The sequence below is a fragment of the Paraclostridium dentum genome, from assembly GCF_048568265.1.
Classification (GTDB): Bacteria; Bacillota; Clostridia; order Peptostreptococcales; family Peptostreptococcaceae; genus Paraclostridium; species Paraclostridium dentum.
The window spans coordinates 1,095,756-1,326,441 of record NZ_CP183813.1; the positions used below are offsets into that span (position 1 = coordinate 1,095,756).

A 230,686-nucleotide genomic window follows, 5' to 3' on the forward strand; every position below is an offset into this window, starting at 1 on the left:
TGAATTGCCACTCTTGGCAAGAAGAGAATCAAATTGAAAAAATATCTTATATAGCTAAGGTCATAAATGAAAAAGAATATGATGTTATAGCTCTTCAAGAAGTAAGTCAATTAATATGTTCAGATATAGCTTATGATAATGTGAAAGTAAATAACTTTGCATTATTACTTCAAGATGAATTAAAAAAACTTGGAAATGAGAATTATACACTCCACTGGGATGTTGCTCATATAGGTTATGATATATATGAAGAGGGGCTTTGTCTTATGACAAAGCTTCCTGTAGTTAAAAGGGAAAGTTTTAATATATCTAGAAGCGATGATATTAAATTTTGGAAAACCAGAAAAATAGTTAAGTTAAATGTAGTTTACAATAATTATGAAGTTAGTTTATATTCATGTCATTTAGGATGGTGGAATGATGATGATGAGCCATTCAAAGAACAGTTTGATAAACTTTTTATGCAAATTGAAAATGATAAATTTGCATTTATTATGGGTGATTTTAATAATAATGCTAATGTACCAAATGAAGGATATGATTATATTTGTGAAAAATTATTTGACACATATAAATTATCAAAAAATAAAGATTCAGGAATAACTGTAAAAGGAAAAATTGCAGGGTGGGATAAAAATAAAGAAAACTTAAGGCTAGATTTAATTTTATCAAATAAAGAAATTAAAGTAGAAAGTTCTAATGTTATTTTTAATGGAATAAATAAAAATGTGGTATCAGACCATTATGGGGTAGAGGTAGTTGTAAATATATAGTGTAGGTAAGTAGATTTTTGGATAATATAGTTGTTTCCTTCACACAAGGTACAAAAAACGTACCTTAAGTGTTTCGTCAACAGCTATATCATCCAAAAATCATATAAATGATAGAGGAAGAAGAGAATGGAAAGTTATGGAGGTTGATATATATGAAGAAAACTTGGTGGAAAGAAGCCGTAGCTTATCAAGTTTATCCTAGAAGTTTTAAAGATTCAAATGGAGATGGAATTGGAGATTTAAGAGGTATTATACAAAAGTTAGATTATATAAAAGATTTAGGAATAGACGTAATATGGGTTTCACCTTTTTATAAGTCACCTAATGATGATAATGGATATGATATTAGTGATTATAGAGATATTATGGATGAATTTGGTAATATGAAAGACTTTGATGAACTATTAGATGAAGTTCATCAAAGAGGTATGAAATTAATAATAGACTTAGTAATAAATCATACTAGTGATGAGCATCCTTGGTTTATGGAATCTAGATTTTCTAAAGATAGTAAAAAGAGAGACTGGTATATATGGAAAGATGGAAAGGGTAGCAAAGAGCCAAATAACTGGGAAAGCATATTTGGAGGATCTGCATGGGTTAAAGATGATTTAACAGATCAATACTATTTACATCTTTTTACTAAAAAGCAACCAGATTTAAACTGGGAAAACAAAGATATGAGATTAGCCATATATGACATGATGAACTGGTGGTTAGAAAAAGGGATAGATGGATTTAGAGTAGATGCAATTAGTCATATAAACAAAGAAAAAGGTCTTTTAGATATGCCAAATCCAGATAATTTAAAATATGTTTCGTGTTTTGAAAAGCATATGAATGTAGATGGAATCCACAATTATTTAAAAGAGATAAAAGAAAATACTTATGGAAATTATGATGTTATGACAGTTGGAGAAGCTAATGGAGTAACTCCTGAGGATGCGCATCTTTGGGTATCAGAAAAAGATGGTAAATTTGATATGGTATTTCAGTTTGAGCACTTAGATTTATGGAATAGTGATATGAATAAGAAGCTTGATTTACTTGAGTTTAAAAATGTATTAAGCAAATGGCAAACAAATTTACATGGATTAGGGTGGAATGCTTTATTCATAGAAAATCACGATATACCTAGGATTGTATCAATGTTAGGAAATGATAAAGAGTATTGGTATGAAAGTGCTACATGTTTAGGACTTATGTACTTTATGCAAGAGGGAACACCTTTTATATATCAAGGTCAAGAAATAGGGATGACAAATGTAGAATTTAAAAATATTGAAGATTATAATGATGTAAAAACTAAAAATAACTATTATATAGGATTAGATTCAGGTGATAGTCATGAAGAGCTTATGAAACGAGCATGGAGGTTATCTAGAGACAATGCAAGAACTCCTATGCAGTGGAGCAGTAGCGATTTTGGCGGGTTTAGTAGTGTAACACCTTGGATAGGAATAAATCCAAACTATAAAAATATAAATGTTGAAAATCAAATAATAGATAAAAACTCTATATTAAACTTTTATAAAAGTATGATTAAAATTAGAAAAGAACATGAAGCTTTAATATATGGTGAGTATAAATTAATATTAGAAAATGATATAAAGATATATGCATATGAAAGAGTATTAGGTGAGAGTAAATTTTTAGTAATTACAAATATGTCTAATGATAATGCTTTATATAATTATGATGGATTAAAATTAAATTACAAAAACTTAATTTTATCAAATATAGAAGTAAAAGCTCATGATATAATAAGTTCGGTGAATTTAAAACCTTGGGAATGTAGACTATATAAAATATAATAAGGGGTATTTATATGACTGAAAAAGAAAAAATGCTAAAAGGAGATGCATATATTGCATCTGATCCAGAGCTAGTAAAAGATAGACAACAGGCTAGGATATTAACAAGATTATATAATCAAACTATAGAGACTGATGATTATACAAAAACTGAAATTTTAAAAAAACTACTTGGATCTACAGGTGAACATGTATATATAGAACCAAGCTTTAAATGTGATTATGGTTATAATATACATTTGGGAGAAAACTTTTATGCTAATTTTGACTGTATAATGTTAGATGTATGCGAAATTAAAATTGGTAAAAATGCCATGTTGGCTCCAAATGTTCAAATATACACAGCATATCATCCGATAGATCCCAAATTAAGAATTTCAGGAATTGAATATGGATCTCCAGTAACAATAGGAGATAATGTATGGATAGGCGGGGGTTCTATAATAAACCCAGGTGTAAACATAGGTGATAATGTTGTTATAGGATCTGGGAGTGTTGTCACAAAAGACATACCATCTAATTGTGTAGCTGTAGGAAATCCGTGTAAGGTAATTAAAAATATTTAAATAAAAAATTCGCTTCGCTCATGTCGCTCAAATTTCATATCGTCAACGTCCACTCGGTAAACTCGTGTCCCGTTACTCAAACGACTCTGTCCGTTGCTCAAAATGTCATTTTTTACTTTCGCCAAGACATTTGTATAACTACGGTGTATAAGTTATCAACAAACATTTGTTAAGTATAATTTACTTAAGCGTAAAAAATGGCTATCTTATGAAGATAGCCATTTAATTTTTTATAACTGAATTAGAAACAGAAACTATAATGTTAGATGTTATACAAGCTAACTCATAAGGCGTTTCAATCATTCCATCTTCAAGCCATCTAGATATAATTCCGATATGCATGGATGTTGCTGTTTCAATTAAATATTTTAGAGGGATACAAAATGAATCTGGAGTTTTTATTACAGATATTTTTTTTATCAACTCTTCAATTAGACTTTTAAATTTCAAGTGAAAGTTTAAGTCACCATTTCCGCTTAATATAACTTTGACAAAGTCAGAGTTTTTGCCTATACATTCATAAACGCAGTTTAAGAAAGGAATTATAGTATTTGCATCTTGTATAGGTAAAGATTGAGGGTTAAATATTTTAAATGCATCAGCTAATACTTCTCTTATTTCATTTAATATATCGTTTTGACTTTGTTCTAACAAATCATATTTATCCATGTAATGTAGGTAAAACGTAGCTCTGTTAATGTTAGCTTTGTCAGTAATATCTTTTATAGTAATTTTATCAAATGGTTTTTCTTTCATTAAATCTGTTAAAGATTCTTTAATTACACTTCTAGTTTTTAAAATTCTTCTATCCATAAGGGCCTCCTAAACCAAATATAATCAACAAAACTATGAAATGTGTTTAATAATAAACACATCGAGAGTTTTTAATTATTGCTATATATTATGACTTAATTATAATTATAATATAAGGATTAATCAACACCGTGTCGATTAAAAGGAGGTTAACATGAGTATTGTTAAAGTAAAGAATATTACTAAGGAAATTTCTAAAATTAAAATACTTGATAATATAAGTTTAGAAATTGAAGAGGGAGAAATATTAGGATTAATAGGACCATCTGGGTCTGGAAAGAGTACATTTATAAAATCTATTATAGGTATGGAAAAAATTAGTTGTGGAGAAGTATTCATATTAGGAAATAAAATACCAAATAGAAACATATTACAAAGTATTGGATATATGGCTCAATCTGATGCTCTATATGAGGATTTGACTGGTAAAGAAAACTTAGAATTTTTTGCTAAAATATTTTCAATAAATAAGTATGAGATAAATAAAAGAATAGAATATGTATCAAATTTAGTTAATATGCAAAATGATTTAAATAAAAAGGTTAAGTATTACTCTGGAGGTATGAAAAGAAGGTTATCATTGGCTATATCATTAATACAGGACCCAAAGGTTTTAATACTAGATGAACCTACTGTAGGAATTGACCCTAAACTTAGACTTAGTATTTGGAATGAGCTAAATAAATTGAAATTAAATGGGAAATCCATAATAATAACAACTCACGTAATGGATGAAGCTCAAAGATGTGACAAGTTAGCATTAATAAGAAATGGTAAAATTATAGCAAATGGAACACCTAGTAAATTAAAGGATGAATTTAAAGTAGGTACTATTGAGGATATATTCTTAAAAATAGGAGGTGAAATTTAATGAGGGTAAAAGCTATTATAATAAGAATAATAAAACAAACCATTCATGATAAAAGAACATTAGCACTTATGATGGTTGCACCTATGATTGTTATGACTTTAGTTTATTTTTTATTTAACTCTAATGAAGAAAATTTATTAAATGTAGGGGTTTATAATACATCATCAGAGTTTAATGAATCACTTAAAGATGCAGATCTTAATGTAAAAGAATACAGTGATAAAAATAATATCAAAAATAAAATAACAAATCAAAATCTAGATGCGTTTATAGTTAAAAATAATAATGAATTAGAAATAACATATGAAAATAGTTCGCCAATAAATACAAAAGAAATTGAAGCAAAAGTACAATCAACTATACTAAAAGATGAATTTTTAAAGATTTCTTCAAAAGTTAATAAAAACATTGGAGAAAGTAATAAAATATCGATAGACTCAAGTTATGTATATTCAAATGAAGACTTAACATATTTTGATACTTTAAGTCCTATACTTATTGGGTTCTTTGTATTTTTCTTTGTGTTTTTAGTTTCAGGAATATCTTTATTAAAAGAAAGAACAACAGGTACACTAGATAGACTATTATCTACTCCTATAAAAAGAAGTGAAATTGTATTAGGATATTTGATTGGATATGGAATATTTGCTGTAATACAAACTATATTAATAGTTTTATTTTCTATTTATGTATTGAATATAACGATTAAAGGAAGTATATCAATGGTAGTTATAGTAAACATATTAATTGCTCTTGTAGCATTATCATTAGGACTTCTTTTATCTACATTTGCTAATTCAGAGTTTCAAATTATGCAGTTTATACCTATAATAATAGTTCCTCAAATATTTTTCACGGGGTTAATACCTATAGAAAGTATGAGCATATGGCTGCAAAATATAGCTAAAATAATGCCTCTATACTATGGAGCAAGTGCTCTGAGTGGTATCTTTGTAAAAGGTTTTAATTTTTATAATATATATAATGATTGTATTATTTTAATAATATTTATAATAATTTTATATACATTTAATATATTTGGATTGAAGAGATATAGAAAAATATAGTAATAAAGTATAACTTTCCACATATAAAAACTAATAAAGGAGTTTTATATGTGGAGGGGTTATGGAAGATTTATTGCATAAGATAGATGAAATGAAATTGAATTTAAAATCTAAAGATATTAAATCTATAAAAAAAAGTAAATTAAAGACTATATCCACAAAAGAAATAAATAAAGAAAATAAACAAATTATTACTACTTATAATTACTATGTCAAACTTATAAAAAAATTAAAAAGGTATTTAAAAACAGAAGAAGATATAATGCTTGAAGTTAAAAAAGATAAATTAAATAGAATAGTTTGTTTGATAATAAAATTAAGCAAAAATGATATGGAAATTTTTATGCCTATAGATATTAGAGTATTCATAGGCGATTCTAAAGATACCTATATGGATTGTAGTTATTATAACTTGGAAGATGGAGGAATTCTTTATATAAAGGAATTTACATCTGGAAAACCAAACAATGGATATGGAAAGATAATATTGGAAAATTTAGATTATATAGTAAAAAGAATAAATATGAAATTAGACTTATATAATCATTATTTTGAAGACTACAAGTTTAACTATATAAAGAGAATTGAGGGTGTGGCAATACCTTCTAAAAATATAATAACACAAGAATCCTTAAATAAAATTTATAGAAGGTATGGATTTGAAGTTGATGAAAAAAATAATATGAGCATGATGAAGATTATTGAAAATCAAGAAATTGCATACAATCAGAATATGAACTAAGTTTTTGGTTAAATTAAATATGAAATACATTTATCATCTAGGAGGGTTTTATAATGAAAAATAATAAAAACAGACATAAAGATAGACCAAAGACTAATGCAGAAAAAAGAAAAGTTTTATTTGAACATGGGTCTGAAATTGGAATAGTAGATGGTAAAAAAATAGGATCTAGAAACTCAGGGTCAAGTAAAACTAAAGATGAAAAATTATATGATAAAATAGAAAAAAAAGGAACATATTAAAAAAGTACAATGCAAATGCATTGTACTTTTTTTAATTAAGAGAACTTAATAAAATAGAAAAATTGATACGTTATATTAACATATTTTTTAAGAGTATCATAATATATAAAGGATAGAATAGAAGGGGGAATAATATGAACATTGATAGCTACTATAGAGATAAGGCAAAAAAATAATAAAAAGGTAAAAATAAAATCAGTATATGCAGATGAATTTGTAGTTGTTGGAAAAGATGGTTATTTATATGCAACAGGAAATAACGTAAATAAGAAAGGTATATTTATTATAAATATAAATGATAATGGAAAAGCAAAAATAAAGCTAGAAGATGGATCTTATGTAAGATTAGACAATAAAAATTTTTTGATTGCAGACACAGATAAAGAGGGAGCAACTAAATTTGATATATATAAAACGGACAACAAAGAATACGTTTTAAAAGCTCCAAATGGATATTATGTAAGAGTTAGAGACGATGATTATAAATTAGCGGCTAAGGCAGAAGGAACAGGGGAAAAAACAAAATTTAAGTTTAAAGAAGTTGAGTAACTCTTTTTAGGAGGAATTTTTATGAAGTATGCAAATTATAAATTTGGAAATATAGTTGATATTAGCGATATAAAGGGTAAACCATATAAGTTTATAACAATAGCTACAAATCCCAAGGATATATATACTTTTACTAAGCTTATTTATAGTGATCAAACATTAATTCTTGACTGTGAATATAATGAAATAAGCATAGATGATTTGCAGATAGGTGATAAAATCGTAGCTTTTCACTCTAATGCAATGACTATGAGTATACCACCCCAAACTCAAGTATATATAATAGAATTAAAATAATAAATAAAAGCTGTATAACCTAAAAGTTATACAGCTTTTATTTATTAAAATGCTTGGTAAAGAAGCTTTATAGCGACACCTACAGCCATAAATAAAAAAATTGGTTTTATTAGTTGAGATCCTTTATTTATAGCTACTTTAGCGCCTATATATCCACCTAATACCATAGAAATAGCATAAAAAATTGCTACTTTGTAAAGTATTTGACCACTAAACATAAATAATATAAGTGCTGTGAAATTACTTGTAAAATTTAAAATTTTAGTATTTGCAGATGCATGTAAAAAATCAAAACCATAAATTTTTATCAAAGCAAATGTTAGAAATGTACCTGTGCCAGGTCCAAAAAAACCATCATAAAAACCTAAGGTAAAAGCCATAATAATTCCTTTTTTTATGTTTTCCTTACTAAGGCTTTCGAATTTATCCTCCTTGCCTAAGTCCTTCTTTAAATATGTATATATTGCAACTAATAGTATCATAAGGAAAACTAAAATATTTAAAATATTTTCACTTATAGATAAAACACATTTAACACCTATGAGACATCCTAAAATTGTAAATGGGATTAATTTTTTTAATAACTCAACATTAGTTTTACCTGACTTTGAATATTTGTAGGCACTAGAAAAACAACCAAAAGCACCTGCGAATTTATTGGTTCCAAGTGCTAAATGAGCGGGAAGACCTGCCATTAATAAAACGGGCATACTTATTAACCCACCACCACCTGCTATTGAATCAACGAAAGCAGCTAAAAAACCACCAAGACAAAGAAATAAAATTGTAAGCATAATTCCTCCAACAGTAAAATTTATTTACAATTATTATAATATAAAAGAAATACAAATGTAATTAGGATGATTAATATTAAATCACAATCATATTAATCAAATAGAGCTCATATATTTTACTAAGGTATAATATATGGTAAAGGGGAGTGATTATGATGGCTAGAGATATAGTTATAGATTTCTTAACAAAACTATCTATAGATATAGAAAATAAAGCAGATGTAGATGTAAGCTATAGCCAGCAAAGAGATTACTTTTCTAGTGGTAAAATATTAGGGCAACCCATATATTATGTATTTAAATATTTTAGAAAAGAAGAACAATTAGGATTATACATAGAGTCAAGAGATTCAGAAGGGGCTCAATTTTTAAAAGATATTTACTATGAAAAAAATGAATTTATATCAAGAAAAGTAGGATATGAACTTGGTATAAGTGAAAGAAAGCAAAATAAAGATTGGGTTAGAATGGGATTTGAAATAGATGTTGACAATTTCAATGAACTTATGGAGTATAGAAAACTATATCTTCATGCATTTCTAAAGTTTAAATCAGCAATAGAAAAAATAGTAGAAAAATATGTAGATGCAATATTCAATTTTGCAGGAAATTTTGGATATACAAAAACGGAACTATTAAGGGAAGTTTTTATGGAAGAAGAAGTTTTAGATGATATAATTTTCAATTTAGATTTTAAAAAAAATATAATATTGCAAGGACCTTCAGGTGTTGGAAAAACATTTATAGCAAAGCGAATTTGCTATTTTCATCAAGGCAACAGAGATAATTCAAATATAGAAATGGTTCAGTTTCATGAAAATTATACCTATGAAGAATTTGTAAGAGGATATAAAAAGGGAAAAAGTGGAGAAGATTACATAAAAAATGGAGTATTTTATGATTTTATAAAAAGAGCTCAGTCTTATCCAGAGCATAAGCATTATTTTATAATAGATGAAATAAACCGAGTTGATGTTAATAAAGTATTTGGAGAAATAAATTCTATAATTGAAAATAACAAAAGGGGAAAGGAAAACTCTATAAAACTTATTTATAGCGATAGCGATGAGAGTTTTTATATTCCAGATAATGTCTATATAATAGGTACATTAAATACTGCTGATGAAAATTTAAAAGACATAGATTACCCAGTAAGAAGAAGATTTGGATTTATAGATATAGAACCTGTTTTTGAAAATATAGACTTTAGAAACTACCTTGGAGAATGTTTAGGGGTAGAGATGGCAGACAAAGTAGTTTGCAGTATGAGTAAATTAAATAAAATAATAGAGGAAGATGAGAATCTAGGTAAGAATTATAAAATTGGGCAAAGTTATTTTATGATATCTAGTAAAATTGATGAATATATAGTGGACAGTTGGTATAGGCAAGTAATAAAAAGAGATATAGAACCTTTAATAAGAAGATGTATGATAGATAAAGAAAAAAGCTATATAAATGATATAATTAAAAAATTAGTTGATGATTAAAAAATCCCTTATATGATAAATATCAGGGATTTTTTATTTTATATAGTAAGTTATAATATATTACAGGAATACAAAAAAGGAGAGTTTGTTATGAATGGTAATGAAAGAAGAGAAAAGATCATAGAAATTTTGAAAAGTTCATCAAAACCAGTGAGTGGCTCTTATTTATCTAAAACTTTAGATGTCAGTAGACAACTTATAGTTTCTGATGTTGCATTAATAAGAGCTACAGGTATAAATATTGTATCAACTCCTAAAGGATATATACTAAATGAAGAAGTATGTGAAAGTAGTTTGATAAAGACAATAGCATGTAAACACTCTAAAGAATTTATTGAAGATGAATTGAGTACAATTGTAGATGAAGGAGCAACTGTTTTAAATGTTATAGTTGAACATAGTGTATATGGGCAGTTAACTGGAAATTTACATGTATCGTCTAGACGAGATATACGAGAATTTATGAAAAAATTAGGTGAAGATACAACTAATCCATTATCACAACTAACTGATGGAGTTCATCTTCATACTATAAAATGTGAAAATGAGGAAGTATTAGATAGTGTAATAAAAGCATTGAAGGAAAAAGATTATCTATTATAGAGTTGACAAAAAAATGATATGACTATACACTTATAATGACAGGTGTAAAGACACCTATAATTACATATGTATAGGGGGATTTTTTATGAATAGTAAAATTAACACAAAAGCTGTTGTTATGTCAGCTCTATTATGTGCTTTAGGAATTATAATACCTATGTTTTCTCCAATTAAGCTAATTTTAGAGCCTGCATCATTTACATTAGCTAGTCATGTTGCTATATTTATAGCCATGTTTATTTCACCAAGCACTGCAATATTTGTTACATTGGGTACAACAATAGGTTTTTTATTAGGTGGATTTCCAATAGTTGTAGTAGCGAGGGCATTTAGCCATTTAGTATTTGTAAGTTTTGGATCTCTTTATTTAAAGAAAAACAAAAATGTTATATCTAGCATAAAGTCGTCGATGGGATTTTCATTGGTTATGGGGATTTTACATGCAATAGGTGAAGTATTGGTAGTTATTCCGTTTTATTTTGGGACAAGCTTATCCCAAGGATATTACGAACAAGGTTTTTTAACATCAGTTTTATTATTAGTAGGGGTAGGAACTATAATTCATAGTATGTTAGATTTTGGGCTATCAGTTTATATATGGAATGTGATGCCTAAAGAATTAAAAAATATAGACGCAGTTAAAGCATAAAAAAATAACAAGATTGGGTTTTTTATCCAATCTTGTTATTTTTTTATATAAAAATTTAATATATATGTTAAAAATATGTATAAAATAAGTTATAATATAAAATATAATAGGAAATTTAAAGTAAATGTAGAAAAATATATATAATTTCACAGAAAATTCATATTGAACCGATAATATATATATATAAGTAAAATTTTGGACATAAAATATGATCAAAAGGTTACAAAAAAAATACAAATTTAGAAAATTTGCTTTGGTTTAGTTTTATAAAAAGAAGGGAGATTAAGTATGATTGATAGAAAAATTGCAACAGCTATATCAGTAACATCTTTAGGTATAGTGCTATCAGGAACTGCTGTATTTGCTAATGCTAAAACAGGAACAGTAACAGCAAGTGCATTAAATATAAGAAGTGGGCCATCAACAAGTAACTCAGTAGTGGGGTATGCTTATAAAGGCGATAAATTACAAATATTAGAAACATCAAATGGATGGTACAAAGTTAAGCTTTCAAATGGAAAAACAGGTTGGGGAAGCGGAAAATATATAAATGTATCTGGAGATTCAAGTTCAGAAACTCCATCAAGTGGAAAAACAGGAACAATAACAGCGGATGCATTAAATGTAAGAAGTGGACCATCTACAAGCTATGGTAAAGTGACTATGGTTTACAAAGGTCAAAGTGTAACTATATTAGAAAGTTCAAATGGGTGGGATAAAATAAAAACTCAAAATGGACAAATCGGATGGGCAAGTAGTGATTATATAAGTACATCTGGGCAAGGTGGAGGAGGATCAACAGAGACTCCATCAACAGGTAAAGGAACAGTAACAGCAAGTACATTAAATATAAGAAGCGGACCATCTACAAGTAATTCAATAGTAGGAAAAGCATACAAAGGAAATACTGTAGATATATTAAGTAGTTCAAATGGATGGTATAAAGTAAAATTATCGAATGGACAAGTAGGATGGGCAAGTGGTGATTATATAAGCACATCTGGAGGTTCAGATAACGGATCTAACAATGGAGGAGGATCAACAGAGACTCCATCAACAGGTAAAGGAACAGTAACAGCAAGTGCGTTAAATATAAGAAGTGGACCATCTACAAGTAACTCAATAGTAGGAAAAGCATACAAAGGAAATACTGTAGATATATTAAGTAGTTCAAATGGATGGTACAAAGTAAAATTATCTAATGGACAAGTAGGATGGGGAAGCAGTGATTACATAAGTAGAGGCGGAGAAAGCTCAGGTGGTTCTGAAGGTTCAGGTGGTGGATCATCTGAAACTAATAAGGCTCAAGCTATAATAAATACAGCTAAAGCTCAACTTGGAAAGCCTTATGTATGGGGAGCTGAAGGACCTAATAGTTTTGACTGCTCTGGATTAGTATATTATGTATATGGACAACATGGAATAAAAATGCCAAGAACATCAAGAGAGCAAGCTAATGTAGGAACTACTATAAGCCAATCTCAATTACAACCTGGGGATTTAATTTTCTCAAGTACTGATGGTAGTGGAGGAGTTAACCACGTAGGTATATATATAGGAAATGGACAAATGATACATGCTCCAAATTCAAATGATGTTGTAAAAACTACTAATATAAATTCATCATATTGGCAAAACACATATGTTAAAGCAAAGAGAGTTTTATAGATATTAGGTTATAGGGAGATATTTTCAAGGAAAATATCTCCCTATCGTAATTTTAAAGTGAATTTTGCGCAGAATTTTTTTATTATTTAAGGTAATACTATAGTGTAAAACTTAAATATATTTTATAATTAATTTAGATAAATTTGGAGGTGGAGAAGTGAAGAAAAAAGCAACATCTTTAGTTTTAGTGCTTATAATGCTAATTTGTATTACACCGATAAATGCATTTGCAAATAGTAATCATAAAACTATTGTTATAAATATGAATAGAAGTAATTTTGTAGATTTTCTAGAAATTCCGACGTTAAAAAAACAATTAGAAAATCGAGGATACATAGCATTGATGAATGTAAGAGGTGACCAAGGTACGGGGGATAATAGGTCATATGCAAGTATCGGAGCTGGGGGAAGAGTAAATACATATAGCACAGATTTTAGAGGTTTTAAAGATGTAGACAAAGACAATAAAATTACATATGAAAGTGCTACAGGTAAAAAGGCAAAGGGTATTAACGATACAGATATTAATTTGTCTATAAATGATAATTTAGATAAAGGAAAATATGGATCTACATTGGGAGAATTAGGTCAAACCTTAAATAACGAGGATTTAAGTGTATCAGTACTAGGCAATGCTGATACAGGAACAAAACCAGAAGAACTAAATAGAAATATTGCGGCAATGGCAATGGATAACTATGGAAGAATAGATAGAGGTAATGTAGATAATATAAATAAAAAAGATGATAGCATGCCATTTGGGTTAAGTACAGATTACAATAAGCTAAAAAATGAAACAAAAAATCAATATGACAACAGTGATATAGTATTTGTAGAATTAGGAGATACGTATAGACTGGATTTATATAAACCATATTTAAATGAAAATACATATAAATCTATGGAAAAGAAGATTCATAAAAATATAGATGAATACTTAAAAGAAGTATTTGGCCTTGTAGATGAAAATGACACGGTATATGTAATGAGTGCATTTCCTAAGGATATAGATTATAAAAATAAAAGAAGATTATCACCTGTTGTAAAGTTTGATGGCACTGGAAAAGGTCTGTTAACATCAGCAACAACTAGAAGAGATGGTGTAATAGGAAATGTAGACATAGGTGCAGGAATACTTGCAGACTATAAGTTAACATCAAATAATATGGTAGGAAGAGAACTAGAGAATATAAAATATGAAGATAATATAAACTTTATCGAAAAAGAATATAGTAAAATTGTGAATATTTCAGATGTCAGAAGTGGCATAATTCAATTTTTTATAAACTCTACATCTATAGTATTAGGATTAAGTATAGTATTATTAATATTTAGAAAAAAATTGGAAAATAAATATAATAAAAGTATTAAAAAAGCATTTAATATTTTAAAAGAGTTAAGTAAATTTGGACTAATAATGCCAGTGGCATTTTTATTAGCACCTATGTTTAATTTTAATACTAAGATAGGTATTTACTTATCTATATTTGCGCTTACTCTATCTATATACTTTATTTCCAGATTGATATTTAAATCTGATAATAAGCAAATTGGATTTTATGCAACTTTATCAATTTTCGTTATAATAGTAGATGCACTATTAGGTTCATACTTAATGAAAAATAGTATAATGTCATATGATGCAATAGTAGGCGCTAGATACTATGGAATAGGAAATGAATATCAAGGTATAATCATAGGATCTTCAATAGCTGCAATGTCCATTTTAATTATAAATAAGAAGCTACCTAAAATAATTGTTCCAATATTATCACTAATAATTTTATTCATTAGTGCATCTCCAACAATGGGAGCAAATGTTGGGTCTGCTATTTCAGAAAGTGTAGCATTAATATTATTTACAATGCTTGTGTTTAATGTGAAAATAGATTTTAAGAAAGCTATTTTAATTTTATTTGGAGCTGGATTGGTTGTGTTAGGATTTGCCGCTATAGATATGTTAAGTGGATCGGAATCTCATTTATCATTATTTATTAATCAAATTTTAGTGAATGGACCAACTGCAATCTTAGAAACATTTGGAAGAAAAATTTCTATGAACATACAACTTATGCAAACTAGTTCATGGGTATATATAATATACGTAGGTGTTATAGGCTTAATAGTAACTAGTCTTTTTTACAAAAAAGAGTTTAAAGAAATGATGAAAAATGAAAGTTATGGGAAAAAGGCTATAGTGTCAATTGGAGCAGGAGCTATAGTAACATTTTTAGTAAATGATTCAGGTGTAGTTTCAGCAGCAACAACTATGTTATATATAATTATACCGTTTTTAATAATTTTAATTAATAAAGTTATATTTAAAGAAAGATAAAAATAGCGTACTGTGTACGCTATTTTTTTGTGTTTAATAAAATTCATAAAAATATTTACATAAAGTTAACATATTATAAAAAAATATTTAGAGAATAATATAGTTTAAAGGCAAAATATACTTTATAATTAAATTATATATTTTGGAGGTGAAAAGAGTGAATTGTAAAATAAAGAAATTATTTTCAATGATTATTATATTAGCATGTATTATTCCAACGAATATATTTGCTGATAGTAAACATAAAACTATTGTTATAGATTTGAATAGAAGTAATTTATCTGACTTTTTAGAAATACCTACTCTAAAAAAAGAATTAGAAAATCGTGGGTATATTGCTTTAATGAATATAAGAGGGGATCAAGGAACCGGTGACAATAGAGCTTATGCAAGTATTGGAGCTGGAGGAAGAGTTAATACATATGATAGCGATTTTTCAGGATTTAAAAATGTGGATAAAGACAATAGTGTAATTTATGAAAGTGCCACAGGTAAAAAGTCAAAAGGTGTAAATGATGTTAATATCAATTTATCTATAAATGACAATTTAGAAAAAGGTAAATATGGATCTACACTAGGAGCATTAGGGCAAGCCCTAAGTGATAATAAACTAAGCGTATCTGTGATAGGAAATGCTGATATAGGAACAAAACCAGAGGAATTAAATAGAAATATTGCTGCAATGGCAATGGATAACTATGGTAGAGTAGATAGTGGTAATGTCGACAATATAAATAAAAAAGATGATACCATGCCTTTTGGTATAAGTACAGATTATGAAAAGTTAAAAAAGGAAACAAAGAAATATTACAATGAAAGTGATACATTGTTTGTAGAATTAGGGGATACATATAGATTAGATTTATATAAAAAGTATTTGAATGAAAAAACTTATCAAGATATGGAAGGAGAAATACATAAAAATATAGATTCATATCTAAAAGAAGTTTTTAATCTTATTGGAGAAAATGATAAAGTATACATAATAAGTGCATTTCCAAAAGATATAGACTATAAAAATCAAAGAAGGTTATCACCTGTTGTTAAATTCGATGGAAGTGATAAAGGATTATTAACATCAGCAACAACTAGAAGATACGGTATAATAGGAAACTCAGATATTGGAGCAAGTATACTTTCAGACTACAATTTGACATCAGAAAAAATGGTAGGTAGAAAATTAGATAATATAAAAAATGATAAAAATATAGATTTTATAATGAATGAATACTCAAAAATTGTAAATATGGCTAGTGTTAGAAGTGGGATAATTCAATTTTTTGTAAACTTTGTATCTATAATACTTCTTTTAAGTATTATATTATTAACTTTTAGAAAAAAAATAAAAAATAAACTTTCAATGAAAACAGATAGAGTATTTTATCTAGTTAAAGAGTTAAATAAGTTCGGAATAATAATGCCTGCAGCATTTTTATTAGGTCCCGTTTTAAACTTAAATTCGAGGATAGGTATATACACATCTATAGCTTTAATGGGAATGATCATTTATGGGATAGGAAAGTTAGCATTTAAAACAGATTTTAAGCAAATAGGATTTTATGCAACATTAACTATTGTAGCTATTTTAGTTGATGCTGCATTTGGAACATATCTAATGCAAAATAGCGTAATGTCATATAATCCAATAGTAGGTGCTAGATACTATGGTATAGGAAATGAATACGAAGGTATTGTAATAGGATCTTCAATAGTAGCTATGACTGTTTTAATAATGGATAAAAAATTAAAAAAAATATTTATTCCGATTATATCTGTTGTTATAGTGTTTATAAGTTCTACTCCAGCAATGGGAGCAAATGTAGGATCTGCTATATCAGCGACACTAGCATTAATATTATTTACATTGCTTGTATTTGATATAAAACTAGATATTAGAAAAATTATATTTGTATTTATAGCAGTTGGGCTTGTGGTCTTTGGATTTGCAGCCATAGATATGCTTAGTGGATCAGAGTCGCATTTAGCACTGTTTATTAATCAAATATTAGTTGGTGGTCCAGCAGCTATAATAGAGACTTTTGGAAGAAAAATTTCTATGAACATGCAACTTATGCAAACTAGTTCATGGGTATATATAATATATATTGGAATTGCAGGATTAATAATAAGTAAAATTTCTTGTAAAAAAGAATTTAAAGATATTATGAGTGAAGGTAGTTATATTAAAAAAGCCTTAATATCAATTGGAGCAGGTGCCGTAATAACATTTCTGGTAAATGACTCAGGTGTAGTTTCAGCAGCAACAACCATGTTATATATAATTATCCCGTTTTTAATACTTTTAATTAATAAAGTGGTTTTAAAAGAAAAATAAAAAAATAGCGTATTTTATACGCTATTTTTTTTTATCAAGTAACAACTTAGACTAATAAATCATAAATTATAATAAATGAAAAGCACTAGGTAGAAAATGGGGGAGTTTTTATGAAAAAGCAGAAATTAGGAACAGTTATGTACTCAAATGAAAATAGTGCTAAAGTTAAAATTGAACCTAGCAAAAAACGTTTAAACCTTATAAATTACCAAGGAAATAAAGATAATATAATAACTGCAAATAATTATATAGGTGCTAAGCCAGGGCAATGTGTTTGCATAGAATTTAATAATATAAGATCGTTTAAGTTAATTTATATATTGTATATACAGCCAATAATATTTGCTTTGTTAGGATTATTAATTGGATTTTATATGGCGATAGTAATAAAACAACCTAGCTTATTATATGAAGTAACATTTTCTTGTATTGTATGTACTATAGCTATAATATATAAAGATTATTACAAAGAAAAAAATAAAGACAAAATAAATATAAAACCTGATATAATAAAAATTTTATAAATGATAGTAAAAAGAGATATTCCATAGTTAGTTTGGTAAAGCTATGTGGGGTCTCTTTTTTAAATTTATTAGCATTTATTAACATGACGTAGTATAATTTAATATAGAATAAGTAAGGAGATGATTTAATGAATTTAAATAGAAATGATGAGTGTTGGTGCAAAAGTGGGAAAAAATATAAAAAATGTCACATGGAATTTGATATGAAACTAGAAGATTTAAAAAGAGCAGGAAATGAAGTTCCAACACATGATATTATAAAGAATAAAGACCAAATAGAAAAAATAAAAGAAAGTGCAAGAATAAATAATGAAGTATTAGATTTAGTAGGGGAAAAAATTAAAGCAGGTATGACTACTGAAGATATAAATAAAATAGTACATGAGTATACAGTATCTCAAGGTGCAATTCCAGCGCCTCTAGGCTATGGAGGTTTTCCAAAAAGTGTTTGTACATCTATAAACTCTGAAATTTGCCATGGGATACCTAGTGAAGATGTTGTATTAAAAGATGGAGATATAATAAATGTAGATGTATCAACTATATACAATGGGTATTTTTCAGACGCATCAAGAATGTTTATGATAGGAAATGTGAGTGAAAAAGCTAAAAAATTAGTTGAAGTTACAAAAGAATGTTTAGAAAAGGGAATTGAGGCTGTAAAGCCATGGGGGCATATCGGAGATATAGGTTTTGCTATTCAACAGCATGCTGAAAAAAATGGATATTCGGTTGTTAGAGATTTTGGAGGTCATGGGATTGGATTAAGTTTCCACGAAGACCCATTTGTGTTCCACTATGGATCAAAAGGAGAAGGAATGGTATTAGCTCCTGGGATGATATTTACTATAGAGCCTATGATAAATGAAGGCGGATATGATTTATACATAGATGCTGATAATGAGTGGACTGCATATACAGATGATGGATCTTTATCTGCTCAATGGGAACATATGATTTTAGTAACAGAAGATGGAGTAGAGATAATAGCGAAGTAAAGTAAACGTAAGTAATAATTAACTAATAAAACCGATAAATCATGCATATTTATAGTATTATAAAGTTACTTTCAAAGAGGTGATTTATGACAAGAGATCAAAGTAAAGTAACAACAAATAATACTAGTGATAATATTAAACAAAAGTCTGATTGTACTAATAAGAAAAAAGGTTTAGGATTATCTAGATATACATATGCAGATTATGTTATTTTATCGTCTACATTAGCTTATGCTATAGGAGAAGAATTAAATGATGAAGATTTAACTCTCTTTATCGTATTTTTAGGTCAAATATCAGCGGACTTATCATTAATACGAACTAAGAGAGGGTTATTACCTGTAAACCTAGCTGATAATCAAGAACAAGATATAATTGCAGCAGAGGAAACTGAACAAACGATAGAAGATGTAACTTCTGCTGAATTAACTAGAAGTAAAAAAAGAAAAGTTAAAAAAAGAAAAATAAAAAAGAAAAAGACTATATAATTGTATTATGTTAAGTCTTTTTCTTTTTTATTTTAACATATTAATTTTTTATTAATATGAGACGTCAATCTGGAAGTGTTCAAAAAGAGAATTTTTTATGAATTTAATAACAATTTCAAAAAAATCAGTGAATTATACTCAATAAATATATATAATTAAATAAGGGAAACTTAAAAAAATTAACAGGAGTGATATTTTGCGGTCAGAGTTAAAAAAAGTGGCAACTATTATGATAGGAGCTACAATATTGGCATTTGGAAGTTACAACTTTAATTACCAAAATAGTGTTACAGAAGGTGGGGTTCTAGGATTATTATTACTAATTAAAAATGTTTTTGATATATCTCCATCTTTAACTAGTTTAGTTATTGATTTATCTTTATTTGCATTAGGAACAAAGTTTTTTGGTAAGAAATTTTTACTATACTCAATACTTTCAACATTTACATTTTCAACTATGTACAATACCTTTGAAAGTATTGGATTTTTAGTACCAAACCTTGAACATAATATGCTTTTAGCAAGTATATTAGCAGGAATAGGAGTGGGAATAGGAGTAGGTCTTGTTGTAAGAGGTGGTGGAGCATCGGGTGGAGATGATGTAATAGCACTTATAGGCAATAAATTTACACCACTGAAAGTTAATCATATATATTTGATAAGTGATGGTATAGTTTTATTTTTGTCATTAGTTTATTTAGATTTTAAACAGATAGCATTTTCGTTAATAGCAGTTACTATAAGTGGCAAAATAATAAGTATTATATACAATGATGAAGATCAAGATGAAGATAGCGATAAAGAAGATGAACAAGAAGAAACTATATTAGTTTAGATAAAATAAGCACTTATTAATAAGTGCTTATTTTTTGCTATTTAGGGTATATTTAAGTATGGGCATAATATTAAATGCAAAATATGACAATTCAAAAGAACGGGGGAAAAAATATTGAAGAAATTTAAATTAATAACTGTAAGCTTAATAATAATCTTAGGTACAATATTTATTGCGGGGTGTAGTTCAAAATCAAAAATTGAAAGTGCAATGGATGAGTATAATAAATCTTGGCAAAATCAAGATTTTGAAAAAATGTATACTATGCTTTCAGAAAAATCTCAAAAAAATATAAGTAAAGAAGATTTTGTACAAACATATACAGATATATATACTCGTATAAAAGCTAAAAATATTAAAATTTCTAAATCAGATCAAGAATTAGAAGAAGGCAAAGATGCTTACTTAAATGTTAGTATGGATACACTTGGTGGGAAGATAGACTCATCAAAGATTAAGATAGATATGATTAAGGAAGGTAAAGGATATAAAGTTAATTGGGACTATGGATTAATACTTCCGGATTTAAAAAAAGAGGACAAAGTAGGAATAGATACTGATTCTTACAAAGGAAAAAGAGGTAGTATCTATGATAGAAATGGCAATTTAATTGCAGGAGAAGGACAGCTAAAACAAGTACAATTAGATTTGAAAAAATTTAAAGATGGAAGTGAAAGTAACAAAATTACTGATATGGCTAATATCTTGGATATAAGTCCTAGTTATATTGAAGATAAAATAAATTCAAATACAAACTCAGACCATGCTGTAGATATAGTAAGTTTATTAGAATCAGATAGTGAAAAAATAGAAAAGTTAGTTCAAATACCTGGAGTTCAAATAACAACAACTAAAAATGCTAGAGTGTATAATGGAGGAGAAGCCATAGGTAGTTTAATTGGGTATACTGGAAATATTACTCAAGAACAATTAAAAGACAAGAAGAATAAAGGTTATAACGAAAATAGTAAAATAGGTATAGGTGGAATAGAAGAAGTATATGAAGATAAGTTAAGAGCAGAAGATGGGGGTTGTGTATACATTTTAACTCCTGATGGTCAAAAGGAAGTTTTAGTTGAGAAGAAGGCAAAAAATGGAGAAGATGTAAAACTATCTATAGATCTTGATTTGCAAAAAAAAGTATATGATGAAATGAAAGATGAAAAAGGAGCGAGTGTAGCTACAAATCCAAAAACTGGTGAAGTTCTAGCAATGGTAAGTTCGCCTTCATTTGATCCAAATAGCTATATGACATACATAACAAAGAGTGAAAAGGCAAAATGGGAAGCTGATAATAATGCTCAATTACAGAGAAGATTTAAAACTGCATATTCACCTGGATCAACAATGAAGTTAGTAACTGCTACAATAGGTCTTGAAGATAAAAAAATAGACCCAGATGAAGCTGTTGATATTAAAGGTAAGACTTGGGAAGAATACGATGTTACTAGAGTTACAGATCCAGGAAAGCCTGTAAATTTAAAAGATGCAACAATTTATTCTGATAATATATACTTTGCAAAAGCTGCACTTAATATAGGTGGAAAAGATTTTGTTAATGGAGCTAAAAATTTTGGAATTGGAGAAGAAATCAAATTTGGATACCCTATAGAGAAATCACAAATATCTAATAGTGGAAAACTAGATAACAAATCATTATTGGCTGCAACTGGATATGGACAAGGAGAAGTTTTAACAACTCCTTTAAATATGACTATGATATACTCAAGTTTAGGAAATGATGGTAAGATAATGATGCCAAAGCTAGATATAACAAAATCAGCAGAGCCTAAGGTTTATAAACAAGCTATAAAAACAGAATATGTAGATAGACTTAAAGATTGTTTTTCAGCTGTAATAAATGACCCTAAAGGAACTGGACATTCAGCTAAAATTGAGGGAATAAATATAGCTGGGAAAACAGGTACAGCTGAATTAAAAAAAGACAAAGATGATACAAACGCAAATGAAAATGGATGGTTTGCAGGTGTAGATACAGATGAAGGAAAACTTTCTATATCTATGATTATAGAAAACGTTAAAGGAAGAGGTGGTAGTGAAATACCTACTGTAAAAGTAAAAAATATTATGGAGTATTATCTAAAAAAATAAAATTAAAATAAAATAATCTATTTCTAGTGTAACTAGTGTATATAAAAACATATATATAAATATACACTACTTTCATAGGGGGAATAGATTTGAGAAGAAGATATGAAAGAATGCAAATTATATGCAAAGATTTATCAGAAGAAGCTTTTAAATCTTATGCTGGTAAAAAAGACTATAAACGAGCTATTCACTGTTATACAGTATTAGCTACGAGTATAGGGGTACCAGCAGATATTGCTAGTTTTGCAAAGAACATGTTAGCTAGATTGAATAAAAAAATAGAAGAAAATATTTAAAAAAAGATTGCTTGATAAAAATCAAGCAATCTTTTTTAGTTGGTTTTTTTAGCGAAAGTGTTGACCTAAATAAAATAAAGTGTTATATATATAAGTGAGAAAAGTTAAAAAGGTTACACTAAATAAACAAATAAAACATACTATAAATTAATATAAAAAAACTGGGAGGACTTTATTATGAAGGCAAGAGTTGCAATAAATGGATTTGGAAGAATTGGAAGAATGGTTTTAAGAATAGTTGAGGAAAACGGTTTGGATGGGTTTGAAATAGTAGCTATAAATGCAAGAAGTGATGCTAAAACTTTAGCACATTTATTTACTTATGACTCTTCTTACGGAATATTTAGAGGGAAAGTAGAAACAGACGAAAAAGAAAATATAATTATAAATGGAAGAAAAATAAAAGTATTAAAAGAAAACGATCCTGAAAACTTACCATGGAAAGAATTAGGAGTAGATATAGTTATAGAGTCAACTGGGAAATTTACTAAAAAAGAGGACGCACAAAAACATATAAATGCAGGAGCTAAAAAAGTAATAATTACTGCTCCAGGAAAAAATGAAGACAAGACTATAGTAATAGGTGTAAATGAAAATGAGTATGACAATAGCATACATCATATAATATCTAATGCTTCTTGTACTACAAACTGTATAGCTCCAGTAGTAAAAGTTTTAGATGCAGAGTTTGGAATAAACAAAGGGCTAATGACTACTATTCATGCGTACACTAATGACCAACAAATATTAGATAAAACACATAAAGATCTTAGAAGAGCAAGAAGTGCAGGTGTTTCTATGATACCAACAACAACAGGGGCAGCTAAAGCTGTGGCAAAAGTATTACCAGATTTAGAAGGAAAATTAAATGGATTTGCAGTAAGGGTTCCAAGTCCTAGTGTTTCTATGGTAGATTTAGTTTGTGAATTTAGTAGAGACGTAACAGTTGAAGAAGTAAATAGAGCTTTAGAAAATGCTGCTAAGAAGGAATTAAGTGGGGTATTAGGGTATTCAGACTTACCACTGGTATCTGTAGATTATAAACAAACTTCAGAGTCATCGATAGTAGATGGACTATCAACTATGGTTAATGATGGAAATCTAGTTAAAGTAGTAGCATGGTATGATAATGAGTGGGGATACTCATGCAGAACTGTAGATCTAGTAGCATATGTTGCAAAAGAGCTTTTAGTAGCTAGTAAAGTTAGTGCGTAGTTAAAATGAGCTTACAGAAGTTTTCTGTAAGCTTTTTTAAACGTTTAAACAAAGTAAATTTTTATCCTTCAGAATTTTACTTAATCTAAATTTATGAATAAATGAAATTTATATCCTAAATAATAGCATAAAATATTTTTAAATAGTTTTAAAAATGTACATTATAGTATATAATTTTAATAAGAAATATCATATTAGAGGGCTACTTAATGAGGTAGTCCTTTAATTTAATAAGGAAGTGGATTAATGAATTTTTGGAGGGAGAAAAAAAATAAATTTTATTTTTGTAGTGTAGTTACTATAGCTATACTCATAGGCCAGTATTTTCTTTTCAAATATGGAATAGTAAGTCCACTAGTAAAAGGTGTAGAACTGCGGATAACTAAAGGTGAATATATTCAGAATATAGATGAATATGTAATAAAATTAGGCGATTCTATAAAAGTAAATAGTGGAGAATATATTGTTATACCACCATATGCATCAAAGCCTAACATTGGGTATAAAGCATCTGATTCCGATATTTTATCAATAAAAGGTGATACAATAACTGGTATAAAAGAAGGATACTCGGCAATTATGATTATGAAAGATAGTAGAGCTATAAGAAAAGCTACTATAAGGGTAGTAAACCCAAAAGTAGAGAATCTAGACGTATCTATAAATCAGTTAAAATATGTAGGTGATACTTCCCCTATAGATGTAAATGTAGATGTTGACTTTAAGTTTAATGATAAAGAACAGTATACATATGAAATCTCTGATAAAAAAGTTTTAAAAGTTGAAAATAACAAAGTTAAAGCTATTGGCGTTGGAAGTTCCACATTGAAAATAAGAGCTGGAGATAAAACTAAAGAATATAAATTTAACATACAAGCTAAAGTTTCTAATTTATACAGTAACAATAATATAAATGTGCATATAAATGAAGAAAAAAGCTTAGGGGTAAAAGTAGAAACATACCCTAAAAATTTAGAACACCCTAAAGTTAATTATGAAATTGTTGGATTTAAGTTACCAATAGCAACTGCAATTGAGGTTTCAAGTGATGGAGTTGTAACAGGACTTAGAGAAGGTACTGAGAAGGTAAAAGTTACTTGCGGTGGAAAAAGTAAAATCATAACTGTAAACGTCTTAAAAGAAAATACAGAATCTAAAAAAATTAAAAATTTAGAAGCTAGTTCTATAATAAATGGAGATAATTTAGAAATAAATCTTTCATGGGATTATTTAGATGATGTTCCAGAATATGAAATATATCTTAAAAATAATTCTAAGGGAGAAAAAGATTTCAGTTTAATTAAATCAATAAAAGTAGAAAAAGATGAATTAGATAAAGATAGAAAGGTAAAAGCTTCTATTAGTGTAGACTTAAAAGGTATAGATAAACCAGATATAGATTTATATGTTGTAGGTAAATCTGATGGAGTATATACTCAACGAAGTGATACAATAAATATTAAAAAAGAACATCCAAGCTCAGAAAATATTCAAGATTTCAAAGTTGAAAACCTAGAAGGTATTATTTCTGATGATGGTAATATAAATCTTTCATGGGATAAGTTAGAAAATTTTGATTGTACATATAGTATATATGTACGAAATAATATAACATCACCAAATGGAGGGTTTGAGTTATATCAACATGGAGTAAGCGAGAACAAGATAACCATTCCAGTTAATTTATTAGAAGATATAAACATGGATGTATATGTTGTTGCAAATTCATCTCAAGGATCTAGTAAAAGCAGTGATGTTTTGAATTTAGAAAAAAAGAAAACTGAGATTGAAATTGAAAATCCAATCTTACAAATAAAAAATCCTGAGAATACATTTTAAAATGTATTCTCAGGATTTTTATTATCTTATTTTTTCTAAGTATCCACTTGGATGGAAATAGTAGATACTAGATGTATTTTTATCTACAAAATATCCTAAATCAGTATCTACATTAGGTAAAAATACATATCCAGAAAGACCTTTATCCTTTAAAACAGGGAATGTATTTTCATCACCTTGATAAGCATAAACTAAATTTGGATTCATATCTAATAGTAAATTTAAAGCATCATCTTTACTTAAAGTTTTTGCTACGTTAGTGTTTTCGTTTTTGTTAACTTTATCAGATTTATTATTTTCAACATCTTTATTGGAATCATCAGGTTTAACAACGTCTTGATCTTTGTTAATGTTATCATTTTTATTAACATCTTGTTTTTTGTTAGCTTCAGTATTACTAGAAGCATTATTTTTTACAACATCATCTTTTTTATTAGTTTCATTAGATTTAGAAACTTCTTTCTTACTTGAATCAACTGCATTAGAAACTTCTTTTTTAGATTCTAAATCAGAGTTTTTGTTGTTAGTAGAATTACTAACTTCTTTAGCTGTGATATCTTTATTAGAATCACTATTATCTATATCAGATACAGTATTAGTTTCTAATGTTTTATTATTTTTATTTTCTTCGACGACTGGCTTTTCAGCCTTTGTGACTTCGTTACTAGGTTTTGAATCATTATTTGCAAATGAAGATTTTAAAATTGGATTAGTAACAAATAATACACTACAGAAAACAAATAAAACAATAACTAATTTTTTCATATCATTACCTCTTTTCAAATATATATGTTATCTTCTATACATAAATATTACCATAAATCAATTGTATTATAACAGTTACATACTTGTTACTTGAGGTTACTAAATTGTAATTAAAAAAATGTTTAAAAAGGGTAATTATTTACTATAATGTAGAATTATATTTATGGTTTATAAAGTTAACCAAATAGATCTTTAAAACACCCATTAAAGGTGCAGAAAGAATCATACCTGGGATACCAAAAAAACCGCCGCCTACTGTAACAGCTAAAATTGTAAAAAATGGACTAAGACCTAGTTGGCCGCCTACTATTTTAGGTTCTATAAATGCAATTTCAACTTGTTGAACAAGAATTAAGTATACTAATGAAAATAATGCAACACTAGGATTATAAAATAAATTGATTAAAACAACAGGGGTCATACCTATTACAGGACCAAAATATGGAATCATGTTCATAAAACCTATTAAAGTTCCAAATAATAGGGCGTATGGAGACCCTATAAGATAAAGCCCAACTCCAGATATAACTCCAACTATAAATGAATCTAAAATTTTACCAGCAAAGTACTTTCCTATATTTTCGTTTAAGCTGTTTCCTACTTCTAAAACAAATGATGTTCTTTTTTCGCCTATTAGTACATGCATCGTTTTTTTTGAAAATGAAATAAAGCTCTCTTTTTCTAAAATTATATAGAAACAAATTATAAAAGCTAATATAAACTGAACTATAAACTTAGAAATAGAAAAAGTTGTTGTAAATATATCACCTAAATATCCAATAAGTAGGTTACTTATTTGAGGCATAGCTGAAAATATTTTATCCACAACTTCTTTTAAAGTTTTAGGGTCAATATTTTTTAATTGGTCTCCAATTTCTATAAAGAAAGATTGTGTTTGCTTTGCATATATTGGAAATTGGCTAATAATATCAGCTAAACTATTTACTATTATAGGAGCTGTAAAAAATACAAATGAAATTATAATAAATATTAAAATTCCATAGGTTATAAATAAAGAATAAATTCTTTTTAGTTTTAATTTACGCTCTAAAAAATTTACAATGGGTGAAAATATGTAAGCTAAAATGAAAGCTATAATAAAAGGTGTCAGTAAAGACAATAATAGCTTTACTATATTGAAAAAGTACTTATAGTTGTCTATAAACTTGATAAATACATATGTTATTATAAGTGTTAAAACTAAATTAACGTTGATTTTACTACCTTTCAATGTAAACCATCCTTTCAATTAATTTTTAAAATGAAAAATAAAGTAATATATCTATTATACAATAAAAGTAATATGAATATATATAGTAATGGAAATAAATTCTAAAATATAGAATTGAGATCATCTTTTTATTTAGGAGGTGTTTTTTATAAATTATGAAGTAATTGTTAAGTATAACGGAGATATATCTGAGATAGAAAAAGATTTAGGAGTATCAGTTGAAAAATTAGGGTATAACTATGCAATTATAATTACTGATAGTGCTGAAAAGATTGATTTGCTTTTAAATTATCCACAAATCGAATATTTAGAAAAACCATTTATATTAACAACTCAAGATGTTCAAAGCTTTTCAAGAACTGGAATTACAAGATTCAAAAATACAAATAGATTAACAGGAAAAGGAACTATTATAGGGATTATTGATTCAGGAATAGACTACAATATAGATTTATTTAAGGACTCTAATGGAAATTCAAAAATACTTTATTACTGGGATCAATCAATTAAAGGAAAACCACCAGAAGGATTCCAATATGGAAGTTTATATACAAATGAAGATATAAACAAAGCAATTAAAAGAGAATTAAATATACCTATATCTCCAACAAGTACACATGGGACTCATGTAGCAGGGATAGCATGTCAAATAGCTGAAGAAGCTAACTTAATCGTTGTAAGAGTAGGCAGTATTGTAACGGATGTATTTTCTAAAAGTACTGAATTTATGAGAGCAATTAAATTTATTCTAGATAAAGCTCTAGAATTAAAGATGCCAGCGGCTATAAATATAAGCTATGGTAGCAATGAAGGCTCTCATAGAGGATTATCATTATTTGAGCAATATATTGATGATATGTCAGCATTTTGGAAAAATAATATAGTCGTAGCAGCAGGAAATAATGGAGATAAGGATGGTCATAAAAGTATAAGGCTGGATAAGGAGACAACTGAAGTTGAATTTGTAGTAGGAGAAAATGAAAAAATTTTAAATATAAATATATGGCCTGAATTTATTGATGATTTTAGTGTTTATATAGTTAATCCTTCAAATATAAAGAGTCAGGAGATATCTTTAACCTCGGGAGAAATAAAAAATGTCCTAGGAGGTACGAGGGTAAAAGGATATTTTTATCCGATAACACCATACTCTTTATCTAGACGAATATCAGTACAACTTACTTCACCTACATTTATAAATCCAGGTATATGGAAGCTAATTTTTACACCGATAAATATAGTTATGGGTGATATAAGTATATATTTACCTACATCAGAAGGGATTAGCAAAGACACACGTTTTTTAGAAGCTAATAAAAATTTGACAGTTACTGTTCCAGGAACTGCGAATAAAGCTATAACAGTTGGTAGCTTTAACTCAACTACAGATACTGTATCTATTTTCTCTGGAGAAGGAGATATTGACCAAAATGTGTATAAACCAGATTTACTAGCACCAGGAGAAAATATTTTATCTGTACTTCCAGGAGGCAGTATCGGAGCATTAACTGGAACCAGCATGGCAACTCCTCATGTTACTGGGGTAGTATCCTTATTAATGCAGTGGGGCATTGTTGATAAAAATGATCTATTTCTTTACTCGCAAAAAATAAAGGCATTTTTATTAAAAGAAGCAAAAAGGAATTCTACTTATACATATCCAAATAATCCTATGGGGTTTGGATTTTTAGATTTAACAGAGGTTAGATTAGATAATATATCTAATTTAAATAAAGAATATGATTTACTTTATAGAAAAAAGAAAAAAAAAACTCAAAAACATATGAATAGATTAGATCTTCCACTTGATTTAGCTTTTAGGTATCATGTAATGCACGGCCCTAACTTTGAAGAAGAACTTAAAGCAACAGGATTAGAATATACTTATTATGAAATAAGTGATACAGAAGGGGTATTAATACTACCTATAAGAGATCCTAATAGGTATAGTAAATTATTAAAAATAAAATCTTTAAAACTGTTAGATTCAAGTATTGTTATGAATCAACTAGGGACAATAAGTAGAGATATTAGTAATGGTATAGTTGCAAATGAAGAGATAGGAGCTAATTTCTTACAAAATAATTTAAATATGCCTATAACTGGAAGAGGGGTATTGGTTGCAGTTATAGATTCAGGTATAGATTATTTACATGAAGATTTTATATATCCTGATAAGACATCAAAAATAGAATATATATGGGATCAGACTGTAGATGGAAAGCCCCCGAAAGGATATACAGTAGGAACTGAATATTCAAGAGAAGATATAAACAAGGCTATTGAGTCTAACGATAAGAATTTAACTAAAGATGAAACAGGTCATGGAACTATGCTAAGTGGAATATGTTCAGGCCTTGGGAATTTAAATAAGCAATACTTAGGAGTCGCACCAGATTCAGAACTTATAATAGTAAAATTAAAAAAAATTGACAAAAACTATAATAGTACTTTTTTAGAAGCTGGAGTTAGGTATGCATATGAAAAATCCATAGAGTTAAATAAGCCAATAGTTATTAACTTATCTTTAGGAAGCAATAGTTTAATAGGAGCAACAGAAAATGTATTAAAGAAAGAGCCTAGATTTACAAGAGGTGTTTGCATAGTATCTGCAGCAGGAAATGAAGGGAATACACAAACTCACTCAATGGGAAAAATAAGTTTTGTTGGTCAGCAAAAAGATATAGAATTGGAGATTTTTGAAGATGAAAGTCTTTTAGAAATAAATATCTGGGTAAATAAGCCAGATAAAATAAGTGCAGCAGTTATAGCCCCTAGTGGAGAACAAAGTAAATTTATAAAAATATCTAGTTATAATGAAGTTTCAGGGTTGTTTGATCTTGAAGCTACATGGTATGTAATAACGTATGTATATCCAACAGACTATTCAGGCCAAGAACAAATAACCGTACTTCTCAAAAATGCAACTAAGGGAATATGGAAAATAAGATTAAAAGGGGAGTATATAACAAATGGTACTTACAATGCTTATTTGCCAAATCGAGCAATAATAAATCCTGGAACAAAGTTTAGAGATTCTACATCAGCATATACTATCAATTTTCCATCTACATATGGAGATGTAATTTCAGCAGGTGCATATAATTTAGTTGAAAATAGTATATGGCCACCATCATCAAGAGGACCTACAATAAATGGTTTATCAAGACCTGATATAGTAGCTCCGGGAGTTAATATAATTTCAACATATCCTGGAAATAATTATGCAACTCTAACTGGAACATCTGCATCAGGAGCTTATTTAGCAGGATCAGTTGCTTTGTATTTACAATATACACTAGTCGACAACTATTATCCACTGAAAGGTTTTACAAATATGATAAGAACATATATACATGCAGGAGCTAGAAGAAACGCAGAAATAATATATCCAAATGATATTTATGGATATGGTATTTTGGATATTAGAGGAGCTTTTGACCAACTAAAATAAAAAAGGAGGAAATTTTATTTTGGAAAAATCCTACCTTATAATTTATAAAGGTGATATCGCATCTGACTTAACAGAAGCTGGAATAGAAAAATATATGATTTTAAATAATAATCTTACGGTAATATATGTCCCAAATGATTTTAGAGAAGAGCGTTTGAATAGAATTCCTAGTATTACTTGGTGGCAAATTTCAGTTCCTATGAGTTCTTTAATAGAAATAACGAATAATTTAGATGAAGGGGTAAGCGTATCAGATGCTATTGGTACAGATTATATATATAAAAATCCATATATACAATCAACGGGCAAAAACGTTTTAATTGCAATCATAGATTCAGGTATAGATTATTTACATCCAGATTTTATAGAGAATAATAAAACAAAAATAGTATCTATATGGGATCAAGAAAGTGATAAAAAAAAGCCTCCAGATGGATTAATATTTGGAAGTGAATTTACAAGGGATGATATAAATAAAGCTATAGAAGAAAATGATAAAACATTAAGTGAAGATAGTATAGGAACAGGAACTACCGCAGCAGGTATAGCAGCAGGGAGAGGAAATTTAAATTCTCAATATAAAGGCGTCGCTATCGATAGCGAATTAGTTGTTGTTAAACTTAGAGAATATAAAGATACATACAAAAAAGGAAAGATAAACTATCAAAAATCAGATTTTTTAGCAGCTATAAGATATGTATTAGATGTGGCAAAGAAAGAAAATAAGAATATGATAATAAACTTAACTATAGGATTAATTTCTAAATCTATAGTTGAGTCGACTATGTTATCTACATTTAATGAACTATCTAATCCAGGAACTATAGTAGTAAGTGGAGCGGGAAATGAAGGAAATACAGATATTCATTATCGAGGAAATGTAAAAAATAAAGTAGAAGATATAATTATACAAGTTGGGGATCAAACAAACTTAGACATAACATTAGTTGTAAATGGACCTGATAAAATTGGAGCAATTTTGATATCTCCATCAGGCGAAATGAGTTATAAAATTATGTATACACCTGAATATTACACATATAAAGGAAAATTTAATCTAGAAAATACGCCTTATGAGATGAGGCTATCTTATCCTTGGCTAGAATCAGGAAATGAGGAGTTAACGATAAGTTTATATGATATAAAACCTGGTATATGGACACTTAGATTGATTCCTGAATTTACAATAGAAGGAAACTATGATGTTTATTTACCGAATAAAAATATAATTTCTGAAGAAACAAGATTTTCAGATCCTGCATCAGAAGCTACTATAACTATGTATGCAGCATCTGAAAATGTAATAACTATAGGAGCTTACAATGATAAAACTGATAGCATTTGGATAGGATCCTCAAAAGGTCCTGTAAAGTTAAGCCTTATTAAACCAGATATAGTTGCTCCTGGAGTAGATATAATATCAACTTATATAAATAGTTCATACAACACATCTATTGGCACTGGAGTAAGCTCTTCTATAGTAAGTGGAGTATTGGCAATTATGTTTGAATATATAACTTCAGAGTACGAATTTGCTCAAGAACTATTGACAGTACAACCATTAAAAACATATTTAATGTTAGGTGCTACTAAAAAAGACATATATATATACCCAAATATTACCCAAGGATATGGAATATTAAATTTGAAAAATACTATAGTGGAAATTGCAAATAACTTCGAATAAGATGAATTTTATATAATATAATGTAAAAACTAATTACAAAATGAAAAAGAGGTGATTAGTATGACAAATGAAAAAAGTAAACCATTAAATGGAGAAGGAAATAAAAGATTAAAGGCTCATAGACCTGTAAACAATGAATATACAGCAGCATGGGCAGGGACTAAAGAGTTAAAAGACAATAGCAATGTATCTATACCATCGTTAAATAATGTGGAAGAAGCTAAAGATTGGGTAGATAATGGAAGTAAGTTATAAGTAAAAAAATGCTACTTAATTTAATTAAGTAGCGTTTTTTATTCATTTTTTACTCACTAGGTACTAGTATATATTCACCTGATTTTATATTATAATCACTAGAAATAATATCTATATTTTCTTTATAAACAACTTTTCTAAAATCATCAATGTCTTTTATATTTGTATTGTAAGATTTTATTATATCATCTATAGTTTCACCTGAGTTGACTAAGTGCTTTACAAGGTGACGCCCATCCATAACCTTCTTATAGGCTTTGGTATAAGAAAGTTCAGTTAAATCATTAAAAGCAGGTACATTTTCAGATAAATAATTTACAGAAGTATCTAAACAAGTTATGTAATTATATATAGCTTCTTTGAAAACTTGAGACAAAGATGTGCAATCATCAACCACAGGGCCTATGAATAATAATACAACTAAAATTAATAATACATATTTCATGTAAAACAACCTCCTACATAGGAGTATTATAAAATTTGTGAAAAATATACAAATTTTATGAAAAATAAAACATTGACTAGAAAAATATAAGTTGGTATAATCTTAGTAATAATTGAAATAATATAAAAATAAAGACAGTGAAGAGAAGAGTAGATATAAAATGTAGTTACAGCGATTTGAGGATGGTGAAAGCTCAATACGAAGTTTATATTGAAGAACATCTCAGAGTCTCTAACCGAAATTTAAGAGAGTAGGCTTAGACGGAAGGTCCCGTTATAGACCATAAGCAATGCTTAGCTAAGAGGCCATTTTTATGGCAATTAGGGTGGTACCGCGATAGTAATAGTCTTTCGTCCCTTTATTTGGGATGAAGGGCTTTTTTTAATATTTAAATTTAATTTTTAGGAGGACATAAAATGCAAAGAGATTTTATAGAAATTAAAGATCTTTACAGAAACAAAGAAGAATATATCGGTAAAAGTGTAAAAGTAGCTGGATGGATAAGAACATCTAGAGCATCTAAAAATTTCGGATTTATAGAATTAAATGACGGAAGTTTCTTTAAAAATATGCAAGTAGTAATTTCAGATGAGAAGTTAGAAAACTTCAAAGAAATAACTAAGCTTCCAATAAGTTCATCAATACTAGTTGAAGGTGAGCTTGTATCAACAGAAGGGGCAAAACAACCTGTAGAAATACATGCAACTAATATTGAACTAGAAGGAGAATCAGATAGTTCATATCCATTACAAAAGAAAAGACATACTTTAGAGTATTTAAGAACGATAGCTCATTTAAGACCTAGAAGTAACACTTTTTCAGCAGTGTTCAGAGTAAGAAGTTTAGCAGCTTATGCTATACACAAGTTCTTCCAAGATAGAAACTTCGTATATGCACATTCACCAATTATAACAGGAAGTGACTGTGAAGGTGCTGGAGAAATGTTTAGAATAACAACTATGGATTTAAACAGCATACCTAAAAATGAAGAAGGTGCAATAGATTACTCTAAAGACTTCTTTGGAAAAGAAGCTAACCTAACAGTTAGTGGACAATTAAATGCTGAAATAATGGCACTTGCATTTAGAAATGTTTATACATTTGGACCAACATTTAGAGCAGAAAATTCATTCACACAAAGACATGCATCAGAGTTTTGGATGATAGAGCCTGAAATAGTATTTGCTGACTTAGAAGATAACATGGAACTTGCAGAAGATATGATAAAATATGTTATAAGCTATGTTATGGAACATGCTCCAGAAGAAATGGAATTCTTCAATAGTTTCATAGATAAAGGATTAATAGAAAGATTAAATAATGTAGTAAACTCTGAATTTACTAGAATAACATATACTAAAGCTGTAGAAATGTTACAAGAATCAGGTCATGAGTTTGAATATCCAGTTCAATGGGGAGACGACCTTCAAACAGAGCATGAAAGATACTTAACAGAACAAGTATTTAAAGCTCCTGTATTTGTTACAGATTATCCAAAAGACATAAAAGCATTCTATATGAGAATGAATGAAGATGGAAAAACTGTTAGAGCTATGGACCTTTTAGTTCCTGGTGTAGGAGAAATAGTTGGAGGATCTCAAAGAGAAGAGAGACATGATGTATTATTAGATAGAATAAAAGAAATGAATTTAAATGAAGAAGATTACTGGTGGTATTTAGAATTAAGAAAATATGGAACAGCTACTCACTCAGGATTTGGATTAGGATTTGAGAGAATAATAATGTATATGACTGGTATGGCAAACATAAGAGACGTAATACCATTCCCTAGAACTCCGAAAAATGCAGAATTCTAATTTTATGTAATATAACAAAATTTTATTATATATACAAAAGCCCTTAGATATTATCTAAGGGCTTTTAACATTTAAATTAAAATCAAAATATATGATAATATAGTAGTTTAATGGAAAATATAAATTAAATATAAGCTAAATTTCAATATGTAGACATTAAAACTTTATTAGAATATAATAGTAATAAGGTTAAAAGATAAAGGTTAATCAGGAGGTAAAGCGATGTCAGACGATAGAATAATTGATTTTAATGAATTAAAAAATAAAGTAAAAGATTCTGATGTAGATAAGTTTGAACAATATATATATACTCTTTATAATTCAGTAATGAGTGGGAGTATGAGCATGGTGGAGTTTTCTAAAAAAATAATGGAATATATGAATGAAAATAATATATCTCAAGAAAAATTTATAAATATTCAAAAGAAATTTATGGAGAGATATGGAATGGATTCTTCTGAAATTGATGAGCAATTAAAAAACCTTGGTATAGATCCTAAAAATATAGATTTAAGCAATATGGACAATGTCAATTTTGAGGAAATAAAAAAAAGTATAGGATTTTACGAAAAATATAATTATAAGATAAAACCAAAGGCTTCTGTAGAAACATATATAAAAAATGACCATAATGATATAAGGATTATATTTGACCAAGAACAAGTTACTTTAATAAGTCAAGGGAAGATAAATCTTGTTGATGCAGAGCTTAATGAACTTTTACTATCATACAAAAATTCACTAGATAAGACTATAAATATAACTATGTGTGAAAACATAACAGAATATGATTATTAAAAAAAGAGATAGGAATTATCCTATCTCTTTTTTTAATGTTCAGAAAGACCACTCTCGCTGAATTTTTCATTAAATTTATGATAAATTTTGTTTATAGGTTTTTTCAGTGGTAATGCAATTATAAGAGAAATTACTATATAGAATGTTAGAATAGCTAAATCTCTATATAATACAGGCGTATAAACCCCACCAACAGATTCTCTTAACATAGAAATTGAATAAGTAAATGGTAGATATGGATTTACCATTTGGAAAAACTTAGGTGTAACTTCTATTGGGAATGTACCACCTGAACCAGCTACTTGTATAACTAAAAGTATAATTCCCATAGCTTTACCCATATTACCGAATACAGAAAGTAGAGAATAAACAATAGCTGTAAATACTATACTTGTAAATATAGAACCTAATACTAGTAGAACTGGATCTACAGGTTTTACACCAAGTACATAAATGTCTCCTAGACTTACTATTAATGCTTGGACTATTGCAATTGATACAAATGTAAGACCTCTACCAAAATAAACCTCATAAGATTTATAATTTCCATGAACCTCAGCAGATAAAAGTGAAGATAATAAAAGTAATCCAACCCATAATGATAATACTGTATAGAATGGAGTCATAGCTGATCCATAATTTTCTATTGGATATAACTTATTTTCTTTAACCGTAACAGGTTCTTTTAAGAAGTTCTTTTTAGATACTATATCATTTTTAAGTAATTTAACTAAATCATTAAGATTTTCTTCATCATTTACTTTTTTAACTGCATCAGTAAGTTCATTAACCATACTTTCAACTTTAGGTAATTTTTCTTTAGCGTAGTTAATTCCTTCAAGACCTTTATCTGATAACTTAAGTGTAGTATTTAGTATATCTTCAGCCTGAGGAAGCTTATTTTCAGCCTCTTGAAGTGTTTTTATAACATCATCACTAACAGAATATCCTTTTTCAAATATATCATTTATAGGGCCTGAAACTTTACCATCAAAATTATTATATAATGAAGATGTAATTGACTGTATATCAGATCCTATTTTTAAGACATTACCTAAAACATCATCAGCAGGTGTCTGTCCACTTTGAATTTGACTCTTTATTGAGCTTAACGAATTCATACCTTGAGTTAATTTTGAATCTAAATCCTTTAATCTGTTTATAGTATCAGTTAAAGGATGGTTTTGAGTAAGGTTATTTAATTTAGTTAAAAACTCTAAAACAGAATTATTTATAGTTGCTAAATTATGTAACTTACTTGATAGATTATCTATTAACATTATAGCATCATCAGAACCATTCTTTATTGCATTGTTAAGTGCATTTGCAGTATCCATAATAGAGTTAGATATATCATTCATTAAGCCTATATCATTCTTTATTATAGGAGCAACTTTATTTATACTATCTTGAGAACTCTTTAAAAACTTTTGAACATCAGCTGACAATCCTTGAGCTTGGTTTATAGTATTTTTTATTAAAGGTAAATCTTTTTGAATATCTTTAACTAAATCGGTAGCTTTAACAACACCATTAGATGCAAGATTTATTGTTTCGTTTAAATCTCCAAATTTACCTTGTACTTCAACTAAAGAGTTTTCAACATCGTTTAGTTTTGGAATTTGTCCTTCAAGTTCTATTCCTAATTCATTAGATACCTCAAATAAAACTTGACTTACTGTTTCAACTACAGTTTGATTTATTTGTAATTGTATAGTAGATGCTCCTTTATCCGTAATTTTTGGAGCAATAGCATTTATCTTCTCATTTACAGAGTAAATTAATTCACCTTTTTTAACATCAGATGATATAAGAGAAGTTAAATCTTTTGAGAAATTTGCAGGTATCTCAATAGATGCATAATACTTACCATCTTTAACGCCTTTTAAAGCATTATCTTTATTAACGAATTTCCAGCCTAAATCAGAGTTATCTTTTAGGTTTTTTACAAGTTCATCACCGATATTGATTTCTTTGTCCCTTACAGTAGTACCTTTATCGTTGTTTACAATAGCTACAGATATGTTACTAGTACTACCATATGGATCCCAAGATGCCTTTATATTAAACCATGCATATAAAGAAGGTAAAATACAAAGTGCGATTACAACTATAAGCATAGCATAATTTGTAAATATGTCTTTTAAATCTTTTTTAAATATATTAAGGATGTTTCTCAATATAATATTCACCTCCGAAAGTAAGAATTCTAACAAATTTAAATTATAATGTTTTTAGTCCAAATAGTCAATATTAAAATTAAAATATATTAAAAATTATACTTATATAGTAATTATAACCAAAGTAATCAAGTATATGACAAATAAAAAAAATACTTTGCTTATGTCGACATAATTTTAATTACAGTTGAAATTAAAAAAGATGGCCTATTTGACCATCTAAGATTTTACTATTACTTTAATATTAACTTAGCTAATATCGTTATAATTGGTAAAGCTATTAAAGTTCTTGTCAAAAATATAATAAATAAATCTTTTAAATTTAATGGAATATCTGATTTTAATATAACAGCACCTGTTTCTGTTAAGTATAGAAGTTGCGTTATAGATAAAGCTCCTATTATAAATTTCGTTAATATATCAAAGTGAGCACCTGATACCATTATAGAAGGTAAAAACATATCAGCAAACCCAACTAATACAGCTGGTGCAGCTTCTACGGCATTAGGTATTTGAAGTAGCTTAAGTAAAAAGACTACAGGGAATGATATCCAAGTAAATATAGGTGTAAACTCAGCTACTATAAGTGCAATTGTTCCCCAGGCCATTACAAGAGGAAGTAAAGCTAAATACATATCTACAACAGTTTTAAATCCATTTTTAATGATTAGATTTAAAGAAGGTGCATTTTCAGCTCTATATAAAGCTTTAGATAAAGCAAATGAAAATACATTCTCATCTTCTGGAATAAGCTCTTCTTTTAGATGGTCTACATTGTTATAAGTTGTATCTTTAATATGAGCTAAAGGGTATATACGAGGCATTATAATAGCACATGCTAAAGAAGCAACACAAACACAACCATAAAAAGGAACAAACAAGCTCATTAATCCTAACTGATCAGCTATAACTGTTGAGAAAGGTAAAGAAACTAATGAAAAACAAACAGATATTATACAAGCTTCTTTTGCAGTATAAAACCCTTGCTTATATTGAGTATTTGTTATCATAATACCAAGAGTACCATCACCTAACCAAGACGATATAGCATCTACAGCAGAACGACCAGGAACTTTAAATATATTGTACATAAATTTAGAAATCAAAGTTCCTACAAAATCCATAAGACCAAAGTCTACAACTAAAGGTAATAAAAATCCCGAAACTAAGAAAATTGCTAAAAGACTAGGTAAAATTCCTAAAATTGTCTGTCCAGTAACTTCAGACTTAACGAATTCAGGTCCAAATCCTAAAACCGTCATAGATACAAATATCGCACCTAATACTCTAAAAGATAACCAAAATAAAGGAACATCTAGTATACTTTTAAGAAAATTATTTTTAATATTTACAAATTTGCTTAATATAGATAAAAGTGCTGATAAAACAATTACTATAAGTGCTATATAATCTAAATAATTAGAAAATGATATTTTTATTAATTCAGCTAAAAATCCAATTCCTATGTTTATTGAAGAAATTCCTTCAATTGGTACCATATTCCCATATGGAAGAGGTATTACAAATAATATTAATCCTAATAATGAGGGGATTAAAAACTTAATGAAACTATTTGATGTAGGTTTGTTATAAAAGCTAATGTTGTTCTCCATAAAATAATATCTCCTTTGAATTTTATATTAAAACGTCTTTATAAATGCATTTATTTTTAAATTAAAAAAGTCCCTTGGCAAAAGCCAAGAGACGAAAATTTCCGCGGTACCACTCTGGTTGATAGAAATAAAAAATTATCCTATCCACTTAATCTCTTAAGGCGAGAAAACCTATAGTCATACTTAGTTTCAAACTATATTCTCCAAAGCTCTCTTCACAATAAACTTCATTACTAGGCTCACACCAACCCTAGTTCGCTGAAAATCCATTTATAGTTACTCTCTTTTTCACAGAATTTTTAATATTCATTTATAACTATCGTAATAAAAAAAATGAATGTTGTCAATGAAAAAAACGAATTATTAAAAAATTTCCAAAATAGCAATAAAATAATGATAGAATTTTAACAAGGGTAAAAGCATAATATATATTAAAATATTAAATAAGAAATAAAATTTAGTTTGGGGGAGGATGTTCTTGTCTAATAATTATGAAAAAGCAATAAATTTACTAGAGATTGGTGAATCTAAAGAGGCTAAAAAATATTTTTTAAAAGCCTATGAAGAAGGATTTAAAAAATCATTGTATTACTTGAGAAAAATTAGGAAAGAAGAGCATGAATGCAAAAAATTAGTAAAAAATTTAACATATGATAAAATAAAAAGCAAACTTGGATATGTAGTAGAAATACCAACTCATTTCATAAAGTTAAACACTATAGATGACAAATGTTTTGACACTATAACTATGGAAAAAGATGAGGATTTTGATTTTTATAATATAAAAACACATGGATTTTTAATAGAAATTCCAGATGGTTGTATTGATTTAGTTTCTGTTGATTCTGTTATAAAAAACATGTCAAATATAGATGAGATTAGAAATTATAAAAATGGAAAAATAATAGTAAGTAAGTCTATTCAAGGAACTATAAACTACACATTAATTACTTCTGGAAATAAGGGGATATATGAATTTAAAATAGATGTGGATGAATTTTTAGTTGATGAATATAGAGATATAATAGATTCTATTTTTGATAGTTTCTATATAATTGAAGATTAAAATAAATTAAAAAATGACCTTTAAAAGGTCATTTTTTAATTTATATTTTTATTACTATCTATTTCCTCAGCTAAGTTATTTAAATATTCCCATCTTTCATATTTAAACTCAAGTTCTTTTTCTAATTTTGATTTTTCATCAAGCATTTCTTGTAATTTAGTAAAATCAGTTGAATATTTATCTAAATTATCATCAATAGATTGAATTTTATTTTCAAGAGAAGATATATCATCGTCTATAGTATCGAATTCTCTTTGTTCATTAAATGTAAATTTTAATTTTTTATTATTTTTAGGTTTTTCTTTTTTTACTTCGCTTTTAGGTTTTTCTTCAACGATTTCAATTTCGTCAGGTTGACTTTCTTTAAATATTAGATAATCACTATAGTTACCAGTAAAAATGTCTATTTCACCATTTCCGCTATATGCAAATATTTTATTACATATTCTATCTAGGAAATATCTATCATGAGAAACACATATAACTACGCCTGGAAACTCATCTAAATAATCTTCAAGTCTATTTAATGTTTCTATATCTAAGTCATTTGTAGGCTCATCTAAAAGAAGCACATTAGGTGCAGACATTAAGGTTCTTAAAAGATGAAGTCTACGTCTTTCTCCACCTGAAAGTTTTTTAATCAGTGTATATTGCATAGTTCCGTCAAATAAAAATCTTTCACACAATTGAGATGCAGTTATTTTTTGACCATCAGACGTTTCTATGTAATCACTAACTTCTTTAACATAATCTATAGCACGCATTTCTAAATTCATATGAGCATCATCTTGAGAGAAACAACCGATTTTTACTGTTTCACCAATTTCTATATGACCAGAGTCTGGATTTAATTTACCATTTAATATGTTTATTAAAGTTGATTTACCTATACCGTTTTTACCTATTATTCCAATTCTATCAGTTCTAGCAATTGCATACTCTAAATCGGTGATTAATTTTTTTTCTCCAAATGATTTAGAGATATTATGAATTTCTATAATTTTTTTACCAAGTCTACTTGATGCAGTAGTTATTTCAAGATTTTCATTTCCAGATAATACCTCAGTATTGACAAGGTCATCAAATCGTTGAAGTCTAGCTTTTTGTTTAGTTGTACGAGCACGAGCTCCTCGTCTAACCCAAGCAAGTTCAGTTCTTATTAAACTTTGTCTTTTTTGTTCCATGCTAGACTCTAGAGCTAATCTTTCCATTTTTTTCTCAAGAAATGCAGAATAATTTCCATCATAACTAAAAAGTCTACCCTTATCAAGTTCAACTATTCTATTTGTAACTCTATCTAAAAAATATCTATCATGAGTTATCATAAGTAATGATAAGTTTTTGTTATTTAAATATTCTTCAAGCCAATCTATAGTATCATTATCTAAATGGTTTGTAGGTTCATCTAAAATCAATAGCTCACAAGGTGTTATAAGTGCTGATGCAAGTGATATTCTTTTTCTTTGACCTCCAGATAATTCAGCAATTTTTTGATTGAAATTAACGATACCAAGCTTTGTTAAAACTGATTTTGCTTCGCTCTCAAGGTCCCAAAGATTAAGCGCATCAATTTTTTCTTGTAACTTTATTAAATCATTATTTAAATCTTCATTAAAGTTTTCGCTTAAACTGTCTAATATACTTTGATAATCACGAAGAAGTTTCATTTCATTAGATGTTCCCTTAAAAACTTGCTCAAGAACTGTAGCATTTTCATCATAATATGGATTTTGAGGAAGGTATTCTATTCTAACTTTATTAGGTTTAGTTACAGTACCACTATCAGGTTCTTCTGCACCTGATATTATTTTAAGTAAAGTAGATTTACCAGTACCATTAACACCTATAAGGCCTATTTTTTCTCCATCATTTATTCCTAAAGATATATTGTTAACTAGTACTTTTTCAGAGTAACTCTTTGTTATATTTTCTAATGTAATTAAGTTCATTTTATCACCCTTATAGTTATTTTAATTTACTAAACTATTATAACAGTTTTTGTGTTATATAGGAATTTAAAAAATATAATAACAGTATGTGTACATACTATAAAATGAAATAAAAAAATTAATATAAATATATTTTTATAATATAATTGCTTATAAGTAAACATAATATTAAAATAGATATAGAACTTGTTATATACATAATGGAAAAGTGGTGATGTAGATGAAAAAAATTAAGTTTATATACAATCCAAATTCTGGTGATAAAAAAATAGTGTACAAGCTAGATAATATAATATCTAAATTTCAAGATAATGGATATACAATTGTGCCATATAGAGTATCTAAAAACAATACCATGGAAAAAGGGTTAGAAGATATTAATGATAACTATGAGTATATTTTAGTTGCTGGAGGAGATGGAAGCATAGATAGGCTTGTAAACTTCATGAAAAAAAATAATATAGATTTGCCAATTGCAATACTTCCTACTGGAACTGCAAATGATTTTGCAAATGTGCTTAAGATACCATTAGACATAAATTTAGCAATAGATAAGATAATTAATTCAAAACCTACAAATATAGATTTAGGAATTATTAATGAAGATTATTTTGTAAATATTGCAAGTTCGGGTATGTTTACAGATGTTTCACAAAGAGTAGATGAAAACCTAAAAAATTCTATAGGTAGAGTATCATATATAATAAAAGGAATAGAAGATGCGCTTCATTTAAGAAAATTTAGTGTACATGTTAAGTCAAAAGAGTTAGAGTACGAAGGTGATATGTACTTGATTTTAGTTTTAAATGGAAGAACTGCAGGAAATATAAACTTAGCACATTATGCTATGTTAGATGATGGATACTTAGATGTAATAATTTTTAAGGCAATGCCAATACCTAAAACTATTCCACTTCTTTTAGATATTATAAAAGGAGCACCTATAGATAAATACAATGAAATTATATATTTTAAAACAGATGATTTGTATATAGATTGTGAAGAAAATATAGTGACAGATATAGATGGAGAAAGGGGTCCTGATTTTCCTCTTCATATAAAATGTGATAAAGAAGGTATTAAGATATTAGGAATTGAATAAGGTAAATTATAAAAATCCACATTGATAGAAATGTGGATTTTAGTTTATACTTGTATATATCAAATAAAAAGGAGTACAAAATGGAAAAGTTATATTATAAAGATCAATATATAAAAGAATTCACAGCAGAAATTGTTGATATAAAAGAAAAAGATTCTAATTTTCATATTCAATTAGATAAAACTGCATTTTTCCCTGGAGGAGGAGGTCAGTTTTGTGATACTGGGAAAATTGATAATCACGAAGTAATAGCTGTATATGAGGAAGATGGTTTAGTATTTCATGTAACAAAAACTAAGCCTATAAAAGTGCATAAAGTAAAATGCATTATAGATTGGGAAAAAAGAGAAGATGGTATGAATCAACATTTTGGGCAACATGTTCTATCTGGATGTTTTTTCAAGTTATTTAATGCAAATACAGTAGGTTTTCACTTAGGACAAGATATTAGCACTGTAGATATACAAGGTTTTTTAACTGAAGAACAAATTAGAGAAGCTGAAAACTTTGCAAATGAAATTATAAATAGAGATATATATGCAGAATTTTTAACTCCTGATAAAAAAGAATTAAAGAAAATGGGATTAAGAAGAGATTTGCCTAAAACTAATGAACAAATAAGAGTTGTGAAAATAGGGGATCTAGATATAAATGCATGTTGTGGTGTACATCCAAGATCAACACTATCTCTTAGAATGATAAAAATAAAAAGATTTGAAAAATGTAGAAATGCTACTAGAATAGAGTATTTGGCAGGTAAAAGAGCAATTGAGTACAGCATGGACAGAGATAATTGCTTAAGTGATATATGTAGATATCTAAAGTGTGGAGATAAAGACGCTATTAATGGAATTAAGAACTTACATAAAAATTTAGAAGATATAATACAATACAATAAAAAGATAGAAAGTGAAATAGCTAGATATCAAGTTAAAGAAATGATAGATTTAGGAGAAAAAATAGGAGATATATCTTTAATTAAGAAAACATATGAAAACGAAAATATAAAATACGCATCCAAAATTGTTTCTAAGTTAGTTGAAAATGAAAATACAATAGCTTTAATAGCAGTTAAAAATGAAGATAAAGTTAACTTTATATTTGCTACATCAAAAGGAATAGATAAGGTTAATATGAATGATTTATTAAAAGATTCTATAAAGTTAGTAGATGGTAAAGGTGGCGGAAGTAAAGTTTTAGCCCAAGGTGCAGGAAAAAATAATGGAAATATAGATTCAATGTTTGATTATGTATCTATGAAAATATCAAATTTATTAAAAATAACAGAGTAGGATTTCCTACTCTGTTATTATATTTCTAAGTTTTTCTATATCAAGCAATTTTACATAATCATTAGTATAATCAATTAGATTATCATTTTTCATATTTATGAACTCTCTAGATAAAGAAGGTCTAGGTACTCCTAAAGTTTCTGCTAGTTTAGTTTTAGTTTTAGGCATTTTTATAAAATTGCTATTTTGTAAGTTATACTCATCTAATAAGAAACTTGCAATTTTTTGTCTGATGCTTACAAAAGAAATAGTTTTAACTGTTTTATTAAGTTCTACAATTTTATTTGTAATATCATTTAAAAATGATATTAATATATTTTTGTGATTAGAACAAAAGTCTATAAAGTCATATTTATCAATAAACATCACCTCAGTTTTTGAATTAGATACAACTGTAGCTGGATATATATTTATATCTGAAAAGGTTATGACTTCGCCAAATAAATTTCCTTTTGAAAAAGATGACATTAAAATAACTTTATCACCAGGCAAAAATCTTTTAATATCAACACCGCCGCCTAAAATCAACCCTATAGAATTACAAGGATGACCTTCAAGGGCTATTATATCTTCTTTATTATATTTTTTCATTGTATATTTAGAATCTTTAAACAAATCGAGTATTTCTTTTTTAGTTAAGTTTTTAAACATGATTCCACCTTATAAAATAGATTATTGTCAGCCTAATTAAATTAAATTTAATAACTTAAACATAGGCTTTAATAAATTATAACATAGAGTAGTATTCAACTGCAAAATCTCGAAATTCTTTTGCATATTTACTAATATAATTATCCGGATGCCAAGAAATATTTATGTATCTTTTACAAACAGGGTCTATAACTCTAAGCAACTTTAGAGAATCATCTGCATGTATGCCCCATGATACTTCAGGTATAAAACTTATGCCGAGACCAGCAATAATCAATTGTCTAACTATTGAAGGTACATCGCTTTCAAAGACTATAGTAGGGTTAAAGCCTGCATACTTGCAAAGTGAATAAGAAATAGTCCTAAAAGGTTTATTAGATTGAAAGCTTATAAAATTTTCATTTGCGATTTCTTCTAAAAATATAGCATTTTTAGTAGCAAGAGGATGGTTGCTAGGCATACCTATAAATAATTCTTCTTCTAATAAGGTTATAGAAAATGGATCATGGACCTCATCTAATGTAGAGGATATACAAAAATCAAAATTTTTATAATCTATTTCACCATCAACATGTTGAAGCAGTTTAAAGGTAGTGTCGGGATGATCTTTTTTGAAGTTTAAAATTAAATTAGGCAAGGTATTAGATCCAGCTAGAACTAAAAGCTTTATCTCTGGTTTTGATTGGTTGTTAGTATCCAGAAGTTCCTTAACTCCATTTTCTAAAATTGAAAGTGATTCATTAACCGTTTTTAAAAACATCTCTCCATTTGAATTTAAAATTATCTTTTTTCCATTTCTATCAAACAAATCGACGCCGATTTCCTTTTCTAATGAGTTAATAATTCTACTTAAAGCAGGTTGAACGATATGCAATTTTTTGGCGGCATTAGTCATATGTTGAGTTTTTGCAACTGTTTGAAAATATTTAAGATGAAGGAGTTCCATTTAATAAAATCACCATCCTAGATTATATAACAAATTTGATATAAATATATAACAAACTATGTATTATACATTTATTAAATACTTATATAGAATATTCTTAAAGGCAATATATTTACTAACTTAACAATATTTTATTCAATCAAGCAAATTAAATCATATCTAATTAACTTTCAGGAATTTATAATAAAAATTTAATAGGAGGAATGCATATGAGTTTTAGTTTTGCGGATGTATTTTTAAGCCAATTTATGCTTATGTTCATAGCTATTGTCACGGGACTTATATTTGGAAAACTTAAGTTTGGAAAATTTAAGTTTGGTATATCAGGAGCATTATTCACAGGACTTATAATTGGATGGGGGGCTTTTAAATACGCAGCAAATGTACCTGAAGGTTCTCAAGCATTTAAGTCTGCACAAGAATTACTATCAGTAGGTGTAGTATCGAGTGATTTTTTTGAAATATTTTTAATATTATTTGTTTGTGCAGTAGGATTATTAGCAGCAAAAGATATGGGTATAGTATTAAAAAAATATGGCCTGAAATTTGTAGTACTTGGTATGATGATAACATGTACAAGTGCCGTAGCAACGTATGGAGCTACATTGTTTAGTGATGACTCAAATCCATATGAAGTATCTGGGGTGTACACTGGAGCACTTACAAGTTCACCAGGCTTAGCAGCGGCAATAGAAACAGCTAGGGGGCATGCAACTCAAAGAGTATCAGAGTTCAACGATATGAGCCTAGTAGAAAAAGAACAATTTCTAAAAATGGCGGGAATAGAAGATATACCAAAAGATTTAAATGAATTTCAATTAACAGATGATATAAAGCAACAGTATATAGTAAATGCAGAAGCAAGCATTGGAGCAGGTCATGCAATTGGATATCCATTTGGAGTATTGATAGTTATATTAGCTGTAAATTTCTTCCCAACAATATTTAAAATAGATGTAGAAAAAGAGAAATTGCAATATAAAAAAGAATTAGAAGATGCAAAGAAATCAAGCAATTCATCCAAAGAAATAAAAGAAAGTAAGTTTGATATTTTAGGATTTGTAATAGCATGTACATTCGGATATATAATTGGAAACATAAATATATATTTACCATTTATAGGCTATTTTAGCTTAGGTTCAACAGGTGGGGTTTTGATAGGATCATTAATACTAGGCTATATAGGTAAAGTTGGAAGTATAAGTTTCAGAATGGACTCAAAGGTTCTAGGCGTTATAAGAGATGTTGCATTAGCATTTTTCTTAGCGATTGTAGGATTAAGATATGGATACAAGGCTGTGGATGCGTTAGTAGGAGCTGGAGCATATCTAGGAATTGTTTCTGTAGTAGTTGGAACAGTAGGCATGATGGTTGGATTTTTCTTAGGAAAGTATGTACTAAAGATCAACTGGCCGATGTTATCAGGAGCTATATGTGGAGGTATGACATCTACACCTGGACTAGGAGCAGCTGTTGAGGCTTTAGGCGGTGATGAACCAGCTGCAGGATATGGAGCAACGTACCCATTTGCGCTTTTAGGAATGGTTATTTTCACTATAATACTTCATAAATTACCAATGTAATTATTGTATTTAAAATAAAATATGCTAGGAGGGGAAACTTATGGATAAAAGATTAAGATGTGATGAATTAAAAAGCAAAGTAATGAGTGCTAAAGAAGCCGCTAAATTATTTGAGGATAATATGGTTGTAGGAACTAGTGGATTTACACCTGCAGGATATCCCAAAGCAGTACCACTAGCTTTAGCTGATAGAGTGAAAAATGGAGAAGATATAGGTATTACGCTTATAACTGGAGCATCTGTAGGACCTGAACTAGACGGAGCTTTAAGTGAACTTGGAATTATAAAAAGAAGGTATCCATATCAAACAAATTCAAGTTGTAGAAACTCTATAAACAATTCATCTATAAATTATTCAGATATGCATTTAAGTCATACTCCACAATGGGTTAAGTATGGATTTTTTGGGAACATGGATATAGCATTGGTAGAAGCAGTTGCTATAACAGAAGAAGGATATATAATTCCTTCTACATCAATAGGAAATTCAAATGTATTTGTAGAGTGTGCAGATAAAGTAATAATAGAAATAAATACATCTCAACCAATGGATTTAGAGGGAATACATGATATTTATAACTTAGAAGCTCCTCCAAATAGAAAGCCAATTCCATTAGTCAAACCTGATGATAAAATAGGAACTCCATATATTATTTGTAATAAAGATAAAATAGCAGCAATAGTATATACAGATATAAAAGATAAAACAAGATCTGTTGCACCTATTGATTCAGTATCAGAAAAAATGGCTAAAAATCTTATAAGTTTCCTAGAAAAAGAAGTAGAAGCTAAGAGACTTCCAAAAAATTTATTACCTCTTCAGTCTGGAGTTGGAAGTGTAGCAAATGCAATTCTTGGAGGTCTGGTAGAATCAAAATTTGAAGAATTGGTAGTGTATTCAGAAGTAATACAAGATAGTGTTATAGATTTAATAGAGTGTGGAAAAGTAAAATTTGCATCGGGGACATCATTAACTATATCTCCAGAAAGACTAGATAATTTTTATGAGAATTTTAGTAAATATAAAGATAAATTAATTCTTAGACCTCAAGAGATAAGTAATAGTCCTGAAGTTGCTAGAAGATTAGGCGTAATAGCTATAAATACTGCAATAGAAGTAGATATATATGGAAATGTTAATTCAACCAATATAATGGGTAGCAGAATGATGAATGGAATTGGAGGATCAGGTGATTTTTCTAGAAATGGTTATTTAACTATTTTTACAACAGAATCAATAGCTAAGGATGGAAAAATATCTAGTATAGTGCCTATGGTATCACACCATGATCATACAGAACATGATGTAATGGTAATTGTAACAGAACAAGGGGTAGCAGATTTAAGAGGACTATCTCCAAAGGAAAGAGCAGAAGAAATAATAAAAAATTGTGCACATCCTGACTATAAAGATGCTTTATATGATTACTTCAATAGAGCTTGCGAGGGTAAGTATAAACATACACCACATATTTTAGAAGAATCTTTATCGTGGCATAAAAAATTTCTAGATGATGGAAGTATGATTAAATAAAAATTAAAAATTTTTATTATAATAATGAAGAAAAATAAGTAATAGTTGCATTGTAAGTAGATAAATTCAATCAAAACGTATATGAATTGATTGAATTTATCTATATTTTCAAAATTAAAGTTTGACAGTATGAAAGATTAAATTTTGAAAATTTCAAATTTTAAAGTGTAATTCAGTGATGAAATAAAACTTGCATAAAAACGATTGCAATCTTAGGTAAAGGTATGTAATAATTTTAGTGAAGGGGTATTTATTAAAAATTTATATTAAAACTTAATATATATAATCTCTAAAAAATCATAATTGTTTAGAGATAAAGAATAGGGGGAGTTCATATGACGAAAAACAAGGAACAAATTCAAGAGAGCTTTAATAAATGGGAGGAAGGAAAAGTTAATAAGTCTATAGCTAGATTCCCAGAAAGAAAAGAAAAATTCGAGTTTGACACAGGGCAAGAAATGAAAAGGTTATATACACCATTAGATGCAGAATTTGATTATGAAAATGATCTAGGATATCCAGGACAGTATCCATATACAAGGGGTGTTCAACCTACAATGTATAGAGGAAAATTCTGGACTATGAGAATGTATGCTGGATTTGCAACAGCAGAAGAATCAAATCAAAGATATAAATATCTAATAGACCAAGGATCTATGGGGCTTTCCGTAGCATTTGACCTTCCGACTCAAATGGGTTATGACTCAGATGATGCAATATCAGAGGGAGAAGTTGGAAAAGTTGGAGTTTGTATAGATTCATTAGCAGATATGGAAATATTATTTGATGGAATACCTTTAGATAAGGTATCAACATCAATGACTATAAATGCACCAGCATCAGTACTTTTAGCAATGTACATAGCAGTTGCTGAAAAGCAAGGAGTTTCAGCTGACAAATTAAGAGGTACGATACAAAATGATATATTAAAGGAATATGTAGCAAGGGGAACATATATATTCCCAGTAAAACCATCCATGAGATTAATAACTGATATATTTGAATATTGTTCAAAAGAAGTACCTAAATGGAACACGATAAGTATATCAGGTTATCATATAAGAGAAGCAGGATCAAATGCAGTTCAAGAAGTAGCCTTTACATTAGCTGATGGTATAGCTTATGTAAACTCAGCTATAGCAGCAGGTTTAAATGTAGATGACTTTGCACCTAGATTATCATTCTTCTTCAATGCACACAACAACTTATTAGAAGAGGTTGCAAAATTTAGAGCAGCAAGAAGAATCTGGGCAAAAGTTATGAAAGAAAGATTTAAAGCGACTAATCCAAAATCATGGGCACTTAAGTTCCATACTCAAACAGCTGGTTGTACACTTACAGCACAACAACCTGAAAATAACATAGTCAGAGTGGCAATTCAAACATTAGCAGCAGTACTTGGAGGTACTCAATCATTACACACAAATTCAAAAGACGAAGCACTAGCACTTCCAACAGAAGATTCAGTAAGAGTAGCACTTAGAACACAACAAATTGTAGCACACGAAAGTGGAGTAGCAGATAGTATAGATCCACTAGCAGGTTCTTATTATATAGAAAGTCTAACTAACCAAATAGAAGAAGAAGCATTAAGATTAATAGAAAAAATAGATGAATTAGGTGGAGCACCACAAGCTATAGAAAAAGGATTTATACAACAAGAAATAATGGATAGTGCATATAGATATCAAAAAGAAATTGAAAACAATGATAGAATAATCGTTGGAGTTAATAAATTCCAAATAGAAGAACAATCTCCAAAAGGATTATTAAAAGTTGACCCAATGGTTGGAGAAAGACAAAAAGAAAAGATACAAGAACTTAAAGAAAGAAGAAATGGTGAAAAAGTTAAACAAGCTCTAGAAGCACTTAGAAAAGCTTGTAACTCTGATGAAAATGTAATGCCATATATATTAGAAGCAGTTAGAGAATATGCTACATTAGGAGAAGTTTGTGGCGTTATGAGAGAAGAGTTTGGTGAATATAAACAAACGGTTATGATATAGGGGGTATATTGATATGAGACCAATAAGAGTATTAGTTGCAAAACCAGGATTAGATGGACATGATAGAGGAGCTAAAGTAATAGCAAGAGCATTAAGAGATGCTGGTATGGAGGTTATATATACAGGGCTTAGACAAACTCCAGAACAAATTGTAGCAGCAGCTATACAAGAAGACGTTGATGTTGTTGCAATGAGTATATTATCAGGAGCTCATAACCACTTACTACCGAAAGTTGTAGAATTGCTAAATGAAGAAGAAGCTGAGGATATATTAGTAATAGGTGGAGGCGTAATTCCTGAAGATGATATTCCATACTTAAAAGAAAAAGGAATTGCAGAAATATTTACTCCAGGAACTCCAACTTCAATGACTATAGACTTTATTAGAGAGAATCTTAAAAGAGCATTAGCTTAAAAAGGAGATAAATATGAAAGATATAGTGAATAGGGTACTAGAAGGCAAAAAAAGAGATTGTGCTAGACTTATCACTATTGTAGAAAATGAGCAGCCTGGATATGAAGATGCTTTAAAAGACATATATAAACACACTGGAAGGGCCTATGTTATAGGGATAACAGGTCCTCCTGGTGCTGGAAAATCTACTTTAACTGATAAGTTAGTTAAACTTATAAGAAAAGAGGGTAAAAAAGTAGGAATTATAGCAATAGATCCAACAAGTCCCTTTACAAAAGGAGCTATACTTGGGGATAGAATCAGAATGAATGACTTAAATACAGATAAAGATGTATTTATAAGATCTATGGGAACTAGAGGAAGTTTAGGTGGACTATCTAATGCAACTCAAGCTGCTATAAAAGTTTTAGATGCTTATGGATGTGAGTATATATTTATAGAAACTGTAGGGGTTGGCCAATCAGAAATAGATATAGTTAAAACTGCAGATACAACTCTTATTGTCATGGTACCAGGTTTAGGTGATGATATACAGGCAATAAAAGCTGGAGTTATGGAAATTGCGGATGTATTTGCAGTAAATAAGGCAGATAAAGATGGGGCAAAGAGAACATCATTAGAGATAGAAATGATGTTAGACTTTAAGAAAGATTGGGAATTTAGACCACCTGTAAGTTTAGCTATTGCTGAAACTGGTGATGGAATAGATAAAGTTTATGAAAATATATTGAAACATAGGAAGTTTTTAGAAGAAAGTAATAAATTAAATGAAAAAAGATTAGAAAGAAATAGAATTGAAGTTAAGGAATTAGTCCAAAAGAAAGTATCTAGTTTAGTTAAAAATTTAGAGTATACAAAAGAGGTTGATGATTTATTATTAAAAACTATAAGTAAAGAAATTGACCCATACTCTATAAGCAATATGTTATTTGAAAAAGTTACAAAATAACAAGGGGGAGTAGTTATGGATATATTAAGAGTTGATCATGTAGGAATAGCGGTTAATAACTTAGAGGAAACTTTAAAGTTTTATGAAGATGTATTGGGATTAAAATGCCAAGGGACTGAAATTGTTGAAGATCAAAAGGTAAAAGTAGCTTTTTTACCAGTTGGAGATACAGAACTTGAACTATTAGAATCTACAACAGAAGATGGACCAATAGCTAAATTTATAGCAAAAAATGGTGGACGTGGAGGAATACAACACGTTGCAGTTAGAGTTGACAATATAGAAAAAGCTATAGAAGAAGTTAAGGCTAAGGGATATAAAATGATAGATGAAAAACCAAGATATGGAGCTGGTAATGCTAAAATAGCATTTTGCCACCCAAAAGGAACAGATGGAGTTTTATTAGAACTAAGTGAAAGAAATTAAATATAACAAAAATTTGGGGGTGATTTTGTGTCACAAGAAAAGTTAAATTTACTTTATGAAAAAAGACATAAAATAGAACAAGGTGGGGGACAAAAAAGAATAGATAAACAACATTCATCAGGCAAATTAACTGCAAGAGAAAGATTAAATCAATTATTTGATGAAAATACATTCGTTGAATTAGATGCATTTGTAAAACATAGATGTACAAACTTTGGAATGGAAAATAAGGAAATACCAGGAGAAGGTGTAGTTACAGGATATGGTAAAGTGGAAGGAAGACTAGTTTGTGCATTTGCACAAGACTTTACTGTGCTTGGTGGGTCACTGGGGGAAATGCATGCGAAAAAAATTGGAAAAGTTATGGATACTGCTTTAAAGCTAGGGGCGCCTGTTGTTGGACTTAATGATTCAGGAGGAGCTAGAATTCAAGAAGCTGTTGATGCACTTGCAGGATATGGAGAAATATTTTATAAAAACACAATTGCATCAGGTGTAGTTCCTCAAATTTCTGCAATAATGGGGCCTTGTGCAGGAGGAGCTGTTTATTCTCCAGCATTAACAGACTTTGTATATATGGTAGATAAAACTAGTCAAATGTTTATAACAGGACCTCAAGTTATTAAAACTGTTACAGGAGAAGAAGTAACAGCTGAAGAATTAGGAGGAGCATCAACTCATAATACAACTTCTGGAGTTGCTCACTTTATGGCTTCAAATGATGAAGATTGTATAGCTCAAATAAGAAAATTATTATCATTTCTACCTTCCAACAACTCTGAAAAAGCACCTATAGTAGAATGTCAAGATGATCCAAATAGAAAAAATGATGCTTTAAATAGTATAATACCAGATGGTTCAAATAAACCGTATGATATGAAAGAAATTATATATGAAATAATAGACGATGGTGATTTTTATGAAGTTCAACCATTCTTTGCTCAAAATATAATAACAGGTTTTGCAAGAGTAAATGGTGAAAGTATAGGAATAATTGCAAATCAACCAAAGATTATGGCTGGATCACTTGATATAAATGCATCTGATAAATCATCAAGATTTATAAGAACTTGTGATGCATTTAATATACCTATACTTAGCTTAGTTGACGTACCAGGATTTTTACCAGGAACATCTCAAGAATATGGAGGTATAATCCGTCATGGGGCAAAAATGCTTTACGCATATAGTGAGGCTACAGTTCCTAAAATTACATTAATAACTAGAAAAGCTTATGGGGGTTCATACCTTGCAATGTGTTCTAAAGATTTAGGAGCTGATATGGTATTTGCTTGGCCAACAGCAGAAGTTGCAGTTATGGGACCTAGTGGAGCTGCCAATATAATATTTAAAAATGATATTAAAAATGCTAAAGATCAAAAAGAAATGAGAGAAATAAAGATAAAAGAATATACAGATGAATTTGCAACTCCATATAAGGCGGCTGAAAGAGGATATATAGATGATGTAATAGAACCTTCATTATCTAGAATAAGAATAGCAGATGCTATTGATACATTAGCATCTAAGCGTGAAGAGAGACCTCCTAAAAAACATGGAAATATACCTTTATAGGAAGGTGGTAAATTATGAATATTAGCCAATTATTAGAAGCTTTAAAAGATCCTTCAGCTTCAATTTCAATAGGGGAAAAACTTTTAGCGGGAGTTTGTGTAGCAATTCTTTCAATGGTAGTAGTTTTTATAGTTTTAATTCTAATATCTCTTATAATAAAAATACTGCAAGTAGACAGAAGTGGAAAACAAAAAAACGTAGCTAACGTAGAACCAATTCAAGAAGCTTCAATTGAAAATAAAAATAGCAATGAAAATATAGAAGAGTTAGTTTCAGTTATAACTGCATCAATTGCAGCTGCTACAGGAAATAGTACAAATAATATAATAGTTACAAAGATACAAAGAACTAATAATAATAGATCAAGTTGGGAAAGAATGCCTAAAAATATTACAAAGTAAAACAGGGGGAGTTTACGATGATAAAAAAATATAATATAACTGTAAATGGAAATACATACGAAGTAGAGGTGGAAGAGCTAGGCAGTCAGGCATCTGTACAAAGACCACAAGTAGCAACTCAACAAGTTCAGCCACAAGCATCACCAAAAGTACAACCTAAGCAAACTCAAAATGCACCATCTGCTGGAGGAGGAACTATATCAGCACCTATGCCAGGAACAATAAATGATGTACGTGTAAAAGTTGGAGATAGTGTTAAAAAAGGTCAAGTATTACTAATACTTGAAGCTATGAAAATGGAAAATGAAATAATGGCAAGTTCTGATGGTACAGTTAAGTCAGTTGATGTATCAAAAGGAGCATCTGTAAGCGCAGGGGATGCTTTAATAACTATAGGTTAAATAATTACAAATTTTTAAAAGGGGGACTTACCCGTGGGAGAAGTTATTAATAATTTTATTCAATCAATGGGTATTGTTAATATGGATTGGCGACAAATTGTAATGATATTAATCGCCTGTGTATTATTATATTTAGCAATAGCAAAAGGATTTGAACCGTTATTATTAGTGCCTATAGCTTTTGGTATGTTACTTACAAATCTTCCATTAGCAGGTGCTATGAATACACCAATTTCATCTATAAATGATGTTTCACTTACACAAGAATCAATAAATGGGTCAATTGCAACAAAGACTCCGGGAGGGTTACTTTACTATCTATACCAAGGATGTAAACTGGGTATATTCCCACCGTTAATATTCTTAGGAGTTGGAGCAATGACGGACTTTGGACCAATGATATCTAATCCAAAGAGTATATTATTAGGTGCTGCAGCACAGTTTGGAATATTTTTTACATTTATAGGTGCACTAGCTTTAGGTTTCACAGGACTAGAAGCATCTTCTATAGGTATTATAGGAGGAGCAGATGGGCCAACTGCAATTTACTTAACAACAAAATTAGCACCTCACCTATTAGCTCCTATAGCTGTTGCAGCTTATTCATACATGGCTTTAGTTCCAATAATACAGCCACCTATAATGAAAGCTCTAACAACTAAGGAAGAAAGAAATATAATAATGAAACAATCAAAGCCAGTATCTAAAAAAGTTAAAATTATATTTCCTATAGTAGTTACTATAGTAGTATCATTATTATTACCATCAGCAGCTACATTAATAGGACTACTAATGTTTGGTAATTTACTTAAAGAGTGTACAGTTACTGATAGACTTTCAGATACGGCAACTAATGCTTTAATGAATATAATTACAATATTTTTAGGGTTATCTGTTGGAGCATCAGCAGAAGCTCAAGTTTTCTTAAGTGCACAAACTATAAAAATATTTGCGCTTGGAATAATTGCATTTAGTATAGGAACAGGATCGGGAGTACTTTGTGCTAAGTTTATGAATAGATTTACAAAGGATAAAGTAAATCCACTTATAGGAGCAGCTGGAGTATCTGCAGTACCTATGGCAGCAAGAGTTGCGCATAAGGTAGCTCAAGAAGAAAATCCAGGAAACTTTATACTTATGTATGCTATGGGACCTAATGTTGCAGGTGTAATAGGATCTGCTGTGGCAGCCGGAATATTACTAAGTTTATTCGGAGGTTAAAATAAAAAGGATGTCTTAAAATATTTTAAGACATCCTTTTTATAATTAAGGAAATTATATTTACTAAAAATATGGATAATCTATGAAACTAAAAAATAATATAAAACTATATTAATTACTATACAAATAGGAACTCCTATAGTAAATTTAGTATGTTTTGTTTTATGTCTAAACGTATACATTCCTAGATATGTACCTATTGCTCCTCCAATTAAAGATAAAGTCATAAGAGTTGATTCAGGAACTCTCCATTCATGTTTAATTGCTCTTTGTTTATCTATGTACATAAGTAAAAATGATATACAGGATATAATTAAAAAATATATGTTGAAAATTTTCATTATAACCTCCTCATAAATTTATTTAAATACTTAAATAATATCATAAAAACAAAAAAATCAAAATAAAAACTAGATTATAAAATATAATCTAGTTTTTATTTTTGTGAATTAAACAATAGGTTCTTTAACTTTGTTATTATAAATTTCATTTTCTATATCTGAATCTAAAAAAATTGAATTTAAAATTTCTGGGTTTTGACAATCTAAAATTAAATCAACTTTTTTTATCAATTCACATCCGACTGTATAAATATCATTGTTTCTTGTGGCTTTGTTTGAAGTTAATAAATAAAACATAATTATCCTCCTAATAACTTGTACTAGGAGGATTGACAATTGAATTAATAATTATTCAATAAATATAAAAATTGATAAAAACGTATAAAAGTACAAAACGTAAGTACGAAATTGCAAATACTTATTAAACTTAAATCAATACAATATTAATATAAAGAATAATAAGGAGGAATACAATTGGAAGATGTATCTAAAAAAATATTGGGGATAGACATAGAAACACTAGAATCTTGTAAGGGATTAAACACTGCAAAAGAAATATCACAGCAAGCTAGAGTATGGAGAGAGGCTGCAAGTAATTTATATGACAATAGGGGTGATATAAAAAAATTTATTGAAGATGTTACTAGTAAAAAAAATTGCAGAATTATATTAACAGGTGCTGGAACATCTGCATTTGCAGGAGAAACTTGCGAACCGTACTTAACGAAATTATTAAATAAAAAAGTGGAAGCAATAGCTACAACAGACTTAGTTGCAAGTCCTAGTAATTACTTTATAAAAGATATACCAACTATTTTAGTTTCATTTGCAAGGTCAGGCAATTCACCAGAGAGTGTACACGCAGTAAAATTAGCAAATGAAATTATAGATGATTTATACCAAATCATAATAACTTGTAATGGAAATGGTAAATTGGCATTAAATACGAAAGATGATGAAAAAAGTTTATTACTTCTTATGCCACCAGAGACTAATGATTTAGGCTTTGCAATGACAAGTAGTTTTACAACTATGGTTTTAAGTTGTTTAGGAGTATTTAATATTGAAAAAATTGATATGTTTATACAAGATACAAAAAATCTTTCAAAATGTGTAGAAAAATTTATAGAAACAAATTTAGAATCAATAGATAAACTAGCAAAAGAAAAATTTGAAAGAATAATATATTTAGGTTCTGGAACAAGTAAAGGTATAGCTAGGGAGAGTGCACTTAAAGTTTTAGAGCTAACAGCTGGCAAAGTAAATGCAAGTTATGATACACCTTTAGGTTTTAGACATGGGCCTAAATCCGTTATAAACGATGAAAGTATAACTGTAATTTATATATCAAATGAAAATTACACTAGGCTTTATGATTTAGATTTGGCTAAAGAAATGTTAGCGCATAGAAAAAAAGATAAAGTTGTATTAATAGGTTCAAACATAAATCAAAATTTAAAAGATAAAGCTGATTATGTATTTAATATAGAAAATATTGATTACAACATAGAAAATGAAGCACTACTTCCATTACAACAAATAATATTTGGGCAGATATTATCATTTTTAAAATCTAAAGAGTTAGGAATTACACCAGATAATCCATGTCCAACAGGAGAGGTAAACAGAGTAGTACAAGGGGTTATACTACATGATTTAAATAAATAAAAGGGGGGGAAGGAATATGAGTTTATTATCGACTAAAGAAATTTTGATCAAAGCGCAAAAAGAGGGATACGCAGTTCCGGCTTTTAATATACACAATTTAGAGACAATACAAGTTGTTTTAGATGCAGCTAGAAACTTGAAATCACCAGTTATTTTAGCTGCGACTCCATCAACTGTAAAGTATGCAGATGAGAACTATCTTTTAGCTATAATTGAAAAAGCAAGTGAGTTAAACAATATACCATTAACATTTCATTTAGATCATCATGAAAATGTAGAAGATATAAAAAGGATAATAAATCTTGGGTGCAAATCAGTTATGATAGATGCATCGAAGCACGAGTTTAGAAAGAATATAGAAATTGTAAAAGATGTAGTTGAATACGCTCATTTATATGGAGCTACTGTAGAAGCTGAACTAGGAAAGCTTGGTGGAGTAGAGGATGATTTAAATGTAGATGAAAAGGATGCATTTTTAACAGATCCAAAAGAAGCGTATGAATTTGTAAAAATCACAGGAGTTGATTCACTAGCAGTTGCAATTGGAACAGCTCATGGACTTTATAAAAGTGAACCTAAATTAGACTTTGACAGATTAGAAAAAATTAAAAATATGGTTGAGGTACCATTAGTACTTCATGGTGCGTCTGGAGTACCTTATGAATCAGTTCAAAAATCAATTAAAAAAGGTATATGTAAAGTAAATATAGCAACAGAACTTAAAATACCTTTTTCAAATGCTATAAAAGAATATTTTAATGAAAATCCTAATGCATCTGATCCAAGACAATATCTAGTGCCTGCAAAGAATGCTATGTATGATGTTGTAGTTGAAAAAATAAAGATGTGTAAGAGTGAGAATAAAGCATATGATATCAGTTATAACATTTAATCCATCTATAGATAGATTATATAAATTAGATAAATTTGAAATTGGTTCTGTTCAAAGAGCTGATTTAGTTAACCCAACTGCAGGCGGAAAAGGGTTAAATGTAGCAAAAGTTTTAAAAAATCTGGGGGAAGATGTTAATTGTATAGGATTTTTAGGTGGATTTAATGGTGAATATATAAAATCTAAATTAAAAGATATAGGAATAGAAAATAAATTTACGCCTATACAAGAAGAGACTAGAATTTGTTTAAATATAATGGATTCAAACAATGTAAGTACAGAGGTGTTAGAGAAAGGTCCAAATATAAGTAAAGAAGAAATTAATAGATTTGAAAAAGACTTAGAAGAAGTTTTAAAAGATACACATGTTTTAGTTGCATCAGGTAGCTTAGCAAAGGGATTGCCGACAGATTATTATTTTAAAATTGGAGAAATATGCAATCAAAGAAATATAAAGTTTATCTTAGATAGTAGTGGGGAAAGTCTTAGGTTCGGGATGAACTCAAGTCCATATCTTATAAAACCTAATATTGATGAACTAGAAAGTTTAAGTGGATTAAAAATAAAAAGTATAGAGGATATTATAAGTGTAGCAGAAAGTATGCTTTCAAGTGGAGTAAAAAATATATGTGTATCAATGGGAAAAGATGGAATGATATTTATAAATAAAGATTATATATATAAAGTTGAAATACCTAAAATAGAGGTTATAAACCCTGTTGGAAGTGGAGATTCTAGTATAGCTGGTTTTGCTTTAGGAATAGATAAAGGTTATGATTTAGAAAATACTTTGAAATTAGCAAATGCATGTGGAATGTCAAATGCAATGAACATATCTACAGGATCTATAAATTTAGATGATATTAATAAATTTATAGATGAAATTAAAGTAAATGAATATGTTAAAAAAACTTAATCTACCAATATAGGAGGGCGTATATGTATTATATAGGGGTAGACGGTGGAGGTACAAAAACTACATTTACCATGATAAATAATATGGGGGAAAAAATTACACAATATACAACGAAAACGACTCATTATGAGCAAGTAGGATTTGATGGATTAGAAGATATATTGAACGAAGGATTAAGTGAAATTATAGAAAAATCAAACGTAGATATTGATAAAATAGATAGTGTTTTTCTTGGGATTCCTGGATATGGAGAAGTTAAAAGTGTTGTGAAAAAAATAAATTGTATATGTGAACGAGTATTTAATAAAATTGACTTTAGAATTGGAAATGATGTAGAAGCTGGGTTTGAAGGTTCTTTAGCAGGTAAACCTGGAATAAATATAGTTAGTGGAACAGGCTCGATTGCACTTGGAAAAGATGTATATGGAAATACAATAAGATGTGGTGGATGGGGAGATTATGTAGGCGATGAAGGATCTGCACATTGGATAGGGAAAAAAACTATCGAAGTATTTTCAAAAGAATCGGATAAAAGACTAAACAGAGGTATGATTTATGAAAAAGTCAGAGAACGCTTAAATATATCTGATGATTTTGAAATAATTGATTATGTTTTAAATAAAATAAATAAAGATAGAACTCAAATTGCACAATTTTCTAAAATATGTTTTGAAAGTGCTAAATTAAATGATGAAAATGCATTAGAAATATTTAATTTAGCTGGATACGAGCTTAGTTTATTAGCAAAGATGATAATAAATGAATTGGAATTTGAAGATGAAATAACTATATCTTATTCAGGTGGAGTATTTAAAAGTGGAGACTTAATTATTAACCCGATAAAAAATAATTTAAGCGGATATAATGTAAAGCTTATAAAGCCTATCTTAGAACCAGATATGGGAGCGTGTTTACTAGCTTATAAAATAAAAAATAATCATATAAGTAATGAAGTTTTAAATAATATGATTAATAAAACTGAATATAGTTTTTCATAAAATAAGGAAGGTAATTTTACCTTCCTTTACTTATATATAGATTTGGAATATTCAGTGGGGGATATTCCAAAATGAGATTTAAATTTACGAGAAAAATAATGAATAGAAGAAAAACCTAATATCTCAGAAATTTGGCTAAATGTATAACTAGAGCTTTTTATAAGTTCTTTGCTTTTATTTAGTTTTATATCGTTTATATAATGTTTAACCGTTTTATCCGTATTTTTCTTAAATATAGAATGCAAAGTTGTACTACTTATGCAAAATTCATTACATAATGTATTTATGCTTATGTTTTTATTAATATTTTTATCAATGTATTTTAAAATGTTATTCAACAAGTCATCTTCATAAGATTGTTGCATATGTGTAGTTGGTTTGTGTTGACCTTGAAAATTTTTAAACCTTAAAGTATTTATAATAAGCTGCTTTAAATAGCAAAGTGATAAGTCATCAGAATATTTATCTTGATTTGACAATTCATTAATAAGATTTTGTATAATATGATGTGAATCACGGTTTAAGGTAAATACTTTATTGCATAGAAACTCATAATCATTAAAATCCATATTAAAATTTATGGTTAGATATGAACAAGTATTTTCTTCTATTGTATACTGGTTATGAAATTGAAGTGGGGCATAAAATATTAAATCACCTTGATTTAAGGTATAAGAATTACTATCTATATCTGTATTTAACATACCTTTATCTACATAAGTAAGTTCCCAATAAGGATGTGATTCTCCTTTGAAAATATAACTACAACCTTTTTCTTGATAAAATTTAGTGTAAATTTCATTTATATGTAATGAAGGTGATATTGATGAGTATACGTAATCGTGTGTTAAAGGGATTGAATTAAATTTATATGAAGGTTTTGATATATATATTGAAGACTTATCTGATATCGATATAAAGTTGAAATAAAGTCCTTTTTTTAACCTTATAGGTCTATTTACTATAAATGAGTTTAAGCTAGAAGAATCAAATGACACTAAAATCATAACAACTCCAGATAAAACTTTTATAAAAACCTCATCGTTTGTTAAAACTTTTAAATCACTAATACTCTTATTTGTAAAATTATGAAGATAAGAGTTATCAATCTCATTATAAGTATTTATTACTTCTCCAAAAAATTTAAACTTAGGAGATGTGATTTTATCAAACATAACAACCTCCAATTATAGGATATAATATATATTATATGAATGTTAAATACTAAATACTATAAATATAGGATTAAAATATTTTGTATATCTAAATTAGATATGAATGTGAATAAGCTAAAAAAGTAGAAAGCAATACTAATTTAAATATGGTAATATTAGGGTATAAATATATTAAGGAAAAAGGTGATAAAATGAGAGCTGAAATTATAACTGTAGGAACTGAAATTTTATTAGGTGATATCGTAAATACAAATTCTCAGTTTTTAGCAAAAGAGTTAGCAAATATTGGGATAGATGTATATCATCAAGGTACAGTTGGAGATAATGAAACAAGACTTATGGAGTCTTTAAATGAAGGTTTAAAAAGAAGTGACATAATAATTACCACTGGAGGTCTTGGGCCAACGAAAGATGATATGACTAAAGAAGTAGCTGCTAAGTGTTTTGGTCAAGAATTGGTTTTATATATGGATATTTGGAAAGATATTAAATCTTATTTTAACAAGTTAGGGTTAGAGTTAACTGAGAATAATAAAAAGCAAGCATATTTTCCAAAAGACTGCATTATATTAAATAATCCTAATGGAACGGCTCCAGGAGCAATATTAAAAAAAGATAATAAAATGATAATACTATTACCAGGACCGCCAAAAGAAATGATACCTATGTTCAATAATGAGTTAAAGAAACACTTATTATGTTTAACTGATTATAAACTTGTATCAAAAACATTAAGATTCTTTGGAATAGGTGAATCTTCATTAGAAGATAAGTTAATAGATATGATAAATAATCAAAAAAATCCTACTATTGCACCTTATGCTAAAGAGGGTGAAGTAACTATTAGAATAACTGCAAAAGCTGAAAATACTGAAAAAGCAAATGAACTAATAAAAAATGTAGAAGATGAAATCAATAATAGGGTAGGAAATTACATATATGGTTATGATGATACTACTTTAGAGGAAGAAGTAGCAAAATTATTGGTTGAAAAGAATATGACTATAGCTGTAAGTGAATCATGCACAGGAGGAATGGTTTCATCAAAATTAATAAACTATCCTGGAATTTCTCAAAGTTTCTTAGAAGGATGTGTTACTTATTCCAATGAAGCTAAAATGAAAAGACTAGGGGTTAAAAAAGATACTTTAGATAAATTTGGAGCAGTAAGTGAAGAAACAGCTATTGAGATGGCTATGGGAGTTGCTAAGTCTTTAGGTGCTAATATTGGGGTATCTACAACTGGAATAGCAGGTCCTGGAGGCGGAACTGATGAAAAACCTGTTGGGTTAGTTTATATAGGACTTTATATAAATGGAGAAATTAAAGTTAAAAAATGTAATCTAGCTGGAAGTAGAGAGAAAATAAGATCTAGAGCTACAAGCGAAGCACTAAACTTAGTTAGAACAGAACTTATAAAGTAAAAGGAGTAAGCTAATGATAAAATATATATTTTGTGATTTAGATGGAACATTATATCACAATGGAATATCTAAAGAAGATGCAAATGCTATAAATAATATAGAAAAACAAGGAGTTACATTTAATATAGCTACTGGAAGAATTTTTTCTCAAGCTGTAAAGATGACTCAAGATGATATTGATATGAATGGATATTATATATGTGAAAATGGATCATATATATATGATTGCAATAAAAATTTAGTTTTTAAAGGAACAATAGATGATAATATAGTAAAAAAAGTGATTGCTTTATATGAATCAGATAACGCAACATTATACTTTAAGTATAATGGAAAGGTAGTATTACTAGAAGAAAATGATTGCTTTAAGATTTATTCAGATGAATATTTAGTAGACAAAGAATTTGCAAATAAAAATACCTACAATGACCTTGTAGGTAATATAGGTATAGTATCTAAAGATGTAGATGAACTATATAGATTAGAATCTTTTTTAATTGAAGAATTCAATGATGTTTTAGACATATATTTTTCATCTGAATATACCTTAAACTTAGTTCCTAAAGGTGTTTCAAAACATGCAGCTATAAAAAATGTATGCAAAGGTTTAGGAGTTAGTTTAGATGAAGTAGCAACTATAGGAGATTCTCCAAATGATATAAGTATGCTTAAAACTACTAAATATAGTTTTGCAATGAAAAATTCAAGAAAAGAAGTACAAGAAAGTGCAAATTATACTGCTAGTTCTGTAGAAGATGCAATTAGAAAGATAAAAGAAATTAATGAAGATTTAAATTCATAGGAGGAAGTTATGAAGAAGGTATTAGTTTTATTAGCAAATGGATTTGAAGAAATAGAGGCATTAAGTGTAGTTAATGTATTTAGAAGAGCTCAAGTAATTTGTCATATGGGAAGTCTTGACACTGAATATGTAAAAGGTACTCATAATATAGAAGTTAAATCAGATGTAAATATAAATGATATAAACATAAATGAGTATGATGGAGTTGTATTACCAGGAGGACTTCCAGGAGCATATAATCTAAGAGATAGTGAAAAAGTTAGAGAAATAGTACAAAAGTTTAATAATGATGGTAAAATTATAGCTGCTATATGCGCAGCTCCAGAGGCACTAGAAAGTTTTAATATATTAAATGGAAAAAAATGCACATCATATCCAGGATTTATAAAAGATAAGAGTAATCTAAACTATATAGAAAACCAAATAGTTGTAGAGGCTGGAAATATAATAACTAGTAGAGGACCAGCAACAGCTATAGAATTTTCATTAGCAATACTGAAGAAACTTGGATATAAAAAAGAATATGAAGAAATAAAAGAAGGTATGTTAGTAAACTTTTATAACGAATTTAAATAAAAATTATTAATTAAAAACCATTAAATGATAAATATATAAGTTTAGCTTATATATTTATCATTTTTTTTTATTTATAAATATTTTCGTATAAGTCTACTTGCTTTAGATTGAGATATGTTTAATGCTTTAGCTAACTTATATGAACTTGGATTGCTTTTATAGTATTTACAAATTAAAAGCTTCTCATAATTTTCCATTAAATTATCTAATGAATTATTTTCTTCATCTTTTACAAAATCTACGTTGTGAAGGACTGATTTTGGTAAGTGGTGTAATTCAATGTAGTCTGAGCTTGAAGTAACTAAAATATTTTGAATTATATTTTCAAGTTCTCTCATATTTCCAGGGTAATTGTAGTTCAAAAGTACGTTTATAACTTCTGTAGACATACTTTTATCTAGATTGAAAATGTTTGAGTATTTTTTGAAAAAGTGAAAAATAAGCTCTAATAAATCTTCTTTACGATCTCGAAGAGGTGGAATTTTTAGTTCTACCACGTTTATTCTATAATATAAATCCTCTCTAAATTTTTTTTGATTTATAGAATTTATTAAATCAACATTAGTTGCAGAAATAAATCGTATATCAACTTTTTTAGTTTTTACTCCTCCAACTGAAGTAAATGTTTTATCTTGAATAAGTTGTAAAAACTTAGATTGAAGTTCTTTGGGGATATCGCCAATTTCATCAAGAAATAAAGTCCCTTCATTTGCTAACTCAACTAGTCCTATTTTACCCTTTGAATTAGCCCCAGTGAATGCACCGCCCTCGTAACCAAATAATTCAGATTCAAGAAGGTTTGGAGAAATAGTTGAACAATTTATTGTTATAAATGGTTTTCCAGCTCTTTTACTATTTAAATGTATGTGTTTAGCAAGTGTAGTTTTACCACATCCTGATTCACCAAGTAATAAAACATTTACATTTGTTTTAGCAACATTTCTTGCTATTTCTAAAATTGATTTCATGCTGGATCCTTTTATAGTAGTATCATTATAAATTAATGACTGAGATTTATTAAATGAACTTATTGTATTTTCATATAATTTTATTTTTTCTTTTATACTATTTAATTCACTTATATCCCTAGAATTTTCTACTATAAATTCTATATCACCATTTTCATCAAAAACAGGTGTTGCGGTTATTATAAGTGTTTTTCCAGTTATAGTTTTCTGTTCCATAGAAACTTTTTTCTTATGTTTAACAACAGAAGGAATAGGTGTTTGATTAGAGTAGCCAGCTTCATTTAAGAACATTGCTGTTTTTCCTATCATATCCTCTCTATCTATACCGTAGTTAGATTCAAATGCTTTATTACAATAAATCATATACCCATCTTTATCACATACAAAAATTTCATCATGAGAAGATTCTACTATTCTTTCAAAAAAATCTTTAGTGTATTGCATTAATATATCCCCCGAAATAATAAATTATAAACTATCTATTTAAAACTCCTTAATTATAGTATATATATAAGTCAAAATCAACTTATTATAAATGAATACTTAATGGATTTTAATATTATAAGTCTATTTTAACTTATATAAAAAGTGAAAATGAGTTTAAATTGACTTATATACAATGAGAAAATGTTTCCAAAGCAAGTGATTTCAATTAGAAAAAGCTTGGAATGATTTGGCATAGAAATTGCTAAAATAAATAATCGTAATAGTAGTATAGATAGGAGGATTTTTTTATGGAACAAAGAAGTAAAGGGTATATATTTGTTGTAACAGCAGGAGTTTTATGGGCTACTATTGGATTATTTGCGAATTCACTATTAAACTTAGGGCTAACTCCAGAACAAGTTGCATTTTTAAGATTATTTTTAGGGTTTTTGATATTATTTATTTATAGTTGTGTAAAAATGCCAAATGCACTTAAGATAAACAGAAAAGGATTAATGTATTGTATTCTTGTAGGTATAATAAGCCAGGCTGGGTTTAATATATGCTATTTTAATGCTATAGATTCTATTGGAGTTTCGGCATCTGCAGTACTTTTATACACATCTCCATTGTTTTTAGCAATGCTATCAATGGCAATTTTTAAAGAAAGACTTAATAAGTCTAAAGTTATGTCACTATGTATTTGTTTTTGTGGATCGATATTAGCAGTAACAGGAGGAAGTTTAGATTTAGGTCAACTTAGCACACAAGGTATTTTACTAGGGATAATGTCAGCTATAACATATGCATGTATGTCCATAATAAGTAAAGGTGCATTAAAAGAATGTGAAGGGATAACCCTGTTGATATATGGATTTCTAATCGGGTCTATATTAATGATACCTTTAGCTAATCCTATACAAATTATTTCATATGCAAATAATATAGGTACTGTGTTTACTATATTAGGATTAGGGATAATACCTGCAGCTGGTGCATATATATTTTATTTAAATGGAATTTCAACAGGTATTGATTTATCAATAGCTGGAATATTAGCATCTGCAGAGCTTATAGTATCTGTAATAATAGGTTGGACATTGCTTGGAGAAAACTTTTCTATAGTGAAAGCTATAGGGGTTTTATTTATGGTTGTTTCTGCGATTATATCAATTAAAAAACCTAACAATAAATTTGAAGAAGATAATGATAATATTAGCTCAGGAAATAAAATAAAACTTCATACAGCAAATTAACTGTAATAAAAAATAAGCTATCTACTTAGATAGCTTATTTTTTATTACAGTATTTAATTCCTTGATACGAATTTCTTTCTCTCATAGTATCATCTATAGCATTTAGAACTTCCCACTTTTTAAGACTCCACATAGGACCTACTATTTCATCTCTTTTACCGTCTCCAGTAAGTCTATGAACCACCATTTCAGGAGGCATAATTTCTAACTGGTCACACACTAAGTTTATATAATCATCTTTCTCCATTAAATTAAACATACCTTTTTTTAACATGTTTTCCATAGGTGTTTCTTTTAAAACATGAAGTAAGTGTATCTTTATTCCATGAACACCAAGATCAGCAACTGCTTTAGCTGTTTCCATCATCATATTATAGTCTTCTCCAGGCAATCCATTTATGATATGAACAACTGTTTTTATATTATGTTTTTTTAACTTTTCAACACCTTCTAAAAACGTATTATAATCATGACCTCTATTTATAATTTTAGATGTCTCATCATGAATCGTTTGAAGTCCTAGTTCAACCCATAAGTTTGTTTTTTTATTAAGTTCAGATAAATATTCTAAAACATCGTCTGGTAAACAATCTGGTCTAGTAGAAATTGAAAGTCCTATTACATCATCTAAATTTAATATAGTTTCATATTTTTCTTTTAATACACTTACTGGAGCATGAGTGTTAGTAAAAGCTTGGAAATATCCAATGTATTTTGCGTTATGCCATTTTTTATGCATCATTTCTTTTATATCTTCAAATTGCTTTATTAAATTATCGTTAGGATTTCCTGCAAAATCTCCAGAACCTTGTTTACTACAGTAAGTACATCCACCATAAGCAACAGTTCCATCTATATTGGGGCAAGAAAAACCTGCATTTATAGATACCTTAAAAACTTTTTCTCCAAAATTGCTTCTAAGGTAATAATTCCATGTATGATACCTTTTATTATCAAAGGCATATTTAAAATTTGTCAAATTAATCACCTTTTCTTTGTTTGTATTAAATTTACTTATACAATATTAACATAAAAAACAATCTTATACAAACCAAGGATTAATTTAACTATAAAAAATAGTACCTTAATTTAAGGTACTATTTTTTATAGTTTTTTTAACTTATTTCCAGTTGATAAAAGTTGGAACCCGATTAAAACGAAAATTAAAGATAAAAATGTAGCTATAAATCCTGATAAGAATAAAGGTGAAAGGATTAGTATTAATCCACATATTAATAAAAAACCATTAAAACCATTAAACTTTATATAAGGATTTTTTCTGCTATTAAAAAAAGCAATAATTTGTGTTACTAAAAGATATGCACCAAGTATAGATGAAAAGAATCCTTGTATTTGTTGAGGGAAAATAAAAAATAATAGCGCAACAATTATAAGAATAATTTCTCTGTTTTTATAAGGCTTTAGAGTTTCTTTAGACTCGTATCTTTTAAGTTCGTTTATAGTTTTTAGATTTAAGTATGCTAAAAACAAACAAACTGCTCCTAAGCCAAATGATAATACTTTAATGCCTAAATTTTTAAATAAAAGGGAAAGAGTTCCAATAAGTAAAAGTAAAATCCCCATTATTATAAAATTATTTGCATTTTCTTTTTGATTAAAATTATTAAAGTTAAAATTTATATTCATTTATATCACCTCTTTAAATCATTAAAAAAATTATAACAAAAAAAAAGTAACTATAAAATACTTTCTTTTAAATTTCTATTTAAAGTAATTTTAAAAATGCTTGTATCATAAGATTTTATTATGTAAAGGAGTGAGCCAATTGATAAAATTAGTATCTATAATATTTGCAATACTAGCGGGAGGATCCACAGCTCTGGAAGCTTTTATAAATGGAGAGTTAGGGAAAAGTACATCAGCAGTTACAGCAACTTTTGTAAGTTTAGTAGTAGGTTCAGTATTTTTTTTAATAAACATGATTTTAACTGGGGAAATTAAAACCTTTTTAGCAACAGAGTCTATAAGTCCTAAATTACTACTTGGGGGTATATTTGGGGGTTGTATAATTTATTTTACAGTTAAGGCAATGGATGGAATAGGGCTTTCAAGTACATTAACTATAATAGTAGTTTCACAAATTCTGATAGGATTTTTTATAGATGTGGTTGTTCTTAAAGAGCAAACTATGTATTTATATAAATATGTAGGTGCAATTTTACTATTTATAGGAACATTTTTCATAGTAAGTTAAATCTATTTAATTATTATACATATTTGGTAAATTAAATTTATGTGATAAAATTAATGTAAATAAAATACATTAGGAGAGATATAATAATGAAAAATAAATTTGTTATGTCATTTAGCGGGGGAAAAGATAGCACACTGGCATTATATCGCATGATAAAAAAAGGTTATGAGCCAGTAGCTCTTTTGACAACTGTAAAAAAAGATGCTGATAAATCATGGACACATGGGATAAATAGAAGGTTATTAAAACAAGTAAGTGAAAGCTTAGACATTCCATTATTAGAAGTTGAATGCGATGTTTGTGAGTATGAAAAAGAGTTTGAAAATAGCTTAATAAAAGCAAAGGAACTTGGCGCAAGTATTTGTGTATTTGGAGATATAGATATCGAAGAACACAAAAATTGGGATGTTGAAAGATGTAAAAATGCAGGAATCGAAGCTAGTTTCCCACTATGGCAAGAAGATAGAGAATCATTAGTTTATGAATTTATAGAAAGTGGATTTACAACTATAATAAAAACTGTAAATTTAGACTATTTAAATGAAAGTTTGCTAGGGAAAAAACTTACAAAAGATGTTGTTCTTGAGATTAAAAATGCAGGGGCAGATGCTTGTGGTGAAAATGGAGAATATCATACGTTTGTAATAGATGGACCATTATTTAAAGAAAAAGTATCTTTTGAAAATAAAGGTATTGTAATTGAAAGAAATTATGGACATTTAAATATTGTATAGAAAAAGCTATCTTAAAAAAGATGGCTTTTTTGCGCTACAAATCAAAAAATACACATATTAATGTGGATAAATTAAAAATTGAAGAGGTAAATATAGATATGGGAATTATGTAAAATAGTAACCATTATATTAACTTAAATTAAAGCAAATAATAATAAAAATAAATACTAAACTAATTTAAGAAGGTGACACTAAATGCAATCATCTAAAGGAATTAAGTTTTTTATTTTTTTAATAATAAATATGCTAATAGTATTATTGCCAAATGATGTTTATTCAATGCAAAAAAATCAAAAAATACCGCAAGAAGTTATAATAGGGGGAGAATTATTGCATATGGAATTAAATACTGAAAAAGTAATGATATTTGGAATAGAAAAAAATTCCTTTATTAAAAATTGTGATTTAATAGACTGTATAAGTGGAGATTCAGTAAAAAGAATATTTAATCAAAATGAAAAATATATATTATCTAAACAAGATATAATAACTACTCTTATCTCTATGAAAGAAGATGAAAAAATAAACTTAAGTTTAATAAGAAATAATAAAAAAATAAAGGTAAGTATTGATAAAAAACAACTTAAACCAGAATATTTAGTAGATAAAATTCCATATACAGCAACTTTAACTTATATAAATCCAAAAAATTTAAATTTTGGAGCAGTAGGTCATGATATTGAATTTAAAGGAAATGAAAAATTAATTACAAATAAAGGTGAAATATATAAATCAAATTTATCGCGTATAAAAAAATCATCTAAAAAGTATGTAGGAAATATAAGTGGGGATAAAAGTGAAAATTTATTAGGAACAATTTCAAATATGGGAAGCTATAGTGTTAAAGGTAATGTAAATTCTCTACAAAATAACAAGGAGAACAAAATATGCAAAATTGCAAATGAAAATGAAATTAAATTAGGTCAAGCTTTTGTAGTTATGAAACATAATGAAAATGAATCTAAGTATTATAAAATAAACGTTACAAAAATTAATAAAATAGATAAAGAAATAGAAAGTTTTGATTTTAAAGTAGAAGATGAAGAGTTAATAAAAAAATATGGAGGAATAACACAAGGAATGAGTGGATCTCCAATTATTCAAAATGATAAGTTAATAGGATCATTGTCATATGTAATGACTAAGGATACCTTAAATGGAAATGGAGTTTATATAAAAACAATGATGAAAGAATAATCTTTCATCATTGTTCTTTTTTAAATTCAATCCAAATAGGTGCTGTAACTGATATTTTATTATTATTTTGATATACTTTTACATAATAATAAGAATCTTTTAACGTATAAAGTTTCAATTCAAGTTTAGCTAAGTTAGAACTGAAATTTTTATATGCAACTATTTTTCCATTGTTAGAAATTACTTCGATTCTTTTAATTTTGTCCTTAAGATCATTATCGATTACGCTTATATTAAAATATAAATTGGATGTATTTTTTATAGTAGAACCCATTACTTGATCATTTATACTATAATCTATTTTTATATTTTTGTCTTGAGTAGCATATACTCTCATGTTTCTTAAAGAATCATAAAATGAATTTTCGTTTAAACCTGTACATAAAACAACTGTTCTGAATTCATTTGCAACTCCCCAATCAGTTCGATGATTATCTTGGTTAGATGTAGGAGCTAGATGCCAACCTAAATCCAAAGCTTTTTGATATTCGTCAAAAGCTATTTTGTTTTTAGTTATATCACTTTTATATCCATTACAAACTTCAATTAAAGAAATTACGCTATCTGCATCTTTATTGTATTTTAAATTATTAAATCTTCCAAATGTATCGCATGGATGATTAAACTGAGCAATTAAATCATCATGTTTTGAAATTTCCTTGTAAAAGCTTTCTAAATTAGAGTAAAGAGAATCACTTGTAGATATAAAGCCATTAGTATTAAACACATTTATGTGGCCTATAGGGTCTTTTTTATTTTTAAAAGGATAAGTCATTTCAAAACCTTTAAGAGCTAAAAATTTATCATTAGAAGTATAATCATTTGATACATTAATTAAACTTGTCCATTTAGAGCTTAAACTTCCATCATCTAAAGTAACTTCTGTATCTTTATCTAACATATTTGAATGATCTGTTATTGCAAAAAAATCTAGTTTAGCTTTGAATTTAGAGGTATAGTAAGCATCTTCAAAACTACCATGGCCATCACTATTTGATGTATGAGCATGGATTAAACCATAATAATGGTTATAATTTGGAGATCCTACATTAAAATACCATTCAGCTTTAGACTTATTTTTATTTACATCACTAACATGAACTTCTATTATTTGAGTTCCTCTTTTAAATTTATTTTTAGGTTTATAAGAAATTGAATTATTTTCGATTTTGCAATCCTTAGTAACATCTTTATAATTAACCAAAAACTTAATACTTTTTAAATCTATATTATTTTCATCTTGGAAAGTAGCTCTTATAGTAGGTTTAGAAATAATGTATTGCTGTGCATTAACAGGAGAAACAATATCTATTTTAGGAGCTGTAGTATCTTTTAGATTTAAAGAATGTACATTTGAAGTTGAAAAAATAAATATAAAAAATAATATGAATATATATTTAAATTGTGTCATAATAATCAGTCCTTTAAATGTTATTTTAATTATATATTTATCAAATTCTATTTTTCAATTCATGTAAAATAATGCAAAAAATATATAATTTATAAATTGTTAAAGTATATAAAATATAAAAAATTAACACAATAATAATTAGTCGCTTTATTTATATCAATTTAATTACAAAGGAGGTTTTAAATTGGATATAGCTATAAATTTAATTGGCGGATTAGGGCTATTTTTATATGGGATGAATTTAATGGGTAATGGTCTACAAAAGTCAGCCGGTGAGAAGTTAAAGCAAATTATAGGATTACTCACAAGTAATATATTTATGGGGGTTTTGGTTGGTACAGTTGTAACTGGAATTATACAAAGTAGTAGTGCAACTACGGTTATGGTAGTTGGATTTGTAAATGCAGGTATAATGAGTTTGACACAAGCAATAGGAGTAATAATGGGAGCTAATATAGGAACTACTATAACAGCTCAATTAGTATCATTTAACCTAGAAGGTTTAGCTCCAATAGCTTTAGGGATTGGTATTGTTTTATTTCTATTTACTAAAAAAGCAAAGATAAAAAATATTGCAGAAATATTAATTGGATTTGGGATATTGTTTACAGGTATGGAGTTTATGAAAGATGCAGTAGGACCTTTAGCTGAGTATCAAGGATTTAGAGATGCGCTTGTATACTTTGGACAGCACCAGTTTTTAGGTATTTTAGCTGGATTTGCTATTACTGGAATAGTTCAAAGTTCAAGTGCTTCTATGGGGATGTTAATAGCACTAGCTACTCAAGGTTTAATACCTATAACATCTGCACTTCCAATATTATATGGAGATAACATTGGGACTTGTGTGACATCTTTATTATCTAGTATAGGAGCTAATACAAATGCAAAAAGAGCAGCTGTAATGCATTTAACATTTAATATTATAGGAACATTATTATTTGTGTTAATTTTAAATAAGCCTATAGTTGCATTAGTAACGAGTATAAATCCTGGGGATGCAGCAAGACAAATAGCAAATGCACATACTTTATTTAATTTAATAAATGTTATAATTTTAATTCCTTTTGCTAAATTTATAGTAAATATAGCAATTAAATTAGTGCCAGATAAAGATGAAAAAGAAAGCAAAGAAACAAAATACTTAGATGAAAGAATGTTAGAAACACCATCTATTGCACTTGGAAATGTTGTAAAAGAAATTGTAAGTATGGGAAATCAGGCGAAAGAAAGCTTACAAAACGCAATAAATTCATTTTTAGATCAAGATAATGAAAAAGCTCTTAAGTGTTTAGAGCAAGAAAAAAATATAAATAAATTGCAAAAGCACATTTTAAACTATTTACTAAAATTATCCAAATGTCCACTGGATGATAACGAAAGAGAATTAGTTGATCTAATGTTTAACACTGTAAATGATATAGAAAGAATTGGAGATCATGCTGAAAATATTGCTGAATTAGCTCAATCATCTATGGATTCTAGTATAAATTTATCTAGCCAAAGTCAAACTGAAACTAAAGAGGTATACGATAAAGTTTTACTTAGCATAGAGTATGCTATTAAAGCATTACAGGAAAATGATCAAGTTTTAGCTCAAAAAGTTTTGGAAATAGAAAATGAAGTAGATGCTATGGATAAAGCATTTAGATCAAATCATATGTTAAGATTAAATCAAAGCAAATGCAGTGTTGATTCTGGTGTTTTATATTTAGATTTGCTTAGCAACTTAGAAAGAATTGCAGACCATTCTTTAAATATTGCACAAAGAGTAATGTAAAAACAAGTAAGCTTAAATGCTTACTTGTTTTTTATTTTAAGGATATTATATTAAGTAAATTTTTTACGCTTAAGAAAATTATACTTAACAAATATTTGTGGATAAATTATACAACGTAGTTATACAAATGTTTTGGCAAAAGTAAAAAATTACATTTTGAGCAACGGACAGAGTCGTTGGCGACATGAGCGAAGCGAATTTTTTATATTTTAAATTGTACAGACATTAAACCTAAGATATGTTTAATATAATTTATAAAAGACTAATTATATCTTAGGAGGAATAGGCATGATAATAGATGCAATAGAAGTAAAAGTGAAGAAAAATGATGTGAAAAAATTTGAGAGAGATAATATACCATTAATGAGTAAAGTGGTCCAATTAAACCCTAGGATAAAAAATACAACTCTTAAGTACATAGAGCATAAAGTTATAACTTATGATATAGTTATTAAAATAAAAGGTAAGAATATATTTAAACAAGATATAAATAGGAGCAAAATTACAATGTTAGTAAATACTCATACTGGGTTTTCAAAATCTATAACTAAAGCTCCAGATACATACAAAGTAAATATATCTAAAAATAATATAAAAAAATCTGAAATGGATGAAATTCATATGCTAGAAAATATAAAAAATGAAATGATTAAAGTAATAAAAAATAATGTTATAAATAGTAAGTGTCATATACATGATATAAAAGTTTTAGACATTAAAAGTATATATAAGCCTTATTGGGTAGGCATATATAATGGTAAATCAGTATTACTAGAAGCATAAAAAAGAAAGCAGATATTAAAATATCTGCTTTTATTTATTTTCTAAAATTTTTAAATCAGTATTATTAGATGATTTTTTATTTGTAAGATGGTCTAAGCTTTTTATTGTATAACCTTCTTGTTCCCAATGAGTTAAAACATCATCTAATATATCTGCATTTGTTTTAGAATTAGGATGAAGAAGTAGTACTGCTCCAGGATGAGTTCTAGAGAATATTTTTTCTTTAGCTTCTTCGTGACTAGGTTGTTTATCTTCATACCAGTCTACATAAGCAAAACTCCAAAATATAGTGTCATAACCTAATTGCTGAGTATATTCAAGTGATTTTTCACTGAATTTACCCATAGGAGGTCTAAAATATTTAGGCATTTCTTTTCCTGTGATTTCTTTATATCTATTTTCTACAGTTACAATTTCTTCTTTGAACTTATTAAAATCAGTTATACTAGCCATAGAAGGATGAGACTTTGAATGATTACAAACTAAATGGCCTTCTTCAGTCATTCTTTTTACCATTTCAGGATTTGATTTTAGGTAATGGTCTACTACGAAAAAAGCAGCAGGAGCATTATGTTTTTTTAAAGTATTTAGTATTTTTTCTGTATTTCCACTTTCATACCCTGCATCAAAACTCAAATATAATACTTTTTCATTTGGATCTCCTACATAGTAAGCATTATACTTTTTGAAAAATGAAGCTTCTTTAATAGGTGTAGGCTGTTTTCCGTCATTTCTTGGATTAAAGTACCAACTATATTCTCTAGTTGTTGGATCTGTATTTAGTATTTGAGTTTTAATTTTATCAAATAAATCAAGTTTACCACTAATTAAAAATCCTGAAATTATAAAAAATACAATTATAAAAAAGGAGTTTCTTTTTTTGGATTTTTTCATTTTATCACCTCTATAATTTAAACGTTAATTATATTTTTTACACATTATCCAAATATAAACTATGAAAAAATAGGATAAATAAATAAAAAATTAGGAAATAATATATTAAGATATGGAATTCAAAGGAGATAAATATGAAAAAGATAATAATAATATTTACTTTAATTGTAATTTTTATAAATATAAATATTAATGTGTTTTGTAATGATAGCTATATAAATAATAAGTTAAATAAATTTATTGAAAATGATATAGAATCAAAGTATATAATAGCTTATATAGATCATAATCTTGTCAATATAGATGATATAAATATAAAGGAAAGTATTATAGAAAGAATCGTTAATTACAATGAAGTTAAATTAAATTTCTATCAATTAGAATTTGATAAAATGTATAAAAAAAACGTTAGAAATATGCAAACAAAACAAAATTTAAAATCAGAAATTAACATATTAAATGATGTTAATACTTATAATAATATATGCATGCACAGATTTAACTTTATAGACAATAAGCCAGATATAGTTAAAAGTTTAAAAGATATATACTTAAGTGGATATAAAATTGTATTAAAGGACAATAAATTTAAATTAAAAGTAAATCAAGAGATTTTAGAGTTAAAATATAAAAAATAGAAATTAAACCTAAACACTTAGATTAAGTGTTTAGGTTTAATTTGTAAGCTCATTTAAAAACATTTCAAACATAACTCCGTCATTTCTGTCTGTATCGAATTTAGATGTATATGAAATTACATTACTTATGAAGTTGTTAGCTTTTATAACGCTATTTTTTAATGAATGTCCATTTAATATCATACCGGCAAGAATAGACGTGAAGATATCTCCAGTACCACTATACGAAATATTATTAAATGGTGAAGATGTAAAATAAGCTTCATCTAAATTTTTATCAAATGATAAATTATAAATATAATCTTTAATTTTTATACCTGTAATAACAACTTTACTAGGACCTAAATTAGAAACTTGCTTTGCAATACGAACTAGATTGGATTTGTCTAAGTTGGTATTATTTAAATTTTCTCCAATTAGAATAAGCGCTTCTGTTAAGTTAGGTGTAACTATATCCGATTTTTGTACTAGGCTTTTTATTTTACTACACATTTCATCATCAAATATAGGGTATAAATCTCCGTCATCGCCCATTACAGGATCTACGATTACTAATGAGTCTTTATTATTATCATCTATAAATTTAGAGACTATATTAACTTGGTCCTTAGATCCTAAAAAACCACTATATATACAGTCAAAATGTATATTAAGGTTATTCCAAACGTTTTTATATTTATTCATCTCGTTTGTCAAATCCAAAAATGAATACTCTGGAAATCCTGTTTGACTTGACAATATGGCTGTTGGAAATGGGCAACATTGAACTTTTAAAGCTGAAAGTATTGGAATAGCTACAGTTAAAGAACATCTTCCTATACCAGATAAATCATGAATAGCGGCCACTTTTTTTAACATAAAACAAACTCCTTTAAATAAAAATATAACTATATATTACTATTAATATTAATTAATTTATATAGGTATATAAAATTAATCAATTGTATTAATACAATTAATTATCTACTAATTACTACATGTAATAAATATTAGTAGATATGGTTAATATAAATCTAAAAGAAAAAAGGAGTACAATTTTATGAAGTATGTGATACTTTTGATTGGATTTATATTACTTATAAAGTCTGCCGATTACTTTGTTGTTGGAGCATCCTCAATTGCAAAGGCATTAAATATACCCACTATAATAATAGGTCTAACCATAGTAGCCTTTGGGACAAGTGCTCCAGAAGCAGCAGTAAGTATTTCTGCAGCTATGAAAGGACAAAATGATATAGCTATAGCAAACGTAGTAGGATCCAATATATTTAATATACTATGTGTTTTAGGTATATCAGCAATTATAGCTCCTGTAAAGGTTCAAAAGACGACTATAATAAAAGAGTTTCCATTTGCATTGTTAGCGTCATTGGTTTTACTTATATTGTCTCACGATATAAAATTTCAAGGATACAATGAGAATGCACTTACAAGATCTGATGGTCTTATGTTGTTTGCATTGTTTTCTATATTTATGTATTATTTATTGGAAATGGCATTATCTTCAAAGGAAGAAATGGATGTTGAACAAGGAAATTCTAGAGATCCTATAACAAAAAGTATACTGTTAAGCATAGGTGGTATTATAGGAATTATAATAGGTGGGAATTTAGTTGTAGATAGTGCCACAAATATAGCTATAGATTTAGGAATGAGTGAAAACTTAGTTGGACTTACTATAGTTTCTATAGGAACATCATTACCTGAACTTGTAACTAGTGTTGTAGCTGCAAGAAAAGGTGAGAGCGATATTGCCATGGGGAATATAATAGGGTCAAATATATTTAACATATTGTTTGTCTTAGGATCATCATCAATAATACATACCATACATGTACAACCTATCGTATTTGTAGATATGATTATTATGTTAATTGTTACCGCGATTACTTATGTATTTGCAATAAGTAAAAAACAAGTTAATAGATTTGAGGGTATAATTTTAACGGCAACATATATAGCATATATGATATTTATAATTATAAGACAATAGTAGTTATAGTTAAAAACTATATTTCGTATAAGAAGTATAGTTTTTAACTATTTTACATAAAAATACCAAATATGATAAAATTTGATATAAATCATTAAAATTGTTGGGGGAGAAATGATATGATATCGTTACCAGAAAAATTTGAAGAGTTTAGCGAAGCTAGAAGAAATGGATTTATAAAAGCTAAAGAATTAAAAGAGAGCGGGAAAAAATTAGTTGGAGTATTTTGTGCATTTACTCCAGTTGAGATACCAATGGCTGCAAAAGCTGTAACAGTTGGAGTTTGCGGGGTAAGTGAAGAACCAATAGCAGAAGCTGAAAAAATATTACCAAGAAATCTTTGTCCACTTATAAAATCAAGTTTTGGACATGCAATAACAGATACTTGTCCATATTTTTATTTTTCAGATTTATTAATAGCAGAAACTACATGTGATGGTAAAAAGAAAATGTATGAAGAATTAGCAAAAATTAAAGATTTACATTTAATGCAATTACCAAATAGTAAGGTTGGAAAACATTCATTTGACCTTTGGAAAAATGAAATAGTGGTTTTAAAGGAAGAAATAGAAAATAAGTTTGAAGTAAAAATAACTGATGATGATATAAGAGATGCTATAAAAGATAAAAATGAAGAGAGAAGATTATTAAAAGAGTTTTATGAACTAGGTAAATTAGTGCCACCACCAATGAATGGATTTGATATGCACCAAGTTTTATATAACTCAGGATTTAAATTTGATAGAGATGAATTAAAACAAAGTATAAGGGATTTAACTGCATCTATAAAAGAAAAATATGAAAAAGGTGAAATACCTGTAAGTGAAGATAAACCAAGAATACTTATAACAGGATGTCCAATAGGTGGAGTTAGTGAAAAAATAGTTAAAACTATAGAAGAAAGTGGTGCTGTAGTTGTTGCATATGAACTTTGTGGAGGAATTAGATCTAATGATGAGTTAGTTGATGAAAGTAATCCAGATCCAATAGATGCAATTGCTAAAAAATATATAAACATAGCTTGTTCATGCATGGTAAATAATGATGCAAGAATAGAGTTAATAGATAGACTTATGGATGAATACAAGATAGATGGAGTTATAGATGTTGTTCTTCAGGCTTGTCATACATTCAATGTAGAAAGTTATAGAATTAAACAATTTGTAAATAACGTTAAAAATAAACCGTATATGGCTATAGAAACAGATTATTCTAAATCTGATACAGAACAATTAAGAACTAGATTTGAAGCTTTTATAGAAATGATAGACTAAGTAGGTGGATTTTATGTACAGTATAGGTATAGACTCTGGATCTGTAGCAACAAAAGGTGTATTATTTGATGGAGAAAAAATAGTAAACAAAATTGTTATACCAACAGGGTGGAGTCCTAAGAATGCATCATTAGAAGTTTATGAAAAACTTGCTAATGATATAGATAAAGATAAAATAAAGAAAGTTGTAGGAACAGGATACGGAAGAGTGAGCATGGACTTTGTAGACAAAAAAGTTACGGAGATAACATGCCATGCAAAAGGAATACATTTTTTAAATAACAATATAAGGACTATATTAGATATTGGTGGACAAGATAGTAAAGTTATAAACTTAGATAATGATGGAAATGTATCTAATTTTATAATGAATGATAAATGTGCAGCAGGGACAGGTCGTTTTTTACAAGTCACATCTAATTTACTGGGAAGTGATGTAGAAAGCATTGATAACTTAGCTAAAGATGCAATTCCACAAGATATATCAAGTATGTGTACTGTTTTTGCTGAATCAGAAATTATTAGTTTATTAGCAAAAAACATATCTAAAGAATCAATAGCATCAGGAATATTACAATCTATAGCAAATAGATCTAAGTCTATGTTATCTAGAATTGATATATTAGATGATATTGCATTTACTGGAGGGGTTGCTAAAAGTAACGTTTTAGTAAATATGATAGAAAATAATTTGGGAAAGAAAATTTTTATAGCTGATGATACTCAAATAATAGGGGCACTAGGGGCTGCGATTATTGGATATAAAAAATAAAAAAGGATGGCGATAGCCATCCTTTTATTATGCTATAGAACTTTCAAGTTTTTCTGAGTTTTCATCTGATAATTTTGTAATTCCAAATCCTGTAGCAGCTAATGTCAAGGACATTAAAGGACATAGAAGATTAAAAAATGCAAATGGTAAAAATACAAATGATCCAACTCCAAGTGTAGCACTCATATATGCTCCACATGTATTCCAAGGAATAAGAGGAGATGTTATAGTTGCACTGTCTTCTAGCGAACGAGAAAGATTTTCTGGACAAAGACCTTGCTTTTTAAATGCTTCTCTGTACATACTTCCAGGCATTACTATTGCTAAATATTGATCAGCAACTGCTAAATTAGTTCCTATACATGTAAAGATAGTTGCGGCTACTAAACCAAAAGTTCCTTTTGCAAATTTTAATATAGCAGAAGCTAAAGCTTCTAGCATTCCAGTTTTTTCAAGTATTCCGCCTGTAGTTAAAGCACATAACATAAGAGATACTGTACCTAACATACTATTAAGTCCACCGCGAGTTAATAGTTCATCCACAAAGGCCATTCCACTATTTGAGGTATATCCAACTTGAGCAACTTCTAAAACATCCTTAATTGAAGCGCCTTGGAAAACTATAGCTACAAAACCTCCAAGTAATGTACCTATAACAAGACCTGGAATAGCAGGAACTTTAAATATAACCATTACTATAACCATTACAGGTATTAATAGTAATAACGGAGATAATGTATTATAGTTTGAAGCTAAAGCTTGTTGTATTTGTAAAATTTGGCTATTGTCTATAACTTGTCCTGCATATTTTAATCCAATTACAGCATATAGTATAAGCGCAATAACATATGCCGGAATAGTTGAATAAAGCATGTGCTTTATATGCGTAAATAAATTAGTACCAGCCATAGCCGGAGCTAAGTTTGTTGTATCTGAAAGTGGAGACATTTTATCACCAAAGTATGCACCTGAGATAATAGCACCAGCTATTATTTCCTTAGGAATACCTAAAGCACTTCCTATACCTAAAAGGGCTATACCTATAGTACCGGCTGTAGTCCAAGAAGAACCTGTAGATATAGAAACTATAGAACATATAATAGTTGTGGCAACTAAGAATATTCCTGGAGAAAGTATGTTCAATCCCCAATATATCATACTTGGAACAACCCCTGAAATTATCCATGTACCAATTAACATACCAACAATTAATAAAATTATAATAGCTTGCATAGTAGAATTTATAGTTGATAATATACCTTCTTCAAGCTCTTTCCATGTAAATCCTAATTTAAATATTGCAACAAATCCACAGAAAACGCCACCTAAAACTAGTGGAATATGAGCTGAAAGTCCTAGTTTAGTTAAAGATATTGATAGTGTAAAAATTAAAAATCCTAAACATAGAAGTGAATCACCAAGCGATGCCTGCCTTTTTTCTCTTTTTAACATAATGTAACCTCCAAATGGTGTATTGAGAATATAACGAGAATGGAGAATGATAATAAAAAAGGTCTAAGAATATTAAGAGATATTCCTAGACCTGAAATTATAATTTGAAAATATAATAACTTTAATCTAAAGATAGCCCTCCACATAAAGTGACAGTGTTATATATCTTATACATAACCCCAATATATAAGTTTTAAGCTTAACTTATATATTTCGGCATCATTACCTTTCCTATTAAATCTTAGGTGCTTTCCCTCAATAATAGTACTATTTAATAATGCAACCTCTACCATTAGTTATATTCTGTTTAAATTTATGTATCTAATTATAACATATTAAATTAAATTGTAAATATAAATTTAAATTTTATGAAAATAAAAAACAGTCTATCTTATTAAGATAGACTGTTTTTTAAACTAAAAAGCTAGAACCATACGTTTCTTCTATTTCACGTCTTAATTCACTAGGATTATTAATTCCATCACTCATTGCTTTAGCGAGTATATTTGCTTTATCATAAGGTGCCATCCAAGAGAAAATACCTCCAAGACAATTATCTATTACATATTGAGTTTTTATATAAATAGATAGCATATCATCATAAGACATAGCAAATTCATTATCTTTTACTAAATATGAAGCTTGAGCCTCTTTATCAAATTTAAATGTATATCCATTTTTATTTATAAAGTCTTTTCTAAGCTGATCAAAAGATTTAGTTGTAGTAGCTCCTAGTCTGCCGTAGAAAGGAACTCCAAGTAATATTTTTTCTGATGGCATTCCAGCTTCAATTAAATTATTAACCATAATATCTACACTATATCCTGGTAAAGAAAGTTCTGATTCATATAAATTTGCTTGATGCTTTTGCCCTTTTTCACCTGTTTCACCAGCAGTGAAATCGTAGCTCATTAAGTTGAAATAGTTAATTAAAGGAGCTATTTTATTTATTTCTGCACTTTTATTTATATATTCTCTTGTTCCAGTACCTGCAACACTTAACCATTTATCAGTTCCAATTACATCTCTAAGAGCTGTTAATAAAAGTGTAAAGTTTTCCTTATCTTCAGGTCTAGATTTAATACCTGCACCACTAGTTCCAGGATATTCCCAATCTATATCTATACCATCTAAGTCATATTGCTTTATAAGTGAGTTTACTTGGCGAGCAAAATTATATCTAGAAGCTGGAGTAGATGCAGCATCAGAAAATCCGTCTTGCCCCCATCCACCAATAGCTGCAATTACCTGAAGGTCTGGATTGTCTTTTCTAAGTGAAATTAATTGACGTAAGTAACGAGGTGTTGGAACAAATAAAGTACCATCAGGTTTAATCTCAACAAATGCATATATTACAAAATCAAGCAAAAACGCATCGACACTTGTAGGATCTCCCAAAACGTATGTCCCTACTAATCTACTTAAATCAGGGCAGTTAGGGTTAACTGGGATATTATTTTCTGGGGAATCTATTTGAGGTCGACCTTTAACATTAATTTTATAATCTAATTTTTTGTTATTAGAAGTTTTATCATCTATAAAACATAGATACCAGTCCATGCAGCTTTTATTTTTGTCACAACTTTTAATTCTTTCTTTTAACTCTTTATAAGTTTTAGGAGGTGGTAAAATTACAGGCATTCCAGGAAGCCAGTCAGCAGGTGTTAAAACATTATGTTCATCTGAAGTTTGAAGGGCATCTATTATTCTAACTATTTCAGGAATGTTTCTTCCTGTAGTCAAAGGATAATATAATATTGTTCTTAAAATTTGATTTGGATCAATTATAAAAACAGATCTTACGGTAGATGTATCACTCATTTGTTCTGAAATCATTCCATATAATCTAGAAATTTCCATTTTTCTATCATCTATTACAGGAAATGGAATTTCAATACCTGTATGCAAAAATATATTGTATAGCCAAGCTAAATGAGAGCTGTTGCTATCAACGCTAAGACCTATAAGTTCAGTATTTCTTTTTTTAAAATTAGAATAATATTTTGCAAAACATAAAAATTCTGTTGTACACACTGGTGTAAAATCACCAGGATGAGAAAATAATACAACCCATTTACCTTTGTAATCAGAAAGCTTGATAGGTCCTTGAGTTGTATTTGCGCTGAAATTAGGTGCTTTAGTACCTAAGTTAGGAAGACATGGCAAATAAATCACTCCTTTGTAAAGTTATTCTTAATATTTAATTTATTAATTATAACTGGTTAATGTTACTAATAAGAATTGCTATTTTAATACAAATTTGTTATATTTATTATATTAGAACTATGTATTATTTGTTGTAATTAGGGGGCATAAACATGAAAAGTAGCCGAAAAAATAAAAAAGTGGCAAGAATTACTAGAACATTTTCAGACATTTCGAGAATTTTTGTATTATCATCTGTAATATCTGTAAGCATTATTAGTGTTTTAATTTTGGTAAATGCTTTTAATGGGATATTCATAGGATTTAGATATTATATTATGTTAACTATGGCTATGGTTTTAACACTAACACCATGCTGGGTTTTATGTGATAGCAAGAGAATATTTGGTGCTAGAACTCAAAGACGAAAGCAAGTTGTTAAACCAGCTAAAAGATCTACTAGAAGTAGAGAGTCAATTAGAAAAAGAAAAATATCTTAAAAAGTACAGGGTACACTGTACTTTTTTTTATGTTCACTAATATAATAAATAATAAGTTAAGGGGGGGTTGGATGAAATACGATATATTTTCAAGCAGTACGATTGGATACAAAAACAAGCTTAAAAATAAAGGGTCACAGGATTACTTAATCCATAAAAAATTGGAAAATGGAGTGATTTGTGCAATAGGTGATGGACATGGAATAAGAAGATGTAAATATAGTTATAAAGGTTCAGAATTTGCATGTAATGCATGTATTGATATATTAACGGATTTATACAATAATACAAAGAATTTAGATGAAGATACTTTAGAAACAGTTATTAAAGAATTAAAAGAAAATAAAAGTATAGAAAAAAGTATTCAAAAAAAATGGAGAGAATATGTTATAGATCACTTTAAAACTAAAATTCCAAATGTTTATGATATAGATTATGTACTTTACGGAACTACCCTTATAGGTGTTTTAATAACAAACAACATTAAACTATACTTGCAAATAGGAGATGGAGATATAGTTGAATATGGCAATGAGTTTAATTTAGTGGAGTATACAAAAGAAAGTAAGGTAAAAGGGGTTTTGAATTCTATGTATTTAGATGATGCTTACAAGTATATAGATTTAAAAATAGAAAAAGTTAATAAATTGGATGTTGATTCTATAGTGTTGTTTTCAGATGGATTTACAAATAGCTTCAGAACTTATAAAGATTTAGATGATAATTTGAAGTATACTATAAACCAGTATAGAAAAAATGTATTCACTAAATATAATTTAAAAAAAACATACAAAAAATATTTAGAAACTTTATCAACTAATAATAGTAAGGATGATATAAGTATAGTTTTTATATTACAAACAACATTGAAATAATATGTTGTTTTTTTGATATAAACTAGAAAATATAGTTAATACTAGATATATATGGTATAATTAATAGTAAAACATTTATATTGCTGTTAAAGGAAGGTAAGAGATTGATTATGAAAGGTTTTTTTGAAAAAATAGTAGAATTTATAGATAGAAACAATAAAATAATAATAAAATCTGCATTGACTGTTTTAGGCATAATTTTGATAGGAATATTTATAATGTTTACTGCTGATAATTTTAGCGTAGGTAGTGAAAGTAATAAACTTGTAGGGTACATAGAAAAAAGAAACTACTCAGAGGCAATATCGTACTATGATAAAATTAAAGAAGAGTTTTCTGACACTAAAATGAATAGACTTAGTAAAAGCTTATCTAAGAAAGTAAATAAAATACTTGTAACATATGGAGATAAATATATAAAAGGTGAGATAGGTAAGGATTACTTTATTTCGCTAATAAATATAATTAACGAATTAGATACAGTTTACATAGATACCGATAGTATAATTAATCAAGCCAAAAGAGTAAATGATTTATATTTACAAGAAAAAATAAGCTACAATACAGCAATGGGATATATACAAGCAGTATCAACATTAAAGATATCAAAAAATGAAATATATGTATATGCAAAAAAAATAGATGTCATAGAAGATTCAAGGAAGGTTTATAACGAAGGTGTAGAAAATCAAAACAAAAAAATGTACAAAGAGGCTATTGAAGATTTTGATAAAGTTATAACTGATGATAAAAGATACTATGAATTGGCTCAGGATAAAAAAGAAGAATGTATAAAAGAAATGTACGATTACTATGTAGAGATGGCAAAAACAGAAAATAAAAATGGAAACTATCAAAAAGCTTTAGAATACATAGATTATCTGAAGCAATATTACTTAGATGATGACGAGTTAGACGCATTGTCTTCAGAGTTTGAGAAGAACTTAGAGATGTATAATATGACTAATGAAGAGGTAATACAGTTAATATCTAAAAAAAGTGGAATAGACGTAGCAGATTTAAAAGCTAATATATTCCAACAAATGTTGAATGGTAGTAAATACTATTATGCTGAAACGTTTGTTGGTAAAGATAAAATAGATGAATTTTTAATTGACCCTAGAAATAAAAAGGTATACTCATATCTAGATGAACAAAAATCGTATAACAATAGATATGGAGATGGACACTGGAGAGCATCATCAAATGGAACTGTAGAGTTTACTATAAGTAAAAGCACAGCTCAAAGTATCTTAGAAAAGAAATTAAGTGAAAAAAATGAAAAGTTTAAATATGTAACTATTGAAGATAAAGAAAAATCATTAAAATATGTAGATAAACCAGAAGTTGTTAATAAATTTATTGGAAAGAAAAATGATATATATTATTATGCTGTAGTAAATAGAGGATTCTTTAAATCTAAAGAAGTTTATCTAATAAATCCATACTCAAAAGAAATTTATAAAGTGGATGAAAATAGTGTAAACAAAGTTTAATAAAAGCGTGAATTCACGCTTTTATTTTTTGTATTTGGGTTTTGTAAAAAAATGTATACTTTTGACTAATTTGATTTAATATGGTATTTTAATAGTATGATATTTTTGAGAGAGGGTGATTATTATTTTAAGGTTAAATATAGAAAACGATATAAAAAATCTACATAAAAAAATAATTGATATATCGTTAATAAGTGAAGATAGCAATGATACTACTTTTTTTAACATAGATGATGAAGAAATACATGAAACTTTAAAAACGCTTAAAAAAACGTATGTAACAAGTAATAGTAAAGATGAAACTATACTAAACTTAAAACATAAAACTAAAAAACAAAAAAAAGATACTAGAGAATTAAAATTAGAATCGTATAAGAAGTATAATGAAGCATTAAATATGATTCAAAGAAAATTTATGACTAGTGCGATTGATATAATAGAAGAAGCATTAGAATTAAATCCTAAAGATGTAGATATATTAAATTTAAAAGGACTATTAAAGCTTTTAAAATGTAATTTTGACGAAGCGTTTGAAAGTTTTTACAAAAGTTCGTGCTATGATAATAATGAATTAGCTAAGAAGTATGTAAACATATTAAGCTCAGAAGAATTTAATATATTTTTAAGTAGATATAATCATGCGGTAAGGTTTGTAAATAATGAATTGTACCAAGAGAGTATACAAATACTTGAAAATATAAGAACAGAAGAGCCGGAACTTATAGAGCCTTATTTACTTTTACACTTAATATATGAAAAATTAGGTGATAATGTAAAAGCTAATGAGTATATGGATAAGTTAAGAGAAGTTGATAAAGATAACTTATTATTTGAAAAAGAGATTGTAAAAACTCCGAAAAAAGAAGAAGAAAAGAAAGAAGCTTCAAAAAAACAGAAAAGTCATATGCCATTATATACATTAATAGCTGTATTAGTATTAGCTATTGGGGCCTTATACTTAAACAATAAGAAAAAGATGAATCATCTTAATGATCAAGTAGCTGCAAAAGAAGAAAAGTTAACAGAAACAAGTGAAAAGCTAGATAAAACAAAAGATGAATTAAAAGAAGTTAAAACGGAAACTGATAAGACAAAAGAAGAAGAAGCTAAATCTGAAGTTATAGTTGGAGATGAAGAAGAGCTTTTTAATCAAGCTATGGACCTTAAAAAAGAAGGAAAAAATGAAGAGGCTATAAAATATTTAGAATTAGTAGTTAAAAATGGTAAAACAAAGAAATATATATCAGAAGCTATATACCAATTAGCTCAATTAAATGAAAAAACTAAACATAATGAAGAAGCTATAAAATATTATAAAAAATATGTAAATACGTATAAGCCATCAGATAATTATTATGATGACAGTTATTACAATATGGGGATGCTTTATTATAAGCAAGGAGATTTAGAAAAGGCTCAACAAACATTCTATAGTTTAAGAGCTGAAGACCCAGATAGTATGTATAATAACTCACAAGTAGAATCAATATTAAAAGAAAGATAAGAGTGCTATGCACTCTTTTTTTTGTTTTTTAAAATTATATTTAGTAAAAATTTAGAAAACTGATAGTCTTATTTATATAAAAAATAATTATGATATTTATGAAATAAGAGTATTAAATTTTATAAATTATTTATTTATATTTGAAAATTAGTATAGGAAATTAAAAAATATAATATTAATTATTAGAGAAGTGTTAATAATTAAAAAAAAGGAGGTAATATATGTCAACTAAAAAATTGTTTCTTCCTATACTAAGAGATGGAAAGTATGGTTTTATAGATGAAAATAATAACATAGTTATAAAACCAAAATTTAAATATGTGTCAGAACGATTTAGAGATGGGTATTGCATTGTAACGTATATAAAACGTATTGGAAAGTCGGTTAGATGGGTTTTTGGATACATGGAGGAAAGTGGATATAACAATATATTTTTACATTTGGATAGTGCATCGGATTTTAGTGAAGGATTATCGAGAGTTAAGATTGATGGAAAATACGGGTTTTTTGATAAAGGTTTAAACCAAGTTATAGACATAAAATTTGAAGCTGCATCAAATTTTAGTGAGGAAATGGCATCAGTGAAAATAAATAAACGATGGGGTTATATAAATAAGAAAGGAGAAGTTATAATAGAACCTACATTTAGCTATGTAAATCAATTTAAAGAAGGTATATCTTTAGTTGAGACTAAGAATAAATACGGTTACATAGACAAAACTGGAGAGTTTATTATAAATCCTAAATTTGATATAGCTAATGATTTTTCACAAGGATTGGCAGGGGTAAGGCTAAATGACAAATGGGGTTATGTCAATAAAGATGGAGAACAAATAATAGATTTTAAATTTGATAGAGCCAAATCGTTTAGTGAAGGGCTAGCTCCTATATGTATAAATGATAAATGGGGATATGTAAATACCTCGGGTGAAATCGTTATCGAACCTATATTTGACTATGCTTGTGAATTTAATGATGGTTTAGCGAGATTTAATATAGGCTCAAATGCACTTACTAGGGGTATGAGTATACCAAAAGGAGGTCTATGGGGATTTTTAAATAAAGAAGGAAAAATAAAAATACTTCCTACCTTAAAATCAGTTTCAGATTTTGAAAATGGATATGCACAGATAATTGATGGAGATAACAATAACTATATAGATAAAAATGGGGAAATTTTGATAAAATTAGGGTAAAACATACTAAAATTAGGTTTGAAAAAATAAACATATAGTAGTAATATATATATGGAAGTTAAAGGGGGTAGGAAATATCCCTTTAATTTTACAAAAAAAAGAGGAGAAGATAAATGAAATTACTAAGACAACTGGCTCTGATACTAGCGATATGGGCCGTAGGAGAATACATTAGTTCATTTTTATCAAATATAATTATTATACCTGGAAGTATAATAGGAATGGTTATATTATTTGTACTCTTAAAATCTAAAATTATAAAAGTCGAATCTATAGAAGAACTTGGAAATTTCTTTTTAGATAATATGGCTATCTTTTTCGTGCCTGCAGGGGTGTCTCTTATCAATTCACTAGATTTAATTGGTTCAAATATTATAGTTTTAGCTGCTACAATAATAATTAGTACTACTTTAGTTATGGTTATAACTGCTATCGTTGTTGAAAAAATGATAGAAATTAAGAGCAAGAAAGGACAAGGAAATGTATAACGTATTACAGACACCTATATTTGGAATTGTAGTATCTATAGTATTTTACAGTATAGGAGTGTATATTCAAAAGAAGACAAAATTAGCGGTATTCAACCCTTTGTTACTAGCTATTTTAGGAATAATATTATTTTTAAAGTTAAGTCATATTTCATATGAAAGCTATAAAATAGGAGGAGATACTATAAACTTTTTCTTATCACCTGTAACTATAGTATTAGCAATACCTCTATATAAGCAATATGATTTATTAAAGAAACATTTACATGAAATTATAATAGGAATAACAACAGGTGTTTTAGTTTCATTTGCAAGTATTGTAGTAATAAGTAGGTTAACAAATTCTAATAAATTAATAATGGACTCATTATTAGGTAAATCTATAACTACACCTATGGGAATTTCTTTAACTTCTACATTAGGAGGAATTGAATCTGTAACTATTGTTGCTATAATTTTAACTGGTATAGTAGGAGCTATGATAGCTACACCTATATTTAAATTTATAAATACTAAGCATCCAGTGTCAAAAGGTATTGCATTAGGAACAGCATCACATGCTCTAGGAACTACTAAAGCTTTAGAATTAGGAGAAATTGAAGGGGCAATGAGCGGATTAGCTATAGGGATATCAGGAACAATAACTGTAATACTAATACCTATACTAATAAACTTTTTAAAATAATATTATACATTAACTGATTTTGAAGGGAGAATTATAATGAGTCAGGTTAACAACACATTAGAAGAAAATATCGCACTTAGATACCTAGTTATAATACTTGGAATAACTATTTCCTCGATAGGAATAAATGGATTTTTAAAACCAGCACACTTACTAGGTGGAGGGGTTGCTGGATTATCAGTTGCATTAAACTTTGTAACTCATATGAACATAGGGGTATTATCATTTTTAATTAACATACCTATATTTATATTAGGATTTATTTTCTTGGAAAAAGAATTTTGTATAACGAGTTTAATCAACATGATTTTATTTTCTTTTATATTAGGTATAACTCAAAATATAGGGCACTATATACCTGTAAATGATTTATTACTACAAACTGTATACGGAGGTATACTAGGTGGAGTAGGATTAGGAATCGTATTTAAAGCTAAGTCATCATTAGGTGGAACAGATATAATAGCAGCCATTTTGAAAGTAAAGAAAAATATTGCGATGAAAGATACTGGGCTTTTCATGAACTTTTTAATAGTTTGTATTGGAGCTAGCTTATTTGGGTTAGAACTAGCTATGTACACTTTAATTGCAATGTTCCTAAATGTATATTCTATGAATATAGTAAAAGATATGATGAATAATCAAAAATCAGTGATGCTAATTTCTAGTAAAAGTGAAGAAATTGCTAAATGTATAATGAAAGATCTTATAAGAGGGGTTACGTTAATAGAAGCTGAGGGTGCTTACACTCATGAGAAAAAACAAATAATATACTGCATAGTTTCTTCTAATGAGATTCCTAAGATTAAAGAGATAGCATTAGAACATGATAAAAAAGCATTTATATCAGTAAATGATGTAAATGAAGTTAAAGGTAGAGGATTTAAAGAAAAATATTTATAAATTATGTATAAAAAATAAAAATAAAGATAAAATAGATTATGTGATGTATGGAATCATCACTTAACAATATCTAGATTTGTTTAATTCGGGTTGACTATAAAATATATACATAATAGTTTCTAGAGTGTAAATTTTTATTTGTGCGTAAAAAATTTAGAGCGGATTACTAGAAAAAATTAAATTAAGATCGAAAAATAAAACAAAGAGCATGCGTTTTTGCGTGCTCTTTGTTTTATTTTGTTTATTTAAAAGACTAAAATTTAGTGAAACTATAGAAAAAAAGTAGAATTTTAATATATAATAATATTAAACATGAAAAAATGTAATTTGGAAGTGGTGGGGTAGTTATATGAATGCAGAAGTAAATAACAAAGACTTAATAGAAATATACAAAAAAACTGTACATAACATAGAAAAAGAAGTTAAGCGTATAAGTTTTTTTAATAAGTTTAGATTAAAAAAATCATCGCACTGCAAACAAGAGGTACTAGCATTAGAAAATGGGCAAGGCATACATGTACCTAATACAGATAATTCTGGTGAAAAAGCTTCCGGTAGAATACATACATTCTATAATGGAGATAAATATATAGGCAAATTAATAGATGGACAAATGACAGGAAAAGGAACATATATATTTTTACAAGATGATGGAAGTGAACTTGAATATGTAGGCGATTTTAAAGATGATATGAAAAATGGAAATGGAGTATGTGAATTACCTAATAAGTGCTTGTATATAGGTCAATGGAAAGATGATGTCATGGAAGGTATAGGAAAAATGATTTATTCAAGTGATGATGAATATTTAGGTAATTGGAAACATGGTAAAAAAGAAGGTCATGGGATATATACATGGAAAGATAGTGGTATGTATATAGGTGAGTTTAAACATGGCAAAATGGAAGGAATAGGAACTTGTTATGATTATAATGGATTTATAATATATGAAGGCGAGTTTAAGAATAATTTACCTCATGGTCAAGGTGTTTACACATGGCCAGATAATAAAAGATATGTAGGTGAATTTAAACACGGTAAAAGACATGGATTTGGAACTTTTTATATAAATGATGAAATATCTTATCAAGGAAATTGGAAGTTTGATAAGCCTAGTATTTTTAATAAAAGTTTAGATGAACTTATATCAAGTATAAAATAGACTAGCAGATTTATAGGCTAGTCTATTTTTTCGTTTAAGAAGAATAGAATCAAGTGTTTAGTGTATATAGCTACTAAAATAAACTAAATTTTTATACTTACTTTATTTGCTAAACAAGAATATAAATATAAATAAATGTATATAATTAAAAAACGTTACAAATAGTTATTATAACGAGGAAGTGATTGTTTGAAAAAATTATTATATTTAATGATATTTATATTAGCGATATGTGTATTTATAGATAAAACCAACATTGATTTTGATTTGAATTTTAAACAAAATGAAGAAGTTAGAGATACAAGTCAAAATGAAGATGTAAAAGCTATTGTATCTTTAAATGATACAAACATAAAAAGATATATGGAAATTAAAATTGGAGATACAGAAGAAAGCGTAATAAGCAAAATTGGAAACCCTAATAGAAAAGATATAAGTGAGTATGGCTTTGATTGGTATGTATACAATAATGTTAAAAACAATTTTGCTATGGTAGGAATGAAAAATCAAAAAGTAGTAGCTCTTTATAGCAATTCTATAGACTCATCTGATATAAATGGAATAAAACTCGGAGATAGTATTGATTTTACTAGAGAAAATCATAAATCAATAGAATATAAGAAAAAAGGAAATACTAAATTTATGATTGATTCTAGAGATCAATTTGATATTTTTATAGAAGATAATAAATATATTACTGTATTTTATGATTTATACAATGAAAGTAAAGTTACATCATATCAAGTTATAGACAAGTATATTGAAGAAAGTTCAAAAGATATTTATCCTAAATATAGTGAGGAGTTAAAAATAAGTTTTGAAAAACAAACTATAGACCTTATAAATAGTGTTAGAGATAGAGAAAATTTAAATAGATTAAGTTTTGACTCTAAAGCTAGTGTTAGTGCTCTAAAACATAGCGAGGATATGAGAGACAAAAACTATTTTGATCATGAAAATAAAAAAGGACAAAGTCCTTTTGATAGAATGAAAAAAGAACACATAAGATACAGCTTAGCTGGTGAAAATATAGCTGCAGGGCAAATAAATGCTATTTATGCTCATGAAGCATTAATGAACTCTATAGGGCATAGAAAAAATATTTTAGGTGACTATAAAAATATAGGAGTAGGAGTTAGTTTTGGAGGACATTATAAATTATATTACACTCAAAACTTTTTTAGTGAATAATTGACATAATGAAAGGAAGTACAAAAATGAAAAATAAAAAATTTAGACTGTACTCAATAATTTTAATAGCTGCATTTTTTATGATGTCTATTACTAAAGTATCATTTTGTGAAAAAAATGAAGAAGTATTTATAAAAAACGGGCCTAGAGATAAAAAATATTTAGCTATAACTTTTGATGATGGACCTCACCCAAAAGAAACTGATGAAGTTTTAGATGTATTGAAAAAGCACGATGTAAAAGCTACTTTTTTTATAGCTGGAAAACACGCAAATTGGTATAGTAAACCTCTTGTTAGAGCTAGCAAAGAAGGTCATGAGATAGGAAATCACACTTTTAATCATCCTGATATTTCAAACTTATCAAATGATCAATTAGAAAAAGAAATTTTAAAATGCGAGGAAATAATAGTCAAAATGACTGGTAAAAAGCCAACTTTATTTAGACCTCCATATGGAAGTTTTAAAAAGGAAGAGTTAGCTAAAATAGTAGAAAAACACGGATATAAAGTTGTATTATGGGATCATGTAGATGCAAAGGATTGGAAAAATCCAGGAGCTAATAATATAGCAAATGAAATAATAAATAATGTTGAGAATGGAGATATAATTTTACTTCATGATTATGCCACAAATAACACTGTAGAAGCTCTAGATATATTTATACCTGAAATGCAAAAAAGAGGTTATAAATTTGTAACCGTGTCAGAACTTTATGAATAAAATAAATTTAATATAAAAAATTAAAAATAGATTCACTTTTTTAGAAATTTTAATATTATATAATAAGACTATTTCTAAAAAGGATGAAGTGTATGTATAACAAAGTATTTGAAAAAAAAGAATTCATTATATTTCAAGTTAAAGAAGGTTATATAGCTTATAACACTAAGAAAACATTTGAAGAAGGACATACACATTTAAAAAACTTTAACGCAGCTAAAAAGGCTATAGACTTAGTCATAAATAAAAAGATACCAAAAAGCACAAATGCATATTATCTAACTAGTTTAATCAGGTTAACTAATGATGATAAATACGTTGACAAGATAAATGAACTTATAGAAACTAGAAGTAAAAAAGGAAAGAAAGAAAAATATTATAACGTAGGTTATAGATGGAGTAAAAGGAGCTGTTAAGCTCCTTTTTTAATTTATCTAACTTTAGAAAAGTTTAAATTGATTTCTTTATTTTCATATATTATTAAAGATGATATGCCTTGTCTGTCATAAGACTTCATAGTCTTTAAGGCTTCTTTTTTAGACATAGGTGAAGATATTGATTTTGTATCAGATCTTATTATAATATATTTATTCATTGCAAAGCCTCCTGATAATGTATAAATTAGTAAGTATATCAATACTAGTTTTTGATTAAGCAAAATAAATATACTCAACATATTACCAATAATTTCACCAAAAACGACTATATTGACATGGATTTCTTAACAAAGATATAATTAACTTGTAAGAAAAATAAAAAATAAATAAATTTTATGAAGTTTGTTGAGATGGAGGGGGTATTTTATGATATTAATGATAGATAATTATGATTCTTTTGTTTATAATTTAGTTCAGTTTTTAGGTGAGCTAGGAGAAGAAATTATAGTAAAAAGAAATGATGAAATAACTATAAAGGATATAGAAAATCTGGATCCTGAGATTATTGTTTTATCACCAGGACCTTGCTCTCCTAAAGAGGCGGGTATATGTGTTGATTTAGTAAATCACTTTAAAGGAATTAAACCAATTTTAGGAATATGCTTAGGACATCAGATAATAGGACATGCATTTGGAGGAAATATAATCAAAGCTAATGAGCCTGTACATGGAAAGGTGCATCCTATAGAACATATCAATAAAGGTGTATTTAGAAATTTGAAAAATCCGTTGAATGTGACTAGGTATCATTCTCTAATAATAGATGAAAGTTCATTGCCAGATGAGTTAGAAGTTACAGCGAAAACAAAAGATGGAGAAATTATGGGAGTTAGATCTAAAAATTACCATATAGAAGGTGTCCAGTTCCATCCAGAAGCTATTTTATCTGAGCAAGGACATGATATATTAAGAAATTTTATAAATCAATTTAGAGGGAATGAGGAGGTTAAATAGATGTTAAAAGAAATTTATACAGATCTAAATGCATTTGAAATATATACTTTATTTAAAGATGAAAAAGACAGTTTTATACTAGATAGTGGTATGGATGAAAAAAAATTGGGAAGATACTCATTTATAAGCTCAAGACCATTTGATTGTATAAAGCTAAAAAATAGTAAGGAAAATCCTTTGGATAAATTAAAAGAAAAATTGGATAGATATAAGGTTGAAAATAATACTGAAATTCCGTTTATAGGAGGAGCAGTAGGATACTTATCTTATGATATAGGAAATTATATAGAAAAATTGCCAAGAACAGCTATAGATGACACTGATGTATATGATTTATATTTTGGATTTTATAATTTTGTAATAGTTGTAGATCATTTATTGAATAAGACTTTTATAGCAACTCCTGGTATTGATGAACAAATAGAGTCTAATATATTAAAAGATATAGAGATGAAAATTTTAAATGCTAATAAAAAAGATTTAGAATTTGATAAAAATGAAAATATAGATGAAGTTAAATTAAGTTCTAACTTTAAAAAAAGTGAGTACATAAATGCAATAGAAAAAGTTAGAGATTATATAAAACAAGGTGATATATATCAAGCAAATCTAACTCAGAGATTTTCAGGCAAAACTAATTTATCTAGCTATCAATTATACAAGCGATTACGTGATGTAAGTAAAGCTCCATTTGCTGCTTTCTTAAATTTTGAAAACTATCAAGTTTTATCAAACTCACCAGAAAGATTTATTAAATGTATAGATAACACTATAGAAGCAAGACCTATAAAAGGAACTAGACCTAGGGGGAAAACAGTAGAAGAAGACAATAGACTTCAAGAAGAATTAAGAAACAGTGAAAAAGATAAGGCTGAACTACTTATGATAGTAGATTTAGAAAGAAATGACTTAGGAAAAGTATCTAAAATAGGAACAGTTAAGGTACCTGAGTTATTTGTTATAGAACCTTATGCAAATGTTAGTCATTTAGTATCTACGGTAACTGGGAAGCTTAAAGATTCTTTAAGTAGTACAGATATTATAAAGGCAACATTCCCTGGAGGGTCAATAACTGGAGCACCTAAAATAAGAGCTATGGAAATAATAGATGAATTAGAACCTACACAGAGAAATGTATATACTGGTTCAGTTGGATATATAGGGTTTAATGGAGATATGGATTTTAATATTGCTATAAGAACTTTAATTAAAAAAGATGAAAATATATTTTTCCAAGTTGGTGGAGGAATAACATGGGACTCTAATCCAGAAGAAGAATACCAAGAAACATTAGATAAAGCTAAATCTATAATGAAAGCAGTTAGAGGATATTATGAAGAATAATGTATCATTTAACAGTCAATTAACTAAATTTGGAATTGGAGTATTTGAAACCATAAAAATTAAAGATGGGCATCCTATGTACTTAGGTTTACATTTAGATAGGATATTTAAATCTATAAATGATTTGGATTTAGATATAAATGAAAGTAGAGGTTTTATAGAAACAAAAATAATAGAATATATAAGATGTGAAAAAATAAACAACAAAGCACTTAGATTGACTATGTTCGATGAAGGATACAATTTGTCAATTAGAGATATTGTTTATAATCAAGAAATATACAACAGAGGATTTAAGCTATGCATCTCGCCTATAACAAGAGGAGATAGCATAATATATAGACATAAAACTACTAATTACTTTGAAAGTATATATACTAAAAAGTTTGCAGCTGATAATGGATGTGATGATGCTATTTTTACAGATTGTTATGGCAGGATTTTAGAGTGTTCTATGAGTAATATATTTTTTATAAAAGAAGGTAAAATATATACTCCACATGAAAGATTACCTATCTTAAATGGAACTATGAAAAGAAGGATTATGGAGTTATGTGTAGAACTAAAAATTAATATAGAACAATGTGATATAAAAATAACGGATATAGAAAAATTCGAGTTTTGCTTTTTAAGTAATAGTTTAATGGGAGTTATGAAAGTAAGTCAAATAAATAAAATAAAATTCGAATGTTTTAATAATATTTTTGAAAAATTATGGAGCAAAATTAATGATTAAAAACTTTATCAAAACCTATGAACAAAAAATAAAAAACATTAAAGATGATGAAAATACAATAGCTATATTTTTAGTAGGATCAAGTAAAGATATATACAATAAAAAAAATATAGAAAATATAACAGATATAGATCTTTTTATAGTTTCTGAACAAAATGAAGATCAAATTAGAAAACAAGAACAATTTAATGGCGTAGAATTTGATATTAATAAATTTTCTAAAAGATATATTGAATTTATGATTTATAATAAAGAATACTTTTTTATAAATGAAATGAGAAATGCAAAAGTTATATATGATAAAAAAAATATATCTGATAAACTAATTTACTTATCTAAAGAAAAATATAATGAAGGTCCTAAAAAATTATCTAATGAAGAAATCCTTGTAATGGAAAACACTATACTAGAGAATATATCTAGGTTAGAGAAAAAAGATGATTTTGAAAATTATGAATATGAGTTTTTGACTAATATATATCTAAAAGATATAATAAAGGGATACTTTATTATAAGTGGCAAATGGATGCCTAAGGATAAAAAAATATTTAAATATTTAAGTGAAAATGAAAAAAAATTATTTGAATTGTCAAAAAACGTGTATAAAGACTATAACTATAATAATCTTAAAAAAGTATATGAATATGTATTTAAAAAGATTAAATGTGAAAAATAATTACTAATTTTAAGGGGGGCAATTATATGCATAATGTAGATAAGAAAAAAATAGAAAATGCTGTAAGAGATATTTTAGAAGCGATAGGTGAAGATCCAAATAGAGAAGGATTACTAGATACTCCAAGTAGGGTTGCCAAAATGTATGAAGAGATATTTTCAGGAATACATAAAGACCCTAGAGATCATTTAAAAATACTTTTCCAATCTGAAGAACATGAAGAATTAGTTTTAGTTAAAGATATACCTTTTTATTCTTGCTGTGAACATCACTTAGTTCCATTCTTTGGGAAAGCACATGTTGCTTATCTACCTAAAGATGGTAGATTAACGGGTCTTTCTAAATTAGCTAGAGTAATTGAGGACCTAGCAAAAAGACCTCAACTTCAAGAGAGAATAACTAAAGATACAGCAGATATTATAATGGAAGAATTAAAACCATATGGAGTTATAGTTGTAGTTGAAGCTGAACATATGTGTATGACTATGAGAGGTGTAAAAAAACCAGGATCTAAAACTATAACCTCAGCAGTAAGAGGTATATTTGAAAAGAACATAGCTGCAAGAGCAGAAGCTATGAGCTTAATTAACATGAGATAGGAGCGGTTAGATGTTTGAATATGGCAAAAAAACTTATATAATGGGAATTTTAAATGTTACTCCAGATAGTTTTTCAGATGGAGGAAGTTATACAAGTATAGAAAAAGCTTTAAATCATGCCAAAGAAATGATAGATAGTGGAGCAGATATAATAGATTTAGGTGGAGAATCAACTAGACCCGGACACCAAATAGTAGATGCTGAAGAAGAATTGAGAAGAGTTTTACCGGTTGTTAAAGAATTAAAAAAACAGCTAAATGTTAAAGTTTCTGTAGATACATATAAAGCTATTGTAGCAGAAGAAACTTTAAAGTTAGGTGCTGATATGATAAATGATGTTTGGGGGCTTAGAAAAGATCCAAATATGGCAAGTGTTATAGCAAAACATGATGCGCATGTATGTATAATGCATAATCAAGATGGAACAGATTATGATAAAGATATAATGGAATCTATTAAGGAATTTTTAATAGAAAGTATAAAAATAGCTAAAAGTGCTGGAATAGATGATAGAAAAATTGTGCTAGACCCAGGTATAGGATTTGGAAAAACATTAGAACAAAACATAGAGGTTATGACAAGGCTAGATGAATTAAAAGATCTAGGATATCCAATTCTTCTAGGTACATCAAGAAAGTCTATGATAGGAAAAATTTTAGATTTAGAACCTAAAGATAGAGTAGAAGGAACTATAGCAACTACCGTATTAGGAATTAAATCTGGAGTAGATATTGTTAGAGTACATGATGTATTAGAAAATATAAGAGCGATAAAAGTGGCAGATGCTATATGCAGAAGGTAGGTATAAAATGGATAAAATATTATTAAGCAATATGGGGTTTTATGGCTATCATGGAGTTTTTAAAGAAGAAAGTGTATTAGGACAAAAGTTTTTTATAGATATGGAGTTATATCTAGATACAAAAGAAGCAGGCTTAACAGATCAAATGGAAAAGTCTGTAAGTTATGGCGATGTATATGAGTTAGTAAAAAAAATAGTAGAGAATAAAAGATTTAACTTACTAGAAGCCTTAGCTGAGAACATATCTAAAGAAGTTTTAGGTGAGTTTGGATTAATTCAAGAGGTTATGGTTCGAGTGAAAAAACCAGAAGCTCCTGTTCCGGGTATTTATGATTACTTTGGAGTTGAGATAAGGAGAAGTAGAGATGAGTAAGTCTTATTTAGGTTTAGGAACTAATATAGGAGATAGAATAAGGTATATAAATGAAGCTTTAAAAATTTTAAATTCTAATCCAAACATAAATATAACTAAAAAGTCAAAGCTTTATGAAACAAAAGCTTGGGGGTATAAAGAGCAAGCAGATTTTTTGAATATGTGTATTGAAATAGAGACAAGCTTAAATCCGTATGAACTTTTAAATGCTTGTCAGGGTGTAGAGAAAGATTTAAACAGAGAAAGAAAAATCAGATGGGGGCCAAGAACAATAGATGTTGATATATTATTTTTTAATGATATAATTTTACAAGAAGAAAATTTAGAAATTCCTCATCCAAGAATAAAGGAAAGAGCATTTGTATTGATACCACTTATAGATTTAAATGATAAACTAAAAATAGATAATATAAGTATAAATGAATACCTAAAATCTTTGACGACTGAGGAAAGAGAAGAAGTAAAGGAGTTTATAGGTAATGAAAAATCTATTTAGTAATGATTTAAATATAAATATAACTGAGAATTTAGAAATACCAAATGATAAAATTATAATGGCAGGGCCTTGTGCTATAGAAAGTTATGAACAACTTTTAGAAACTGCAAAATTTATAAAATCAAATGGAGCAAACATGTTAAGAGGTGGAGCTTTTAAACCAAGAACATCTCCAAAATCTTTCCAAGGTTTAAAAGAAGAAGGACTAGAAATTTTAAAAGCTGTAAAGAAAGAAACTAACTTACCAGTTATAACTGAGCTTATGGATGCTAGAGATTTAGATAAGTTATATGAAGTAGCAGATGTAATTCAGATAGGGTCTAGAAATATGCAAAACTTTACTCTTTTAAGTGAAGTAGGTAAACAAGATAAACCGGTAATGTTAAAAAGAGGTATAAGCTCTACAATAACAGAATGGATAGGGGCAGCTGAATATATTGCAATAGGTGGAAACAATAAAATCATAATGTGTGAAAGAGGAATAAGAACATATAATGATTATACTAGAAACACATTAGATATAGCAGCAGTACCCATAATAAAAAAAGAAACAAATCTTCCTGTTATAGTAGATCCTAGCCATGCAACTGGAGTTAGATATTTAGTTAAACCAATGTCTATAGCTTCACTAGCAGCAGGAGCAGATGGTATAATGGTTGAAGTTCATCCTAATCCGAGTGAAGCTTTATCGGATGGTCCTCAATCTCTTCATTTTGAAGAGTTTAAAGATTTAATGGAAAGTATAAAAAAATTATAAAAAATTAAGAGGCTTTAAGCCTCTTTTATTTTTTGTTTTTAAAAATAAATTTGTAAAAATTAAAAAAATAGTATTGAATTTGTGTTAATTATACAAAATAGTAAAGTGATATTTTTAATTTGCTAAATTGAAAAATAAAATTAGATAAAAAAGAAGGAATTGAATAAAAAAAGTCGAATTATGTATAATGAATATTTGACAAATTTCTAATATGTTGTAAAATAGTAATGTTAAAAAAATTACACCAGAAGGTGATAATATGAATGATATAAAAGATATAATAGAAGAAATTAAATCCAGATCTGATATAGTAAAGGTAATATCAGACTACATTAAAGTACAGCAATCGGGAATAAACTACAAAGGATTATGCCCATTTCATGGGGAAAAAACACCTTCATTTTACATAAATACATCAAAGCAAATATATAAATGTTTTGGATGTGGAGAAGGTGGAGATGTAATAAACTTCATTATGAAGATAGAAAATCTTGAATTTATGGATGCGGTCAAATTGTTAGCCAAAGATTGTGGAATAGAAATAAACACAAATATGGATGAGCAATCCAAAATTAGGATGGAAAAGGTTAAGAAGATTCAAGACATAAATACAGAAGCTGCCAGATATTATTTTTCAAATTTAATTAAAGAGAAAAATTATGGGTATGAATATTTAAGAAGAAGAGGTCTTGATGACAAAATCATAAAGAAGTTTGGTTTAGGATATGCACCTAAGGCATGGACTAATCTTATGGAATATTTAATTAGTAAAGGCTATGATAAAGAAACACTTGTTGAATGCGGTCTCGTTACATATAAAAAAGATGGAAACAAATATTATGACAGGTTCATAAACAGAGTTATATTTCCAATATTTGACTATAGAGGAAATGTTATAGGATTTGGAGGAAGAGTTCTTGATGATTCACTTCCTAAATACTTAAACTCACCAGACACACTAGCATTTAACAAAAAGTATAATTTATATGGTCTTAACTTTGCTAGAAAAAATATAACTGATAGAACTGTAATTCTAGTAGAAGGATATATGGACTTGATTTCATTGTATCAATATGGAATAAGAAATGTGTGTGCTACACTTGGAACAGCCCTTACGATAGATCAAGGGAATTTATTAAAAAGATATGTAGATACAGTTGTAATTTCTTATGACTCAGATGATGCAGGGGTTAAGGCCACGCTAAGAGCTATAGATATATTAACTAGCGTAGGTATAAATGTTAAAGTTTTAAATTTAAAAGATGTAAAAGACCCAGATGAGTTTATAAGAAAATATGGTCTTGAAGGATACCAAAAATCCATAGCAGATGCTGTTCACTATATTAGGTATAAAATAGTTAAATGTAAAGAAAACTATGATTTATCTAAAGATGAACAAAGATTAAAGTTTACTAAAGAGTCTACAAAGATAATAAAAGGTTTAAAAAGTCCAGTTGATATAGATTACTATATAAACTTTTTAAGCTCAGAAAGTAAAATAGGTGTAGAATCCTTAAAAAAAGAAGTCTATGGAAAGAGTTATAAATCTAATTATAATCCAAAGCTTAAAAATGATAGACATGTTCAAATAGATAAAAATGCATATAAAAGACCGACTATAATAAATAATGGAAATGAAATTATAGAAAAAACATTAATTAGATTGCTTTTAGAAGAAAAAGAAATAAGAAGATTATTAATTTTAAAATTAGATGAAAATGATTTTACATTAAATGAAAATAAAGAAATTTTAAAATTTATAATTAAAAATGAAGAAATGGATAAAATAACTATTGACAAATTAAAAAGTTTAAACTTATCCGAAGATTATCTTTTGAATTTGTATAGTATGAAGATAGAAAACATTAATGTTAATGACAAAAAGAGTATAGAAGAGATAGTTAAACAAATAAAAAGAAATAAGCTTCAAAATGATATAGATAATTTATTGAAGAAGCAAAAAGAATTAGAAAATGGAAAGTCTAATGATAATTCAAATGCGAAAGAGGTAGATGTACAAGTTATGGAAATTGCTATAAAGATAGTTGAACTAAGAAAAACATTACAAAATATATAAAGGAAGGGAGGCTGAAGTATGGAAACTAAAACACCAAAAAAAGAATCTAAAAGAGTAACAGCAAAATCACTTATAGAAAAGGGTAAAAAGCAAGGAAGTCTTACACTTATGGAAATAATGGAAGCTTTCTCTGAAACAGAATTAGATAAAGATCAAGTTGAAAACTTATATGAGACCCTTGGAAACTTAGGAATTGAAGTAATTCAGAAGAAAGAAGAAAAAGCTGATGCAGATATAGAATTTACTTCAGAAGATATGGATATATCAAACATGGATATAGATGATAGTATTGATGAGGATATATCTAAAGAAGAAAATACTATGGAAATTGAACAAATAGACTTAACTCTTCCAAAAGGAATAAGTATAGATGACCCAGTTAGAATGTATTTAAAAGAAATTGGGAAAATACCTCTACTTAAGCCTCATGAAGAAGCTGAACTTGCAAGAAGAATGCATGAAGGTGATGAAATAGCTAAACAAAGATTAGTTGAAGCCAACTTAAGACTTGTTGTAAGTATAGCAAAGAGATATGTAGGAAGAGGAATGTTATTTTTAGATCTAATACAAGAAGGAAATTTAGGTCTTATAAAAGCTGTTGAAAAGTTTGACTATACAAAAGGGTTTAAATTTAGTACTTATGCTACATGGTGGATAAGACAAGCTATAACTCGTGCAATAGCAGACCAAGCTAGAACTATAAGAATACCTGTTCATATGGTTGAAACTATAAATAAATTAATAAGAGTTTCTAGACAATTATTACAGGAATTAGGTAGAGATCCAAAACCTGAAGAAATTGCAAAAGAAATGGATATGACAGAAGATAAAGTTAGAGAAATTATGAAAATTGCTCAAGATCCAGTATCTTTAGAAACTCCTATAGGTGAAGAAGAGGATAGTCATTTAGGAGACTTTATACCAGATGACGATGCTCCAGCTCCAGCAGAAGCTGCAGCATATTCTTTATTAAAAGAGCAAATAGAAGAAGTTTTAGGTTCGTTAAATGAAAGAGAGCAAAAAGTTTTAAAACTAAGATTTGGATTAGAAGATGGACGTGCTAGAACTCTTGAAGAAGTAGGTAAAGAGTTTGATGTAACAAGAGAAAGAATAAGACAAATAGAAGCTAAAGCTTTAAGAAAATTAAGACATCCAAGTAGATCTAAAAAGCTTAGAGATTACTTAGATTAATAAAAAAATTCGTCTATAATAGGCGAATTTTTATGTATATAAAAGATATATGAAAGGACGACGAAAATTGAAGTTAACAGATAGATTATTAAAAATAGCAAGTCTTGTAGACGAAGGAAAAAAAATCGCAGATATTGGGACGGATCATGGATATATACCAGTATTTCTTCTAAATAATAAAAAGATAGATTTTGCTATATTGGCAGATGTGAATAAAGGGCCTTTAGAAAATGCAAGAAAAGAAGTTAGACATAATAAATTAGATGACAAAGTTGATTTAAGACTAGGGTCAGGAATAGAAGTTTTAAATGATAATGAAGTAGATGAAATTATAATAGCGGGTATGGGTGGTATACTTATAGGGGAACTGATAGAAGCGAAAAAAAGCGTTGCTCAAAATGCTGAAAAACTTATATTACAACCAATGCAAGCACAAGCTGAACTTAGAAAATATCTTTATAATAATGGATTTGAAGTTATAGATGAAGTTTTAGTAAAAGAAGACTTTAGAATATATGAAATAATAGTAGCTAAATATACTGGAAGAAAAACAGAAGTTACAGATGAAATAGATTATGAAGTTTCAAAAAAACTTATAGAAAAAAAGGATGAACTTTTAGCTGAATTTTTAAATAAAAAAATATCTGCATATGAAAATATAATAAAAAAACTAGAAGGTAAAAGTGGAGAAGCTATAGAAAATAAGAGAAATGAGACTATTAAAGTTATAGAAAAGCTTAAGGAGATGCTGTAAATGAAACTTAAAAGTTTTATAAAAAAAATAGAACAAAAATATCCTCTTAATTTAGCGTATGATTGGGATAATGTAGGTCTTATAGTAGGAGATTATGAACAGGAAGTTAAAAGAGTAATGGTTTGTTTAGAAGCTAATGAAAAAGTTGTAGATGAAGCCATAGACAAAGGTATAAATTTGATAATAACTCATCATCCTTTTATTTTTTCTAAAATGCAAAAAGTTACTACTTCAGATTTAAAAGGGAAATTAATACATAAATTAATAAAAAATAATATATCAATATATTCTATGCATACTAATTTTGATATAGCTTTTGACGGATTGAATGATTATTTTGTAGAAATGTTAGAACTTGAAAATGTGAAAATTTTAGATAAAACTAACAGTGAAAATCTATATAAACTAGCAGTTTATGTACCAAAGACACATATAGATGATGTAAGAATAGCTTTAGGAAATTCTGGAGCTGGACATTTAGGAAATTATAAAGATTGCTCATTCACTACTGAAGGCGAAGGTAGATTTAAGCCTTGTGATGGAGCAAATCCTTATATTGGAGAGACTAACGCATTAGAAAGCGTTCATGAAGTTAAAATAGAAACTATAGTTCCTCAAAAAATATTAGATAAAGTTATAAGTGCAATGATTAAATCACATCCATATGAAGAAGTTGCATATGACTTATATAAGCTAGAAAATAAAGGAGAATCTGTAGGGCTTGGAAGGTACGGAAAACTTAAATCTAAAATGACATTTAAAGATTTAGGAATGATACTTAAAGAAAAACTAGATATAAAACACTTAAGAGTAGTAGGCGAATTAGATAGTGTTGTATCTAAAGTTGCAATAGTTACAGGCTCAGGTGCTGATATGGTAAAAAAAGCATATAAATCAGGTTGTGATGTTTTAATAACTGGTGACATGAAATATCATGATGCTCAAGATACTCTTGATATGGGAATGAAAGTGATTGACTGTGGGCATTTTGATAGTGAAAAAGTATTTTCAGATATAATGTTTGATTATGTAAAAAATGAATTTGACATAGATGTTATAAAAAGTGATGTAAATTTAAATCCTTTTGATATAATATAACTATGATTAATAGCCTTAAGATATTCTTAAGGCTATTTAAAATATGGAGGAAAAGTATGAATAATGAAAATAATGACTTAACTTTTTCAAATCATAAAAATTATTGTGAAACAGATGGACATGATTTATCTAATTTGGAAATTGATTCAATTAAACTAAATTATGAAAAAGTATGTAATGAATGTGGTAAAGTTTATAATAATTCAAGTTTATATTGTGAAGAATGTGGGAATGAATTAATATTAACAAGTGAAAGTGAAAAAAATTTAACTCTATATAATTTATTAGATGGAGATTTGAATAAAAAAGAAAAGTTTAAAATATGGATAAATGACTTTGAAATTAAAAGAAGGAGTTTAGCTCCATTATTTTCTATTTGCGCACTATTTGTAATATCTATATGGATAAAACTATTTATAAATTTTGCAGGGTTAGAAGTAAATAAATTTTTAAATATATCTAGTATTATTTTAGCGTTAAATTTAGTTCCATTAAAGATTGTATCATCATCTGTTATAGGACTTGGCAATATAGGTATAAGTATGAGTTTGATAAGTATTTTAATAATACCATTTATAACAATTTTAGTTTCTAGTTTGTTTTTTATAAAAAAAGAATTTTTAAAAGACAAAGATATTATTAAAGAAGCTTTTATGTTAAGTTTTATTTATGGATTAATTCTAGGGGTTATTTCTATACTAGGAAAGCAATTTATTAATTTATCTATGGGGGAATATTACACTATGTCCATAGTTGTTAAATACAGCTTTTTAAGAAGTCTTTTAAATGGGATAATAATATCTTTTCTTCCTATATATATAGCTTTGTATTCAAAAACTAGAGATAAAAAAGTAGAATTTAATGTTTTTAATAGGGCTTTAAAGACTGTGGGATTTATATATTTACTAATACTACTATTAATAGTTTTAGGAATGTTTTTCAATAAAATATTTTTAACTGGAAATGGGTTAAGTGAGGTAGTAGCATATCCACAACTTGCTTTATATATATTGCATTTTGTTAATTTAATTCCAGTTGTATTAGGAAATTCTATCATATCTATATTTAATATGGGAGATGTAAATCTATATTTAAACAATAGTATGGTTTTATTGATATATGCAATAATGCTTTTAAATATAGTTATACTAGTTGTATCTGGTTATGATTTAAAGGGCAGAGTCAATAATAAAAAATATATAAAATATTTTAGTGTAGTATATTCTATGATAATAGCTAGTTCTATTTTTTTAAGTAAGATAGATACTAGTGGGAGTTTATCTTTATTAGAATCTCAAAATTATGATATGTATTCATATATAGGATCAAGCACTATTATAGGACTAATTATATCGTTTGTGTATAGTTATATATTGATAAGTATTGGATATAAGTTGAATAAGGAATAGGAGAAAGATATGAATAGTATAAAATCTAATATAAATAACAAGAAATTATCGTTAGAGAGTATAAAGGAAAAAAATAAATTAAATAAAGAGATAGAAAAAGCAAAAAAAGATAAAACTAAAATTTTTGTTGATGCAGGGATGAAACTTTATGAAATGGTTAGAAAAGAAAATATAATTAATGAAGAACTTATTAATGTATTTGATAATATGGTTGAACTTGATAAAATTATATATGAATGTAATTTAAAACTTGAAAAAATTCAATTTAAAAATAGTATTAAGTGTGAGTGTGGAAATATTTTAAATGATGAAAGTAAGTTTTGTAGCCAATGCGGTAAAAAAATAAAAGAAGAAGTTGAATTTGAAACTTGTGAATTTTGTTCAAGTGAAATAAGTGAAGATGCAAATTTCTGTGCATGCTGTGGAAATAAAGTTAGTAAAAACATGTAATTAATAGAGTAGAGCGGAACCTCTATTATATAGTTAAGAAAAAGGAAGAAGGAAATTTACATATGTCAAAAACTAAAAAATCAGCAGTTGTTTTGATGATTATAACGCTAATATCTAAGGTTACAGGATTTTTCAGAGATATAATATTAGCTAAAAATTTTGGCGCCAGTATTATAACAGATGCTTATATAACAGCTCTTAACATACCTGTTGTATTATTCACAGGAATAAGTTCATCATTAGGAACTACTTATATACCGATGTTTTTTAAAATAAAAGAAGAACAAGGGCAAGAAGGCGTAAATAAGTTTACAAGTAATGTTTTAAATATAGTTGTGATTTTGGGATTAATAACTGTATTTTTAGGAAGTATATTTACTCCATATATAGTAAAATTATTTGCTATGGGATTTAAAGGAGAGGAACTAAGAATAACAGTAGAATATTCAAAAATATTAATGCCATCTATTGTATTTATAGCAGCAAATGGATTAGTATCTTCTTATTTATTAGCAAATGGAAGGTTTTATATATCAGGAGTATTATCAATACCTTTTAATATAATATGTATATTAGCTATAATTATTGGAGGTATGACAAATTCATATACAATGGTTTGGATAACTTTATTTGCATATATAGCACAACTTCTTTTTCAAATACCATTTTTAAAGAAATGTGGGTATAAACATAGGCTAATAGTTGATGTTAAAGATGAAAATGTTAAAAGCATAATTTACTTAATTTTACCTGTTTTTTTAGGATCGTATGTAGACCAAATAAATAGTGTTATAAACAGAACATTAGCATCTTGCTTAGATACAGGGAGTATAACAGCATTAAATTATGCAAATAAGTTAAATATATTTGCTGTAGGAGTATTGGTTATATCTATATCCACAATAATGTATCCTGTACTTTCTAAATTTGCAAGTCAAAAAAATATGAGAGCTTTTAAAAGTAGCTTGGGAAGATGTATAGATATTGTGATGATAGTTATGATTCCTATTATGGTAGGGATGATTATATTTTCAAAACCTATAGTTCAGTTATTATTTGAAGGTGGATCATTTACTAGTAGAGATACTCAGCTTACATCTACAGCACTACTTTGTTATTCTTTGGGTATGGTTTCATTTGGGATAAGAGATATAGTTTCTAGAGGGTTTTATTCTTTACAAGATACAAAGACACCGGTAAAAAATGCTATGGTAGCAGTTGTTATTGATATAGTTTTTTCTATATTATTGGTGAGAGTTATGGGAATAGGCGGTCTAGCTTTATCTACTTCTATTGCAACCACAGTAGGGGCTTTACTTCTTATAATATCTTTAAGACGAAAAGTTGGTAAATTAGGAATTAAAAGTAGCTTAATCACAGGATTAAAATCTATTGTAGCCTCTATAATAATGGGTATTATATGTAAAGAACTATACACATTAATTATGTTTTTAGGGGGGAACTATACACATGAAACTAAAAAATTAGTACTTGTAGGATTAATTATAACTAGTTCTGTAGGGGCTATAGTATATTTGATATTAAGTTTGCTGTTCAATATAAAAGAAGTTAGAGATATAGTAAGTCAAGTGAAAATGAAATATATTCAAATATTAAAAAAGTAAGATGAAATCATCTTGCTTTTTTTATGAATAGATGAAATTGATAGAGTTAAGTTGAATTTTTATAACATATTGAGTATATATTATGACACAATTGAATATTTCATTAATTAAAAAAGCAAAAATTTTAGTATTATATGTTTAAATAGTACTTATGGTATAATTAGTATGTAATATAAAAGATAGGGGGGAATAAAATGAGTTTAGAAATATCAGAAAAAGTATGCAGAGAAAATATAAGATATTTAAATCTGCTTTCTAAACAATATCCTACGATTTCTCAAGCTTCAACAGAAATAATTAATTTAGAATCAATTTTGAATTTACCTAAGGGGACTGAACACTTTTTATCAGATATTCATGGAGAAAGTGAGCCTTTTGTACATGTGTTAAGAAATGGGTCGGGAGTAGTTAAGAGAAAAATAGAAGAGCTTTTTGGAGATTCTCTTATGGAGAGCGAAAAAAAGGCATTAGCTACACTAGTATATTATCCAGAACAAAAGTTGGAGATAGTATTAAAAGAAGAAAAAAACATAAATGATTGGTATAGAGTTACACTTCATAGAATAGTTGAACTGTGTAGATACGCATCAACTAAATACACTAAAGACAAGGTAAGAAAGTATCTTCCTAAAGATTTTGCATATATAATAGAAGAGCTTTTAAATACAGATTGCAATATAGATCATAAGAAAAAATATTATCAACAAATTATAAATACTATAATTGATATAGATAGATCTAAGGAATTTATAATAGCAATATCCAAGTTGATCCAAAGATTAGTGGTAGATAGATTACATATAATAGGTGATATATATGATAGAGGGCCTAGACCTGATGCTATAATTGATACTTTGATGGATTACCATAGTGTGGATATTCAATGGGGAAATCATGATATCTTATGGATGGGAGCTGCGGCAGGTCAAAAAGTTTGTATAGCTAATGCTCTTAGAATTTCAGCTAGATATGCTAATTTAGACATAATTGAAGATATATATGGGATAAATATATTGCCCTTAGCTACATTTGCTTTAAATGTATATAAAGATGATCCTTGTGAATGTTTTTTACCTAAAATATCAGAAGGTGAATACAATACAAGTGAAATATCATTAATAGCTAAGATGCATAAAGCTATATCTATTATACAGTTTAAATTAGAAAACGAGGTTGTAAAGAGAAGGCCAGAATTTAAAATGGAACATAGATGTTTATTAGATAAAATTAACTATGAAAATGGAACTATAAATATAAAAGGAAAAAGTTATAAAATAAAAGATAATAACTTTCCTACAGTAGATCCTAAAAATCCTTATAAATTAACTAAAGAAGAAGAAGTTGTTATCGAGAAGTTAAAGTCATCTTTTGTAAATAGTGAAAAACTTCAAAAACATACGTCTTTTTTATTTTCAAAAGGAAGCATATATTTAAAATGTAATTCTAATTTACTATTTCATGGATGTATTCCTTTAAATGAAGATGGTACATTTAAAACATTTACAATAGAAGGGAATGCATATAGAGGTAAAGATTTAATGGATAAGTTTGATTCATTAGCAAGAGAAGGATATTTCTATAGAGAAGGAAATAAGCAAAAAGAGTATGGTATGGATATAATGTGGTACTTATGGACTGGGGAGGCTTCTCCGTTGTTTGGAAAGGATGACATGGCTACATTTGAAAGATACTTTATATCAGACAAAGAGACACATAGGGAAAATAAAAACTCATACTTTAAGTTGAGAGATACTGAAAATATGTGCAATATGATATTTAGAGAGTTTGATCTTGATAGTGAAGATTCTCATATTATAAATGGACATGTTCCTGTTGAGTGTAAAAAAGGAGAGAGTCCCATTAAAGCAAATGGTAAATTAATAGCTATTGATGGTGGATTCTCAAGAGCTTATCAGCAAAAAACTGGTATAGCTGGATATACATTAATATACAACTCATATAGCTTACAACTTGTATCACATCAACATTTTACTAACACAGAGCAAGTTATATTTGAAGAAAGTGATATATTATCAATTACATCTATTGTGGAAAGAAATAAAAAAAGAAAATACATAAGAGATACAGATGCAGGAAAAGAAATAGTTGAGCGTATAAATGATTTGAAATTATTACTTCTAGCATATAGAAAAGGAATAGTAAAAGAGACTTAAAAAGTGGATATCAATATGATATCCACTTTTTCTTATGCTGTTTCTATATCGTTATCGTTGCTGTCGTCTTTGTCTTGCCAACATTCACAACCTACTAAACCATCTATTGATGAAGATTTAAATATAGGCTCCTTTATTCCAGATTTTTTTTGATTAGTATAATCTTTAAGTGCTAAGAATGCAAATTTGCTAAGCTTAGCTATTGCAAATAGATTTATAATAGCCATTAATGCCATAAATAAATCCCCTAAATTCCACACTATATCTACTGCAGTTAAAGAACCGAATATAACCATACCTACAACGGCTATTCTATAAGTAGATAATAAAGCTTTACTACCACTTATAAATTCTATATTAGATTGACCATAGTAGTAATTACCAACTATTGAACTAAATGCGAATAAGAATATACAAACTGCTATAAAGTAATTTCCTATAGAACCTATTTGTGATGATAATGCGTATTGAGTTAATTGTATACCTGATAAATTAGATGTTGCATAATCACCACAAGTTAATATTATAAATGCAGTACAACTACATATAACTATAGTATCTGTGAAAACACCAAGTGCTTGTATTAAACCTTGGCTAACTGGGTGAGAAGTCGTTGCAGTAGCTGCTGCATTAGGGGCACTACCCATACCAGCCTCATTAGAGAATAGACCTCTTTTTATACCCATAAGCATAGTAGCTCCTAACCCACCACCTGCTATAGCTTGTAATCCAAATGCATTTTCCATTATAAGTGTAAATATCTCAGGTAGTTTTTGTATATTTAATAAGATAACAACCATTGCAACTAAAATATATGCAACTGCAAATATAGGAACTATAACTTCTGAGATTTTTGCAACTCTATGAACTCCTCCAAAGATTACAACAGTTGTTAAAACAGCAAGTAATATACCCATGATAGCTTTATCTATACCAAAAGCTGATTGGAAAGCTTGAGCAACTGTATTTGATTGTATTGCATTAAATACAAATCCGAAACTTACTGTTATAAGTACAGAGAAAACAATACTCATAAATTTGTTGTTAAGTCCTTTTTCTATATAATATGCAGGACCACCTCTAAACCCATCGCCATCTTTAACTTTATATATTTGCGCAAGAGTAGACTCAACAAAACTAGAAGCACCACCTATTAAAGCTACAAGCCACATCCAAAATACTGCACCAGGACCTCCTAAAGTAATAGCTATAGCGATACCGGCTATATTACCAGTACCAACTCTTGAAGCTGTACTTATACAAAAGGCTTGAAAAGATGATATTTGCCCTTTTTTCTTGTTAGTGCTAGAGGCACCTAAAAGTTTAATCATTTCTTTAAAGTATCTAAATTGTACAAAGTTACTTTTTAAAGTAAAATACACTCCTAGAACTAATAGTAAAGCAATTAAAACATAAGACCATAAAAAGTCATTTAATGATAAAACTATATCATTTAAAATACTCAAATAAATCCCTCCTAATATAAAAATAATTTATTGAATTCTTGAAAAAGAAATTTTCTAAATTAAATTATGCATTTTTTAAAATTATATAATGAAATTTGAAATAAATCAATAAGAAAAATACTTGTAAAATAAAGAAAAACGTTATCTGAAGTAAAAAATAAATGAATGAGAGATAAATAAAATTGCAAAAACGTATTGAATCTAATTAAAATAAAGAAGGGGTTTTAGTATTTTGCTTAACAAAATAATGAATATATATCTATATAATTGCAAAAAATAAATTGAGAAAAAGTTATCCTAATATAAATAAAATAACTTGATTCTACAAAAAAATAATTATATAATAATATATGTAATTAAATTGAATTTAATTTTATTGTTTGTGAAAACGTAATTTAATGCTAAGGAGTGTAGAAAATGGGCTTATTTGATATATTTAAAAAATCAAAAAATGAAGAACAAGTTAAAGGAATAGTATCACCTACAAATGGAGAACTATTAGATATAACTAAAGTACCAGACGAGGTTTTTTCAACTAAGATGATGGGTGATGGATTTGCAATGAAGTCATCTGATGGAATAATAGTATCACCTGTAGATGGTAAAGTAGGTGTAGTATTTGAAACTAAGCATGCTGTAATATTAGAATCTACAGAAGGTAAAGAAGTTCTTATACACTTAGGTATAGATACTGTTAATTTAAAAGGAGAAGGCTTTGAAGTATTTGTAAATGTAGGAGATGAAGTTAAAGCTGGAGATAAATTAGTTAAAATGGATTTACCATTTATAGAAGCTAATGCTAAGTCATCAATAAGTCCAGTTATATTTACAAACTTAGATTCTAATGAATCTATTAAAGTTGTAGAAGGACCTGTTCAAGTTGGAGAAGCTAACAGAATTGAAATCGCTAAATAGTATTTAAAAATAAAGAACCTATGAAAAGGTTCTTTTTTTATTTGTTAATATATAAATTAACTATTATAAAACACAAAATATGTCACATAAAACCGAAAATTATCATAATATATATTATCTAAATACTAAGATGTTTAGATAATATATATTATAGAGGTGTAATTTATGGACTTTTTAAGATCAAACTCTGAAAATGGTAGCAGATATTACAAAAAAGGTAACTCAAATAGTAATTCAAATAGCAACTCATACAGTTCATATAGTAACTCAAATAGCAATTCAAATAGTAACTCATATAGTTCATATAGTAACTCATACAGCAATTCAAATAGTAACTCATATAGTCCGAATAGTAATTCATATAGTTCAAATAGCAATTCAAATAGTAACTCATATAGCAACTCATATAGCTATTCAAGATAATTGAAATTTATAAATGATGATATGGACAAGCATTATAAAAAAAGTGAAATAGTCAATGGATTTAAGATAATAAATTTAATAGGACAAGGGCGATATGGGATTGTTTATTTGGGTGAAAATCAAGATTTTGAAAAATGTGTAATTAAACAACTTAAAAGTGAAATGATTGAAAAAAGCAGGTCAAAACTTTTCTATGAGGAAGAAATATTAAGAAAAATAAATAACCCAGCATTTCCTAAGTTTATATGCAAATTTAAGGATGAAGATAGGGAAGGATATATATTAGAGTATATACAAGGGCCTGTATTTGAGGATATTTTGGTAAGAGATAGTTGTACTTTTACTAGGGAAGATATTTACAAAGTAGGAGGACAACTTTTAGATATAATTGAAATACTTCATGAAAATAAAATAGTTCATCGAGACATTAGGTTACCAAATGTTATATTAAAACAAGATGGAAATCTTGCATTAATTGATTTTGGATTAGCTAGATATATGGATGAAAAAAGATATAAAAAAGAGGTGGATTATTGGTTTTTAGGAGACTTTCTAATTCACTTGTATTACACAACCTATGAACCAGTAGATTATGTAGAGAGACCATGGTACGATGAACTGGACCTTACCAAAGATGAATCTGTTTTTCTAAAAAAACTTATGTCAATTAAAGAACCATATAAAAGTATTGAAGACATAAGGAGAGACTTAGAAAATTTAAAATTAAGAAACACTAATTAATTTAAGGTGGTTTATATGTCAATTAGTTCAATAGAGATAGTAAAAATACACAATAAAAGTTTTAGGGCTAACATTTATAATATTGAACCATTTAGAATGATTGGATTAATAGATGTAGATATACAATATGATGGTGAAACAGAAAGAGTAACATTACCTTTTTATAGATCATCAGGAACTAATAATGGTAAAATGAAAGGTTTATGGTATCCTATAGTAGGTATAAAAACTCATACTGGTCCATTTACAGAATTTACAGATTTTATTAATTCAGCATTAACAGCATCTACAAGAAGAGGAATTGGGAAAGAAGGTTGGCTAGCTAAGTCTCTATTTTTTCAAGATGATTATTTACCAAAATCAAGAATAAGAGGATTCTCTAATGGAAAGCATTATGAAGCTTTACTTGAAACTGGAAAAATATTAAGATATTTATATGAAAAGGGTTCATATTATGAAATGTACTATTTAACTCCACAAGTTTTAAATAGTACTGTAGCTTCAAATGAAATTTACCCTGGAAATCAGCATAACCAAAGAAGAAATTTTGATAGATTTATAGCTGATATTGTTAAGGGTGCATAATATAAATTTTGGGCTCCACTTTATTATAAGTGGAGTTTTTTTATTTAATATAAATTTTAGTAATTTTTTTTATATATGGACAATATATTTTAATATAGATTTATATTATAACAAAGGGGGAAAATTTATGAAAAGCCAATTAATAAGAGATTTACATTCTGTAAATATTAGGAGACATCCAATAAATAGAAAAAAATTGGAGAGTTTAAAAACTTCAGAAATAGTTAATATATGGTATGAGTATTTTAAAAAAGAAGAAAAATAAATTGCATATACATATAAGCCGCTTTTGCGGCTTTTTTTATGTTTTCAAATAAATTCACAGATTAATGTTAACCATAAAAATATAACGGTTGACTAAAAATAAATTAAGAATTACAATTTAAGTAAAATCGAGTATTTCGAGGAGGCTTCAAAATGATACACAAAATTTGCGAAGATATAAAAAATGGATACGAAATAAATAAAGAAGAAGCTATAGAACTTTTGAAATATGAAACTAAAGACTTGCTTAAGTATGCAGATGAAATTAGAAACTTTTATTTAAAAAATGAATTTGATATCTGCGCTATAGTTAATGGTAAAAGTGGAAAATGCAGTGAAGATTGTAAGTTTTGTTCACAATCATCTAATCATAAAACTAATATAGAAATATATCCTTTATTAAGTAAAGATAATTTAAAAAATGATGCAATATATCACAAGAAAAAAGGAGTTAAAAGATATTCAATTGTTACATCAGGTAAAAATTTAAGTGAAAAAGAAATTGATAAAATTTGTGAAGTATATAAGTGTATAGTTGATGAGGTTGGTATTGAAACATGTGCATCACACGGGCTATTAGATCAGAATGCTTTGAGTAAACTAAAAAAATCAGGAGTAAAAAGATACCATAATAATCTAGAGACTTCGAGACAATATTTTGAAAAAATTTGTACAACTCATACATATGATGAAAAAATAAACACTATAAAGGGTGCACAAAGAGTGGGGCTTGAAGTATGTAGTGGAGGGATTTTTGGACTTGGAGAAAGTGAACTAGATAGGATAGAGATGGCCTTTGAATTAAGACGTTTAAATATAAAATCAATTCCATTAAATGTTTTAAATTATATTGAAGGAACAAGCATAAATATAGAAAATCCTATAACAGAAGATGAGTTTTTAAAATCATTAGCTATTTTTAGATTTATAAACCCTAAAAGCTACATAAGGTTAGCAGGAGGAAGAAATTTATTAACAGACTTTGGACGTATTGCATTTGAAGGTGGTGCAAATGCAACTATAACAGGAGATTTACTAACTACATGTGGAAATACAATTTCAAATGATATCGAAATGATTAAATCTTTAGGATTTAAATTATAAGGGGGGGATTTGATGAATAGTAAAGGTATATTTATTACAGGTACAGACACAGATGTTGGAAAAACTTATATAAGCGCTATGATAATGAAAAGCTTAGTAAAAAGTAATATAAATGCTACATATTTTAAAGCCGCTTTAAGTGGTGCAGATGAAATAGAAAATAAATTAATTCCTGGAGATGCAAAGTATGTATGTGATATTTCAGGTATTGATTCGAATTATGATGAAATGGTATCCTACACTTTTAAAACGGCAGTTTCACCACACTTAGCATCAGTTATTGAAGATAAAACAATTAAACTAGAAAAAATAAAATATGATTTTGAGAATTTATCAAATAAGTATGAGTTTATATTAGCAGAAGGAAGTGGAGGTATAGTTTGCCCCATAAAAATTGATGATAGAGAGTGTATATTATTAGAAGATATAATAAAATTACTAGATTTTGAAGTATTAGTTGTTGCAAGATCATCTGTAGGTACGATAAATCATACTGTACTAACAGTTAAGTACCTTGAAGAAAAAAATATAAAGATAAGAGGAATTATATTAAATGAGTATGATAAAAACAATATAGTTCATGTTGATAATGCGAAAGTTATAGAAAAACTTACTAATGTCAATATAGTTGCCTTTATTCCTAAGTATCAAAATGAAAGTGATGATATTAATATTGATTTAGATAAAATATTACAATAATATTGGGGGATTGAAATGAATTTATTAGAGAAAGATTTAAAATACATATGGCATCCGTGTTCTCAGATGAAAGACTATGAAACTTTTAAGCCAATAGTTATAGAAAAGGGTGAAGGGATATATTTATATGATATAAATGGGAACGAATATATAGACGCTATAAGCTCTTGGTGGTGTAATTTATTTGGACACTCAAATAAAAGGATAAATAATGCTATAAATAATCAAATAAATAAATTGGAACATGTAATATTTGCGAATTTTACACATAAGCCAGCGATAGAACTTTGTGAAAGAATAATAAACTTAGCGCCAAATGGTCTGAATAAAGTGTTTTTTACAGATAATGGATCAGCATCAGTTGAATGCGCTTTGAAAATGAGTTTTCAATATCATGCTCAAGTTGGAAATACAAAAAAACAGAGGTTTGTAGCTATAACAGATGCATACCATGGTGAAACTATAGGGGCTCTTTCTGTTGGAGATTTAGATTTATATAGTAAAGTGTACAAGCCTATTATGTTAGACACTAAAAGAGTAGATGGACCAGATTGTTACAGATGTAAATATAATAAAGAAAGAAAAACTTGTGATGCTGAATGTTTTGAAAGTATGGAAGACTATGTAAAAGAAAGTCATGAAGAAATTGCATCAATAATAATAGAGCCTATGTTACAAGGTGCAGCAGGTATGAAGATTTATTCACCTGTATATTTAAAAAAATTAAGACAGTTATGTGATAAGTATGATATACATTTAATCGCAGATGAAATAGCTGTTGGATTTGGGCGAACAGGAAAAATGTTTGCATGTGAACATGCAGATATAACTCCTGATTTTATGTGTTTATCAAAAGGATTAACAGCAGGATATGTTCCTATGGCTTTAGTTCTTACTAAAGATAGTGTATATAATGCGTTTTATGATGATTACAATACATACAAAGCATTTATGCATAGCCACACATATTCAGGAAATCCTATAGGATGCAGTATAGCAAATGAAGTTTTAAATATATTTGAAGATGAAAATGTATTATATGAGAATGAAGAAAAAGCAAAATATTTTACAAATCTTTTAAATGAAAATTTTAAAGAACATAAAAATGTTGGGGAAATACGTTCTATAGGTCTTATCAATGCAATTGAATTAGTTGAAGATAAAAATCTTAAACTTGGATTTGATTCAGATCTTAGAGTAGGATATAAGATATATCAAAAAGCACTTAAAAAAGGTGTACTATTAAGACCGTTAGGAAATGTAATTTACTTTAACCCTCCATATGTTATACGCAAATATGATATGGAAAAGATGGTAAGAGTTTGTAAAGAGACTATGGATGAAGTTTTAGAAAGTTTAAAAGTTGAAGTTTTATAATATAATTAAAAAAGCTGCTTTTGCAGCTTTTTATTTATATTTTATAGGTTCATTGTAAGTTTCACCTTTAGTATCTATTTTTATAGATTTAATAACAAATAATGTACCCTTACTTCCTAAATCTTCTATTTTATAAACTAAATCCATTCCATTTATTACTTTACCAAAACCAGCATATTTTCCATTAAGATGAGGAGCAGATTTAGTAATTATAAAAAATTGGCTACCTCCACTGTTTTTAGATTGACTTCTAGCCATAGATAAAACACCCTCTGTATGTTTTAAATCATTCCTAAAATTATTTTTATTAAATTCTCCTTCTATTGAATAACCTGGGCCACCCATGCCTGAACCCTCAGGACATCCACCTTGAATAACAAAGTTTTTTACAATTCTATGAAAAGTTAAATTGTCATAAAAATTATTGTTTGCCAAATAAATAAAATTATTTACTGTGTTTGGAGCAATATGAGGATAAAGCTCAGCTTCAATAACTCCTATATTTTCTACATCAATGTAGGCTATAGGAAGTTCATCTGGAGCCTCCATTACTTCATTTTTAAATTCTTTTTTAGATCCACCAAAACATCTAAACATTTTAGAGAAAAAGTTACTATCAGTACTCATTAAATCACCTTCCAAATTATTTATAGTTTAGATTATATCATACAAGATATAGTTGGTTTGAAATAAATAACAATAAATGTATAAAGAACAAATGTTTGGCTATAATTGAAATATAAATCGATTGAAGTGATAGGAGGAAAATAAAATGAATAGTGTTATATTAGTTGGAAGATTAACTAAAGACCCAGAGGTTAAATATGTAGGGGAAAAGAACATACTTGTTACAAATTTTACATTAGCTGTTGATAGAAAATCAAAAAAAGAAAGCAAAGGTCAAAAAACAGATTTTATAAGAATTGAAGCTTGGAAAGAAGCTGCAGACATATGTGCAAATAAAATTAAAAAAGGAAATTTAGTATCTGTAAAAGGAGAACTTAGAATAGATGAATATTTAGATAAAGAAGAAAATAGAAGATATAGCACTAAAATTACTACTTATAATGTTACCTTACTAGAACATAGTAAAAAACAAGTAAATGGAATTGACATATTTGAAGGTGAAAAAGTTAATATGGATGAAGCTATGCTTCCATTTTAGATAAAAAACTACTTAATTTGTTATTGAAATTACAAAAACTTCATATAACAAATTAAGTAGTTTTTTTAGAGATAAATAAATTACTTTGAAATACTAATTGATTATTAGATTAAGGATATTTAAAATCATAAAATTTTTTATTTGAAAAATTAATAAGTATTTAATCACACAAAGCATATAAGTTATATAATTATATTAAAAATAAACTAATTTAAATAAATAAAGGGAGATGGTATAATGAAAAGGTTAGATTTTATTTATGATAGAGTTAGTATAAGAAGTTATAAGGAAGAGGAAGTTCCTAAAGAAGATATTATTGAGATAATTAAAGCAGGAACTTATGCACCTTCCGGAAAAAACCTTCAAAATTGGCACTTTGTAGTAGTAACAGATAAAGAAAAAGTAAAATCAATTGCAAACATTGTTGAAAAAAAGGGACTTGATTTATCAGAAAAAATTTGTGATGAAGAAGCTAGAGATTCATTTAGAAAAATGTTACCATATTATACAGTATTTAAAAATGCACCTATATTAATACTAGTATATGGTAGTGATTATCCAAATAGTGAATATAATGTACTAAATTTAATCGGTGCAAGTAAAGAAGAAAAGAAAAAAGCTTTATTTTCAGATCCTGGAATACAAAATATAGGCGCGGCTATGGAAAATATATTGTTAGCAGCTAGTGCGTTAGGTTATGGAACATGTTGGATGGCTGGACCTAACTTTGCTAGAGAAGAAATAAAAAATTGTGTGCAATTTGAAAAAGAAGGATTTGAATTGGTATGTATGACTCCATTAGGAGTACCAAGTGATAAAAAACATCCAAGACCAAAGAGAAAACCTATAGAAGAAGTACTTTCTTTTATAGATTAGAATAAATATAGACAAAAGATTAGGAGCGATAAGTATGAGTAATAGTTTAGATATAGCATATTCATTTGGATATGTATATGATAAAAGTAAATTAATAGTAATGTATCCAGTTGGAACAAACACTATACCTAAAGATGAGTATGAAATGGAAGTTGAAGTAGCTTTTTTAGAGGATGGTATAGAAAGAGCATTTGAAGAAGCTGATATAAATGAGGCAAATGAAACTATAAAACCACTTGAAACATTTTTAATGAAGCCAAATAAAATTATTCCTTTTGTGAGTAGTATAAAAGATAGTGAAAATAAAGATGAATTAAATAATTTATTAAACGATTTTGATAAGGAATATGAAATAAAGCTAAATTATATAAAAAAAGGTTATGAGATTTGTGATATATATGATGTGTTTCAAAATGTGGTAAAGTATATACCAAAAGAAAACATAGAAAATTTAAATATTTTAAAAATAAATGAAAAAAACTTTGATATAGAGAATTTCATAAAAACAACAAGGGAATCTTTAGATGAAGCTATAGATAAAGAATATATACCATCTATAATGAGAAAAAGCTCACTTACAGATAGACTTTTTGTAAAAGAGGAAAAACAAACATTAAATAAAGAGAATCTTAATAAAGAAGATATATTAAATACATTAGAAAATAATAGTCTATATGTTATGTTTGGAGTAGATTCAAGTTCGTATTCTCAAGGTATATTATGTGCAAATGGAGAAACTATAACAGAATTAGATTGTGATATGGGAGATTTAGAAATTTCTCAAGTTAGAGATTTTGGATATATAATAGAAAAAATTAACGGCGAGCTTTGTTTTAAGATAGCAAACTTTAACGATGAGGCAGCTAATAATCAAAAAATAGCTCAAGTAGTTGATTACAGTGGTATATTTAAAGTGATGATGATAAACTTTGTAAATAAGTTTGTAAAATAAGGCCTATTATATAGGTCTTATTTTACGCAATGGACTGCTTGGATTTTAAAATAAATCTAATTTAAAACAAAGTAAGCTCTAATAAGGAAAAATTGGTAAACTTGCGATAATATAGTATATATGATAAAATTCAGATGTTAATTTAATCTTAATAAAGACAGGTGATAAAATGCTTAATGAAACAAAAGAATTATTAAAAAACTTCTATGGTTTAGACGATGAAATATTCAACTTATCAAATGAAGTTATGGAAGATATTAAAAGTAGATTTGAAGAAATAAAAGAAACAAGAGAATATAATCAATATAAAGTTTTAAAAGCTATGCAAGAGTCTAATTTAAGTGATAATCACTTTAACTGGACGACTGGATACGGATATAACGATATAGGTCGTGAAAAAATTGAAGAAATATATTCAAAAGTTTTCAATACAGAAGATGCTATAGTAAGACCTATTATTGTTAACGGAACTCATGCATTAACACTTTGCGTACAAGGTATAGTAAGACCAGGAGATGAAATATTATCTGTAACTGGAAAACCATACGATACACTAGAGGGTGTAATTGGTATTAGAGAAGAAAAAGGATCTTTAAAGGAATTTGGAGTTACATATAATCAAGTAGACTTTTTAGAAAATGGAGAAGTTGACCTTGAAGGAATAAAAGAAAAGATTAATGATAAAACAAAACTTGTTATGATCCAAAGATCAAAAGGATATTCATGGAGAAAATCTTTAACTATAGAAGATATAAAAGAAGTTATAGAAACTGTAAAAAGTGTTAAACCAGAAGTTATAGTAATGGTAGATAATTGCTATGGTGAATTTATAGAGACGAAAGAACCTACAGATGTAGGTGCAGATATAATGGCAGGATCACTTATAAAAAATCCAGGTGGAGGACTTGCTTTAACTGGAGGATATATAGTTGGTAAAAAAGAATTAGTAGAACTTATATCATATAGACTTACATCTCCTGGTATAGGAAAAGAGTGTGGACTTACATTTGGTACGAGTAGAACTGTTTTACAAGGGTTCTTTATGGCTCCATATGTAGTTTCACAAGCTTTAATGGGAGCTATATTTTGTTCTAGAATGTTTGAAAAATTAGGTTATGATGTTTTACCAAAGTATGATGACCTAAGAAGTGATATCATACAATGTGTAAGATTAAATAGTGCAGATGAGGTTGTAGCTTTCTGTCAAGGTGTTCAAGCAGCAGCTCCGGTTGATTCCTTTGTTAAACCAGAGCCGTGGGCAATGCCAGGGTATGATAGTGAAGTTATAATGGCTGCAGGAGCATTTATTCAAGGGTCATCTATAGAATTAAGTGCAGATGCACCTATAAAGCCTCCATATAATGTTTATTTCCAAGGTGGATTAACATTTGATCACTCAAAAATGGGAACTTTAAAAGCATATCAATACATGAAAAAAAATAAATAAAAAAACCCTCAGAAATGAGGGTTTATTTTTTATAGTCTATTAATTTTCCTTCATATAAATCTTTATGTGCTATATTTAGATTAAATTCTTTTGATAAAATACGTATAGCAGCTAATTCATTGTTAGTAACTATAGAAACTGTATCACCTGTATTGTTTCCTCTACCAGTTCTACCACTTCTATGTATATATTCATTGTTACTAACAGGGAAATCTAAGTTAAAGACATGGGTTACATCTTTAATATCAAGTCCTCTAGCTGATAAATCAGAAGAAACTAACACTTTAGCTTTTCCTGCTCTGAATTTGTATAAAGCATTTTTTCTATCTTCTTTACTCATGCTACCGTATATACATACAGAATTTCTGTTATGGAAGTTTAGCTTATCGTTTATTATCTCTATGCTTTCTTCGTCATTTACAAATACTATAGATTTTTTTGGATTAAGAGCAGCTAAAGACTTTCTAAGATATTTGAATTTATCTCTTTTATCACAAGATAAATACATATGATTTATATTTTTATTAGCACTTACTTTAGGCTCAGTTTTTATTATCTTAGGTTCTTTCATTATTTCACTTAATATTTTTATGCACTTATCATTTGCACTAGCAGAAAATGCTAATAATTGTCTATCTCTAAGTGTGCATTTTATTATATCCTTAACTGTGTTTACATTTTTTGATGAAAGAAGACTATCCACTTCATCTAAAACTATGGTCTTTACATTATGAACTTTTAATTTCTTTTGTTTTATTAAGTCAAGAATTCTACCTGTAGTACCAACTACTATATGAGGTTTTGTACTTTTTATATTTTTAATTTGCTTTTGAATATTAACTTCTCCTATTAAAGGAAGTGTAGTTACATCTATAGTTGAGTTTGCAGCAAGTAACTTAACTTGGTCTATTATTTGCATAACTAACTCATGAGTTGGAGCTAAAACTATAACTTGAGTTTCTCTCTTTGAAGTATCTATTTTTTCAAATAGAGGAAGTAAATAAGCTAATGTTTTTCCACTTCCAGTTTCTGATTGGATTATTAAATCTGTATGATTTTTTATATCCTCATAAACTAGAGATTGAATTTTATTTAAATTGTTTATACCTTGAATTTGTAAGGCTTTAACTAGATTAGAATCTAAATTAATATCTTGAGGTTTATTCATTTTTTACTCCTTTTTTATATATTATGTTTAAATTAGATTTATAGTATAACACTAATTTAAACATAATTCAAAAGTATTAATTAAAGGTAAATAAATTTGAATTAGTATATATAGTTGTAATATAATATAAACTATGAAAATCAAAAAGGAGCATAATATGATGAGCAACAAAGTTGAGGAAATTTTATTGAGATTAATTTTATGGAGAGAGGTTTTATATATACCTGCTTATACTTTAATGTATGATTATGCGAATAAATTTTTTTGGATAGTAGTTATAATAGATAGGATTATAAACTTAGTAATAATTGCAAAAAACATAGATATAGATGAATTGTTTGATAAACTTTTAACTTCATATAAAGATAAGAAGTCTGAAAGTTTAACTAAATTAGGTATATTTACTATAATAACAACGCCTATACTGTACATATTAACACTTATAAATAATCAAAAATTATTTTTTATATTAATTATTTTAGAAATTGCTGATTTTCTAGTAATCAAAATTTTAGATGATAACTCTAAAATAGTCAAAAAAAATAAATAATTAATATAAAAAAGAAGCACAATAACATTAAATATTGAAATTATAGAGGTGAAATTGTGCGAAAAATAATAAAAATATTTGCTTTAGCTATAACTATCATATATGTATTTACAGGAAGTGCAAAAGCACTTAATTATTATGATTTATACTTTCAAAAAACAGAAGATAAAATAATAAAAGGAAGCTATCAAGAGTTAAGTACAAATTTAAATTATGAGACAATTTATAATGTTAATTTAAACAAAGACGAACAAGATGCTATAAATTATGAAATAAAAACTAATATATTTAAAGGTATAAATATAAATAATAAAGATATTGAAAATAAATATAATGAAGGTTATGTAAAAGTAAGACCTGTATATAGAGAAATAAAGGGTGATATTATAAAAGATTATAAAACTTGGAATGATAAAAAAGAAATAGTTATAAAAATGCCTATTGATATAGAGTTTATAAAATAGGAAAGGGTATCTATAAAAGATACCCTTATTTTTATTTCTTATTAAAGACATCTATAAAAATATCTGTATATCCATGGGCCTTCAAACTTTCAATTATCTCTTCTGCATAAACCCTATTATTAAATGAACCACAAACAACTCTATAAAAGACATTAGAATCTTCTACTGTAGGATTAGTAGGTTTTGTATTTGGGGTAGGATTTTCAGTTTTAAATTCTACGCCTACATACTTACATATTCCTTTAGCAACTGCAAGTGCAAATTTATCTTGATCTTCTCTTAGTAGCTTAGCATCAAGTTCATTATCTATGAAAGCAAGTTCAATTAAACAAGATCTCATACTACTTTTTCTTAAAACATAGAAGTTTGCAGTTTTTACACCTCTATTTTTAGTATAAGCGTTAGTCTTTAGTATTTCTTCATGTATACAATTAGCTAGATCTTTAGTTTTATCAGTATAGCTAAAAGTTTCAACACCACTAGCTGAATTATTAAATGAATTACAATGTATTGAAACATAGCAATCGGCATTCCACTTATTAGCAGCAGAAGTTCTTCCATCTAAAGAAAGTGTAGAATCATCAGTTCTACTAAGTTTTACCTCAAGATTTTGCTTTTTTAACAATGATTCAACTTTTTTAGCTACTGATAAATTTATATTTTTTTCAAGTAAATTGTTAATACCTACAGCACCACTATCAATACCACCATGGCCTGGATCTATAAATATTTTTTTACTCATAATTACCTCCTTGAAAGCACATTTGTACATAATGTACTAAAATATATTATGAAACACAATTAATTTTGGTTCGAAAAAATGTATATATTTTATTTATTGAGAAAAATTTTATTTTTAAAAAAAATCAGAATATATGTTTAAATAAAAATTTGTTTGGGTAAATAATAAATGCTAGCAAATTAATATTAAAAAATTTGGAGGACATTAAAATGAAAGCATTTGTAGATAAAGATATATGTATAGGGTGTGGAGCATGTACAGGTATATGCCCAGAAGTATTTGATATGGATGATGATGGACTGGCAATAGCTATAAAAGACGAATTAAAAAGTGAATTAGAAGATAGTGCGGTAGAGGCTCAAGATGGATGTCCTGTAAGTGCTATAATAATAGAATAATAATTTTTGATAAAAAGGCTATCTTATAAAAGAGATAGCTTTTTTTAGTTGTAAAACAAGTGTTGATAATTGTACAAATATGGTTATAAAAATCGAAATATAGTATAATAGTGCTTATGCGAAAAAATGGAACAGATTGAATGGAGGACTGATATGAAAAAAAATAAATTGATAAAAAAATTTACTATATTTGTTCTAATAATGATATTTTGTGGTATTAATCTAGATTTAGCATATGCATACAATGATATGAGCTTTAAAAATATAACCATTGAGGATGGACTTTCTCAATCCTCTGTAAACACTTTATATCAAGATAAAACTGGATACATGTGGATAGGAACTAATGATGGACTCAATAGATATAATGGATATGATTTTAAAGTATACTCATATAATGATAAATACAAAAACAGCATAAGCAACAACTTTATTATAGATGTTACAGAAGATGATAGTGGAAATATATGGGTAGGAACAGCAAATGGATTAAGTAAAATAAATTTAAAAAATGGAAATATAAATAATTATTTAGATAGAAATGATAATGGTAATTTATCACATTATAATATCCGAGATGTTTTAGTAACTAAAGATAATCGCATTATAGTTGCAACGTCAAATGGATTAAATTTATATGATAAAGAAAATGATAAATTTAAAAGAGTGTTAAGTAGTGAAAATCAGTTAACAAATCAAATTATAAACTCATTAACTGAGGATGAAAAAGGAAATATATGGATAGGAACTGACAAAGGATTAGATAAATACGATGCAAATCTAAAAAATAGATTGGAGCTTTACCAAAATAAAGGTAAAAACTCTGTAAGTGAAAGTAGTATAAATAAAGTTTATTATGAAAAAGGAAACATATGGTTAGGTACGAGCAGTTCAGGATTAATTAAAATTAATGTATCAAATGACGAAATTACTAGATATAGCAATAATTCAGACAATAAAAATTCATTACCAGGAAATCGTGTAAATGATATTATGAAGGATAGTAGAGGCAATCTATGGATTTGCACGAACCAAGGCCTAGCTAAATATAATTTTAAAGTTAATAATTTTACCACATATACAAATAAAATATATGATAAAACTAGTCTTATAGATAATGATGTAATTAGCATAATTGAAGATAAAAGCGGATTAATATGGACCGGAACATATGCAGGAATAAGTATGTTTGATCCAGACAATGAAATCCAACACTATAAAACTAATCCATCCGATGAAAATTCTATAAATAACAATTTGATACAAGGTATATATGAAGATAATGAAGATCTTTTATGGGTAGGAACAAACTCAAAGGGAATTAATATAATAGATAGAGAAAAAAATATAGTTAGAAGAATAGATAAAGAACACAATGATTTTATTTTAAGTGATTACTCTATAAATGATATAACTGGAAAAGAAGATTATATATATATAGCAACTGACAATGGTTTAAATGTATTAAATAAAAAAACAGAAAAAGTTGAAAAATATTTTAAAGAAGACAATATTGCAAATAATAATATTAAAGAATTATTTTTAGATAAACATGGATATTTATGGATAGGAACAGTTGATGGGATTAGCGTATTGAATACGAATGATAATACTATTAAAGATTATACTTACGTAATGAAAAAAATTAATGAAAATGATACATATGTATCTTCCATATATGAAGATGAAAATGGGTACATTTATATAGGCCTTTTTTTACAAGGAGGACTTATAAGGTTAAATTTAGATACACATGAACATGAAGTTTATAAAGTAGACAATAGTAAAGGTGGCAGTATAAGTAGTAATAGTATAAAAGATATAAAAGAAGATTCATATGGTAATATTTGGATAGGAACTAGATATGGGTTAAATAAATTCAATCCTAAGGATAAAACTTTTAAAGTTTATACAACTAAAGAGGGGCTACCCAATAATACTGTGTATGGAATTTTGTTTGATAAAAAAAATAATCCGTGGGTTAGCACTAACTTAGGAATAGCTAAATTAGATATAAAAAGTGATAAATTCCAGACATTAGGAGTTGCTGATGGATTGCAAAGTAATGAGTTCAACAGTAACGCATCTTATGAAAATAAAAATGGAGAGTTTTTCTTTGGTGGAATAAATGGATTAAATGTTTTTTATCCTGAAGATATAAAAAAATCAAACTTTGTTGGAAATGTAGAATTTGATGAATTTAATATAAATGGGAAAAATTACAAAGATATAAATGGGAAAAAATTTGCTAGTTATGAGAATAATATAAGTATAAGATTTTTTTTAACTTCGTATAAAGATGTAAAAAAGACTCAATATTATTACAAACTAGAACATAGAAATAATCCATTAAACCTATATTCTAGAAAAAATAGCGAGTGGAATATAACTTATGATAACACTATTGTATTTAGTGATTTAGACCCTGGAAATTATAAATTAAAAGTAGTTGCTAGGAATGACAATGGAAATTTTAGTGAGCAAAGTAGTGTTGACTTTATAATAAGAAAACCTTGTTGGATAAGTAATATAGCTTTAGCTATATATGCGGTAATAATAATAATAATAATTTATATGAGTATAAATAGAATGAAAAAATTAGATAGACTTGTAGAAAAAAGAACTTATCAACTAAAAAATGAAATGGAAAAAAATAATAATCTTTTGAATAAAGTTATTGTATTAGAAAAAAATAAAAACAATTATTTTGTAAATTTATCTCATGAATTAAGAACTCCTTTAAATGTAATAAATAGTACAAGGCAACTTATAAGTGAACTTAATAAAAAGCAACAAGGAATAAGTAAGGAAAAAATAAGTCATTACATGGATGTTATAGATAAAAATTCAAAACGGCTTTTAAATCTTATTAACAATATAATAGATAGTACAAAATTACAAAATGGACAGTATATAGTTCAATTACAAAATAATGATATAGTTTATATTGTTGAAGAAACAGTTTTAGGATTAAGGGATTTCATAGAAAATAAGGGTATTGAGTTTATAATAGACCCTGAAATTGAAGAGAAAATAATAGAATGTGATAAGTATGAAATTGAAAGATGTATAGTTAATTTAATTGGAAATGCAGTTAAATTTACACCAAGAGGTGGAAAGATAGAAATAAAAATAAAAGATTTAAACGATAAAGTAATGATAAGTGTAAAGGATAGTGGAATTGGTATTGAAAAAAAATTCCATGAATCTATATTTAATAGATTTAACCAAGTTGTAGATGCTAATTCAGAAGTCAAAGGAGGAAGTGGTTTAGGATTAACAATTACTAAACAAATTATAGATCTACACAGTGGAACTATATATGTTAAAAGTGAAGTTGGAAAAGGTAGCGAATTTGTTATAATTTTACCTGAAAAAGTTAAATAAAAAAGAACTCCCCAGAGTTCTTTTTTATTTAATCTAGCTTAATTATTATATTAGTAAGCTGAGAAACTAAATCTTGCATTTGGATTAAATCATCATTTGAAAGCGTTGACAATTTAGTGAAAAGAGACTCCTTTAGCCTTCTTTTATGTTCAGCTGATATGTCTAAAGCTTTTTGTGTTAACGCTATTCTGACAATTCTTCTGTCATTAGGATCTTCAGTTCTTTGAACTAGGTCGTCTCTTAAAAGTTTATCTATAATAGGCGTCATATTTGGCTTAGATATTTCTAAGTTAGAAGCTATATCTGATATAGATGAAGATCCGTTATTAAGTAAATAAAATATAACCTTAACATGTGATGGAGGAAGAGGTGAGCATTTAACCATTTTATCTTGATTAAATACTTTATTATTCAGTTGAATTAACAAGCTAAATAATGCATCAGATGTTTTAGTTAAATCTTTTTTATCCATATAAAATCTCCTTTAACCTGTAATTATATTACTATTATAAACTAAAATAAAATTTTATACAATTTAAAAAAGTTATTGACTTATAATAATTATAAAAATATAATAATTATTAAAACATAACTATTAAAATCTAAAAGGGAGAAGTAGCAAAATGATTAAGTTAATTAAACATTTAAGAAACTCAGTCGGTTCTGTAGTACTTATAGTTGGACTGTTAACGATTCAAGCTATATGTGATTTATCATTACCTGATTATACATCTAATATAGTAAATATTGGTATCCAACAAAATGGTATTGAAAATGCAGTTCCAGAAGTTATAAGAGAGAGCGAACTAAATAATCTTACTATCTTTATGAGTGACAAAGACAAAAGTGAAGTAATGAAACATTATGACTTACTTGATAAGGGTGAGTTTAAAGATATTAAGATTGATGAAAAAGTATATAAGCTTAATACAAATGATAAAGAAGTAATAGATAAGTTAAACCCTATAATGTCAAAATCTATTATGATAGTATCTGGTATAGAAAAAAACAAGACTCAAATTGTAAAACAAATGACACCACCGGGAGTTCCGGTTAACCCTAATATGGATATAATGGCTACTTTTAAGTCTATGCCTAAAGATTCTTTAAAGCAAATAGAATCTAAATTTGATGAAAAAGTTGATAAAATGCCAGAAAGTATGGTAACTCAAGGTGCTATAGGATATGTAAAAGATGAATACAAAGCAATGGGAATAAATGTAGATAAACTTCAAACTAACTACATATTCAAAACTGGTGCGATAATGTTAGGAGTAGCCTTAATAAGTATGCTAGCTACAGTTGCAGTTGGATACTTAGGTGCTAAAGTTGCAGCAAAGCTTGGTAGAAACTTAAGAAAAGATGTATTCCATAAAGTAATTTCATTCTCTAATAAAGAAATGGATGAATTCTCGACTGCATCTTTAATAACTCGTAGTACAAATGATATACAACAAGTACAAATGCTAATGGTAATGTTACTTAGAATTGTATTTTATGCACCTATACTTGCTTTAGGTGGAGTTATAAAAGTATTAGGAACTGATACTTCTATGGCTTGGATAATAGGTGTTGCAGTTCTTGCAATAATATCTGTAGTATTAGTTTTATTTGCATTAGTTATGCCTAAGTTTAAATCTGTTCAAAAGCTTGTTGATAAGGTAAACTTAGTAACTCGTGAAATGCTTACAGGAATGTTAGTAATAAGAGCATTTGGTACTGAAAAGCATGAAGAAAAAAGATTTGATAATGCAAACACTGATTTAATGAAAACTAATTTATTTGTCAATAGAACTATGTCTATGATGATGCCAACTATGACTCTAATAATGAACTTAATTACTATACTAATAGTATGGAATGGTGCTCATCGTGTTGATTCAGGAAATATGCAAGTTGGAGATATGATGGCATTTATACAATATACTATGCAAATCATAATGGCATTCTTAATGATATCAATGGTATCTATGATATTACCACGTGCTATAGTTTCTATGGATCGTATAGATGAAGTTATAAGCAAAGATGTAAATATAAAAGATAAGAAAAATACTAAAGAATTTGATGAAAATAAAAAGGGGATAGTTGAGTTTAAGAATGTAAGTTTCAGATATCCTAATGCAGAAGAAGATGTTTTAAGAAATATAACATTTACTGCAAAACCAGGCCAAACTACGGCGTTTATAGGAAGTACAGGATCAGGAAAATCAACTCTTATAAACTTAATACCTCGTTTCTATGATGTAACAGAAGGTGAAATATTAGTAGATGGTATAGATGTAAAAGATGCTAGTCAACATAATTTAAGAGATAGAATTGGATATGTACCTCAAAAAGGAGTTTTATTCTCAGGCGACATAGACTCTAACTTAAGATATGGTAACCAAAGTGCTACGGATGAAGAAGTTAGAAAAGCGGCGGAGATAGCACAAGCTTTAGAGTTTATAGAAACTAAATCTGATAAGTTTGAAAGTGAAATTTCACAAGGTGGTACAAATGTTTCAGGAGGTCAGAAGCAAAGACTTTCAATAGCTAGAGCAATAGCTAAAAATCCGGAAATATATATATTTGACGATAGTTTCTCTGCCCTAGACTTAAAAACAGATGCAGCACTTAGAAAATCACTAAAAGAAGAAACTGGAGATTCTACAGTACTTATAGTAGCTCAAAGAATAAGTACGATATTAAATGCTGATCAAATAATAGTACTTGACCAAGGTAGTATTGTAGGAATTGGAACACACGGAGAACTTCTTAAAGATTGTGAAGTGTACAAAGAAATTGCCCAATCACAACTTTCAAAGGAGGAACTTGACCATGAGTAATAAAAAGCAAAATACTCCTAAAATGGGCGGACCTATGGGAGGAATGAGAGGAACAGAAAAAGCAAAAGATTTTAAAGGTACAATGAAAAATCTTTTCAATTATTTAAAACCTTACAGAATATCTATATTTATAGTAGTTATATTTGCAATAGGGAGTTCTGCATTCTCTATAGTAGGACCTAAGGTATTAGGTAAAGCTACTACTGAGATATTTGAAGGACTGATTAGAAAAGTTAGTAATCAAGGAAATGCTGGGATAGATTTTAATTATATAGGCAAAGTTCTTTTAATTTTATTAGGACTATATGTAATAAGTGCGTTATTCTCATTTGTTCAATCATTTATAGTTTCTGGAATATCTCAAAAGGTTTCATATAAACTGAGAAAAGAAATTTCAGAAAAAATAAATCGTATGCCACTTAAGTATTTTGATAAAAGAACACATGGTGAAGTACTATCAAGAATTACAAATGATATAGATACGTTAAGTCAAAACTTAAATCAAATTATGACTCAAATTATTACAGCTGTTACAACTGTAATAGGGGTTCTTATAATGATGTTATCTATAAGTTGGCAAATGACTATAGCTTCATTATTAATATTACCTATATCTATGATAATAATAGGTTTTATTGTTAAGAACTCACAAAGCCACTTTAAAGCTCAACAAAAATATTTAGGTCATGTCAATGGTCAAGTTGAAGAAACTTATGGTGGACACAATATAGTTAAAGCATTCAATAGAGAAGATGCAGCTATAGCAGAGTTTAATGAGTTAAATGATAAGTTATATGAATCTGCATGGAAATCTCAATTCCTATCTGGAATGATGATGCCGATGATGACGTTTATAGGTAACTTAGGTTATGTTTTAGTATCTATATTAGGTGGATACTTTACTATAAAGAAAACTATCCAAGTTGGGGATATACTTTCATTTATACAATATGTAAGAAGTTTTAACCAGCCAATAGCTCAAACTGCACAAGTTGCAAATATAATGCAATCTATGGCAGCAGCAGCAGAAAGAGCATTTGAATTTTTAGATGAAGAAGAAGAAATCCAAGTAAGTGACCATCCAGTTAGCGTTGAAAATATCAAAGGGGATGTTTCTTTTGATCATGTTAACTTTGGATATTCTGAAGATAAAATAATAATAAATGACTTTACAACAAATATAAAAGCAGGACAAAAAGTAGCTATAGTTGGGCCTACTGGTGCTGGTAAAACTACAGTTGTAAAATTATTAATGCGTTTTTATGATGTAAATAAAGGTGCTATACTGATAGATGGTAAAAATATAAATGATTTTAACAGAGCTGACTTACGTAGCTTATTTGGAATGGTTTTACAAGACACATGGCTATTTAATGGTAGTATAATGGAAAACATAAGATACTCTAAGCTTAATGCTACTGATGAAGAGGTTATAGAGGCATCTAAAGCAGCTCATGTGCATCACTTTGTAAAAACTCTTCCAGCAGGATATAGCATGGAATTAAATGAAGAAGCCAGTAACGTATCTCAAGGTCAAAAGCAACTTTTAACTATAGCTCGTGCGATTTTAGCAGATCCTAAAATACTTATATTAGATGAAGCTACTAGTTCAGTTGATACTCGTACAGAAGTTTTAATACAAAAAGCTATGGAAAATCTTATGGAAGGTAGAACAAGCTTTATAATAGCTCATAGATTATCAACTATAAAAGATGCAGATTTAATACTAGTTATGAAAGATGGAGATATAATTGAGCAAGGAAGCCATGAAGAATTATTAAAAGCTGATGGATTCTATGCATCTTTATATAATAGTCAATTTGAAGACTGTGAATAAGTTTTCCAAGTTGATAATAAACATATTGTAAAGTAATTACAATTATGTTAAAATTAAGGTAACATTAGTAAATGTTAAATTTTTTTACAAGGTTTTAGGAGGATTCCAAAATGATGAATGGAACAGTTAAATGGTTTAATAATGAAAAAGGATTTGGATTTATATCAGTAGAAGGTGGAGATGACGTATTCGTACATTTCTCAGCTATACAAAGAGATGGATTCAAATCATTAGAAGAAGGTCAAGCAGTTAACTTTGAAATAGTTGAAGGAGCAAGAGGACCTCAAGCTGCTAACGTAACAATAGCAGAATAATTGAGTTTATAATATATAAAACACAATTAAGAAATTAAAACTAGAGATTTTTTCTCTAGTTTTTTTTATTGTGAACTAGCGGCATGTAACAGATTTGTTACATATACGTAATCAATTTGTCACATGGTAATGATAAAATATATAAATATATGTGACGAAATATATAGAATATGAAGGAAAAAATAGGAATAATTTGTATTTATGACAGAAGGAGAAATTTTATGTGTGGACACGTTTTTTTATATAGTAAAAAAGGAAATGTTGATGAGGCTTTATTAAGCGAATTAACTGAAAAAATTAATCATAGAGGACCTGATGACACAGGATTATTTGTGAAAGACAATGTAGGATTTGGATTTAAAAGACTTAGTATAATTGATTTATCTCATGGACATCAACCATTTAGCAAAAAAGAGAGTACAATAATATTTAACGGGGAAATCTATAATCATGAAGCTTTAAGAGATGAACTTATAGCTAAAGGCCATGAGTTTAAAACAGGATCAGATACAGAAGTACTACTTACTTCTTATTTAGAATATGGAAAATCAGCTGTTAAAGATTTTAGAGGAATGTTTGCATTTGTAATTTATGATGAGAATACAGATACTATATTTGGAGCTAGAGACCATTTTGGGATAAAGCCATTATACTATACTGAAAATGATGAATATATAGCATTTTCATCAGAATATAAAGCTTTAATGCCAATAGTAAATGAAAAAAATGTAGATGATAAAAGTTTACAAAATTATTTATCATTCCAATATGTTCCAAGATACAATACTATGATGGAAGGAATCAAAAAAGTACCTAATGGGACTTGCTTTACAATTGAAAATAATGAAATAAGATTTGAAAAATATTTTGAACCTAGATTTTCAAATGAAAAAGAAGTTACAAAAGAAGATATATACAATATACTAGACGATTCTGTAAAGCATCATATGATATCTAATGTTGAAGTTGGAACATTTTTATCAGGTGGAATAGACTCAACTATAATTGCTGCATTAGCATCAAAAATAAATCCTAAAATAAAATCTTTCTCTGTAGGATTTGAAGTAGACGGATACAATGAATTAAGTGTTGCAAAGAAAAGTGCAGATGCATTGGGAATTGAAAACATACAAATAAGAGTAACTCAAGAAGATTATATAAAAGCACTTCCTAAAGTAATCTACAGTTTAGATGATCCATTAGCAGATCCATCATGCGTTGGAATATACTTCTTATCAAAAGAGGCTAGAAAACATGTAACTGTAGTATTATCTGGAGAAGGAGCTGATGAGTTCTTTGCAGGTTACAATATATACAAAGAATATGAAGCTGTTAAGCCATTTTTAGGATTATCTAAAGGTTTAAATCAAACTTTAAATAAAATATTTACAAAAATGCCAGAACTAAGAGGTAAAAACTACTTAGTTAGAGCAACTACACCTTTAGAAAAAAGATATATAGGAAATGCTAAAATATTTGAAAATAATGAAGTAAAGAGTATAATAAATAAGTATGATGATAATAACACATATAGTAAAGTAGTTAGAGATTTATATAGAGATTGCAAAAGAAAAAGTTATGACTATGTAACAACTATGCAAGATATAGATATAAATACATGGTTAGAAGGAGATATTTTATTAAAAGGTGATAAAATGTCAATGGCATCATCTATAGAACTTAGAGTACCATTTTTAGATAAAGAAGTATTTGAAGTTGCTAGACATTTAAGATTAGATCAAAAAATAAGCAATAAGAATACAAAAGTTTTACTAAGAGAAGCATTTAAAGATGTAGTACCTCAACATATGGTAGAAAAGAAAAAACTAGGATTCCCAACACCTATAAGAGTATGGTTAAAAGATGATTTAGGTAAATATGTAAGAAATATAATAACTGAATCAAAAACGGATGATTTTATAAATAAAGAGTATGCTATAGGTTTATTAGATGAACATATAAAAGGAAGTAAAGATAACTCAAGAAAAGTTTGGACAATATTTGTATTCTGTTTATGGCACCAAATATTTATAGAAGGAAAAAATATAGATTCTTTATAAACGAAAGAAGGATGTAGATATGAAGAAGATATTAATAGTTGAAGATGAAGAAAATATATCGGATATACTATCTTATTCTCTAAGAAAAGAAGGCTATGAAACTAAAATTGCAGATACTGGAAAATCTGCTATTGAATTTGTATCGAGTTTCAGGCCAAACTTAATTATATTAGATTTAATGCTCCCAGATATGAATGGTCTTGATATATGTAAAAATGTAACAACTAATTTCTCAATACCTATAATAATGTTGACTGCGAAGTCAGATACTATAGATAAAGTTTTAGGCTTAGAATTAGGCGCGGATGATTATATAACGAAGCCATTTAACATAAGAGAAGTAGTTGCTAGAGTTAAGTCTATATTTAGAAGAATAAGCTTATTAGAAGACAATATTAAATCAGATATAGAAGTTGTTAAATTAGCAAATGGGTTAGAAATAAACAAAAAAGAAATGAAAGTTAGATTAGATAATGAAATTATTCATTTAACAAGTAAAGAATACGAACTTCTTTTATATTTTGTGGAGAACATAAACACAGTACTAAATAGGGCGCAATTACTAGATAATATATGGGGGATAGACTTTGAATGTGAAAGCAGAACTGTAGATACTCATATACAAAGGCTTAGAAAAAAACTAGGCGATTACAATTGTATAGAAACTGTAATTGGAGCAGGATATAAGTTATCTGGACAAAAAGTATAAATATGAAAAACTCAATAACCAACAAAATAATGTTGTTTTTCTTGGTTATAATCTTTTTTGTTATATTTTCTATAGTTATTTATAGCAACTCAGTACTTAATAATGTAGTAGAATATTTAATTGATAATGAAATTAAAGATACAACTAAAAGTATTAATTTATATTTACATCAATATTTTAGATTTAATAAAATGGAATTTAATAAAATTTCATTTGCGTCAAAAAGTAGTGCAATTTCAAGAGATTTGACTTATAGATTGGATAAAACGGTTTATATTTATAATGATATGGGAGGACTACTATATCCAAGAACAGAAAAATATAAACAATTAAAAAGAACAAAAGATATGGAAAATGCATTAAATGGAGAACTATCATATACAATTGAGTATAAAGACGATAAGGCTTTAGTATATGTATCATATCCTATTTTTAGAGAAGATAAACTTATAGGGATGATAAGATTTGCAAATGATTATACACCTTTATTTAATAAAACTAAATTATTTATAAATAAAACATTGATTTTTTCTGTGATGATTTTTGCGGTAAGTATGATTATTGCATATATTATATCAAAGCAAATAACATCTCCAATAAAAAATTTAGCAAATAAAACTAAAGAAGTTACAGATGGTAATTTTGATGTAAATATAGATATAAGTTCTAGTGATGAGTTAGGAATGCTTGCATCTGATTTTAATAATATGATTGAGACAATAAATACTCAGATAAAAACTATAGAAGAAGATCGAGATAATTTAAGGGAGTTATCAGAAAAACAAAAGAAATTTTTTGATAATGTAACTCATGAACTTAAAACTCCTATGACAACTATAATTGGATATAGTGAGATTATAAAAGACAACCAATTTACGGATGAAGAGTTTTTTAATAAAGGAATAAATAGAATCATATCTGAGGCTAATAGATTAAATAGAATGATTGTACAATTACTTGATATATCTAAAAATAGTAATAAAAATTTTGATTATGAATTGAAAAAAATAGATTTATCTAAAATAATAGTAAGTATGTGTGAAGACATGACTCATAAAGCTAAAAAATATAATATGAGTATAAACATCAATGTTGGAAAAAATATAAAAATAATTGCAAATGAAGATAAAATTAAAGAAATTATAATAAATTTACTTGATAATGCTATTAAATATGGAAAAGTTAATTCAGAGATATTTGTTAACGCGCATATAGAAGGTAAATTTGCAAATATATCAGTTATAGATTCAGGAGAAGGTATTGAAGAAAAGGAACTTGAAAATATATTATCTCCTTTTTATAGAGTATCTAAAAGTGAAACTAGAGAATTAGGAAGTACTGGATTAGGACTTGCTATTGTCAAATCAATAGTTGATAGTTATAATGGGAAAATCGACATTAAAAGCGAGGTTAATAAAGGAACTGCGGTTTCTATAAAACTTCCTACAATAAGTTAAGGAGAACTATATAATGCTAAAGAATATAAAGCAAGATATAAAGAACATAATACTTTTACTTTTTATTGTAGGGATACTTTCGCTTATTGTATATGTAAGTGTATATGAGAATAAAGAATATAGCAAAAATGTAAAATTAGATGGAAAAACTTATGATTACAATGAAAGTAACTATAAAAATAAAGATGAAAGTATAAAATTAGACTCTGTTATACCTATAGATGACTATATTCTAGATTTAGAATTCAATGAGGATAACTTGCTAGCTATAAGTAATTATACAGATAACAATAAATCTGGAATAAACATATATGAAATAAATCCTGATGATGAAAGTATTTTAAATGCAAAAACCTTAAATGATGGTGTTTTTACTATGTATAATTTGGAGAGTATGTCTCCATCAAAGGAAATACTAGCATATAATACAGCTGAACATGAAAAGAATGATAAATATAAAGACTTAAAGAGTGTGTTATATAATTTAAAAGACGACAGTTATATTACATTACCTTATTATTTTGATTTATTAGGCTGGGTACCAGATAGCAGTGGTTTTTATGGTTATAAAAATGGCGAATTATTTTCATATGACATAAATGAAGAAAAAATTGTTAAAACTTATGAACTTAAAAAAAGTGATTATGTAAATAAAATTTTATTTTCCCAAGATGGAACAAAACTTTATATGCTCAATGTAAATAAAAATAAAATTGATATATATGATTTGAAAAACAATTCAGTATCTAAAATTGATGATATAAAATTTATATCTGACTTTGATGTTATAGATGATACACATTTATTAATTGAAGGAACTAATGCAGACAAGAAAGATGTATATATATATGATACGGAGCATAAGTCTAAAAAAATAATAAATGGAGTACATTTAGATGAAATGTATTTAAGTAAAGATAAAAGCAAACTAGTAACTGTATATTATACGGGTAATAATGAAAGTACTATAGATGTATATGAACTAGGTATGTATAGTGAGAACGTAGATGTATATAAACTAGGCAGCATACCTATGATAAAAGGAATACCGTATATAGCAATAAGTGATAACAACAAGTTAGCATATTCTATAGAAGGTAATAAATTCGGTGAAAGCGAAATATATACATATAGTATATCGAGTAAAAAATGACAACTCATAAGAGTTGTCATTTTTGTTATATTTACATTACAATTAAGTAATAAATATTGATATAAAAAAATAATAGGAGTAAAATAGTATTAAATTAAAGGCAGACAATAAATAGAATTTGCTTATAGATTTAAGGAGAATAGAGTATGGAACATATAGAGACATTATTTACATTAGCTAGAGATAACTTTATTTTAGTTTTTATAATAGGGACATTTGCAAGTTTTTTAGAAAGTTTTATTCCGGCATTGCCACTGATGGGGATAGTAGTTGCAAATAGTGTTATGATGGGATGGGTATTTGGACTTTTAGGCTCGGTATTAGGATCTTGTACAGGTACATATTTACTATTTTTATTATCAAATAAATTTAGTCACATAAAAATATTTGAAAGAATAGAAAATAATAAAGTTGACAGGGCTATAAACTGGGTAAAACATCAGGGATTTGCTACATTGTTTATTGCGTATTCTTGTCCGTTTATACCTGGATGCTTGGTTACTATAGCTTGTGGGGTTTCAAATAAGAGTAGCGAAAGTTTTGTACCGGCTATGATAAGTGGTAGAATATTAATGTTTTTAATTGCAAGTTATATAGGCAATGATTTAGTAGGATTTATACATAGTCCTATGAGAATTATATTTGTAACAGCATTAACAATTATATCATTCTTAGTTGGAAGAAAAATAAATACAAGAATTGAAGCTAAACATCATAATTAACATAAATTAAAAAATTCTCTAATAATATATTATTAGAGAATTTTTAATTTTCTTTAATATTATTAAAAATATAGGGGGATTTTATGTTAAAAACAAATAAAGATAAAGTTGTAAAATGGTCAGTTCAAGGAAAAATACATCATCCACTAGCTTTAAGCTATAGAGTAACTCATGAAGGAAAACCTGTTATATTGCCTTCTACAGGAGGAATTTCATACAATGTAAAGATAGGGGATTGTGTTTATGGTTTAGCAGGAGATCATGTTGAACCAGGAGTATCTATTAGAAATGAAGATGTAAGAGAGAGCAATGCACTTATGACGTTTGCATGTATAGGAAATGAGGCTAAGGTTGTAAGTGGAGAAGCTAAAGGTGCAAAAGGATATGTTACAGGTATGCATGGTGGAATAGAACATGTACTTGTAGATTTTGATGAAGAAACTTTGGAAAACTTAGCTATAGATGATAAAATTATGGTCAAAGCATATGGTCAAGGTTTAAAATTAGAAGGGTTTGATGATATACATATAATGAGTATAGATCCAAACTTATTTGAAAAGCTAGGAATAATAGAAAAAGATGGTAAAATACAAGTTCCAGTTGTTGCAAAAGTGCCACCATACTTAATGGGATCAGGAATAGGTTCAAGTAGTGCTTATACTGGAGATTATGATATAATGACTGCTGACTTTGATGAAATAAAAAGACTTGGACTTGATAAGTTGAAATTTGGAGATTTAGTTTTACTAGAAGACTGCGATAATACATATGGAAGGGGATATTTAAAAGGAGCAGTTAGCATAGGTGTAATTGTCCATAGTGATTGTGTAACGCTTGGTCATGGTCCTGGAGTTACTACTATAATGGTTAGCAAAACGCCTATAATTGAAGGAATTATAGACGAAAATGCAAATATATCTAAGTATATATAAATAAAAAATTAACTATAAGCATTATTGTTTAATAACAATTTGAGCGGGTATAAAAGAGTATAAGAAATTATGCTCTTTTATTTTGCATAATATTTGAATTAAAGACAAAAATAAAATTGAAAGATAATTAGGAGGATATATATATGAAAGTTACATTTAGTGGAGCACCATTAACATTAGAAGGGAATCAAGTTAAAGTAGGAGATGTAGCACCTGATTTTACAGTAGTAGGAAATGATTTAAGTCCTATAAAGTTTAGCGAAACAAAGGGAAAAAGAATATTAGTAGCAGTTCCATCAATAGATACTGCAGTATGTGATATAGAGGTTAGAAAGTTTAACCAAGAAGCTGCAAAATTAAATGATGTTAAAGTATTTACTATATCAATGGATTTACCATTTGCACAAGCTAGATGGTGCGGAAATGCAGGAATTGAAAATGTTGTGACTGTATCAGATTATAAGGATAGAGAATTCTCTAAAGCTTATGGCTTATATATAAAAGAATTAGGTCTTGTATCAAGAGCTGTTATAGTTGTAGATGAAGACAATAAAGTAGTATATACAGAGTACTTAGAAGAAATAACAAATGAACCTAACTATGAAAAAGCAATAGAAGCTGTTAAGTAATAATAATAAAAAGATGCCTCAAAAAAAGTTTTTGAGACATCTTTTTTTAATATTAAGAAGGAAAAAGAGTGCACTTTATCAAAGTATATATAATCTTTGTTTTTAATTGAAATATTAGGGGGGATATATTTGGTGGAAGAATTTGATATAAATGGAGCTTTGATAAAATTTACTGAAGAAAAAGTAAGATATAATTCTATTAGAAAAGAATTTTTAAATCAAGCAACTGAGTATAAATGCAAATTGAAAAAAGAATTGTCTAAAAATTACACATCAAAAGATATAAATGAAATTGGAGTAAAACTCTATGAAGAGTATATAGATAATTGCATAAAAAAAGGCGTAGAAATAGTTGTTAACTATGAAATTATAACTATTGACACTAACCTTTTCAAAAAGAACTATTGCCTAAAATATCTAACATACTCTAAAAAATCTAAAAACTTATCAAAAGATTATTTAATACAAAATAAAAATAAAAAAATAAGCTTGGCACAAAAATCAATGGAAGATAAAAAGTTAATAAATATATTAGCAGATAATTTATTTGAAGATTGCTTTAAAGTACATTATGCAGTAATTGATGCCCTTTTAGATAATGGGGTAGACATAGTATCTAGTTATATAGAAGAAGAAAATATAATAAAGGCAAATGCACTATTTAATAATTATAAGGATGGATTCATAGATAAAACTAATGAAAGCTATGTTATAAAACAGATAATTGCTCTAAACCCATATAGAAAAGACATATATGAGTTTTTTATAAAAGAAGATGGAGATTTTAATAGTGAAATAGAAAGATTAACTAAGTTTTTAGGTTATGATGTAGAAAAATATAAAGAATATTTAATGAATAAATATGTAGAAAATATAGAACAAAATCATGGCTGCGATATTGAAATTGAAAAAGAAAAAATTGAAAAATATGCAAAATATATAGGATATGATAAGAAGGAAATTTATTGTGCTAGAGTAGAAGCGTTGTATATTTATAAAAACGCATAATAAAAAGAGGCCTTAAAAAGTTAGTATGATAATATACTAACTTTTTAAGGAGCCTCTTTTTTGCATATAGCCATATAAATTGACTGAACTAAGATAAATTTTATTTAAAGTGTAACTTTTTTTAAAAAGAATAATATACTAACTTAATAACTATATTTATATAAAGGGGGAATGGCATGAGGCGAGTAAGAGATAATAAATCTATATGTGATAATAATGGATTTTTAAATGAGTATGCTATTGGATGGAATGATATACCATTTAAAGATTGTTCTATAAATCAAAGCTTTCTAAAGAAAAAGAAATGGAATCAATATGTTTGGATAGGTAAAGATTTTATATTTAACTTTGTAATATCAGATTTAGGACATTGTTCAATTATACATGCAGACTTTTACAATTTAAAAGATGATATAAAAATAAGTAAAATATATAGACATCCTATAATTAAATATATTGTGATTGATGATAAAATAAACTCATATGCACATTACAAAGGGAAACGTAAATTTATAAATATATTAAGAAGTTCAGGTTACTTAAATCTGGATCTAAAAATAGATAATTTTGATATTACCTCAACTATATACTTAGATTATGAATCATTAAATGTACTTATTCCATGGGATGTAGAACATTTTCATTACACATCAAAGCATATGAACTTAATAACTAAAGGTATATTAAGAATAGGAAATCAGCAGTATGATTTAAGTGATTCAAGATGTTTTATAGATTACGGTAGAGGTGTTTTAAAACGACAGTGTGATAGAGAATGGTTAACTAGTTACTTTACAAATGGAAAGCATGAACATATATCTATAAACTTAGGAACAAAGTACACTGATTATACAGGTATAAATGAAAATGCGTTAAAGATTGATGATAAGATATATAAATTTGATAGTGATGTTGATTTTAATTACAACAACGATGGAACTATAGATATAAAATCAACTAGAGATGATGAAATAAATTTAAAATTTAAGCCTATAATTAGTGATATAAAGCCTGATAATATAAAAGTATTTAAATATAAGTTAAAACAAATTGTAGGATATTTAAGTGGATATGTAATTTATAAAGATAAGAAAATTAATTTCAATAATGAAATAGGGTGGTGTGAAAATCATTTTGCTAAGTGGTGAAGATATTAAAGAATTCAATTACATAGCCGTCTAATAATATGTTAAAATATTATTTAGACGGCTGAAATTATCTCATCCAACTTGGATTTCCAGGTACAAATGGTCTTTTACCAAATTTTTTAGTATATTCCTGGAGAACCTCTTTTATAGCAGGTAAGTTATCTTTAAATGTATCTACATTTTTTATACTTTCTAATTGCTGAGAAAATGGACAAACAGCAATGCATATTCCACAGTCAGTTCCTAGGTATCTCCACTTTATATAACATGACTCGGCATCTATTTTCCAATTATAAACCCCATCAAACTCTTTTGACGACTCATTAGATAAAGAAGTAGAAGGGCAGTTATAAGAACATTTTTTGCATACACTACAAAAATCATCTAAACCAAAATCCATAGGTGAATCTTCATCTAAATCTAAGTCTGTAGTTACAACTCCAAGTCTTATACAAGAGCCATACTCTTTAGTAGTAAGAATTGTATTTCTTCCAATACAACCAAGACCTGCATCTCTAGCTATTAAAACAGGCATTAAAAGGTAGTTTGAATCCATATGATTTCTAGCATCATATCCTAAATTTCTTATATAGTAACTAAGAATCATACCTATAACTGAAACATCTACATAAGCTTTACTTGTTTCAACCACTTCAGCTAGCATAGGACCTCTATTTATCATATCCTTTTCCATTGGAACTGCAAAAACTATAGCATATTTATGATTAAGATCTACTTTTTTTCCGTAAACTTCTTCATGTCTACCTCTATGAGTATAAAAATGATAATCTTTAAGTTTTGTAATTCCAACTAATTTAGCTCCGTAATGTGAAGCAAAACCTTTAATACGCTTAGTTATAATTTTTTTATTAACTTCGATTTTTGTATCGCTAACTTGTCCTTCACAGAGATGTTTAATATCTGATAAAAATTCAAATGCAGAAGACGCCATAGGAGAATTAACTTCATTGTATGTCATAGTACCTTCTCCGCAAAGTTCTGGTCTAGACCTAATACTATCATCTATAGCCTTTTTATCTGGATTTTTTTCATAATAATCATTATAAGCAGGTGAGTTCTTTTCATAGCTAGCTCTTGAAAATATAAGATCTCTTTCATCAACTCTATTCATAATATTCCCCCTATCCCTATAATAAAATTATATACTATCTCAATTAAAAAAGGGAAAAGATTATCTTTAAAAAGACAAGCTTTTCCCTTAGAAGGTATTCGCCTATAATAAATAGGAGTAGAATTATTATAGTAAGGTCGAATCCAATATATACTAATAATAGTATATATTAAAGTATATTAAATTATTACTATTTATGTTACTAAATTATTTTATATTTTTGATACTTTCATTAGCAAAACTTGTATTAACTATTTTTTCATAAGGAGCTTTTTTATCAAGTTCATTAGCTTCTTCCATTACGTTCATTAAAAGATTCAAACTATCTTCTTTTAATACAGGGTCAGAAGACCATGCATCTATAGATTTATATCTTTCAACTACTGACACTAAATCTTTTTTCTCGAAATCTGTAAAGAAAGGTTCTATAGCTGTAGCTACTTCTTCAGCTGTATGATTTTTAACCCATATTTGACCTTTATAAACTGCATTTGTAAATCTTTGAATTACTTCTTTATTATCCTTTATATAATCTTTAGGTGCAGAATAAGCAGTGTAAGGAATAAGACCAGACTCTTCACCAATAGAAGCTACTACATAGCCCTTACCTTGCTTTTCTATTTCAGAAGCAGCAGGTTCAAATAATGCAACATAATCACCTTCACCACCGGCAAATGAACCTGATAAAACGTTGAATTGAACATCTGTACGGACATTTACTTCGTCACTTTGAGTATTTGTTCCTAAAGTTAGATTATTTTTCTTTAAAACATATTCTAATGTCATCTCAGGAACTCCACCTTTTCTACCGCCTAAAACTTCTTTACCTTTTAATTGGTCAAAAGAGAAATTATCGTTTTTCTCACGAGATACTAAAAAACTGCCGTCCTTTTGAGTCAATTGTGCAAAGTTTACTGCGTAGTTATCATTGCCTTTATTATATACATAAATAGAAGCTTCAGGACCCATAAGACCTATGTCAACCTCTCCTGAAAGTAAGGCTGCCATAGTTTTATCAGCACCTTGTGTATTTATAAGATCTATTTCTATACCTTCCTCATCAAAGAATCCTTGAGTTATTGCTGCATACTGAGGGGCATAAAATATAGAATGAGTTACTTCTCCTACTGTTAACTTAGTCATATCTTTATCAGTAGCATCTGAAGAAGCACCTTTTGTACAACCAGTAACACCTAATGCAAGGCTTGTTGCCACTGCCAATAAAGTTGAGATTTTTTTGAACATAAATAACCCCCTTTAAAAAATTTATACCATTTATTTTATTAAAAATTTAGAATACATGTTACATATAGTTAATACTATATGGCACAAAAATTATCTTTTAGATCTATAAATTTTTTCAGCTATATTTAAAACTTGATACATTACCAAAGCACATACTGCTAATACTATTACACCCATCATAACCAAATCTAATTTAAACACTTGACCTCCATAAACTATTAGATATCCAAGTCCGTATCTGGAAACTAAGAACTCTCCAACTATAACTCCAACCCATGCCATACCTATATTTATCTTTGTTAAGTTAATTAAATTTCCTATATTTGAAGGGAAAATTAATTTAGTTAAAATTTGAAACTTAGTAGCTCCGAAACTTTTAAGCATTTTTATTTTTTCTTCATCTACTGATATAAAATAGTTATAGGCTGAAAGGATAGTAACAACTACAGAAATTGTAATAGCTATAACTATAATACCTTTCATACCAGCACCAGCCCAAACTATTAAAATAGGAGCAAGAGCAGTCTTAGGAAGTGCATTTAAAACTACCAAAAACGGGTCTAGAATTTTTGATAGACGTTCAGACCACCAAAGAAAAATAGCTATTAATATACCTAAAACAGTACCAATTACCAAACCGACAACTGTTTCATAACTAGATATTAAAACGTGTTTTAATAGCTCACCAGTTTGCAGATATTTAACAAATAAAGCATATATATCGCTTGGTTTACTAAATAAAAATACGTCTATGATATTTAAGCGAGCTAGTATTTCCCACAATGCTAGAAATCCGATTAATAAAAGCCATTGAGAAAAAAATACTATTCTCTTTTCTTTTTTTATGGATTTTAAATACTCCATATGACCTGTGGAAAGATTATTTTGTTTCACTTGAATCGATCTCCTTCCATAAGATGTTAAAATAATCTTTAAAGTTTTCAGCACTACGTGATATAATAGGGGTTCTTTCTCCAGATATTTTCAAGTCTATAGTATAGATACTTTTAATCGTTGCAGGACGCTTTGAAAGGACTGCTATTTTATCTGACATGGATATAGCTTCAGATATATCATGGGTTACTAATATTGCAGATTTACCTTCATTTCTAATAATTTTGTAAACATCGTCACTAACCAAAATTCTAGTTTGATAATCAAGAGCTGAAAATGGCTCGTCAAGCAAAAGAATATCAGGGTTTACAGCAAGTGTACGAATTAGAGCAACTCTTTGTCTCATACCACCGGATAGTTCTTTTGGATACATATTTCTAAAGTCCCATAAACCATAGGTTTTTAATAATCTTTCAATTCTAGAAATAGCTTCAGGAGTTTTCTTTTTTTGAATTTCAAGTCCTATCAAAATATTATCCATTATAGTTCGCCACTCTAAAAGATGATCCTTTTGAAACATATAACCTATATTACCAGTTATATTAACTTTACCGGATGTTGGCTTTAGAAGTTCTGTTAAAATGTTTAAAATAGTAGATTTACCACTTCCAGAAGGGCCAAGTAGGGTTAGTATTTCTCCTTCATTTAAAGAAAAGTTAATGTCATTTAAAACTTTGATTTCACCATCTTTATTATAAAAGTTTTTGGTAAGATTTTTTACATCTACTATTGATGTCATAAGATGTCACCTCCATAGATTTTGCTAGTATACTTTATAGTATTAAGAACAAATGAGTTTTGTACCATTTAAATAGATGTAACAAGATATATTTAAGATTAAATGCAACATATATGTAATAAAAATTTGAATATATTTGAATATTAATGAAATATTATAAAATTTATTATACAATTAGGATATTATACAATTAAAATTTTATTGACTTATAGATATAGGAAGTTATTAAAAAATATAAAAAGTTTTGATTTATACACAAATGAAATAAATTAAGTTTATAGGGGGATTTTAAAAATGTTAAAAATTATTAATTTATCTACATATAGTTACGATATGGACAGGTATAATAACAACTGTGAGAATATAAATAAATTTTTAAAAAATCATAATATAGATGCAATAGAATTATTTGCACCATCAGGATATAGTGAAGAATTAATACCTGAAAATAGAATAAAAGGAATACATTTAAAACACTTCCCTATTTGGCTAGATTTTTGGAATGGAAATAAGAAAGGTATGTTAGAAGACTTTGATAGTGTAGAAGGTATAATAAACAATTATGGTGGAAGTGATAAAAAGTCAATAATAAATCAATATAAAGAAGAAGTGAAATTAGCAGAAAGGCTAAATGCCGAATATGTAGTATTTCATGTATCTAATACAAAACTAAAACATTGTTACAACTACAACTTTACATATACAGATAAAGATGTAATAGATGCGTCTATTGAGTTAGTAAATGAAATATTTAAAGATTTAGATACAGGGGTAACAATACTTTTTGAAAACTTATGGTGGCCAGGGCTTAGAATGGTAGATAAAAAATTAGTAAAATATTTTATTGAAAGCATAGAATATGAAAATAAAGGATTTATGCTAGATACAGGCCATTTACTTAATACAAATTTAAACATAGATACAGAAGAAGAGGGAATCGATTATTTATTAGAGATTATAGATGAGTTAGGAGATTTAAAAAGTTACATAAAAGGAATTCATTTAAGTAAATCTATCTCTTCAAAATATGTTAAAAATCAAATTTCAAAATATGAAAATTTAGAAATTAATTATAGTGAAATGATTAAGGATATAATTTTTCATATATTAAAAATAGACGAGCATAAGCCATTTACAAATAAAAAAATAAAAAAACTAATAGATATAATAAATCCAAAATATTTAGTATATGAATTTATAACCACATCTTTGGATGAATTAAGTGATTTTATAAATATACAAGATAAAACTTTAGGATTATATTAAACTGTGATTATATGATGAAAAAATGGTTACAATAATTGAATTTATAACTTTGAAGAATAAATTGAAAATTCAGATATATTTAATGATAAGTTTATAAATGTACTAAACAAGTAGAGTTTCAATATAAAAGCATTGAAATAAGTCTAAAAAAATGGTATCCTATCAAAAGAAAATCTAAAAAGAATGTCGTTATTATATATAAAATCAATTTAAAAATTGGGATTTAATATATATATTTAAGAGCTTATTTATTTAAGCTCTTTTTAAATGATAAAGAGAGGTAATAAATATGATAAAAATTGACAACTTGTCCTACTCATTTCCAAACAAAGATCTATACAATAATATTTCATTTACATTAGAAGAAGGTCAACACTGTGCTTTCATAGGAGCTAGTGGTAGTGGAAAAAGTACACTTATAGATATAATTATGGATCCAGAAAGATATTTGTATGATGGAACATTAGAAATAGATCCAAACTTCAAAATTGGATATGTAAGTCAGTTCTTACAAGAAAATAAAAGTAAAGAAACTACAGTTTTTGAATATATAGCAGAAGAATTTATAAAATTACAAGAAAAAATTTCATCTATATGTACGGAAATGGAAACATCTTCGGATATTGATTCGCTTTTAGAAAAGTACCAAGAAGCTCTAGATGCATTTGATGCAATTGATGGTGATGATTATGAAAGTAATATTAATAGAAAACTAAATCTTGCAAACTTAGGTAATCATAAAGATAAAAAGTTATCTGAAATTAGTGGAGGAGAATTTAAACTTATCCAAATAATTAAGGAAATGCTTAATAATCCTGATCTTATGATTATGGATGAGCCAGATGTATTTTTAGACTTTGAGAATCTTAATGCTCTAAGGAATTTAATTAATTCTCATAAGAAAACAATATTAGTTATTACACATAATAGATATCTACTTAATCATTGTTTTAATAAAATTATACATCTTGAAAATGCGCAACTTCAAGAATTTGATGGAAGATATATTGATTATAATTTCTCATTACTTCAAACTAAAATTGAATTACAAGAACTATCTATTGCTGATGATGAAGAAATTGAGAGAAATGAAGCGTTAATCCAAAAGTTAAGAGAAAGAGCAACTTATAATGCTGAAGCTTCTAACGGAAGAGCTTTAAAAGCTAGAGTTAAAATACAAGAAAGATTAGAAGCTCGTAGAATTAAAGCACCGTTTGTAGATATTAAACAACCAAATATTAAATTAGACACTGATAATGAAATAGAAGAAACTATTGCTTTAAAAGTTAATGATTATAGAATGGCTTTTGATAAAGTTCTTTTAGAAGATGTTAATTTTGAAATTAAATCTAATGATAAAGTAGCACTTGTTGGTACAAATGGGGTTGGTAAAACAACTATACTTAGAGAAATATTCAAAAATAATAATAAATCAATTGAAATAAATGATGATATTAAGATAGCTTATTTATCTCAGTCACAATCAGAAATTTTAGATGAGTCTAACACAATATTTAAAGAATTTTCTGAGTTAGGATTTGAAAATCGTAGAGATGTTAGAAGATATATTTCAAATTATGGTTTTGGGCAAGATGCTATTGAACAAAAGATAAAAGATTTATCTGGTGGAGAAAAAAATATTCTTCAATTAGCTAAGGTATCATACATTAAGGCAAATATGCTACTTTTAGATGAACCAACAAGTCACCTAGATACTTATTCTCAAATAGCACTTGAAAAAGCTATAAAAGCTTATAATGGTGCAATTTTAATGGTTTCTCATGATTACCAATTTATAAATAATTGCATGGATTATGTTTTAATGATTGAAGATAAGAAAATTAGAAAAGTTAGTATGAAAAAGTTTAGAAAAATGATTTATGCTAACCACTTTGATAGAGACTATCTAGAAATTGAAGAAAAGAAAAAATTAGTTGAAACAAAAATATCAAAAGCTTTAAGAGATATGGATTTTGAACTTGCAAAAGTTTTATGTCAAGATTTAGAAGAACTAATTAAATTGCTTTAAGTGTTATATCGTCTAAAGTGACAAGTTAATACACTAATGAAAATAAATAGGATTAGAGTAGGCCATATGTGGTATAGAAACTCTAATCCTATTTTTTACGCTTAAGAATTTATGATTAACGAATATTTGTGGAAAACTTATGAAATGGTTCGCAGATGTAGTCGCTCAAGCGAAGCGAATTTTTATAGAATATAAGGAGTTGGGGAGTATGTTTCATATAGAAATAGGAAATGTTGAAGGAAGAGTATATAAGGAGTTTATAGATTTAGCAGCAAGTTTATCTGATAAATTTTTATTAGTTGAGCGAAATGATATGAACTCAAGTGACAACCTAATAAAAGTTCTAAAAAAATTAGAAAGTTCACTAATAGATATGAAAGAACAATCTGAATGGCCAAGTGCTATGTTGACTGAGTCAACAGCTAAAGTTTATTATTATAAAATAGATGATAATTCTAAAAATGTATTAAAAGAAGAAGTCGATTCATTATTTTCTTGGGAGCAACCTGAATTACCTGAAGATTTATGCTTTATAAATGGTGAAGAGAGCTGGATAAGTACATCATCTCATGAAGGACATTGTGATATAATCTCAGAAGATGCGGATATTATTGATTCTATATTAAGAATAAAGGGAGTAGAAAAAAGATTTTGTTAAAAATTATTTTCAACTAGTATAAAATTAATCCCCCTATGTAAAAAAAGCAGACGTAGGGGGATTGATATTTATAAAGAAGTTTCTCTTAAAACTAAACCTTCATTTCTTTCAAGAAGATGTCTAATAGACCATTCATTTTGGAATAACAATACTGGATTTCTATTTTTATCTTCAACTAGTATTGTATCCATTGTCATCGAAAGCTTATCTGAATTGAAAGTCTCAGGTTCAATCCAACGTATATAACGGTAAGATAATGTATTCATCATCATCTCAACACCATACTCTTGCTTTAGACGATATTCTAAAACTTCAAACTGTAAGACTCCAACAACTCCTACTATAAGTTCTTCCATACCAAAGTTAGGTTGTTTGAATACTTGTATAGCACCTTCTTCTGCTAATTGTGTAATACCTTTCACAAATTGCTTTCTCTTAAGAGCATTCTTTGTAGAAACTCTTGCAAAATGTTCAGGAGCAAATTGTGGTATACCAGTGTACTCAAGCTTTGATTGTTTTTCACTTAAAGTATCACCAATATTAAATATACCTGGGTCGTGTATACCTATAATATCTCCTGGATAAGCTGTATCTATTATAACACGGTCTTGTGCCACAAACTGTTGTGGTTGAGAAAGTTTTATCTTCTTATTTCTTTGAACATGATTTACTGACATACCTTTTTCAAATTTACCAGAGCAAATTCTAAGGAATGCGATTCTATCTCTATGAGCTTTATCCATATTAGCTTGGATTTTAAATATAAATCCTGAGAAGTTATCAGAATTAGGGTCTATATCACCTAAATTACTGCTACGAGGCATAGGTGGTGGTGTTATCTCTAAAAATGACTCTAAAAATGGTTCAACACCAAAGTTAGTAAGGGCACTTCCGAAGAATACAGGAGATAATTCACCATTTAATATTTTATCTAAATCAAAATTATCACCAGCTATATCTAAAAGTTCTATATCTTCTAGTAATTTTTCATGAAGAGCATTACCTAATAAAGTATTGAATTTTTCATCAGTTACCTCTCCAGTTATAGACTTAGCAATAGATTGTCCGTGGTTACCATCATCAAATAATTCTATTTGATTTTTATGACGGTTAAATACACCTCTAAATTCTTTACCAGAACCAATTGGCCAGTTTACTGGGCAAGAACGAATTCCTAATACATTTTCAATATCTTCAAGTAGTTCAAATGGGTCTTTTCCTTGACGGTCCATTTTGTTTATGAATGTGAAAATTGGAATTCCTCTCATTTTACAAACGTGGAATAATTTCTTTGTTTGCTCCTCAACCCCTTTAGCAGAGTCAATAACCATTACTGCACAGTCTGCTGCCATAAGAGTTCTATAAGTATCTTCACTGAAATCTTGATGTCCTGGAGTATCAAGAATGTTTATGCAAAAGTTGTTATATTCAAATTGAAGAACACTTGATGCAACAGATATACCTCTTTGTTTTTCAATTTCCATCCAGTCAGATACTGCATGTTTTTGAGATCTTCTTGATTTAACAGATCCTGCTTCACGAATTGCTCCACCATATAGTAGAAACTTTTCAGTTAATGTGGTTTTTCCTGCATCGGGATGGGAAATGATTGCGAAAGTTCTTCTTCTTTTAACTTCATCAATCAAGCTTAAATTTTGTTCTGTCATTTTTTATCATCCTTTATTTTAATTTTATGATTATCCAAATATAAAAAAACTATAACCCTATTGATATTATAATTTTATTGCAAAACTGTCAATATAGAAACGGACTAAATTATAGCAATAAGGAGATTTATTTAAGCTTTAAAATTAAATTAAAAGAATGATATTTTCTTTTGAATAAATAGAAAATATATTAAGTTGTAAGTAAATTTTTAGTATAATAGTACTTATTAAGTATTTTAAAGAAAGTTAAAAAAGAAAGAGGAAAAAGTAAATGAGATCTATAAATATACTAGAAGAAATTTCAGATGGAAAATTATATGATATTGAAGATATAGTAAAAGCAGATACATGTGGTTGTGATGGATGTAATGATTGTTGTCGTGATGTTGGAGAATTAGTAGTTCTTACGCCTTTTGATGTATATGAAATGGTTACATATTTAGGAGTTGAATTTGATGAACTAGTAGGACAAAACATTGAATTACGTCAAAATAATAAAATTTTATTGCCATATTTAAAAATGAATGATGATAACAAAAACTGTAGCTTTTTAAATAAAGAAGGAAGATGTACTATTCACTCTAAACGCCCGAATATTTGTCGCTTATTTCCACTTGGAAGAGTATATAAAGATGATGATTTTAAGTATTTCTTACAGATAGGAAACTGTCCAAAAGAAGATTTAAAGGATATAAAAGTAAGTCAATGGGTAGGAATTGATAATTACGACGAGAATAAGAAATTTATATTAGAGTGGTATAAGTTTATTAAAGCACTAACTTTCCGCTTAAAGTTTGTGAGAGATGAAAAAGAAATTGAGGAAATTAATAAAACCTTATTAGATAACTGCTATCGTGTTGAAATAGAAGAAGGTAAAGATTTTTATTCTACATTTATGAAAAATCTACCTGAGGTAAAAAATAAACTAGGAATTATTTAGTTCAATTATATTAAGGCTGTAAATAGATTTATGAAAATATAAACTATTTACAGCTTTTTTTATAATTAAACTGTAACATATATGTAATATAAAAATGATAAATTTATATTTATTAAAATGCAATAAAAAAGGAGAGAGAATTTGAAATTACTAAACAAAATATTTAAACTAATAATTTTAACAATTACTATATGTTTGCTTATATTTTCATACGCAAGATACATAGAGCCTTCTATGCTAAGGGTTAAAGATATAGATTTGAAAGTTAAAGATATAAAAGATTGTAGGATTGTATTTTTTACAGATACACATTTTGGGAAACTATACTCTCAAAGTAATATAGATAAGATAGTTAAAAAGATAAATAATCAAAATCCAGATATTGTTATATTTGGAGGCGATCTTTTAGATAATTATGCAATGGATTACTCTTTACTAGATACTGATAGTCTTCAGAAGAGTTTAAGTAAAATTGAAGCAAAATATGGGAAATATGCCGTGTTTGGAAATCACGATTATGGAGGTGGAGCTTCTAGAGTATATGAAAAATTTATGAGTGGAGGTGGATTTAAAGTTCTAAAAAACGAAAGCTCATATATAAATGATTTAAACTTAAACATAATCGGGTATGATGATTATTTACTTGGAAATACTAAAAAATCTGATTACAAAATTGAAGAAAATAAATTTAATTTAGTAGTCACTCATGAACCGGATGTTGTAGAATTAATGACATCTTCAAGCGAGAATTTTATTCTAAGTGGGCATTCACATGGAGGTCAAGTAACTATACCATTTCTAACAGATAAAATACTTCCAGTAGGAGCACATAAATATGTTAAAGGATTATACTCAGAAAAGAATGTAGGAATAAATGATAGTACAAAAATGTATGTCAGTAGCGGGATTGGCATGACAAGCATTCCGTTAAGGTTTTTAAATCCTCCAGAAATTGTAGTATTTAATATTTCAGCAAATTAGAATTCAGTTATATTACATGGTAGCAAATTTTTATAGTAACTAAAAAAATCATATAACATAAAATAATATAATTGAAAAATCTAATTGGAGGATAACTATGAAAAATTCAACTGAAAAAGTTATGGTGGATTTTGCAAATGGAAATATAACTGGGGAAAATTCAAAAGATGATGTTATTTTAATAGGTATTTCACCTTATAAAGATAGTTCTTATGTAGATGAAATAGAGATTGTTTTAAACCAAGAAAATGGAGAGTCTATATACACTGATTTTCCATATAGCGGATATGATATGCAACTTTTTTTAGGGGATTTTACTGGAAACAATAGATCAGACATAATGGTAAGAGGCGGGTTTGGAGGATCTGGAGGATTTGAAATAGGGGTTATATATAAATATGAAAATGGAAAGTTAATAGAGATTTTCAATCAAAATTCATTTTATGATAACAATAAGTGCAAAGCAGATTATAAAGAGAATTATAAGTTGACTATTAATTGTGGAGAAAATAAATACTCATTAAATTTAGCTGCAAGACCTAAAGAATATTTGAATTTAATATATACTACAGATGGAAAAGTTAAGTCTACATATGAACCATATGTAGATGCTCCAAGTGCTATACTACCTACAAAACAAATATATAATAATTTTTATGAACTTATTATTTTACAAAGAGTAGTTGGATTAGTAAACTCAGACACTTTAGCATCAATACAAACGTTATTGAGTTTAGAAGACAGTAAAAATAATATAATATATAAAGGATTATTATTTTTACCTGGGGAAGAGACTGAAAACTAAAATATTAATAATAAAAAAGCCTGAAAATAGATTGGTATTTTCAGGCTTTTTTATGTTAGGTAAATTTTTATATTACAGATTAGATTTAAAATTTTCAAAACCTACCCGATCTATAAAATCTCTAAGTTTTTCTTTTGAATTAGCATTTGACTGATAATAGTTAATAACACTTTTAAAAAGTTTATATGTGCTTTTTTCATCTAAGTCAGATGCTAGTACATATCCAGATTTAGGATTGGTTCCAGCACAACCTCCAACAGTTATAAACAGCTTACCATTTGAATCAGCTAAAATACCTATATCTTTAACATATGCACTTACACATGAGTTTTTACAGCTAGATATTGCTATTTTAGTTTTTGAAGGTAATTCTATACCGTAAAATTCATTTACTATTTTCATATAGATGCCTATTGTAGGGTATTTACACATTCTACAAAAATTAGAAGTACAAACTGTTATATTTGTCAGTAAGTTTTTACTTTTAGGAACACAATCAAAATTTAAATCGTCTATAACTCTTTGTAAATTTATCTCCTCAATATTTATTATTGAAATTTTTTGGTTAGTTCCAATTTTAAGTACACCATTATATTTTTGTGCAATCTCACCTATATGAATTATATTTTCAGGTGGTATAAATGGAGTTTTAAAATTTGGGGTTATAGTAAACTTATCTTTTGTGCTTAAAGTTTTTTGTTTTTTAATAAATTTCTCCATATGTAAAAATCCTTTAATTTGTTTTAATATTCTTTTATATACTTTATATAATACATTTATTTATGTATTATATAAAGTATATAAAAGAAACAATATATTTGTAAAGATGGAGGTAATTATAATGAGCGATTCATTTGAGATATTAATGTTAATAAAAGAGATATATTCAAAATCTATGAGCAAGATAGAGGCAGGATTATCTGAAAGTGGGTTAACTCATCAACAAATAATGGTATTGAAGCTAGTTGCACACAATAAGGAAATAAATATAAGCCAAATTTGCAATGAAATGTATCTATCAAAAGGAACAGTATCTGGTATTGTTAATAGACTTGAGCAAGCCGATTATATAAAAAAGGTAAAATATGACAATGATAAAAGGAACACTTATATACAATTTTCTACTAAAGGACTAGAGTTTGCAAAATATTTTAGAAGAAAATCAGAAGAAACTTTTGGAAACTTATTTGATAATTTAAATGAATATGAAAGAACTGAAATCATTAAGTCATTAAATTTATTAAAAAATAAATTAAAATAATTGTTTGACAAAATATAATCTCGGGTATAAGATTATTATAACAAAATAGTTTGCATGCAAACTAATAAGGAGGAACAATTATGAGTTTTAAATTAATAGCGGCTATAACAGCTATAACATTAGCTTTAGTATTTTATACAATAGGTGTATTTAGTGAGAGAAAAGCTAAGGTTTTAAAGAAAAATCATGTAATAATTTTTTATTTAGGTTTAATTTGTGATACAACAGGTACTTTTTTAATGAGTCAAATTGCTAAGACAGGAGTTAGTGGAATTTCACCAACTGCAGAAATGATACATGGTATCACAGGAACTATAGCAATATTATTAATGCTATTCCATGCAGTTTGGGCTACTTGGGTACTTTACAAAAATGATAAAGAAAAACAAAGAGTATTCCATAAGTTTAGTATATTTGTTTGGTGTATATGGTTAATACCTTATGTAATAGGAGCAATAATCGGAATGTCACATTAATTTTTAGGAATTTTTATAGACCCTCCTAAATATAATTATAAAAATAATTATATTTAGGAGGGTTTTATGGTTCATAGAAAAAGGTTATTAGCATTGTTAACTATATCAACAATAGGAATGTCTAGTTTAGCTGGGTGTACATCAAATCAAGGTACGACAGGATCAAATAATTCAGGTAAGGAAGCTGATCCATATAATGTGCTTGCAAATAAAAATGCAAGAATAGCTATAAATATGGCTATAGATAAACAGGAATTATGTGATGTTATATTAAATAATGGATCTGTTCCAGCTGATTACTTTGTACCTAATGAGTTAGCTATAAACAAAGATGGAAAAGACTATAGAGATGTTGCTGGGAAAATGGGATATTCTTATAATGGCGAAGAAGCTAAAAAGTACTGGGATAAAGCAAAAGAAGAAGTTGGATTTGGTACTGTAACTTTAGAGCTAGTAACTTTTGATAGTGATACAAGTAAGCGACAAGCTGAGTTTATGCAATCTGAGCTTCAAGAAAATTTACCTGGATTAACAATAAAAATCAAAACTCAACCATTTAAGCAAAAAATAGAGTTAGAGCAAAAAGGTAAATTTCAATTAGCTTACGCAGGATGGGGAGCAGATTACCCAGACCCTCTAACATTTTTAGACACTATGATGAAGGGTGTAAGTTATGCATCTAATACAGGTTATAAAAGTGATGAATATAATAAATTAGTAAATGAAGCAAAAGCAATGCCAGAACAAAATGAAAGTTGGAAAAAATTTGCTGAAGCTGAAAAACTTATGTTAGAGGATGCATATATTGCTCCATTGATTCAATCTGGTATAGCTTATATGCAAAAGGAATATGTAAGCGATATGTTTAAATTCCCTACAGTTCCATGGTCATATAAGTGGGCAGATGTTGATAAAGAGAAAAAACAATTAAACTTAGTAAGTACTTCTGATATTCCAACTATAGACCCAAGTAAAGCTACAGATACTGTTTCATTTGAGGTAATGACTAATACTATGGAGGGATTAGTTAGAATAGACAAAGAAAACAAAGCTATACCAGGAATTGCAGAAAGCTGGGAAACATCTGAAGATGGATTAACATGGACATTTAAATTAAGAAAAGATGCTAAGTGGTCAAATGGAGATGAAGTTACTGCAAAAGACTTTGAATACTCATGGAAGAGAACTTTAAATCCAGAAACAGCATCTCAGTATGGATTTATAATGCATGATATAGTTGGGGCAAAAGAGTACAATTTAGGAGAAAACAAAGATCCTGATTCTGTAGGAGTAAAAGCTATAGATGATTATACTTTAGAAGTGAAATTAGTAAGACCGGTTACTTATTTTGATAAATTAATGGCATTTGGAGTTTATTTACCTCAAAATCAAAAATTTGTTGAATCTCAAGGAGATACATTTGGAACAACAGCTAAGTCTACTTTATACAATGGACCATTTACATTAAGTGAATGGAAAATAGAAGATCATTATTCAATGACAAAAAATCCTACTTATTGGGATAATTCAGCTGTCAAATTAGATGAGATAAATACAAAGATAGTTAAAGATGCGAATTCAGCGCTTAATCTATATGAAACAGATGCAATAGATAGAGTAGGTGTTACATCTGAAAATGTTGATAAATATAAAGATTCTAAGGAATTTAAAACTATGAAAGATTCATCAACTTACTTCTTACAAATTAATGCCGGCAATCCTCAAAAATAAATATAAATAAAAATAGGGCTCACACTAATTAGTGTGAGCCCTATTAAGTATTATCTTAATTTTAAAATCAAACTATTTTTAGATATATCAGATATTTCATATAACTTAAGTTTTTTTTCTATATCTTTTTCTGTTTTTTTATCAGAGTTTACAAATATATCTTTAAGTGCGGTTATTGCATAAATTAAGATACTTGTATCTAATGCATAACCCATTAATTCATGTTCTGTAGATTGACTTTTCACTAAATCATATATTTCTTGGCAGTACACACCTTTAATGATAATAGTTTCATATTTTTCTTTTAATCCAACTAATAAATCAGTTGAGTTTAAAGCTTCAAATGTTATATTATGCATAAATTCACCCCTAAAAATTTATCTTATATTTAACTAATACCAATTTGTAACTAAAAAATCAGCTATATTTTCAAATGGTAAGTTTTCAGTTTTTAATAATCCTTGAAGAACTAATCCATCAACTATAGAAACTAGTAAGAATGAAAGAGCTTCAGCATCTTTTGAACTTATTTTAACAATTTCTGATTTTAATGTATTACGCCATTCTATATATTTTAATTTTATTTGTTCTTTTAAAGGATCATTCCCTGTAATAGCTTCACAAAGAATGTACATGTGTATTCTACCCCTATCTTCTATATCGGAGATTTTCTCCATTATTAAGTTTATCATTTGCTCTTTTGGATTATTTGGATCCATACCTTGAATACATTGGAGTATAGATTCACTGATTGCATTTAAGTGAGTATTGGCAATTTCAGAGATTAATGCATCTTTTGATGAGTAGTGATAATATAAGGTACCTTTACTTATATTTACGGCTTTTGCTATATCAGATAAACTAGTATTTTTAACTCCGTTTTTGGTTATCAATTCTGTTGCAGATAATAAAATAATTTCTTTCATATTAGTATTATTTGATTTCATAAAGTCAACCTTTCTACAATTAACTGCTATTTTAATAAAATAATTATAAGCTTATAAATTTTTATTGTCAACAAAGTAACATATAGCAAAAATACGTTTAAAATAAGGTTTTTTGAGCAACGAGCAAAGTCTTTGGAGATATGAAAAGTTAGAAGACGTAATCCCTCGAGAGAAGAGGATTTTTTATGATTGACTTTAATATAAATCAAATGTACAATTAAATAAAAGATATATCGGCCGACCGACCGACTGAAAAAATAAGGAGATATATGAATGAAAAAAATCAAGATAATAACAGATAGTTCTTGTGATTTAAATAAAGAGTTAGTACAAAAATATAATATAGAAATAGTAAAGTTAAATGTTTCATTTGGGGAAGATACTTACGCTGATGGAGATATGGATAGTGATACATTTTACAATAGAATGGCAAGTTCAAAGGAACTTCCTAAAACATCGTGTCCATCACCTGAAAAGTTTGTAAATGTATATGATTGTGAAGAAGAAGAAATTTTAGTTTTAACTTTATCTTCAAAGCTATCAGCTACATATTCAACAGCGGTACTTGCAAAAAACATGTTTGAGGAAGACAACACGGATAAAAGAATAGAAGTGATTGATACTGCTAATGGATCAGTTGGGCAAGGACTTTTAGTTATTAAAGCAGCTCAATTAGCTAATGAAGGAAAAAGTCTAGATGAGATAGTAGAAACTATAGAAAATCTAAAAGAAAAAGTTACTTTTTATGGTTCACTTGAAACACTAGAAAATGCAATTAAAGGTGGTAGAGTAAATCCTTTAGCTGGAAAACTTATAAATGCATTGAATTTTAAAGTTATAATTCAGGTTATAGATGGAATTGTAAAACCTGTTGATAAAGCAAGAGGGGATAGTAATTCAATTAAAAAAGTTATAGAAAACATATATAAAAATATTAGTAGTGAAAAGAAATATAGTTTAGCAATAGGTCATTCTAATTGTAAAGAAAAAGCATTAAAGGTTAAAGAAATTATGTCAAAAGAGTATGATTTTAAAGATATAACAATAAGTTCGGTTGGATCTGTTATGGGAACATATACATCAAAAGGTGCAATATTAATAGGTATATTAGAAACTGTCTAATTAATTAGACAGTTTTTTGTTTTTTATATATTTTAAATGGTATAATTAAGGTTATTCTAAATGGAGGAGGTATTATATGAAAAGCATATTAAATGATGTTGTATACTTAAATATAGTAACTAGTGGATTAAATCTTAATACCTCTGAAATAATAGAAATTGCAGCTATTAAAGTTATAAATAATGAAGTTTTTAAGTTTAATACTTTGATTAAACCTTATGAGGAAGTTCCTGTAAGTGTATTTGGGACTTGTAAAAACCTTAAGCAAAATGATTTAGATAAGGCACCTACTATATATCAAATAAGAAATAAATTTATAGATTTTATAAAAGACTATCCTATAATTTGTCATGATTTAAAATCAAAAAAGTGCTTCTTAGATAAATATATTTTTGAAAATAAAAGATTAAAAAATGAACTTTTAGATTCTATGCAGCTAGCTATTATTTTAGAGCCATTTCATATAAATTATGAACTTAACTATCTTATAAATAAAGTTACAGATATTAATAAACAGGTAAATAATAGAGCATTAAACGATGTTTTACTAAATATACAATTAGTAAATGCTCTTTTGATTAGACTTTGGAAGAGTGAGGAGACTAGATTAGATAAACTTTATTTTAATTTAGAACAATATTTTAAAAGCTCCAATATAAAGTCTTGGGAATGGATTAAATATTTAAAAGAAATAGATGAAAAAAATGAATTTGAACAAAGTGTGTTGTTTGAAATCAATGAAAAAGATTCCCAAGGAAATAGACATAATGTAAATTTATCGAAATATAAAAACTCATATGAGGATTTATTAAAATTAAATGAACTTTGGACAAACTCTAAAAATTTTAGTTATATATTTAGACCAAAGCAGCATGAATTTACCAAGTTTATAAAAGATGTGTTTAACAGTAAAGAGGATGCACCTAAAATAGGGTGTATAGAAGCTCCTACAGGAATCGGGAAAAGTGTTGGATATCTAATTCCAGCAATTATGGAGTCTTTTTATAATGGAAAGAAAATTGTTATATCTACAGATACAAAAAATTTACAGATGCAACTTATAAACAAAGATATACCTACAGTTTTAAAATCCTTAAACTTACAAAGTAAAATAAATTATGGATGTATGAAGGGTAAAAATAATTACCTATGTAATAGAAGATTGGAAGAATACAAAAAAAGTGTAGTATTTAAAAGTCAAAGTGAATTACTAGAGTTTTTATATATTCAAAGACTAATTGAAAATGGAGAATATGGAGATATAGAGGAAATTCCTAACAATGTTAAATCTATTTTCTCTGAAATAGAAGGGTTAATTTTAAATTTGAGATGTGAATCAGATATCTGTTACCCGGAAAAGTGTATTGAAAGATGTTTTTATAAAAATAGAATAAAAGAACTGAAAAAAGAACATATAACTGTTATTAACCATTCTTTACTTGCAAAATGGCCGTATAAAGAACAAAAGCAATTGGATTATTTAATAATAGATGAAGGCCATAATTTAATGGAAAAAAGTTATGATTTCTTTACTTCAGAATGTAATAGTATTTTATTAGATAAATTATTAGATGAATTATACCCTCATAGTGAGATAAATCATAAAAATGTAAGTACTATGGATAAATTTTATATTAGTGTTGGGGGAAAACTTCAACTAGATAGTAATATAAAAGCAAAATTGCAAGAAAAAATAACTTTAGCAAAACAAAGTATAAATAACATACTAAATGGATGTGGCAAGTCTTTAAAGAGTGGGCTATATGACCATTCTTGGGAAATAAATAGGCAGCAAGCTCCTCTTAGCAATGCAGCTTTTAAAAATAGAGTGGATATAAGTGGATATATGCGAAGTGAATTTGAAAATATTGTTATATATTTAAAAGAAATATTAAGATCTTTAAATTATATAATAGATCAATGTGAAAAAGAAGGAGAAGATGATAGTTATATATTTAATACAATAAGCTCAAAGACAATGGATATAGATTGCAATATATTAACCATTGAAAGCTTTATAGAAAAAAAGTTAGACAACTATTGTAGGATCATTGATATAAATAATGAATATAAGTATTTTAATATAAGAGTTATTCCTATTGATGTAGCTGAAATGTTTGAAAGTATGTTTTTAAGTACTGTAAATACAGTTGTTTTTTTATCAGCAACATTAAATATAAATAATAATATGAGTACGTTTAAAAGAACATTGGGATTAGATAAGCATAAGACTATAGAAAAAACAATTGAGTCTATATATGATTATAAAGGAAAAACTAAAATTCTAGCAATGGAAGAATTTCCAAAATACAATGCTTTAAATGATGAATTTATAGATCACACTGTGAAGTTGATTGAAAATATATGTGTAAATAGTAATGGACATGTACTAGCTTTATTTACAAGTAAGAATAGATTAGAAAAAGTTTACAAAAAGCTTGTTCATAGATTAAATATTCATAATATAGAACTGTATAAGGATAAATCAGCAGTTAATAACTTAAGAGATTTGAGTAAAAAGTGTGTTGTCTTAGCTTCTAAGAGCTGTTTTGAAGGGGTTGATATACAAGGGGAAGGGTTAACTTGCGTAATTCTTGATAAACTACCAAATAAAAGTTTGGATGATCCGTTGTACTCATCAATAAGAAGTTTCAAAAGAACTACATATGACGATGTTAACTATCCTCAATTAAGTATAAAAGCTAAACAAGCTTATGGAAGGCTTATAAGAAGTAAATATGATTATGGATACTTTATAATCTTAGATATAGGTCACAATAACACTACTATAAATAAGCTAAAAAGAGATTTGCATGATTGTGATATAAAAAGAGTTAACACTGATTATGTTATTGATAGTATAAGTAAAGACTTTAAACGTTGGAAGCTAGAAACATTTAGAGAAATTTTAAAAGACATTAAATGTGATATATATAGTCCTATGAAAATAATATATAAAAACAATAACGAAATGAATAGAATTGACTATATAAATGAAGAAGTATCAAAGAGAAATATAGCTTTATATATAAAGGATATAGACATAAAAAATAAAAAGTTAAAAATATCATATAAATAAGATAAAAATAATAAATGAGTTGGGTTTAACGTAAAGCAATTTAAGTTAAAAACAGCTCATTTATTATTTTGAATTAATATAAATATTTAGATTGCAAGTTTTTTATATCATATTTAGTTAAATTAAATTCTTTAAATAAATAATCTTCTGTTGAGTCAAAATCAGTATCTATTCTTTTGAAAACTTCATTTATGTAGATTTCATTAACTCCAAATATATATTTTAACTTATCTTTTGGCACATTTTTCAATTCAGGTTGAACTGATAAAATTTCATTTATAGAATCTTTGGCAGATTGATTACTTTTAAGATAATCTTCAACTATAGAACTTCGATTAACTCCTAAAATCATTAGAATTATAGCAGATCCAACTCCTGTTCTATCTTTTCCTGCTGTACAGTGCATAAGAATTGGAAGGTTTGAATCATTTTGCATAAGCTTTACTAGTTCTTTATATGCAGGGTTATTAACTGGTAAATTATAATAAGCCTCTTTTAACAGTTCAAATGCATTGTTTTTATCAAACATGTTTTCCATCATTTCTTTTATTGAACCTAATTGGGCTATATTTGACTTTAATTGAGGCATAGCAGGAATTCTTATATAATTTATATTTTCTACTATGTCAGAAGGACTGCTTAATCTTTCACTTTCATCTCTAAAATCAAATATAGTTTTTATATTTAAATCTTTTAACATTTGTAAGTCGTTTTTAGATAAATTAACTAAATTAGCAGATCTAAAAAACAAACCTTCTTTAACAACTCTTCCATCTGATGACTTGCATCCACCTATATCTCTAAAATTAATCAAAACTATCACTCCTTTATTAAAATAGATACCACAAAAATAAAAAACAAATCTATTAATAAAATAAATTTAAAAGTTTTTGTAAAATGTTGGTTGAAAAAAATAGTTAAGAGTATTATAATCTAATTAAGTAATTACTTAATCAAAAAAAGAGGTTCATATGGAAAAAGTAGCCAAAATATTTAAAGCTCTAAGTGATGAAACAAGACTTAAAGTTTTATTATTAGTCTCGAAACGAGATATATGCCAAAAAGGTATATCAAAGTACTTAGGAATAACTGACTCATCAGTTTCACAACATATCAAAGTTTTAAAAGAAGCTGAAATAATAACTGGATATAAAGAAGGATATTATGTTTTTTATCATGTAAATGAAAGCGCATTTGATGAATGTATATCTTTTTTTAATTCAATAGGAAGTATAAATAATAATTTATTAGATACTTCAAATATTAAACTAGATAGCACTGATTGTAGCAAAAATTGTAAGTCTATAAGAAAGTGCTGCAAAAGAAGGGAGATTTAAAAATGAAAGTTTGTATACCAGTAGAAGTGAATGAAGGATTAAAAAGTAAACCATTTGGACATTTTGGATCAGCTCCTATGTTCTTAGTTTATAACTTAGAAAATGAGGAATTATCAGAAATAAGCAATGGAGATTTAGGTCATGAGCATGGTAAATGCCAACCTATAAAAGCATTATCAGGAAATGTTGTAGATGCTGTAATAGTAGGTGGAATAGGGCAAGGTGCTATTGTTAAATTAAATTCTATGGGAATAAAAGTTTTTAAAGCTCAAGCAGATACTCTTGAGGATAATTTAAACTTATTTAAAGAAAATAAATTAACTGAGTTCCCAAGTAACCATACTTGTTCTCATGATGGATGTGGACATCACTAAAATTTAATAGTACACTTAAAAGGTCTATATTATAGGCCTTTTTTAAGTTTTTGAAAATAAAAAATAGGAGGATTAAGTATGAGGATACTATTTAAATATGCATTAGAGTATAAATGGCAGTTTTTTCTTAGAGTGATTACTATATCATTAGTAGCATTAGCAAGTATATGTTTTGACTTTATTATGGGATTTATAGTTGATATATTTGCGAGCGGGCAAGTAGAAAAATTTATTCCTATAGTTACAGTAACTGTTGTACTAATAATAATAATGTTTTTGACAGAATATTTAGATGGACTTGTTATGTCAAACTATATCAAAAATACTGTTAATTACTTAAGATGTGATGTGTTTTCTAAGTTAATAAATAAAGATATAAAAGATTTTTCTTTGGACAATAGTGGGAAATACATATCAGTATTATATAACGATATAAAATTAATAGAAGATAATTTTTTAAATAATATATTCTTAGTTATATCATCGCTATTATCATTTTTAATTTCCTTATGTGCATTATTTTACATAAGTCCATATATAGTAATTTTTATATCTATATTTGGAGTTTTAGGATTTATAATTCCTAATGCACTTTCAAAAAAGCTAGTCATAGAAAAAAATGAGTACTCTAAAAATTTAGAAGAAATAACTTCTGTAACAAAGGATTTATTTTCGGGGTTTGAAGTTATAAAAGGATTCAACATAAGCAAAAAAATAAATAAGATTTTCGTTAAAAATTCTTTAAATGTGGAAAACTCAAAAAGAAAGTGTTCTATATTAGAAGCAATTATAAAGGGTTTTTCGTTGGCTTTTAGTGTAACTATATATTTAGGAGTTTTGATTTTAGGCGGGTACTTAATGTACAAAAAAAGTATATCTGTAGGAACGGCAATAATAATAATTCAACTTAGTACTCATATAGTTGGACCTGTTAAAACGAGTATATCACTTATAAATCAAATAAAATCAGTATCTCTTATTGGTAAAAAAGTTGAAGATATATTGAATGTAAATAATGAATCTGAAGAATCTGAAGAGATAAAGAGCTTTAGAGATTGCATAGATATAAAAGATCTTAATTTTTCATATACAAAAGAACGAAATGCATTGAAAAATATAAATTTAAAGTTTGAAAGAAATAAAAAATATGCAATAGTTGGTGAAAGTGGATGTGGCAAAAGTACATTAATTAAGTTAATTATGAGATATTATAATGAATATGAGGGCAAAATAACTATTGATAATAAAGATTTAAATAAAATATATAGTAGTGATTTATATAAAACTATATCTATGATACAGCAAAATGTGTTTATGTTTGATGACTCTATAAAAGAAAATATAAGGTTGTTTTCCAATTATAGTGATGAAAATGTAATTGAGAGTTGCAAAAGATCTGGAATAATGGGACTTATAAATAGGCTAGAAGACGGGATTGATTCATTAGTTGGAGAAAATGGGAATAAGTTATCAGGTGGAGAAAAACAAAGAATTGCGATTGCGAGAGCTTTGATAAATGAAACTAAGATATTAATATTAGATGAATCTACATCAGCCCTTGATAATGAAACTGCATATAGTTTGGAAAAATCACTTTTGAATTTAGAAAATTTAACCATGATAGTTGTTACACATAAACTTATAAAAAATTTACTTACTTATTATGATGAAATTATAGTAATGAAAGATGGAATGGTGATAGAAAAAGGAAGTTTTGAAGAACTTATAGATATTAAAGGATATTTTTATAGCTTATATTATATACAGAATGAAAAAATATAATAAAAAATTATATATGGAATAATTTTCATTATATGTATATAATTGTTTAGTAAATCAAGTTTAAGGTATAAATATTAATAATTGAATATGGAGGTGTAAATATGTTTACAAGAGCAGAGTTAAAAAATAGTGCAAAGGATCAACTAAAAGGAAGATGGCTTGTAGCAATATTAGTTTTTGTTTGTTATTCAGCTATTCTTCAATTAGCGAATGTAGAATTAACTAATTCTACAGAAGGATCTATTATTGGACTAAGTTTAAATATAATAGGACTTTTAGTTTATGGATCACTTCAAGTTGGAATCAGTAGATTTTCACTTAAATTAGCACGTAAAGATTCAACTACACAATTTAATGATTTATTTTCAGGGTTTGATGTATTTATAAAAGCATTAGTGATGAACTTTATAATATGGATATGTGTATTTATAGGAACTATATTATTTGTTATACCAGGAATTATAGTAGGAATAATGTTCTCTCAAGCTAATTATATATTAGCAGAAAATCCTGATAAATCAGCTATGGAATGTATAAAAGAAAGTGCTAGAATGATGAAAGGTCATAAATTTGATTATTTTGTTTTAGAGCTAAGCTTTATAGGCTGGTCTATATTATGTGTATTATCACTTGGTATAGGGTTTTTATGGCTTGTTCCATACTTTGAAATAACATTAACTAACTTCTATTTAAAAGTAAAAGAACTTTAAAAAAATTATGAAAATAGACTATAGTTAAATATAGTCTATTTTTTTATGTTGCAATAATTTGCAATAAATGATATATTTTAAGTAAAAAACTAAAATAAAAGAGGAATTTGTATGTATTTGCCAAATAAAGTAACAAGTGTATTAGCTAAAATAGATAAATCTTATGAAGTTAAATATGTTGATGGAAAAATAACGTCTATATATATAAATGAAAAAGATATAAAAATAGAAGCCTCAAGTAAAGGATACAGTGTTAATTTAAAGGGAGGACCTATATTTTTAAATGACTTAAAATTATTAGAACCATTACTTATAAGAATGGGTGCAATAGAGATGAAAAAGTCGAAATCAAAAAAAGAAAAAGTGTTAAATGATAAGCTAATAGAATTGTTTTCAAAAAAGAAAAATACATTTTCAGTGGAGTATATAGATTCTAAGGTTTTATCTATAAAGATGGATGACCCTAATTTAACAATTAAGAAAACTGGAGTAGGATATACCTTAATTGTTAATAATGAAAGTATATCTATTGATAACTTATCTTCTTTAAAAAAGCTACTTTCAAAAATTAATGTTATACAAGATGATAAAGAAACAAAAAAGGAAATAAGTAAAAATAAAAACAATAAACTTTTAATAGAACAGCTTACGCTAGATTTAAATCAAATAAAAAAGGAGAAATATTTATGGGATGCCCAAATTGCAGATGTAACAAAAATAAAATAAGTGAAGAAGAATATAATGAACTAAGAGAGTATTTAGAAGAAGAAATTAAAGACTACAAAATAGTGGATTATATAAATGAAGATAATAAGGCAGATAGGTTTGTAGAAGTGGAGTTCGAGGAGTATATACTTGAATTGGAAAATATTGACACCGAAGATTTAACTTTAGAAAAAATTATAGAAAATATAATAAAAAATAAAATGGTTTAAATAAAGAAGGACATCGTTTGTACGATGTCCTTTTTATATATCTAATTATAATTTATATTAGAAAATTACAACTAGATATTAATATGAAAACAAGTAGTATTAAACCAATTGTTTTCGAAAATATAGATAAACTTATAGAAAATACATACTTCAACTTACGAGGTAAAATTGTAAATACCATGAAGATTGAAAGTCAAATTAAAAAAAATGAAGTTAACATAAGATTAACCTACCTATTAATGAGACATTATATTTTCTATTAAGTTGTAATAATAGTATTACCTACGTATTAGAATATATAATTAAATATTATTACCTTTTTATGAATTAAATTCTAAAAAATTAATATGATAATACTGTTTAAACTATTATTATGATAAAAAATAAATAAAAATGTATATTAATCGTATTTATTGATATAACTTGCGAAGAGGAAGTTGGATATAAATATTGAATTTTAAGGATAAATATTTAAATTTTAATAAGGAGATAAATAAATATGAAATTATGGAAAAAACTAATAGTTTTAGTATGTTTATCATCTATGCTGATAGGCTGTGATTTATCATCACAACAAAAATTAATAAAGAAAGAAAATTCAAATAAAATAAATGAAAAGATACAAGAAAGTGAAGTTAAAAGCATAGTAAGTAAAAACGAAGACAAAACTAAACAAGAAAATAAAATTACAGCTGAAGAAGCTAGAATATTAAATGTTAGCTATAATAGAGATAATGTGACATATATAAGCCATATAAGTAAGGATGAAATGAAAGAAGTATTAGAAAATACTACAGGAGCTAAAAATATGATTCATTTATCGGACGCATTTGTAGAAGCTGAGCAAAAGTATGGAGTAAATGCTTTTTTCATGGCGGGTGTAGTTGCTCTTGAAAGTGGGTTTGCAACTTCAAGAAGAGCTGTAGAAGACAATAACTTAACAGGATATGAAGTATACAGCGATAATTCTGAGGGAAAATTATTTCCAAGCCAACAGGAATCTATACTTCAAACAGCCAGGCACTTAAGCAAAAACTACTTAAAAGAAGGAGCTGCATATTATAAAGGTTTATCTGTTGATGCAATTCAAGTGAGTTACTGTCCAGATGAAGATTTTGATAAGAATTGGGAAGGAAAGGTTAATGAACTATCTAGCTCATTTTTGAATACTTATAATCAACTTTTTAAAAATAATATTCAAGTTTTAAAAAAATAAAAAGAGGCAAAATATGAAAGAGCCTCTTTTAAAAATGTATTAAATTTCTAATAAATAATTTTTTACTAAACCGTAATACTCAGAACAATTGTACATAAAATATGAAGACGAAAAATTAACTATTATATTAGAATCTAATAAAAATTTATTTTCAAGTAAAAAGTCTCTATCTCCATATAATATAGCTTTAATTGCTAAGTCCAAATGAGATTTGAAAATTTCATATTTTCTTTTAATCTCATATGGAGAATTTCCTTTCAAACAAATGTTGAGTAATAATGCGTACTTATTTTTTTCAATAAAAACCCAACTTCCTAAAACTTCATCTCTTAAATTTATATTAATTTTTTTGTAGTTATAAAAATTAGCGATATCTAGATATAATATACCTGCATCATCGCTATGAGTAAGCGTATATTTCCTATCTTTTAATGTATAAGTTTTTGTCATTGGAAAAATAAAATTAACTTCCAATTTATTCTTATCAAAATTCATAAAACACCACCTAAATATTAGTAAATAATAAAATATATTCCTAATTATATAAAAGTATAATAAAAAACATGATTTTATAGAAAAATAATATAAACATCAAAATAATTTTAAGAAGGGATACGCTATGAAAAGACTAACAAACATTTTATCATTAATGATTGTAGCTATACTTTTATCAACTAACTTATGCTTTGGACAAAACAGCGTAGGAAAACTTATGCCATCAGCAGAAGTTGTTTTTGTTAATTTAAATTTAAAATATCCTATGGTTGATATGCTTGTAAATGAAGATACGGATTTTAAAAAGAACGATATTATATTATCAGCAATTTCTATGAAGAAAAAATTAAAATATGATTTGAATGATTTAACAGATCTTTATAAATCAGAAGATGAAAAAGTTTTAGTAAGATTTCTAAGAGAAGGAAAAGAGAACGTTCAAGTTTTTACAGGCAAGGATTTTAGAGGGATTTATTTGAGTTTTACTCAACAGTTTTGCGGAACTGTAACTGCAGTAAGTGAAGATGGAAGTTTTATAGGTTTGAGTCATAATGTAGATGGATCTGAAGTAGCACTTAGTACTCAAGTCTTTGAGACTGCGTATGTGCATTCAATTAAAGCAACATTATTTAATGATGGTGGATTAAAACCACATTTAAAAGAAAATAAAGAAGGAAAATTAAATTATGTTGGAGATATAAATAAATACAGTGAATATGGAGTAAAAGGAAAATTAAAAGAAAGTACATTTAATGAGAAGAATGCTTTAGAGGTAACAAGACCTAAGAAAGGTAAAGCATATATTTATTGCAAGTCACCTGTTACTAACGAAAAAAAATTACATGAAATAGAAATAACAAAAATATATGAAGATGGAGCTAAAATAAAAGTAAAAGATAAAGAGCTTAAAGAATACAGAGGTGGAGTAATAGGTGGAATGAGTGGATCACCTGTGATACAAGATGGAAAGTTAGTTGGAGGAATAAGATCTAGCTTCATATACAATCACAAAATTGGATTTATATCAAATATAGATTATATGTTAAATCCTGAGGGAGATAGTTGTACAAATTAAATAGCATATTAATAAAGGGTTGATTAAAATCAATCCTTTATTAGTATTTTACAATAATAATATAAAATGTTGAAAAATGGAAAATTAAAACGTATAATTAATTTATAATTTAAAAAAAATTAAAAAAAGGAGGTTGTTTTATGTTAAAATTTTTACAACGTATAGGTAAGTCACTAATGCTACCTATAGCAGCATTACCTATAGCAGGTATAATGTTAAGATTAGGTCAACCTGACATTGTTGATGCACTTGGTGGCATACCGTTCTTGCAAACGATTTTACCGTTTTTTGGGGCAGCAGGATCTGCATTATTTGATAATTTACCGTTATTATTTGCATTAGGAGTTGCTGTTGGTTTTTCAGATGACCAAAATGGAGCAGCAGCACTTGCTGGGGTTATATCGTACTTTACATTGACTAATGTATCAAAACAATATTGGATAATGCATTTAAGTAAAGATGTTGTAGCTACATTAAATATATCATTTTTAGGTGGTATACTAGCTGGTTTAATAGGTGGATTATGTTACAACAAATTTAGAAAGGTAAAACTTCCTGAGTTTTTAGCATTCTTTGGAGGAAGAAGACTTGTTCCTATAATGTCAGGACTTATATCTGTTGTAATTGCCATACCTTTAGGTATGATATGGCCAACAGTTCAAGGGGCTTTAACTGATTTTTCAATGTCTATTGTTGGAATGGGAGCATTTGGAGCTGCAATTTTTGGATTATTTAATAGACTACTAATCCCTATGGGATTACATCATGTTTTAAACTCATTTTTCTGGTTCCAATTAGGAACTTATAATGGAAAAACTGGAGATATAGCTAGATTCTTTGCTGGAGACCCGAATGCAGGACATTTTATGGCAGGATTTTTCCCTATAATGATGTTTGGATTGCCAGCTGTAGCTCTTGCAATATACTTTGCAGCTAAAAAAGAAAAGAGAAAAGCTGTTGGAGGAATGTTATTATCTTTAGCACTTACGTCTTTCTTGACAGGTGTTACTGAACCTATAGAATTTTTATTTATATTCTTGTCACCAATATTATTGATTGCACATGCGATTTTAACTTCACTATCATTCTTTGTAGTAGATAGTCTAGGAATATTACATGGATTTACATTCTCAGCTGGAGCAATTGACTATTTAATGAATTTTGGACTAGCTACTAAGCCTATTACTTTATTACTGGTTGGGTTAGGAATGTCTATAATATACTTTGTTGTATTTTATTTATTAATTACAAAATTAAATTTACCAACTCCTGGTAGAGAAGAAGATTGTGATGAATTTGATCAAGATGATGCTACAGATATAACTAGTGATTTAGATTTAGCTAAAAAATATATAGAGTATTTAGGTGGAGAAGAAAATATAACTAAGGTAGACAATTGTGCCACTAGATTAAGATTAGAATTAGTAGATACTGATAAAATGAATGATAAAGCATTAAAATCTATTGGAGCCAAAGGTGTTGTAAAACTAAATAAGACAAGTGCACAAGTTATAGTTGGAACAACTGTTGAATTTGTTGCAGATGGAATGAAAAGTCTACTTAAATAATTAAAAGAGTGTCAAATGGCACTCTTTTTTTAATAATATTCATTAAAGTCGCAATCTACACTAAACTCATTAGGGCTCAATAAACCTCCAAATGATATATATAGATTATTAATCTGAGAAGCTAATCTTTTGCTTAATATCAATTTATATTCATCAACTTCAAATAATTCATCATTATCCTGTAACTCATCCAGAGTTATATGCACTCTAGCATCACATCAGAAACTTATAGTTCTAATAAATACTCTTATATATTTTTTATTAGTTTCTTGTTGTAATAGCTTATCAAGTTCTGCTTTAGCAGAATTATATATTGTTATATTCATGTCTAGCTCCTTAAGTCGAATTTACTTAATTATATAACAAGATAAATTAAATGTAAAATTAGAGGCTAAGATAATGTTTGATTATTTAAACAATTGTCGCAAACAAATCCTTCTTCAGGAAAATAATTACTTTCACTATGAGGAAATGCGTTAAGGCAGCGACAACATGTACTGTGATGATATTTAGGTATATTATAAACTTCTATACCTGGAATAGAATTAAATGTATCTAAAGTTTTAGATGCAGTAAAATAATCTTCATAAATAGATTTTGCTTCTTCAGAAGCTTTTCTTCTTAAATAACTATCGTTCATATGAACACCTCCTATTATAAATTTACATAGTTAGTATTCCTAAAAATTGTAATATGTATTAAGTAAAATTTGGTAGAGAATAGAAAAATATATAAATTTATTATATAATAAAACATAGAAAAATTTTAGAGGGACTAAAAATATGGAAAGAGAAATAAAAATATCTGTAAGAAATCTTGTTGAGTTTATAATGAGGAATGGAAGTATAGACAATACAAAGAGTGCATCTATAAAACCAATAGAAGGAACTTTAGCTCATCAAATGATTCAAAATTCATATGATGAAAATTATGATGCAGAGTACCAATTAAAATATGAATTTGAATATAAAGGAATAAGTATAAAAGTAGAAGGAAGAGCAGATGGAATATTAAAAGAAGATGGGAAGGTTATAGTTGATGAAATAAAATCTACGTTAAAGGATGTAAATGACTATAGCAAAAATATAAATCAACTACATTTAGCTCAGGCAAAGTGCTATGCATATATATACTGTATGTTAAATGATTTAGGGGCTATTTATGTACAACTTACATATTACAATCTAGAAACTAAGGAAATAAATAAAATTAGAACGCATTATGAAGTTAAAGAACTTGAAAAAGATTTTTTAAATCTTATAAATGAGTACAAATTATGGATAGATATAGAACAAAACCACATATCTAAACGAGATGAGAATATAGAAAATTTAAAATTTCCATTTGAAAACTATAGAAAAGGACAAAGAGAATTTGCGGTATACGTTTATAAAAGTATTGTAGATAATAAAAAATGTTTTGCTCAAGCTCCAACAGGAACTGGAAAAACAATTTCAACGCTTTTTCCATCTATAAAAGCTATGGGGAAGGGATATGCATCTAAAATTTTTTATTTAACTGCGAAAAACATAACAAAAGATGTATGTGAAAATAGTTTGAAATTAATGAATGAAAAAGGTTTAGATATAAAATACATAATAATATCTTCAAAAGATACTGTATGCAAAAAAGATGAAGCTAATTGTAACCCAGAATATTGTGAATATGCAAATGGATATTTTGATAGGATAAATAATGCTTTAAAGGAAATTTTAAAATATGAAAATACATACTCATATGAAGTTATACAGCATTTAAGCGAAAAATATAAACTATGTCCATTTGAACTATCTCTTGATTTAGCATTATTTAGTGACATTATAGTATGTGATTATAATTATGTTTTTGATCCAAAGGTATATTTAAAAAGATTTTTCGATACTAAAAAAAATGATTATGTTTTCTTAATTGATGAAGCTCACAATTTAGTTGATAGAACTAGAGATATGTATTCTAAATCTTTAGGCAAATTTCAGTTTGAAGAAATTAGTAAAATAATGAAAGGAAAAAATCGAAGTATTAACTATTCTATAAATAAGATAAAGTCATATTTTAAAGAAATAGATGAAGAATTAATTATATATAAGGATATGAAATTATCAAATCATATAGAAAGCAAGGACTTAGATACAGAGTTTATAAATCTTTTGAAAGCTTTGACCCAAAAAATAGATGAGTATTTAGAAGATAATTCAGAGGAAAATGAAAAACTTATAGAATTATATTTTGATGTTCATAGTTTTTTAGGAGTTGCAGAATTTTACGATGACAATTTCGTAACTATTTATGAAAAAAATGGAAAAGAAGTACTTATAAGAATTTATTGCATAGATCCATCTAGAGTTATTGAACAAAGAATGAAAAGTGCTAAATCTACAATAATATTTTCAGCTACATTACTTCCTATAAATTATTTTAAAAGTATGTATAGTGGTGAAGAAAAAGACTATTTTATAAGTTTAAATTCTCCATTTGATGTAAATAAAAGAGAGTTAATATTTGCAAATAATATAAATACCACTTATAATAGACGGTATGAAACTTGTAAAGATGTATCTAAATCTATAAAAGATTGTGTAAAAAGTAATGGTGGGAATTATATGGTATTTTTTCCATCATATAGTTATATGGAACTGGTGTACGATTACATGATTAAAAACTATACAGATTTAAATATTGAAATTCAAGAAAAGGATATGAGTGAAACTAAAAAAGAAAGTTTTTTGAAAAATTTTCAAGAAGGTAATAACTGCACTCACATTGGTTTTTGCGTTTTAGGCAGTCATTTTTCTGAAGGTATAGACCTTACCAATGATAAGCTTATAGGAGTTATAGTAGTAGGAGTTGGAATGCCACAAATAGGAGTTGATAGGAACATCATAAAAAAGCATTTTGATAAAAAAGGCTATGATGGTTTCGATTATGCATATACTTATCCAGGAATGATAAAAGTACTTCAAGCTGCAGGAAGGTGTATAAGGACAAACTCTGATAAAGGAGTAATAATGCTTATTGATAATAGATACTCTCAAGAAAAATATAAAAAAATATTTCCAAGAGAATGGTATCCGAATAAAGTAGCTAGAAAAACTGAAGATATAAGCATTATTTGTAAAAATTTTTGGAAAAATATGAAGGAGAAATAAAAATTATATGTAATAATAAAAAAAGGACTTATATTAAACTATAAAAAACCAGATTAAAATTTAAGATTGGGGGCAATAACGAAAATATGAGTGACAAAAAAGTGAAAAAGAATAGCCTTATGAAAAAAATAGCAATAGGCTTTTTAGCGATATTTGGGCTAGGAGTTGCATCAGTTAGTATATTTGTTATGGCTATACTGTTTAATACTCCAGACATAGATCCAAAAAATATGGTATTTGCAGAAAACTCTATTATATATGATTCAAATAATAAAGTTACAGAGACAATTCAAGGTGCAGAGTCAAGGTATGTAGTAAAAGATATGAATAATATACCTGATAATTTAAAAAATGCAGTGCTTGCTATAGAAGATCATACTTTTTATGAGCATCATGGTATAAATATTAAAAGAACTATAGGCGCATTTGTACAAAATATAAAATCAGGATATAAAGCACAAGGTGCTAGTACAATAACACAGCAGTTAGCTAAAAACTTATATCTAACTAATGAAAAAACATATAAAAGAAAAATAAAAGAACTTTACTACTCACTGCAGTTAGAGAAAGAGTTAGATAAAGATGAAATACTTTTATCATATTTAAACACAATGTCTTTAGGACAAGGAAATCGAGGGGTTCAAGCTGCATCTCATAACTATTTTGATAAAGATGTATCTGAATTAAGCTTAGCAGAAAGTGCTCTTTTAGCAGGTATAACTAAATATCCAAGTAAATATGCTGCTTATAAAACATCACAGCTAACAAAAGATGATGATTTAAAAAATGCACAAATAATAATCTATGCTCAAGATTATGTACCAACAGATGATGATCTTGATATGTATGAAACTTTACTTGAAAATGATAGAATTGATAAGCTTACATATGATGCCTTAAAAAAGGGTAGAAAAGTAATATATAAAGCTGAGTTTAATGAAAATTCTAAAAAGAGACAAGAAGTTGTTTTAGGAAGAATGTTAGAACTTGGATATATATCAAGAAGTGAATATGATAAAGCTATAAAAGAAGATATAAAAATTAATGTAGGAGAAGATGTTGAAAGTAAAAATTCTTCATACTTTAACTCTTTAGTTAAAAAAGATGTAGTAAAAGCTTTAGTTAAGGAAGGTTATACTGAAGATGAAGCTAAAGATATGCTATACAATGGAGGACTTAGAATTCATTCTACAATAGACTCTGATATGCAAAATATTGTAGAAAAAGAATATGAAGATGGTTCTAACTTCCCAGGAACTTATAGAGATGAAAATGGAAACTTACAACCACAATCAGCTATGGTTGTTATGGACAATAATAATGGACAAATTAAGGCAATGATAGGTGGTCGTGGAATAGGAGGAGAAAGTTTATATAATAGAGCTACAAATCCAAGACAACCAGGATCATCAATAAAACCATTAGCAGTATATATGCCACTTATGGAGAGAGCTGGACTTACTCCTTACTCAACTTTAAATGATTCACCACTTAAAAAAGTAAATGGTAGAGATTGGCCTAAGAATGCAGGTGGTTCATACCATGGTGGTGTAAGTATGGCTCAAGCCGTAAAACAATCATATAATGGTGCTGCTGTTCACGGAGCTGCAATGCTTGGTAACAGTGAATCAGAATCTATGAAAATAGTTTTAGATTCATTAAAAGATTTAGGAATAACAACTGTAGATGATGTAAGAGATAGACATTATCCTACTGCTTTAGGAGGAATGGCTCGAGGAGTATCTCCTCTTGAAATGACAGCTGCTTATGCAGCTATAGCAAATGGTGGGGTTTATGTGGAACCTACAACATTTACTAAAATAGAATTATCAGATGGAAGTTTATTACTTGATCATAAGCCTAAAACTAAGAGAGTATACTCTCAAAATACAGCTTACTACATGACTAAAATGCTAGAAGGCGTTGTTAATGATGGTACTGGTAAAAGGGCTAAATTATCAAACATGGCCGTTGCTGGTAAAACAGGAACTACAAACAGCAATAATGATGCTTGGTTCTGTGGATATACACCATATTATACTGCATCAGTTTGGATTGGTAATGACAGACTTAAATCACTTCCACAAGGAAGTAAAATAGCTACTGCTTTATGGAGAGATGTTATGGACCCTATACATGATGGGTTAGAAGGTAGAGAATTTGGAAAAGAAGGACCGTTTTCTAAAGTTGATATAAGTTACAGTGCTCCAGTAAGTACAAGACCAAAACAAGAAGAACAAGAAACAGAAGAACAACCACAACAACCAGAACAACCAACACAACCGGAACAGCCAACACAACCAGAACAACCAACACAGCCACAGCCAGAGCCGCAACCGCAACCGCAGCCAGAGCCGCAGCCAGAGCCACAGCCACAGCCAGAGCCGCAGCCACAACCACAGCCAGAGCCGCAGCCACAACCACAGCCGCAACCGCAGCAAAATGCTCCTGCAGCTTAATATTGATAATTTAATTAAATTTGATATAAAAAAAGATATAGGTTAAAACCTATATCTTTTTTAATTTTTAAGGACAACATAAACCATATATAAAATATAAGATCCTATTAATATGAGACCCTCAAACTTACTTATATCTTTCTTTCTAATGGCGAATATATAAGCTATTATAGTAACAATAATCATTATACATATATCTAAAAACAGGCTAGGATCAACTGATATAGGAGTAATAAGTGAAGATACACCAAGTATAAATAAAATATTAAATATATTTGAACCAATAACATTTCCTAAAGCTATATCACTTTCTCCCTTACTGGCAGCTACAACGGAAGTTATAAATTCAGGTAGAGAAGTTCCTATAGAAACAATTGTTAAGCCTATCATTTTTTGGCTTACTCCAAAGCTCAAGGCTATAGTAGAAGAGCAATCAACAACTAACTTACCTCCAATTATTATACCTAAAATACCTATGATAGATAAAACTATAGATTTTGATAAGGATATATTTGATTGTGTACAAGGTGAATCATTACTTGATAATTCGATATTAGTATTAGTAATTAAACTTCTATTTTTATTTCTAGAGTTAATTGAAACTTCTACTAAATAATATATAAATATACCAAAGAACATTAAAAATACTAATCCATCGCTAAGAGATAAAATAGAGTTTTTTGAGTTTTGAAAAACAAAATCATTACAAAGTATTAAAAGCGAAACTGATGAAAGTATTAAAAATGGAAATTCTTTTAAAAGTATAGATTTCTTAACCGATAAAGGTTTTATAAACGCTGACATACCTACAACACATAGAAGATTAAAAATATTTGAGCCTATAATATTTCCGAGTGCTATTCCATTTTGCCCTTCGATAGATGCAGTAATACTGACGGCGGCTTCAGGAGCACTAGTTCCAAATGCAACTATTGTAAGACCTATAAGTAAGGACGGAATCTTGAGAGACCTTGCAATACTTGAAGAACCATCGACGAAATAATCAGCCCCCTTTACTAAAAGTAAGAACCCAAATAACAAAAACACATAAACCATACAAACATCTCCCTTTTTTTATGAAATAAAAATAAAAAAGACCTTCTAAATAAGTAGAAATATTTCTACTCATTTAGAAGGTCTTGCTAACAAGATTAAACTCGCTAATTAACCGAGTGATTATCACTGGTATGACGACTAATTAACACCTAAGTGTAAGCTACTCCCCTTCTAGGGAATTTAATTTTATAATTTAATTATATTCAAATTTTGGAAAATGTCAACTGATTTATAATAATTTATTTCTAGACATTATAAATGTAAGAATTAAACACATAATACATGTAATTAAAATAACAAGCCAGAACCCACTAGGATGATGTTCAAATGGCAATCCAGGTACATTCATACCGAAAAATCCAGATACAATAGTAGGTATAGACATTATAAGCGTAATAGATGTTAGAAATTGCATAACTGTATTTTGGTTATTACTAACAATAGCACTAAATGCATCCATTATTCTACTTAAAATATCTCCATAAATAGTAGCCATTTCTAAAGCCTGTTTGTTTTCTATAATAACATCTTCAAGTAAGTCTTCATCTTCTGAATACTTTTTAATAGATTCTGTTCTAAGCATTTTGTTAAGAACAAGTTCATTTGCTTTTAGTGAAGTTGAAAAATAGATCAGAGATTTTTCAAGTTCTAGTAACTGAACTAATTCTTTATTTTTCATAGACTTGTATATTTCTTTCTCTATGGCTATAGTCATTTTATTTATTCTTCTTAGATAATGTAAATAATAACTAGCATTTTTATAAAGAATTTGAAGAATAAATCTAGTTTTTTTGAAAGTGAAAAAATCTTTAACATGTCCAACTATAAAGTCATTTAAGATTTTTGTTTGACCTATACATACTGTAACAATAGTATCATCTAAAAGAATAATACCAAGTGGAATAGTAGAGTAGTGAGTAGAAGATGCATCACTTTCATCTACAGGTATATCTATAAGTATTAAAATATGATTATCTTCAATATCTATTCTAGAACGTTCTTCTTCATCGAGTGCAGCTCTAACACTTTCTATATCAACATTAAGCTTTGCAGAAATTTCAAGTATTTCAGCTGTACTAGGTTCAACTAAGTTAACCCAACAACCACTTTCAAATGATTTTAATTTTTCAAGTTTAGAGTCGATAGTTTTATAGTATCTTATCATTTGATCACTCCTTTATTCAGTTTTAAAGCAATCACTTAAGTATTATCTACATAATTGCTTAAACATATAATTGAATAAAGGCATTAAGCAATAATTAAGATTCATTAAGTGATTTAATAAACAAACATATCCGCAATGGAATACTGTCCATTTTTTATACCACTCCTTTATATATTATTTTTATTAAAAAAGACCACATCGGCATCACTGCTTAAGAGGTCAGATAAACTAATAATATCATATATTAATTTTTAATACAATAAAAATACCTTATTAAATTATGTGTAAATTAAAAAATATATAAGCATAAAATGTTAGTATATTGGAATATGTTATTTATTGTATAATTTAATTAAATTAAATTTAGGAGGGGTAGATATGAGATATAGGGAATTTGGAAAAACAGGGGAAAAAATATCTATTTTAGGATTTGGGTGCATGAGATTTCCTCAAATAGATGGGAAAATTGATGAAGAAAAAACTATTGAGATGGTTAGGTATGCAATTGATAATGGTGTAAACTACATAGATACTGCATACCCATATCACAATGGAGAAAGTGAAATTGTAGTAGGAAAAATTTTAAAGAATGGATATAGAGAAAGAGTTAATCTTGCAACTAAATTACCATCTTGGGAAATTAATTCAAGAGAGGATATGGATAAATATTTTAATGAACAATTAGAAAAACTTCAAACAGAACAGATAGACTTTTACTTGATTCATGCACTAGATAAAGGTCTATGGGATAACTTAGTTGAAAATAATATATTTGATTTTTTAAATGAAATAAAGAAAAGTAAAAAAGTAAGATATGTAGGATTCTCTTTTCATGATAAGTATGAAGTATTTAAAGAAATAATAGATTCGTATGATTGGGATTTTACACAAATTCAATATAACTATTTAGATGAAGAATACCAAGCAGGGACTAAAGGCCTTGAGTATGCAAGTGAAAAAGGTATGGGAGTTATTATAATGGAGCCTCTTAGAGGAGGAAAGCTTGCTAATAATTTGCATAATGATATATTAGAAATAATTAACAAATCAGATAGCAAAAAATCTCCAGCTCAATGGGCTTTTAAATTTTTATACAATAAGCCACAAATAGGAATTGTTCTTAGTGGAATGTCAAATATGGAACAGGTTGCTGATAATATAAGAATATGTAACGAGGATGGAGTTGCAGATTCTATGAACGTAGAAAGTGAAAGGATAATAGAAGCATTAAGAGATACATTAAAGTCTAAAATAAAAATAAATTGTACGGATTGTAAATACTGTATGCCATGTCCAAATGGTGTTAACATACCTGCTTGTTTTGAATGTTTAAATAATTCATCGATGTTTAATGATATAGAAGGGATAAAAAACAATATGTATAAATATTTAATAGAGCAAGATGCTGATGCATCTAAATGTATAGAATGTGGTAAGTGTGAAAAAAGTTGTCCTCAACATATTGATATAATAAATAAATTAAAGAAAGTTAAAGAAACATTTGAGTAATTAACTCTATTGAAAAAAAAGTATTTTTTTGATAATATATAAATTATCTTAAAACTTAAAAAGACAGTTCGAAAGCCTCCTGTCTTTAAACAAAACTATGGTTAAGTCTTGAAATATAATATTTATATTATTATTTAGATTATAAAACCGTAGATTTTTCTGCGGTTTTTTAGATTTTAGGACTTAAAGGAGAAATTTTATGACGACAAATATAAAAAAATTAGTTACAACAGCATTAGTTGCAGCTATATATGCAACTTTAACATTGGTATTAGGAGCTATAAGCTATGGACCAATACAATTTAGAGTGGCAGAAATTATGGTATTACTTCCATTTATAAAAAAGGACTATATATGGGGATTAACGATAGGATGTTTTTTAGCTAACATTATAGGGCCTTATGGAGTACCAGATATAATTTTTGGGACAACTGCAACATTTTTAAGTGTATATGCAGTTTATTTGACTAGTCAAATGATGGATGGTAAAAAATATGCTTTATTAGTATCATCAATTTGGCCTACTGTTATAAATGCTATAATAATAGGCATAATGCTTAATATATTCTTTGGATTACCACTTATTTTATCTATGGCACAAGTTGGATTTGGACAATTTGTAGTTATAACAATAATAGGTGTACCGCTGTATAAATCATTAGAAGGTAAATATTTTAAAATATTAAAAGATGCATTTTAATATAATCAGAAAGGAAATATTATGTTTACGCAAGTTTTATTAGGCTCAACCATAGTTTTAGGAGCAACTTTGTTTTTAAATAGAGAGATAAATAGTTTAGAAACTACTAGATATGAAATAAAAAATAAAAAGATACCAAAAGAATTTAATAATTTTAAAATTGTTCAAGTAAGTGATTTACATAATAAAACATTTGGGAAGAACAATGAAAAATTATTAAAAAAAATTCATGAAGAAGAACCTGATATAGTAGTTATAACAGGAGATTTAGTAGAAGGCGATAAAAATAACTTTCATGTTTCATTAAATTTTTTAGATGAACTAACTAAGAGTTATGAAGTTTATCACATAATAGGAAATCACGAACAAAAGTCTTTAATAAAAAAATATAAAAAAGAATATGAACTTTATTTTAAGGAACTTAGTAAAAAGCCGATTATAAATTTAGAAAATGATAAAGTGATAATAAATAAAGATAATTCTAGCCTAAATATTTTTGGACTTATAATTCCGTTAGAAAAATATCCTTATTTTTTCAAAAATTTTAAAAACAGAAAAGAAGGATTAGATAAGGACTTTATAAAAAAATCATTAGGGGAAATAGATAAAAATGAATATAATGTGATGTTAGCACATACTCCATTTTTCTTTGAAGATTATAGTGATTATGGAGCTGATCTAGTATTATCAGGTCATGTTCACGGAGGTATAATAAGGCTACCACTATTAGGTGGAGTTCTTTCTCCTAATAGAGAATTTTTCCCTAAGTATGATTTTGGAAACTACAAAAAAGATGATACAACAATGATACTAAGTAAAGGATTAGGAGGATCTAAAGTTCTTATAAGATTTAACTGTAGACCTGAGATAGTTAGTATAACTTTAAGAAGTGAATTATAGTTTTTTTCTATGTGGTTATGGAAATATATAGAAAAAAACTATAATAAACAAATTGTAAGTTTGATATAATTGAATAAGAAATTTAGAATTTTATGACGAATTATGAAGCAAAGGGGAATAGCTATGAAATTAAATAAAAAAATAAGTGTTATAATTGCAGGGGTATTAATTACATTTAGTATTGGAAGTTTAGTTGGATGTACTCAAAACTCTGATAAGGATGATAAAACATCAGCCAAATATGAAAATATAAATGCAAAAGAAACTGAGGATTTATTAGCTACTGGAGATGATATAGCTGTTGTGGATGTTAGAACAAAAGGTGAATTTAACACAGGACATATAGATAAGGCTATGAATATAGATTTTGATAATTTTGAAAATAATTTAACTATATTAGACGATTATAAAGAAAAACCAGTTCTACTTTATTGTAAGACAGGAAATAGAAGTGAAAAGGCAGCAAAAATTTTAGAAAAGCATGGTTTTACAAAAGTATATAATGCTACAGACGGTGTTGAAGAGCATGATTACAAATTAGTTAAGTAAGTCAATAAAAATAACCTCCCAGCTTTATAATATTTAGTTGGGGGGTTATATTATTATTATAAATAAAACAACAGAGGAGGAACAAAATGAAAAAAATTATTGCCTTGGGAATAACGATATCCCTATTGTTTTTAGTTGGATGCAGTAATGGAAAGGCTACGAGCCAATCGGATGAGCACCTTTTAAGCAAAAACTATGAAGAAATTGAAAAAAGTGCAAAAGGAAGTACTGTTAACTTTTATGGATGGGGAGGAAATGAAGTACTGAATAAATGGTTTGATAATTATGTAATCCCAAACATGAAAGAAAAATACGATATAAATGTAAAAAGAGTAGGTATGGATATAGATACCATAATGAATCAATTAATATCTGAGAAACAAGTTAAAAATGATAAAGGAAATATAGATGTTTTTTGGATAAATGGAGAAAACTTTAAAACGGCAAAAGATAATGAACTTTTATTTGGACCATTTACTAAAAAAATAGAAAACTATGAAAAGTATGTTGATACGAACTCAAAAGACATAACAACTGACTTTGGTACACCTGTAGACAACATGGAGTCTCCGTGGGGAAAAGCTTCATTTACAGTACTAAAAAACTCAGATAAAGTAAGTGAGAATATAGTAGACACTAATACATTAAAAGAAGCTATAGTGAAAAATCCAGGTAAATTTACATATCCAGCGCCACCAGATTTTACAGGAAGTGCATTTGTAAGAAATGTAATATATGATACAGTAGGTTATGAAAATTTAAAGGATTTACCTGAAGATGAAGCTGTAGTTAAAAAAGCAATTCAACCAGCGATAGACTATTTAAAAGAAATAAAGCCTTATTTATGGAATGAAGGAAAAACTTATCCATCTACGATAGCCCAACTAGATAATATGTATTCTGATGGAGAAGTTAATTTCAGTATGACTTACGCTCCGAATGAAATTGAAGGTAAGATAAACTCTGGAGAATTTGATAAAAGTACTGAATTTATAAACTTTGATAAAGGGAATATATCTAATACTCACTTTTTAGCAATACCTAAAAACTCATCAAATAAAGCTGGTGCAATGGTACTAATAAATTACTTAACAAGTGTAGATGCACAAGCCTCTAAAAGTGAATCTAAAAACTGGGGTGATATGACTATATTGGATTTAAATAAGATACCTAAAGAAGATAAATCAAAATTTAAAAACTCAGTACAAATAAAAAATTCAGTTCCAGAAATTAAAGCAAGTATAGTGCCTATAATAGAAAAGATATGGGTAGAAGAGGTAGCTAACTCTAATGAGTAAAATAAAACCATATTTGCTTATTGCTCCAGCCGCATTACTATTATTATTTATAATGGGGGTAGGAATTTGCACATGCATATTGCAAAGCCTAGGATATTTCCCTTTAATTGGATTAAATAGTATAACTTTTGATTACTACAAAGAGATATTATCTAATCAACAATTTATAAACTCATTAATATTAAGTTTAAAAATATCGACAATTTCATCATTAATAGCAACTATAATAGGAGTTTTGTTAGCATATTTAATGACAAAAAGTAGGTTTTCTAAGTTAAGATATTTTTTATTAAACTTGCCTATTATAGTCCCACATATAATAGTTGTAATGCTTGCATTTGCTGTGTTATCTAAAACAGGTATAATAGCAAGGGTATTATATAATTTGAATTTAATAAAGGATTCTAGTGAGTTTGTAAGCCTAGTAAATGACAAAGCTGGTATAGGAATAATGATTGTATATATATATAAGGGAATGCCATTTATAGCGATTACAGTGTATAATATATTGAAGAGTTTAGATGTTAAGTTAGAAGATGTAGCGCTAAATTTAGGGGCTAATAAATTTCAAGTACTTAAATTGGTAATAATGCCACAGATAATGCCTACAATACTTTCATCATTCATTGTAATATTTGCGTTTTCGTTTGGATCATTTGAAGTACCATATTTAATTGGGGCTACAAATCCTAAAGCGCTTCCTGTTAATGCATATATAAACTATATAAATACAGATTTAGCTCAAAGACCTTTATCAATGGCTATGAATAGTATATTAACTGGTATAAGTTTTATATTATTAATATTATACAATTTAATTTTTACTAAATTAAAGAAAAATAAATTATAGGTGATCGTATGAAGAAACAATTAAAAAATCTAATTATAAATATAATATTAATTTCGTTATTAATGCCTTTAATAATACTTTTTATTTGGGCTATATCTTCATCGTGGGTATTTCCTAAAATTTTACCAAGTGAGTTTTCAATGAGAGGTTTTGAATACATTTTGAGTGGTGAAAACATAAATGTATTAATAAACAGCATACTTATATCTATATCAGTTGTAATTTTAACTATGATTATATGTATACCGGCATCTAAGGCTATAGCACTTTATGAATTTAAAGGCAAAAAATTATTCGAGTTATTAGTTTTATCTCCTATAATAATACCTGTCATATCTGTAGCTATGGGAATACAATTAACTTTTATTAAGATGGGATTAGCAAATACTGTACTAGGAGTGATTATTATAAATGTAATTCCATGTATACCATATGGAGTTAAAATGATAACGGATGTGTATAAATTAATAGGTGATAAATATGAACTACAAGCTAATATGCTAGGGGCTAAAAAATTAGATACTTTAAGGTATGTTACAATTCCACTGATACTTCCAGGTATAATAGGAGCATCCAGCATGTGCTTTATAATATCTTTTAGTCAATATTTTTTAACTTTACTAATAGGTGGAGGAAGTGTAATTACGTATCCTTTAATAATGTTTCCTTATATACAAAGTGGAGATAGAATGATATCTTCTATATATAGCATAGTGTTTATATTAATAAGTTTGATTGTAGTAGCTTTAATGGAATGCAGTATACGCAAGTACTATAGTAATGATAAGGAGATAAAAAATGTCATCAGTTAAAATTGTTAACTTAACAAAACAATTTAACAATGTAAATATATTAGAAAATATAAATTTAGAAATACATCAAGGTGAGTTAATAACTCTTCTTGGAAGATCTGGTTGTGGCAAAAGTACGACGCTTAAACTAATAGCAGGGCTTATAAATCCAGAAAGTGGGGATATTTTATTTGATGGAAAATCAGTTTTAAATTTTAAAACACAGGATAGAAATGCAGTAATAGTATTTCAAGACTATTCTTTATTCCCACATATGAGTGTATTTGAAAATATAGAATTTGGACTTAAAGTTAACAAAATAGATAAGAATTTACGAAAAAATAAAGTTTTAGAACTTATAAACTTAGTAAAATTAACAGGGTTAGAAGATAAATATCCTAATGAATTATCTGGAGGTCAGCAACAAAGGGTTGCGATTGCAAGGTGTCTTGCTGTAAATCCTAAAATATTATTGTTAGATGAGCCATTTTCAAGTTTAGATATAAATTTGAGGGGGGAAATGAGGGAGTTTATCTTAAAAATACAAAAAGACTTAGGAATAACTACTGTACTAGTAACTCATGATAAGGAAGAGGCACTAATGATGAGCGATAAGATAGCAGTTATGATAGATGGACGTGTAGCTCAATTTGATACTCCTAGAAATTTATATGAAAACCCCAACTCAAAAGAAGTGGCAAACTCTTTTGGAGAAAGAAATTACATCATTGGAGATATAGATAATGGTCAATTTAAATCTAGTGTATTAAATCTAGATTTAAATGTTAAAGAAAGTATATATAATGTAGAGCTAATGATTTCAAAAGAGGATATAAATATATGTGATTTAGGATATGAAACAGGAATTGAAGGTACGGTTGAAAGTAAGATTTATGCAGGAGACATAACGTATTATAATGTGAAAGTTAAGGGTTCATTATTAAAAGTGAGTTCTAATAATGGTTCATATGAAAAAGGGGAACATGTAAAATTAGAAGTGAATCTTAGAAATGTAGTATACTTTAAATAGATAATATTTACATATTAAAACTAATGGAGGTGCTTTATGGTAGACAATAGAATAAAAAAATTAAAACCACTTGCTGAAACTAAGTTTTTAAGTATCTATGATGCAACATATACTAATAAATTAGGAAATGAAAATAACTGGATGATAGCATCTAGAAAAGGATATGAAAATTTATCAGAAAAATATTTCAAAGGTAAAAAAGATGATGTAGATGCTGTTGTTATAGCCGCGTTTCATAAGGAAATTAAAAAGTTAGTAATTGTTAAACAATTTAGAGTGCCATTGAATGATTATGTATATGAACTGCCAGCGGGATTGGTAGAGAACAATGAGAATATAGAGATTGCAGTAAAAAGAGAGTTAAAAGAAGAAACGGGACTTAACCTGTTAGAGATAAACAAAAACTTAGGAAACAATCAATTATACTTATCTCCAGGTATGACTGAAGAAAGCGCGAGTCTAGTTTATTGTTTATGTGATGGTGAATTAAGTACTGAATATTTAGAAGAAGAAGAAGATATTAAACCTATGTTAGTTAGTAGGGAAGAAGCTAAAAAACTATTAGAGAAAAATGTGAAAATGGATATAAAAGCATTTATGACATTACAAAGTTTTGTTTTATTTGGAGATGATTTTTTTAAGTTTTAATTATGTGATAAAGTCACAGAAAAAAATTTATTTAAATTATAAAATAAGTTTAATAAATTTAATAGGGTAAAGGAGTACTTTATGGGATTTTTATCAAACTTATTTAAAAATAATAAATACAAAAACATAAATGAAAATGAATTAATTGATTTATTAACAAATAATAAAAATTGTATAATAATAGATGTAAGAACTGCTCAAGAATTTAAAAGTGGACATATAGAAAAAGCAAAAAACATATCTGTTAGTGAGTTAAGATCGAAAGTTAATTCAATAATAAAATACAAACATAATGACGTAATTCTTTATTGCGCTTCTGGGGCTAGAAGTAAGTCTGCAGCCGATTTTTTATACAAAGAAGGATTTGAAAATATATACAATTTAAAAGGTGGAATGGGTTCATATTTAAATGCAAAAAGGAAATAAAGAAGATGATTTAATAAAATCATCTTCTTTATTTTATATTACAAAAAACTATTAAATAAAAAATGTAAATAAAGTAGTAAATCTTACTATATTGACTAAGTTTGACTAATGGTATATAATACCACCTGTAGAGGGTTAATGAAAACGTACCCCAACAAATATAGTGAATATTTGGAGGCTAGCTATGGATATAAAAGGGACTAAAACTGAAAGAAATTTAGCTACAGCTTTCGCAGGAGAATCTGAAGCTAGAAATAAATACAGTTTTTATGCATCACAAGCAAAAAAAGAGGGCTATAATAAAATAGCAGACTTTTTTGAAGAAACTGCAAAAAATGAAATGGCACATGCAAAAATGTGGTTTAAATTACTTCACGAAGGAATTAAATCAACAGAAGATAACTTAAAAGATGCGGCAGCCGGAGAACATTATGAATGGGTAAGTATGTACGAAAAGTTTGCACAAGAAGCAGAAGAAGAAGGCTTTGATCAAATAGCATTCTTATTAAGATCAGTAGGTTCTATAGAAAAAGAACATGAAAAAAGATATAATGAACTACTTAAGGCTTTAGAAGATGATAAAATTTTCAAAAAAGATGAAGTTGTAGAGTGGAGATGTCAAAACTGTGGACATTTACACAAAGGTACAGAAGCACCAGAAGTTTGTCCTGTATGTCAACATCCAAAAGCATTTTTTGAAATAAAAGCTGATAAGTTTTAATATTGTTAATTTTAAATTTTAGGTTTATATACATATTATGTAAGAAGAAAATATAGATATAAAAATATGGGTGTTTCTAATAGAAACACCCATATTTAAGTTTATTATAGTTTAGATGTTAATTCATCAATAACTTCAGATACATTTTTTAATCGATCAACCTTATAAGCGTTACTTCCACAAAATAATAGACCGTTTTCAATATCGCCACGAACTGCATCTATAAGTGCCTTAGAAATACAATAAGGTGTATTACTTGGATTACAAGGGATTAAGCAATTATAGCATTTTTTAATTTTTCTGCCTTCAGAACTAACTGACTTAATAAAACTATTTCCAATTGCACGCCCAGGCATTCCAACAGGGCTTTTAACTATCTTTATATCATCTTGACTAGCGTTTACGTAAGTCATTTTATACTCATAAGCCGCATCACATTCATGAGTAGCTACGAATTTAGTTCCTACCTGAACCCCACTTGCACCCATATCTATGTATTTCTTTACGTCATCGCCCGTAAATATACCACCAGCAGCTACAACCGGAATATTTTTATTAAATTTATCTCCATAGTTTTTAGCTATGTCTAAGATTTTAATAAATTCACCATCATAATCTATGTTGTCTATATTATCTAAATCATCATTATGATAACCTAAGTGTCCACCAGCTTTAGGACCTTCAACTACTATTAAGTCTGCAGTAGTATTTTCCTTTCTATCCCACATTTTTAAAATAACTCCTAATGCCTTAGATGTGGAAACTATAGGTGCTATTTTAACAGAACTACCCTTAACAAGTTTAGGTAAGGCAGTAGGAAGTCCTGCTCCAGAAATTATTAAATCTACTCCAGATTCTATACAAGTTTTAACATGATCTTCATAATAATTCATAGCGACCATAAGATTTACACCTATTATACCACCTTTAGAAATTTCCTTTGCTTTTAATATATGTTTTTTTAATGCTCTTAAATTAGCTTTAAGAGGATTTATTTCAAAATCATCTTCGTCATAACCTACCTGTGCACCAGATATAACTCCAACACCACCACAACTAGCTACTGCACCGGCAAGAGATGATCTAGAGACACCAACTCCCATTCCGCCTTGTACTACAGGCACTTTAGCAATTAAATCTCCTATTATTAATGGTTTCATTAATTTCCTCCAAAAAAATAATTTTACTAGATTATTATATTAAGTATTAGTACCTAGTAATAATTAAATTATACTATAAAATTAAAAATAATCAATCAGTATTTTAAAGTACAAATAAAAAAGCAAAATACTCTTTAAAAGAGCATTTTGCTTTTTAATCAGATTTTGTTGATGCAAACTCAGGATTAAACTTTTTGTTAGAGGAGAGATTGTTTTCCTTGAAGTTAATAACGGATTTGTTTTTCCAATATCCTTTTTTATAATATATTCCGGTAACAATTAATCCTACACACCAACCAATAGGAATTCCCATCCATATTCCATTGACGCCAAATATTGATGATAATAAATATGATGCAGGAATTCTGGCTATCCATAATGATATCATAGAACTTATCATTGCAAACATTGAGGCACCAGCACCACGGATTGCACTAGTTAACATAAATGATGTTCCTATAAATATGAAAAATGGACCTATAGTAAGTAAATACCTAGAGCCTATAGAAACTACATCAGGATCAGTATTAAACAATTTTATTAAATTTTCTTTGAATAATAAAAATACTATTAATACGAATATAGATATACACAAAGCCATAGTAATAGAAGATTTCACACCTTTTTTTACTCTGTCAACTTTTCCAGCCCCTATATTTTGGGCAACAAAAGTAGATACAGCACTGCCTAAATTCATAATAGGAAGTGATATGAAAGTTTCAACTTTAGATCCAGCTCCAAAGGCAGCCATGGCAGATGTGCCATAACCATTAACTAAAGATTGTAAGGTTATATTACCAATAGAGAATAGTGTTTGCTGGACTGCAGATGGCAGACCAAGTTTTAATCCAGTTTTAAATATTATAGAGTCGTACTTCAAATTTCTAATTCTAATTTTTAAGATTTCATGACGTTTATTAAGATATATTACACTAAATATAAATGCTACAGCTTGAGCGATTATAGTGGCAAGAGCTACACCATTTACACCCATATTAAAATAAATTATAAAGATAATATCTAGAATTATATTTAAAATAGTAGCTATTATCAAAAAATATAATGGATTAGTAGAATCACCAAGACCTCTTAGTATAGCACACACGGAATTATATCCTGTTGAAAAAACTGTACCAGCAAAAATTATAATTAGATAGCCCTTAGAAAGTTCAAAAATTTCACTTGGAGTGTTCATAATATGAAGTATATTTCCACTAAAAAAAACTCCTATTAAAGTTATAAAAAATGAAGCTATAAAAATGAATACATATGTGGTATCTATTGCTGCTTTAACTTTAATCATATTTTTAGAACCATAATATTGAGATATAAGAATTGAGAAGCCTAAGGTTATGCCCATTAAAAAAGAAGTAAGTAAAAACATAATTGGATTTGCGCCAGATACTGCTGCCATAGCATTTTTACCAACAAACCGTCCAACAATAATGCTATCAGCTGTATTGTATAATTGTTGAAATAAACTTCCTATTAGCATTGGGAGGGCAAAGTTAAATATACATTTGCTTTCATTTCCGACTGTTAAATCTTTTATAAATATCACCTCGATTTATTAAAAATAAGTTATTAATAATATAGTAGCAAATATTTAGAATATTCTCTATATAAAGTTGGTTTTAAAATTAAATACTTGAATTAACAGATACTTAGCAGTATATAATAAATACAAAGATTAAATTGCTATTTTGCTAGATATTCGATTTAAAAGACTTAAAAGTAGTATATTTTAACTGTTAAAAGAGGTGATAATATGGTTGAAATAACTTTACTAGGTTGTGGTGGAAGCATGCCAGTGCCAAATCGGTACCTTTCATCTTTGCTTATGAATTATAGAGGAAGAAAAATACTTATAGATTGTGGTGAAGGAACTCAAGTTTCTATGAAAATTGCAAATTGTGGATTCAAAACTATAGATTATATTTGTATAACTCACTTACATGGAGATCATATAATTGGGCTTCCGGGCATACTATCCACAATTGGGAATTGTGGTAGAACAGAAATATTAACAATAATTGGGCCTAAAGGAATAAAAGAGATTATAGAGGCCTTTAAATTAATAGTAAAAGAACTTCCATATGATATAAATATAATAGAAAATCCTAAAGAAGATATATTAGTAAGTAATAATTATATTAATAAAGACATTATTATATCTACTTTAGAGGTAGAACATTCAACTCCATGCATTGCATATAGTTTTTATGTAAAAAGAAAAGCTAAGTTTGACATGGAAAAAGCAATGAAAAATAATGTGCCAAAAATTCTTTGGAGCAAACTTCAAAATGGAAGAGAAATAAAATTGGAAGGTAACATATATACAAAAGATATGGTTTTAGGTCAACCTAGAAAAGGAATTAAAGTAAGTTTTGTTACAGATACAAGACCAATAAAAGAAATTATGGACTTTGTAGATAATAGTGATTTATTGGTATGTGAAGGTATGTATGGAGATGATTGTGACTTAGAAAGGGCTATAAAAAATAAACATATGACATTTAGAGAAAGTGCAACAATCGCAAAACAATCAAATGTAGAAACTATGGTTTTAACACATTTTAGTCCAATTATAAAAGACCCTAATATGTATATTGAAAATGCGATGGAAGTGTTTGAAAATACAATAATAGGAACTGATAGATTAAAATTGAATTTGCTTTTTAAAGAATGATAATTGTAGTATTGAAGTTTTAATAATTTTTACATGGGTATATAATAAAATATTAAAACATACATCATGGAGGACATTATGAATTTTACAGATATAGACAATGATAAGTTAAAAGAATTAGCCAAAGATAAAAATACATTGTTAATTGATATAAGAACGAAAGAAGAATTTGAAGAAAATCATATAAACAGTGCTATTAATATACCTTTACATGACTTGATGTACAATATAGATGAGATTGAAGATTTTAAAGAAAAGAACATAGTGGTGTACTGTAGAAGTGGACATAGAAGTATTACAGCATGTAACTTATTAGAATTAGAAGGATTTAACAATATTTATAATTTAAAATATGGAATTTTAAGTTATAAATAGATAATTCAAAACGAGTGGATAAGCATAAATCTACTCGTTTTGAATTTTTTAGTATAGATAAAAAATATTAAATATATATAAATTTTTTATAAAAATCATTGAAAACGATGTCATGAGGTGGTAAAATTTATTTTAATAACAAATGAAAATTGAAAAATTATAACTTTTCAAAGAAAGTTTAAGAAATATTTAACAAAAAATATTGTAAATTTACATAAAATAATTTAGGTTTTAACAAAGAGGTCTCAACCTCTTTATAAACATATATAAATATAACTTAGGGGGCTTTAATATGATAAAAGAAAGATTATCTATGCTTAGAAATTATATGAAACAAAATGGTATGGATGCATATATAATACCATCTTCAGACAATCACCAAAGTGAGTATGTGGGAGATTACTTCAAAAGTAGAGAATTTATATCTGGATTTACAGGTTCAGCAGGTACTGTAGTAGTAACTATGGATGAAGCAGGACTTTGGACAGACGGAAGATATTTTATACAAGCTGAAAGTGAATTAAAAGGAAGCGGTATAAAATTATTTAAAATGGGAGAAGAAGGAGTTCTAACTACTGAAGAGTACATATTTAATAATGTAAAAGAAGATGGAGTATTAGGATTTGATGGTAGAGTTATATGTGCTAGAGAAGGACAAAATTTAGAGAAAAAATTATCTGGGAAAAACATTAAAATATCATATGAGTATGATTTAATAGATAATATTTGGGAGAATAGACCAGCTTTATCTAATGAAAAAGCATTTTTATTAGATGTTAAATATGCAGGTGAATCATTTAGCTCAAAGTTAAATAGAGTTAGAGAAGTTATGAAAGAAAAAGGAGCAACAACTCATGTAATAACAACTCTTGACGATATAGCTTGGTTATTTAATATAAGAGGAGGAGATGTTAAATTCAATCCTGTAGTATTATCTTATACTTTAATAACTTTAGATAAGGTTTACTTATTTGTTGATGAAGCTAAGTTAAATGAAGAAATATTAGGTGAATTAAACAAAGAAAATGTAGTTATAAAACCATATAATGATATATATGAATTTATAAAAACATTAAATAAAGATGAAATAATATTATTAGATTCAACAAAAATAAACTATGCTATATTAAATAATATACCTGATGACGTTAGAAAAATAGATGAGTTTAATCCAACTATGTTTATGAAAGCTCAAAAGAATAAAGTTGAGTTAGAAAACATAAGAAACAGTCATATAAAAGATGGTGTAGCATTTACTAAATTCATGTATTGGTTAAAAAATAATGTAGGAAAGACAGAGATATCTGAATTAAGCGCGTCACAAAAATTAGAAGATTTAAGACGTGCTCAAGATGGATTTATAGAGCCAAGCTTTGGTACAATAGCTGGATATAGAGAACATGCAGCTATGATGCACTACAGTGCAACTCCTGAAAGTGACTATAAATTAGAGCCAAGAGATTTATTTTTAATAGATTCAGGTGGTCAATATTTTGATGGAACAACAGATATAACAAGAACTATTGCATTAGGTGAAGTGAGTGACGAACTTAAAACACACTTTACAGCGGTTGCAAGAGGTATGATAAACTTATCAATGGCTAAGTTTTTACATGGAGTAAGAGGATACAACTTAGATATACTAGCAAGAAGACCAATGTGGAATATGGGAATAGATTATAAGTGTGGAACAGGTCATGGAATAGGTTTCTTATTAAATGTACATGAAGCTCCAAATGGATTTAGATGGAGAATAGTGCCAGATAGATTTGACAGTGCTGAACTTGAAGAAGGTATGGTAACAACTAATGAGCCTGGAATATATGTTGAAGGATCTCATGGAATAAGAATAGAAAATGAATTAGTTGTTCAAAAAGCAGAGAAAAATGAATATGGACAATTCATGGAGTTTGAAGTTGTAACATTAGCGCCAATTGATTTAGATGCAATAGTTGTAGATGATATGAATAGAGAAGAAAGAGAATATTTAAACTGGTATCATAAATTAGTTTATGATAAAGTATCTCCTTTCTTAACTAATGAAGAACAAGAATGGTTAAAAGAATACACTAAAGAAATATAATTAAGTGTTTTGTATAAAAAGGGTATGGCTAAAAACCATATCCTTTTGTTTTTATGTTAATAAAAAAATATTAATATAGATAAAAAAATAACGTTTAAAAAATTATAATTTTTATAATCTTGAAAATATTTAATTGATTCTTAAAATTTTAAAAATAAGAAAAAGAATGTAAATATATTGAAAACGATGTCATGAGGTGGTACTATATAAGTGGGCGATAGATGATGCATAAAATTTTATATGTAGGATAAGGGGGATTATAATGATAAGTGGTAGATTAGAGAGTTTAAGAAAATACATGGGGGAATACAAAATAGATGCATATATAATACCATCTTCAGACAATCATCAAAGTGAATATGTAGGGGATTATTTTAAATCAAGAGCGTACATATCAGGATTTACAGGTTCAGCAGGAACTTTAGTTGTAACTATGGATGAAGCAGGACTTTGGACAGATGGAAGATATTTTATACAGGCTGAAAATCAATTGAAAAACACGGGGATTAAATTATTTAAAATGGGCGAAGAAGGTGTTCCTACTACTCAAGAATTTATATGTGAGAAGTTATCTAAAGGATCGACATTAGGATTTGATGGTAGATTAATATCTGCAAATGAGGGTAGGAGTTTAGAAGAAAAGTTAAAAGAAAAAAATGTAAGCATAAAATATGAGTACGATTTAGTTGATAAAGTATGGAACGACAGACCTTCTTTATCAAGGGAGAAAGCTTTTTTATTAAAGGTTGATTATGCAGGGGAAACATTTAGTTCGAAATTAGAAAGACTTAGAGAAACTATGAAAGAAAAAAATGTAACATCTCATATTATAACAACTCTTGATGATATAGCATGGCTATTTAACATAAGAGGTAGAGATGTTAAATATACGCCAGTTGTTCTTTCATATGCAATAATAACATTAGATGAAGTTTACTTATTCATAGATGAAAGCAAATTAAATGAAGAAATAATAAATGAATTAAAAAAAGAAAATGTAATAATAAAAAAATACGATGATATATATGAATTTGTTAAAACTATGGATAAAACTGAAAAAGTGTTATTAGATGATGGAAAAGTTAGCTACTCAATATATAATAATTTACCAAATGAAGTTCAAAAAATAAAAGAGCCTAATCCTACAATGAACTTTAAAGCTGTAAAAAATAATATTGAATTAGAAAACGTTAGAAATAGCCACTTAAAAGATGGAGTAGCATTTACCAAATTCATGTATTGGTTAAAGAATAATGTAGGTAAGATAGAAATATCTGAAATAAGTGCATCAGAAAAATTAGAAGAGTTAAGACGTGCCCAAGAAGGATTTATAGAGCCAAGTTTTGCAACTATAGCTGGATATAGAGAACATGCAGCTATGATGCACTATAGTGCTACACCTGAAAGTGATTATAAATTAGAAGCTAGTGATTTATTCTTAATAGATTCAGGTGGTCAATATTTTGATGGAACAACAGATATAACAAGAACTATTGCTTTAGGGGAAGTAAATGGTGAGCTGAAGACGCATTTTACTGCAGTTCTTAGGGGAATGATAAATTTATCAATGGCTAAGTTCTTATATGGAGCAAAAGGATATAACCTAGATATATTAGCAAGAAGACCAATGTGGAATGTAGGTTTAGATTACAAATGCGGAACAGGTCATGGTGTAGGTTTCTTAGGAACTATACATGAAGCTCCAAATGGATTTAGATGGAAGATAGCTCCTAACAGATTAGAAACAGCTACGTTAGAAGAAGGTATGGTAACAACTAATGAGCCAGGCATATATATTGAAGGTTCTCATGGAATAAGAATAGAAAATGAACTTATAACTAAAAAAGCAGAAAAAAATGAATATGGTCAATTCATGGAATTTGAAGTGGTAACATTTGCACCTATAGATTTAGATGCAATAAATGTTGATGATTTAAATAAAGAAGAAAGAGATTATTTAAATAATTACCATAGATTAGTTTATGAAAAAATATCTCCATATTTAACTGAAGAAGAAAATGTATGGTTAAAAAAATATACTAGGGGAGTATAGAGTAACAGTATAATAAGGTAGCTTTTTAAATATAAAGCTACCTTAAATATAAAATTAAACATTTAAGGGGGACTTAAGATGGCAAATACAACATCTGCACCTGCAAAACATCCTAAGGGGTTATATGTTTGTGGGTTAACATTCACGTTTGAAAGATTCGCATACTATGGATCAAAAACTTTATTATTACTATTCTTATCATACTCAATATCTCAGGGTGGATTAGGAATAGACAATGCTGATGCAGCAGCTATAGCAGCAAACCTAGCAGCATTCACTTACTTAGCACCAATATTTGGGGGAATGATATGTGATAGATGGATAGGGGCTAGATATTGTGTAATTATAGGATCGATTATAATGGCAGCAGGATATGCATTAGGTTATTTTGCAACAAGTGTAATTTGGGTTCATGCAATGATAATTTTAATATCAATAGGGACTGGTTTCTTTAAAGGTAATTTAAATGCACTAGTTGGGGAGTTATATGATGACAATACTAGAAAAGATGCAGCCTTTTCTTTATTATATACATTTGTTAACTTAGGATCATTTATAGGATCATTAACTATAGGTATATTATACACTAAAACTTTTGCAGTTATAGAAAATGGACATGTTGTTGAATATGGATTTAGACAATGTTTCATGATAGCTGCAATAGCTACTTTACTTGGTGGATTATTATTTACATGTACAATGAAGTTTTTAGGGGAAGCTGGTAAATATCCTCAAAAAATGCTTGATAAACATGCTGGGGACACTAAAGGAGAAAAATCACCAGATAGACCTTTAACTAAGAAAGAAAAAGATAGAGTAAAAGTAATATTTATATTATCATTTTTCTCAATTTTCTTCTGGGTATTTTATAACCAAGCAGGTTCTTCATTAACTTTATATATGAAAGATTATGTAGATATGTATGTAGGAAGCTTTGAGATACCTGTAATGTGGATAGAAACTTCATTAAATGGATTTTTATGTGTAGTTTTAGGACCAATAATGGCAGCTATATGGACTATGTTATCTAAGAGAGAAAAAGGTGACTTAAGTATGGCTCAAAAAATAGCATTAGGATATGTATTTTTAGCAGTAGCATTTGGATTCGTAATAGCTGCTGAACTTTCAAGAGGAGTAGGATCAGCTGCTACTGTAAAAACTAGTGTTATTTGGTTAATGTTATTCGTTTTATTCCAAACTATAGGAGAAATGTGTTTCTCACCACTAGGTAACTCACTAGTAAGTAAAATAGCACCAGCTAAATATTTATCTTTACTTATGGGTGTTTGGGCATGTGCGACTTTCTTTGCAAACAAAGCAGCAGGATATGTTCAAATGATAATAGAAAAAATGGGTCTTATGCAAACATTCATTTCTATACCTATAATTTTAGTAGTTGGTACATTCATATTACTTGCATTTAATAAAAAGTTAACTGCAATGATAGGCACTGACGATGATGAAAAAATAACTGCTTAATAAATAAAGACTAGGATAATATCCTAGTCTTTAATAGTTTTTGTTTACTGATTTTAAATATTCGCTTGGAGAAAAACCATAAACTTTTTTAAATTTATTGGAAAAGTAGTGAATAGAATTAAATCCTAAAATTTCAGAGATTTCACTAATTGTATAATTAGTTTCTTTTATAAGTTCTTTGCTTTTTTTTAACTTTAAATTGTTTATATAAAGTTTAACCGTAGTATCTAAATTAGATCTGAATAATAAGTGCAATTTAGAACTGCTTATTGAAAACTTATCACATATAGTTTGAATATCCAAACAATCATATATACTTTCATTTATAAACTTCAATATTGAATTTAAAAGTTCGTCGTCATAAAATTGTTGAATTTTATTAGCTGGTTTTACAATAGAAGTTTCAAAATCAATACTTAAAGTTTTCAAAACTAATTCTTTTAAATAACAAATAGAAAGCTCATCACAATATAAATGTGTAGAATTAAGTTCTTTCATAAGCTTAGTTATTATAGTGTATAAGTCCTTTGTAGATGTAAATACCTTATTTGAAAGAAGTGATGTATCATTAAAATCCATTTCAAAACTTACTGTTAAGTATGAACAAGATTTTTTATTGTCAGTATATTGTGAGTGATATTCATTTGGTGCATAGAAAAATAAATCCCCCTGATTTAATTTAAACTCATTTCCATTTACTTCAGTATATAAAACACCTCTATCTACATATGTAAGTTCCCAAAAGTTATGTTTTTCACCTTTGAATAAATAATTAGTTGGTTTTTCTTGATAAAATTTAGTATAAATTTTGCTTATTAAAATTTTAGGAACTATCTCTTTATATGTATAATCCTGAATAATGTTTGTTGAATTTAAAAAAAGACTATTTCCATACAAATCTACACTACAATTATCTGATATTGGTATAAAATTATAAAAAACTCCTTTATTTAGTTGTATTTTACTATTTAAAATAAAAGATTCTATATTATTAAAATTAGAATCTTTGGAAACAACAATTAGGACAACCCCACTTTGCAACTTTATATGAATGTCAAATTCTGAATAAAAAAGTTTAGTGATAGATTTTTCTAAAAGTTTAATAGATGTTTTTTTCTCGCAAATAATAATATCATCGGGTAAAGATGATAAAGCATTCCCATACTTTTCAAAAGATAAACAAGTAGTTTGTTTAAACAATTCAATATCCCCCTAAAACAGTGAAATCTTTTTCCTAATAATATTTTACAAAAAATAGCATAAAAAATCAAATTTAGTTATAGTTTAAGGTTTAATATAATACATAAAAATGTAAAACATTTATACAAAAGTGCAAATACATATAAGAAATAAAGTATTAGAATATAATTAATAAGTAAATAAAAAACTTCAAAATTAATGGGGGAATGATTAATGAAGAAAATTACAGTAGCGGTAGTAGGTGCAGGGGCAAGAGGTATGCATGCATATGCTCCATACTTTAAACATCATGAAGAATTAGGTAAAGTTGTTGCAGTAGCAGAACCACATGATATAAGAAGGGATATATGTGTAAAAGAACATAATATAGAATCTGAAAATGTGTTCAAAACATGGGAAGATTTACTAGAAAAGGAAAGATTGGCTGATGCGATTATAATAGCTAATAATGATGAGTCACACTATGAGCCAACTAAGATAGCTCTTGAAAAAGGGTATCATGTATTGCTTGAAAAACCAATGTCAAACAAATTAGAAGATATAGTAAAATTAGGTGAGCTAGCTAAACAGTATCCAAATCAAGTGTTTATGATTTGTCATGTGCTTAGATATACTACATTTTTCTCAAAATTAAAAGAAATAGTAGATAGTAAAGAGCTAGGAGAGCTAGTTAGCATACAACACAATGAAAATATAGGATATTGGCATTTTGCACATTCATTTACTAGAGGAAACTGGAGAAATAGCAATGAAACAAGTCCTTTGATATTAGCTAAAAGCTGTCATGATATGGATATATTATTATGGTTAACAGGTAAAAAATGCAATAATATATCTGCATTTGGCCATTTGACTCATATGAGAGATAAAAATTTTAAAGAAGGAATGGCAGATAGATGTTTAGACTGTAAAGTAGAAGAAAGATGCCCATATTCAGCTAAAAAATTATATTTATCGGATAAACCTATATTTGCAAAAGTAGTACATCCAGTACCTACTAAAGAAAATTTAGAAGAAGCATTAAGAACGGGTCCATATGGAAGATGTGTATATAAATGTGATAATAATGTTGTAGATCACATGGCAACTATACTTGAATTTGAAGACGATATAACAGCTACATTTAACTTATCTGCATTTACTGAAGAATGCAACAGAACTATTAAGCTAATGTTTACTCATGGTGAAGTAGGAGGAAATCACGTTAAAAATATTATAGAAGTTAAAAAGTTTGAGAAATTTGGGGAAAATACTATAGAAACTATTATTCCAGAAGAGGTCGAAGGAGGACATGGAGGCGGTGATTATGGAATAATGGAAGACTTTGTTAAGCTAGTTTCAGAAAACGGTGGAGAAGGAAGAACTAGTGCTAAAAAATCTGTTGAAAGTCATGTCATGGCATTTGCAGCTGAGTATTCTAGATTAAACAAAGAAGTTGTTAATATTGAAAAGTTTTGGGATGAAGCAATAGAAAAGATAAAGGCTGAAGCATAATATATTATTACACAAAATTATAAAAAAAGTGTATAAATTTACAAATACAATAAGTTCACATTTATATATCATATAATTAAAGAGAATTATCGAAATATTCAGGAAAAAATATATTTAATTAGTTTAATTTGTGGGAAGGGGATTTGATATGTTTTTAAAAAGGGGAATTATAACAGGGGCAGTTTTATCTCTAGTACTAGGACTAACGGGATGTAGTTCTACTGGAGGAAATAGTGCTGATGGGAAAGTTGAACTAAGATATGCTATATGGGATAAAACTCATATGGAAGCTGTAGAAACCTTGATAGATGGGTATGAAAAAGAAAATCCAAATGTAGACATTAAGGTAGAACAATATTCATTTGCAGACTATTGGACTAAAATGGAAACAGCAGCAGCTGGGGGGTCAGCTCCTGATATATATTGGATGAATGCTGTTAATTTTAATAAGTATGCTGACAATGGAATGTTAGTTAATATGAAAGACTATATAAAAGATAAAAATGTTGATATGAGCCAATATTTGGAAAGTTTAAGTAGTTTATACAGTTACAAAGGAGATCAGTATGGAATTCCTACATTCTGGGATAACAATATTTTAATGGTTAATACAAAGCTTATGGAAGAATACGGAATTCCTGAGCCTAAGGAAAATTGGAATTGGGATGAGATGATAGCTTGGTTGACAGATGCTAAATCAAAATTGCCAAAAGATATATATCCTTTTACTTCTTATGCAACAGAAAGTACACAGTCAGGAGTGTTTAATGAAGTTGCTTCAGCAGGAGGTAAGGTAATAAGTGATGATAAGACTAAAGCTATGCTAACAACATCTGAAACTAAAGAAGGATTTAAAAAGTATTATGATTTAGTAAAAAGTGACTTACATAGTCCACATGATATAACATTAGAAGTTACAGCTGGAACATTATTTAAATCTGAAAAAGCTTTAGTTTTACAAATGGGGTCATACGGATTATTACCATACTCAGATAAAGAACAAGCACAAGTTGCAGGAAACTTTAAATTATATGAAATACCTACTATAAAAGAAGGAAACAAATCTAAAACTGTAATACATGGTTTAGGAAATGTAATATCTTCAAATTCTAAGCATCCTGAAGAAGCTTTTGATTTTATCAATTACATGTCAAGTGAAGAGTCAATGAAAAAATATACTGAATTAGCTTTGGTACCTCAAGCTCACAAAAACGTTCAAGATTTATTTGGTAAAGTAATGAAAGAAAAAACAGGGATAGATACTTCTGTTATGTCTAAGGTAGCAAAAGATGCTATGCCACTTCCTAATAGTTTTGAAACTTCAAAATGGGATAAAGCTATAGTTGATAATATAACTAAATTTATGCAAGATGAAATAAGTCTAGATCAAGCACTTGAAAATGCACAAAAAGAAATGCAATCTATATTAGATAAAGAGAAAAAATAGGGATTTTTTAGAGGGTGTCTATGTTTTAGACATCCTCTTAGAATAGATAAAAGGGGGATTTTAATTGCAAGCAGAGGTATATAATGAAAAGCCCAGTAATTTAGATAAATTAAAAGCTAAAAAAAAGAAAAAACTAAAGCGCAACTTAACTGGATATATGTTTATAATGCCACTTTTAATAGGGGTTTTAGTATTTAACTTTATACCATTTATACTAAATTTATTTTATAGCTTAACAGATTTAAATGCATTTGGAGGATGGAACTTTGTAGGATCTGAAAACTTTTTAAGGTTGTTTAAGGATCCGTTGTTTTATAAATCTGTAGGGAATACTTTTTTATATGTGGTAGTGACTGTACCTCCTATGGTAATTATATCTATTTGCATAGCAAACCTACTTAACAAAAACATAAAAGGAAAAGGAATTTATAGAACTATATATTTCTTACCCGTTGTAACTATGGCATCTGCATCAACATTAGTATTTCAATGGATGTTTAACTCAAGATTTGGACTTGTTAATCAATTTTTAGAAGCTATAGGATTAGAGGGGAAATTATGGTTTACAGATCCAAACTTAGCTAGAGTAGTAATAATAGTATTCATTATATGGAGTGGTTTAGGATACAAGATAATGATTTTCTTAGGTGGACTTCAATCAATACCTGAATCTTATTATGAAGCAGCATCTATAGATGGAGCTTCATCATTTAAACAGTTTACGCATATAACTATCCCACTTTTAACTCCAAGTATATTTTTTATTGTTATATGGTCTTTAATCGGATCTTTCCAATTATTTGATGTTGTGTTCATGCTTATAAAACAAGGAAGTCCAGCTTATGAATCCACAATAACTATGACAAGATATTTCTATGATTTAGGGTTTACATTAGGTGATAAGGGGTATGCATCTGCTGTAGCTGTAATCTTATTCTTAATCATAATGGCAGTAACATTAATACAATTTAAGTTGCAAAAAAAATGGGTTCATTATTCAGATGAATAAGATTAGGGGGGAAAAGTATGGAAACGAAAAGAAGTGCTAAGATTTTAACTCACATAGGGCTTATACTTATGGCAGGATTTATTGCATTACCTTTTATATGGATGATTTTAACATCTATTAAGACATTGGCAGAAGCAGAAGCTATTCCGCCTAAAATATTCCCTGAATCTGTAAGGATTGAGAACTATACTCAAATATTTAAAGAATTTCCTTTTGCTCAGTATTATTTTAATACAATAATAGTAACAATAGCATCTGTAGTATTACAGTTAATTATAGTAACACCAGCAGCATATGCATTTGCAAGATTAGATTTTAAATTTAAAGAAGCTATATTTTTAATTCTTATGGCAGCTATGATGGTACCTGGTCAGATGTATTTAATTCCACAATATCAAATAATACAAGATATGGGACTTTTAAATACATTAACAGCAATAGTATTACCTGGAATATTTAGTATATATTATACGTTTTTATTACGACAACACTTTAAGTCTATACCTAGAGACATGGAGGAGGCTGCAATAATAGATGGAGCATCTCAATTTACAATATTTTTCAAATTAATGGTTCCAATTGTTAGACCAGCTTTAGGAACTGTGGCTATACTTGGAGGATTAGGAGCTTGGAACAGTTTCTTATGGCCACTAATTGTAAACTCAACTCCAGAAAAACTGACATTAGCAGCAGGGCTTAGAGTTTTTGTAGGACAATATGGTACACATTATCCTAGAATGATGGCAGGAGCCGTACTTTCTATAATTCCTATGGTTGTTGTATTTAGTTTATTCCAAAAGAAATTTATATCAAGTATAGCGGTTTCTGCAGGGAAAGAGTAATCTGAAACTACTTTAAAACTATGCATTCTTACATAAATTATGACAAAAAGAAGCAAAATTTTATATGGATTTAAAAAAATAAAAACAGGCTAATTGTTTGAAATTAGGCTGTTTTTTATTATTCTGAAAATAAATGAAATACTAAACAATTCGAAAAAGTTGAAATATATAGATATATATAGTATAATTTATATAAATCAATATATTTTTATTTGTTTTAATTGTTAAAATTAAAACGAAAATAAAATTAAATTTTAATATTTTTTTTAATGGTATCCACAAAATACTAAGGAGGGAATACAATGGAGATTACGAATTTAGAAGAAAACGTTGTCGCCAAGGAGGTTTCTGGTGGAAAAAAGAAGGTAAAGGCAGTAAGTTTAGAAACTTTTGTATTTATCGGGGTCTTATTAGCAGGATTTGGGTTTGTAGGGAGTAAAATGGGTGCAGGGTTGATGTTTAAAACTATTATGAACACAGCTCACGATTTGTTATTAAACACTGTATTTTTAATAATGGCACTAGCTGTGCTTGCAGGTGCATTAAGTGCACTACTTTCAGAATTTGGAGTAATATCACTTTTAAATAAAGTTTTTGCAATGTTTATGAAACCACTATATAATTTACCGGGAGCAAGTATAGCAGGAGCAGTAACAACTTATCTATCAGATAACCCAGCTATAATAGCATTTGCTAATGATAAGAGTTTTACGAAATATTTTAAGCAGTATCAAATACCTGCTTTATGCAACTTAGGGACATCTTTTGGTATGGGACTTATAGTTACGACTTTTATGATGACTCAAGGGTCTGAGTTTGTATCAGCAGCATTAATAGGAAATATAGGTGCAATAATAGGAAGTATAATAAGTGTTAGAATAATGCTTACATTTACTAAGAAATATTATAACTACGATCCAAAGAGCGAAAATAAAGCTGATGGAAAAGTAGAAGCTATGGAATATAGAGAAATAAGAAGTGGAAGTTTATTCCAAAGATTACTTGACTCTATGTTAGAAGGTGGAAAAAATGGTGTTGAGTTAGGGATGGCTATAATCCCAGGGGTATTAGTTGTATGTACTTTAGTTATGCTATTAACATTTGGACCGACAATAGATCCTAAAACAGGAGCTGAAGTTTATACAGGTGCTGCTTATGAAGGTATAGCACTACTACCAGCATTAGGTGATAAGTTAATGTTTATATTAGGACCTTTATTTGGATTTACAGATCCTCAGGCGATGGCATTCCCAATCACTTCATTAGGAGCTGTTGGAGCTGCGATGAGTTTAGTTCCAAAATTTATAAGTGACGGGGTTGTAACACCTAACGATATAGCTGTATTTACAGCTATGGGTATGTGCTGGAGTGGATATTTAAGTACACATGTAGGTATGATGGATGCATTAAATGCAAGAGAACTTACTAGTAAAGCAATAATTTCGCATACTATAGGTGGTTTATTAGCAGGTATATCTGCCCACTTTATATATATGCTTATAGGTTAAATAAATGAAGAAAGAGCATCTTAAATATTTAAGATGCTCTTTTTTTATGCTTAAATGGATTATAATGATTGCTAATAAAGTAGATTTTTTATGAATAAAAATAATATTCTAAAAATATGCTAAATATATGTTTAAAGCAATTAATAAAAGGTATAAAAGGAATAAGAGTTAAATAATAAACAAACATATTGTGGAGGAATATATATGGAATTAAAATCGCTTAAATTAAAGAAAGATTTATATTGGGTAGGTTCTTTAGATCCTGATTTAAGGGTATTTGACATAATAATGTATACGCCATATGGAACAACTTATAATTCATATGTTTTAAAAGCTGGAAAGAAAACGATTTTATTTGAAACTGTAAAAGCTAAACATTTTGACAGTTACTTGGCTAGACTAGAAGATTTAAATGTAGATTTACAAAATATAGATTATATTGTAGTTAGTCATACAGAACCAGATCACGCAGGTAGTGTAGAGAGAATATTAAAACTTTCGCCTAAAGCCAAAGTTATAGCATCCCAAAATGCTGTTAATTATCTAAAAGAAATTGTGAATGATGAATTTGAATATATAGTTGCAAATGATAACGATGAAATTAAAATAGAAAACAAAACTTTAAAGTTTTATTCAGTTCCACTTCTTCATTGGCCAGATACTATATACACGTACATTAAAGAGGACGATGTATTAGTAACTTGTGACTCATTTGGAAGTCACTACAGTTGTGAAGGTGTGGTTAATAATAAAATAGATAATGAAGAACACTATATGGAAGCTCTAAGATATTATTACGATTGTATAATGGGGCCTTTTAAGCCATATGTATTAAAAGCTATAGAAAAAATAAAAGACTTAAAGTTGGATATTATATGTCCAGGACATGGGCCTGTATTAGTTGATAATCCACGAAAAATAGTTGATATATATGAAAAATGGAGTAGAGATGAGATAATAGTTACTAATAAAGATATAACTATATGTTATGTAAGTGCTTATGGATATACAGGTGAATTAGCTGAAAACATAAAAAAAGGAATCGAAGAACATAGCGATTATAATGTGAAAATGTATGATGTTATAAATCATAATATAGATGAAATAATAAACTCTATAACTTATTCACAGGGAGTTTTATTTGGAACTCCAACAATAAATGGTGATGCATTAAAGCCTATTTGGGATATTCTTGTGAGTTTAAATCCTATTGTGCATGGGAATAAAGTTGCATCATGTTTTGGCTCATTTGGATGGAGTGGTGAAGGAATACCAAATGTTATGGATAGGTTAAAACAACTTAGAATGAAAACTATAGATCCATTAGTTGTTAATTTTAAACCTAGTGAGGTAGATTTATATGAAGCTCAATTACTAGGCAAGAAATTTATTGAAAAAACTATAGATGTAAATACTAAAAAAGAAGGTACTAAAAAATGGAAATGTGTAATATGTAATGAAGTATTTGATGGAGAAGAAGCTCCAGATGTATGTCCTGTATGTGGGGCAAAACATGATCAATTTATAGAGGTTATAGAAGAAAATATAAATTATCAAAATGATACAGAGGATAAGTTTGTTATTATAGGTAATGGGGCAGCAGGTTTTTATGCAGCAGACTCTATTAGAAAAAGAAATAAAACAGCTAAAATAGCTCTTTTAAGTAATGAAGAAGAGTTAAGTTATTATAGACCAGCTCTTTCAGATTTTATAAATGAAGAAATTAAAAAAGAAGATTTTTATATTGAAGGTAAAGACTGGTACGAAAAAAACAATATAGAAGTTTTGCTAGGAGTAAATGTAGAAAAAATAGAAGAGGAAGATAAAAAAATTATTTTAGATAATAATTCAATTATAAATTATGATAAGTTAATACTTGCAAATGGTAGTTCTAACTTTGTACCACCGATAAATGGACATAATTTAGACGGAGTTTATACTTTAAGAAATAAAAATGATTTAGATAAAATAAAGGTGAATTTAGAAAAAGCAAAAAACATTTTAGTGATAGGTGGAGGACTGTTAGGTCTTGAAGCTGCATATGAAATGAACCTAGCGCAAAAAGAAGTTACAGTAGTTGAGGCTATGCCAAATTTATTAACTAAACAACTAGATAAAGATGGAAGTGTAGTTCTAGAAAATATATTAAAAGAAAATGGATTAAACCTAATGTTAGGTAAATTCATTGATTCTCTAGAAGGTGATAAAAAAGTATCTAAAGCTATATTTAAAGATGGCAGTTCTATTGATGTAGATATGGTAGTATTTTCTATAGGAGTTAGACCTAATATTAAAATTACTAGCAATACTAATATAGAAGTTAATAAAGGAATAGTTGTAGATAAGTATATGCAAACTTCATCAAAAGAAATATATGCATGTGGAGATGTAGCTGAAATTGATTCAATGATATGGGCTATATGGCCAGCGGCTATAGATATGGGGAAAGTTGCAGGTGCAAATGCATGTGGAGATAAAATTGAATTTAAAGTAGAAAACTACCCAGTAGGATTAGATGTATTTGAAACAAAAGTGTTTAGTATAGGAAATATAAATACTATAGATAGTTTTATAACATTAAATAAAAAAGATGTTTATAAAAAACTATTCTTTAAAGATGATGTGCTAGTAGGGGCTATATGCATAAATGATTTAAGTAAAAATGTAAATATTATAAGATTAATAGAAGAAAAAGCTAACCTTAATAAAGTTTTAAGTGAAAATTTATTATAATTGATTAAAAAGATTCATTTCCTAACAATCTATAATACTTATTTATAAAAGTATGTAGAGAAATAGGGGTGAATCTTTTTCTTTTTTATTACAAAAAAGTAAGAAATAATTCGTACCATAAAAACCAAATGTATTGTATAATAGGTAGTGTCAAATTAAAGGGGATGGAGGTTTCCTATGAAAAAGAAAAAGACATTAAATAAAAATATATTACAATATGGCTTTTTGGTATTTATATTAGGAATGACAAGTTACTTAGTTTATAGAACTTTAGACATAGATATGCTTAATGAAGTTGTAGATATGGTAGATAAAAAATTTATATTTTTGGGAATATGTGCAGTGATTACACACATGTTATTAGAGGGTGTAGTTTTAAAAATAGTAATAGATAGCATTCATAAAGTTCAGACAAGATTTATAGGTTTTAAATTAGCAACTATGGGGTTTTATTATAACTTAATAACGCCATTTGCATCAGGAAGTCAGCCGATGCAAATATATGTATTAAACAAATGTAAGATGCCAGCTAGTAAAGCAACTGCGGTTATAATGAATAAATCTATAATATATCAAGTTGTAGTTACAGTATATTGTTCTGTCTTAGTGCTTTTAAATACAGCTATATTAAAGGAATTAAGGGGCATAATGCCTTTGATATTAATAGGGATTGCAATAAATGCATTTACATTAATCGTTTCTATGATGGTTATATATAATCCTGAATTAATTAAAAAAGTGTCTAAACGTGTTATAAATTTTTTAGTTAAATTTAAATTATTTAAATTTTTAGAAGGTAAAGTTGAGAAAGTAGAAAGTTTTGCAGATGAATATAGTAAGTCTGTTAATTTATTTATAAAGAATAGAAAAGCGCTTGTGCTAACGCTTTTGATAACTGTAGTTCAGCTAAGTGTATATTTTAGTATATCATTTTGGATATATAGAGCATTTAATTTAAGCGGATATACATATATATATATGCTTACATTACAAGCATTCTTATATATGGCAATATCACCTATTCCAACTCCAGGGAATGCAGGAGCAAGTGAATTAGCATTCTTTGCAATATTTAAAAGTGTGTTCCCGCAACCTCTTATGGGATATGCAATTTTCTTATATGGTGGATTTGTATACTATGCAGTGCTAATAGGAAGTGGAATATTTACAATGATAACTCATCATAGTATGGATAGAAAAAGTAAGAAAATTAAAAGAAAAAATAAAGAATATGCAGCTTAATATTATTATAAAAGGCATACCGTAGAAACGGCATGCCTTTTATTTTACAGAAATTTCGCAAAAATATTACTTTTTACAAGTAACTTGACTTTTTGTGTCTAAATGTATACTATTTTAGTCAAAGGGGAAAATGTTTTTATCATAAAAATTATTCATAAGGGGAGGAATTATTTTGACAAAAGCAAAGAAAAAAATAGGACTGGTACCGAAACTAATAATAGCAATAATACTTGGTATCATTATAGGTAGTTATGCTCCTAAGGGAGTAATTGAGATTTTAGTTACTATAAGTGGTTTATTTGCTTCATTTTTACAGTTTGTAATACCATTTATAATTTTAGGTTTTGTTACAGCTGGGATAGCTGACTTAACATCAGGAGCAGGAAAGTTATTAGGAATAACAACTGGTATAGCATATTGTTCTACAATAATAGCTGGATTGCTTGCATATACAGTTGCAATAACTATTTTCCCTTCTTTTATAAACGCTAGTTCAGCTGGAGCTATAGGAGATCCAAACGCAGGTATGCTTTCACCAATATTTACTATACCATTAGAGCCAATGTTAGATGTAACAGCTGCCATAGTTTTCGCATTCATGATGGGACTTGGAATTTCAGCGCTTAGAGGTCGTGGAAGAGGAGAAGGATTATTCAACATTGCTATGGATTTCCAAGAAATAATAAAATCTACTTTAGCGAAAATAATAATACCGTTACTACCTCTTTATATAGCAGGAACTTTTGCTAATATAACTTTTGCAGGACAAGTATGGGATATACTAAAAATATTTGGTAAGGTATATTTAATCGTAATACCACTTCATATCATATACATATGCTTCCAATTTACTCTTGCTGGAACATATACTAAAAAGAATCCAATACAATTACTTAAAAATCAAATACCAGGATATCTAACAGCAGTTGGAACTCAGTCATCAGCAGCTACTATACCAGTAAACGTAGAGTGTGCTGAAAAAAATGGAGTATCTAAACAAATAAGAGAGTTTGTTGTACCTCTTTGTGCAACTATTCACTTAGCTGGAAGTATAATTTCTGTAACATCATTCACAGTAGCTGTTTTAATGATGAATCAAATGAATTATAGTTTAGCGGTAATATTACCATACTTACTTATGTTAGGAGTTGCTATGGTTGCAGCACCAGGAGCACCAGGTGGGGCTATAATGAGTGCACTTCCATTTTTACCTATGGTAGGAATACCATCAGATGGAGGCCTTGCAAGTTTAATGATAGCACTTTACATAACTCAAGATAGTTTTGGTACTGCGGCTAACGTATCAGGAGATAATGCAATAGCGGTAGTAATAGATGAGATAAATGATAAATCAATTAAACGAGAAAAGAAAAAAGAATATAAAGAAGTTAATGCTTAATAAAAAAGAGTTATCTCAACTTAGAGATAACTCTTTTTTATAATAAATTTATTCTATTAATCAAGTACATTATATATAATTGTATTTGCAATAGATAATAATATAGAAGCACCTATAGCACTAACAAATCCGTATAAGTGTACTCCAGGGACTATACTAAAAGCTAATTTTAAAACAACAGCATTTATAACTAATGAGAATAAACCTAATGTTAAAAATGTTATAGGTAGTGAGAAAAGCTGAAGTAAAGGCTTAATTGTTAAGTTTAAAACACCAAAAATAACTGTTAGTATAAGTAAAGAGCTAAAAGATGTTATAGAAACACTGCTCATTAATAATGATACTATATATAAAGATATAGCATTAACTACTATAAATAAAGATACTTTTTTCATAGTAAAAAACTCCTTTTCAATAAAATTTACTAATTTATTAAAGCTTAATATATAATAATATATTCCCATAAAAAAATAAATTACACATTTTATGTAAAATTTAGACCTAAAATTATATTACCATGGTTTAGCCCATGGAGCTTCATAATATTCTTCTTTCCACAATAAATCTGTAGAAACTCTAAATATATCACTAGATAACGCTGATTTATAAAAAATGTTAATTACATTTATCTTATTACACAAATCATTGTGCATAATAATTTTAAAATCATCACATTCAAAGACTGTATCATTTTCTGTAGGCTCATCCAGAGCTACGCTAAAAACAGGGCCGTATCATGCACTTACTTCTTTTATATATACTCTTAGATACTTAACATCTAAATTATAAGATTTAAAAATATTATTTAGTTCTTTTTTAGCTGGATTACTAATATTTATAATCATAAAAACACATCCTTTATATTTTAGTATTTATTAATATACCCTAATTTAAATAAAAATAAATGACAATATTGTTAAGGAATAATTAAGGAATTATTGATATAATAAAAGCTAAGGGAATATTTGGAGATGATAAAATTGAATAATCTTGGAATTGTATGTAAAATTATTTTATGCATGTCTGCAATTTTCGAGAAAAGTTTAAATTAACTGAAATAATAGGTATAACGACTTCAATAATAGCATTATTTAATTTAATAGTAGAAGGTAATAATTATACGGTAAATATTTTTCAGATAGATTCCTATTATAATAGATCTATGTATTTAGCATTGGTTTATTTGATAATATATGGATTATATTCTCTTATAGAAAGTTTTATAAATTTAGCAAAAATAACTGAGGAAGGAATTATCTTTATAGATGGAACTTATGTGAAATATAAAGAAATAAATGTTTAGAAGAATTATCCAAAAGGGTATATATATAATTAAATTTATTGTAATATAGTACAATAAACAGGTATAATATTAGATGTATTAATAATATAATGTAAATGGAGTAAATAAAAAGTAACATAAAGTTAAAATGTTATAAACTTAATTATAGATAGAAGGGAAATATGGATATGTTTTTTTTCGATTTTTTTAAAACCAACAAAAAGAAAGTACAAGAACAAATAAGTGAACTAAAAAGTGAAAGAGCGTGTTTAGAGAAAGAATTTAATAAACATCATAATAAATATGAAGAATTATGGAGGAAATATCATAGCAATGAAATGAACTATACTTCAGCCATGAAGGTAGATAATAAGTGTTATGAATTAAAAGCTAGAATAAAAGAACTTGATAAGAAGATAAAGGAATTAGAGGAAGAGTTATAAAAATTAAAGCTTATAAACTTTGTTTAACAACAAAGTTTATAAGCTTTTTTATTTCATAAAATAAAACTTGTATGAATAAAGATCAAAATAAGATAATTTTTTATAATAACTCTTAAATTGAATATAAAAATAAAATTATATTCAAAATTTATTGAACTTTATAAAATAAAAAAGAATTTTTTACCATAAAAATATAATTAATGTTAGATCAAATGGGAAAGGTAAGAAATTAAACTAAATTATCGAAAAATTTAAAAAAATGTAAAAATTGATTGACAATAAATCTCATTTTAAATATAATTTGAAATAACATTATAAAGTTAAGGAGTAAAGAAAGGAAGTAAAGCATGATAAAATTAATAGGTATTTTAGTTGTCATATTAGGATTTGTATTTAAAGTAGAAACTTTATTTACAGTATTAGTTGCGGGGATTGCAACTGGATTAGTGGCAGGAATGGATATTATGGATATTCTAAATACATTGGGGCAATCGTTTGTAGATAATAGAGCGGTATCATTATTTATAATGACTCTGCCAGTAATAGGAATACTAGAAAGATATGGATTAAAGCAAAGGGCTGTTTATTTAATACAAAAGCTTGGAAAGTTAACTACAGGAGGCGTATTTTCTATATATATGATAATAAGGCAAATAGCTGGTGCACTTTCAATAAGAATAAGTGGACATCCTCAATTTGTTAGACCTTTAGTTGAGCCTATGGCACAAGCCGCAGCAAAGAGTAAGTATAAAAATGTAGATGTAAAAGACGAAGAAGCTATAAAGGCTTTATCAGCAGCTAGTGAAAACTATGGAAACTTTTATGGTCAAAATTTATTCTCTGGAAGTTCAGGAGTATTATTGATAGCATCGACTTTAACTGGATTTGGATATGCAGTAAGTGAGCTAGATATAGCTAAGGCAAGTATAATAATGGCTGTAATAGCATTTTTAATTTCTGCATTGCAAAACTATTTATTTGATAAAAAATTAAACAGAAAATATAACAAATAGGGGAGGACTCATAAGTGCAAAACTTTATAAATATAGGACTAGAATCGTTTTATGTTTTAATGGGAATTTTAATGCTAGTCATTGGTGTTAAATCACTTAAAACAATTGATAATAATAAAAAATATGGAACATTTGCTTTTTGGGTATTACTTAGTTTACCGTTTATATTTGGAAAAGTACTACCAGCAACATTTATTGGAGGAATATTAGTATTATTAAGTTTATTAACTCTTACTAAGCAAGTTGTGTTTGCGAAATACGAAGTTGCAACTGAAGAGTTTAGTCAAGCTAAATCAGAAAAAATAAAGAGTAAAATATTTTTACCTTCACTTATATTAGCATTTGCAGCAGTTGCGGTAGCTATGTCACTTTCTTCATATGCTAGTTCATCACAATTTGCAATAGGAGCTGGAGCAATAGTAGCACTTATAAGTGCATTTATAATCACAAGAGCAAAACCTAAAGAAGCAGTTGAAGATGGAGCAAGATTACTTCAACAAATGGGGCCTACTAGTATGCTACCCCAATTACTTGTTGCACTTGGAGTTTTATTTACAAATGCAGGAGTTGGAGATGTAATATCTAATATGATATCAGGAGTGGTTCCAGCGGATAGTAGATTCTTTGGAGTAGTAGCTTATGTTTTAGGAATGGCAATTTTCACTATGATAATGGGTAATGCATTTGCAGCATTTTCAGTTATAACAGCAGGTATAGGGATACCTTTTGTATTATCTCAAGGTGCAGATCCAGCCATAGTTGGAGCTTTAGCATTAACAGCAGGGTATTGTGGAACTTTACTTACGCCTATGGCTGCAAACTTTAATATAGTACCAGCAGCATTACTAGAAGCTAAAGATCAATACAGTGTAATTAAATATCAGGCACCAGTTGCTATTGTATTATTAGCTATACACATATTTGTAATGTACACATTTGCATTTTAATTATTTAGTAAAATTTTAAAGGAGGAAAGTGGAATGAAAATATTAATAACAGGATTTGATCCATTTGGAGGAGAGCCTATAAATCCAGCTGAAGAAGCTGTTAAAAGAATAAAAGATGAAATAAATGGAGCTGAGGTTATAAAGCTGACTATACCTACAGTTAGAACAAAATCAGTTGAATCTATAGAACAAGCAATAGATAAGCACAATCCAGATATAGTAATATCAGTTGGGCAAGCAGGAGGCAGATTTGATATAACTCCAGAAAGAGTAGCTATAAACTTAGATGATTTTAGAATAAAAGATAATGAAGGTAATCAAGTTGTTGATGAAACTATACAAATTGATGGACAGCCGGCATACTTCTCTAATCTACCAATAAAAGGTATGGTAAAACATATGAATGAAAATGGGATACCAGCATCGGTTTCAAACACTGCAGGAACTTTTGTTTGTAATCATGTAATGTATGGGATACTATATTTGATAGATAAAAAATATCCGAATATAAAAGGTGGATTTATTCATATACCATATATGACAGGACAAGTTATAGATAAGAAAAACATGCCTTATATGAGTTTAGATGAAATTGTTACTGGACTTGAATTAGCAATAGAAGCATGTACTATATATAATGAAGATATAAGAGCAATAGGTGGAGAAATATGTTAGTAAAAAAGATATTTGTATATGGTAGTTTAAGAAGCGATATGTTCAATTACAATATATATTTAAATGGAAAAGTAAAAAGTTCTAAAAAAGGATATATAAATGGTAATTTATATCATTTAGACAACAAAGGCTACCCAGCAGTTACAAAAGGGAATAAAAAGATTCTAGGGGAATTAATGGAACTTAATGATTTTGAAGCAACGTTAAAAGAACTAGATGATATGGAGAATTATCAGTTAGATGGATTTAACAATGAATATAATAGGCGTGAAGTAGATGTTACTCTTCTAGATGGAAGTATAGAAAAGGCATATTTTTATGAGTACAATAAAGATGCTGAAATTAATAAAGATGATGTATTAATTTCTATAGAATGTGGTGACTGGAAAGAATATATGTCAAATAAATAAAGAATAAAAGCTATCTTAATAAAATTTTGTAATTTATTAGGATAGCTTTTTTATATTTAAGCCAAGGAAATTTTTACGTGGCTATTCACCTATATATAAATAAGTACATAAAATTATATAAGTTATATAATAAGGATGTGTGTATTATTGAATATAGATAAGAATTTTATAAAAATAAATATGCTTCCACAACATAAGTATACGCTCAAAAACTCAAACTTAAGAAAAGATCCCTCAACTAGTTCTGATATTATTACTGTTATTTCTAAAGGTTCTAAGGTTGAACTTATTGAAGCTTATGATGAATGGAGTAAAGTAAGATATGAATCAAATATAGGATATATACACAATGATTTATTATCAATTACTAAATATGCATGGAGTAACTTAAACCTTAGAAAAGAACCGAATACTCAATCAAATATAATAATTATAATACCAAAAGAATCTAGAGTAGAAGTTATAGAAAATATAGGAGACTGGAGCAATATAATATATAATGACATAGAAGGGTATGTATTTAATTACTTTTTATCCGATGATGGGAATAAACATGATGTATTAGATTATAAATATTTTTATAGTGACATGACTAAATTTGTAAATCAAAACAATATAAAGAGCCCTACAAACAATTTATTAGTAACTGATTTGAAAAATAAGTATACCTATATTTTTAAAAAAGATAACAACTCTTGGGTACAGTTGTTTAAATGGAAATGTACTGTTGGAAAACCTAGTACTCCAACTATAACAGGAATTTTTTATATAGATGGAAGAAAGCCGTATTTTGGGACTGATGAGTATAGAGTTAAATATGCAACACGTATAAAAGACGGATACTATTATCATTCAGTACTGTATGATTCTAAAGGAAGTTATATAATAGATGGAAGGTTAGGGAAAGCTTTGAGCCATGGTTGTATAAGGCTAGACACCGAAAATGCTAAATGGATATATAATAATATATTAGATACTACTACAGTGGTAATACATTAAATATATAAGGGAGTTGTATAAATGTAAATTTCAAACTCCCTTATATATTTAACATATATTAGGAAACTATGTTATTATATACTAAAGCATTAATGAAAGGAAAAAGATATAATGGGAAAAACACTAGTACTAGCAGAAAAACCTTCTGTAGGAAGAGATTTAGCTAGAGTATTAAATTGTAAAAATGAAAAAAATGGATATATAGAAGGTAGTAATTATGTAGTAACATGGGCTCTTGGCCATTTAGTAACACTTGCTGAAACTGAAAGTTACTCAAATAAATATAAAAATTGGGACATAAATGATTTACCTATATTACCTAAATATTTAAAGACGGTAGTTATAAAAAAGACATCTAAACAATTCAACACAGTGAAAGCTCAACTAAATAGAAATGATATTGAATCGATTGTAATAGCTACAGATGCGGGTAGAGAAGGAGAACTTGTAGCAAGATGGATAATAGAAAAAGCACAAGTTAAAAAGCCTATAAAGCGTTTATGGATATCATCTAGCACAGATAAAGCTATAAAAGAAGGATTTTCAAAATTAAAGGATGGAAAAGAATATGAAAACTTATATCGCTCAGCAGTTGCTAGAGCAGAAGCTGATTGGTTAGTTGGAATAAATGCAACAAGAGCACTTACAACGAAGCATAATGCACAACTTTCTTGTGGTAGAGTTCAAACTCCTACTGTAAATATGGTTTACAAAAGAGAAGAGGAAATTCAAAAATTTAAACCAAAAGAATTCTATGGTATTAAATTACAAGCACCTATGTTTAGTTTAAACTGGGTAGATCCTAAGAATAATAGTCAAAATAGCTTTAATAAAGAAAAAGTAGAAAATATATTAACTAAGATAGAAAATAAAAATGCTGAGATATTAGAAGTTAATAAAACTTATAAAAAGAAATATTCACCAGGATTATATGACTTAACAGAATTACAAAGAGATGCAAATAAAATATTTAATTTCTCTGCAAAAGAGACTTTATCTATAATGCAAAAATTATATGAACACCATAAAGTTCTGACATATCCTAGAACAGATTCCAAATACATTAGTACTGATATAGTAGACACTTTAAAGGATAGAGTTAGAGCTGTGAGTGTAAGTGACTATGCAAAAGTTTGTACTAAAATATTAAAAGACAAAATAAAAACTAATAAATCATTTGTAGATAATTCTAAAGTAACAGATCACCATGCGATAATACCTACTGAGGAGAGAGTATTCTTAAGCGATTTAAGTGATAGAGAAAGAAAAATTTACGATTTAGTAGTAAAAAGATTTTTAAGTGTTTTAAGTGATCCTTTTGAATATGAACAAACAACTATAAAGGCTAACATAGAAGGTGAAACTTTTGTAGCTAAAGGTAAAAAAGTTATTAAATTAGGATGGAAAGAAAACTATACTAATATAGATGAAGATGATGACAATGATCAAAATCTTCCAAACTTAAATAAAGATGATATTATAAAGGTAGTTAAATGTAGTTTAACTAGTGGCAAAACACAACCTCCAAAACCATTAAATGAAGCTAGTTTATTAGCTCAAATGGAAAAAGAAGGTCTTGGAACAGTTGCAACTCGTGCAGATATAATAGAAAAGATTTTTAATTCCTTCTTAGTTGAAAAAAGAGGTAAAGATATTTTAATAACATCTAAAGGAAAGCAATTGTTAGAGTTAGTTCCTAGCGAGTTAAAATCGGCAGAGCTTACATCTTCTTGGGAGAAGAAGCTTAATGAAATATCATGTGGTAAGTTAAAGAAAGATGTATTTGTAAATGAAATGAAAGACTACACTAAAGATATTGTAAAAGATATAAAAAGTAGTGATGCTAAATTTAAACATGATAACTTAACTAAAAATAAGTGTCCTGAATGTGGAAAGTATATGCTTGAAGTTAATGGAAAAAGAGGAAAGATGCTAATTTGCCAAGATAGAGATTGCAACACTAGAAAGATGGTTTCTACAACTACTAATGCGAGATGTCCTGTTTGCCATAAAAAACTTGAACTTAGAGGCGAAGGGGAAGGGAAGACTTTTGTTTGTAGCTGTGGACATCGTGAAAAACTAAGTACTTTTAATAAGAGAAAGAAAGAAGAAAATAACAAAGCATCTAAGAGAGATGTTAATAAATATTTAAAGAATCAAAATAAACAAGAAGAAAGTTTCAATAATCCTTTTGCAGAGGCATTAGCTAAACTTAAAAAATAGTTATCTTAATTAACATGAAGGGGTTATATGTATGATTTGCGCAACAAGCTGAAAAGATTGCTTGAAATGTTGCTACATCATACATATAACCCCTTTTATTATTAAAAAAATCATTTTTTATTGTATTTTTGTTAACAATATTTGCTGTCAACTTATTGAAAATGTTACCACTGCTTTTATAGTTGTTATATAGTTTATATCATCAATAACTATACATTCTTTTTTATTTGAATTACTCATTTTTATATAAATTTTGATTAAATTATAACACTTTTGTGAATTTACATATAAATTAATAATTTAGAATAAATTAGTTTACATAATTAAATTTAAGTAACTTATAAGATTTATTTTTAAGCTGTGAAAAAATAATCCCAATAAGTATAGACACTTAAAATAAATGCAACAAATGTATAAAGTAGAGAGACCAAAAAAGGAGTGTTTTTAAAGAATTTAAGGCTATAGTTACGAGTTGTTTCTTTATCAATTGATATTGCGGTCCAATAATTTAAAAACCTATTATATATGTTATCCTCTGTTGAAAAGAATCCTATAATTGTTGTGAATAAAACTCCTATTATTAAAGACATGTCAAGAAAAGATACTTTCAAAGAATTGCTTATTAGGTGGTTTACTAAAACTATTATAAATAAAGTTAAAATTCCAATAAAAAGTTTTTTCAAATATATAACCTCCTTAATTTATTTAATATAATTGTATAGACTTAAATAGATTTAATCAATAGAAAAAAGGGTAATCTAGTTACTATATATAATTATTAAAAATAAGTTATTGTTGTGATGAAAATTTAAAATAAAGGTGGTGTAATGATGAAGGATATTAAGTTAGTAAAACTTATTGGAGATATAAATAAAAGCAATATAGATGAAATTAAAAACTTAGGAATTGGAGTAGAAATTCAAAGTTTTCCTCAAAATATTTTAGATGAAGATTATAGTACAATAATAAGTGATTGTAAGAATAAATTAAAAAATTTTATAAATGTAATATCATTACATGGATCCTCGTTTGATTTAAACCCAGGGAGTACAGATAAAAAAGTTATTGAGCTAACAAAATATAGATATATGCAATCAGTTGAAATTGCCAAGGAAATAGGTGCTAAATATGTAATTTTTCATAGCCAACTAAACCCTTTATTAAGTGTAGAGAAAATAAGAAAACTTAAGTTAGACAATCAAATAAAATTTTGGCAAGATTTTATGAACGAAATTGATGATATAGATGTGACTATTTTATTAGAAAATGAGTATGATGAAAATCCTGAAGAGATTTTATATATCGTTGAATCAGTAAACTCTTCTAAACTTAGAATATGTTTAGATACAGGTCATATTTTAGCATACTCTAAAAAATCTTTAGAAGAATGGATAGTGTCTGCAAAAGATTTTATAACGTATATACATTTACATTTTAATGATGGCAAAAATGATTCTCATAGCAAACCAAACTATGAACAACTAATTTATTTTAAAAACATAATAGAAGAGGCTAAAATAAATCCTATATTGTCGCTAGAATATAGCTTTGAAAATGTATCAGAAGAAGTAGATAGAGTAAGGAATGTTTTGAGTAAAAAATAAATAAAAAAGTGTAGTCAAAATAATATAAAAAGACTACACTTTTTTATTTGTTTTAGCAAATCTTTGTTGTGAGTATTCGAATTAGTACATAACATAGACACCACTTAATAATATTGTTAATTTTATAAGTTTGAAACTGTGAGATATGTTTGAATATGTAAAAAGATGGTATATATATTAATGTTGAAATTTTAATAATTATTCAGGAGGGATAGATATGAAAATTAACAAAGCAATTATTATAGCATTAGGATTAGTTGTTATATGCGGGGTTGGAGTAAGTTATTCGTTAGTAAAAGATGACAAAGCAGAATACCTAACAAAAGACCAAGCAAAAAATATTATTTTAGAAAAAGTACCAGATGGTAAGATATTAGAGTTTTCTTATGATAATGAAAATAATTCACCAAAGTATGAATCAGAAATAGTTAAAGATACTATGAAATACCAAGTTGATGTAGATGCTGAAACTGGTAAAATAATAAACTTTGAACAAGAGGTACTTAAAGATCAAAATAATGTAAAAACTTCAGATAAGCTAATAAGTGAAGATAAAGCTATGGATATAATGATTAACAAAGTTCCAAAAGCTACAGTTCAAAAATTTAACTTAGATAAAGATGGAAAAAATGCTGAGTATGAAGGTGTACTTACAAAAGCAGATACAAAATATGAAATAACAGTAGATGCAAAAACTGGGGATATAAAAGAGTTTAGTCATGAACAAATAAAAGTAAAAGACACAAAAGCAGATAAAGATAATCAATATGGAGATATAGAGATCAATGACTAAAATAAAAAAAGTGTAGTTATCTAATGATTAAGAATTAGATGGTTACACTTTTTTTATTTTTATATAAATAAAATAGTATAGACTAAAACTATTAATCTAACAATAAATATAGAATTAAACTATATTTATTGAAAGCAAATAACAAATTTAGTAAGATTAGAAAAACTAATTTAAAAAATGAATTCTGTATGTATAAAAATTTATAAACATTTATAGTTGCTTATACATATAATTAAAAAAATAGGAGGGGTAATATATGTTATATAATAATATTTTAGATCTTATAGGAAAAACTCCAATAGTTAAGCTAAATAATATTCAAAGTGAAAATAATATATTTTTAAAGTTAGAAAAATACAATATAGGTGGAAGTATAAAAGATAGAGCTGTTCTTGGGATGATTGAAGACCTTATGGAAAGCGGAGATATAAAAAAAGGAGATATTATAGTAGAAGCAACAAGTGGAAATACGGGAATTGCTTTATCCATGATTGGAAAGCTAAAGGGGCTTAAGATTATTATAGTTATGCCTAGTTCTATGAGCAAAGAGCGTAGAGATTTGATGAAAGCATATGGATCAGATATAATACTGACAGGTGAAGGTGGAATGCAAGCCTCTATAGATAAAGCAAGTGAATTAATAAGTTCAAATGTAAATTATAAATCTTTGAAGCAATTTGAAAATAAAAGTAATCCTAAGAAACACTATGCTACAACTGCAATAGAAATATATGAAGATATTAAAGATATAGATATATTTGTGTGTGGTATAGGAACAGGTGGAACAATAAGTGGAGTTGGAAAATATTTAAAAGAATTAAACAAAGACATAAAAGTTATTGGAGTTGAGCCAGAAAGTTCTCCTTTAATATCTAAAGGACATAGTGGGCCTCATAAGATACAAGGAATAGGAGCGAATTTTATACCTAAAAATTTAGATATGAGTATTGTAGATGAAATAGTAACTGTAAAGGATGAAGAAGCTATAAACACTATCAAGTTACTGGGAGAAAAGGAAGGAATACTAGTAGGGATTTCATCTGGAGCAAATGTATATGCAAGTATGGAGATAGCTAAGAAGTTTAAAGGAAAAAACATTGTAACAATATCTCCTGATGGAATTGAGAAGTATCTATCTATGGATATAATTGGAGGATAGAATGCTAAAAAAAATAAATGCTGACATAGAGTATATAATTGAAAATGACCCAGCTGCAAGATCTAAGATAGAAGTTTTTTTACTTTATCCATCAGTTCATGCTCTGATTGGT

At 27.7% G+C, this 230,686-nt stretch carries 219 protein-coding genes, 1 riboswitch and 2 other annotated features (2 of these 222 only partly in view); of the genes, 173 read left to right on the forward strand and 46 right to left on the reverse strand.

Annotated elements, in window-relative coordinates; genetic code table 11:
* From ACN6I1_RS04805 to ACN6I1_RS04815, 3 genes are all read left to right on the forward strand, one after another.
* Nucleotides 1-773 carry the 3' portion of an endonuclease/exonuclease/phosphatase family protein gene (locus tag ACN6I1_RS04805; RefSeq protein ID WP_419742925.1) on the forward strand. The gene continues 16 nt to the left of window position 1, outside the view, so the window shows 773 of its 789 coding nt (coding positions 17-789); its start codon lies beyond the left edge, outside the window; its stop codon occupies nucleotides 771-773.
* 152 nt (nucleotides 774-925) lie between these two features.
* A complete protein-coding gene (locus ACN6I1_RS04810; protein WP_419742926.1) occupies nucleotides 926-2,587 on the forward strand; it encodes an alpha-glucosidase in 1,662 nt (553 codons plus the stop codon).
* A gap of 14 nt (nucleotides 2,588-2,601) precedes the next feature.
* The gene (locus ACN6I1_RS04815; protein WP_419742927.1) at nucleotides 2,602-3,153 is read left to right on the forward strand and encodes a sugar O-acetyltransferase; all 552 of its coding nucleotides are present in this window, start codon (nucleotides 2,602-2,604) and stop codon (nucleotides 3,151-3,153) included.
* A 222-nt stretch (nucleotides 3,154-3,375) separates the two neighbouring features.
* On the opposite strand, the gene ACN6I1_RS04820 is transcribed toward ACN6I1_RS04815, so the two are convergent.
* Nucleotides 3,376-3,966: a TetR/AcrR family transcriptional regulator gene (locus ACN6I1_RS04820; RefSeq protein ID WP_419742928.1), complete on the reverse strand. Its 591-nt coding sequence runs from the start codon at nucleotides 3,964-3,966 to the stop codon at nucleotides 3,376-3,378.
* Between the two features lie 154 nt (nucleotides 3,967-4,120).
* Here ACN6I1_RS04820 and ACN6I1_RS04825 point away from each other — a divergent pair, with 154 nt between their 5' ends.
* From ACN6I1_RS04825 to ACN6I1_RS04850, 6 genes are all read left to right on the forward strand, one after another.
* Entirely contained in the window at nucleotides 4,121-4,837 is a 717-nt protein-coding gene (locus ACN6I1_RS04825) for an ABC transporter ATP-binding protein (RefSeq protein WP_419742929.1), read from the forward strand.
* The gene (locus tag ACN6I1_RS04830; RefSeq protein WP_419742930.1) at nucleotides 4,837-5,904 is read left to right on the forward strand and encodes an ABC transporter permease; all 1,068 of its coding nucleotides are present in this window, start codon (nucleotides 4,837-4,839) and stop codon (nucleotides 5,902-5,904) included. Before ACN6I1_RS04825 ends, ACN6I1_RS04830 begins: the two co-directional genes overlap by 1 nt.
* A gap of 61 nt (nucleotides 5,905-5,965) precedes the next feature.
* Nucleotides 5,966-6,646: a hypothetical protein gene (locus ACN6I1_RS04835; protein WP_419742931.1), complete on the forward strand. Its 681-nt coding sequence runs from the start codon at nucleotides 5,966-5,968 to the stop codon at nucleotides 6,644-6,646.
* 53 nt (nucleotides 6,647-6,699) lie between these two features.
* Complete coding sequence (locus ACN6I1_RS04840; RefSeq protein ID WP_419742932.1) at nucleotides 6,700-6,888, forward strand: hypothetical protein; 189 nt, start codon at nucleotides 6,700-6,702, stop codon at nucleotides 6,886-6,888.
* A gap of 141 nt (nucleotides 6,889-7,029) precedes the next feature.
* Entirely contained in the window at nucleotides 7,030-7,437 is a 408-nt protein-coding gene (locus ACN6I1_RS04845; RefSeq protein WP_419742933.1) for a fascin domain-containing protein, read from the forward strand.
* Between the two features lie 21 nt (nucleotides 7,438-7,458).
* Nucleotides 7,459-7,734 carry a hypothetical protein gene (locus ACN6I1_RS04850; RefSeq protein WP_419742934.1) on the forward strand — a complete coding sequence of 92 codons (276 nt, stop codon included), beginning with the start codon at nucleotides 7,459-7,461 and terminating at the stop codon, nucleotides 7,732-7,734.
* A gap of 44 nt (nucleotides 7,735-7,778) precedes the next feature.
* Here the strand turns inward: ACN6I1_RS04850 and ACN6I1_RS04855 are convergent, their stop codons facing one another.
* Nucleotides 7,779-8,528: a sulfite exporter TauE/SafE family protein gene (locus ACN6I1_RS04855; protein WP_419742935.1), complete on the reverse strand. Its 750-nt coding sequence runs from the start codon at nucleotides 8,526-8,528 to the stop codon at nucleotides 7,779-7,781.
* Between the two features lie 152 nt (nucleotides 8,529-8,680).
* Here ACN6I1_RS04855 and ACN6I1_RS04860 point away from each other — a divergent pair, with 152 nt between their 5' ends.
* The 14 genes from ACN6I1_RS04860 to ACN6I1_RS04925 all read left to right on the forward strand — a co-directional run bounded on the left by ACN6I1_RS04860 (nucleotide 8,681) and on the right by ACN6I1_RS04925 (nucleotide 25,915).
* Nucleotides 8,681-10,018 (forward strand): AAA family ATPase, encoded by a 1,338-nt coding sequence (locus ACN6I1_RS04860; RefSeq protein WP_419742936.1) that lies wholly within the window; start codon nucleotides 8,681-8,683, stop codon nucleotides 10,016-10,018.
* A 90-nt stretch (nucleotides 10,019-10,108) separates the two neighbouring features.
* Complete coding sequence (locus ACN6I1_RS04865; RefSeq protein WP_419742937.1) at nucleotides 10,109-10,621, forward strand: transcription repressor NadR; 513 nt, start codon at nucleotides 10,109-10,111, stop codon at nucleotides 10,619-10,621.
* Between the two features lie 85 nt (nucleotides 10,622-10,706).
* A complete protein-coding gene (locus tag ACN6I1_RS04870; RefSeq protein WP_419742938.1) occupies nucleotides 10,707-11,270 on the forward strand; it encodes a hypothetical protein in 564 nt (187 codons plus the stop codon).
* A gap of 288 nt (nucleotides 11,271-11,558) precedes the next feature.
* Nucleotides 11,559-12,938, forward strand: a complete 1,380-nt coding sequence (locus ACN6I1_RS04875) for an SH3 domain-containing protein (RefSeq protein ID WP_419742939.1) — start codon at nucleotides 11,559-11,561, stop codon at nucleotides 12,936-12,938.
* Nucleotides 12,939-13,095: 157 nt separating this feature from the next.
* Complete coding sequence (locus ACN6I1_RS04880; RefSeq protein ID WP_419742940.1) at nucleotides 13,096-15,273, forward strand: hypothetical protein; 2,178 nt, start codon at nucleotides 13,096-13,098, stop codon at nucleotides 15,271-15,273.
* A gap of 157 nt (nucleotides 15,274-15,430) precedes the next feature.
* The gene (locus ACN6I1_RS04885) at nucleotides 15,431-17,608 is read left to right on the forward strand and encodes a hypothetical protein (protein WP_419742941.1); all 2,178 of its coding nucleotides are present in this window, start codon (nucleotides 15,431-15,433) and stop codon (nucleotides 17,606-17,608) included.
* A gap of 110 nt (nucleotides 17,609-17,718) precedes the next feature.
* Complete coding sequence (locus tag ACN6I1_RS04890; protein WP_419742942.1) at nucleotides 17,719-18,132, forward strand: SoxR reducing system RseC family protein; 414 nt, start codon at nucleotides 17,719-17,721, stop codon at nucleotides 18,130-18,132.
* A gap of 128 nt (nucleotides 18,133-18,260) precedes the next feature.
* Nucleotides 18,261-19,130, forward strand: a complete 870-nt coding sequence (locus ACN6I1_RS04895; RefSeq protein ID WP_025161264.1) for a methionyl aminopeptidase — start codon at nucleotides 18,261-18,263, stop codon at nucleotides 19,128-19,130.
* 86 nt (nucleotides 19,131-19,216) lie between these two features.
* Nucleotides 19,217-19,618 carry a hypothetical protein gene (locus tag ACN6I1_RS04900; protein WP_419742943.1) on the forward strand — a complete coding sequence of 134 codons (402 nt, stop codon included), beginning with the start codon at nucleotides 19,217-19,219 and terminating at the stop codon, nucleotides 19,616-19,618.
* 196 nt (nucleotides 19,619-19,814) lie between these two features.
* A complete protein-coding gene (locus ACN6I1_RS04905) occupies nucleotides 19,815-20,453 on the forward strand; it encodes a YitT family protein (protein WP_419742944.1) in 639 nt (212 codons plus the stop codon).
* Between the two features lie 114 nt (nucleotides 20,454-20,567).
* Nucleotides 20,568-22,565, forward strand: a complete 1,998-nt coding sequence (locus tag ACN6I1_RS04910; RefSeq protein WP_419742945.1) for a penicillin-binding transpeptidase domain-containing protein — start codon at nucleotides 20,568-20,570, stop codon at nucleotides 22,563-22,565.
* Nucleotides 22,566-22,654: 89 nt separating this feature from the next.
* Entirely contained in the window at nucleotides 22,655-22,861 is a 207-nt protein-coding gene (locus ACN6I1_RS04915) for a hypothetical protein (RefSeq protein ID WP_419742946.1), read from the forward strand.
* Between the two features lie 177 nt (nucleotides 22,862-23,038).
* Nucleotides 23,039-24,076, forward strand: coding sequence for a type I glyceraldehyde-3-phosphate dehydrogenase (gene gap / locus ACN6I1_RS04920; protein ID WP_021432516.1), 1,038 nt, complete (start codon nucleotides 23,039-23,041; stop codon nucleotides 24,074-24,076).
* A gap of 246 nt (nucleotides 24,077-24,322) precedes the next feature.
* Nucleotides 24,323-25,915 (forward strand): hypothetical protein, encoded by a 1,593-nt coding sequence (locus ACN6I1_RS04925; RefSeq protein ID WP_419742947.1) that lies wholly within the window; start codon nucleotides 24,323-24,325, stop codon nucleotides 25,913-25,915.
* A gap of 21 nt (nucleotides 25,916-25,936) precedes the next feature.
* Here ACN6I1_RS04925 and ACN6I1_RS04930 read toward each other — a convergent pair whose 3' ends face one another.
* Both ACN6I1_RS04930 and ACN6I1_RS04935 read right to left on the reverse strand, forming a co-directional pair.
* Complete coding sequence (locus tag ACN6I1_RS04930) at nucleotides 25,937-26,680, reverse strand: hypothetical protein (protein ID WP_419742948.1); 744 nt, start codon at nucleotides 26,678-26,680, stop codon at nucleotides 25,937-25,939.
* A gap of 142 nt (nucleotides 26,681-26,822) precedes the next feature.
* Nucleotides 26,823-27,911, reverse strand: coding sequence for an AI-2E family transporter (locus ACN6I1_RS04935; RefSeq protein ID WP_419742949.1), 1,089 nt, complete (start codon nucleotides 27,909-27,911; stop codon nucleotides 26,823-26,825).
* A gap of 139 nt (nucleotides 27,912-28,050) precedes the next feature.
* On the opposite strand from ACN6I1_RS04935, the gene cspBA reads away from it, so the two are divergent.
* From cspBA to ACN6I1_RS04950, 3 genes are read left to right on the forward strand one after another with little or no spacing between them, the layout of a single operon-like run.
* Nucleotides 28,051-31,365 carry a bifunctional germination protease/germinant receptor pseudoprotease CspBA gene (cspBA, locus tag ACN6I1_RS04940; protein WP_419742950.1) on the forward strand — a complete coding sequence of 1,105 codons (3,315 nt, stop codon included), beginning with the start codon at nucleotides 28,051-28,053 and terminating at the stop codon, nucleotides 31,363-31,365.
* 19 nt (nucleotides 31,366-31,384) lie between these two features.
* Nucleotides 31,385-33,052 carry a bile acid germinant receptor pseudoprotease CspC gene (gene cspC / locus ACN6I1_RS04945; RefSeq protein ID WP_419742951.1) on the forward strand — a complete coding sequence of 556 codons (1,668 nt, stop codon included), beginning with the start codon at nucleotides 31,385-31,387 and terminating at the stop codon, nucleotides 33,050-33,052.
* A gap of 60 nt (nucleotides 33,053-33,112) precedes the next feature.
* A complete protein-coding gene (locus ACN6I1_RS04950) occupies nucleotides 33,113-33,307 on the forward strand; it encodes a DUF3787 domain-containing protein (protein WP_394861729.1) in 195 nt (64 codons plus the stop codon).
* Between the two features lie 49 nt (nucleotides 33,308-33,356).
* On the opposite strand, the gene ACN6I1_RS04955 is transcribed toward ACN6I1_RS04950, so the two are convergent.
* Nucleotides 33,357-33,752, reverse strand: coding sequence for a hypothetical protein (locus ACN6I1_RS04955; protein ID WP_419742952.1), 396 nt, complete (start codon nucleotides 33,750-33,752; stop codon nucleotides 33,357-33,359).
* A 128-nt stretch (nucleotides 33,753-33,880) separates the two neighbouring features.
* Nucleotides 33,881-34,113 (forward strand) — a binding site (T-box leader).
* A gap of 55 nt (nucleotides 34,114-34,168) precedes the next feature.
* Between ACN6I1_RS04955 and asnS the strand changes: the two genes are divergently transcribed.
* Nucleotides 34,169-35,569: an asparagine--tRNA ligase gene (gene asnS, locus ACN6I1_RS04960; protein WP_419742953.1), complete on the forward strand. Its 1,401-nt coding sequence runs from the start codon at nucleotides 34,169-34,171 to the stop codon at nucleotides 35,567-35,569.
* Between the two features lie 222 nt (nucleotides 35,570-35,791).
* Entirely contained in the window at nucleotides 35,792-36,367 is a 576-nt protein-coding gene (locus tag ACN6I1_RS04965) for a DUF3867 domain-containing protein (RefSeq protein WP_148550880.1), read from the forward strand.
* A 32-nt stretch (nucleotides 36,368-36,399) separates the two neighbouring features.
* On the opposite strand, the gene ACN6I1_RS04970 is transcribed toward ACN6I1_RS04965, so the two are convergent.
* The gene (locus ACN6I1_RS04970; RefSeq protein ID WP_419742954.1) at nucleotides 36,400-38,547 is read right to left on the reverse strand and encodes a YhgE/Pip family protein; all 2,148 of its coding nucleotides are present in this window, start codon (nucleotides 38,545-38,547) and stop codon (nucleotides 36,400-36,402) included.
* 233 nt (nucleotides 38,548-38,780) lie between these two features.
* Nucleotides 38,781-40,160 carry a YjiH family protein gene (locus ACN6I1_RS04975; protein ID WP_419742955.1) on the reverse strand — a complete coding sequence of 460 codons (1,380 nt, stop codon included), beginning with the start codon at nucleotides 40,158-40,160 and terminating at the stop codon, nucleotides 38,781-38,783.
* Nucleotides 40,161-40,244: 84 nt separating this feature from the next.
* Nucleotides 40,245-40,461: a binding site (T-box leader), on the reverse strand.
* A 177-nt stretch (nucleotides 40,462-40,638) separates the two neighbouring features.
* Here ACN6I1_RS04975 and ACN6I1_RS04980 point away from each other — a divergent pair.
* Nucleotides 40,639-41,226 carry a hypothetical protein gene (locus ACN6I1_RS04980; RefSeq protein WP_419742956.1) on the forward strand — a complete coding sequence of 196 codons (588 nt, stop codon included), beginning with the start codon at nucleotides 40,639-40,641 and terminating at the stop codon, nucleotides 41,224-41,226.
* 35 nt (nucleotides 41,227-41,261) lie between these two features.
* Here ACN6I1_RS04980 and ACN6I1_RS04985 read toward each other — a convergent pair whose 3' ends face one another.
* Nucleotides 41,262-43,175: an ABC-F family ATP-binding cassette domain-containing protein gene (locus ACN6I1_RS04985; RefSeq protein WP_419742957.1), complete on the reverse strand. Its 1,914-nt coding sequence runs from the start codon at nucleotides 43,173-43,175 to the stop codon at nucleotides 41,262-41,264.
* Nucleotides 43,176-43,395: 220 nt separating this feature from the next.
* On the opposite strand from ACN6I1_RS04985, the gene ACN6I1_RS04990 reads away from it, so the two are divergent.
* A complete protein-coding gene (locus tag ACN6I1_RS04990) occupies nucleotides 43,396-44,277 on the forward strand; it encodes a YegS/Rv2252/BmrU family lipid kinase (RefSeq protein WP_021428957.1) in 882 nt (293 codons plus the stop codon).
* 80 nt (nucleotides 44,278-44,357) lie between these two features.
* On the forward strand, nucleotides 44,358-45,569 hold the full coding sequence (locus tag ACN6I1_RS04995) for an alanyl-tRNA editing protein (protein ID WP_419742958.1): 1,212 nt from the start codon (nucleotides 44,358-44,360) through the stop codon (nucleotides 45,567-45,569).
* A 6-nt stretch (nucleotides 45,570-45,575) separates the two neighbouring features.
* Here the strand turns inward: ACN6I1_RS04995 and ACN6I1_RS05000 are convergent, their stop codons facing one another.
* Together ACN6I1_RS05000 and ACN6I1_RS05005 are read right to left on the reverse strand one after the other, a co-directional pair.
* Entirely contained in the window at nucleotides 45,576-46,220 is a 645-nt protein-coding gene (locus ACN6I1_RS05000; protein ID WP_419742959.1) for a Crp/Fnr family transcriptional regulator, read from the reverse strand.
* Between the two features lie 76 nt (nucleotides 46,221-46,296).
* The gene (locus tag ACN6I1_RS05005) at nucleotides 46,297-47,166 is read right to left on the reverse strand and encodes a LysR family transcriptional regulator (protein WP_419742960.1); all 870 of its coding nucleotides are present in this window, start codon (nucleotides 47,164-47,166) and stop codon (nucleotides 46,297-46,299) included.
* Between the two features lie 209 nt (nucleotides 47,167-47,375).
* Here ACN6I1_RS05005 and ACN6I1_RS05010 point away from each other — a divergent pair, with 209 nt between their 5' ends.
* The 10 genes from ACN6I1_RS05010 (at nucleotide 47,376) to ACN6I1_RS05055 (ending at nucleotide 57,677) form a co-directional block, all read left to right on the forward strand.
* A complete protein-coding gene (locus ACN6I1_RS05010; protein WP_419742961.1) occupies nucleotides 47,376-48,749 on the forward strand; it encodes a hypothetical protein in 1,374 nt (457 codons plus the stop codon).
* A gap of 40 nt (nucleotides 48,750-48,789) precedes the next feature.
* Nucleotides 48,790-50,283, forward strand: coding sequence for an acetyl-CoA hydrolase/transferase family protein (locus ACN6I1_RS05015; RefSeq protein ID WP_419742962.1), 1,494 nt, complete (start codon nucleotides 48,790-48,792; stop codon nucleotides 50,281-50,283).
* Between the two features lie 335 nt (nucleotides 50,284-50,618).
* Entirely contained in the window at nucleotides 50,619-52,289 is a 1,671-nt protein-coding gene (locus ACN6I1_RS05020; RefSeq protein ID WP_021432537.1) for an acyl-CoA mutase large subunit family protein, read from the forward strand.
* Between the two features lie 13 nt (nucleotides 52,290-52,302).
* Complete coding sequence (locus tag ACN6I1_RS05025) at nucleotides 52,303-52,704, forward strand: cobalamin B12-binding domain-containing protein (RefSeq protein ID WP_085281611.1); 402 nt, start codon at nucleotides 52,303-52,305, stop codon at nucleotides 52,702-52,704.
* A gap of 13 nt (nucleotides 52,705-52,717) precedes the next feature.
* Nucleotides 52,718-53,653: a methylmalonyl Co-A mutase-associated GTPase MeaB gene (meaB, locus tag ACN6I1_RS05030; RefSeq protein WP_021432538.1), complete on the forward strand. Its 936-nt coding sequence runs from the start codon at nucleotides 52,718-52,720 to the stop codon at nucleotides 53,651-53,653.
* A gap of 15 nt (nucleotides 53,654-53,668) precedes the next feature.
* Nucleotides 53,669-54,079: a methylmalonyl-CoA epimerase gene (gene mce / locus ACN6I1_RS05035; RefSeq protein WP_021429076.1), complete on the forward strand. Its 411-nt coding sequence runs from the start codon at nucleotides 53,669-53,671 to the stop codon at nucleotides 54,077-54,079.
* 27 nt (nucleotides 54,080-54,106) lie between these two features.
* Nucleotides 54,107-55,654, forward strand: coding sequence for a methylmalonyl-CoA decarboxylase subunit alpha (gene mmdA / locus ACN6I1_RS05040; protein ID WP_035117765.1), 1,548 nt, complete (start codon nucleotides 54,107-54,109; stop codon nucleotides 55,652-55,654).
* A gap of 14 nt (nucleotides 55,655-55,668) precedes the next feature.
* Complete coding sequence (locus tag ACN6I1_RS05045; protein WP_419742963.1) at nucleotides 55,669-56,055, forward strand: OadG family transporter subunit; 387 nt, start codon at nucleotides 55,669-55,671, stop codon at nucleotides 56,053-56,055.
* A 17-nt stretch (nucleotides 56,056-56,072) separates the two neighbouring features.
* Nucleotides 56,073-56,456 carry a biotin/lipoyl-containing protein gene (locus ACN6I1_RS05050; protein WP_419742964.1) on the forward strand — a complete coding sequence of 128 codons (384 nt, stop codon included), beginning with the start codon at nucleotides 56,073-56,075 and terminating at the stop codon, nucleotides 56,454-56,456.
* Between the two features lie 66 nt (nucleotides 56,457-56,522).
* Nucleotides 56,523-57,677 (forward strand): sodium ion-translocating decarboxylase subunit beta, encoded by a 1,155-nt coding sequence (locus tag ACN6I1_RS05055; protein ID WP_035780102.1) that lies wholly within the window; start codon nucleotides 56,523-56,525, stop codon nucleotides 57,675-57,677.
* A gap of 80 nt (nucleotides 57,678-57,757) precedes the next feature.
* Here the strand turns inward: ACN6I1_RS05055 and ACN6I1_RS05060 are convergent, their stop codons facing one another.
* Entirely contained in the window at nucleotides 57,758-58,018 is a 261-nt protein-coding gene (locus ACN6I1_RS05060; RefSeq protein WP_419742965.1) for a DUF1294 domain-containing protein, read from the reverse strand.
* 108 nt (nucleotides 58,019-58,126) lie between these two features.
* Complete coding sequence (locus tag ACN6I1_RS05065; protein WP_195946608.1) at nucleotides 58,127-58,315, reverse strand: hypothetical protein; 189 nt, start codon at nucleotides 58,313-58,315, stop codon at nucleotides 58,127-58,129.
* A 177-nt stretch (nucleotides 58,316-58,492) separates the two neighbouring features.
* On the opposite strand from ACN6I1_RS05065, the gene ACN6I1_RS05070 reads away from it, so the two are divergent.
* From ACN6I1_RS05070 to ACN6I1_RS05085, 4 genes are read left to right on the forward strand one after another with little or no spacing between them, the layout of a single operon-like run.
* Nucleotides 58,493-59,686 (forward strand): SIS domain-containing protein, encoded by a 1,194-nt coding sequence (locus ACN6I1_RS05070; protein WP_419742966.1) that lies wholly within the window; start codon nucleotides 58,493-58,495, stop codon nucleotides 59,684-59,686.
* Between the two features lie 16 nt (nucleotides 59,687-59,702).
* A complete protein-coding gene (locus ACN6I1_RS05075) occupies nucleotides 59,703-60,578 on the forward strand; it encodes a tagatose bisphosphate family class II aldolase (protein ID WP_419742967.1) in 876 nt (291 codons plus the stop codon).
* Entirely contained in the window at nucleotides 60,541-61,494 is a 954-nt protein-coding gene (gene pfkB / locus ACN6I1_RS05080; RefSeq protein ID WP_419742968.1) for a 1-phosphofructokinase, read from the forward strand. Before ACN6I1_RS05075 ends, pfkB begins: the two co-directional genes overlap by 38 nt.
* A 23-nt stretch (nucleotides 61,495-61,517) precedes the next feature.
* Nucleotides 61,518-62,492, forward strand: a complete 975-nt coding sequence (locus ACN6I1_RS05085; protein ID WP_419742969.1) for an N-acetylglucosamine kinase — start codon at nucleotides 61,518-61,520, stop codon at nucleotides 62,490-62,492.
* A 26-nt stretch (nucleotides 62,493-62,518) separates the two neighbouring features.
* Here ACN6I1_RS05085 and ACN6I1_RS05090 read toward each other — a convergent pair whose 3' ends face one another.
* Complete coding sequence (locus tag ACN6I1_RS05090; RefSeq protein WP_419742970.1) at nucleotides 62,519-63,667, reverse strand: AraC family transcriptional regulator; 1,149 nt, start codon at nucleotides 63,665-63,667, stop codon at nucleotides 62,519-62,521.
* Between the two features lie 191 nt (nucleotides 63,668-63,858).
* Between ACN6I1_RS05090 and ACN6I1_RS05095 the strand changes: the two genes are divergently transcribed.
* The 3 genes from ACN6I1_RS05095 to ACN6I1_RS05105 are packed head-to-tail and all read left to right on the forward strand — an operon-like array spanning nucleotide 63,859 to nucleotide 66,469.
* Nucleotides 63,859-65,091 (forward strand): competence/damage-inducible protein A, encoded by a 1,233-nt coding sequence (locus tag ACN6I1_RS05095; protein WP_419742971.1) that lies wholly within the window; start codon nucleotides 63,859-63,861, stop codon nucleotides 65,089-65,091.
* Nucleotides 65,092-65,104: 13 nt separating this feature from the next.
* Entirely contained in the window at nucleotides 65,105-65,893 is a 789-nt protein-coding gene (locus tag ACN6I1_RS05100) for an HAD family hydrolase (protein WP_419742972.1), read from the forward strand.
* Between the two features lie 9 nt (nucleotides 65,894-65,902).
* A complete protein-coding gene (locus ACN6I1_RS05105) occupies nucleotides 65,903-66,469 on the forward strand; it encodes a DJ-1 family glyoxalase III (RefSeq protein ID WP_419742973.1) in 567 nt (188 codons plus the stop codon).
* Between the two features lie 71 nt (nucleotides 66,470-66,540).
* On the opposite strand, the gene ACN6I1_RS05110 is transcribed toward ACN6I1_RS05105, so the two are convergent.
* Nucleotides 66,541-67,881 (reverse strand): sigma-54 interaction domain-containing protein, encoded by a 1,341-nt coding sequence (locus ACN6I1_RS05110; RefSeq protein WP_419742974.1) that lies wholly within the window; start codon nucleotides 67,879-67,881, stop codon nucleotides 66,541-66,543.
* A gap of 290 nt (nucleotides 67,882-68,171) precedes the next feature.
* On the opposite strand from ACN6I1_RS05110, the gene ACN6I1_RS05115 reads away from it, so the two are divergent.
* Nucleotides 68,172-69,119 carry a DMT family transporter gene (locus ACN6I1_RS05115; RefSeq protein ID WP_021429163.1) on the forward strand — a complete coding sequence of 316 codons (948 nt, stop codon included), beginning with the start codon at nucleotides 68,172-68,174 and terminating at the stop codon, nucleotides 69,117-69,119.
* 34 nt (nucleotides 69,120-69,153) lie between these two features.
* On the opposite strand, the gene ACN6I1_RS05120 is transcribed toward ACN6I1_RS05115, so the two are convergent.
* Nucleotides 69,154-70,098: a TIGR01212 family radical SAM protein gene (locus tag ACN6I1_RS05120; RefSeq protein ID WP_419742975.1), complete on the reverse strand. Its 945-nt coding sequence runs from the start codon at nucleotides 70,096-70,098 to the stop codon at nucleotides 69,154-69,156.
* Between the two features lie 125 nt (nucleotides 70,099-70,223).
* Nucleotides 70,224-70,766 (reverse strand): DUF308 domain-containing protein, encoded by a 543-nt coding sequence (locus ACN6I1_RS05125; RefSeq protein ID WP_053830957.1) that lies wholly within the window; start codon nucleotides 70,764-70,766, stop codon nucleotides 70,224-70,226.
* A gap of 130 nt (nucleotides 70,767-70,896) precedes the next feature.
* Between ACN6I1_RS05125 and ACN6I1_RS05130 the strand changes: the two genes are divergently transcribed.
* The 3 genes from ACN6I1_RS05130 (at nucleotide 70,897) to ACN6I1_RS05140 (ending at nucleotide 73,265) form a co-directional block, all read left to right on the forward strand.
* Nucleotides 70,897-71,334: a DMT family transporter gene (locus ACN6I1_RS05130; protein WP_419742976.1), complete on the forward strand. Its 438-nt coding sequence runs from the start codon at nucleotides 70,897-70,899 to the stop codon at nucleotides 71,332-71,334.
* 86 nt (nucleotides 71,335-71,420) lie between these two features.
* Nucleotides 71,421-72,068, forward strand: a complete 648-nt coding sequence (locus ACN6I1_RS05135) for a diphthine--ammonia ligase (protein ID WP_419742977.1) — start codon at nucleotides 71,421-71,423, stop codon at nucleotides 72,066-72,068.
* Nucleotides 72,069-72,263: 195 nt separating this feature from the next.
* A complete protein-coding gene (locus ACN6I1_RS05140) occupies nucleotides 72,264-73,265 on the forward strand; it encodes a SpoIVB peptidase S55 domain-containing protein (RefSeq protein ID WP_419742978.1) in 1,002 nt (333 codons plus the stop codon).
* Between the two features lie 7 nt (nucleotides 73,266-73,272).
* Here the strand turns inward: ACN6I1_RS05140 and ACN6I1_RS05145 are convergent, their stop codons facing one another.
* The gene (locus ACN6I1_RS05145; RefSeq protein WP_419742979.1) at nucleotides 73,273-74,676 is read right to left on the reverse strand and encodes a CehA/McbA family metallohydrolase; all 1,404 of its coding nucleotides are present in this window, start codon (nucleotides 74,674-74,676) and stop codon (nucleotides 73,273-73,275) included.
* 184 nt (nucleotides 74,677-74,860) lie between these two features.
* Here ACN6I1_RS05145 and ACN6I1_RS05150 point away from each other — a divergent pair, with 184 nt between their 5' ends.
* Both ACN6I1_RS05150 and ACN6I1_RS05155 read left to right on the forward strand, forming a co-directional pair.
* The gene (locus ACN6I1_RS05150) at nucleotides 74,861-76,456 is read left to right on the forward strand and encodes a Na/Pi cotransporter family protein (RefSeq protein ID WP_419742980.1); all 1,596 of its coding nucleotides are present in this window, start codon (nucleotides 74,861-74,863) and stop codon (nucleotides 76,454-76,456) included.
* A gap of 288 nt (nucleotides 76,457-76,744) precedes the next feature.
* A complete protein-coding gene (locus ACN6I1_RS05155) occupies nucleotides 76,745-77,239 on the forward strand; it encodes a hypothetical protein (protein ID WP_021428911.1) in 495 nt (164 codons plus the stop codon).
* Nucleotides 77,240-77,269: 30 nt separating this feature from the next.
* Here ACN6I1_RS05155 and pdaA read toward each other — a convergent pair whose 3' ends face one another.
* Entirely contained in the window at nucleotides 77,270-78,133 is an 864-nt protein-coding gene (gene pdaA / locus ACN6I1_RS05160) for a delta-lactam-biosynthetic de-N-acetylase (protein ID WP_081949288.1), read from the reverse strand.
* 134 nt (nucleotides 78,134-78,267) lie between these two features.
* On the opposite strand from pdaA, the gene ACN6I1_RS05165 reads away from it, so the two are divergent.
* Entirely contained in the window at nucleotides 78,268-78,771 is a 504-nt protein-coding gene (locus tag ACN6I1_RS05165; RefSeq protein WP_419742981.1) for a hypothetical protein, read from the forward strand.
* Between the two features lie 36 nt (nucleotides 78,772-78,807).
* Here ACN6I1_RS05165 and ACN6I1_RS05170 read toward each other — a convergent pair whose 3' ends face one another.
* Entirely contained in the window at nucleotides 78,808-79,629 is an 822-nt protein-coding gene (locus ACN6I1_RS05170; protein WP_419742982.1) for a pyridoxamine kinase, read from the reverse strand.
* A 181-nt stretch (nucleotides 79,630-79,810) separates the two neighbouring features.
* On the opposite strand from ACN6I1_RS05170, the gene ACN6I1_RS05175 reads away from it, so the two are divergent.
* The 3 genes from ACN6I1_RS05175 to ACN6I1_RS05185 all read left to right on the forward strand — a co-directional run bounded on the left by ACN6I1_RS05175 (nucleotide 79,811) and on the right by ACN6I1_RS05185 (nucleotide 82,810).
* Entirely contained in the window at nucleotides 79,811-80,764 is a 954-nt protein-coding gene (locus ACN6I1_RS05175) for a calcium/sodium antiporter (protein WP_419742983.1), read from the forward strand.
* A 119-nt stretch (nucleotides 80,765-80,883) separates the two neighbouring features.
* Entirely contained in the window at nucleotides 80,884-82,038 is a 1,155-nt protein-coding gene (locus ACN6I1_RS05180) for a double-cubane-cluster-containing anaerobic reductase (protein ID WP_419742984.1), read from the forward strand.
* A gap of 13 nt (nucleotides 82,039-82,051) precedes the next feature.
* Nucleotides 82,052-82,810 (forward strand): acyl-CoA dehydratase activase, encoded by a 759-nt coding sequence (locus tag ACN6I1_RS05185; RefSeq protein ID WP_419742985.1) that lies wholly within the window; start codon nucleotides 82,052-82,054, stop codon nucleotides 82,808-82,810.
* 27 nt (nucleotides 82,811-82,837) lie between these two features.
* Here ACN6I1_RS05185 and nhaC read toward each other — a convergent pair whose 3' ends face one another.
* Together nhaC and ACN6I1_RS05195 are read right to left on the reverse strand one after the other, a co-directional pair.
* The gene (gene nhaC, locus ACN6I1_RS05190; RefSeq protein WP_419742986.1) at nucleotides 82,838-84,262 is read right to left on the reverse strand and encodes a Na+/H+ antiporter NhaC; all 1,425 of its coding nucleotides are present in this window, start codon (nucleotides 84,260-84,262) and stop codon (nucleotides 82,838-82,840) included.
* Nucleotides 84,263-84,387: 125 nt separating this feature from the next.
* Nucleotides 84,388-84,559: riboswitch (Lysine riboswitch) on the reverse strand.
* A gap of 114 nt (nucleotides 84,560-84,673) precedes the next feature.
* Nucleotides 84,674-86,437, reverse strand: a complete 1,764-nt coding sequence (locus ACN6I1_RS05195; RefSeq protein ID WP_419742987.1) for a peroxiredoxin — start codon at nucleotides 86,435-86,437, stop codon at nucleotides 84,674-84,676.
* Between the two features lie 143 nt (nucleotides 86,438-86,580).
* Between ACN6I1_RS05195 and ACN6I1_RS05200 the strand changes: the two genes are divergently transcribed.
* The 12 genes from ACN6I1_RS05200 (at nucleotide 86,581) to ACN6I1_RS05255 (ending at nucleotide 97,545) form a co-directional block, all read left to right on the forward strand.
* A complete protein-coding gene (locus ACN6I1_RS05200; protein WP_021432570.1) occupies nucleotides 86,581-86,907 on the forward strand; it encodes a hypothetical protein in 327 nt (108 codons plus the stop codon).
* A 71-nt stretch (nucleotides 86,908-86,978) separates the two neighbouring features.
* Nucleotides 86,979-87,782 carry a protein phosphatase 2C domain-containing protein gene (locus ACN6I1_RS05205; protein ID WP_419742988.1) on the forward strand — a complete coding sequence of 268 codons (804 nt, stop codon included), beginning with the start codon at nucleotides 86,979-86,981 and terminating at the stop codon, nucleotides 87,780-87,782.
* A 110-nt stretch (nucleotides 87,783-87,892) separates the two neighbouring features.
* Nucleotides 87,893-89,278: a UbiD family decarboxylase gene (locus ACN6I1_RS05210; RefSeq protein ID WP_419742989.1), complete on the forward strand. Its 1,386-nt coding sequence runs from the start codon at nucleotides 87,893-87,895 to the stop codon at nucleotides 89,276-89,278.
* 115 nt (nucleotides 89,279-89,393) lie between these two features.
* Nucleotides 89,394-90,782 carry a tetratricopeptide repeat protein gene (locus tag ACN6I1_RS05215; RefSeq protein ID WP_419742990.1) on the forward strand — a complete coding sequence of 463 codons (1,389 nt, stop codon included), beginning with the start codon at nucleotides 89,394-89,396 and terminating at the stop codon, nucleotides 90,780-90,782.
* Nucleotides 90,783-91,003: 221 nt separating this feature from the next.
* A complete protein-coding gene (locus ACN6I1_RS05220) occupies nucleotides 91,004-91,978 on the forward strand; it encodes a WG repeat-containing protein (protein WP_419742991.1) in 975 nt (324 codons plus the stop codon).
* 113 nt (nucleotides 91,979-92,091) lie between these two features.
* Nucleotides 92,092-92,466: a CidA/LrgA family protein gene (locus tag ACN6I1_RS05225; protein ID WP_021432575.1), complete on the forward strand. Its 375-nt coding sequence runs from the start codon at nucleotides 92,092-92,094 to the stop codon at nucleotides 92,464-92,466.
* Entirely contained in the window at nucleotides 92,459-93,151 is a 693-nt protein-coding gene (locus ACN6I1_RS05230) for an LrgB family protein (RefSeq protein WP_021429213.1), read from the forward strand. The genes ACN6I1_RS05225 and ACN6I1_RS05230 overlap by 8 nt, the downstream gene beginning before the upstream one ends.
* A 36-nt stretch (nucleotides 93,152-93,187) precedes the next feature.
* Nucleotides 93,188-94,054, forward strand: a complete 867-nt coding sequence (locus ACN6I1_RS05235) for a YitT family protein (protein ID WP_195945817.1) — start codon at nucleotides 93,188-93,190, stop codon at nucleotides 94,052-94,054.
* Nucleotides 94,055-94,403: 349 nt separating this feature from the next.
* Complete coding sequence (locus ACN6I1_RS05240; RefSeq protein WP_114542983.1) at nucleotides 94,404-95,216, forward strand: MORN repeat-containing protein; 813 nt, start codon at nucleotides 94,404-94,406, stop codon at nucleotides 95,214-95,216.
* Between the two features lie 189 nt (nucleotides 95,217-95,405).
* Nucleotides 95,406-96,407 (forward strand): CAP-associated domain-containing protein, encoded by a 1,002-nt coding sequence (locus tag ACN6I1_RS05245; RefSeq protein WP_419742992.1) that lies wholly within the window; start codon nucleotides 95,406-95,408, stop codon nucleotides 96,405-96,407.
* A 26-nt stretch (nucleotides 96,408-96,433) separates the two neighbouring features.
* Nucleotides 96,434-97,129, forward strand: a complete 696-nt coding sequence (locus ACN6I1_RS05250) for a polysaccharide deacetylase family protein (RefSeq protein WP_419742993.1) — start codon at nucleotides 96,434-96,436, stop codon at nucleotides 97,127-97,129.
* 92 nt (nucleotides 97,130-97,221) lie between these two features.
* A complete protein-coding gene (locus tag ACN6I1_RS05255) occupies nucleotides 97,222-97,545 on the forward strand; it encodes a hypothetical protein (protein WP_021429202.1) in 324 nt (107 codons plus the stop codon).
* 14 nt (nucleotides 97,546-97,559) lie between these two features.
* On the opposite strand, the gene ACN6I1_RS05260 is transcribed toward ACN6I1_RS05255, so the two are convergent.
* Nucleotides 97,560-97,724, reverse strand: a complete 165-nt coding sequence (locus ACN6I1_RS05260; RefSeq protein ID WP_021429032.1) for a hypothetical protein — start codon at nucleotides 97,722-97,724, stop codon at nucleotides 97,560-97,562.
* A 208-nt stretch (nucleotides 97,725-97,932) separates the two neighbouring features.
* On the opposite strand from ACN6I1_RS05260, the gene ACN6I1_RS05265 reads away from it, so the two are divergent.
* The 17 genes from ACN6I1_RS05265 to ACN6I1_RS05345 all read left to right on the forward strand — a co-directional run bounded on the left by ACN6I1_RS05265 (nucleotide 97,933) and on the right by ACN6I1_RS05345 (nucleotide 115,081).
* The gene (locus ACN6I1_RS05265; RefSeq protein ID WP_035117839.1) at nucleotides 97,933-98,520 is read left to right on the forward strand and encodes an anthranilate synthase component II; all 588 of its coding nucleotides are present in this window, start codon (nucleotides 97,933-97,935) and stop codon (nucleotides 98,518-98,520) included.
* The gene (gene pabB, locus ACN6I1_RS05270; protein WP_419742994.1) at nucleotides 98,521-99,864 is read left to right on the forward strand and encodes an aminodeoxychorismate synthase component I; all 1,344 of its coding nucleotides are present in this window, start codon (nucleotides 98,521-98,523) and stop codon (nucleotides 99,862-99,864) included.
* Nucleotides 99,854-100,600: an aminotransferase class IV gene (locus ACN6I1_RS05275; RefSeq protein WP_419742995.1), complete on the forward strand. Its 747-nt coding sequence runs from the start codon at nucleotides 99,854-99,856 to the stop codon at nucleotides 100,598-100,600. The genes pabB and ACN6I1_RS05275 overlap by 11 nt, the downstream gene beginning before the upstream one ends.
* Nucleotides 100,593-101,276, forward strand: coding sequence for a hypothetical protein (locus ACN6I1_RS05280; protein WP_419742996.1), 684 nt, complete (start codon nucleotides 100,593-100,595; stop codon nucleotides 101,274-101,276). The genes ACN6I1_RS05275 and ACN6I1_RS05280 overlap by 8 nt, the downstream gene beginning before the upstream one ends.
* Before the next feature lie 26 nt (nucleotides 101,277-101,302).
* Nucleotides 101,303-101,875, forward strand: a complete 573-nt coding sequence (folE, locus tag ACN6I1_RS05285) for a GTP cyclohydrolase I FolE (protein ID WP_021429004.1) — start codon at nucleotides 101,303-101,305, stop codon at nucleotides 101,873-101,875.
* Nucleotides 101,876-101,885: 10 nt separating this feature from the next.
* Complete coding sequence (gene folP / locus ACN6I1_RS05290; RefSeq protein WP_419742997.1) at nucleotides 101,886-102,677, forward strand: dihydropteroate synthase; 792 nt, start codon at nucleotides 101,886-101,888, stop codon at nucleotides 102,675-102,677.
* 7 nt (nucleotides 102,678-102,684) lie between these two features.
* A complete protein-coding gene (gene folB, locus ACN6I1_RS05295; RefSeq protein WP_053830929.1) occupies nucleotides 102,685-103,050 on the forward strand; it encodes a dihydroneopterin aldolase in 366 nt (121 codons plus the stop codon).
* Nucleotides 103,043-103,546: a 2-amino-4-hydroxy-6-hydroxymethyldihydropteridine diphosphokinase gene (folK, locus tag ACN6I1_RS05300; protein WP_021432588.1), complete on the forward strand. Its 504-nt coding sequence runs from the start codon at nucleotides 103,043-103,045 to the stop codon at nucleotides 103,544-103,546. Before folB ends, folK begins: the two co-directional genes overlap by 8 nt.
* Complete coding sequence (gene aroF / locus ACN6I1_RS05305; protein WP_021432589.1) at nucleotides 103,530-104,303, forward strand: 3-deoxy-7-phosphoheptulonate synthase; 774 nt, start codon at nucleotides 103,530-103,532, stop codon at nucleotides 104,301-104,303. Before folK ends, aroF begins: the two co-directional genes overlap by 17 nt.
* A gap of 259 nt (nucleotides 104,304-104,562) precedes the next feature.
* Nucleotides 104,563-106,380, forward strand: coding sequence for a DNA primase (gene dnaG / locus ACN6I1_RS05310; protein WP_419742998.1), 1,818 nt, complete (start codon nucleotides 104,563-104,565; stop codon nucleotides 106,378-106,380).
* 18 nt (nucleotides 106,381-106,398) lie between these two features.
* Nucleotides 106,399-107,571: an RNA polymerase sigma factor RpoD gene (gene rpoD, locus ACN6I1_RS05315; RefSeq protein WP_021429080.1), complete on the forward strand. Its 1,173-nt coding sequence runs from the start codon at nucleotides 106,399-106,401 to the stop codon at nucleotides 107,569-107,571.
* A 67-nt stretch (nucleotides 107,572-107,638) separates the two neighbouring features.
* The gene (locus ACN6I1_RS05320) at nucleotides 107,639-108,325 is read left to right on the forward strand and encodes a tRNA (adenine(22)-N(1))-methyltransferase (RefSeq protein WP_419742999.1); all 687 of its coding nucleotides are present in this window, start codon (nucleotides 107,639-107,641) and stop codon (nucleotides 108,323-108,325) included.
* Complete coding sequence (locus tag ACN6I1_RS05325; RefSeq protein ID WP_419743000.1) at nucleotides 108,326-109,423, forward strand: Nif3-like dinuclear metal center hexameric protein; 1,098 nt, start codon at nucleotides 108,326-108,328, stop codon at nucleotides 109,421-109,423.
* Between the two features lie 56 nt (nucleotides 109,424-109,479).
* Nucleotides 109,480-110,832 (forward strand): hypothetical protein, encoded by a 1,353-nt coding sequence (locus ACN6I1_RS05330; protein ID WP_419743001.1) that lies wholly within the window; start codon nucleotides 109,480-109,482, stop codon nucleotides 110,830-110,832.
* 9 nt (nucleotides 110,833-110,841) lie between these two features.
* Entirely contained in the window at nucleotides 110,842-111,282 is a 441-nt protein-coding gene (locus ACN6I1_RS05335) for a zinc ribbon domain-containing protein (protein ID WP_419743002.1), read from the forward strand.
* A 62-nt stretch (nucleotides 111,283-111,344) separates the two neighbouring features.
* Nucleotides 111,345-112,907: a murein biosynthesis integral membrane protein MurJ gene (gene murJ, locus ACN6I1_RS05340; protein ID WP_419743003.1), complete on the forward strand. Its 1,563-nt coding sequence runs from the start codon at nucleotides 111,345-111,347 to the stop codon at nucleotides 112,905-112,907.
* A gap of 194 nt (nucleotides 112,908-113,101) precedes the next feature.
* Nucleotides 113,102-115,081, forward strand: a complete 1,980-nt coding sequence (locus tag ACN6I1_RS05345) for a fructose-1,6-bisphosphatase (protein ID WP_195945831.1) — start codon at nucleotides 113,102-113,104, stop codon at nucleotides 115,079-115,081.
* Nucleotides 115,082-115,113: 32 nt separating this feature from the next.
* Here ACN6I1_RS05345 and ACN6I1_RS05350 read toward each other — a convergent pair whose 3' ends face one another.
* Nucleotides 115,114-116,571 (reverse strand): alanine/glycine:cation symporter family protein, encoded by a 1,458-nt coding sequence (locus ACN6I1_RS05350; protein ID WP_416389350.1) that lies wholly within the window; start codon nucleotides 116,569-116,571, stop codon nucleotides 115,114-115,116.
* Nucleotides 116,572-116,979: 408 nt separating this feature from the next.
* Between ACN6I1_RS05350 and ACN6I1_RS05355 the strand changes: the two genes are divergently transcribed.
* The 8 genes from ACN6I1_RS05355 to bioA all read left to right on the forward strand — a co-directional run bounded on the left by ACN6I1_RS05355 (nucleotide 116,980) and on the right by bioA (nucleotide 122,655).
* Nucleotides 116,980-117,462, forward strand: a complete 483-nt coding sequence (locus tag ACN6I1_RS05355; protein ID WP_419743292.1) for a PTS sugar transporter subunit IIA — start codon at nucleotides 116,980-116,982, stop codon at nucleotides 117,460-117,462.
* Between the two features lie 193 nt (nucleotides 117,463-117,655).
* Entirely contained in the window at nucleotides 117,656-117,889 is a 234-nt protein-coding gene (locus tag ACN6I1_RS05360; RefSeq protein ID WP_419743004.1) for a hypothetical protein, read from the forward strand.
* Nucleotides 117,886-118,626, forward strand: a complete 741-nt coding sequence (locus ACN6I1_RS05365; RefSeq protein WP_419743005.1) for a serine/threonine-protein kinase — start codon at nucleotides 117,886-117,888, stop codon at nucleotides 118,624-118,626. Before ACN6I1_RS05360 ends, ACN6I1_RS05365 begins: the two co-directional genes overlap by 4 nt.
* A gap of 15 nt (nucleotides 118,627-118,641) precedes the next feature.
* Nucleotides 118,642-119,211: a hypothetical protein gene (locus ACN6I1_RS05370; protein ID WP_419743006.1), complete on the forward strand. Its 570-nt coding sequence runs from the start codon at nucleotides 118,642-118,644 to the stop codon at nucleotides 119,209-119,211.
* A gap of 127 nt (nucleotides 119,212-119,338) precedes the next feature.
* Nucleotides 119,339-119,476, forward strand: coding sequence for a DUF2639 domain-containing protein (locus ACN6I1_RS05375; RefSeq protein ID WP_220796860.1), 138 nt, complete (start codon nucleotides 119,339-119,341; stop codon nucleotides 119,474-119,476).
* Between the two features lie 152 nt (nucleotides 119,477-119,628).
* A complete protein-coding gene (gene bioB, locus ACN6I1_RS05380) occupies nucleotides 119,629-120,579 on the forward strand; it encodes a biotin synthase BioB (RefSeq protein ID WP_419743007.1) in 951 nt (316 codons plus the stop codon).
* Nucleotides 120,580-120,591: 12 nt separating this feature from the next.
* On the forward strand, nucleotides 120,592-121,278 hold the full coding sequence (gene bioD, locus ACN6I1_RS05385; RefSeq protein WP_220796862.1) for a dethiobiotin synthase: 687 nt from the start codon (nucleotides 120,592-120,594) through the stop codon (nucleotides 121,276-121,278).
* A gap of 15 nt (nucleotides 121,279-121,293) precedes the next feature.
* The gene (gene bioA, locus ACN6I1_RS05390) at nucleotides 121,294-122,655 is read left to right on the forward strand and encodes an adenosylmethionine--8-amino-7-oxononanoate transaminase (RefSeq protein WP_419743008.1); all 1,362 of its coding nucleotides are present in this window, start codon (nucleotides 121,294-121,296) and stop codon (nucleotides 122,653-122,655) included.
* Between the two features lie 30 nt (nucleotides 122,656-122,685).
* Here the strand turns inward: bioA and ACN6I1_RS05395 are convergent, their stop codons facing one another.
* Entirely contained in the window at nucleotides 122,686-123,204 is a 519-nt protein-coding gene (locus ACN6I1_RS05395; protein WP_419743293.1) for a peptidylprolyl isomerase, read from the reverse strand.
* Nucleotides 123,205-123,427: 223 nt separating this feature from the next.
* Between ACN6I1_RS05395 and ACN6I1_RS05400 the strand changes: the two genes are divergently transcribed.
* From ACN6I1_RS05400 to ACN6I1_RS05415, 4 genes are all read left to right on the forward strand, one after another.
* Nucleotides 123,428-123,820, forward strand: a complete 393-nt coding sequence (locus ACN6I1_RS05400; protein WP_021429220.1) for a single-stranded DNA-binding protein — start codon at nucleotides 123,428-123,430, stop codon at nucleotides 123,818-123,820.
* 237 nt (nucleotides 123,821-124,057) lie between these two features.
* Nucleotides 124,058-124,696, forward strand: a complete 639-nt coding sequence (locus ACN6I1_RS05405; protein WP_419743009.1) for a nitroreductase family protein — start codon at nucleotides 124,058-124,060, stop codon at nucleotides 124,694-124,696.
* 34 nt (nucleotides 124,697-124,730) lie between these two features.
* A complete protein-coding gene (locus ACN6I1_RS05410; protein ID WP_419743010.1) occupies nucleotides 124,731-125,648 on the forward strand; it encodes a hypothetical protein in 918 nt (305 codons plus the stop codon).
* Nucleotides 125,649-125,817: 169 nt separating this feature from the next.
* A complete protein-coding gene (locus tag ACN6I1_RS05415; protein WP_021429101.1) occupies nucleotides 125,818-127,095 on the forward strand; it encodes an aminotransferase class I/II-fold pyridoxal phosphate-dependent enzyme in 1,278 nt (425 codons plus the stop codon).
* 22 nt (nucleotides 127,096-127,117) lie between these two features.
* Here ACN6I1_RS05415 and ACN6I1_RS05420 read toward each other — a convergent pair whose 3' ends face one another.
* Entirely contained in the window at nucleotides 127,118-128,263 is a 1,146-nt protein-coding gene (locus ACN6I1_RS05420; RefSeq protein WP_419743011.1) for a DEAD/DEAH box helicase, read from the reverse strand.
* Between the two features lie 160 nt (nucleotides 128,264-128,423).
* On the opposite strand from ACN6I1_RS05420, the gene ACN6I1_RS05425 reads away from it, so the two are divergent.
* A complete protein-coding gene (locus ACN6I1_RS05425; protein ID WP_419743012.1) occupies nucleotides 128,424-128,813 on the forward strand; it encodes a hypothetical protein in 390 nt (129 codons plus the stop codon).
* Between the two features lie 56 nt (nucleotides 128,814-128,869).
* Nucleotides 128,870-129,277: a hypothetical protein gene (locus ACN6I1_RS05430; protein ID WP_419743013.1), complete on the forward strand. Its 408-nt coding sequence runs from the start codon at nucleotides 128,870-128,872 to the stop codon at nucleotides 129,275-129,277.
* A gap of 31 nt (nucleotides 129,278-129,308) precedes the next feature.
* On the opposite strand, the gene ACN6I1_RS05435 is transcribed toward ACN6I1_RS05430, so the two are convergent.
* Nucleotides 129,309-130,019, reverse strand: coding sequence for an N-acetylmuramoyl-L-alanine amidase (locus tag ACN6I1_RS05435; RefSeq protein WP_419743014.1), 711 nt, complete (start codon nucleotides 130,017-130,019; stop codon nucleotides 129,309-129,311).
* A gap of 209 nt (nucleotides 130,020-130,228) precedes the next feature.
* On the opposite strand from ACN6I1_RS05435, the gene ACN6I1_RS05440 reads away from it, so the two are divergent.
* Together ACN6I1_RS05440 and ACN6I1_RS05445 are read left to right on the forward strand one after the other, a co-directional pair.
* Nucleotides 130,229-130,417, forward strand: a complete 189-nt coding sequence (locus ACN6I1_RS05440) for a ferredoxin (RefSeq protein ID WP_021432614.1) — start codon at nucleotides 130,229-130,231, stop codon at nucleotides 130,415-130,417.
* Nucleotides 130,418-130,570: 153 nt separating this feature from the next.
* Complete coding sequence (locus tag ACN6I1_RS05445) at nucleotides 130,571-133,804, forward strand: ligand-binding sensor domain-containing protein (protein WP_419743015.1); 3,234 nt, start codon at nucleotides 130,571-130,573, stop codon at nucleotides 133,802-133,804.
* A gap of 28 nt (nucleotides 133,805-133,832) precedes the next feature.
* Here the strand turns inward: ACN6I1_RS05445 and ACN6I1_RS05450 are convergent, their stop codons facing one another.
* Complete coding sequence (locus tag ACN6I1_RS05450; protein WP_220796872.1) at nucleotides 133,833-134,276, reverse strand: MarR family winged helix-turn-helix transcriptional regulator; 444 nt, start codon at nucleotides 134,274-134,276, stop codon at nucleotides 133,833-133,835.
* Between the two features lie 151 nt (nucleotides 134,277-134,427).
* Here ACN6I1_RS05450 and ACN6I1_RS05455 point away from each other — a divergent pair, with 151 nt between their 5' ends.
* From ACN6I1_RS05455 to ACN6I1_RS05510, 12 genes are all read left to right on the forward strand, one after another.
* A complete protein-coding gene (locus ACN6I1_RS05455; protein ID WP_220796873.1) occupies nucleotides 134,428-136,632 on the forward strand; it encodes an ABC transporter ATP-binding protein in 2,205 nt (734 codons plus the stop codon).
* Nucleotides 136,625-138,469: an ABC transporter ATP-binding protein gene (locus ACN6I1_RS05460; RefSeq protein ID WP_220796874.1), complete on the forward strand. Its 1,845-nt coding sequence runs from the start codon at nucleotides 136,625-136,627 to the stop codon at nucleotides 138,467-138,469. The genes ACN6I1_RS05455 and ACN6I1_RS05460 overlap by 8 nt, the downstream gene beginning before the upstream one ends.
* A 110-nt stretch (nucleotides 138,470-138,579) precedes the next feature.
* The gene (gene cspD, locus ACN6I1_RS05465; protein ID WP_021429181.1) at nucleotides 138,580-138,783 is read left to right on the forward strand and encodes a cold-shock protein CspD; all 204 of its coding nucleotides are present in this window, start codon (nucleotides 138,580-138,582) and stop codon (nucleotides 138,781-138,783) included.
* 221 nt (nucleotides 138,784-139,004) lie between these two features.
* Nucleotides 139,005-140,843, forward strand: coding sequence for an asparagine synthase (glutamine-hydrolyzing) (gene asnB, locus ACN6I1_RS05470; protein ID WP_419743016.1), 1,839 nt, complete (start codon nucleotides 139,005-139,007; stop codon nucleotides 140,841-140,843).
* A 19-nt stretch (nucleotides 140,844-140,862) separates the two neighbouring features.
* Complete coding sequence (locus ACN6I1_RS05475; RefSeq protein WP_419743017.1) at nucleotides 140,863-141,552, forward strand: response regulator transcription factor; 690 nt, start codon at nucleotides 140,863-140,865, stop codon at nucleotides 141,550-141,552.
* Nucleotides 141,553-141,554: 2 nt separating this feature from the next.
* A complete protein-coding gene (locus ACN6I1_RS05480; RefSeq protein ID WP_419743018.1) occupies nucleotides 141,555-143,009 on the forward strand; it encodes an ATP-binding protein in 1,455 nt (484 codons plus the stop codon).
* Nucleotides 143,010-143,022: 13 nt separating this feature from the next.
* Nucleotides 143,023-144,162 (forward strand): hypothetical protein, encoded by a 1,140-nt coding sequence (locus ACN6I1_RS05485; RefSeq protein ID WP_419743019.1) that lies wholly within the window; start codon nucleotides 143,023-143,025, stop codon nucleotides 144,160-144,162.
* 146 nt (nucleotides 144,163-144,308) lie between these two features.
* Nucleotides 144,309-144,884, forward strand: a complete 576-nt coding sequence (locus tag ACN6I1_RS05490; protein WP_053830909.1) for a TVP38/TMEM64 family protein — start codon at nucleotides 144,309-144,311, stop codon at nucleotides 144,882-144,884.
* Between the two features lie 83 nt (nucleotides 144,885-144,967).
* Nucleotides 144,968-145,816, forward strand: coding sequence for a DUF4438 domain-containing protein (locus tag ACN6I1_RS05495; RefSeq protein ID WP_419743020.1), 849 nt, complete (start codon nucleotides 144,968-144,970; stop codon nucleotides 145,814-145,816).
* A 143-nt stretch (nucleotides 145,817-145,959) separates the two neighbouring features.
* Nucleotides 145,960-146,445 carry a thiol peroxidase gene (gene tpx, locus ACN6I1_RS05500; protein ID WP_419743021.1) on the forward strand — a complete coding sequence of 162 codons (486 nt, stop codon included), beginning with the start codon at nucleotides 145,960-145,962 and terminating at the stop codon, nucleotides 146,443-146,445.
* Between the two features lie 132 nt (nucleotides 146,446-146,577).
* Nucleotides 146,578-147,453, forward strand: coding sequence for a kinase (locus ACN6I1_RS05505; protein WP_419743022.1), 876 nt, complete (start codon nucleotides 146,578-146,580; stop codon nucleotides 147,451-147,453).
* A 176-nt stretch (nucleotides 147,454-147,629) separates the two neighbouring features.
* On the forward strand, nucleotides 147,630-148,601 hold the full coding sequence (locus ACN6I1_RS05510; RefSeq protein WP_419743023.1) for a DUF2804 family protein: 972 nt from the start codon (nucleotides 147,630-147,632) through the stop codon (nucleotides 148,599-148,601).
* 67 nt (nucleotides 148,602-148,668) lie between these two features.
* On the opposite strand, the gene ACN6I1_RS05515 is transcribed toward ACN6I1_RS05510, so the two are convergent.
* The 4 genes from ACN6I1_RS05515 to ACN6I1_RS05530 all read right to left on the reverse strand — a co-directional run bounded on the left by ACN6I1_RS05515 (nucleotide 148,669) and on the right by ACN6I1_RS05530 (nucleotide 152,611).
* Nucleotides 148,669-149,733 (reverse strand): 4Fe-4S dicluster domain-containing protein, encoded by a 1,065-nt coding sequence (locus tag ACN6I1_RS05515; RefSeq protein WP_419743024.1) that lies wholly within the window; start codon nucleotides 149,731-149,733, stop codon nucleotides 148,669-148,671.
* 207 nt (nucleotides 149,734-149,940) lie between these two features.
* A complete protein-coding gene (locus tag ACN6I1_RS05520; RefSeq protein ID WP_419743025.1) occupies nucleotides 149,941-150,978 on the reverse strand; it encodes an ABC transporter substrate-binding protein in 1,038 nt (345 codons plus the stop codon).
* Between the two features lie 90 nt (nucleotides 150,979-151,068).
* On the reverse strand, nucleotides 151,069-151,872 hold the full coding sequence (locus tag ACN6I1_RS05525) for an ABC transporter permease (protein WP_025162763.1): 804 nt from the start codon (nucleotides 151,870-151,872) through the stop codon (nucleotides 151,069-151,071).
* A complete protein-coding gene (locus ACN6I1_RS05530) occupies nucleotides 151,859-152,611 on the reverse strand; it encodes an ABC transporter ATP-binding protein (RefSeq protein WP_263331858.1) in 753 nt (250 codons plus the stop codon). Before ACN6I1_RS05530 ends, ACN6I1_RS05525 begins: the two co-directional genes overlap by 14 nt.
* A gap of 294 nt (nucleotides 152,612-152,905) precedes the next feature.
* On the opposite strand from ACN6I1_RS05530, the gene ACN6I1_RS05535 reads away from it, so the two are divergent.
* The 3 genes from ACN6I1_RS05535 to ACN6I1_RS05545 all read left to right on the forward strand — a co-directional run bounded on the left by ACN6I1_RS05535 (nucleotide 152,906) and on the right by ACN6I1_RS05545 (nucleotide 156,564).
* On the forward strand, nucleotides 152,906-153,877 hold the full coding sequence (locus ACN6I1_RS05535; RefSeq protein WP_419743026.1) for a TIM barrel protein: 972 nt from the start codon (nucleotides 152,906-152,908) through the stop codon (nucleotides 153,875-153,877).
* A 289-nt stretch (nucleotides 153,878-154,166) separates the two neighbouring features.
* Nucleotides 154,167-155,906 (forward strand): ABC-F family ATP-binding cassette domain-containing protein, encoded by a 1,740-nt coding sequence (locus tag ACN6I1_RS05540; RefSeq protein ID WP_419743027.1) that lies wholly within the window; start codon nucleotides 154,167-154,169, stop codon nucleotides 155,904-155,906.
* Between the two features lie 208 nt (nucleotides 155,907-156,114).
* The gene (locus ACN6I1_RS05545; RefSeq protein ID WP_419743028.1) at nucleotides 156,115-156,564 is read left to right on the forward strand and encodes a hypothetical protein; all 450 of its coding nucleotides are present in this window, start codon (nucleotides 156,115-156,117) and stop codon (nucleotides 156,562-156,564) included.
* A gap of 68 nt (nucleotides 156,565-156,632) precedes the next feature.
* Here the strand turns inward: ACN6I1_RS05545 and ACN6I1_RS05550 are convergent, their stop codons facing one another.
* Nucleotides 156,633-158,231: a peptide chain release factor 3 gene (locus ACN6I1_RS05550; RefSeq protein WP_419743029.1), complete on the reverse strand. Its 1,599-nt coding sequence runs from the start codon at nucleotides 158,229-158,231 to the stop codon at nucleotides 156,633-156,635.
* Between the two features lie 271 nt (nucleotides 158,232-158,502).
* Here ACN6I1_RS05550 and ACN6I1_RS05555 point away from each other — a divergent pair, with 271 nt between their 5' ends.
* The 3 genes from ACN6I1_RS05555 (at nucleotide 158,503) to ACN6I1_RS05565 (ending at nucleotide 160,957) form a co-directional block, all read left to right on the forward strand.
* Entirely contained in the window at nucleotides 158,503-159,171 is a 669-nt protein-coding gene (locus tag ACN6I1_RS05555; protein WP_046824289.1) for a YkgJ family cysteine cluster protein, read from the forward strand.
* Nucleotides 159,172-159,312: 141 nt separating this feature from the next.
* Entirely contained in the window at nucleotides 159,313-160,152 is an 840-nt protein-coding gene (locus tag ACN6I1_RS05560) for a metallophosphoesterase (protein WP_419743030.1), read from the forward strand.
* Nucleotides 160,153-160,249: 97 nt separating this feature from the next.
* Nucleotides 160,250-160,957 carry a hypothetical protein gene (locus tag ACN6I1_RS05565; protein ID WP_021429182.1) on the forward strand — a complete coding sequence of 236 codons (708 nt, stop codon included), beginning with the start codon at nucleotides 160,250-160,252 and terminating at the stop codon, nucleotides 160,955-160,957.
* Between the two features lie 72 nt (nucleotides 160,958-161,029).
* Here ACN6I1_RS05565 and ACN6I1_RS05570 read toward each other — a convergent pair whose 3' ends face one another.
* Complete coding sequence (locus ACN6I1_RS05570; protein WP_419743031.1) at nucleotides 161,030-161,677, reverse strand: NAD(P)/FAD-dependent oxidoreductase; 648 nt, start codon at nucleotides 161,675-161,677, stop codon at nucleotides 161,030-161,032.
* A 121-nt stretch (nucleotides 161,678-161,798) separates the two neighbouring features.
* Here ACN6I1_RS05570 and ACN6I1_RS05575 point away from each other — a divergent pair, with 121 nt between their 5' ends.
* The 3 genes from ACN6I1_RS05575 to ACN6I1_RS05585 all read left to right on the forward strand — a co-directional run bounded on the left by ACN6I1_RS05575 (nucleotide 161,799) and on the right by ACN6I1_RS05585 (nucleotide 164,425).
* Nucleotides 161,799-162,218, forward strand: a complete 420-nt coding sequence (locus tag ACN6I1_RS05575) for a MarR family winged helix-turn-helix transcriptional regulator (protein WP_419743032.1) — start codon at nucleotides 161,799-161,801, stop codon at nucleotides 162,216-162,218.
* An 80-nt stretch (nucleotides 162,219-162,298) separates the two neighbouring features.
* Nucleotides 162,299-162,694 (forward strand): HsmA family protein, encoded by a 396-nt coding sequence (locus ACN6I1_RS05580; protein ID WP_021432642.1) that lies wholly within the window; start codon nucleotides 162,299-162,301, stop codon nucleotides 162,692-162,694.
* Between the two features lie 66 nt (nucleotides 162,695-162,760).
* Nucleotides 162,761-164,425 carry an ABC transporter substrate-binding protein gene (locus tag ACN6I1_RS05585; RefSeq protein WP_419743033.1) on the forward strand — a complete coding sequence of 555 codons (1,665 nt, stop codon included), beginning with the start codon at nucleotides 162,761-162,763 and terminating at the stop codon, nucleotides 164,423-164,425.
* 50 nt (nucleotides 164,426-164,475) lie between these two features.
* Here ACN6I1_RS05585 and ACN6I1_RS05590 read toward each other — a convergent pair whose 3' ends face one another.
* On the reverse strand, nucleotides 164,476-164,784 hold the full coding sequence (locus ACN6I1_RS05590) for a hypothetical protein (RefSeq protein WP_419743034.1): 309 nt from the start codon (nucleotides 164,782-164,784) through the stop codon (nucleotides 164,476-164,478).
* 33 nt (nucleotides 164,785-164,817) lie between these two features.
* Nucleotides 164,818-165,372, reverse strand: a complete 555-nt coding sequence (locus ACN6I1_RS05595) for a TetR/AcrR family transcriptional regulator (protein ID WP_419743035.1) — start codon at nucleotides 165,370-165,372, stop codon at nucleotides 164,818-164,820.
* A gap of 273 nt (nucleotides 165,373-165,645) precedes the next feature.
* Here ACN6I1_RS05595 and ACN6I1_RS05600 point away from each other — a divergent pair, with 273 nt between their 5' ends.
* Both ACN6I1_RS05600 and ACN6I1_RS05605 read left to right on the forward strand, forming a co-directional pair.
* Nucleotides 165,646-166,494, forward strand: coding sequence for a DegV family protein (locus ACN6I1_RS05600; RefSeq protein ID WP_114543883.1), 849 nt, complete (start codon nucleotides 165,646-165,648; stop codon nucleotides 166,492-166,494).
* A 76-nt stretch (nucleotides 166,495-166,570) separates the two neighbouring features.
* Complete coding sequence (locus ACN6I1_RS05605) at nucleotides 166,571-169,573, forward strand: helicase C-terminal domain-containing protein (RefSeq protein ID WP_419743036.1); 3,003 nt, start codon at nucleotides 166,571-166,573, stop codon at nucleotides 169,571-169,573.
* Between the two features lie 73 nt (nucleotides 169,574-169,646).
* Here the strand turns inward: ACN6I1_RS05605 and ACN6I1_RS05610 are convergent, their stop codons facing one another.
* Nucleotides 169,647-170,387: a tyrosine-protein phosphatase gene (locus ACN6I1_RS05610; RefSeq protein ID WP_419743037.1), complete on the reverse strand. Its 741-nt coding sequence runs from the start codon at nucleotides 170,385-170,387 to the stop codon at nucleotides 169,647-169,649.
* Nucleotides 170,388-170,544: 157 nt separating this feature from the next.
* On the opposite strand from ACN6I1_RS05610, the gene ACN6I1_RS05615 reads away from it, so the two are divergent.
* The 7 genes from ACN6I1_RS05615 to ACN6I1_RS05645 all read left to right on the forward strand — a co-directional run bounded on the left by ACN6I1_RS05615 (nucleotide 170,545) and on the right by ACN6I1_RS05645 (nucleotide 175,927).
* On the forward strand, nucleotides 170,545-170,910 hold the full coding sequence (locus tag ACN6I1_RS05615) for an ArsR/SmtB family transcription factor (protein ID WP_021432649.1): 366 nt from the start codon (nucleotides 170,545-170,547) through the stop codon (nucleotides 170,908-170,910).
* A gap of 2 nt (nucleotides 170,911-170,912) precedes the next feature.
* Nucleotides 170,913-171,284, forward strand: coding sequence for a NifB/NifX family molybdenum-iron cluster-binding protein (locus ACN6I1_RS05620; RefSeq protein WP_195417767.1), 372 nt, complete (start codon nucleotides 170,913-170,915; stop codon nucleotides 171,282-171,284).
* Nucleotides 171,285-171,362: 78 nt separating this feature from the next.
* A complete protein-coding gene (locus ACN6I1_RS05625) occupies nucleotides 171,363-173,066 on the forward strand; it encodes an ABC transporter ATP-binding protein (protein ID WP_419743038.1) in 1,704 nt (567 codons plus the stop codon).
* Between the two features lie 101 nt (nucleotides 173,067-173,167).
* Complete coding sequence (locus tag ACN6I1_RS05630) at nucleotides 173,168-173,776, forward strand: DUF975 family protein (protein ID WP_419743039.1); 609 nt, start codon at nucleotides 173,168-173,170, stop codon at nucleotides 173,774-173,776.
* A 111-nt stretch (nucleotides 173,777-173,887) separates the two neighbouring features.
* Nucleotides 173,888-174,502, forward strand: a complete 615-nt coding sequence (locus tag ACN6I1_RS05635; protein WP_025162368.1) for a hypothetical protein — start codon at nucleotides 173,888-173,890, stop codon at nucleotides 174,500-174,502.
* Entirely contained in the window at nucleotides 174,463-174,711 is a 249-nt protein-coding gene (locus tag ACN6I1_RS05640) for a hypothetical protein (protein WP_021432655.1), read from the forward strand. The genes ACN6I1_RS05635 and ACN6I1_RS05640 overlap by 40 nt, the downstream gene beginning before the upstream one ends.
* Nucleotides 174,712-175,210: 499 nt before the next feature.
* Nucleotides 175,211-175,927 carry a glucosaminidase domain-containing protein gene (locus ACN6I1_RS05645; protein WP_419743040.1) on the forward strand — a complete coding sequence of 239 codons (717 nt, stop codon included), beginning with the start codon at nucleotides 175,211-175,213 and terminating at the stop codon, nucleotides 175,925-175,927.
* Between the two features lie 39 nt (nucleotides 175,928-175,966).
* Here the strand turns inward: ACN6I1_RS05645 and ACN6I1_RS05650 are convergent, their stop codons facing one another.
* A complete protein-coding gene (locus ACN6I1_RS05650; RefSeq protein WP_419743041.1) occupies nucleotides 175,967-176,422 on the reverse strand; it encodes a staygreen family protein in 456 nt (151 codons plus the stop codon).
* A 124-nt stretch (nucleotides 176,423-176,546) separates the two neighbouring features.
* Here ACN6I1_RS05650 and ACN6I1_RS05655 point away from each other — a divergent pair, with 124 nt between their 5' ends.
* Nucleotides 176,547-177,497 (forward strand): SpoIVB peptidase S55 domain-containing protein, encoded by a 951-nt coding sequence (locus ACN6I1_RS05655; RefSeq protein ID WP_220797590.1) that lies wholly within the window; start codon nucleotides 176,547-176,549, stop codon nucleotides 177,495-177,497.
* Nucleotides 177,498-177,637: 140 nt separating this feature from the next.
* Nucleotides 177,638-179,065 carry an N-acetylglucosamine-specific PTS transporter subunit IIBC gene (nagE, locus tag ACN6I1_RS05660; RefSeq protein ID WP_419743042.1) on the forward strand — a complete coding sequence of 476 codons (1,428 nt, stop codon included), beginning with the start codon at nucleotides 177,638-177,640 and terminating at the stop codon, nucleotides 179,063-179,065.
* A gap of 29 nt (nucleotides 179,066-179,094) precedes the next feature.
* On the opposite strand, the gene ACN6I1_RS05665 is transcribed toward nagE, so the two are convergent.
* On the reverse strand, nucleotides 179,095-179,271 hold the full coding sequence (locus ACN6I1_RS05665) for a hypothetical protein (protein ID WP_419743043.1): 177 nt from the start codon (nucleotides 179,269-179,271) through the stop codon (nucleotides 179,095-179,097).
* Between the two features lie 185 nt (nucleotides 179,272-179,456).
* Nucleotides 179,457-179,705, reverse strand: a complete 249-nt coding sequence (locus ACN6I1_RS05670) for a hypothetical protein (protein ID WP_021429117.1) — start codon at nucleotides 179,703-179,705, stop codon at nucleotides 179,457-179,459.
* A gap of 142 nt (nucleotides 179,706-179,847) precedes the next feature.
* On the opposite strand from ACN6I1_RS05670, the gene ACN6I1_RS05675 reads away from it, so the two are divergent.
* Together ACN6I1_RS05675 and ACN6I1_RS05680 are read left to right on the forward strand one after the other, a co-directional pair.
* Nucleotides 179,848-182,211 (forward strand): ATP-dependent DNA helicase, encoded by a 2,364-nt coding sequence (locus ACN6I1_RS05675; RefSeq protein WP_419743044.1) that lies wholly within the window; start codon nucleotides 179,848-179,850, stop codon nucleotides 182,209-182,211.
* Between the two features lie 86 nt (nucleotides 182,212-182,297).
* A complete protein-coding gene (locus ACN6I1_RS05680; protein WP_419743045.1) occupies nucleotides 182,298-184,670 on the forward strand; it encodes a transglycosylase domain-containing protein in 2,373 nt (790 codons plus the stop codon).
* A gap of 60 nt (nucleotides 184,671-184,730) precedes the next feature.
* On the opposite strand, the gene ACN6I1_RS05685 is transcribed toward ACN6I1_RS05680, so the two are convergent.
* Complete coding sequence (locus ACN6I1_RS05685) at nucleotides 184,731-185,726, reverse strand: calcium/sodium antiporter (RefSeq protein WP_419743046.1); 996 nt, start codon at nucleotides 185,724-185,726, stop codon at nucleotides 184,731-184,733.
* Between the two features lie 229 nt (nucleotides 185,727-185,955).
* Nucleotides 185,956-186,891: a magnesium transporter CorA family protein gene (locus ACN6I1_RS05690; protein WP_021432663.1), complete on the reverse strand. Its 936-nt coding sequence runs from the start codon at nucleotides 186,889-186,891 to the stop codon at nucleotides 185,956-185,958.
* A 378-nt stretch (nucleotides 186,892-187,269) separates the two neighbouring features.
* On the opposite strand from ACN6I1_RS05690, the gene ACN6I1_RS05695 reads away from it, so the two are divergent.
* From ACN6I1_RS05695 to rbr, 11 genes are all read left to right on the forward strand, one after another.
* On the forward strand, nucleotides 187,270-188,400 hold the full coding sequence (locus tag ACN6I1_RS05695; protein WP_419743047.1) for an aldo/keto reductase: 1,131 nt from the start codon (nucleotides 187,270-187,272) through the stop codon (nucleotides 188,398-188,400).
* Nucleotides 188,401-188,599: 199 nt separating this feature from the next.
* The gene (locus ACN6I1_RS05700; protein ID WP_419743048.1) at nucleotides 188,600-189,100 is read left to right on the forward strand and encodes a QueT transporter family protein; all 501 of its coding nucleotides are present in this window, start codon (nucleotides 188,600-188,602) and stop codon (nucleotides 189,098-189,100) included.
* A 21-nt stretch (nucleotides 189,101-189,121) separates the two neighbouring features.
* On the forward strand, nucleotides 189,122-190,000 hold the full coding sequence (locus tag ACN6I1_RS05705; RefSeq protein ID WP_419743049.1) for a metallophosphoesterase: 879 nt from the start codon (nucleotides 189,122-189,124) through the stop codon (nucleotides 189,998-190,000).
* A 123-nt stretch (nucleotides 190,001-190,123) separates the two neighbouring features.
* The gene (locus tag ACN6I1_RS05710) at nucleotides 190,124-190,549 is read left to right on the forward strand and encodes a rhodanese-like domain-containing protein (protein WP_419743050.1); all 426 of its coding nucleotides are present in this window, start codon (nucleotides 190,124-190,126) and stop codon (nucleotides 190,547-190,549) included.
* A gap of 86 nt (nucleotides 190,550-190,635) precedes the next feature.
* Nucleotides 190,636-191,847 carry an ABC transporter substrate-binding protein gene (locus ACN6I1_RS05715; protein ID WP_419743051.1) on the forward strand — a complete coding sequence of 404 codons (1,212 nt, stop codon included), beginning with the start codon at nucleotides 190,636-190,638 and terminating at the stop codon, nucleotides 191,845-191,847.
* On the forward strand, nucleotides 191,840-192,697 hold the full coding sequence (locus ACN6I1_RS05720; protein ID WP_419743052.1) for an ABC transporter permease: 858 nt from the start codon (nucleotides 191,840-191,842) through the stop codon (nucleotides 192,695-192,697). Before ACN6I1_RS05715 ends, ACN6I1_RS05720 begins: the two co-directional genes overlap by 8 nt.
* An 8-nt stretch (nucleotides 192,698-192,705) precedes the next feature.
* Complete coding sequence (locus tag ACN6I1_RS05725) at nucleotides 192,706-193,509, forward strand: ABC transporter permease (protein WP_419743053.1); 804 nt, start codon at nucleotides 192,706-192,708, stop codon at nucleotides 193,507-193,509.
* Nucleotides 193,496-194,518 (forward strand): ABC transporter ATP-binding protein, encoded by a 1,023-nt coding sequence (locus ACN6I1_RS05730; RefSeq protein ID WP_419743054.1) that lies wholly within the window; start codon nucleotides 193,496-193,498, stop codon nucleotides 194,516-194,518. Before ACN6I1_RS05725 ends, ACN6I1_RS05730 begins: the two co-directional genes overlap by 14 nt.
* A gap of 36 nt (nucleotides 194,519-194,554) precedes the next feature.
* Nucleotides 194,555-195,166 (forward strand): NUDIX hydrolase, encoded by a 612-nt coding sequence (locus tag ACN6I1_RS05735; protein ID WP_419743055.1) that lies wholly within the window; start codon nucleotides 194,555-194,557, stop codon nucleotides 195,164-195,166.
* An 81-nt stretch (nucleotides 195,167-195,247) separates the two neighbouring features.
* Nucleotides 195,248-195,592 (forward strand): rhodanese-like domain-containing protein, encoded by a 345-nt coding sequence (locus ACN6I1_RS05740; RefSeq protein WP_419743056.1) that lies wholly within the window; start codon nucleotides 195,248-195,250, stop codon nucleotides 195,590-195,592.
* A 184-nt stretch (nucleotides 195,593-195,776) separates the two neighbouring features.
* Nucleotides 195,777-196,313: a rubrerythrin gene (gene rbr, locus ACN6I1_RS05745; RefSeq protein WP_419743057.1), complete on the forward strand. Its 537-nt coding sequence runs from the start codon at nucleotides 195,777-195,779 to the stop codon at nucleotides 196,311-196,313.
* Between the two features lie 104 nt (nucleotides 196,314-196,417).
* Here rbr and ACN6I1_RS05750 read toward each other — a convergent pair whose 3' ends face one another.
* Both ACN6I1_RS05750 and ACN6I1_RS05755 read right to left on the reverse strand, forming a co-directional pair.
* The gene (locus tag ACN6I1_RS05750) at nucleotides 196,418-197,473 is read right to left on the reverse strand and encodes an NAD(P)H-dependent flavin oxidoreductase (RefSeq protein ID WP_114543261.1); all 1,056 of its coding nucleotides are present in this window, start codon (nucleotides 197,471-197,473) and stop codon (nucleotides 196,418-196,420) included.
* A gap of 154 nt (nucleotides 197,474-197,627) precedes the next feature.
* A complete protein-coding gene (locus ACN6I1_RS05755; RefSeq protein ID WP_419743058.1) occupies nucleotides 197,628-198,968 on the reverse strand; it encodes an MATE family efflux transporter in 1,341 nt (446 codons plus the stop codon).
* A 273-nt stretch (nucleotides 198,969-199,241) separates the two neighbouring features.
* Between ACN6I1_RS05755 and ACN6I1_RS05760 the strand changes: the two genes are divergently transcribed.
* The 5 genes from ACN6I1_RS05760 (at nucleotide 199,242) to ACN6I1_RS05780 (ending at nucleotide 206,152) form a co-directional block, all read left to right on the forward strand.
* Nucleotides 199,242-200,162, forward strand: a complete 921-nt coding sequence (locus tag ACN6I1_RS05760; protein WP_419743059.1) for a ribonuclease Z — start codon at nucleotides 199,242-199,244, stop codon at nucleotides 200,160-200,162.
* 78 nt (nucleotides 200,163-200,240) lie between these two features.
* Nucleotides 200,241-200,537, forward strand: coding sequence for a rhodanese-like domain-containing protein (locus tag ACN6I1_RS05765; RefSeq protein ID WP_021429132.1), 297 nt, complete (start codon nucleotides 200,241-200,243; stop codon nucleotides 200,535-200,537).
* Nucleotides 200,538-200,829: 292 nt separating this feature from the next.
* Entirely contained in the window at nucleotides 200,830-202,620 is a 1,791-nt protein-coding gene (locus ACN6I1_RS05770) for an aminopeptidase P family protein (RefSeq protein WP_419743060.1), read from the forward strand.
* Nucleotides 202,621-202,879: 259 nt separating this feature from the next.
* Entirely contained in the window at nucleotides 202,880-204,673 is a 1,794-nt protein-coding gene (locus ACN6I1_RS05775) for an aminopeptidase P family protein (RefSeq protein ID WP_419743294.1), read from the forward strand.
* Nucleotides 204,674-204,751: 78 nt separating this feature from the next.
* Complete coding sequence (locus ACN6I1_RS05780; protein ID WP_220796513.1) at nucleotides 204,752-206,152, forward strand: peptide MFS transporter; 1,401 nt, start codon at nucleotides 204,752-204,754, stop codon at nucleotides 206,150-206,152.
* A gap of 30 nt (nucleotides 206,153-206,182) precedes the next feature.
* On the opposite strand, the gene ACN6I1_RS05785 is transcribed toward ACN6I1_RS05780, so the two are convergent.
* Nucleotides 206,183-207,352 (reverse strand): AraC family transcriptional regulator, encoded by a 1,170-nt coding sequence (locus tag ACN6I1_RS05785; protein ID WP_419743061.1) that lies wholly within the window; start codon nucleotides 207,350-207,352, stop codon nucleotides 206,183-206,185.
* A gap of 213 nt (nucleotides 207,353-207,565) precedes the next feature.
* On the opposite strand from ACN6I1_RS05785, the gene ACN6I1_RS05790 reads away from it, so the two are divergent.
* The 8 genes from ACN6I1_RS05790 (at nucleotide 207,566) to ACN6I1_RS05825 (ending at nucleotide 219,026) form a co-directional block, all read left to right on the forward strand.
* Nucleotides 207,566-208,846, forward strand: a complete 1,281-nt coding sequence (locus ACN6I1_RS05790; RefSeq protein WP_419743062.1) for a Gfo/Idh/MocA family protein — start codon at nucleotides 207,566-207,568, stop codon at nucleotides 208,844-208,846.
* Nucleotides 208,847-208,994: 148 nt separating this feature from the next.
* Nucleotides 208,995-210,293 (forward strand): ABC transporter substrate-binding protein, encoded by a 1,299-nt coding sequence (locus ACN6I1_RS05795; RefSeq protein WP_419743063.1) that lies wholly within the window; start codon nucleotides 208,995-208,997, stop codon nucleotides 210,291-210,293.
* Nucleotides 210,294-210,357: 64 nt separating this feature from the next.
* The gene (locus ACN6I1_RS05800) at nucleotides 210,358-211,302 is read left to right on the forward strand and encodes a carbohydrate ABC transporter permease (RefSeq protein WP_419743064.1); all 945 of its coding nucleotides are present in this window, start codon (nucleotides 210,358-210,360) and stop codon (nucleotides 211,300-211,302) included.
* A gap of 17 nt (nucleotides 211,303-211,319) precedes the next feature.
* Complete coding sequence (locus ACN6I1_RS05805) at nucleotides 211,320-212,144, forward strand: carbohydrate ABC transporter permease (protein ID WP_021429112.1); 825 nt, start codon at nucleotides 211,320-211,322, stop codon at nucleotides 212,142-212,144.
* 302 nt (nucleotides 212,145-212,446) lie between these two features.
* Nucleotides 212,447-213,652 carry a hypothetical protein gene (locus tag ACN6I1_RS05810; protein WP_419743065.1) on the forward strand — a complete coding sequence of 402 codons (1,206 nt, stop codon included), beginning with the start codon at nucleotides 212,447-212,449 and terminating at the stop codon, nucleotides 213,650-213,652.
* 204 nt (nucleotides 213,653-213,856) lie between these two features.
* A complete protein-coding gene (locus ACN6I1_RS05815) occupies nucleotides 213,857-216,385 on the forward strand; it encodes an FAD-dependent oxidoreductase (RefSeq protein ID WP_419743066.1) in 2,529 nt (842 codons plus the stop codon).
* A 177-nt stretch (nucleotides 216,386-216,562) separates the two neighbouring features.
* A complete protein-coding gene (locus tag ACN6I1_RS05820; protein ID WP_419743067.1) occupies nucleotides 216,563-217,627 on the forward strand; it encodes a lysylphosphatidylglycerol synthase transmembrane domain-containing protein in 1,065 nt (354 codons plus the stop codon).
* Between the two features lie 172 nt (nucleotides 217,628-217,799).
* Complete coding sequence (locus tag ACN6I1_RS05825) at nucleotides 217,800-219,026, forward strand: dicarboxylate/amino acid:cation symporter (RefSeq protein ID WP_021428962.1); 1,227 nt, start codon at nucleotides 217,800-217,802, stop codon at nucleotides 219,024-219,026.
* Nucleotides 219,027-219,082: 56 nt separating this feature from the next.
* Here ACN6I1_RS05825 and ACN6I1_RS05830 read toward each other — a convergent pair whose 3' ends face one another.
* Complete coding sequence (locus ACN6I1_RS05830) at nucleotides 219,083-219,421, reverse strand: phage holin family protein (protein ID WP_025161297.1); 339 nt, start codon at nucleotides 219,419-219,421, stop codon at nucleotides 219,083-219,085.
* A gap of 620 nt (nucleotides 219,422-220,041) precedes the next feature.
* Between ACN6I1_RS05830 and ACN6I1_RS05835 the strand changes: the two genes are divergently transcribed.
* The 8 genes from ACN6I1_RS05835 (at nucleotide 220,042) to ACN6I1_RS05870 (ending at nucleotide 227,018) form a co-directional block, all read left to right on the forward strand.
* Nucleotides 220,042-220,329 (forward strand): hypothetical protein, encoded by a 288-nt coding sequence (locus tag ACN6I1_RS05835; protein ID WP_419743068.1) that lies wholly within the window; start codon nucleotides 220,042-220,044, stop codon nucleotides 220,327-220,329.
* 161 nt (nucleotides 220,330-220,490) lie between these two features.
* The gene (locus ACN6I1_RS05840; RefSeq protein WP_419743069.1) at nucleotides 220,491-220,751 is read left to right on the forward strand and encodes a hypothetical protein; all 261 of its coding nucleotides are present in this window, start codon (nucleotides 220,491-220,493) and stop codon (nucleotides 220,749-220,751) included.
* A gap of 347 nt (nucleotides 220,752-221,098) precedes the next feature.
* Complete coding sequence (locus tag ACN6I1_RS05845) at nucleotides 221,099-221,764, forward strand: DUF969 domain-containing protein (RefSeq protein ID WP_053832311.1); 666 nt, start codon at nucleotides 221,099-221,101, stop codon at nucleotides 221,762-221,764.
* A gap of 14 nt (nucleotides 221,765-221,778) precedes the next feature.
* Entirely contained in the window at nucleotides 221,779-222,711 is a 933-nt protein-coding gene (locus ACN6I1_RS05850) for a DUF979 domain-containing protein (protein WP_021430803.1), read from the forward strand.
* Between the two features lie 33 nt (nucleotides 222,712-222,744).
* Nucleotides 222,745-223,386, forward strand: coding sequence for a pyroglutamyl-peptidase I (pcp, locus tag ACN6I1_RS05855; RefSeq protein WP_419743070.1), 642 nt, complete (start codon nucleotides 222,745-222,747; stop codon nucleotides 223,384-223,386).
* On the forward strand, nucleotides 223,380-223,796 hold the full coding sequence (locus tag ACN6I1_RS05860) for a gamma-glutamylcyclotransferase family protein (protein WP_419743071.1): 417 nt from the start codon (nucleotides 223,380-223,382) through the stop codon (nucleotides 223,794-223,796). Before pcp ends, ACN6I1_RS05860 begins: the two co-directional genes overlap by 7 nt.
* Nucleotides 223,797-223,943: 147 nt before the next feature.
* Nucleotides 223,944-224,795, forward strand: coding sequence for a L,D-transpeptidase family protein (locus ACN6I1_RS05865; RefSeq protein WP_419743072.1), 852 nt, complete (start codon nucleotides 223,944-223,946; stop codon nucleotides 224,793-224,795).
* A gap of 111 nt (nucleotides 224,796-224,906) precedes the next feature.
* Nucleotides 224,907-227,018, forward strand: a complete 2,112-nt coding sequence (locus ACN6I1_RS05870) for a DNA topoisomerase III (protein WP_419743073.1) — start codon at nucleotides 224,907-224,909, stop codon at nucleotides 227,016-227,018.
* A 353-nt stretch (nucleotides 227,019-227,371) separates the two neighbouring features.
* Here the strand turns inward: ACN6I1_RS05870 and ACN6I1_RS05875 are convergent, their stop codons facing one another.
* Nucleotides 227,372-227,701 carry a hypothetical protein gene (locus tag ACN6I1_RS05875; RefSeq protein ID WP_419743074.1) on the reverse strand — a complete coding sequence of 110 codons (330 nt, stop codon included), beginning with the start codon at nucleotides 227,699-227,701 and terminating at the stop codon, nucleotides 227,372-227,374.
* Nucleotides 227,702-227,848: 147 nt separating this feature from the next.
* On the opposite strand from ACN6I1_RS05875, the gene ACN6I1_RS05880 reads away from it, so the two are divergent.
* The 4 genes from ACN6I1_RS05880 to epsC form a co-directional block, all read left to right on the forward strand.
* Nucleotides 227,849-228,622 (forward strand): sugar phosphate isomerase/epimerase family protein, encoded by a 774-nt coding sequence (locus tag ACN6I1_RS05880; RefSeq protein WP_419743075.1) that lies wholly within the window; start codon nucleotides 227,849-227,851, stop codon nucleotides 228,620-228,622.
* A 217-nt stretch (nucleotides 228,623-228,839) separates the two neighbouring features.
* Complete coding sequence (locus ACN6I1_RS05885; RefSeq protein ID WP_323728845.1) at nucleotides 228,840-229,415, forward strand: PepSY domain-containing protein; 576 nt, start codon at nucleotides 228,840-228,842, stop codon at nucleotides 229,413-229,415.
* A 256-nt stretch (nucleotides 229,416-229,671) separates the two neighbouring features.
* A complete protein-coding gene (gene cysK / locus ACN6I1_RS05890) occupies nucleotides 229,672-230,574 on the forward strand; it encodes a cysteine synthase A (protein WP_419743076.1) in 903 nt (300 codons plus the stop codon).
* A gap of 1 nt (nucleotide 230,575) precedes the next feature.
* On the forward strand, nucleotides 230,576-230,686 hold the 5' end (the start) of the coding sequence (gene epsC / locus ACN6I1_RS05895) for a serine O-acetyltransferase EpsC (RefSeq protein WP_419743077.1). It continues 405 nt past the right edge of the window; 111 of the gene's 516 nt are visible here — the first part of the coding sequence; the start codon lies at nucleotides 230,576-230,578; its stop codon lies beyond the right edge, outside the window.

Excerpts from the sequence above, each read along its gene's own strand:
- ACN6I1_RS04810 (WP_419742926.1), top strand. The coding sequence starts at position 926 with ATGAAGAAAACTTGGTGGAAAGAAGCCGTAGCTTATCAAGTTTATCCT.
- ACN6I1_RS04815 (WP_419742927.1), top strand. The coding sequence starts at position 2,602 with ATGACTGAAAAAGAAAAAATGCTAAAAGGAGATGCATATATTGCATCT.
- ACN6I1_RS04820 (WP_419742928.1), bottom strand. The coding sequence starts at position 3,966 with ATGGATAGAAGAATTTTAAAAACTAGAAGTGTAATTAAAGAATCTTTA.
- ACN6I1_RS04825 (WP_419742929.1), top strand. The coding sequence starts at position 4,121 with ATGAGTATTGTTAAAGTAAAGAATATTACTAAGGAAATTTCTAAAATT.
- ACN6I1_RS04830 (WP_419742930.1), top strand. The coding sequence starts at position 4,837 with ATGAGGGTAAAAGCTATTATAATAAGAATAATAAAACAAACCATTCAT.
- ACN6I1_RS04835 (WP_419742931.1), top strand. The coding sequence starts at position 5,966 with ATGGAAGATTTATTGCATAAGATAGATGAAATGAAATTGAATTTAAAA.
- ACN6I1_RS04840 (WP_419742932.1), top strand. The coding sequence starts at position 6,700 with ATGAAAAATAATAAAAACAGACATAAAGATAGACCAAAGACTAATGCA.
- ACN6I1_RS04850 (WP_419742934.1), top strand. The coding sequence starts at position 7,459 with ATGAAGTATGCAAATTATAAATTTGGAAATATAGTTGATATTAGCGAT.
- ACN6I1_RS04855 (WP_419742935.1), bottom strand. The coding sequence starts at position 8,528 with ATGCTTACAATTTTATTTCTTTGTCTTGGTGGTTTTTTAGCTGCTTTC.
- ACN6I1_RS04860 (WP_419742936.1), top strand. The coding sequence starts at position 8,681 with ATGATGGCTAGAGATATAGTTATAGATTTCTTAACAAAACTATCTATA.
- ACN6I1_RS04865 (WP_419742937.1), top strand. The coding sequence starts at position 10,109 with ATGAATGGTAATGAAAGAAGAGAAAAGATCATAGAAATTTTGAAAAGT.
- ACN6I1_RS04870 (WP_419742938.1), top strand. The coding sequence starts at position 10,707 with ATGAATAGTAAAATTAACACAAAAGCTGTTGTTATGTCAGCTCTATTA.
- ACN6I1_RS04875 (WP_419742939.1), top strand. The coding sequence starts at position 11,559 with ATGATTGATAGAAAAATTGCAACAGCTATATCAGTAACATCTTTAGGT.
- ACN6I1_RS04890 (WP_419742942.1), top strand. The coding sequence starts at position 17,719 with ATGAAAAAGCAGAAATTAGGAACAGTTATGTACTCAAATGAAAATAGT.
- ACN6I1_RS04895 (WP_025161264.1), top strand. The coding sequence starts at position 18,261 with ATGAATTTAAATAGAAATGATGAGTGTTGGTGCAAAAGTGGGAAAAAA.
- ACN6I1_RS04900 (WP_419742943.1), top strand. The coding sequence starts at position 19,217 with ATGACAAGAGATCAAAGTAAAGTAACAACAAATAATACTAGTGATAAT.
- gap (WP_021432516.1), top strand. The coding sequence starts at position 23,039 with ATGAAGGCAAGAGTTGCAATAAATGGATTTGGAAGAATTGGAAGAATG.
- ACN6I1_RS04925 (WP_419742947.1), top strand. The coding sequence starts at position 24,323 with ATGAATTTTTGGAGGGAGAAAAAAAATAAATTTTATTTTTGTAGTGTA.
- ACN6I1_RS04930 (WP_419742948.1), bottom strand. The coding sequence starts at position 26,680 with ATGAAAAAATTAGTTATTGTTTTATTTGTTTTCTGTAGTGTATTATTT.
- ACN6I1_RS04950 (WP_394861729.1), top strand. The coding sequence starts at position 33,113 with ATGACAAATGAAAAAAGTAAACCATTAAATGGAGAAGGAAATAAAAGA.
- ACN6I1_RS04955 (WP_419742952.1), bottom strand. The coding sequence starts at position 33,752 with ATGAAATATGTATTATTAATTTTAGTTGTATTATTATTCATAGGCCCT.
- asnS (WP_419742953.1), top strand. The coding sequence starts at position 34,169 with ATGCAAAGAGATTTTATAGAAATTAAAGATCTTTACAGAAACAAAGAA.
- ACN6I1_RS04965 (WP_148550880.1), top strand. The coding sequence starts at position 35,792 with ATGTCAGACGATAGAATAATTGATTTTAATGAATTAAAAAATAAAGTA.
- ACN6I1_RS04975 (WP_419742955.1), bottom strand. The coding sequence starts at position 40,160 with ATGGAGAACAACATTAGCTTTTATAACAAACCTACATCAAATAGTTTC.
- ACN6I1_RS04985 (WP_419742957.1), bottom strand. The coding sequence starts at position 43,175 with ATGAACTTAATTACATTAGAAAATATAACAAAGAGTTACTCTGAAAAA.
- ACN6I1_RS04990 (WP_021428957.1), top strand. The coding sequence starts at position 43,396 with ATGAAAAAAATTAAGTTTATATACAATCCAAATTCTGGTGATAAAAAA.
- ACN6I1_RS04995 (WP_419742958.1), top strand. The coding sequence starts at position 44,358 with ATGGAAAAGTTATATTATAAAGATCAATATATAAAAGAATTCACAGCA.
- ACN6I1_RS05000 (WP_419742959.1), bottom strand. The coding sequence starts at position 46,220 with ATGTTTAAAAACTTAACTAAAAAAGAAATACTCGATTTGTTTAAAGAT.
- ACN6I1_RS05005 (WP_419742960.1), bottom strand. The coding sequence starts at position 47,166 with ATGGAACTCCTTCATCTTAAATATTTTCAAACAGTTGCAAAAACTCAA.
- ACN6I1_RS05010 (WP_419742961.1), top strand. The coding sequence starts at position 47,376 with ATGAGTTTTAGTTTTGCGGATGTATTTTTAAGCCAATTTATGCTTATG.
- ACN6I1_RS05015 (WP_419742962.1), top strand. The coding sequence starts at position 48,790 with ATGGATAAAAGATTAAGATGTGATGAATTAAAAAGCAAAGTAATGAGT.
- ACN6I1_RS05020 (WP_021432537.1), top strand. The coding sequence starts at position 50,619 with ATGACGAAAAACAAGGAACAAATTCAAGAGAGCTTTAATAAATGGGAG.
- ACN6I1_RS05025 (WP_085281611.1), top strand. The coding sequence starts at position 52,303 with ATGAGACCAATAAGAGTATTAGTTGCAAAACCAGGATTAGATGGACAT.
- meaB (WP_021432538.1), top strand. The coding sequence starts at position 52,718 with ATGAAAGATATAGTGAATAGGGTACTAGAAGGCAAAAAAAGAGATTGT.
- mce (WP_021429076.1), top strand. The coding sequence starts at position 53,669 with ATGGATATATTAAGAGTTGATCATGTAGGAATAGCGGTTAATAACTTA.
- ACN6I1_RS05045 (WP_419742963.1), top strand. The coding sequence starts at position 55,669 with ATGAATATTAGCCAATTATTAGAAGCTTTAAAAGATCCTTCAGCTTCA.
- ACN6I1_RS05050 (WP_419742964.1), top strand. The coding sequence starts at position 56,073 with ATGATAAAAAAATATAATATAACTGTAAATGGAAATACATACGAAGTA.
- ACN6I1_RS05055 (WP_035780102.1), top strand. The coding sequence starts at position 56,523 with ATGGGTATTGTTAATATGGATTGGCGACAAATTGTAATGATATTAATC.
- ACN6I1_RS05060 (WP_419742965.1), bottom strand. The coding sequence starts at position 58,018 with ATGAAAATTTTCAACATATATTTTTTAATTATATCCTGTATATCATTT.
- ACN6I1_RS05065 (WP_195946608.1), bottom strand. The coding sequence starts at position 58,315 with ATGTTTTATTTATTAACTTCAAACAAAGCCACAAGAAACAATGATATT.
- ACN6I1_RS05075 (WP_419742967.1), top strand. The coding sequence starts at position 59,703 with ATGAGTTTATTATCGACTAAAGAAATTTTGATCAAAGCGCAAAAAGAG.
- ACN6I1_RS05085 (WP_419742969.1), top strand. The coding sequence starts at position 61,518 with ATGTATTATATAGGGGTAGACGGTGGAGGTACAAAAACTACATTTACC.
- ACN6I1_RS05090 (WP_419742970.1), bottom strand. The coding sequence starts at position 63,667 with ATGTTTGATAAAATCACATCTCCTAAGTTTAAATTTTTTGGAGAAGTA.
- ACN6I1_RS05095 (WP_419742971.1), top strand. The coding sequence starts at position 63,859 with ATGAGAGCTGAAATTATAACTGTAGGAACTGAAATTTTATTAGGTGAT.
- ACN6I1_RS05100 (WP_419742972.1), top strand. The coding sequence starts at position 65,105 with ATGATAAAATATATATTTTGTGATTTAGATGGAACATTATATCACAAT.
- ACN6I1_RS05105 (WP_419742973.1), top strand. The coding sequence starts at position 65,903 with ATGAAGAAGGTATTAGTTTTATTAGCAAATGGATTTGAAGAAATAGAG.
- ACN6I1_RS05110 (WP_419742974.1), bottom strand. The coding sequence starts at position 67,881 with ATGCAATACACTAAAGATTTTTTTGAAAGAATAGTAGAATCTTCTCAT.
- ACN6I1_RS05115 (WP_021429163.1), top strand. The coding sequence starts at position 68,172 with ATGGAACAAAGAAGTAAAGGGTATATATTTGTTGTAACAGCAGGAGTT.
- ACN6I1_RS05125 (WP_053830957.1), bottom strand. The coding sequence starts at position 70,766 with ATGAATATAAATTTTAACTTTAATAATTTTAATCAAAAAGAAAATGCA.
- ACN6I1_RS05135 (WP_419742977.1), top strand. The coding sequence starts at position 71,421 with ATGAAAAATAAATTTGTTATGTCATTTAGCGGGGGAAAAGATAGCACA.
- ACN6I1_RS05140 (WP_419742978.1), top strand. The coding sequence starts at position 72,264 with ATGCAATCATCTAAAGGAATTAAGTTTTTTATTTTTTTAATAATAAAT.
- ACN6I1_RS05145 (WP_419742979.1), bottom strand. The coding sequence starts at position 74,676 with ATGACACAATTTAAATATATATTCATATTATTTTTTATATTTATTTTT.
- ACN6I1_RS05155 (WP_021428911.1), top strand. The coding sequence starts at position 76,745 with ATGATAATAGATGCAATAGAAGTAAAAGTGAAGAAAAATGATGTGAAA.
- pdaA (WP_081949288.1), bottom strand. The coding sequence starts at position 78,133 with ATGAAAAAATCCAAAAAAAGAAACTCCTTTTTTATAATTGTATTTTTT.
- ACN6I1_RS05165 (WP_419742981.1), top strand. The coding sequence starts at position 78,268 with ATGAAAAAGATAATAATAATATTTACTTTAATTGTAATTTTTATAAAT.
- ACN6I1_RS05170 (WP_419742982.1), bottom strand. The coding sequence starts at position 79,629 with ATGTTAAAAAAAGTGGCCGCTATTCATGATTTATCTGGTATAGGAAGA.
- ACN6I1_RS05175 (WP_419742983.1), top strand. The coding sequence starts at position 79,811 with ATGAAGTATGTGATACTTTTGATTGGATTTATATTACTTATAAAGTCT.
- ACN6I1_RS05180 (WP_419742984.1), top strand. The coding sequence starts at position 80,884 with ATGATATCGTTACCAGAAAAATTTGAAGAGTTTAGCGAAGCTAGAAGA.
- ACN6I1_RS05185 (WP_419742985.1), top strand. The coding sequence starts at position 82,052 with ATGTACAGTATAGGTATAGACTCTGGATCTGTAGCAACAAAAGGTGTA.
- nhaC (WP_419742986.1), bottom strand. The coding sequence starts at position 84,262 with ATGTTAAAAAGAGAAAAAAGGCAGGCATCGCTTGGTGATTCACTTCTA.
- ACN6I1_RS05200 (WP_021432570.1), top strand. The coding sequence starts at position 86,581 with ATGAAAAGTAGCCGAAAAAATAAAAAAGTGGCAAGAATTACTAGAACA.
- ACN6I1_RS05205 (WP_419742988.1), top strand. The coding sequence starts at position 86,979 with ATGAAATACGATATATTTTCAAGCAGTACGATTGGATACAAAAACAAG.
- ACN6I1_RS05210 (WP_419742989.1), top strand. The coding sequence starts at position 87,893 with ATGAAAGGTTTTTTTGAAAAAATAGTAGAATTTATAGATAGAAACAAT.
- ACN6I1_RS05220 (WP_419742991.1), top strand. The coding sequence starts at position 91,004 with ATGTCAACTAAAAAATTGTTTCTTCCTATACTAAGAGATGGAAAGTAT.
- ACN6I1_RS05225 (WP_021432575.1), top strand. The coding sequence starts at position 92,092 with ATGAAATTACTAAGACAACTGGCTCTGATACTAGCGATATGGGCCGTA.
- ACN6I1_RS05230 (WP_021429213.1), top strand. The coding sequence starts at position 92,459 with ATGTATAACGTATTACAGACACCTATATTTGGAATTGTAGTATCTATA.
- ACN6I1_RS05235 (WP_195945817.1), top strand. The coding sequence starts at position 93,188 with ATGAGTCAGGTTAACAACACATTAGAAGAAAATATCGCACTTAGATAC.
- ACN6I1_RS05240 (WP_114542983.1), top strand. The coding sequence starts at position 94,404 with ATGAATGCAGAAGTAAATAACAAAGACTTAATAGAAATATACAAAAAA.
- ACN6I1_RS05250 (WP_419742993.1), top strand. The coding sequence starts at position 96,434 with ATGAAAAATAAAAAATTTAGACTGTACTCAATAATTTTAATAGCTGCA.
- ACN6I1_RS05255 (WP_021429202.1), top strand. The coding sequence starts at position 97,222 with ATGTATAACAAAGTATTTGAAAAAAAAGAATTCATTATATTTCAAGTT.
- ACN6I1_RS05260 (WP_021429032.1), bottom strand. The coding sequence starts at position 97,724 with ATGAATAAATATATTATAATAAGATCTGATACAAAATCAATATCTTCA.
- ACN6I1_RS05265 (WP_035117839.1), top strand. The coding sequence starts at position 97,933 with ATGATATTAATGATAGATAATTATGATTCTTTTGTTTATAATTTAGTT.
- pabB (WP_419742994.1), top strand. The coding sequence starts at position 98,521 with ATGTTAAAAGAAATTTATACAGATCTAAATGCATTTGAAATATATACT.
- ACN6I1_RS05275 (WP_419742995.1), top strand. The coding sequence starts at position 99,854 with ATGAAGAATAATGTATCATTTAACAGTCAATTAACTAAATTTGGAATT.
- ACN6I1_RS05280 (WP_419742996.1), top strand. The coding sequence starts at position 100,593 with ATGATTAAAAACTTTATCAAAACCTATGAACAAAAAATAAAAAACATT.
- folE (WP_021429004.1), top strand. The coding sequence starts at position 101,303 with ATGCATAATGTAGATAAGAAAAAAATAGAAAATGCTGTAAGAGATATT.
- folP (WP_419742997.1), top strand. The coding sequence starts at position 101,886 with ATGTTTGAATATGGCAAAAAAACTTATATAATGGGAATTTTAAATGTT.
- folB (WP_053830929.1), top strand. The coding sequence starts at position 102,685 with ATGGATAAAATATTATTAAGCAATATGGGGTTTTATGGCTATCATGGA.
- folK (WP_021432588.1), top strand. The coding sequence starts at position 103,043 with ATGAGTAAGTCTTATTTAGGTTTAGGAACTAATATAGGAGATAGAATA.
- aroF (WP_021432589.1), top strand. The coding sequence starts at position 103,530 with ATGAAAAATCTATTTAGTAATGATTTAAATATAAATATAACTGAGAAT.
- dnaG (WP_419742998.1), top strand. The coding sequence starts at position 104,563 with ATGAATGATATAAAAGATATAATAGAAGAAATTAAATCCAGATCTGAT.
- rpoD (WP_021429080.1), top strand. The coding sequence starts at position 106,399 with ATGGAAACTAAAACACCAAAAAAAGAATCTAAAAGAGTAACAGCAAAA.
- ACN6I1_RS05325 (WP_419743000.1), top strand. The coding sequence starts at position 108,326 with ATGAAACTTAAAAGTTTTATAAAAAAAATAGAACAAAAATATCCTCTT.
- ACN6I1_RS05330 (WP_419743001.1), top strand. The coding sequence starts at position 109,480 with ATGAATAATGAAAATAATGACTTAACTTTTTCAAATCATAAAAATTAT.
- ACN6I1_RS05335 (WP_419743002.1), top strand. The coding sequence starts at position 110,842 with ATGAATAGTATAAAATCTAATATAAATAACAAGAAATTATCGTTAGAG.
- murJ (WP_419743003.1), top strand. The coding sequence starts at position 111,345 with ATGTCAAAAACTAAAAAATCAGCAGTTGTTTTGATGATTATAACGCTA.
- ACN6I1_RS05345 (WP_195945831.1), top strand. The coding sequence starts at position 113,102 with ATGAGTTTAGAAATATCAGAAAAAGTATGCAGAGAAAATATAAGATAT.
- ACN6I1_RS05360 (WP_419743004.1), top strand. The coding sequence starts at position 117,656 with ATGGTAGCAGATATTACAAAAAAGGTAACTCAAATAGTAATTCAAATA.
- ACN6I1_RS05370 (WP_419743006.1), top strand. The coding sequence starts at position 118,642 with ATGTCAATTAGTTCAATAGAGATAGTAAAAATACACAATAAAAGTTTT.
- ACN6I1_RS05375 (WP_220796860.1), top strand. The coding sequence starts at position 119,339 with ATGAAAAGCCAATTAATAAGAGATTTACATTCTGTAAATATTAGGAGA.
- bioB (WP_419743007.1), top strand. The coding sequence starts at position 119,629 with ATGATACACAAAATTTGCGAAGATATAAAAAATGGATACGAAATAAAT.
- bioD (WP_220796862.1), top strand. The coding sequence starts at position 120,592 with ATGAATAGTAAAGGTATATTTATTACAGGTACAGACACAGATGTTGGA.
- bioA (WP_419743008.1), top strand. The coding sequence starts at position 121,294 with ATGAATTTATTAGAGAAAGATTTAAAATACATATGGCATCCGTGTTCT.
- ACN6I1_RS05395 (WP_419743293.1), bottom strand. The coding sequence starts at position 123,204 with ATGGAGGCTCCAGATGAACTTCCTATAGCCTACATTGATGTAGAAAAT.
- ACN6I1_RS05400 (WP_021429220.1), top strand. The coding sequence starts at position 123,428 with ATGAATAGTGTTATATTAGTTGGAAGATTAACTAAAGACCCAGAGGTT.
- ACN6I1_RS05405 (WP_419743009.1), top strand. The coding sequence starts at position 124,058 with ATGAAAAGGTTAGATTTTATTTATGATAGAGTTAGTATAAGAAGTTAT.
- ACN6I1_RS05410 (WP_419743010.1), top strand. The coding sequence starts at position 124,731 with ATGAGTAATAGTTTAGATATAGCATATTCATTTGGATATGTATATGAT.
- ACN6I1_RS05415 (WP_021429101.1), top strand. The coding sequence starts at position 125,818 with ATGCTTAATGAAACAAAAGAATTATTAAAAAACTTCTATGGTTTAGAC.
- ACN6I1_RS05420 (WP_419743011.1), bottom strand. The coding sequence starts at position 128,263 with ATGAATAAACCTCAAGATATTAATTTAGATTCTAATCTAGTTAAAGCC.
- ACN6I1_RS05425 (WP_419743012.1), top strand. The coding sequence starts at position 128,424 with ATGAGCAACAAAGTTGAGGAAATTTTATTGAGATTAATTTTATGGAGA.
- ACN6I1_RS05435 (WP_419743014.1), bottom strand. The coding sequence starts at position 130,019 with ATGAGTAAAAAAATATTTATAGATCCAGGCCATGGTGGTATTGATAGT.
- ACN6I1_RS05440 (WP_021432614.1), top strand. The coding sequence starts at position 130,229 with ATGAAAGCATTTGTAGATAAAGATATATGTATAGGGTGTGGAGCATGT.
- ACN6I1_RS05445 (WP_419743015.1), top strand. The coding sequence starts at position 130,571 with ATGAAAAAAAATAAATTGATAAAAAAATTTACTATATTTGTTCTAATA.
- ACN6I1_RS05450 (WP_220796872.1), bottom strand. The coding sequence starts at position 134,276 with ATGGATAAAAAAGATTTAACTAAAACATCTGATGCATTATTTAGCTTG.
- ACN6I1_RS05455 (WP_220796873.1), top strand. The coding sequence starts at position 134,428 with ATGATTAAGTTAATTAAACATTTAAGAAACTCAGTCGGTTCTGTAGTA.
- ACN6I1_RS05460 (WP_220796874.1), top strand. The coding sequence starts at position 136,625 with ATGAGTAATAAAAAGCAAAATACTCCTAAAATGGGCGGACCTATGGGA.
- cspD (WP_021429181.1), top strand. The coding sequence starts at position 138,580 with ATGATGAATGGAACAGTTAAATGGTTTAATAATGAAAAAGGATTTGGA.
- asnB (WP_419743016.1), top strand. The coding sequence starts at position 139,005 with ATGTGTGGACACGTTTTTTTATATAGTAAAAAAGGAAATGTTGATGAG.
- ACN6I1_RS05475 (WP_419743017.1), top strand. The coding sequence starts at position 140,863 with ATGAAGAAGATATTAATAGTTGAAGATGAAGAAAATATATCGGATATA.
- ACN6I1_RS05480 (WP_419743018.1), top strand. The coding sequence starts at position 141,555 with ATGAAAAACTCAATAACCAACAAAATAATGTTGTTTTTCTTGGTTATA.
- ACN6I1_RS05485 (WP_419743019.1), top strand. The coding sequence starts at position 143,023 with ATGCTAAAGAATATAAAGCAAGATATAAAGAACATAATACTTTTACTT.
- ACN6I1_RS05490 (WP_053830909.1), top strand. The coding sequence starts at position 144,309 with ATGGAACATATAGAGACATTATTTACATTAGCTAGAGATAACTTTATT.
- ACN6I1_RS05495 (WP_419743020.1), top strand. The coding sequence starts at position 144,968 with ATGTTAAAAACAAATAAAGATAAAGTTGTAAAATGGTCAGTTCAAGGA.
- tpx (WP_419743021.1), top strand. The coding sequence starts at position 145,960 with ATGAAAGTTACATTTAGTGGAGCACCATTAACATTAGAAGGGAATCAA.
- ACN6I1_RS05510 (WP_419743023.1), top strand. The coding sequence starts at position 147,630 with ATGAGGCGAGTAAGAGATAATAAATCTATATGTGATAATAATGGATTT.
- ACN6I1_RS05515 (WP_419743024.1), bottom strand. The coding sequence starts at position 149,733 with ATGAATAGAGTTGATGAAAGAGATCTTATATTTTCAAGAGCTAGCTAT.
- ACN6I1_RS05520 (WP_419743025.1), bottom strand. The coding sequence starts at position 150,978 with ATGTTCAAAAAAATCTCAACTTTATTGGCAGTGGCAACAAGCCTTGCA.
- ACN6I1_RS05530 (WP_263331858.1), bottom strand. The coding sequence starts at position 152,611 with ATGACATCAATAGTAGATGTAAAAAATCTTACCAAAAACTTTTATAAT.
- ACN6I1_RS05535 (WP_419743026.1), top strand. The coding sequence starts at position 152,906 with ATGTTAAAAATTATTAATTTATCTACATATAGTTACGATATGGACAGG.
- ACN6I1_RS05540 (WP_419743027.1), top strand. The coding sequence starts at position 154,167 with ATGATAAAAATTGACAACTTGTCCTACTCATTTCCAAACAAAGATCTA.
- ACN6I1_RS05545 (WP_419743028.1), top strand. The coding sequence starts at position 156,115 with ATGTTTCATATAGAAATAGGAAATGTTGAAGGAAGAGTATATAAGGAG.
- ACN6I1_RS05550 (WP_419743029.1), bottom strand. The coding sequence starts at position 158,231 with ATGACAGAACAAAATTTAAGCTTGATTGATGAAGTTAAAAGAAGAAGA.
- ACN6I1_RS05555 (WP_046824289.1), top strand. The coding sequence starts at position 158,503 with ATGAGATCTATAAATATACTAGAAGAAATTTCAGATGGAAAATTATAT.
- ACN6I1_RS05565 (WP_021429182.1), top strand. The coding sequence starts at position 160,250 with ATGAAAAATTCAACTGAAAAAGTTATGGTGGATTTTGCAAATGGAAAT.
- ACN6I1_RS05570 (WP_419743031.1), bottom strand. The coding sequence starts at position 161,677 with ATGGAGAAATTTATTAAAAAACAAAAAACTTTAAGCACAAAAGATAAG.
- ACN6I1_RS05575 (WP_419743032.1), top strand. The coding sequence starts at position 161,799 with ATGAGCGATTCATTTGAGATATTAATGTTAATAAAAGAGATATATTCA.
- ACN6I1_RS05580 (WP_021432642.1), top strand. The coding sequence starts at position 162,299 with ATGAGTTTTAAATTAATAGCGGCTATAACAGCTATAACATTAGCTTTA.
- ACN6I1_RS05585 (WP_419743033.1), top strand. The coding sequence starts at position 162,761 with ATGGTTCATAGAAAAAGGTTATTAGCATTGTTAACTATATCAACAATA.
- ACN6I1_RS05590 (WP_419743034.1), bottom strand. The coding sequence starts at position 164,784 with ATGCATAATATAACATTTGAAGCTTTAAACTCAACTGATTTATTAGTT.
- ACN6I1_RS05595 (WP_419743035.1), bottom strand. The coding sequence starts at position 165,372 with ATGAAATCAAATAATACTAATATGAAAGAAATTATTTTATTATCTGCA.
- ACN6I1_RS05600 (WP_114543883.1), top strand. The coding sequence starts at position 165,646 with ATGAAAAAAATCAAGATAATAACAGATAGTTCTTGTGATTTAAATAAA.
- ACN6I1_RS05605 (WP_419743036.1), top strand. The coding sequence starts at position 166,571 with ATGAAAAGCATATTAAATGATGTTGTATACTTAAATATAGTAACTAGT.
- ACN6I1_RS05615 (WP_021432649.1), top strand. The coding sequence starts at position 170,545 with ATGGAAAAAGTAGCCAAAATATTTAAAGCTCTAAGTGATGAAACAAGA.
- ACN6I1_RS05620 (WP_195417767.1), top strand. The coding sequence starts at position 170,913 with ATGAAAGTTTGTATACCAGTAGAAGTGAATGAAGGATTAAAAAGTAAA.
- ACN6I1_RS05625 (WP_419743038.1), top strand. The coding sequence starts at position 171,363 with ATGAGGATACTATTTAAATATGCATTAGAGTATAAATGGCAGTTTTTT.
- ACN6I1_RS05630 (WP_419743039.1), top strand. The coding sequence starts at position 173,168 with ATGTTTACAAGAGCAGAGTTAAAAAATAGTGCAAAGGATCAACTAAAA.
- ACN6I1_RS05635 (WP_025162368.1), top strand. The coding sequence starts at position 173,888 with ATGTATTTGCCAAATAAAGTAACAAGTGTATTAGCTAAAATAGATAAA.
- ACN6I1_RS05640 (WP_021432655.1), top strand. The coding sequence starts at position 174,463 with ATGGGATGCCCAAATTGCAGATGTAACAAAAATAAAATAAGTGAAGAA.
- ACN6I1_RS05645 (WP_419743040.1), top strand. The coding sequence starts at position 175,211 with ATGAAATTATGGAAAAAACTAATAGTTTTAGTATGTTTATCATCTATG.
- ACN6I1_RS05650 (WP_419743041.1), bottom strand. The coding sequence starts at position 176,422 with ATGAATTTTGATAAGAATAAATTGGAAGTTAATTTTATTTTTCCAATG.
- ACN6I1_RS05655 (WP_220797590.1), top strand. The coding sequence starts at position 176,547 with ATGAAAAGACTAACAAACATTTTATCATTAATGATTGTAGCTATACTT.
- nagE (WP_419743042.1), top strand. The coding sequence starts at position 177,638 with ATGTTAAAATTTTTACAACGTATAGGTAAGTCACTAATGCTACCTATA.
- ACN6I1_RS05670 (WP_021429117.1), bottom strand. The coding sequence starts at position 179,705 with ATGAACGATAGTTATTTAAGAAGAAAAGCTTCTGAAGAAGCAAAATCT.
- ACN6I1_RS05675 (WP_419743044.1), top strand. The coding sequence starts at position 179,848 with ATGGAAAGAGAAATAAAAATATCTGTAAGAAATCTTGTTGAGTTTATA.
- ACN6I1_RS05680 (WP_419743045.1), top strand. The coding sequence starts at position 182,298 with ATGAGTGACAAAAAAGTGAAAAAGAATAGCCTTATGAAAAAAATAGCA.
- ACN6I1_RS05685 (WP_419743046.1), bottom strand. The coding sequence starts at position 185,726 with ATGGTTTATGTGTTTTTGTTATTTGGGTTCTTACTTTTAGTAAAGGGG.
- ACN6I1_RS05690 (WP_021432663.1), bottom strand. The coding sequence starts at position 186,891 with ATGATAAGATACTATAAAACTATCGACTCTAAACTTGAAAAATTAAAA.
- ACN6I1_RS05695 (WP_419743047.1), top strand. The coding sequence starts at position 187,270 with ATGAGATATAGGGAATTTGGAAAAACAGGGGAAAAAATATCTATTTTA.
- ACN6I1_RS05700 (WP_419743048.1), top strand. The coding sequence starts at position 188,600 with ATGACGACAAATATAAAAAAATTAGTTACAACAGCATTAGTTGCAGCT.
- ACN6I1_RS05705 (WP_419743049.1), top strand. The coding sequence starts at position 189,122 with ATGTTTACGCAAGTTTTATTAGGCTCAACCATAGTTTTAGGAGCAACT.
- ACN6I1_RS05710 (WP_419743050.1), top strand. The coding sequence starts at position 190,124 with ATGAAATTAAATAAAAAAATAAGTGTTATAATTGCAGGGGTATTAATT.
- ACN6I1_RS05715 (WP_419743051.1), top strand. The coding sequence starts at position 190,636 with ATGAAAAAAATTATTGCCTTGGGAATAACGATATCCCTATTGTTTTTA.
- ACN6I1_RS05720 (WP_419743052.1), top strand. The coding sequence starts at position 191,840 with ATGAGTAAAATAAAACCATATTTGCTTATTGCTCCAGCCGCATTACTA.
- ACN6I1_RS05725 (WP_419743053.1), top strand. The coding sequence starts at position 192,706 with ATGAAGAAACAATTAAAAAATCTAATTATAAATATAATATTAATTTCG.
- ACN6I1_RS05730 (WP_419743054.1), top strand. The coding sequence starts at position 193,496 with ATGTCATCAGTTAAAATTGTTAACTTAACAAAACAATTTAACAATGTA.
- ACN6I1_RS05735 (WP_419743055.1), top strand. The coding sequence starts at position 194,555 with ATGGTAGACAATAGAATAAAAAAATTAAAACCACTTGCTGAAACTAAG.
- ACN6I1_RS05740 (WP_419743056.1), top strand. The coding sequence starts at position 195,248 with ATGGGATTTTTATCAAACTTATTTAAAAATAATAAATACAAAAACATA.
- rbr (WP_419743057.1), top strand. The coding sequence starts at position 195,777 with ATGGATATAAAAGGGACTAAAACTGAAAGAAATTTAGCTACAGCTTTC.
- ACN6I1_RS05750 (WP_114543261.1), bottom strand. The coding sequence starts at position 197,473 with ATGAAACCATTAATAATAGGAGATTTAATTGCTAAAGTGCCTGTAGTA.
- ACN6I1_RS05755 (WP_419743058.1), bottom strand. The coding sequence starts at position 198,968 with ATGCTAATAGGAAGTTTATTTCAACAATTATACAATACAGCTGATAGC.
- ACN6I1_RS05760 (WP_419743059.1), top strand. The coding sequence starts at position 199,242 with ATGGTTGAAATAACTTTACTAGGTTGTGGTGGAAGCATGCCAGTGCCA.
- ACN6I1_RS05765 (WP_021429132.1), top strand. The coding sequence starts at position 200,241 with ATGAATTTTACAGATATAGACAATGATAAGTTAAAAGAATTAGCCAAA.
- ACN6I1_RS05770 (WP_419743060.1), top strand. The coding sequence starts at position 200,830 with ATGATAAAAGAAAGATTATCTATGCTTAGAAATTATATGAAACAAAAT.
- ACN6I1_RS05780 (WP_220796513.1), top strand. The coding sequence starts at position 204,752 with ATGGCAAATACAACATCTGCACCTGCAAAACATCCTAAGGGGTTATAT.
- ACN6I1_RS05790 (WP_419743062.1), top strand. The coding sequence starts at position 207,566 with ATGAAGAAAATTACAGTAGCGGTAGTAGGTGCAGGGGCAAGAGGTATG.
- ACN6I1_RS05795 (WP_419743063.1), top strand. The coding sequence starts at position 208,995 with ATGTTTTTAAAAAGGGGAATTATAACAGGGGCAGTTTTATCTCTAGTA.
- ACN6I1_RS05805 (WP_021429112.1), top strand. The coding sequence starts at position 211,320 with ATGGAAACGAAAAGAAGTGCTAAGATTTTAACTCACATAGGGCTTATA.
- ACN6I1_RS05810 (WP_419743065.1), top strand. The coding sequence starts at position 212,447 with ATGGAGATTACGAATTTAGAAGAAAACGTTGTCGCCAAGGAGGTTTCT.
- ACN6I1_RS05815 (WP_419743066.1), top strand. The coding sequence starts at position 213,857 with ATGGAATTAAAATCGCTTAAATTAAAGAAAGATTTATATTGGGTAGGT.
- ACN6I1_RS05820 (WP_419743067.1), top strand. The coding sequence starts at position 216,563 with ATGAAAAAGAAAAAGACATTAAATAAAAATATATTACAATATGGCTTT.
- ACN6I1_RS05830 (WP_025161297.1), bottom strand. The coding sequence starts at position 219,421 with ATGAAAAAAGTATCTTTATTTATAGTAGTTAATGCTATATCTTTATAT.
- ACN6I1_RS05835 (WP_419743068.1), top strand. The coding sequence starts at position 220,042 with ATGCATGTCTGCAATTTTCGAGAAAAGTTTAAATTAACTGAAATAATA.
- ACN6I1_RS05840 (WP_419743069.1), top strand. The coding sequence starts at position 220,491 with ATGGATATGTTTTTTTTCGATTTTTTTAAAACCAACAAAAAGAAAGTA.
- ACN6I1_RS05845 (WP_053832311.1), top strand. The coding sequence starts at position 221,099 with ATGATAAAATTAATAGGTATTTTAGTTGTCATATTAGGATTTGTATTT.
- pcp (WP_419743070.1), top strand. The coding sequence starts at position 222,745 with ATGAAAATATTAATAACAGGATTTGATCCATTTGGAGGAGAGCCTATA.
- ACN6I1_RS05860 (WP_419743071.1), top strand. The coding sequence starts at position 223,380 with ATGTTAGTAAAAAAGATATTTGTATATGGTAGTTTAAGAAGCGATATG.
- ACN6I1_RS05870 (WP_419743073.1), top strand. The coding sequence starts at position 224,907 with ATGGGAAAAACACTAGTACTAGCAGAAAAACCTTCTGTAGGAAGAGAT.
- ACN6I1_RS05880 (WP_419743075.1), top strand. The coding sequence starts at position 227,849 with ATGAAGGATATTAAGTTAGTAAAACTTATTGGAGATATAAATAAAAGC.
- ACN6I1_RS05885 (WP_323728845.1), top strand. The coding sequence starts at position 228,840 with ATGAAAATTAACAAAGCAATTATTATAGCATTAGGATTAGTTGTTATA.
- cysK (WP_419743076.1), top strand. The coding sequence starts at position 229,672 with ATGTTATATAATAATATTTTAGATCTTATAGGAAAAACTCCAATAGTT.